This is a genomic window from Nocardioides sediminis, from assembly GCF_003047295.1.
Classification (GTDB): Bacteria; Actinomycetota; Actinomycetes; order Propionibacteriales; family Nocardioidaceae; genus Nocardioides; species Nocardioides sediminis.
Genome location: NZ_PZYZ01000003.1, coordinates 57,672 through 282,410, shown reverse-complemented (window position 1 = coordinate 282,410; position 224,739 = coordinate 57,672). Strand labels below are relative to the sequence as shown.

Sequence of the window (224,739 nt, the reverse complement as noted above, 5' to 3'; positions counted from 1 at the left end):
TCGGCGCCGCGGGCACGGTCACCGGCAGCCGGTTCCTCGTCGAGGGCGGAGGCGCCCGGGTGCTGGTCGACGCCGGCCTCTACCAGGGCCTCGCGACGCTGCGCCGGCGCAACTGGGAGGACTTCCCGGTCGACCCCGCGTCCCTCGACGAGGTCGTGCTCACCCACGCCCACCTCGACCACACCGGCTACCTCCCGCGGCTGGTCAAGGAGGGCTTCTCCGGGCCGGTGCGGTGCACCCAGGAGACCGCCGAGCTGGTCGCCATCGTGCTCCGCGACAGCGCCCACCTGCAGGAGGAGGACGCGGCGTACGCCAACAAGCAGGGCTTCTCCAAGCACCACCCCGCGCTCCCGCTGTACGACGCCGAGGACGTCGAGCGCACGCTGCCGCTGCTCGAGCCCGTGCCCCTCGACGAGGAGGTGGCGATCGCCGGCGGGACCACGCTGCGGCTGCTGCCCGCGGGACACATCCTCGGCTCGGCGACCGTGCACCTGACCGTCGACGGGCACCGCATCCTCTTCAGCGGCGACCTCGGCCGGCCGCACCACCCGCTCCTGCGTCCTCCCGCGGACCCGCCGGCCTCCGACACCGTCGTCGTGGAGTCGACGTACGGCGACCGCGAGCACCCCGAGCCGGACCCGCACCGGCTGGCGGCGGTGGTCCGCCGCACCATCGGCCGTGGTGGCAGCGTCCTGGTGCCGGCGTTCGCCGTGGACCGCACCGAGCTGGTGCTGATGGAGCTGCGCCGGCTGGTCGAGGCGGGCGAGGTGCCAAGGGTGCCGGTCTTCGTCGACAGCCCGATGGCGCTGGCGGCGCTGCGCGTCTACGAGCGGGCCATCGCCGGGGGGAGCCCCCAGGTGCGCGACGACCTGTCCCGCCGCAGCGGCATCTTCGACCCCGGTCAGCTGCACACCGCCAGCACGCCCGCCCAGTCCCGCGAGCTCAACGCCCCGGAGCACCCGTGCATCATCATCTCGGCCTCCGGCATGGCGGCCGGCGGTCGCATCGTGCACCACCTCGAGCACATGCTTCCCGACCCGCGCCACACCGTCGTGCTGACCGGCTACCAGGCCGCCGGCACCCGCGGCCGGCAGCTGCTGGAGGGGGCCCGCGACGTGAAGATCCACGGCCGCTACGTCCGGGTGCGGGCCGAGGTCGTGTCGATCGAGGACCTGTCGGTCCACTCCGACGCGGGGGAGACGCTCGCCTGGCTGTCCCGGTCGCCGGAGGTGCCGGGCACGACGTACGTCGTCCACGGCGAGCCCGAGTCGTCCGACGCGCTCGTACGCCGGATCCGCGACGAGCTGGACTGGAACGCCGTGGTCCCGCGGTACGGCGAGCGGGTGCTGATCGACTGACGGCTTCTCCGCGGCGTGGTCCGTGGTCGTGGGCGGCCGGGTCGTCCATGCTGGCGCCATGATCGTGGTGCGCGAAGGGACGAGGCCTCGGTGATCGACTGGCGCGAGGTCGACCTGGACGGGGCGCTGGCCGAGGGCCTCAGCAACGTCTGCCACTAAGGCCGCGGCGTCCACGTGTGGGGTCGGCGGGAGGATCGGCCCTTCGCGGCCGCGGTGCTCCCGACGGGGAAGGGCGGCGAGGTCCTGCCGCCGTGGCAGGGTCGCGTCTCCGGCGTCCTGCAGGACGACGCGGGGGACCTGCACGTGACGGGCGGTCGACCCCCGCGGACGCACCCCGGCGGGGACGCCGCCGAGTGGGCCGCGGCGGACGAGTCGGACCCCTACGTCACCGGCTGGGTCGTGATGGGTGACGAAGACCCGTGCAACCTCGCACTGAGTGCGTCCGGTCGCCTGCACGCCTACGAGTACGGCGGGGAGACCCCGCAGCCCGGACCGCGACTCGCGGCCGGCCAGACGGAGGAGGACCTCGTCGTCGCCGGCCGGGAGATCGGGCTCGTGGTCGCGGGACGCCTGGCGCCGGACGCGACAGCCCCCGGGACCGACGGCGTCGGCGCGAGCGCCTGGTCCTACGCCAACGGTGAGTGGGCGCAGATCAGTGTGGTCGACGCACCGGACGGCTGGACCGACTCCTACACCCGCTGGGAGCCGGTCCTGGCCGGGCACCGCGAGGGCCGGCCTCTGGTGCTCAGCCATGCCGGCACACCGCTCCCCGCGCCCCGGGTCGACCTCGACCCCGCACACCCGCACGTGTGCGTCGCGCACGTGGACGGTGAGCCCTACGGCTCCGAGGAGCCGGGGTGGGGTGGCCGGCTCGTTCTGGTCGTCCAGGCGGTCGACGGAGTACGTGTGGCTGCAGCACCCGAGAGGCTGGACGATGGTCCCGGGGCCTGAGGGGACGCTGCAGGCGGCGCGCCTCGGCTACAACGAGAAGGACACGGGGTGGGTCGTCACCGACGGACGGCTCTGGTTCGCCGACCTGTCGGCAGTGTGGTCTGCCCTCGGGTGAGAAGGTCCGGCCAGGGCATCACCGCGGGGCCAGGTCGACCACCACGATCGTGTGGTTGTCGGGTTCGCCGGCCTCGGTGACGGCGGCCGCGACCGCGTCGGCGACGTCCTGCGGAGCAGCCGTCCTCGTGAGGAGCGGGGCGAGGTCGTCCAGGTGGGCGTGCACGCCGTCGGTGGTCAGCGCCAGCCGGTCACCCGGCCGCAGGTCCAGCGCGGTCTCGTCGGCGACGACGCCCGGGGTGAGGGCGCGGTTCAGCAGGTTCCGATGCTCGTGCGACCTGGCCTCGTCGGAGGTCAGCTGGCCGGCCTCCAGCAGAGCCGCCACGACCGTGTGGTCGTGGGTGACCTGCCGGAGCTCCCTGTCCCGCACCAGCCAGACCCGCGCGTCACCGACGTGCGTGATCCGCGCCGTGGCGCCGTCGAGCACGACGGCGGTGAGGGTGGTGCCCGACGACGGCTGGTCCGGCAGGGCCGTGCTGACGTCTGCCGCGATCCCGGAGACGGCCTCGTCGAGGCCGCCCACGGCAAACGCCGCGAGGGCCGCGGCGGCCACGTCGTCGCGGTCGCCGAAGCCGTCGGCGACGGCGACGAGGGCGGGCGTGGCGACGAGCGCGTCCTGCTGCCGCTCGCGTCGTCCCCGGCAGTGGCTGGATCCGATCTCGGCGTGGAGGGACTGGGTCGTGGTGGTCATGGGGTGTTCCTCGTTCCTCAGCTGGTGGACGAGGGTGGTGACGATGTCCCGGCGGGTCGCGGTGTCCGCCTCGACCTGGGACCAGTACGCCGCGACCTCCTGCGCCGCAGCAGCGGGCGCGAGGTCGACGACCTGCCTGATGCGGGCCAGCGGCATCCCCAGCAGTCGCAGGGTCGCCACCAGCCGGGCGCGCCCGAGCTGCGAGCGGGCGTACCGCCGGTAACCCGAGTGCAGGTCGACCTGCACAGGGACCAGCAGGCCCAGGTCGTCGTACAGCCGCAACGCCTTCGGCGTCAGTCCCGAGTCGCGGGCGAAGTCACCGATCGTCATGAGCACGTGGGGCCGGGTCATCGTCTCCATCCTCCCCGGTGACGGTCACCGGTGGGACGACCGTGGTCCTTGCCGCTGGGGCAAGGTCAACACCCTTCGCGTCGGTCCTCGTGCCGGGCCCTGCGGAACAGCTCGACCAACAGGTTGGCGTAGCCCACGGTGTCGTCGATCGCGCGGTGCGTGTGCTCGACGTCGCCGAACCAGTCGCTGGGGAGGGTGTCGACGTCGACGAGCCCCGCAGACGTCCCCGTGACGGCCGCCGCGTAGCTGCGGAGGCACAGTCCGCCGCCGACGAACAGCCTGTCGGTCTCGTGGTGGCCCTGCCGGATGCCGTACGACGTGAACCGGCGCAGGTAGTGGTCCATCCAGATGCCGTCCAACGCCAGGGGGAAGGCCGCGAACATCCGGGGCCAGGGCAGGTCCCGGAGCCAGGCGACGTACCGGTCCATCACGGGCCCGACGGGCTCGGGGTCCGTGATCGCGGCCTCCCACGCCCCAGGCTGGGTGGCGAACCACGCCATCGTGCCGGCATCCGGGGACGTGCCCGGCAGCGGCTCCAGGACCGCTTCGAAGCGCCCGTGCTCGACGCCGTCCGCGGACACCGCCACCGATGCGAAGGAGCGCATGGAGTTGATGCCCGGCCATGGCCCGTCGAGCTCGACGTCGGTCACCACGTAGGTCCAGGGGTCGGGCTCAGGTGCGCTCACGTGCGACATCCTGTCGGGCCGGGCGCGGTGCACCGTCGTGTGCCACGCCGGATGGGCCGGGACGTCGTCGGGACGCGGCCCGGAGCTCGGCCCTAGGCTCGCCACCCCGACCGACCTTCCTGGGAGCCGCAGGTGCACGTCTTCATCCGTCCGACCCAGACCTTCTTGTCCTGCCATGTGTGCAGTGGCCTGGTGTTCGCGAGCCGCGAGATCAAGATGACCACGACGGGCATGACATTCATGGACCTGGACTGGCTCAACCGCTCGGCCGAGGGAGTCATCTGCGTCCGGTGCGGATTCGTGCACACCTTCATGGGGCAGGCCCACCAGTGGGTGGACCCGGCCGCGGTGAAGCCGGGCGACCTGCCCGACGACCCGCTCGCGCCCTGACGTACGCCGACCGGCTCGCGCCGGCCCGCGAGGTTCGACGTCCCCGGGACGACCCGCCTCTCCGACGAAGAGCGTCGCGCGCGACTCGCGGGACGTCGTACGGGAGGTCCTATGGCCGTGGCCGAGCGCCGAGCCGGCGGAGCAAGATGATCCGGTGGTGACTCCGACGCCACGGCGATCGAGCCGATCGGGGATCGCGGCAACGGTGCACGTGATCCCGCCGCCGCCGCGCCCCGTGCGTCACTTCGCTCGCTGGGTCGCCGCGTCGACTCCCCGCGGCGCCGCCGTCCTCAACGTCGGAGGCGGCTGCAACGCCTCAGGCGACTTTCCCCGGATCAGAGGTCGCGCCGGCCTCCTCGTGGTGGTCGACCCGAGCGCACGTGTGGCGGACAACGGCGAGGCGGACGAGCGCCACCAGGCGACGTTGGAGGCCTTCTCGCTCGAGCACGCCGATCGTTTCGACGTCGCCTTCGCCGTCTTCGTGATGGAGCACGTCGCTGATCCGGTCGAGTTCACCGAGGCGGCAGCACGGGTGCTCAAGCCGACCGGTGTCTTCCTGGCTCTCACCCTCAACCAGTGGCACTACTTCGGTCTGACGACCTGGGCGACGTCCCGGCTGGGCCTCGAGGAGTGGCTGCTCCGCCACGTGCGCGACCCCCGTGAGGTCGACGAGTACCACTTCCACACCGAGTACCGGATCAACACCATCCGCTCGGTCAGCCGCCATCTCGAGCGGGCGGGCTTCTCCGAGGTGGACTTCCGGATGTGGGACCTGCCTCGCGCCTACGAGCCCTACCTGCCCCGCCGGCTGACGGGATTCGCGACGGAGTGGAGCCGCGTCGCGTACCGCCTCAATCGTCCCAACCTCATGGGGCACCTGGCCTTCAAGGCGACGCTCGGAAGCTGAGGTCGAACTGCACGTGGCGCCGGCGCCGGTGCTGCATCGGCAGAGTTGGAGATCCATGCCCGTCCGGTGGGGTGAGGGGCGAGCGTCAGCGAGCCGCGAAGCCCCGACACCACTGTCCACAGGGGGCCGTTCTCCGGCGTCGCGATGTCGGTGGTCCCTGCTTGAGTAGGACCCATGAAGACGCCCGCTGCTCCCGCTCTGCCGGACACCCCGGCCGAGCTGTTGCGTGCGGTGCGTGAGCGCAAGCAGGCCGCCGACCGCAACGACGTGGAGATGATGCGGCTCGGCGTGCACTGGGCCGACCTCCACCTCGCGGACCCCGAGCACGCGGAGGCGTGCTTCACCTCCCCCAAGACCTTCGCCGGTGAAGGGTCGCCGTCGATCGATGAGTTCTGCGTCCCGGAGTTCGCGACCATGCTCGGTCGCACGTGTGATTCGGCGGGGCGGTTCCTGACCGAGTGCGTCGAGGTCGCCTACCGGCTCCCGCAGCTGTGGGGTGCCGTCCAGGCAGGCCTGGTGGCCGGCTGGCGGGCCCGGGTGATCGCGCAGACCACCCTCGACCTCACCCTCGAAGCCGCGACCTACGTCGACTCGCAGGTGTTCTGGTGCGCCAACCGCCTCACCCCCTCCGCCTTGGGCAGGGTGGTGGACGAGGCCCGGGTGCGCCACATGCCCGACGCCGTGGAGCAGGCGCTGGAGAAGAGCGCGGACAAGCGCAACGTCACCTTCGACACCCAGCAGGTCTCCTTCGACGGCACCATGCACCTCGAGGCCGACCTGGAGATCCCCGACGCCCTCGCCCTCCGCGAGGCCGTCGCCTCCGGCGCGGAGCACCTCGCCAAGCTAGGGTCCACCGACACCGTCGACGGACGCCGCGCCACCGCGCTGGGTGACCTGGCGCGCCGGCAGCTGACCCTCGGCTTCCACGACACCGAGAGCGACGGCGACGCAGATTCGTCGGTTGCGGTGCGAGCGAAGCGAGGCTCGAAACCAGCCGCTCCCGTGACGCAGATCGTGATCTACGCGCACCTGTCGGCCGACGCCATCACCGGCCTGCAGGACCCGAGGGGCACCTCGACCGGGAACATGGCCGGCGAGGCGTTGTGTGCGCGGGTCGAGCAGGCCGGCCAACGGCTCCTGTCGGTGGAGCAGGTCCGCGCCTGGTGCGGCCGTCCCGACGCGTCGGTGGTCGTCAAGCCGGTCATCGACCTGCGCGAACGGTTGGAGACGAAGGGCTACACGCCCACCGCCGCCATGCGGGACTACGTGATCGTCCGCGACGGCACGTGCGTCTTCCCGTGGTGCGGACGCAACGCCCGGCACGGCGACCTCGACCACATCGTCCCCTACGACCACGAGCGTCCCGACCGGGGTGGACCGACGTCGACGGACAACCTCGCCGCCCTGTGCCGCCGCCATCATCGGCTCAAGACCAAGGGCCGCTGGCGCTACGTGATGACCAAGCCCGGGGTGTTCGACTGGACCAGCCCGCTGGGCTGGACCTACCGCCGCGACCACACCGGCAGCCGATCGACCGGACGGGCCTGGCCCGAACCGGGAGGCGCGACCCGCTCAGGCGTGCCGGACCTGCGCCCGCCCGACCAGTAGTCACCACGCCCCGCACCCCGTCGACAGCACCTCCGGCGGGGCCACAGGCGTGTCTGCGGACAATCCAGGCGAGCCCGAGCCGCCCTGCACCCGGCGGCCCTGCCGGAAGCCCAACATGGAGGGGATGTGTCCGCCCAACGACACGGTCAGGCGAGGGCCAACGCCAGCGCGACGACGGCGATGGCCGGGAGGAGGCACAGCAGCAGCGCGCCGGCGAAGCGTGCGCCACCGCCCGCTGCTCCGACGACGACCTTGCCGAGGGTGTTGGTCGCCAGCCCGGCACCGATCGCCGCCACCGCCGTCGCGAGGCTGAGGTCACCGGTGTGCACCAGCGTGGTCATGGCGACGCTCGCGCCGTGGACGTCGGCCAGCGCCGCGGTCGCGCTGGCCGCGAGGGCGCCGGCCGCGCCGTACCGGTCCTGGAGCCACAGCGCCACGGGCAGCACGATCGAGATGATCGCGGCGAGCACGAGGGCGGGCACGATCGCGAAGGGGCGCCCCGCGGCGGCGGCGTCGTCCTCGCCGCGGACCGACCGGCCGAGCCACCAGGCCTCGGCGACCATCACGACGCTGCCGGCCACGATCGCCGGCAGCAGGCGGACGGTGACGCGCGAGTCGACGAGCGACGTGACGACCGCGAGCTGGACGAGGGTGGCGACGCTGGCGAGCAGGGCGCCGGCGAGCGCCCCGCGCACCGGCACCTCCCGACGGCGGGCGCGGGCGGCCATCACGCCGGTGGTGGCGGTCCCGGACACGAACCCGCCGGCCAGGCCGCCGATCATCACGCCGCGTCGCGCGCCCAGCAGCCGGGTGGCGGCGTACCCGACCCAGCTGATGGCGATGATGAGCACCACGAGCAGCCAGATGCGCTGGGGCACCCACGCGCCGTACGGTCCGACCTCGCCGGACGGCAGCACGGGAAGCACGACGAAGGCCGCCACGAAGAACACCAGCGCGTCCGACCGCTCCTGGTCGGTGACGGTCTCGCGGACGAATCGGTGCAGGTTCTCCCGGGAGACGAGCAGGACGGTGGTGGTGACCGCGACCGCCACCGCGACGGCCGGGGCGGTGTGGCTCAGCGCCCCGAGCCCCAGGGTGGCGATGACGGCGGTCTCGGTGGTGATGCCCCGGTCCTCGTCCTCGGACACGACGTACCCCGCGACGACCAGCAGGACCACGCCCGCGCAGAGGACGACGGCGACCACCGTGGGCACCTGCACGGCGACGGAGCCGATCAGGGCGACCAGGGCGAAGGTACGGACACCGGCGGTACGTCCTGGCCGGTCCCGCTCGCGTTCGGCGCCGATCAGCAGCCCGATGGCCAGGGCCACGCCCATGGACTGCCACAGCTCGAGCCCGCCCACGCCCCCCTCCTCCCCGGCCCGGCGCTCAGGTGTGGGCGCCGATGTCGCGCCGCGCCCACAGCGGCAGCGCGGCCAGGCCCACGACCGCGGTGCCCAGCACGAGCCACAGGTAGGTGGCCGGGAGGCCGGGGGAGAGCGGTCCCTCGTGAAGGGCCTGGTCGAAGGGGGTCAGGCCCTGCCAGGACGCCAGCTCCTCCACGAAGACCCCCGCGATGTAGAGGACGTAGGCCGCCAGGCCGACCGCCGACGCCACGCCGATGGCCACCCCGCGACGCCCCGTCAGGGCACCGGCGACCAGCGCCACCGCGCCGAGCTCGATGCCGAGCAGGGTGATGGCCAGCGACCCCGAGAAGGCCGCCCCGGCGGTGATGCCGAGCCCGAAGGCGGCGGTGCCGGCCAGGGTCGATGCGAGCACGGCCAGCCCCAGCAGGGCGACCCCGGTGACGAGTGCGGCCAGCTCCTCGAGGAGCAGGCGGGTGGTGGTGAGCGGGGTGACCAGGAGCAGGTCGAGGGTCCCGGCCTGCTCCTCCCCGGCGACCATCCGCGCGCCGTGCGTGATGCCGAAGACGATGAGCAGCATCGGCAGCACCAACGAGAAGAGCTCGGCGTTGAGGAAGCCCTGCCCGGTGGTCATCTCCTCGAGGGAGAACATCTCCCGCATCGCCGGCGGGAAGTCCTGGAGGTAGGCGTCGAAGTCGGGCATGTCGGCCATCCACGGCCACATCGCGGACTCGAGCAGGACGAGCGCGGAGAGCGCGCCGGCCCAGGCGGGCAGGCTACGCCGCTGGTCCCACAGCGCCTTGGCGTAGATGCTGCGCATCGGACGGCTCACCCCTCTCGTAGAAGCCGAGGAACAGGTCGGCCAGGTCGGTCTCGTGGGTGGTCGCGCTGGAGACCCCGTGCGGGGCCGCGGCGCGGAACAGGTCGGCCATCGACCCGGCCACCGACACGTGCACGGTGGTGCCGACGACGTCGACGCGTCGCACCCCGGCCGCGGCGCGCAGCGCGTCGACCGGGGGGTCGTGCTCGAAGCGCAGGTCGACGCGGCGCACGGCGTCGGCGTGGAGCTGGGCCATGGACCTCGTGGCGAGCAGGCGGCCCTGGTCGAGGATGCCGACCACGTCGGCCACCGCCTCGACCTCCGAGAGCACGTGGGAGGAGAGCAGCACGGTGCGTCCCTCGTCGCGGACCTCGCCCAGGAGCGCGAGGAACTCGCGCTGCATCAACGGGTCGAGGCCCTGGGTCGGCTCGTCGAGGACCAGCAGCTCGGGATGCCCCATGAAGGCCTGCACGATCCCGACCTTGCGACGGTTGCCGTGCGACAGCGTGCCCATCCGCTTGTCCAGGTCGAGGTCGAACCGCTCGGCCAGCACCGTCACGCTGGCCCAGTCGGTGCCGCCCCGGAGGGCGCCGAGCAGGCCGACCAGCTGGCGTCCGGTCATGTCGGGGTAGCCCGCGAAGTCACCGGGCAGGTAGCCGATGCGGCCCTGGACCCCGTCCCGGTCCGCGGCCACGTCGACGCCGAGGACCTCGGCCCGGCCGGACGTCGCACGCCACAGCCCGGCGAGCAGCTTGATGGTGGTCGTCTTGCCCGCGCCGTTCGGCCCGAGGTAGCCGAAGACGCACCCCGCGGGGACGAGGAGGTCGAGGTCGCCCAGGACGACGTGGTCGCCGAAGCGCTTGGTCAGGCCCGTCGTGCGGACGGCGTGCTCCATGCGGGCCTCCTCGGGTCGACGGCTCGGTGACGCGTCACACGGCGTCGGGGTTGAAGAGCGCCACCTTGAGCGCCCCGGTCTCGCCCGCCCGCGAGAAGACGTCGTAGGCGTCCTGCATCTCGTCGATGCCGTAGCGGTGCGTGCACAGCGCGCCGACGTCGAGCTTGCCCTCGCTCAGCAGGCGGAGCAGGAGCGGCGTCGTGCGCGTGTCGACGAGGCCGGTGGTGATCGTGACGTCCTTGATCCAGAGGGTCTCCAGGTGCAGCGTCGCCGGCTCGCCGTGCACGCCGACGTTGGCGACGTGCCCGCCGGGGCGCACGAGCTCGGTGCACAGCTCGAAGCTGCTCGGGACGCCGACGGCCTCGATGGCCACGTCCGCCCCGGCACCGCCGGTGAGCGAGGCCACCATCGCCGCCGCCCCCTCGGGGCCGACCACGTCGTCGGCGCCCGCCTCCAGCGCGCTGCGGCGACGGGACTCCGCGGGGTCCACCATGACGACGCGCGACGGGCTGAAGAGCCGCGCGGTCATCAGCGCGGCGAGTCCGATCGGGCCGGCGCCGACCACCACGACGGTGTCGCCGGGGGAGACCCGCCCGGCCAGGACCCCCACCTCGTACGACGTGGGCAGGATGTCGGCGAGCATCAGGGCGTCCTCGTTGCTCACGTTGTCGGGGAGCACGTGCAGGGAGTGGTCGGCGTACGGCACGCGCACCTTCTCGGCCTGGGTCCCGTCGATGAGGTGGCCGAGCACCCAGCCGCCGCCACCCTGGCACTGCCCGTAACGGCCCTCCTTGCAGTAGCGGCACCGGCCGCACGAGGAGATGCACGACACGAGCACCCGGTCGCCGACCTTGATGTCGCGGACGTGGTCACCCACCTCGAGCACGGTGCCCACCGCCTCGTGGCCCAGGATGCGCCCGGCCTCGACCTCGGGCACGTCGCCCTTGAGGATGTGCAGGTCGGTGCCGCAGATGGTGACCGCGTCGACGCGCACGATCGCGTCGTCCGGGTCCTTGACCGCTGGGTCGGGTACGTCGACCCAGGATCGGTGGTCGACGCCGCCGTAGACGAGTGCCTTCATGACTGTCCTGTCCTCTCGCTGGTCCGGTGCCCCCATCGTCGGACGGAGCGTCCGGCGGGCGCCGGAGTCTTGCTGCCCCGACCCCGCGGGACCTTCGTCCCCGATCGGCCCCTCGGGCCGGGTCTTCGGGCCCTGCCGACGGCAGGCGCGCGGGGTCACGCTGGACGCATGAGGACCTACCGGTTGGTGTGGCGCGTGATGGTCACCGTCGTGGCCCTGGTGGCTGTCGTGGCCACCGCCCTCACGATGCCGCCCGGCCTGTTCCTGGCCGTGGCCGTCGCCATGGGCCTGTTCGGCGGCCTCATCGCCGTGTCGTTCCAGGAGGACCTCGCCGACGTGCGGCACCCGATCGTCAAGGGCGTGGTGCTGGCCGTCGCCGTCACCCTCCTCCCGGGCCTCTCGCGGCTGCTCGGACCCGCGACCGCGACCGCGGCGGTCGTGCTGGTCCTGGCCGCGCCGTGGGTCGTGCAGAAGGTCCTGGACCGCCTGCGGCGCCGTTCGGGGCCGACCCGCATCGCGCGCGCCGGGCTCGCGGAGCCGGACGAGGCGCTGCGACGGCAGTGGACGGAGTCGACCCGGCAGCTCGCCCTGGCCACCACCGTCGCGGAGCGGATGGTGGTGGTGCGGGTGCGCGAGCAGATCCTCGACGACGTCGCGGCCCGGCACGGCGGGTGGCTGCCTCCCTACGTGTGGCCGGTCACCGACGCGAAGTCCCGGGACCTTCGGCCCTAGCCAGCCGTCGCGGCGGCCCGCACCGTGGTGGGCGACCGCGACGGAAAGACGGACGGGGGAGACCGCATGGTCACCGCGAGCGAGGTGCGCCACACCCACGAGACGATGCTCGAGGTCGCTGGACGACTGGTCGACGAGGTCCAGGACGTGCCGCCCGGCGTCGTGCTCCGCGCCTACTGGCGCGCCGTGCGCCTGGTCCGCAACGCCGGCTGCCCGCTGCCCGTGCTCCCCGACGAGGCGGAGCTGGTCGCCCGCCACCTGCTGCTGCGCCGCGGCGTCCGGGTTCCCCACCCACGGCTGGGCGAACAGGCGGGCTGATGCGGCCCGGCCGGTCGGCGTACCTGCTCGCGGCTCCCGTGCTGCTGACCGCCGTCCTCTCGGGCACGGCCGCCGGCGGGTCCGCACCCGTGCGGGCGACGACCGCGCCGGAGACGCCGACCCTGGTCGCCATCCGCGCCGCCCACCACCCCGGCTTCGACCGCGTCGTCCTCGAGTTCGAGGGCGGCCTGCCGTCCACCCGGCGCGTGCAGTACGTCGACCGGCTGGTCGCCGACGGCTCGGGGCTGCCGGTCCGTGTGCCCGGGCGGGCGATCCTGCGGGTGGTGCTCTCACCCGCGCAGGCCCACGACGCGAGCGGGCAGACCGTGCCCCGGAGACGCGCCTGGGCGCTGCCCAACGTGATGACCACGGTCCGGGCGGGCGACTTCGAGGCGGTGACGACGTACGGCATCGGGGTCGCGAAGCGGACCTCCTTCGAGGTCTCCACGCTGGAGGACCCGAGCCGGGTCGTCATCGACGTCAAGGCCGGGTTCCGCACCGAGCAGCGGCCGGTGTGGTTCCTCGACCGGGACCGCTTCGTCGACAACGTCGAGCCCTACTTCGTCTCCCGGATGCGGCCCGTGCGTCCGCGCACGCCGGCGGTCGGCCTCATGGACCGCTTGTTCGCCGGACCCCTGCCCGCCGAGCGGCGCGCCGGCCTGCGGCTGCTCCGCTCGCGCGCCAAGGGCTTCGCGGACCTCTCGGTCGCCGGCGGGATCGCCCGGGTCCGGCTCACCGGCGGCTGCAGCAGCGGCGGGTCCACGGTGACGGTGGCGGGGTCGATCATCCCGACCCTGCGGGCCCTCCCCACCGTGGCGTGGGTCAAGGTGCTCGACCCGCAGGGCCGCACGGGCGACCCGGTGGGCCGGACCGACTCGATCCCCGCCTGCCTGGAGCCGTGAGGTCGCGCTAGTCCTTCAGGGAGAGCGGTACGACGGCCACGGTGCAGGTCGCGTGCTCGAGCACGGTGGTGGCGACCGACCCGAAGAGCATCTCGCCCGCCTTGCTGCCGTGGTGGGTGCCGAGGACGACCATCTCCTTGTCGGCGGCGGCGTCCAGGACGGCCAGGTCGGCGAGGCCGGTGGCCAGCGTGCGGCGGACGACCACGTCGGGGTACTTCTCCGCCATGCCGGCGAGGATCTCGGCGAGGAGCAGCAGCTCCTCCTCGTCGGCGTGGACGCCCTCCTGGTCGTCGTGGGCGTGCACGGCGGCGTGCCGGACGTCCCAGTAGGCGTGCAGCACGGTCAGCGGCAGCTGGTGCATCGAGGCCTGCTGGTAGGCGAACTCCAGGGGCGCCAGGCACCGCTCGGAGCCGTCGACGGCGACCAGGATCCCGGTGCGCTCGGTCCCGTCCCCGGGGCGCATCACGACCAGCGGGCAGGGCGTGTGGTGGGACACGCCCACCGCGACCGAGCCGAGCAGCAGGGAGCGCACCGGACCGAGCCCGCGCGAGCCCATGACGACCAGCGACGCGCGGCCCGCCACGTCGAGCAGCACCTGTCGCGGGTCGCCGAACCCGAGCATCTGGTGGACCTCGACGTCCGGGGCGGCGGCGGTCACCTCGGCGTGCGCACGGGCCAGCAGCTCCTTGGCCTGGTTCTCCAGCGCCTCGAGCCCGATGCCGGTGCCCATGGCCGGTCCCATGCCCACCGGGGCGAGCCACACGGTGTCCATGGGGGAGAGCGCGTGGACCAGCGTCAGCGGCCTGCGGGTGGCCCTGGCCTGGGCCACCGCGAAGGTGACCGCCAGGTCGGACGAGGTGGAGCCGTCGATCGCGGCCACGATCGTGCCCAGGGGTACGTCGGCGGTGTCCATCTGCGTCTCCTCCAGTCGCCGCCAGCGGGGTCGCTGCCGGTACCTCCAATCTCCCGGCCCGCCCGGGGTGCGGGGAGGGCCCGTCGGTCCGGATGCCCGGGACGTTGGGCCCGCCGGCCGCTGGTGGTCCGGCGCGGCCGGGTGGACGATGTCCGGGACGGGAGGGGAGCCCATGAGCGGGACCGGCAGGGGAGCAACAGCCGGGTGCGGTGCGGGACCCCGGTCCCGCGCCCTGCGCGGGCTGGCTCCGGTCCGGGCGGTCCTCGCCCTGACCGCCCTGCACGCGGTGCCGGCCGACGCCGCGCCCCGGCCGGGCAACGGCACGGTGGCGGCGCGCATCGCCGCGGACCTGCGGTGCGAGTCGTTCGCCTACCGTCCCGGTCCCAACGCGGTGTCCAGCAGCGACGGGCTGCTGACCTGCCGGACCGGGCCGCAGGACTTCACGGCGTACGTCTTCGACGGCAACCGGGCGCGGGACCGCGGGGTCGCCCACGTGCGGCTCTGGAGCGGACCCGGCGAGGTCCACCACTTCGTCCGGGACCACCGGGCGGTCATCGCGCCGGAGGGCGGCGCATCCTGGCCCGCCTACGGCAGGAGGTGGGCCAGGGTCGCGGCTCGCCGCACCGGCGGGGTCGTCTTCAGCGGCTGAGTGACCGCGATGCCGGGTCGCCGGTGAGCACGCGGACCGCGAGGGCGGTGGTCGCCTCGATGCCCAGGAACCCCACGACCCGGCTGACCCGGTCGACGTCGAGGGGGAGCAGCCCCGGGGTGCCCGGCACGTCCGGGGTCAGGCCGAGGTCGAGGTCGTCGCGCCCGGACATCAGCGCGACGTTGAACTCGTAGCGCTCGCGCGCCCCGGGTGCGCTCAGGCGGCGTACGACGCCCGCGCCCAGCCGTCGTCCCCCGGACTCCGCGGCCAGCGCGTCCAGCGCCGCGACGAGCGAGCGGCCCTCGTCGTGCTCGATGTCGGCCCACACGGCCTGCATCGAGCCCGCGGCGGCGAGCAGGGCGGCGGCGGCCTTCTCGCCGATGCCGGTGACCCCGGGCAGGTTGTCGCTGGCGTCGCCGCGCAGCGCGGCGTACTCCAGGTAGTTCTCGGCGGCGACGCCGTACATCGCGTGGAGCCGGGACGGGGTGAGCAGCGGTGAGCCGTTGATGCCGCCGTCGATGAGGCGCAGCACCCGGGTGTGGTCGCTGATGTGGGCGAAGGCGTCGCGGTCGGAGGTGATGATCACGCAGCTCCAGTCGTGGGCGCGGGCCCACGCGGCGCCGGAGGCGTTGACGTCGTCGGCCTCGAGGCCCGGCGGCGTGAGGGTGGCCAGTCCCAGCGCGTCCAGCAGGGCGCCGGCGCGCTCGAGCTGGTCGACGAGCTCGGGGTGCTTCTCGGCCCGGCCGGCCTTGTAGTCGGGGTAGCGGTCGCGCCGCTCGGACGCCGTGCGGTCGTCGAGCCCGAAGATCACCGCGTCGGGGGCGAAGCCGTCGATGGACTCCAGGATCTGGCGCAGCATCCCGTGCAGCGCCCACACCGGGCGCCCGGCCCGGTCCATGACCCGGGTGTGCGCGCGGGCGTGGTGGTTGCGGTGCAGCAGCGACGGGGCGTCGACGACGAGGAGCAGCCTGCGGTCGCCGAAGTCGGACGGGGGTGGGGGCATGGCGGGCCCAGCCTGCCATGTCCCCGGGCGGGCCCGCCTGCCATGCTCCGGTCATGACGTACGACGCGCGCCAGCTGGTCATGCTGCTCGTCGGGTGCGTGGTGCTCGGCGCCGGGGTGGGGCTCTTCCTCACCGCCGACCTGGGGTCGGACGGCTACTCGACGCTCGTCAACGGGATCTCGCTCGCCACCGGGCTGTCCTTCTGGATCGCCAACACGATGGTCGGCGTGGCACTGGTCGTCCTCGCCGCGCTGCGCCGGGTCAGGCCCGGGCTCGGCACCGTCGTCCAGGTCGTGCTCGTGGGCGTCACCGTGTCGGCCGTCCTGGGCCTGCTCGACGCCCCGGACGACCTCCTCGCCCGGGTGCTCCTGCTGGCGGCGGCCTTCCCCGTCCTCGCGGTGGGGATCGCGGTCTACCTCGGCAGCCACACGGGCGCCGGGCCGGCCGAGGCCGCAGCGCTCGCGTGGGACCCGCCCGTGCCGTTCCGGTGGAGCTACAGCGCGGTCCAGGGTCTCGGGGCGCTGGTGGGGTGGCTCCTCGGCGCCACCGTCGGGGCCGGCACCGTCGCGGTGATCGTGCTGCTCGGACCGGGTGTCGACCTGGCCAGCCGGCTGCTGCGCGTCGACGTCCACCAGGGCGGGCGATCGCCCAGCGGGACTACCTCGCATTGACCATTCCCGCGCCCGCGGAGCGGGTCTAGCCTCGATGGTTGGGCCGTCCTCAGAACCCGCAGGGAGGGCAAGCGATGACCACGATGGTGGCGACGCTCCGGGGCGCCGAGACGACGATCAGTGACGAGGACCTCGAGGAGCTCCGGGCCGCGGTCCGGGGGGACGTCCTCACGCCCGGGGACCCGGGCTGGGCGGAGATGCGGCCGCCGTACAACGCGATGCATCCGGGGCGGCCGGCACTCGTGGTGCGCCCCACGGGCACGGCGGACGTGGTCGCCGCGATCACCTTCGCCCGCGAGAGGCAGCTCCTGGTGGCGGTCCGTGGGGGCGGCCACTCCATCGCGGGGCTCTCCAGCGTCGACGGCGGGATGCTCCTCGACCTGGCGCGGATGGACGGCGTCGAGGTCGACCCGCTGGCCCGCACGGTGCACGTCCAGGCGGGTGCCCTCGTCGGCGACATGGACCACGAGACCCAGGCGTTCGGCCTGGTCGCGCCCAACGGCATCGTCTCGGACACCGGCGTCGCCGGCCTCACGCTCGGCGGCGGCGAGGGATGGGTACGCCGCAAGTACGGCATGGCGGTCGACAACCTGCTGTCCGCCCAGGTCGTGGGGGCCGACGGGCACGTCCGCACGGCATCGGCCGAGTCCGAGCCCGACCTGTTCTGGGCCATCCGCGGCGGGGGCGGCAACTTCGGGGTGGTCACCTCGTTCACGTTCCGCTGCCATCCCGTGGGTCCGACGGTGGCCTTCGCCGGCGTCTTCCACCCGGTCGAGGACGCGGAGGACGTCTACCGCCGGTTCCGCGACTGGGCCGAGTCCGCGCCCGACGAGGTCTCCGCCATGATCGGGTGCACCACGCTGCCGCCGAGCGAGCACACGCCGCCGGAGGTCCACAACACCCCGTTCGTGGTGACCGCGGCGGTCCATTCGGGCGACCCCGACGCGGGGATGGAGGTCCTGGGCCCGCTGCGCGAGATCGGGACGCCGCTCGTCGACATCTCGGGTCCGCTGCCCTACGCCGGCGTGCAGAGTGCCTTCGACGAGTTCTTCCGCCGCGGGACGCTGCGCAGCTACTGGAAGTCGACGTACGTCGAGCACCTCACGGACCCGATCGTGGACATCCTCGTCGACCGCGCCCGCAACAGGCCCTCGGCGCGGACCTTCGTCATCGCCTTCCTCATGGGTGGCGCGATCAACCGGGTGCCGGTCGAGGAGACCCCCTACAGCGAGCGGTCGGCCAACTGGATGGTGTCCTTCGACGGCAACTGGGAGGACCCGGCCGATGACGAGAGGGTCATCTCGTGGGTCCGCGGCGCCTGGGGACAGGTGCACGAGCTCGGGACCGGGACCCTCTACCTCAACTTCACCGGCGTGGCCGACGAGGCGACGACCGTCGGCGTGGAGAGCGCCTTCGACAAGGCCAACCTCCAGCGCCTGGAGGAGATCAAGGCGCACTACGACCCGGACAACTTCTTCCGGCTCAACAACAACATCACCCCGGCGTCCTACGACGGGAGGGCCTCGGCCACCTGACGCTCCATGTCGGGTCGGTAGCGCCCGTGGCGGGCCGCGCCGTTGAGCCGGGCCCGGGTGAGCAGCGCGGCCTGGGCTGCGCCGGTGTTCTCGGCGCGGCCGGCCCAGGCCCGCAGCACCGGGGCCTGGAGCGCGCGGCCGAAGGAGAAGCTGAGCTCCCAGGGCTGGGGGGCCCGACGGTTGAGCGCGTCGAGGCGCGCCGTGGCCTGCTCCGGGGTCTGGCCCCCGGAGAGGAAGACGAGCCCCGGGACCGAGGCGGGCACCGTGTCGCGCAGCACGGCGATCGTCCGGTCGGCGATGACGTCGTCGCCGACCGGCTCGGCGTCGCTGCCCGGCAGCACCATGCTCGGCTTGAGCAGCGTCGCATCCAGCTCGACCCCTTGGCGGGCCAGCTGGTCGTAGACCGCACGCAGGGTGAGCGCCGTGACGCTCGCGCAGCGCTCCAGGCTGTGCGGGCCGTCCATCAGGACCTCGGGCTCGACGACCGGCACCAGGCCCGCCTCCTGGGCCAGCGCGGCGTACCGGGCCAGGGCGTGCGCGTTGGCCTCGACGCACGCCGCCGACGGCGTGCCGGGACCGATCCGGATGACGGCGCGCCACTTGGCGAAGCGGGCGCCGAGCCCGGCGTACTCGGCCAGCCGCTCACGCAGGCCGTCCAGACCCTGGGTGACCACCTCGCCCGGCGCCCCGGCGAGCGGCGTGGTGCCCCCGTCGACCTTGATCCCGGGGATGATCCCGGCCCGGGCGAGCACCTCGGGGAAGGGGGTGCCGTCGCCGGTCGACTGGCGGATGGTCTCGTCGTAGAGGATGACCCCGCTGACGTGCTCGGACAGCCCGGGGGTCGTCAGCAGGATCTCCCGGTAGGCCCGGCGCCTCTCCTCGGTGGACTCCAGGCCGACCTGCGCGAGGCGCTTGGCCATCGTGGGGTGGCTCTCGTCGGCGGCGAGGATGCCCTTGCCCGGCGCGACCAGGGCGCGGGCGACGGTGCGTGTCGGTTCCATGGAGCCAGCGTGCGCGTGCGCCCCCCGCAGGGGCACGGTCCTTCGGTCACGGGGGGCAGGACCTTGTCCCTACCGTGAGGGACGACAAGTTCGCGTTCCTTCCCCTAGCGTGAGGGTCGTGAGCCAGCGCTCTGCAGGCGGCGACGGGACCCTCGGGCGCGGTCCGTCGCGCGCCGACGAGGACCTGCTGGCGGCCCACCAGCGCCTGCGCGGCCTGCTGCGCGCCAGCCGCGCGGTCATGGGGGACCTCGACCTGGACCGGGTGCTCCAGCGGATCGTCGAGGCAGCGTGCGAGCTGGTGGACGCGCCGTACGGCGCCATCGGCGTCATCAAGCGGTACGGCTCCGGCCTCGAGCAGTTCATCTACACCGGCATCGACGAGGAGGGGGCCGACCTCATCGGCCACCTGCCCGAGGGCAGGGGCCTGCTGGGCGCCCTGATCGACGACCCGTCGCCCATCCGGTTGCGTGTCATCGGCGAGGACCCTCGTTCGGTGGGGTTCCCCGAGGGACACCCGCCCATGCGGGGCTTCCTGGGGGTCCCCATCCGGGTGCGCGGCGAGGTGTTCGGCAACCTCTACCTCGCCTCGCTCGCCGAGCGGGAGTTCAGCGACGACGACGAGGAGCTCGTCACCGCGCTCGCCGCCGCGGCCGCCGTGGCCATCGACAACGCGCGCCTCTACGAGGAGGCCACCCACCGCCAGAAGTGGCTGGCGGCCTCGACCGACATGACGCGCCGGGTGCTCACGCACCCGGGTGACGAGGCGCTCCGCACCATCGCCGAGCGGGTGGCGGAGCTCGCCGACGCCGACCTGGTGACGGTCGCCCTGCCGGCCGCCGACGCGGCCCACCTCACCGTGGTGGTGGCCGTGGGACAGGGGGAGGACGAGCTGGTCGGCTTCACCTATGCGCTGCCCGGCACTATCAGCCAGATGGTGCTGCGCAGCGGCGTGCCGCAGGTCTTCGAGGACGTCGGCGCGCTCCGGCCGCCGTCGCCGCCGCTCATGGTCGCGCGGGTCGTGACACTGGGGCCGGTGATGGTGCTGCCGCTCGCCGGTGTCGAGGGTGTCCGGGGGGTGCTGGTCGCGGGCCGGGCGCCGGGCCGGCACGGGTTCGCCGCGACGGAGGTCGACATGGCGACCGACTTCGCCTTCCACGCCTCGGTGGCCCTCGAGCTCGCGGACGGCCGGCGCGAAGCCCAGCGGATGGCCCTCTACGAGGACCGGGCCCGCATCGCGCGGGACCTGCACGACCACGTCATCCAGCAGCTGTTCGCCTCGGGCATGACCCTCCAGGCGGCTCTCGCCGGCATGGGCGCGGGTCCGGGCAGCGAGCTGGTCGACCGGGTGATCGACGGGATCGACGACTCGATCCGGCAGATCCGGGCCTCGATCTTCCACCTCCGCCCGCACGCCCCGCTGGGCTCGGGACTGCGCACGACCGTGCTCACCGTGGTCTCCGAGGCGACGCCGTCGCTCCGGCTGGAACCGCAGGTGGGCTTCGCCGGCGCCGTGGACACCGTGGGCGACGAGGAGCTCGTCGACGACGTCGCCGCCGTGGTGCGCGAGTCCCTGAGCAACGTCGCGCGCCACGCACACGCGGAGCACGTCGCGGTCGGGGTGAACCTGAAGGACTCCGTGCTCGAGGTGTGGGTCGAGGACGACGGGGTGGGGATCGGAACGAGCAGCCGCCGCAGCGGCCTCGCCAACCTGCGCAAGCGGGCCGAGCAGCGCTCCGGCAGCTTCGAGGTCGGGCCGGGTGCCGGCGACACCGGCACCCGGGTGGTGTGGACGGCGCGTATCCTCCCCGTCGCCCGTCCGCCCCTGCCCCGCTCGGGCGAGCACGGGATCGGTCCCCTCGCCCAGGGTTCGACCAACGGCGGGACCAATGGCGGGGCCGGAAGGGACCAAAGACCCTAAGGAACGCGTGCCCGTCCGGAGAGGCTCGACCCAGAAGGGTGACCGCGACCGCCGAGGAGCGCCAGCCGCGGAGCCCTCGCCGGGCGCGTCCTTTCCCGAGAGGGACGAGCCCCGGTGTGCCGTGCTGCTCCCGGGGGGGAGCCGCAGCGCGGTAGCCCGGCCGCCTGCTCACGCAGTGGGCGGCCGGTTCCGCGTTCGGAGGGGGCTCAGGCGGGGAGTGACAGCGTGCGCCGGCGGAGCGAGACCAGCGCTGCGGCGGCCAGGCCGAGGCTCACGGCGGTGAGCCCGAGCAGGGGAGCGGCCGTGACCGCCGCGGCGGGCGCCTTGGGGCTGTGCGTGAACGGGGAGGTGTCCTGCAGCCACGCCGGGAGGTCGAGCCCGGGGCCGAACATCGGCCCGACCACGAGGGTGGCCAGGAGGATGCTCCAGGAGATCGGCACCGACCAGCGCGGTACGACGCACACGACCGCCGTCACGGCGGCCCCGACGACCAGGATGCCGGGGACCTGCACGAGCCCCGCCCCCACCAGCGCGCGGACATGAGCACCCGTGTCGCCGAGGACCTGTCCCGTCGTCAGGCCCATGGCGACCGCGAACAGGACCATCAGCGCCACTGAGCTGGTGACCGCGACCGCCAGGTGCGCCCCCAGCCAGCGGGTCCTGGTCACGCCCGTCGCCAGCAGCGGCTCGAGCGTCCCGCCCACCTCGTCGACGCGCATCCGCAGGAGCAGCTGTACGAGGTGGATCGCCACGAACATCCCGGCCATCTGGATGATCGACACCTGGTAGGCCTCCACGATCACATCGGTGCCCCCGGCCTCGATCCACCAGTCCCGCGCACTGCCCTCCAGGCCGCGGATCTGCTCGGTGAGGTTGCCGAAGACCAGACCGAACATCGCCAGCGAGAGCGCCCACCCGGCCGACACGTTGCGCTGCAGCCGCCACACCAGCCCGGCGGGCGAGAGCAGCGTGCGCGCCGCCCCGGCCGGGCCGGTGCGCTCGGGCCACAGGCCGCGGCCGACGTCACGGCGCGCGGCCAGGACGACGGCGACGGCCACCAGGGCTGCGAGTGCGAGGAGCGCCAGGAGCAACGGCCACCAGCGCGCGTCCCCGAAGGGGCGGGTCTGCTGCCCCCAGCCGATCGGTGAGAGCCAGGAGGGCCAGGCGCTGGTCACCCGCAGGCCCAACCGGTCCACGGTGCCCAGCATGTTTCCGATGCCGCTGAGCCCGAACGCGATCCCCAGGGCCGCGGCCGCGATCCCGGCGGCGCCCCGGGCGGTCGAGGAGAGCTGGCAGGTCACCGCGGCGACGCCCACCCAGACGAGCCCGACGGAGGCCACGGACGCCCCGGCCAGCAAGGAGCCGGCGACGGGCAGGCCGGCGGCCACCATGCCGGCCGCCAGGACCAGGGCGAGGACGACCTCGGCGACGACCGCGATGACGACGCCGGCTGCGAGGCCGGCGTACCGTCCGACCACCGTCGACCCGACCAGCTCGGCCCGGCCGAGCTCCTCGTTCTGACGGGTGTGCCGGATCACCGCGAAGCTGCCCATCAGGGCGGCGAGCACCGCGAGGGTGACGAACTCGCGGTGCAGCATGTAGCCGCCCACGCTGGGCCCGGACGTCAGGCCGATCAGCCGCATGCCGGTGTTGGTGGCGACCAGCCGGGTCTCCTCGACGAGGTCCCCGCCGCGGGCGAAGCTGTCGGCGAACAGGGCCGTCGTGGCCGCCACGAAGAACCCGAGACCGAGCCACCACCCCGGGAGGGTCCAGCGGTCGCGTCGTGCCGCCAGCCGGACCAGTCGCCGGGTCCCGGTCAGGTCCGCCGTGGTCGGGGCGCGCACGGCTCAGGCCCCCAGCGGTGCGTGCTGCGGGACCTCGTCGCCGTAGTGCCGGAGGAACAGCTCCTCCAGGGTCGGCGGGGTGCTGACGAGCGAGCGCACGCCGTGCTCCACGAGCCGGGTCAGCACCGTGTCCAGGTCGCCGGGGTCGACGCCGAAGGACGCCCTCCCGTCCTCGAGGCTCAGGTCGTGGACCTCGGCCATCGCGGCCAGCGCGTCCGGGCGTCGTACGGTCTCGACGACGACCGTCGTGCGGGTCAGGTGCCGCAGGTCGGCGAAGGTCCCCGTCTCGACGGTCCGCCCGTTGCGGATGATCGTGACCCGGTCGCAGAGAGCCTCCACCTCGGAGAGGATGTGGCTGGAGAGCAGCACCGTGCGTCCACGGTGGCGCAGGTCCTGCACGACGTCCTGGAACACCGACTCCATGAGGGGGTCGAGCCCCGAGGTGGGCTCGTCGAGCAGGTAGAGCTCCACGTCGGAGGCGAGGGCCGCGACCAGCGCGACCTTCTGGCGGTTGCCCTTGGAGTAGGCACGGACCTGCTTGGTCGGGTCGAGCTCGAAGCGCTCGAGCAGGTCCGCCCGACGCGCCGGCACCAGGCCACCACGCAGGTCGGCCAGCAGGTCGATCACCTCGCCCCCGGTGAGGTTGGGCCACAGGTTCACCTCGCCGGGGACGTAGGCCAGCCGCCGGTGCAGCGACGCGGTCTCCCGCCACGGGTCGCCCCCGAGCAGGACGACGTGCCCGCCCGAGGCGCGCACCAGGCCGAGCAGGACGCGGATGGTGGTGGTCTTGCCGGCGCCGTTGGGGCCGAGGAAGCCGTGGACCTCGCCCGCGCGGACGGTCAGGTCCAGGCCGTCGAGAGCGCGCGTCGTACCGAAGTCCTTGCGCAGGCCCGAGGCCACGACGGCGCCGTCCATGGGCACCACGCTCGTCCCGTCGACGCGCTCATGACAGGGGCGAAGGTCCCCGTGGGACGACGTCCATCGTCCCCGGCTGCTCGACTCGTCGCCGGAGGCCGCGCAGCATGCCGAGCGCCATCACGAGGTCCGCCGGCACGATGGTCGCCACGTAGAGCGCGGCGAACCACGGCGGCGACATGCGCCCGCGGACGCGGAGGTGGAGCCGGCACGTGCCGGGACGCGGCTCGGCCAGGGTCATGGTCCAGGTCCACACGATCCGCGCGTCGTACCTCTCGCCCCACCCCGGGGGGACGTGCGTGGTGGAGCGCAGCACCAGGGTGCGGGGCGCGTCCACCTCGACGACGACGTACTCCGCCGTCCCGGGCGGGCCGTCCGGGACGGTGTCCCCGACGTGCAGATCGCGGACGAGGTGCGGGTCGAGCCGGTCCGCGCTGGGCCGGTTGGCGGGGAAGAGCAGCCGGTCGACCCAGCCCGGGGTGTAGAAGCCACCACGGTGCCAGCCGATCTGGGTCAGCCAGGGCCACACGCGCTCCGGGGGAGCGGCGATCGTGATGGCGTGGTCGGTGACCAGCTGCGGCCGGTCCACGAGGTCGTCGCCCGGCAGGCGGGCCCGGCGCTCGGCCGACGTCGAGCCGGCGGTGCGCCCGAGCACGTGCAGGACGCCCGCGGTGGCCACCGCGGCGCCTGCGAGGACCGGTGTACGTCGCACGGGACCTCCCTCCGATGTCGAGCGTCCCCCATGGTCACCCCGTGCCGGGGCCGGGCGCCTTCACCGGTTCACGGGAAATCCGCGCAGGGCAGGCCGGCCCCGTGCCCTGCCGCCCGACGCTGGCAGTCCTCCCACCTCGAGGTCCCCATGACGATCACCATCACCCATCCCGGCGCACGCCTGCTCGCCCCGGCGCTGGACACGCTCGCCGACGTCGTCGCCGGCGACTGGACCAGCGTCGCGCGGCTGTGTGCCGCGCGGCTCAGGGACCCGGCGGCCTGCGCGCTCGACCTCGACGTCGCGTCCGTCCGCGCCGGTGTGACCGTGGGCCCGCGGCCTGCGTACCGCTACCGCGTGCACCACTGGATGCTGGTCGTCGACGTGCACCCCGCCGTGCTGGCAGCGGCGCTCGACCTGCACGTCAGGCTCTGGATGGGGCAGTGGGACACCCTCGAGCAGGTCGCCCCGGCCATCGCACGCCCGGCGCCCGGCTGGCACCCCGTCGAGCTGCTCCGGACCCGGCTCCGCCACCAGCAGCCCGACTCGTGGTCGGGCCGGCCCTACGCGACGCAGAGCATCTTCCTGGCGCCGCCGACGGCGCGGCTGGCGCACCAGGTGCTGGCGGACGTCGAGGGGCGCACCTGTCGTCGCCCGTACGACGTACCGGCCGGGCCGGCTGCCGTGCACGTCGGCTGACGAGGTCTCCCGGGGACCGCCGCGCACGACATACTGGGCCGCGTGAGCCGTTCCGTGCTGGTCCTCAACGGACCCAACCTCAACCTGCTCGGCCGCCGCGACCCCGAGGTCTACGGCACCGCGACCCTCGCCGACGTCGAGGCGTCGTGCATCGCGGAGGGGGAGCGGCTCGGCCTCGAGGTCGAGTGCCGCCAGAGCAACCATGAGGGCCTGCTCATCGACTGGATCCACGAGGCGTTCGAGTCCGGGACCGCGGTCGTCGGCAACTTCGGCGCCTACACCCACACGTCAATCGCGATCATGGACGCGCTCGCCGTCCTGAGCGCCCCGGTGGTGGAGGTGCACATCTCCGACATCCACCAGCGCGAGGAGTTCCGCCACGTCTCCTACGTCGGGAAGGTGGCCGACGCCGCCGTGATCGGCAAGGGCGTCGACGGGTACGCCGAGGCGTTGCGCGAGGTCGCGCGGATGCTCGACGCCTGAGCAGCGCCGGGACGGTTGCGAGGCGACCCGAGGGCGAGGATTCTCGTCAACGTGTGTCGTCTCCTCGGCTATGTCGCCCGGCAGCCACTGTCGGTCGTCGACGTGCTCGGCGAGGAGGACTTCGAGGCGTTCACCGCCCTGACAGCCGTGCACGGCGACGGGTGGGGGATGGCGTGGCAGGACCCGCAGGACCGCTCGCTCCGGACCACGGCGTCCCCGACCTCGGCGGTGCTGGACCCGACGTACGCGCAGCTCACCCGGATGCCGCTCGGCAGGGCCGGCATGGTCCACCTGCGGTGGGCGACGCCGGGCCTGGAGGTCACCCCGGAGAACACCCACCCGTTCACCGAGGGCGCCTACGCGTTCGCCCACAACGGGCACATCTCGCCGGTCGACAGGCTGGAGCGCCTGCTCGGATCGACCGCCCGGGCCGCACTGGCGGGCACCACCGACAGCGAGCGCTACTTCCGCTTCGTGCTCCAGTGCATCGCGGAGCGCGGTGACGAGGAGGAGGGCTTGCGACAGGCCCTGGGTGTCCTGACGACCGAGTTCCCCGAGGCGAGCCTGAACGCCCTGCTGCTCACCCCGACCCAGATCTTCGGGGTGCACTTCAACAGCCGGGCCTCCGTCCCGCTGGAGGGGCTGCGCGACCTGTTCGAGTCCGACGACGAGCTACCCCACCGGCACGACGACGAGTACTTCGCGATGGACTTCCGGCTCACCCCGGACGCCGTGCACGTGATCTCGAGCGGCATCGACGCCCAGGGGTGGACGCCGGTCCCGGAGAACACGGCCGCGTCGGTCGACCTGGCGACCCTCGAGCTCCGGCGGATCACGCTCTGAGGGCTGCTACTCCTCCGGCCTGCCGAGCTCCTGGAAGAGGGTCAGCTGGAGGCCGGCCGGCGCCTCGAGGCGCGAGTTGAGGGAGTCCCACGGCGTCCGGGTCGGCGGGGCGATCTGCTCCGCCCCCGCCTCCACTGCGTCGCGGGTGCTCGCCTCGCAGTCGTCCACCTCCAGCGCGACGCGCAGGTGTGGGGCCACCCGGCGTCCCACCTCGACGCGGTCGATGAGCTCGACCTGGGCGTCGTTGGAGAGCTCGAGGGTGGCTCGGCCCACGTCGAGGATCGTCACGTGGGCACCGCCGTCGCTCGCGTACTCCTCCGCGACGGGCGCCCCCAGCACGTCCCGGAAGAAGTGCACGGCCTGCTCGTAGTCGCTCGCGTGGACGACCAGGCGCAGCTGCCGGATGCCGCTCACGACGCTCCCTCCCGCTGTGCCGTCTCCCGCTGTGCCGTCTCCCGCTGTGCCGACTGCCGGTGCAGCTCTCGCAGCTCGTCAGCCAGCCCGGCGGCCGGACCCGCGACCGGCACGCCCGGTGCCACGGCGTTGATCGGCAGGGGCGCGACCGGTCCGGGCGGCAGGCCCCAGTCCGCGCGCCACCGGGTCAGCTGCTCGGTCGACCCGGCGTACACGATCCGGCCGAGGCCCACCCAGGCGTGCCCGGCGGCGCACATCGGGCAGTGCTCACCCGAGGTGTAGACGGTGCAGCGCGGGCGCACGTCCGGCGCCACGTGGGCCGCCGCCCACCGCGCCAGCTCGAGCTCCGGGTGCCGGGTCTGGTCGCCGCCGGCCGTGCGGTTGCGGTCCTCCTGCAGCACGTGGCCGTCCGGGTCGACCAGCACCGACCCGAAGGGCTCGTCCCCGTCGGCGAGCGCCTCGCGCGCGAGGTCGACGCAGCGACGGAGGTGGGTGAGGTCCTGCGGGGTCAGTCCGTTGCGCTCGTCCATCCGACGACACTAGGACGATCTGCGGGACCTTGGCCTCATCAGGCGCGGGGATTCCTCGGTCTACGGTCGGCGCATGACGTACGAGTACAAGGTGGTCGAGGTCCGCGAGAAGCTGCTCGGCGGCAAGATGTCCGGTGACAAGCTGGAGGGGCTGCTCAACGAGCACGCCCGGCAGGGGTGGCGGCTGAGAGCGATCACGGGCGCCGAGATCAAGGGTCGCGTCGGTCCGGGCGGGGTCGAGGGCCTGCTCGTCACCTTCGAGCGGTCGGTCTGAACTCACTTCCGGAGACTGCGTCGGCACCGTGGGGCTCGCGCGCGCGTCAGGACAGGACCAGCTCGACGGGGGAGAGGTGGATGTCGACGCCGGCGGGCGCGGTGAGGATGAAGTCGGCCTCGTCGTCGGTCAGTCGGTGGGTGCCGCGGTGGTCGACGAGGTAGGTCAGGCCGTTGGGGGTCTGCCAGAGGTGCCGGCCCGGGCCGGCGACGTGGCAGCGGTAGCCGCCGTGGGTCTTCCACCGGTGGTGGCGTCTGCGGAGCGGGCCGCTGTTGTGGGGGCCGGTCTGGCCGGGGGGTCCGGTCTGGTCGTAGGCCGTGCTGTGGTCGAAGTCGACGTCGGCACGGGTGGCGGTGCGGGGGCTGTAGGGGAAGACGTCGCCGCCGGTCTGCGTCCAGACGTGGTCCTTGAGCGACTCGGGGTGCTCGTAGGCGTCGGTGCGGCGGCGATCGCGCAGGTCGAGGACGGGCTGGACGGTGACGTCGGCGTGGCCGAGGAGGTCCGCGAGCTGGGCGACGGGGACGGGGCCGACGCCCTCGACCCGGGCGATGCCGGTGCGGGACCGGAGGGCCTCGTCGGTGACGTGGACGAAGAGGTGACCGCGGCTGCGCAGGGAGGCGAGCCTGCGGGCGGGGAGGCTGCACAGTCGCTGCACGGTGTCGGCCAGGTGGTCGGGTGCCCACACGGGCTGATCGGGCTGCGCGGAGTCGGCCTCGGCGGGCCCGTCGGTGTCGGTGTGCTCGAGCAGCAGCTTGAGGAGGTCGACGGGGCGGGCGAGCCAGCCCATGGCCAGGGAGCGGAGCTCGTCGCGGTTGTGGTCGTGCCCGTGCGTCGCGGTCAGGATGTCGGCGACGCGGTCGACCATGGCGTCGATCCACGCGGCGTCGCCGGCGGTGACGCGGGCGATGACGTGGCGGTAGCCGAGCTCGTCGGCCTTGCCCAGCCGCACGTAGCGCTCGTGCCGGAGCCGCTCGCGCTCGGCGGCGTGGGTCTCGGGGTCGGCCTCGATGACCTTGGCCCGGGCGATCGAGAGGACAGTCGACGGGGCGTGGCCGGCGATGGCCCGAGCCACGGCCCGGTCGACGACGCCGATGGCCTCCGCGAGCAGGGGCCGCGACATAGAGGCGACCTTGCGGGCGACCCAGGGCTCGCACTGCCCGGCCTGGACGATCGCCCAGGTGCGGGGCAGCCGATGGATGAGGTCCAGGGTGTCGGCGATCAGCGCCCGTGCGGTCAGGGCGTGGGTCTCCTGGGCCATGGCCAGCTCGGCCAAGCAGTACTCCCGCACGTCCGGGGTGCCGTCTCCGCCCGGCTGGGTCATCGGGTCCCGGTCGTCGCGCGGGTGGCCGTGGAGCACCGCCCACTGCGCAGCCACCAGCATCTCGTCGACCTCGGCCAGGCGTCGTACGACGCGGCGAGAGCCGGCCACGTCCAGCAGCCCACGCTCGTCCAGCTCGTCGAGCACAGGCGAACCCTGGGGCTCGGAGGGGGACGCGGTCGAGGTCATGTCCCATTGTCTCTCGAACAGGTGTTCGAGTCAAGGGATTCTCGGGTTCGTGTGCGTCCGTGATGTCTCAGGACTTCCGTGACAGTTCTGCGTCAGGACATCGGTGACACTCCTGCGCCGAGGCCGCGATGCGGGCTCGGGTGCTCGCAGCCCGGAGGCCTCCGGGCTGGACCACGGGCCGATCAGCGTGCACGACAAGATGCACGCGATGGGCCTGGAGGTCGTGCCGTCGATAGCGTCGCTGGCGCTCGGATCATCCGCCGACCGCGAGTACAGCAGCCCCGGACCCGCCCGAGGGCACCACGCTGAAGAGACTGACGACCGCGGGCACCTTCCGCCTGGACTCCGTCACCTACATGGTCGGAGGCCAGGACGGACTCCGACACGTCCTGGTCGTCACCGACGCCGATGCCCTCACCATCACTAGCTTTGGACGGCGAGGTCCTCGCCGAGCACACACGCCCAGCCCCCGGGGGTCGGGTGCGTCGGCAACGGCCAACCCCGCCGGCCCACGCCCCAAGACCCCCGAGCCGTCACCGAAGTCCTGAGACATCACACGGGCTCGTGCACGTTCTGGACACAGGCCGCCCGCCGCGCCGCCACCTCCACCGCACCTCAACGCCGTCTCAACGGCCGCGCAGGACGCTCGTCGCCTGAACAACAAGGAGGAGTGATGAGCACCATCCACCAGCTCTTGGCGGAGTCCCGCACCAGCGAGGTCGTGCGGGACGCACACCATCCGGCCCGCCGGGCGGCGCACGAGCTGCGCCTCGCCCAGCGCACCGCCCGCACTGCCCGCACGACCCACACCACGGGCGCCACCCGACGACGCCTGGCGTCGGCGGCCCGCGAAGGCCTGCCCGCCGCCGCGGCCTGGGCCGCGGCCCTGGTCGCCGTCTTCGTGTGAGGTGCCGGACGCTTCGGCGCCCATGGCGTAGGCCACCAACCACCGGCACCCGCCAGCAACCACCAGCACCATCCACCAGCACCATCCACATGGAAGGAACCACCATGTCCGCAACCCAGCTCGACCCCGCCGAGGCCATGACCGCACTGCGCGCGAAGCAGCAGCAGGTGTGGAGCTCCGGCGACTACAACCGGATCGCCGCCCTCACCGTGCCCGTCAACGAGGCCATGGTCTCCGCGGCCGCGATCGTCCCCGGCGAGGAGGTCCTCGACGTCGCCACCGGCACGGGGCACGCCGCCCTCGCCGCAGCCAGGGCCGGCGCACGCGTCACCGGGATCGACTACGTCCCCGCGCTGCTCGACATCGCCCGGGCGCGGGCCGCCGCCGAGCGGCTGGACGTCGGCTTCGTCGAGGCGCCCGCCGAGCAGCTCCCCTTCGCCGACGGCAGCTTCGACGTCGCCGTCTCGGCGATCGGTGTCATGTTCGCCGCGGACCACGACCGTGCCGCCTCGGAGCTGGTGCGGGTGGTCCGGAGCGGCGGCCGGATCGTCCTGGCGTCCTGGACCCGACCCGGGTTCGTGGGCGGCATCCTCGGCATCGTGGGCCGGCACGTGTCGCCGCCGCCCGGCGCCCAGTCGCCGGTCCGGTGGGGCGAGGAGGACGTCGTCGCCGAGCTCCTGGGGGACGACGCCGTCGACGTGCACTCGTCCCTGCACACGGTCACGCAGAGGTTCACCAGCGCGGAGGCGTTCGCCGACCTCTTCCTGGACTACTACGGGCCGACCCGGGCTGCTGCGTCGCGGCTCGACGACGCGGGCCGGGCGGCGATGCGCGCCGACCTCGTCAGCCACGCGGAGGCGAACGCACGGCCGGGTGTCGAGGGCCTCGTGACGGACTGGGAGTTCCGCATCGTGAGCGCCACCCGTCACTGATCGGACGGGCCCGCGGCTCGCCCCGCCAACTAGGGTGAGCGCATGAGTGGCGTGCACACTCAGCCGCCTGGAACGGCCCCCCGCTTCGGCATCCTGGGGCCGCTCCAGGTGTGCGACGCCGACGGGCGTCCGGTGGCCCTCGGCGGGCCGCGAGCGCGCCAGCTGCTGGCGCTGCTCCTGCTCCATCCCCATCGACCGCTGAGCAGCGAGCTCCTCGTGACCTCCATGTGGGGCGAGTCCCCCTCCGAGGGGGCCGCGACCACCCTGCGCACCCACGTCGCCGCCGTACGCCGGGTCCTGGCCGCGGCCGGAGCCGACGGCGGCCTCGTCAACCGTCCGGGAGGCTATGCGCTGCTCCTCGACCGGGCCGACCTCGACGCCGAGGTCTTCGAGGACCTCGTCGACCGCGCCCGGGAGGCCCTCGGGATGGGCGACCCCGCCCGCGCCGCTGCGCTGCTGCGCGACGCCCTCTCTCTGTGGCGCGGCGAGGTGCTGAGCGACCTAGGCCCGCCCGACTTCGCCGAGACCACCGTCGCCCGGCTCGGTGAGCTCCGTGTCGTCGCGGAGGAGGCCGCGATGGCCGCAGCCCTCGAGCTCGGCCAGCACCGTGAGGTGGTCGGACGGCTGCAGGAGCTGGTCGCGGCGCACCCCTTCCACGAGCGCCTGTGCGGCCTGCTCGTGCTGGCGCTCTACCGCTCGGGACGCCAGGCCGATGCACTGGCGGCGTACGCGACGACCAGGCAGCGCCTCGGTGACGAGCTGGGCATCGACCCCGGCCCGGAGCTCCAGGCGCTCGAGACCGCCGTGCTCCGGCAGGACCCGGCGCTGCTCCTCGCCGTCGACGCCACGACGTCGTCCCGCGAGGTCGGACCGGTCGTCCCCGAGCCGCGGGCGCCCGTCGCGCGACAGCCGTCGGACGCCGTCTTCGCCGCGCTCCGGCGCTCACCCATGGTCGGCCGGGACGCCGCCCTCGCGACGGCGACCGACGCCTGGGGGGAAGTACGCGACGGGGGGAGGGGGCTGCTGGCGCTCGGCGGGCCCGCGGGCGTGGGGAAGTCGAGGCTGGCCGCCGAGCTGGCCCACCACGCCGCCCGGGACGGCGCCACCGTCCTGGTCGGGCGCTGCGACGAGACGGTGCCGTACGCCGCCCTGTCCTCGGCACTGGGTGGGAGCACCGCCGTGCAGCAGCTGGTCGCCGCTGCGCCCACCGGCGTACGCGCCCGGCTGCACCCGCTGCTCCCCCTGGAGGTCGGCTCGGAGGCCGACGCACCACCGATCGCCGACCCCGACCTGCGTGCCGGACTCGTCCGTGGAGTGGAGTGGCTCCTGGCTGCCCTGGCGCGGGACGGGCCGGTGCTGCTCGTCGTCGAGGACGCCGAACGGCTGACCGCCGAGGAGTCCGACCTCCTCGCGGCGCTCGCCACTCGGCTGCCGGAGCAGTCACTGGTGCTCGTCTGCTTCCGCGATCCCCCGGGGACACGGCACGCTCCGCTCGCCGGTCTGCTGGGCCGTGGCGGCGTCCACGAGATGACCCGCCCGGTGTCGCTCTCAGCCCTGGACCGGGACGACCTCGCCGACCTGGTGGCATCGCTGCACCGGGACGGCGTGGACGCATCGCCCGCGCTCGTGGAGGCGCTGTGGGAGCGGACCGGCGGCAACCCGTTCTTCGCCCGTGAGGTGCTCCGTGACCTGGGACCCGACGACCTGCGTTCCGGCCGTCTCGGCGAGGACCTCCCCACCGGCCTGCGGGGCGTGCTGCGGCACCGGCTCCGGCAGCTCGGCGACGAGACGCTGGCCGCCCTGTCCGCCGCGGCGGTGCTCGGACGCGAGGTGGAGCTGGCGCGATTGGGGCACGTGCTCGAGGAGCGCGAGGAGCGCGTCGTCCAAGCGCTCGAGCGGGCCGTGAGCAGCGGCTTCCTCGTCGAGGCGGGGCAGTCGTGGGCCGGGGGCTACGCGTTCCAGCACGACCTGCTGCGGGAGGCCGTCCACGGCGAGATCCCGCTCCCGCGGCGCCAGCGGCTCCACCAGCGGGCGGTCGCGGCGGTGCTCGGCGCGCACCCTGCCGACGCAGACGTGATCGCCGCCGCCGGTCACGCCATCGAGGCCGGGCCGGCCGCCGATCCCGCGGAGGCGGCGGCCCTCGTCGGGCGGGCCGTGGACGTGGCGGCGGCCGCCTTCGGCTTCGACGTCGCCGTCCGGCTGGCCGAGGCCCGCCTCGGCCTGCTGGACCGATCGGCCACGCCGACCGAGCAGGCCGCGGCCCGTGTCGACGTGGCTCGCCTGCGGCTCCGTGCCGGCCGCGGCTACGACCGGGTCGTCGAGCTCCTCGAGAGCGCCCTGGGCACCTTCCTCGCGTGCGGCGACACGGAGGCTGCCGGCATGGTCCACACCCGGCTGGGGGGAGCCCTCGTCGTCCCGCACGCCCACATGGACGTCGTCCGTGCGCTGGAGCACTTCCGGGCGGCCGAGCGGATGCTGCCCTCGCCCGAGGACCGCTTCGGCCTCCACCGTGGCCGGCTCTCCGCCGCCATGCACGCCCTCGACACCGCGACCATGGCCGCGGCCGCCGACCGGTGCCACGCGATCGCCGAGGCCACCGGCCGGGTCGAGCCGTCGCTCGTGGCCGACTGGGGTCGGGGCTGGCTCGCCCTCGACCTCGGCCACCCCACCGCCGCGCTGGCCCACCTGGAGACGGCCTGGTCCGCCGCACGCGCCCTCGGCGACCCTGCGGCGGGCTGGCCGCCCTCCAATGCCGCCGCCCTGATCTGCACGGTCTACCTGCTCGACCCGGACCAGGGGCGGTCGTGGTGCCGACGCGGCCTCGGCCAGCCCCGTGTCGACCGGCTGCTCCAGCAGCACGACGCCCTGACGGACCAGCTCGTGCTGGCCCTGGCCACGACCGGCGAGCTCGACGTGGCCCAGCGGGCGGCGGCCCGCCTGCCGGAGGAGGCCGTGGGCCGGCGGCTGGTCCGCTTCCTGACGGGGGAGTGGGAGGAGGCGGCCGACCAGTGGCAGGCGGCGCTCGACCACGACCTCGCCGCCGGTGACCGTCACGACGCGGTCGCGAACGCCCGCTGGCTCGCCGACGCGCTGCTGGCGCTGGGCGAGGACCGCCGGGCGGCCGAGGTGCTGCACCAGGGGCTCGAGATCGTCGCCGCGTCCCCCCAGGTCCCGAGCGAGGTCTGGCTCCGGGCCCGACTGGCCGGGCTCCCCACCACCCCTCCGGACCATGCTGCCGCCCACCTCGCCCGGTGCGAGGGCGTCCTGGCCGGCGGCGAGGACTGGCGCGGGCTGGTGGGGGAGGTGGCCCTGGCCCGAGGCCGCGTCGCCCTGCGCGACACCGACTGGACGGCCGCCGAGGCGGAGGCACGGCGGGCGGCCGAGGTCTTCGGCCGCCATCGCGTCCCGTGGCGGCTCGCAGCGTCACTGCGGGTCTGGGCGGCGGCTCTCGAGGGGGCGGGACGGGTCGAGGGGGCGCGCGCCCGCCGCGCCGACGCCGAGGACGTCCTGACCCGCGCGGGAGCCCCGGCTCGTTGGCGCCGTACCTCAACACCACCTCAACGCGCGAGAACCACACTCGGCCCATGACAACCGCCAGGCCCAGCGAACTGACCACCGCCACGTACGACGCCGTCGTCGTCGGCGCTCGCTGCGCGGGCTCCACGCTCGCTGCCCGGCTGGCGCGCGGTGGCTGGCGCGTGGCGGTGGTCGACAAGGCCCGGTTCCCCAGCGACACGCTGTCCACCCACGTGCTCTTCCCCGACGGCGTCGCGCGCCTGGACGAGCTCGGAGCCCTGGAGCTGCTCGGCCGGCGCCACCACCTCGTCCCCGCCCGCTACGCCTGGCGGGTGCTGGGCCACGAGGTCGCCGGCGCCTTCACCCCGGTCGGCGGGCACGACCGGGCGCTGTCCGTACGCCGGGTGAGCCTGGACGCCGTCCTCGTCGACCTGGCCGAGGAGGCCGGCGCCCACGTCCTGCCGGGCCGGAAGGTGACCGGACTCGTCGGGTCCGGCGTCGAGGACGACCCCGCCCGCGGGGTGAGGCTCGACGACGGCACCGAGCTCCGGGCGCGCTGGGTCGTGGGCGCGGACGGGCGGCACTCGAGCGTGGCCCGCCACCTCGGCCTGGAGCGACGCGACGAACGCCGCGGCGAGGTGGCGATGCTGCTCGGCTACTGGCGCGGGCTGCCGGCCACCGACTGGATCCGGCTGGACATGCACGAGCGCTCTGCGCTGATGGCTGCTCCGTGCGAGGACGGGCTGCACCTCCTCACCGTGGCCGGGCCGGCAGCGCTCACCCGCGGGACGGCGTCGGAGGTCGCCGCTCGCTACCGCGCGATGCTGATGGAGTTCCCGGCGGTGCTCAACCCGCGCCTGCTCGACGCCGCCGAGCTCGTCTCGCCCGTGGTCGGCGCCCCGGAGACGATGATGCGCGGCTACTACCGCGCCGCGGCCGGGCCGGGCTGGGCCCTGGTCGGCGACGCCGGCCACTTCAAGCACCCGACCACGGGGCAGGGCATCGGTGACGCGCTCGCCCAGGCGGAGCACGTCGCGCAGGACCTGCTCGCCGGCGGTGACCTGACCGACTACGAGCAGTGGCGAGCCGACCGGTCCGGAGAGGCGTACGAGTTCTCCTTCCGTGCCGCGCGGCTGCCCGAACCGCGGACCGCGGCACGGTACGCCGGCCTGGCCGCGGACCCGGTCGCCGGCCAGCAGTTCCTCGACACGTTCACCCGCACGACCCGGCTGGCTGACGTCTTCACCCCCGAGCGGTCCGCCCGCTGGCGCGCCGCGGCGGCGTACGAGGACGGCCTGCGCCGTCTGGTCGTGCTGGTCGACGGGCTCTCCGACGCGCAGCTGGGGACGCGCGTCCCGGCGTGCCCGCTCTGGTCGGTGCAGGACCTGGTCGCCCACCTGTGCGGCGTCGCGGAGGACTCCGTGCGTGGCGCCTTCTTCGACGGCGCGATGCAGGCCTGGGCCGACCCGGAGACCGCCGTACGACGCGAGGCCTGGACCGCGGGGCAGGTCGAGGCCCGCCGGGGCCTCGACCGACACCGGCTCGTCGCCGAGCTGGAGAGGCACGGCCAGGCGCTGGTCCGCGGGCTCCGCCGGGGCGACCGCGCCACCGTCGACGTGCCCGGCTGGATCATCGCGGCGCCGGCCGCCGACCTCGCGGTCCACCTCGGCGACCTCCGGGAGGCGCTGGGGCTGCCCCCGGACGCGCAGTCGCCCATCGCGCGCTACGGCTTCGCGAGCTACCGGTCCTGGCTGGGGGATCGGGTCTCGGCACGGGGGCTGGCGCCGTTGCGGCTGGCGGACCCGCACGGCACCGCGGAGTGGGTGGTCGGCGGACCGGCGGCGCCGGGTGCCGCCGTGGAGGCGGACGCCCACGAGCTGTTCCGGGCGATCAGCGGCAGGCGCTGCCTCGACGACGTCGCGCGCTGGCGCTGGCGCGGCGAGGCCGCCCCGTACCTCCCGCTGCTCTCGCCCTACGCGCCGTCGTCGTGACCCACGGGCGGGGACGACCCGGGACCAAAGGGGGTGGTCGCGACGTCCCGATCGTGCCACCGTGAAGGGGAGCCCCGTGGGGAGGTGAGACACATGGAGCAGCAGTCCTGCCCCGACTGCCGAGCGCTGACCGACGACCTGGCCGCGCACGAGGCGTGGCACTCCCGCCTGGTGCACGACATCGCCGTCGCGGTGGACCGGGAGAACAAGCGCCGGGAGGAGGCGCGCCGGTGAGTCAGCCCGAATCGGTGCGGCTCAGTGCTCCGCGCCGAGCTCGACGAGGAGCACCCCGGCCGCGATGAGCGCGATCCCGGCGCCCATGACCGCGGTCAGGGGCTCGTCGAAGAGCACGCGTGAGGCGACCGCGGTCAGGGCGACCCCGACGGCGGCCCAGATGCCGTAGGCGACACCGAGGGGAAGCCCCGCGGCGAGGGTGGCGGCGAGCGCGGCGAAGGCGCCGGTGTAGCCGAGGGCGACCACGACGTACCAGGCCCTGCGACCCGTCGTCGCCACGCGCAGCGCGAGGGTGCCGGTGACCTCGAGCAGGATCGCCGTCGCGAGCAGGAGCCACGGCATCAGCTCATCCCCTGCCGGTGTGCGGGGGCGTGCTGGGAGCCGACCTCGACGAGCAGGACGCCGCCCATGATGAGGGCGATCCCGGCGGCCATCAGCGCCGTGAAGGGCTCGTCGTACAGGACGGAGGAGAGCACGGAGGTCAGGGCGACCCCGAGAGCCGCCCACACGCCGTACGCCACCCCGACCGGAATCCCGCGGCGCAGGACGGCGGCGAGGAAGGCGAAGGCGGAGGCGAAGCCCAGCACCACCACTACGTAGAGCGCCGGGTGCTCCAACGCGCCCTTCAGGGACAGCGACCCGGTCACCTCGCACAGGATCGCGCCGAGGAGCAGGAGCCACCTCGTCATGCGGCACCGCCCTCGAGGAGCCGGCGCGCGGTGGCGAGCAGCGCGGGGCGGTCCGCGTCGGGGACGGGCAGGATGCAGGTGGCGTCGGCCAGCCAGCAGCCGTCGGCCATGAGGCGCACGGCGGTGAGGCGGGCGCGCTCGTCCTCGGGGAGGTCGGCGGGGACCTCCAGCCACGGACGGAAGCGCTCGGCCCACCGGGCGCCCATGACCACCCGCAGCTTGGGGTCGACGAGCGTCACGAGGTCTGCCGCGTCGTGCTCGTGGGTGATCGACCACTCCAGGTACGCCGCGATGCGCTCGCGCGGGGTCGCCGGCTCCGCTCCGGTCGGCAGCAGGGCGACGAAGGTGCGCTCGTAGTCGTCGATGAGGTGGTCGACGAGGGCGGCGACCAGGGCCTGCTTGGTGGGGAAGTGGTACATCAGCCCGGGCTTGCTCATCCCAGCGGCACGCGCGGCCGTCTCGAGGGAGAGGTGGCCGCCGTCGCGGAGCAGGTCGAGCGCGGCGTCGAGAGCGGCGACGCGCTGGGACGGACGGTGGGCGGGCTTCACGGGTACTTACTTTACCGGCCGGTCGGTCAACGAACCAACCCGACGCGACCGCGCGCTCAGGGCTCGTCGGCCAGCACCTGCTGGGCGATGCGGAAGGCGGTGTCGGCGTCCGGGACGCCGCAGTAGATCGCGGTCTGCATGATCAGCTCCTTGATCTCCTCCACCGTCACGCCGTTGGTCCGGGCCGCCCGCACGTGCATGGCGAGCTCCTCGTGGTGGCCGCGGGCGATCAGTGCGGTGAGGGTGATCAGGGAGCGGCTGCGCCGGTCGAGGCCGGGGCGGGTCCAGATGCCGCCCCATGCGTACTCGGTGATGAACTGCTGGAACTCGCGCGTCAGGTCGGTGGCTGCGGCCGTGGCGCGGTCGACGTGCGCGTCGCCCAGCACCTCGCGTCGTACGACCATGCCGGCGTCGCGGACCCGGCGGACGGTGAGGTCGTCGCGGGACTGGCCGGGCTCCTCGCCGAGCAGGTGCTGCCGCAGCAGGGCGGCGACCTCGGCCGGTGCCTCGGCGGGGGCGAGGTGGGCGACCCCGAGGAGCTCGGCGAACGACCCGTTCCGCACGCCGTCCGCGATGGCGCGCAGCAGGTCGGGCGGGGTGGCGACGTCGTCCGCGCCCGCGACGGCGAGGACCGGTACGCCGATCTCGGCGAGGCGGTCGCGCACGTCGAACGACGCGAGGGCGGCACACACCTGGGCGTAGCCGTCGTCGTCGGCCTCGGAGAGCGCGTGCAGGAGCGCGGACCCGACGTCGGGGCTGCGCTCGAGGAAGCCGGGGCCGAACCACCGCTCGGCGGAACCGGCCACCATCACCGGGGTGCCGGACATGCCGACCTGGGCGATCCGGCCGGTCCACATCGCCTCGTCGCCGATCTTGGCGCCGGTGCAGAGCAGCACGGCGGCCGAGACGCGGTCGGGACGGTCGAGGAGCAGCTGGAGCCCGACCGCGCCACCGACGGAGTCGCCGGCGTAGAGGAACGGCCCGCCCGCCTCGCCGCGCTCGGCGAGCACGTCGTCGACGACGCGGAGCACGCCCTCGGCCAGCTCGGCCATGGTGAAGGGCTCGTCCGGGACGGCGCGGTTGTGGCCGTGGCCGGGGAGGTCCCACGCGAGCAGGTCGAAGGCGTCGGTGAGGTGGGCCGCGCAGTGGCCCCAGAGCGTGTTGGCGGACGTGCCGAGCGAGGGCCCCAGCACGAGGAGGGGCAGGTCGGCGCGGTGCCGGGCTCCGGTCAGGCGGACGGCGGTGATGCTGGGGATCACTGGTTCTCCTCGGGTTGCGGGTCGGCCAGGACGACCGGCCACAAGAGGTCCGCCATGGGGACAGTGTCGCCGATTGTGCAGGAAGACCGTCTTGCCCCCGCCCTGGAGCCGGATGTCGCCCGGGTCGGACGACCGCGATGCTGCACCGGCTGGCCGACCGGGTGGGCCGGAAGGGACGAAGGGCCCTGTGCCGCCCGCTCCGTCTCCGGTGGACTGGCGCAAAGCGGCCGGACCGACGAGGGGAGGGGCCGATCGTGCTGACCGTGCAGTCGAAGGTGGCGGTGGAGGGCCTGACCGGTCGGGAGGTCACGGACTTCCTGCTCGACGCCCGCGACGACCGCTACCAGGCCTGGTGGCCGGGCATCCACCTCGAGCTGCACCCCGTGCAGAGTGGGCACCGCGACGACCACGTGGGCGACGTCCTGTTCATGGACGAGTTCATCGGCTCGCGCCGGGTGCGCTCGGTGGTCGAGGTGGTCGAGTCGGTCCCGGGGGAGAGGGTCGTGTGGCAGGCCCGCCCTCGCGGCCGGCGGGTGCCGGTCCGGTTGACGCTCGAGGTGCGCGACGGGGCCGGTCACGTCGAGCTGCGGCACACGGTCACCGCGGGGTGGTCTGGGCGCGGCGCCGTCCTGGACCCGCTGTGGCGGCTCTACTTCTCCCGCTCCTTCGAGCAGGCCATGGAACGGCACGTCCGCACCGAGTTCCGGCGGCTGCGGGACCTGCTGCGCGCGTCTGCCTGACGGGCGACCGGCGTACGCCGTGCCACGGTCCGGACCCTCGGGACTTCGGGACGGCATGGTGAGGACGAGTGGCACTGCCCAGCGGCGGTCGACAGGACGACTCTTGAGGATGGGAGATCCCTGCGAGCCTCGACCGGGAAGGACCTCGGCCGGGAAGGAGGAGGAGATGAGCGCCATGACGCCGCACGAGGAGGAGCTGCGCGCCCTCGCCGTGAAGCGGCTGAAGAAGAAGAGCGAGTTCCGGGGCCACGTGATGATCTACGTCCTCGTCAACACGTTCCTGGTGGTCGTCTGGGCCATGACTGGTTCCGGCTACTTCTGGCCGGCGTTCATCATGGGTGGCTGGGGCATCGGCCTGGTCGCCAACGCATGGGACGTCTACGGCCGCGGCGACCTGGTGACCGAGGACCAGATCCACCACGAGATGGAGAGGCTGGAGCGGCGGCACTAGGCGTCCGGCCAGGAAGGACCGGCCCACATGACCCGGGACGCGGCCCACCGGAAGGACCCCTCGTCACCCGACCCGCGGAGCGCTCCATCGGCGATGTCGGTGGTCCGCGGTGCCGGGGTGGTCGTGGTCGGCCCCGTGCTGCTCGACGCGCTGGAGGTGCTCGGGCCGCTGTCGGCGCTGGGACGCTGGCCCCAGCGTGTGTCGGACGGGCGCCTCCGGGCAGTCGGACGCTGGCTGACGCTCGCCGGCGTCGTCGCCCCGATCGTGGACCACGGGCTGATCCGCCCCTGGTTGCGCCGATGGGGGTCGACGCCGCACGAGCGCGCACGTCGGCTCCCGGGTGACGCCGATGCCCGGTCCCTGGTCACCAGCACGCGCGCGGTGACCGTGCACGCGTCTGCGGACGAGGTCTGGCGGTGGCTCGTGCAGATCGGCCAGGACCGCGGCGGGTTCTACTCCTACGACTGGCTGGAGAACCTCGCGGGCTGCCGCCTGCACAGCGCCGAGGGTGTCCGGCAGGAGTGGCAGCACCGGGAGGCCGGAGACCCGCTCTTCCTGTTCCCCGGGCTCGCCACGAGGTTGGCGACGGTCGACCCGCCGCACGCGCTGGTCATCGAGGGCTGGGGCTCCTACGTCGTCGAGCCGGTCGACACGCACACCTGTCGGCTGCTCGCCCGGGCCCACGCGGACCGCGACGCCGGCGGCGCGGTGTACCTGCTGCTGATCGAGCTGCCGCACGCGATCATGGAACGGCGGATGCTGCTCGGCATCAAGGAACGGGCCGAGAGGCCGTCCGTGGCCGCCGAGTGAGTCGTCGTCCGGCGAGTGGTCACATGCATCGGTCAGACTGCACCCATGGAAGTCACCGAGGTCCTGCTCCCGGGTGTGGGTGTCCGCTACGAGTTCACGGTCGCGTCGGGCCACGACGTCGGGGTGGTGGCCAGGCGCGACGGCGAGTTCGACCTGATCGCCTTCCGCGGCTCGGACCCCGACGCGGCGGAGACGCTCTTCACCATGGACCGGCAGCAGGCCGAGGCGCTGGCCGACATCCTGGGCGCCCCGCGCATCGTCGAGCGGTTCGCCGACCTCAGCCGGGAGGTGCCCGGACTGGCGTCGGCGACCATCGACATCGCTCCCGGCTCCCGGTTCGACGGACGGACGCTGGGGGACACGCGGCTGCGGACCCTGACGGGCGTCTCGGTCGTCGCCGTGGTGAAGGGAGATGTCGTCGTGCCCGCTCCTGCGCCTGCGGAGGGTCTGTCGGGCGGGGACTCGCTGGTGGTGATCGGCACGGAGCCGGGCATCGAGCAGGCGCGCGGTGTCCTGCATGGCTAGGTGCTGACGGGTGGGTCTGTTCCTGGTCGAGCTGGGAGTCCTCCTCCTGGCGCTGGCCCTGCTGGTCGCGCTGGCGCGCCGCGTGGATCTCTCGCCCATCCCCTTCTTCTTGCTCGCGGGGCTGATGCTCGGTGAGGGCGGGGTCTACGACGTCGCCGCCACGTCGGAGTTCGTGCGGGCGGCCGGCGAGATCGGCGTCCTGCTCCTGCTCCTCATGCTGGGACTGGAGTTCTCAGCGGCCGAGTTCACCGCGACGCTGCGGCGGCACGCCGACTCCGGACTGATCGACCTGCTGCTCAACGCGCCTGTCGGCTTCGTGGCGGGGTTCATGCTCGGCTACGAGTGGCAGGCGTGCCTGGCCCTCGCAGGAGTCACCTGGATCTCGTCCTCGGGCATCGTCGCCCGGCTGCTGGGCGACCTCAACAGGATGGGCAACCGCGAGACCCCGGTCGTGCTGTCCGTCCTCGTCCTCGAGGACATCGCGATGGCGGTGTACCTGCCGCTGCTGGTCGTGGTCCTCGCCGGCGGGGGCGTCCTGACCGCCGTGGCGGCGGTCGCGACGGCCCTGGGCCTGGTGGTCCTCGTCATGGTGTCCACGCGGGCGCTCGGGCCCCACCTGGGTCGGGTGCTCGGCCACCAGGAGGACGAGCAGGTGCTGCTGCGGGTGCTCGGCCTGATGCTCGTCGTCGCCGGGCTGACCCACCTCGTCGACGCGTCGGCCGCGGTCGGCGCCTTCCTCGTCGGACTGGCCATCCCCGGCCCGACGGCCGAGCGCGCCCGGTCGGTGCTGCGGCCGCTGCGGGACCTCTTCGCCGCGATGTTCTTCCTGTCGTTCGGCTTCGGGATCTCTCCCTCCAGCCTCACGCCGTACCTCCTCCCGGCCCTGGCCCTCGCCGTCGTCTCCTCGGCGACCAAGCTCGTGTCGGGCGGGTACGCCGCGGCCCGCGCGGGCGTCGGCCGCCGCGGTCGGCTCCGCGCCGGCGGCGCGCTCGTGGCGCGTGGGGAGTTCTCCATCGTCATCGCCGGGCTGGCGGCAGCCGCCGGTCACACCGAGGTGGGCCTGCTGGCCTCGGCGTACGTCGTGCTGCTCGGCGTCCTGGGTCCGCTCGCGGCGCGGTACGCCGACCGGGTGCCCGTCAGTGCGGTTCGGGCTCCAGCAGGGTCTTGAGCCGCGCCAGGTCCTTGGTGGTCGCGCGACGCATGGCGGCGGCCATCACCGGGGCGCTCACCTTGCCGAAGCCGGTGGGAGTCCCGGTGTTGCGCAACGTCATCCGGGCGCCGTCGCCGGCAGGCTCCCAGGTGTAGGTCGTGCGCATCGGGAACGGGCCGTCGGCGGTCTCCATCACCAGCCGCTCGCCCTCGACGAGCTCGACCACGCGGTAGGTGTAGGCGAGGCGCCGGCCCAGGAACTGCGCCACGAAGTCCATCTCCGACCCGACCCGCACCGGGGGATCGGTACGCCACCGCACCGAGCGGATGTTGGCGTACCACTCCGGTGCGTTGGTCGGGTCGCCCGCGTACGCCGCCACGTCGGCGACGGGGCGGGCGATCACGGTCTCGACCTCGACGTCCACAGCCACGTCCCGATCGTAGGCCCGATCGGAACGGCCTCCTCTCCGACGGGCCTGTCCGCACGTGCTGGCGATACCGTGACCCGGTGGGAGAGTCATCGGTGCGGGCGACGACGGACTCGGTGGACGGCTTCATCGCGGAGCACGACGACGCGGGCGGCTCTTGGCCGCGATCGACGCCGTCGTCGCAGGTGCCCTCCCCGGGGCGGACCGCCTCCTGTGGCGGGGCCGGTTCTGGGGCGGAACGGAGCAGTCGATCATCGGCTACCGCACCATCGAGCAACCGCGGCCCAGGGGCGCGAGCGTCTCGTGGTTCCTCATCGGCCTCGCGCGCCAGCAGCGACACCTGAGCCTCTACGTCAACGCCGTGGACGACGGTCGCTACCTGTCCCAGGCCTACGCCGAACGCCTGGGCCGGGTCAGGGGCGGCTCCGCGAGCCTCTCGTTCGCCTCGTCCGACGCCCTCGACCTCGATGTGCTCGCGGAGATGGTCCGGCACGCCGGCCGGATCGCGTACGGGACCGGGCCTGCGGGTTGAGGTGCACTCACAGGCCGGGAAGGTTCCGGAGGGTCCGCGGGTTGGGGGTGCCATGCGCATCTTCTTCACCGGAGGCAGTGGCAAGGCCGGCAAGCACGTCGTCGCCCACCTCGCCGACCAGGGCCACCACGTCACCAACGCCGACCTCGTGCCGCTCGAGCACCCAGGCGTGGCCGACCTCCAGGTCGACCTCACCGACGCGGGCGAGGTGTACTCGGCACTGGCGGGGCTCGCGACGTTCGACGAGCTCGACCTGGACGAGGCGCCGGCGTACGACGCGGTCGTGCACTTCGCCGCGGTCCCGCGGATCCTGCTGACCTCGGACGCGAAGACCTACGCCACCAACGTGCTGAGCACCTACAACGTCCTGGAGGCCGCCACGCGTCTCGGGGTCCGCAAGGTCGTCTTCGCATCGTCGGAGACGACGTACGGCGTCTGCTTCGCGCAGGGGGAGCGTCGGCCGGACTACGTGCCCGTCGACGAGGAGCACCCGACCGTGCCGGAGGACTCCTACGCGATGTCGAAGGTCGCGGGCGAGGTGACCGCGCGGTCGTTCCAGGCGCGCACCGGCGCCGACGTCTACGGCCTGCGGATCAACAACGTCATCGAGCCGCACGAGTACGCCGAGCTGTTCCCGGCCTTCCTCGAGGACCCGTCGCTGCGCCACCGCAACATCTTCGCCTACATCGACACCCGTGACCTGTCGCGGATGGTCGAGCGCTGCCTCGAGGTCGACGGGCTGGGCTACGAGGTGTTCAACGTCGCCAACGCCGACATGTCCGTCGCCGCGACGACCGAGGAGGTCCGGGAGCGCTTCTACGACGGGTTGGAGGTACGCCGCGAGATGGGGCGCGACGAGACGTTCTACGCGATCGACAAGGCTCGTGACCTGCTCGGCTGGGCGCCGCGGCACTCCTGGCGCGACGTCCTCGCCGATCCCGGCGCCTGAGGGCCGCTCACTTCGAGGGGTGGGCCATCGCGTCGACCGCGATGGCCACGGCCAGGACGAGGGCCGCCGGCTCGCCGGGCGCGACCTCGACGCCGTAGGTGTCCCGGGCGCGGAACCACTTCTTGGACACCTCGGCGATCTTGCGCCCGTCGGCCTCGACCTCGTACTCGTGGTCGACGATGTTGCCCTGGACCGTCCAGTCGTCGCCCTGGTCGCGGTCGACCTTCCAGCGCTCGCGCAGCGGCGAGACCAGCGCCTTGTGCACGAGCGCGAGCCGTTCACCCGCGGCGTCCTCGATCGCCATCGAGTCCCGGACGTGCAGGACGCGTGTCTGGATCCGGCAGAGCTTGGCACCCGAGGCGTCCTCGAGGTCGAGCGTGTCGCGCAACCGCAACGCCTTCCCGTCGACGCGGAACACGCGGTCGCCGGCGTCGTCCTCGACCCAGTAGTCGTCGCCGATCGACACGAGCTTCTGGCGCATCAGGTAGCGGTTGGCAGTGCCTCCGCGTCCGAAGGTGTCACGCTCTTCCTGACGCTTCTCGCGCCGGTCGCGCAGGCCCATGGTCGTCTCCCTCTCGTCGGTCACGTCCCACGCTCGCCGACGGCGGCAGTCGAGCGCCTCACTCGCTCCGGGTGAGAAGTGGGTGGGGCACCAGACCGTGAGGGCGCGCGCCCGTTGGGTGTGGCTTCGGTGTCACCCAGTGGCACCGAAGCCACACTCAGCCCACGGACGCAGGTACCCGGACCGGGGCCCCGGTCCTCTCGGTGATCTCCTCGACCGTCACCCCGGGGGCGAGCTCGACGAGCTCGAAGGCGTCCTCCGCGACGTCGAGGACGCCGAGGTCGGTGATCACGCGGGACACGACGCGACGGCCGGTGAGGGGGAGGTCGCAGGCGGCCACGAGCTTGTGGCTGCCGCTGCGGGACACGTGCTCCATCAGCACGATGACGCGACGGGCGCCGCTGACGAGGTCCATGGCGCCGCCCATGCCCTTGACCATCGACCCGGGGACCATCCAGTTGGCGAGGTCGCCGGTCATCGAGACCTGCATCCCGCCCAGGACGGCGGTGTCGATGTGGCCGCCGCGGATCATCGCGAAGCTCAGCGACGAGTCGAAGTAGGACGCCCCGGGCAGCACGGTCACGGTCTGCTTGCCCGCGTTGATGAGGTCGGGGTCGACCTCGTCGGGGTAGGGGAAGGGGCCGACGCCGAGGAGGCCGTTCTCGGCGTGCAGCGTTACCGTCGACCCCTCCGGCAGGTGGCCGGGGATCAAGGTGGGCAGGCCGATGCCGAGGTTGACGTACTCGCCCTCGTGCAGCTCGCGCGCCGCGCGGGCGGCCATCTCGTCTCGCGTCCAGCTCATGCCTGGGCGTCCTCTCGGGGTCGGGTGGTGAGCTTCTCGATGTCCTTCTCGCTCGCCTGCGCGGGCGTCAGCTCGACGACGCGCTGGACGAAGACGCCGGGCAGGTGCACGTCGTCCGGCGCGATCTCGCCGACCTCGACGACCTCCTCGGCCTCCACGATCGTGAGGCGCCCGGCCATCGCGGCGGGGATGTTGAAGTTGCGGGCCGAGGCGTGGAAGACGCAGTTGCCGGCGCGGTCGACCCGGGCGGCGCGGACGAGCGCCACGTCGGTGACGATCGACTCCTCGAGGACCATGTCGACGCCGTGGAAGGTCCGCACCTCCTTGGGCTCCGAGGCCAGCGCGACGGTGCCGTCGGGGTGGTAGCGCCAGGGCAGGCCGCCCTCGGAGACCATCGTGCCGACGCCCGTGGGGGTGAAGAAGGCCCCGATGCCGGCGCCGCCCGCACGCAGTCGCTCGGCGAGCGTGCCCTGCGGGGTGAGCTCCACGGTCAGCTCGCCGGCGAGGTACTGCCGGCCGAACTCCTTGTTCTCACCGACGTACGACGCGATCACGCGGGTGATCCGTCGTGCCTCGAGCAGCAGGCCGAGCCCGGCGCCGTCGACGCCGCAGTTGTTCGACACGACCGTGAGGTCGTCGGCGCCCTGCTCGAGCAGCGCGCCGATCAGCGTCCACGGGATGCCGACGAGGCCGAAGCCGCCGACGGCCAGGCTCGAGCCGGACGCGATGTCGGCCACGGCGTCCTCCGGGCTGGGGACGAGCTTGTCGAGACTCATGTCATTGCTCCCGTCAGGTGGGCGAGGATCGCGGGGGTGATGGTCCGGGGCTGCTCGGCGTTGGCGAGGTGGGCCGAGTCGGGTACGACGAGGAGCCGGCCGTCCTGGACGGCGTCGGCGATGGCCTCGAGGTGCGGCGGGGGAGTGGCCGGGTCGTCCGCGCCCGCGATCGCGAGCGTGGGCGCCGAGATGGCCGGGAGGTCCTCGCGCAGGTCCATGGCAGCGATCACCTCGCAGCAGGACGCGTACCCCTCGGCCGGCGTGCGGGCCACGACGGACTCGCACTCGGCCCTGACATCGGGGTTGGCCTCGAGGTGCGCCGGGGTGAACCACCGGGCGACGACCGCCTCGGCCACCGCCGAGCTGCCGTCCTCCCGCACGGTCGCGGCGCGGTCGTGCCAGGCGCTGGCGGGGTCGAGCCTGGCCCCGGTGCACAGGACGACGAGCCGGTCGACCCGCTGGGGGTCGCGGGCCGCGAGGCGCATGCCGGTCATGCCGCCGAGCGAGAGCCCGACGAAGTGGGCCTTCTCGACGCCGAGACCGTCGAGCAGGGCGACCACGTCGTCGGCGAGGTCGTCGATGTCGTAGGGACCGGACGGCACCGGGGACCGGCCGTGGCCGCGGGTGTCGTAGCGGACGACGCGGAAGTGCTCGGCCAGCGCGTCGGCCTGGGCGTCCCACATGGACGTCGTGGAGCCGAGCGAGTTGGACAGCACGACGACCGGGGCGTCCTCGGGTCCGGTGACGACGTGGTGGACCGCGACGGCGCTCATGGTCACGCCACCCGCTCGAAGACCGCGGCGAGGCCCTGGCCGCCGCCGATGCACATCGTCTCGAGACCGTAGCGCGCCTCGCGGCGCTGCATCTCGTGGGCCATCGTGGCCAGGATGCGGGCGCCGGTGGCGCCGACCGGGTGGCCGAGCGAGATGCCGGAGCCGTTGGGGTTGAGCCGCTCGTCGGTCGGGTCGACCTTCCACTCGCGCAGGCAGGCCAGCACCTGGGCCGCGAACGCCTCGTTGAGCTCGATCACGTCCATCTCGTCGAGGGTCAGGCCCGCGCGCTCGAGGGCGGCGGCGGTGGACGGGACCGGTCCGATGCCCATCACCTCGGGGCCGACGCCGGCCACGGCCCACGACCTGAGGGCGAGCAGCGGGCGCAGGCCGCGGCGCTCCGCCTCGTCCCGGGTGGTCACGACGCACATGGCGGCGCCGTCGTTCTGGCCGCTGGCGTTGCCGGCGGTGACCGTCGACTCCGCGTCGAGCTTCTGGCGCACCGGCCTGAGAGCGGCCAGGTCCTCGAGCGTGGTGTCGGGCCGCGGGTGCTCGTCGCGGTCGACGACGACGTCCGGCTTGCCGCGCCGGCCGGGGACGGTCACGGGCACGAGCTCGCCGGCGAACCTGCCGGCCTCGTGGGCGGCGCCGGCGCGCTGCTGGGAGCGGACCGAGAGCTCGTCCTGCTCCTCGCGGGAGATGTCGTACTCGCGGCGCAGGTTCTCGGCCGTCTCCAGCATCCCGCCGGGGACGGGGCGGTCACGGCCGCCGGCGGTCTCGCGCGCCCGGACCAAACGGTCCATGAGCTCGACGCCGCCGCTGCGGATGCCGGTGCGCAGGCCGAGCGCGTAGTGCTCGACGTTGGACATCGACTCGGCGCCGCCGGCGACCACGACCCGGGCGGCGCCGGTGGCGACCTGGCCGGCGGCGTACAGCACGGCCTGCAGGCCGGAGCCGCAGCGCCTGTCGACCTGGAGTCCGGGGACGCCGGTGCCGAGGCCCGCGTCGAGGGCGGCGATCCGGCCGATGGCCGGGTTCTCGCCGCTGGGGTAGCAGTTGCCCAGGACGACGTCGTCGACGTCGCCCTCCTGCAGCCCCGTACGACGGACCAGCTCGGCGAGGGTGGTCGAGGCGAGGTCGACGGCGGAGAGGGAGGCGAAGGCGCCCCCGAAGCGACCCACCGGGGTGCGCACGGGCTCACAGATCACGATGTCGGACATGGTTCGAACCTAGTCGCCATCGTCCATATTCAGAAGTATCCGTTTGGCTGACACTGAGAGGTATTACGTCCTAAACGAGCTGTCAACAAACGGGCCGGCAGCCCCGACGGGAAACGCGAACCTCCGGAGGTGCAACCTCCTGCTCCCCGGGAGCGTCTAGGAGTCGTATGACGTGCGAGCAAGGGGGAAAGATGGTGGCGACGAGGTGGGCCGCGCGAGCAGCGGCTGCGTGCGCCGTCGGGTTCATGGCGATGGGTGGGACCGCGGCCGCGGACACCACGAGGTACGACGACCCGATCGGGGACTCGACGGAGGTGGACGTCTCGCGGGTGCGTGTCGTCCACCGTGACGCGGTCACGGTGCGGGTCCGCTCGGCCGTCCCGCTGGCGGCCGGTCAGCTCTACACGTTCTGGATCCAGACCGGGCGTGGCGCCGGGCGCACCTACCACGTGGCATTCCGCGCGAACTCGGACTTCGAGGACCGGCTCGGCGTCGTCCGCCCCTTCGGTCGTCACCCCACGCGTTTCGTCGAGTGCCCGGGGGTGCGCGCCCGCGCCGACATCTTCAGCGACGCGCCGGTCGCGATCCGGGTCCCGCGAAGCTGCCTGGGGGAACCGGGACGGGTCCGGGTCGCGGTGCGGTTCGCGGACGAGACCACGGGCGCCGCGGACTGGGCGCCGGAACGCCGCACCTTCGGGCCCTGGGTGACCCGATAGATACGTCGCGGATCGTAGCTGTAGTGCACTCACACTCTGCGAATATGAGTGGATGGAACTGCGCCACCTCCGCTACTTCGTCGCCGTCGCCGAGGAACGTCACTTCGGCCGGGCGGCCGAGCGGCTGCACATGGCGCAGCCGCCGCTCTCCCAGCAGATCCGCCAGCTCGAGGCGGAGCTGGGCGTCACGCTGCTGACCCGCACCACCCGGCGCGTGGACCTGACGCCGGCGGGAGCGGCGTACCTCGACCACGCCCGTGACATCCTCGCCGCGGTCGACGCGGCGGGGGAGGTGGCACGCCGGATCGCCGCCGGGCGCACCGGGCGCCTGGTGGTCGGGTGCGTCGGGTCGGCGACCTACTCCCTGCTGCCGGCCCTGGCCAAGGCACTGCGCAGCGAGCTGCCGGACGTGGAGCTCGGCTTCCGTGGGGAGATGCTGTCGCCGGAGCAGGCCGCGGCCCTGCGCGACGGGACCCTGGACCTCGCCCTGCTGCGGCAGCTGCCGGACACGACCGGGCTCGCCGTCAGCGACGTCCGGCGCGAGCGGCTGCTGGTCGCGCTGCCCCAGGAGCACCGGTACGCCGCCCGCAAGCGGCTGCGGGTCGCCGACCTCGCCGGCGAGGGCCTGGTGGTCCACGCCGGCGGCGGGCGCTCGATGATGAGCTCGCTGGTCCACGAGCTCTTCGCCGACGTCGGCCTCGCTCCTGCGGTCCGGCACGAGGTGGCGGAGACCTCGACGCTGGTGACGTTCGTCGCCGCCGGGATGGGCGTGGCCGTCGTGCCCGAGCCGACCTCCGCCCTCAACGTCCCCGGCGTCGTCTATGTGCCGCTGGTCGGGACGCCCGGCATCGACCTCGTCGTCGCGACGCGGGAGGGCGACGCCAACCCGGTGCTCCCGCGCGCGCTCGCCCGGGTGGCCGAGCTGGGCGGCGACTGAGTCGTGACGGGCGACGCTGTCGACGACCTCGGTCTGCTGCGGCGGCCTCAGGTCGGGACCGCCGCGACCTCTCGGGCGCGCTCGCAGCGCTCACGATCCCGTGGCTGACCGGCCGCTCCGAACAACGTGGCGGCCCGGCCGATGAAACGCGCGAACTCGTCGTGGTCTCCCCGGGCCCGGGCGACGTGTGCACGCGCCTCGAGCACCGCAGCCTCCCAGGCACTTCCTTCCCAGCGGGACGCCGACACCGTGGCGACGGAGAGGTGGTGCTCCGCCGCGTCGACGTCACCGACCGACGCGCACGCGATCGCGGCGGGCACGGCGAGCATGACGTCGCAGAACGGGCAGGAGTCCGGGTCCCCGAGGGTCGCCTCGGCCCGGTCGACCATCGCCCGCGCGGCCACCGGGTCGGGTGCGGCGGCGATCATCGTCCCGTAGATGCGCTGGAGCAGGTGCATGCTGATGACCGACCAGCGCGCCAGGGGGAGGGCGTGCTGGAGCAGGGCCTGTGCCTCCTCGGGGCGGCCCTGGGCGAGCCGTACCTCCGCCAGTCGCTGCAGGCTGTGTGCTTCTCCCGCCGCGGCGTCCACGTCCCGGTGCAGGTCCACCGCCTCGAGCAGCTCTCGCTCCGCCCGCTCGAGGTCGCCCATCAGGAGCGCGGCCTCGCCGATCAGGGCGGTGGCGAAGGCCACGCCTCGCAGGGCGCCCGCTCGGACGGCCCGGGCGCGCAGCTCCTCGGCAAGGGCGACGACCTCGACGTAGGGCACCGGTCCGTACAGCAGGTACTCGGCCACGCAGAGGTGCGCGTCGAACAGGGCGGTCGCGAGACCGGGCCTGCCGCTCGTACGTCGCAGCTCGAGCCGGAACCGTTCGAACCACTCCCCGCGCTGGTGCGCGATGAGACCCTGCAACGCCACGAGGTCGACGTAGTGCCAGGGGTCCTCCGGGGTCAGCAGCACCCGCCGCGCAGCCGCCGCGGCCTCCCAGGCAGCGTCGACGTCACCGGAGAAGTAGGCGAGGTTCCCCCTGGCCAGCAGGACGGGGCCGTCTGCCGCGTCGCCCTCGAGCTCCAGCCCGGCGAGCGCCGCCTCTGCGGTGTCGAGCTCCCCGGCGAAGCACGCGGCTCGTGCCAGCCTGGCCCGGACGAGCCGGTGCTCGGTGCCGGTGGTGGCGGACGCCGCCTCGCGGTAGGCGGGGACCGCGCCGGGGTCCCCGAGCGCCATCAGCAGGTCGCCGCGGCGCGCGAGGAGGTGCGCCCGCTCCGCGCCGCGGGCGTGCTCGCCCACGGCGTCGACCAGGGCCAGGGCGTCGCGGTAGGCGCCGAGCGCGCCCGCGGTCTCCACGGCCGGCAGGACGTGGGGGACGGCCAGGTCCGCGCGTCCGGCGGCCAGGTACTGGTGCGCGACGCGCGCCGGTGCCGCGCCGAGGCGCGAGAGCTGTCGCGCCACCTCCAGGTGTGCCTCGATCCTCCTGGACGCCGGCATCCGTTCGAGCAACGTCTCGCGGACGAGGGCGTGGCGGAACCGGTGGCCGGCGTCGGTCGGCTCCACCACGAGTGCCGACGTCGCGACGTCCAGGTGGCGATAGGCCTCCTGCTCGTCCACCCCGGCCACGGCGACGAGCTCGTCGGTGGTGAACGTCGAGCCCAGCACCGCGACCCGGCCGAACGTGCGCTCCACCGCCGGCGGCAGGCCGAGGCCCATCTCCCCGGGCCTGCCGTCGACCGCCGTCCGCACCAGCTCGAGCACGGAGAAGGGAAGGCCACCGCTCGCCGAGCAGATGTGGCTCACGGTCGCCTCGTCGAGACCCGGTGCCTCGGCCGCGATCAGCCGCCGGGTGCTCCTGTCGTCCAGGGGGGCGATCGGCAGAGTGGAACCGATGCCGCGCGCCACGAGGCTCGCGGTCACCGCTCGCAGGGTCTCGGTGCCCTCGGCACGATGGGCCAGGACGAGGACGACCGGGCCGCTCACCGCACAGCGCGCGAGGTAGTGCAGCAGGCGCAGCGAGGCTTCGTCCGCCTCGTGGATGTCGTCCACCACGAGGAGCACGCCGTGCCCTGCCGCGGCGAGCCGCACCAGCTCTGCGGTGGCGACGAAGAGGCGCTGGTGCGCGCTCTCCCCGGACCAGCTGACCTCGGTCCCGGACATCGCTCGCTCGATCTCCGCACGGAACTGGTCGTCGAGGCCGTCGAGGAGCATCGGGGCGCGCCGGCACAGGTCGCCCAGCGCCTCGAGGACCGACGCGTAGGGCCACGGTCCCTCGACCGCCGAGGCCGTGCCGCGGCCCACGAGCCACCCTCGGCGACGAGCCATGGCCACTGCCAGGTCGAGCACCGCCGTCTTGCCGACACCCGGGGGACCGGTGACGAGCACCGTGCTTCCGCGGCCGGCCTCGGCCTGCTCCAGTCGCTGCCTGATCTCGTCGCCCGCCCGGCGCCGGGCGACGAGGCGGACCTGGGCAGGAGCCCGTGCACCGCCCGGCGCCACGTCCGCGGTGCCGGACGCTCCGAGCGCTCCGGTCAGCGACCGCCGCAGGTCCTCCGCTGCCGTGCTGGGCGCGGTGCCGAGCTCCCGTCGGAACGACTGCTCCATCCGCTCCAGCTGTCTGAGTGCGCCTCGTACGTCGCCACGGTCCGCGGCCTCACGGACCAGTGCCAGGTGCGCCTCCTCATCGGCGGGCTCGTGCTGCAGCACCTCCTGCCACCGGTGGAGCAGCCGGAGCACGTCGAGGTGGAGCAGGCGCAGGGCGTCGCGCTGCTCCCCGATCGACGGGTCGTACCGGTCCTCGGGCAGCAGCTCCCCGTCGTACAGGGCGAGTGCGGCGACGGCGTCGTCGCGGGAGCGGGTCGCCAAGGCCGCCTCGGCCAGCCGGCGGAACTCGACCGCGTCGACGGTGACGCGGGCATCGGGCAGCAGCGTGACGAGGTCGTGCCGGAGCACGACGGTCGAGGACTCGTCGCCGCCCAGTGCGCGGCGGGCGTAGTGGGCGGCCTTGTGCAGGCGTGGCAGTGCGGCCTCGGCGGAGGTGCCGGGCCACAGGGCCTCGATGACCTGCTCACGATGGAGACGGCGTCCGTGGGCGAGGGCGAGGAGCTTGACCAGGCCCGCCGCATGGCGGCGGGCCCACGCGTCGGCGGGGATCGCAACCCCGTCGACGTTGACCTCGAACCTCCCGAGCAGGGTGATGCGGACGTCCATGCCGCTCTCGCTCGTCCTCGACTCGCCTGCCTCGGCAGGATACGCCCGATCGCGAAGCGGTGACGGCCCGCGACATGGCCGGCCGGTCGGCGACCGCGGTGCTCACCGCCATGACCGGCGCCGACGCTGCGACCGGGCGCGCCGCGCCTCGCGCCGCATGCGGCGCTCGGGGGTGTCGACCGACGCCAGCTCCTGGGCGCGCTGGCGCGCCAGCTCCATGATCACGTAGTCGTGGTGCATCTCGGGGGTCCTCCCTGTGTCGGCCACCCGTGCGGTCACGGGCGGCGCTCGTGTCGGAGGCCCACGGTCGACGGGTGGTCTTCCCGGCCGCTTCCCCGACCGCACGGCCGCGGGGAAGGTCGCGGGAAGGTCCGCCCGGCACGGTTCCGGCCATGCACGCACCGCAGATCGGCACCGTCGCCCACCGCACCCGCTCCGTCACACGGCGGGACATCGAGCTGTTCACGCAGATGACCGGGGACCGCAACCCGGTCCACCACGACGAGGACCTCGCCCGTCGCAGCCGTTTCGGCGGCGTGGTGGTGCAGGGCGGCGTCACCTCGGGCCTGCTCAACGCCCTGGTCGCGGAGCAGCTGCCCGGGCCCGGGAGCGTCTTCCTGGAGGTCGCGTGGCGCTTCCTCGCCCCGGTGCGCCCCGGTGACGTGATCACCGCCCGGGCGACGGTGGTCGAGGCCCGTGACGACAAGCCCGTGACGCACCTGGCCACGTCGGTGACCAACCAGGACGGCGACACCGTGCTCGACGGCACGGCCGTCGTCTGGCGCGATCCCGCCGTGGCGTCAGCCGCCGGCGGACCGCCGCACCCCACCCACTGACCGCGGCGCCGGACCGTCCGGCGCCGACCCCATGAAAGGGATCACCGCAATGACCGTCACCACCAACCCCTCGGAGACCAACGGCGTGGACGTCGCGACCCTGTTCGCCACGCTCGACGCCGTCAAGGCCCAGCCCGAGATCGCCCGGTTCCAGTTCCGCGCCCGCAACTCGTGGCAGGGCGGCACCCACAGCCGGTCGGAGTTCAGCGACTTCCACGGGGCGACCCAGGAGATGGAGCACAGGTCCGTCACCGCCGTGGACTCCGACCACCCGGCCGTCCTCGTCGGCCAGGACCACGGCCCCACGCCCGTGGAGTACCTCCTCCACGGCATCGCCGCCTGCCTCACGGCCGGTGTCGCCAACGTCGCGGCAGCCCGCGGCGTACGACTGCACAAGGTCTCCTCGACCGTCCAGGGCGACATCGACCTGCTCGGCATCTTCGGGATGTCCGACGGGACCGTCCGCAACGGCTACGAGCAGGTCAAGGTCACCTTCCACATCGAGGGCGACGCGGACGAGGAGACCCTGCGCGGCCTGGTCGAGCAGTCCCGGCGGCGCTCGGCGGTCTACGACGCGCTGACCAACCCGACCCCCGTCGTCATCGACGTGGTCACCGGCTGAACCCGCGACCCCCACCCGCACCCAGGACCCGAGGAGGGCCCACGATGAACCACCTCAGTGTCGACACCGTGGTGATCGGTGCCGGACACGCCGGCCTCGCCGTCAGCCGCCTGCTGAGCGAGGCCCGGCGAGACCACGTCGTGCTCGACCGCGGGCGGGTGGGGGAGCGGTGGCGGACCGAGCGCTGGGACTCCCTCCACCTGCTCACCCCGAGCTGGATGACGCGTCTGCCGCACTGGCGCTACGACGGTCCGGAGCCGGAGGGCTTCATGTCAGCCCGGGCGTTCGCGAGCCTGCTCGTCCGGTACGCCGAGTCGTTCGCCGCGCCCGTCGTCAGCGGCACCACCGTGCTCTCGGTCCGTCGGTGCGGCCTCGACCAGTACGCCGTCGTCACCGACCGTGGGACCTACCTGGCGAAGCACGTGGTCGTGGCCACCGGGCCGCACGGGCGGCCTGTGGTGCCCCACTCGATCGGTGCCACGGATCTCCGGGTCGTGCACAGCAGCGCCTACCGGAACCCCGCGCAGCTGCCGGCGGGCGGGGTCCTGGTGGTCGGGGCCTCGTCGTCGGGCGTGCAGATCGCCGACGAGCTCCTCCGCTCCGGCCGCGACGTCGTCGTGGCCGTGGGGAGGCACACCCGGATGCCGCGCCGCTACCGCGGCATGGACATCTTCTGGTGGCTGGAGGGCACCGGCCGGACCGCTCGCACCATCGACGAGGTCCGGGACCCTGCGGCGGCACGACGTGAACCGTCGCTGCAGCTCGTCGGGCGTCCCGCGACCCAGGCCGCCGAGACCCTGGACCTCGCCGTGCTGCGGGCGCGTGGCGCCCGGCTCGCCGGCCGGCTGGAGTCGCTGCGCGGGAGCACGGCCCTGTTCGCCGACGACCTGTCCGACACGGTCGCGGCGGCCGACCGGGTGATGCACCGCGTCCTGGACGACGTCGACGCCCACGTCCTGCGGACGGGGCTCGAGAGCGAGGTGCGCCCGGCGTACCGTCCGCGACCGCTCACGGACCCGAGGGGACCGCGTCGGCTGCACCTGGGTGCCGAGGGGATCCGGACCGTCGTGCTCGCCGTCGGTTTCCGGCCCGACCACACCTGGCTCCACGTGCCCGGCCTCCGCTCGGACGGCGTGCTCCGGCAGTACCGGGGAGTCACCGAGGCGCCGGGTCTGTACGTCGTCGGTCAGCGGTTCCAGCACCGCAGGGACTCGGGGTTCATCGACGGCGCGCGTCACGACGCACACGCCGTGGTGCACCACCTCCTCACCGGCTCGCGCCCGCCGGTCGCGCCGGCACGCTCGACCAGCGACCGGCCCGACCCGGTCGATGGGAGGGAGGCGGCATGACGGACTACGACGTGGTCGTGGTGGGTGGCCGGGTGGCGGGAGCCTCCACGGCCCTGTTGCTGGCACGCGCGGGCGCTCGCGTCGCGCTCGTGGACCGCGGGCGGCGCTGCAGCGACACCGTCTCCACCCACGCGTTGATGCGGGCCGGGGTGCTGCAGCTCTCTCGCTGGGGCCTGCTGGACCGCCTGGTGGCGGCCGGCACCCCACCCGTGTGCCGGACCACCTTCCACCACGAGGGCCGCCGGCCCGTCGAGGTCTCGATCCGTCCCTCGACCGGCGTCGACGCGCTCTATGCGCCGCGACGCCACGTGCTGGACACGATCCTGGTCGACGCAGCGGCCGAGGCAGGTGCCGAGGTCCTGCACCAGACGCATGTCACCGCGCTGCTGCGGGACGGGCACGGGCGGGTCACCGGCGTGGTGGCGCGAGCGACGGACGGCCGACGAGTGCCGATCACCGCGCCGGTCACCGTGGGCGCCGACGGGATCTCGTCGATGGTGGCGCGCGCCGTGGACGCGCCGGTCGAGGTGCAGGGCCGGGCCGCCAGCGCCGTGCTCTACCGCTACGTGCCCGGGTGCGGGGCGAGCGGCTACGAGTGGGCGTACGGCGGACGGGCGGCGGCCGGGGTCATCCCCACGAACGGTGGTGAGTGCTGCGTCTTCGTGTCCAGCACGCCCGAGCGGGTCCGGCGACTGCGCAGGCAGGGTGCGGAGGCGGCGTTCGACGCCCTGCTGGGCATCGTCGGCGGGGCCGTGGCCGAGAACGTCCGGGACCGAGGCCGCCCCGGTGGCCGGATCCGGGGGTGGGCAGGGACGCCCGGTCACGTACGCCGGTCCTGGGGACCCGGGTGGGCGCTGGTCGGGGACGCTGGCTACTTCAAGGATCCGATCACCACGCACGGCATGACGGACGCGCTGCGGGACGCAGAGCTGCTGACCGACGCGCTCCTGGCCGTGCTGGATGGATCGGCGGAGGCGGTGGCCCTGGCGGACTACCAGGCGACCCGCGACCGGCTCTCCAGGGACCTGTTCGAGGTCACCGAGGAGGTGGCGGCCTACGAGTGGCACGCCGACCGGGTGCAGGTGCTCCTCCGCCGGGTCAGCTCGGCCATGCGTGCCGAGGTCGACCTCCTCGAGGCTCGGGTGCCGCGGCCGGCGCCGTGGAGCGCCGCCGGAGCAGGGGCGCCGTGCTCAGCCGAGGCCCCAGAGCTGGGTGGGCACCACAGCTAGAGGACGGCGCCTCGGGGCGCGACCTCCACGGTGGCGACACCCCGTGCGTACAGCACCACGAGCCGATCACCGTGCCTGCAGCGCAGCACGCCGGATTCCTGCGACAGCGTCGTCACGACGTGGTCGACGACCTCGCTCTCGCTTCCCGCGTTGTCGTCGTACGTGACATCCATGCTGTCACCGCTGATGAGCCGGACACGAAGCACGAGCGCTGCCATGCCTCCGGACCTTAGACGCTTGCCTCGCGGGAGCAACCGGGCGACAGTGAACTCACACTCCTCCGACGTCGCAAACAGTGAGCAGGAGCCGCCACGGTGAGCAGGGAATCCGGTGGAAACGGAAGCCAGGCGGGACCCCCGGTCGCGACCCGGCCGGAGGCGATCCGCAACGTCGTGCTCGTGGGGGCAGCGGGTGCGGGCAAGACCACCCTCGTGGAGCGGCTGCTCGTCGAGGCCGGGGTGCTGAACAGGGCCGGCAGCACCGAGGACGGCACCACGGTGTGTGACTTCGAGGAGGTCGAGCACCGTCAACGGCGCTCCGTCGCCCTCGCCCTCGCCCCGCTGATGCACGACGGCGTGAAGGTGAACCTGCTGGACACCCCCGGGTACGTCGACTTCGTGGGCGAGGTGCGAGCCGGCCTCCGGGCTGCGGACTGTGCGCTGTTCGTCATCGCCGCCAACGAGGGGGTCGACGAGCCGACGCGGGCGCTCTGGCGCGAGTGCGCCGACGTGGGCATGCCCCGGGTGGTCGTCGTCACCAAGCTCGACCACGCGCGCGCCGACGTCGACGCTGTCGTGGCCCAGGCGCAGGACGCCTTCGGCGGACGGGTCCTGCCCGTCCACGTCCACGAGGGCGGACGCGTGGTCGGCCTGATCACCGATGACCACGAGCACGAGGCGCAGCGAGCGGCGCTCGTCGAGGGGATCATCGAGGAGTCCGAGGACGAGACGCTGATGGAGCGCTACGTCGCCGGCGAACCCATCGACCCCGGGCTCCTCCTCCGGGACCTGGAGCTCGCCGTCGCGCGGGGATCGACGCACCCCGTCGTCCCGGTCGACTCGACGACCGGCGTCGGAGCCACGGAGCTGCTCGACCTCGTGGTGTCCGCCTTCCCCTCACCCCTCGAGCACCGGATGCCGACGGTCTTCACACCGTCGGGCCGCCCCGGCCCGGCGATCGAGTGCGACCCGTCCGGTCCGTTGGTCGCGGAAGTCATCAAGACGACGACAGATCCCTACCTCGGACGGGTCAGCCTGGTCCGGGTGTTCTCGGGGAGCCTCGTGCCGGACGCGACGGTGCACGTGTCCGGGCACCGCTCGGCGTGGGCGGACCGGGGCGACCCGACCTCGAGCCACCCAGACCACGACGAGGACGAGCGGATCGGGTCCCTCTCCGTCCCTCTGGGCAAGTCCCAGCGCACAGTCCCGGTCGTGACCGCGGGCGACCTGTGCGCCGTCGGACGGCTCAGCCGGGCGGAGACCAGCGACACCCTTGCCTCCGTCGACACGCCCCTGGTCCTGAAGCCCTGGCAGGTGCCCGACCCACAGCTGCCAGTGGCGATCCAGGTCCGGACGAAGAGCGACGAGGACAAGCTCGGCTCCGGGCTCCAGCGGCTTGCTGCCGAGGACCCCACCCTGCGGATCGAGCACAACGAGGAGACCCACCAGATCGTGCTGTGGACGATGGGCGAGGCCCACGCGGACGTGCTGATCGACCGGCTCGCCACCCGGTACGGCGTGGCCGTCGACGAGGTCGAGGTCCGGGTGGCGCTGCGGGAGACGTTCGTCGGTCCTGCCACCGGCCACGGCCGGCACGTCAAGCAGAGCGGAGGGCACGGGCAGTACGCCGTGTGCAACATCGAGGTCGAACCGCTTCCGCAGGGCGGTGGGTTCGAGTTCGTCGACCGCGTCGTCGGCGGTGCGGTGCCCCGCCAGTTCATCCCCGCGGTCGAGAAGGGGATCAGGTCCCAGATGCAGCACGGGGTCGGGACCGGCTGTCCGATGGTCGACCTCCGGGTGACGCTGACCGACGGCAAGGCCCACAGCGTCGACTCGTCCGACATGGCGTTCCAGACGGCCGGCGGGCTGGCACTGCGGGACGCCGCGACGCAGGGAGGGACCTGCCTCCTCGAGCCGATCGACGAGGTGGAGGTGCTCGTCGCCGATGCCCTGGTCGGCACGATCATGGGGGACCTGTCCGCGCGCAGGGGAAAGGTCCTGGGCAGCGAGCCGCGTGGCGAGCCGGGCATGGTCGTGGTCCGGGCGCAGGTGCCACAGCTGGAGCTGCGCCGCTACGCCGCCGACCTGCGCTCGCTCTCGCACGGCTCGGCATCGTTCACCCGAGCGTTCGCCTGCTACGAGCGGGTCCCTGACCAGGTCGCCTCGAGGCTGGCGTCCGCCGCGGACTAGGAGGTCCGACAGGCGGGCCCCAGGACGCCCGGACGGCTCGGCGACCACCTGCAGCGCTTCGGCCAGCGGGACGAGCTCGAGGTCGTCCGGGCCTGAGGAGGCCGGCTCAGGCGCTCTTGATCGCGGAGATGTCGAGCTCGAGCTTGATCTTCTCCGAGACGAGAACGCCACCGGTCTCGAGCGCCGCGTTCCAGGTCAGGTCCCAGTCCTTGCGGTTGATGGTGGTGGCGCCCTCGAAGCCGATGCGGGTGTTGCCGAACGGGTCCACCGCGGTGCCGTTCTCCTCGAAGCCGATGGTGACGGGGCGGCTGATGCCCTTGATGGTGAGGTCGCCGGTGATGGTCCACTCGGAGCCGTCGCGCTCGACGGCGGTCGAGGCGAAGGTGATCTCGGGGTGGGTCTCGGTGTCGAAGAAGTCGCCGGAGCGCAGGTGACCGTCGCGGTCGGCCGAGGCGGTGTCGATGCTGGCGGTGCGGATGGTCAGGTCGACGCGGGAGAGGGCGGGCGTCTCGACGTCGACGCGGGCGCTGCCCTCGAAGTCGGTGAAGTCGCCGCGGACGGTCGTGACCATCGCGTGGCGGGCAGAGAAGCCGAGACGGCTGTGGCTGGCGTCGATGGCGTAGTCGCCGGTGACGATGCCGGCGCGGTCGGCCACGGCCACGGCGGGGGTCTGCGCCGCGGTGGTCGCGGAGGCGGCGGGAGCGGTCTTGGGCTTGCGGCGGAAGAACGACATGGGGTCTCCAGACGAGGGGTAGTGGTTGAGACTTCAACTACCATAAGCGCCTAGGGCGGCGATTCCATCCCGCGGTCGATGTGATCCGGGTCGCACGGACGGGTCACGCCGCCCGTCGTGGACCACTCTCCCGGTCATGGTTCCTGCTGTTCCGCGCGATGGCGCGGAGCGCGTGCGGGCTGACCAGTGCCCGGGCCGGCTTGTCGAGGCCCGTGACGTCCAGGAAGTCCAACGCCAGCACCGCGTCCTGCTCGGCTGCGGTCAGGTAGCGGTCGAGGTAGGCGTTGGCCGCACGGACGACGACCGTGCGGCGGCCCGGCACCACGTCGGGGGGCATGGAGAGGTCGCCACCCACCGCGGCCTCCCAGGCGATCCGGACCGGCTTGGCAGCCTGGTGGAAGAACCGGTGCGCGAGGTCGTGGGTGCCCGACCGCACGAGCTCGCGCAGCAGCCCGGCCTCGAGGGCTGCGACCGTCATGCCCTGGCCGTAGACGGGGTTGAAGCTGCAGATCGAGTCGCCGGTGACCAGGAGTCCCTCCGGGAAGTCGCGGAGCCGGTCGTAGCGCCGCCACAGGTTCGCGGGGAAGCGGTGCACGCTGACGTCGGTCACCGGCTCGGCGCTGCGCAGCGCGTCCCGGAACTGTGGCGGCGTGAGCCGGACAGCCTCGTCCAGCCAGCCTTCGGGGTCCGTGGCGGGATGGTGCCCCGCGAACGCCTCGACGGTCACGATCCACGCGTCGTCCTCCTGCTGGAGGAGCGAGATCCCGGTGGGTCGCGACGGCTTTGCGCCGACGAGCACGCCCCGGTAGCCGTTGACCCGGGTGGCGTCGAGCCGCATCAACCGGGTTGCGTACATGAGGTCGATCCGCAGCTCCTGCTCCGTCGGAGCCTCGTAGCCGTGGTCGGTCAGCCAGGCGCCGACGCGCCCGTTGCGGCCCAGCGCCGACACCGTCAGGTCGGCGTCCAGCTCGACGTCCTCGTCGGGTGCTGCGCGCGGTACGACGGTGGCCCCGACGACGCGCGTGCCTTCCCAGCGGAGCTCGACGACGTCGTGGTCGTCGAGGATGCGAACGTCGGGCAGGGCTCGGACCCGGGCGAGGACGTGGGCCTCCAGGAAGGGTCGTGTCTGCAGGTGCGCGCGGTCCATCGGCGCGTCGGCCTGGCACAGGACGTGGCCGTCGATGTCCGCGTGGAGCTGGTTGAGGTTGTCGAGCGTCATCCCGCCGTCGGCGGTCAGCTCGGTGAGGATGCCCGGCAGCAGCGTCTCGATCGCCTTCGCCCCGCGGGAGAGCAGCACGTGCACGTGCCGGCCCTGCGGGACTCCCCGGCGCGGGGCGGGGTCGGGCCGCATCGGGTCGCGCTCCACGAGGACCACCTCGTCGTACGCCTCCGCGAGCGCGGCGACCGCGAGGAGGCCGGCCATCCCACCCCCGAGGACCACAGCCCGCTGACCCGCTCGTCGTGGCGACGTGTGCATCGCTGAGCCCGCCATGATGACGCTCCCTGCCCCGGGCGACCCTGACGATCAAGCGAAGCACCGCGGCGGGAGGGGCACAAGACACGTGCGGGCCAGTACGCCGCTCAGCAGCAGCGTGCGCCCGGTGCGTGCTCCCGCTCGTGGTCCCGGCGACGCTCGAACTCACGCCGGGACACCGGCCGTTCGCCCGTCGCTGCGCACGTCGCGACGTACTCGTCCCACTTGCCCTCCCCGGTGAGCTGGCGGACGTACCAGCGCAGGGCGGTCGCGGCGCGCCTGACGGCGTTCATCGACGGGCTCATCGGTGCCCCCCGTGCACGGAGCCGTGCCCGGCGGTCTCCCACTCGCGGACGGCCTCCTTCTCCGCGGGCGTGGCGAAGAAGTCGGACGGTGCGACCAGGTGGGACTGCTGCCACGGGACCTCGGTCGTGGGCAGGCCGCCGGCGCGGATCGCCCGGACCCAGATCACCACCGCGTTGGCGACGACGACGATCACGAGCAGGGCGAAGGTCGCCTGCAGGGTGCCGTTGAGGGTGGAGTTGAAGACCACCTGCTCCATCTGGTCGACGTCGGTGGCCGGGGCCAGCACCTCCCCGGCGTCCAGGGCGTCGGAGTAGCGCGACCGCTGGCTGAAGTAGCCGATGGCCGGGTTGTCGGAGAAGACCTTCTGCCAGCTGGCGGTCATGGTCACGATGAGGTCCCACGCCAACCCGATGCCCGGCACCCAAGCCCACTTCACCTTGCCGTGCTTGATCAGCAGCGTCACGCACAGGGTCAGTGCGATGGCGGCGAGCAGCTGGTTGGCGATGCCGAACAGCGGGAAGAGCTGGTTGATGCCGCCCAGCGGGTCGGTCACGCCGACGTAGAGCATGTAGCCCCACAGGCCCACCACCGCGGCGCTGGCCGACCAGGAGGCGGGCTTCCACGAGAGGTCGGCGTACCGGGGCCAGAAGTTGCCGATCGTGTCCTGCAGCATGAAGCGGCCCACGCGGGTGCCGGCGTCGACCGCGGTGAGGATGAACAGCGCCTCGAACATGATCGCGAAGTGGTACCAGAAGGCGGCGAGGCCGCCGCCGAACGCCTCGGTGAAGACCTGGGACATGCCGAACGCGAGGGTCGGGGCACCACCGGTGCGGGAGATGAGCGTCTGCTCCTCCACCGCGGCGGCGGCCGCGGTGAGCTGGTCGGGCGTGATGCTGAAGCCCAGCCCGGCGACGAACTCGGCCGCCGTCGTCGGGTCGGCGCCCGTGGCGCCGGCCGGGCTGTTGATCGCGAAGTAGAGGCCCGGGTCGATCACCGACGCCGCGATGAGCGCGCTGATGGCGACGAAGGACTCCATCAACATCCCGCCGTACCCGATCATCCGGACCTGGCTCTCCTTGGCCACCATCTTGGGGGTGGTGCCGGAGGAGATGAGCGCGTGGAAGCCCGAGAGCGCGCCGCACGCGATGGTGATGAACACGAACGGGAAGAGCTTGCCCGCGAAGACCGGTCCGGTGCCCTCCAGCGCGAACTCGGTCACCGCCTCCTGCTGCAGGGTCGGCGCGGCCAGGACGAGGCCGGCGGCCAGCAGCACGATGACGCCGATCTTCATGAAGGTCGAGAGGTAGTCGCGCGGCGTGAGGAGCATCCAGACCGGGAGGATCGAGGCGATGAAGCCGTAGAGGACCAGGCCGAGGGTGAGCTGCTCCTTGGAGAGGGTGAGGGCCTCCTCGAGGCCCATCTGCTCGACGTACCCGCCGCCGATGATCGCGAGCAGCAGCATTGCGACGCCGAGGGCGGTGACCTCCGAGACCTGTCCCGGTCGCAGGCGGCGGAGGTAGAAGCCCATGAAGAGGGCGATGGGGATGGTCAGGCCGATGGAGAAGACACCCCACGGGGACTCGGCCAGCGCGTTGACGACGACGAGGGCGAGCACGGCCAGGATGATGATCATGATGGCGAAGACCGCGATCAGTGCGGCGATGCCGCCGACCACGCCGATCTCCTCGCGCACCATCTGGCCCAGGCTCTTGCCGTCGCGGCGCATGGAGAAGAAGAGCACCACCATGTCCTGCACCGCCCCGGCGAGGATGACGCCGACGATGATCCAGATCGTGCCGGGCAGGTAGCCCATCTGGGCGGCAAGCACCGGGCCGACGAGCGGGCCGGCGCCCGCGATGGCCGCGAAGTGGTGGCCGAAGAGCACGTGGCGGTGGGTGACGTCGAAGTCCCGGCCGTTGTCGTGACGCTCGGCCGGCGTGGCGCGGGTGTCGTCCACGCCGAGCACCTTGTAGGCGATGAATCGGGCGTAGAAGCGGTAGGCGATCGCGTAGGAGGACAGGGCCGCGAAGAGGATCCAGAGTGCCGAGACCTCCTCTCCACGGGACAGCGCGAGGACCGCCCAGCAGACGGCTCCCACGACCGCGACGGCGACCCAGATCGCGATGGACCTCGGGGTCATGCGGGACGACCCACCACTCGGGGTGGGGGAGCCAGGGGTGCGGGTCGACTGCGTGGACATGGTGTCCTCCTCCGAGCTGGAGCGTGCCTGGGCCGGGCCACGCCTACGCCTGATCTCTACTCCGTGCGAGGGGTCCACGACAAGAGGTCGGGTGCGAGGCGGTTGATGAGCCGCGCCCCGGGCGGGCAGGATTCGTCCATGACCCAGAGGACGGCCGGCGGCGCGTTCAGCGCCTCGCAGGCTGCGCTCGTGGGGCGTTGGACCTATCGGCCCGACACGCACGAGTGGTGGTGGTCGGACACCATGTTCCGCATCCACGGGTTCGCCCCGGGCGAGGTCGTGCCGACCACCGAGCTGGTCATGCGGCACCTGCACCCCGAGAACGTCGCGCCGGCCTGGGAGACCCTCGAGGCGGTCGTCGAACGGCATGAGCCGTTCTCGTTCCTGCACCGGATCCGCACCGCGACCGAGAGGGAGCGTGTCGTGATCGCGGCCGGCCACCTGGACGACGGCGGCCGGGACCCCGTCGTGATCGGCCACCTCATCGACATCACCGACCTGCGGCAGGAGGTGATCGACACCGAGCTGGACTCGGCGGTGGCAGACTTCGTGGACCACCGGGCGGTGATTGAACAGGCCAAGGGCGTGCTCGTGCAGCTCTACAGCGTGGACGCCGACACGGCGTGGGCGCTCCTGCGCGCGTTCTCGGCCGACAGCAACCGGAAGGTGCGCGACATCGCGCAGACCCTGGTGGGGGCCGCCAGCTGCGACCGCACACCGATCAAGCACCGGGCGGTGTCGGCGCACGTCATGCTGGATCGCCTGTTCGGCAACCCTCCCGACACGAGCCGGCCTCCCGGCTGACGTCGTACGCCGGCCCGGCGCGTCCGTCACATCGTGACGGCGACCTTGCCCCGGACCGTCCCGTCCTCCAGCAGCCGGACGGCATCGACCGCGCGCTCCATCGGGAACGTCCGGTCCAGGCTCGGGACCAGCCGGCCGGCGGCGACGAGCTCGCCGAGTCGTTCGTAGTCGGCGCCGCGCTCGCGCGCCACGAGCAGGACGAGCCGCTGCCCGACGAACGGCGAGAGCAGGGCCCCGCGGAGCTGTCGGCTCATCCCGGTGACCACGCCTGCGCCCTCGCCGCCGACGAACACGGCCGTCCCCCGCGGGGTCAGCGCACGGCGCAGCCGCCCCAGGGACGGGTTCCCCGCGACGTCGAGGACGAGGTCGTAGCGGCGCGACCCGTCTGCCCAGTCGTCGTACCGGCGGTCGAGGACGTGGTGGGCACCGAGGGCCCTGACGTGGTCACGCTTGGCGCCGCTGCAGACCCCGGTCACCTCGGCTCCCAGGTCGACGGCCAGCTGTACGGCGTAGCTGCCGACGCCGCCGGACGCGCCCGTCACGAGCACGGACTGCCCGGGCTGGACCTTCCCCGCTCCGGTGAGGGCCTGGAGCGCGGTGCCGGCGGAGACGGGCACCACCGCGGCCTCGGCGAAGGAGGTGCCGACCGGCTTGTGGGCCAGCTTGTCCGCGTCGGCGAGCGCGTACTCCGCGAAGGACCCGGGCGCGACCCCGAAGACCTCGTCGCCCGGCGAGAAGCGGGTCACCCCCGACCCGACCTCCACGACCGTCCCGGCCGCGTCGCGGCCCGGCACCGGGTTCCTGGGACGCCGTACGCCGGACGCGAGCCGCACGGCGTACGGCCTGCCGGTCATCAGGTGCTCGGTGCCGCGGTCGAGACCCGCGGCGTGCACGCGGAGCAGCACCTGCCCGTCGCGGACGACGGGGCGGGGCACGCGGGCGAGCCGCAGGACGTCGGAGCCGCCGTAGCGGTCCTGGGTGATCGCACGCATCGTGGCGGTGCCGGTGAGGTCGTGGGACGAGGTCATGGTGGCAGTCCTTTCGTCGGAGTGGTTGCAGGCGTGGATGTCAGATCGGGGGCATCGGGTCGTACTGGAGGTGACGGCGTACCTCGCGGGCGCGCTCGACGGACGCGAGCCGGGCCACGAGGTGCAGGGCCATGTCGATCCCCGCGCTCACCCCGGCGCTGGTGACCAGGTCGCCGTCGTCGACGAAACGGGCGTCGACGTCGGTGACGACGGTCGGGTCGATCTCGGAGAGCAGGTTGAGCGACGCCCAGTGGGTGGTGGCCCGTCGGCCGGTGAGCAGGCCGGCCGCCGCGTAGACCAGGCTCCCGGTGCAGACCGAGGCCATCAGCGGGACCGAGTCGCGCTGGCTCCGGACCCAGGCCAGGTGGCCCGGGTCGTGCAGCATCGGCCGTGTGCCGGGCCCGCCGGGGTGGATCAGCACGTCGAGCGGGGGAGCGACCCGGACCGAGTGGTGCGCGCCCAGCACCAGGGACTTGGCGCCGGTGACGGGCGCTCCGTCGACCGAGAGGCAGACGGCCTCCCAGCCGTCGTCGGCGAACTCCCGGGTCCAGTGGGAGAGGACCTCCCACGGGCCGACCGCGTCCAGCTCCTCGACGCCGTCGAAGAGGAGCAGCCCGATCTGTCGCCGCCGTCCGCACGGTGCGGAGGGCGCGAGGGCGATGGGGGAGTCGTGGTGCATCGGATGCCTCCTGCGGCTGCTCGTCGCCGGGCGGCGAAGGGGCGCCGGACGTGGTCCCAGCCTGCGGGCGGACGGGGTGCCGTCGCCCCGGTCAAAGTGCCGGTCTCGGCCCCAGCCGGGGGCGGTCCGACACCGTGTACGTTCAGGACGTGCTGGTCGGCCGGGAGTCCGAACGGGCACTCCTGGGAGCGCTCGTGGAGCGAGCGCGGCACGGGACCGCCGGGAGCGTCGTCGTGCGCGGCGAGCCGGGGGTCGGGAAGTCGGCGCTGCTCGACGCGCTCGTCGCCGACGCGGGGGAGGCGACGGTCCTGCGCGCACAGGGCTTCGAGGCCGAGGCGCCGCTGGCGTTCGCAGCCCTGCACCGTCTCCTGCGTCCCCTGGGCCGCCTGCGTGACGACCTGCCGGCCCCGCAGGCCCGGGCTCTGCGGGTGGCCTTCGGGGAGGAGGACGGCCCGTCCGTCGAGCCGTTCCTGGTGGGTGTGGCGACCTTGTCCCTGCTGACGGCGGCGGCCGAGGAACGACTGGTGGTGTGCGTCGTCGACGACGCACACTGGCTCGACCCTGCCACGGCCGGCTCGCTGCTGTTCTGCGCCCGGAGGCTGGGTGCCGACCGCGTCGCGTTGGTCTTCGCCGCCCGGGAGGCCACCGGTGACATGTTCGAGGCGTCGGGCCTGCCTGAGGTCACCGTCACCGGCCTGGACGACGATGCGGCCCGCACGCTCCTGGCGGGGCGGTGGGGCGAGGACGCGACCGGTGCCGTCGCCGAACGGCTCATCGCAGAGACGGGGGGCAACCCGCTCGCGCTGCTCGAGCTGCCCGGGGAGCTCACGCCGGACCAGCTCGCCGGGTCCGCCGCCCTCCCGAGCACCCTCCACCTCAGCGTCCACGTCGAGCGCGCCTTCCTCGACCGCTGCCGCCGGCTCGCCGCCCCGGTGCAGCACCTGCTGCTGCTCGCGGCCGCCGACGACACCGGCCGGCTCGACGTGCTGCGAGGTGCGTCGTCGCTGGCGGGACTCGACGACGACGCGCTGCGGGGTGCCCTCGGGTCCGGCTTGCTGGTCGACGACACGACCACCGTCTCGCTGCGTCACCCGCTGGTGCGCTCGGCGATCTACCAGGCAGCGTCCGGGACCGACCGACGCCGTGCGCACGAGGCACTCGCGGCTGCGCTGTCCGGGGGCGGCGAGCCGGACCGCGTGACCTGGCACCGGGCGTACGCCGCGGACGGGCCCGACGAGGAGCTGGCCGGCGCCCTCGCGGAGGTCGGCGCTCGGGCGGCACGGCGCGGGGGCCACGTCGCGGCGCTCGCGGCGTACGGACGTGGTGCAGAGCTGTCGACGGACACGGAGCGTCGTGCCCAGCTCACCTTCGCCGCCGCTCGCAGCGCGTGGGCGTGCGGTCGGGCTGCGCAGGCGCGGGCCCTGCTGGACGCGGCCCGCGAGGCGACGGACGACCCGCTGCTGCTCTGCGACGTCGCCCGCGTGCGCGGCCACATCGAGGTCAACGTGGGATCGGCTCCCGAGGCGCACCGGATCTTCGTCGACGCCGCACACGCGGTGCTGCTGCGGGACCCCGTCCGTGCGCTGGACATCGGTGTCGCGGCCGCCGTGATGCGCACCTTCGGTGCCGACAGCGGTACGCCGTTGCGGTCGGACGCGCTCCTCGCCGCCACCGCCGAGGACGGGTCGCCCCGCACACGGTGCCTGCGGCAGATGCTGGTCGCCATGACCGCGGTGGCGGAGGGGAGGTGGTCGGCGGCCGTGGAGGCGCTCGACGTCGCCTCCGACATCGGCGAGGAGGTCGACGACCGTGACGTGCTGTGGAACCTCGCGAACTCCGCGCTCCAGCTGGGCGACGACCACCGCCAGCAGCAGTACTACTCCTACGCCCTCTCCCGTGCGCGGGAGGCGGGGGCGGCCACGGCGGTGGTCTACTGCCTGCAGCGGCTGGGCTTCGGCCACTACGTCGCCGGCGACCATGTCGCGCTGCGGGTGGGCGCCGAGGAGGCGATCGCCCTCGCCGCGGGCATCGGCCAGCCCGCGATGACCGCGCTGCCGGTCGCCTGGCTCACCCTCCTCGCGGCCCAGCAGGGCCGCGAGGACTACGACGACCTGCTGTCCCAGCTGGAGCGGCTCGTCGTCGCCCACCCGCTGGGGATCACCGCCGACCCGGTGCACGACCTGACGCGCTGGGCCATGGGCGTGCGTGCCGCCGGTGCGGGCGACACCGCCGGCGCCCTCCACCACCTCTCCCGCGTCCGGCTCCCGGTGATCGCGCGGCTGGCCGCGCCGGAGCGGATCGAGGCCGCGGTCCGTGCCGGGGAGACCGGGACCGCACGGGAGTGGACCGAGGAGCTCGCGGCGTTCGCCGGCGCGACACGGCGCCCGTGGGCGGTGGCGACGGTGGCGTTCGGGCGCGCCCTCACCGCAAGGGACGAGGAGTCCGAGCCGCTCTTCCGGGAGGCGACGTCGGACCCCGAGCACGTCGGGCGTCCGCTCGACGTCGCGCGGTCCGAGCTCGCGTACGGCGACTGGCTGCGTCGCAGCCAGCGTCGTGTCGACGCCCGGCAGCACCTGCGCCGGGCCCTCGAGACCTTCCGGGACGTGCGCGCGGAAGCACTGGTGTCGCGCGCCGAGCAGGAGCTGCGCGCCTCCGGGGAGACGGCCCGCAAGCGGGATCCCTCGACGCTGGTGCAGCTCACTCCCACGGAGCTCAAGATCGCCCAGCTGGTCAGCTCGGGGATGTCCAACAAGGACGTGGCCGCCCAGTGCTGGATCTCGCCGCGGACGGTCGCCTTCCACCTGCGCAACGTCTTCGCCAAGGCCGGCGTCACCTCTCGCGGCGAGCTGGCCCGGCTCGACCTGGCCTGACCCGGCCACACCTGGGCCCGCACATCCCGGCCATCTGACCGGGGTGACCGCACGCCGTACGCCGCACGCTCGACAGCAGTCCACCACCCGTCGACTGCGAGAGCGAGAGGCCCATGAGCGCCCACGTCCACCACCCCACCCGACCGGCCGGACGTCACGGCGTCGCGGGTGCAGGGGAGCCGCGCCTCACGCGGGTCGTCCTCGCCTCTCTGGCGACCGGCGCGGCGGCCGCGCTGCTCCTGACCATGGTGGTGCTCCCGGGCGCCACCGAGGCCGTCACCACCGGCTCGGCGCTGGTGGGCTTCGGGCTCGGCTGGACGGTGCTCCGGTTCCTGTGCGGGCGCGCGGCCGGTCGGACCCAGGGCTGGGCCACGGTCCCTGCGGTGGCCATGACCGCCACCGGAGCGGTCCTCCTGACCACCGCCCCCGGCGACGCCGCGCTCTCCGCGCTCAGCTGGGTCTGGCCCCCGCTGATGCTGCTCCTCGCCGCGTGGACCTTCCTCCGGATGCGACGGACCCTGACCGGTACGGCGCGTCGGCTGGTCGCCGGCGTCCTCGCGCTGCTGGTCGCGGCCTCGGTCGCCGCCACCGCGGAGAACATCGCGTCGCGGGACGTGGCGCGGTCCTACCCGGCGCCCGGCCGTACGTACGTCGTGGGCGACCACCGGCTGCACCTCGACTGCCGCGGTGGGGACGGTCCGACCCTGGTCCTGTTCAGCGGTCTCGGTGAGTTCTCGGCCTCGTGGTCCCGGATCGTCGACGGTGTCAGCGGCACCACCCGGGTCTGCGCCTACGACCGCGCCGGGCAGGGCTGGAGCGACGACGTCGCGACGCCGCAGGACGGCGTCGCAGCTGCCGAGGACCTCCACACCCTGCTGTCCGCGGCGGGGGAGCGGGGGCCGTTCGTCCTGGCAGGTCACTCCACCGGCGGCCCCTACGCCATGACGTATGCCGACCGGTACCCCGACTCGGTGGCCGGGATGGTGCTGCTGGACAGCTCCAGCCCGCACCAGTTCACCGCCGTCCCCAGCTACCCCGTCCAGTACGCCCTCATGCGGCGCGCCTACGGCCTCATGCCCACGCTGGCGCGGCTCGGCCTGGGAGCCGCGCTGGCCGGCTCCCACCTCCCCGCGGCGGATGCGGCAGTGGTCGACGCCTGGGTGTCCTCCCCTCGTGCGGCACGCAACAGTCGCGACGAGCTTTCTGTCGTCCCCGAGGTGTTCCGGCAGGCCCAGGCCCTGACCACGCTCGGTGAGCGCCCGCTCGCGGTGCTGACCGCCTCGGAGTCCCTCCATGGGACCGAGGGCTGGGGCGAGGCCCAGGACCGCATGGCGGCCCTGTCCATCGACTCGGTCCACCGAACGGTCGACGCCACCCACGCCGGCGTCGTCGAGGACCCCCACGGCGCCGCCGCGTCGGTGCGTGCGATCGCCTCCGTCGTCCACGCCGTGCGCACCGGCGCGTCCGTGGCGACCCCCTGACCGCTCCACCCCGACGTCCGACCGACCTGAGGAGAATCCCGTGTCCGACACCTCCGCACACCAGCTCACCGGCCACGCGCACGGCCCGCACGGCCACGCGCACGACCCCGACATCGAGGCAGGGCCGCGAGCGTCCTGGTCCCTGCTCGCCGTGGCCCTCGCCGCACAGGTCCTCGTCGTGCTCGACATCTCGGTGGTGAACACCGCCCTGCCCACCATCGGGCGCTCCCTCGACATCGAGGGTGGGAGCCTGCAGTGGCTCGTCACGGCGTACGTGATGATGTCCGGCGGCGGCCTGCTCCTCGGCGGTCGGATCGCCGACCTGCTGTCCAGGCGGGGCGTGTTCCTGACCGGGCTGGCGTTGTTCACGGTCGCCTCGATCGTCAGCGGGTTCGCCGAGAGCGCCACCCAGCTGGTCGCCGCCCGCGCCGTCCAGGGCCTCAGCGCAGCGCTGCTCACCCCGTCGGCGCTCTCGCTCATCACCACGACGTACGCCGGCGCACAGCGGCGGACCGCCCTCGCCCTGTGGGGAGTGGTGGGCAGCCTCGGTGTCGCTGCCGGTGTCCTGGTCGGCGGCGCCGTGACGACCTGGTGGAGCTGGGAGTTCATCTTCTGGATCAACGGACCCGTCGGCCTCGTGGCCCTCGCCGTCGGGCACCACGTCATCGCCCGCGAGCGCGTGGAGCGTCCCGGTCTCGCAGCCTTCGACGTCCCGGGCGCACTGACGGTCATCGCCGGCCTCGCCAGCCTCACCTACGCCCTGGGCGCCACCGCCACCCACGGGTGGTGGTCGGTCCGCACCGTGACGGGGCTGGTCGCCTCGCTGGTCCTCCTTGCCGCGTTCCTCAGGATCGAGCGACGCGCCGCCCAGCCGTTGTTCCCCCCGCACGTGTGGAAGCTCGACGCACTCGTGTCGGGGACGGCCGTGATGCTCGGCATCACCGGCATCCTGGTCGGCGCAGTCTTCCTCACCTCGATCTTCCTGCAGACCGTGCTCGGCTACTCCCCGCTGCGGACCGGCGTCGCGTTCCTGCCGTTCGCGCTCGCCATCACGGTGGGCACCGTCGCGGCCCGGCACCTGCTGACCCACCTGTCATCGCGCACGGTGGCGGCCGCGGGCCTGGTGGTGGTCGGCGCGGCGGCCGGCGTCCTCTCCACGGCCGACGCGGGCGCCACCTACGTCTCGGACCTCCTGCCCGGCCTGGTCGCGACGGGTATCGGCGTCGGCATGGTCTTCGTGCCGGTCTCGGTGACGTCGATGGCCGGCATCCCGGCCTCCCACGCCGGCGTGGCGTCCGGCTTCCTGATGACCGGGCACGAGGTCGGCGCGGCGCTCGGCGTCGCGGTCCTGTCCGCGGTCGCCAGCACGGCCGGATCGCTGGCCACCCCGGACGGCGCGGCCGACGCGTTCTCGCGGGGCTTCGTCGGCGCGGCGGCGATCGCTGCCGCGGTGGCTGTGGTGGCCCTTGTGCGGATGCCCGCGGGTCGCGCCGAGGGTGCCGTCGGCGGCATGCACATGCACTGACCACCCAGAACCCGGCCATTGCGCCGGTCCGAGCAACGCCGACGCGGAGGACGGTGGAAGCACGGAACAACCACACGGACAGGCGGTGAGGGCGATGGACAGCATCCCCACGATCTCGGACACGACGCAGGGACGAGGCAACCTGCGCGGGACCCCCGACGTCTGCTGGTGCGGCCAGGACGTGGAGCACGTCCGTGGCGCTCACTGCCCCCGGTGCGGGACGGCCCGCTCGACGTACGTCGGGCCGTCCCTGTCCCGGCTGGCCGCCTGACCGCACCCACCGACCAACCCGACCACGACCCACCAGGCGGAGAGACAGCCATGACGACCCACACTGCGCTGCGCACCATGAAGGTCCGCACCACCCCGGCGGAGGACCTCGACGCGGCCCACTCAGGCCCTCGCCCGATGGAGGGACGACGGAGACTCCTCGGCCTCGTGCTGCTGGTGTCCGCCCAGTTCCTCGTGATGCTGGACGCGTCGATCGTCAACGTCGCGCTGCCCTCCATCCAGTCCGAGCTCGGATTCGGCCCGGCCGGCGTCACGTGGGTCGTCAACGCCTACGTCCTGGCCTTCGCCGGCCTCCTCTTGCTGACGGGGCGTGCCGCGGACCTCTTCGGCCGCCGTCGCGTCTTCACGGCTGGCGGGTGGCTGTTCACCATCGGCACCCTCGTCGCAGCGACAGCGGTGAGCCAGCAGCTGCTCATCGCCGGGCGCGTCGTTCAGGGCGTCGGCGCCGCCGCGCTCAGCCCCGCTGCCATGGCGATGCTCCTGGCGGCGTTCCCGACCGGGCGGGCCAGGGCGATGGGGGCCTGGGGCGCCGCGTCCACGCTCGGCGGCGCGACCGGGGTGATGGCCGGCGGACTGCTCGCAGGCACCGTGGGCTGGAGGGCGATCTTCGTGGTCACCATCCCGGTGTCGCTCTCCGCCGTGGTGCTCGCCCGTCACCTCCTGGCGGAGGGTGCGCCGGGCCCGCGGCGCCGGGTCGACTGGGCCGGCGCGGTTGCCGTCACCGGGGCGGTGATCGCCCTCGTGCACGGCGCCGTCGATGCCGTCGACCACCCGTGGACGTCTCCGCGCGTGGCCGGCGTGCTCGGTCTCTCGGTCCTGCTCGTGGCGGTCTTCGTGCTCGTGGAGCGGCGAGTCGTGGACCCGCTCGTCCCTCTGGGGCTCTTCCGGTCGGGAGCGTTGAGCAGCGGCGTCGCCCTCGCGCTCCTCGGCGGATCTGTGCGGGCGTCCACCTTCGTCCTCGTGGCCCTGCACCTTCAGCAGGTGCTCACGATGTCACCGGAGCAGGCGGGAATCGCGATGGTCCCGACCTCGCTGGCCGGGTTCGTGGTCTCGCTGGTCGTGCTGCCGCGGGTCCTCGGCGCGGTGGGGCCCGCGCGCAGCCTGGTCCTCGGCCTCGTCGTCCTCGCCGTTGGACACCTCTGGCTGGCGCACGCCCCGGCGGATGCCTACGAGATCGCAGTGCTCCCCGGCCTGCTGCTCGTCGCCACGGGGGTCGCCCTCAGCTTCACCCCCACCACGATGGTCGTCACGGCCGCTGCGCCCGCGACGCACACCGGCCTCGCGTCCGGCCTGGCGGCGGCGGCGATGCAGGTGGGCGCAGCCCTGGGGACGGCCGCGTTCATCGTGGTCGGTGTCTCGGTGGGAGGGGGCGCTCTCGACGCCTCTGGGTCATCGGCGGCGTTCACCGCCGCGGCGCTCGTGGCTCTGTCGACTGCCCTGCTGGGTCAGCGCGTCGCCAGGACCACCGGGGGAGGGGCGTAGTAGAGCGACGGCTCCGCCGGCACGGGCACGTCCCACAGCCTGCTGGCCCGCTCGCACGACCCGGTCAGGTCGCACCGGATGATCGCGGCCCGGCCGGCGTCGTTCTGCGCGAGGGTCAGGAAGTGGGTGTCGTCCTCCCACACGGCCTCCCAGTCGAGCCGCCCGTGGATCGTGGCCCGGCGCTGGCCGGTGGTCCCGTCGACCACCCACCAGCGGTCGGTGCCGGCGGCGTCGAAATAGGTGTGGGTGGCGACGGCGTGGCCGCCGTCCGGGGCCCACGCGTGCGGATACATCCGGCAGCTGCGCCACAGCGTGCGCCCGGGTCGGGACAGCGGCGCAACCCGGTTGCAGAACTCCGCGACCGGGGTGCGGTCGAAGACCACGCGATCGTGGGGGACGTCGGCGCCCACGGCGGCCTGGTCGTGCACGCGGCGCAGCCGGTCCCGCTCGACGTTCCACCACACGGTCGCGGGCCGGTGCCAGCGGGCGCGGATGCCCAGCACGACCCGCCGGTCGGTGACCGCCACCAGGTTCGCCAGCCGTACGCCGCGGTGGGCGACCGCCCGACCGGTCCTCGTGCTGTAGACCGAGATGCGCGCACGCAGGCCGAAGAAGCCGGTCCGGCGCTCGACGGCCACCCGCTCACCGCTCGCCGACACCGCCACCGGCAGGAGACCGTGCGCCTGGGCGATGACGTCGCGCTCGCCGGTCGGCGAGATGTGCACCACCCGGGTCAGGCTGCGCGGACCGACGTCGTAGTCCCGGACGAGGTAGCCGTCGGCGACCTTCCACAGCGCGTCGTGGGTGCCGCGCGTCGTGGCGGGGACCCGGGTGGCCCCGTCCCGGATGGTGTCGCGCACGAGGTGGGCGACGCCCGGATCCGCTCCCCGGGCCAGCGTCGCAGGGTCGATGGACACCGGCTCGCCCGATGCAGGGGGCTGAGGGAGCAGCGCGACGCTCGCGACGGCCGCCACCCCACAGAGGAGCAGCGCTCCCGTCCTGCGCCTGGATGACACGTCCATGGTCGCTCCTCGAGGATCTGGTCATCTGAGCCTGCGACATGCGTACGCCGATGAGCAGGGGCGATGGTCCTCTCCGGCTCCGCCGGACGGACCGGTCCAACCGTGTGTCAGGGGCCCGCAGGCACCGTCACTGCCGGCCGGTCACCTCGTGCCAAGGCCTGGGGTCGGTGCGCAGCAGCGAGTACATCAGCACGTCCTGGTTGCGACCGTCGTTGAAGAACGCCCCGCGCGCGGTCCCCTCCAGGACGAAGCCGCACTTCTCGGCTATGCGTCGGGAGGCGCCGTTCTCCGGGACGATGACCAGGTGGATGCGGTGCTCCTTCTTCGTGCCGAACAGGTAGTCGACCAGCAGCTGGACCGCCTCGGTCACGAACCCACGGCCGGCGTACCGGTCTGCGTAGAGCTGGTAGGAGAGCTCGAAGGCGTCCCAGTAGGAGACCGGGCGGAAGAACTCGATGTGACCGGCGATCTCTCCCTCCGGGGAATGGATGACGAGCATGCCCTCGGTCTTCTGCCAGAAGCCGTGCTCGGCGAACTCGCGCCGGAAGGCGGTCTGCGACATGACCCCCAGAGGGAAGAACGCACCGCGGTTGCCGATGTCGGTGTGCGCGTCCCAGAGCGCATCCAGGTCCACCTCGCGGACCTGGCGCAGAGTCACGGACCGACCGGCCAGCACGAGCTCAGGCTAGCTGCCGTGGGGCACGAACGGGTTGGTCGCGGATCAGTCGCATCGCTGGACCGGGGCGCCTGCGCGCAGGGCGCGGGGCACCTCCGCCACGTCGTCCACCACGGCGTGCAGGCCGACCAGGTCCTCCTCCCGCGCCCGGGAGGCGATCGTGACGGCGTACACGATCCCGGTCGAGCGCCACGCGTCGTCGAAGGCGCCGTCGGCCTCGACGGCCACCCCGTCGACCTCGATGCCGAGCGCCTGCGCCTCGCGATAGGTGTCGTTGAGCACGCAGAGGGCGACCGACAGGTGCAGCGCCTGCGCCCCATTGGTCACGGGGGCGGCCACGACGCCCTCTTCGGTCCACGGATGGTCGAGCACGACCCCGTCCGGCTCGCGCAGTGTCCCCGCGGTGACGCGGACTCCCCAGGGCGACAGGTCCATGGGGCGATTGTGCCCACCTCGGACCTGGTCACCGGAAGTCCCGCGACGACGCCCTCGCCTGCAGCACCGCACCGGCGCCGGGGACGACGACGTCGATGCCCTCCACCCGGTCGGCGACGAGGTTGGTGACGCCCTCGTTGCGCTCGAGGCGGCCCCGGACGACCACCGCGACCCGGTTGCGGGCCGCCTGCCGGTGCGCCTTCATCACCCCGACCGAGCACACGACGTTGAGCATGCCCGTCTCGTCCTCGAGGTTGAGGAAGGTCACCCCCATCGCCGTGCCGGGTCGCTGCCGGTGCGTGACGAGCCCGCCGACGTGGACGCGCCGGCCGGACTCAGCGGTGGCGAGCTCGGCGACCGAGCGGACGCCGGCGCGGCGCAGCTCGTCGCGCAGGTGCTCGACCGGGTGTCGCTCGGGGGAGACGCCGGTGGCCCACAGGTCCGCCAGGGTGATCTCGGGCTCGCTCATCCCGGGCAGGGCCGGCGCGGCCGGGGCCGGCGTCGTGCCGGGCAGGTGCTCGGCGCCCTCGGCGAAGCCGGCCGTCCAGAGCGCCTCGCGGCGGTCCAGCCCCCACGCGTCGAACGCACCCGCCGTGGCCAGCGCCTCGAGCTGCGCGGAGGTCAGGTCGGCGCGCCGGGACAGGTCGGTGATGCCGGTGAAGGGCGCCTCGTCGCGGGCCACGACGATCCGGCGCGCGGCGTCGAGGCCGATGCCGCGCACCGAGTCGAGCCCGAGCCGTACGGCGAGCGCACCGTCGCGCCGGTGGGCGGGGACGGGGTCGGGGGTGCCCGGCACCCATTCGGCGCGCTCGAAGCGGGGCCGGCAGCAGCCGTCGAGCCCGGTGGCCCTGACGGGGCCGAGGACGACCGCCTCGAGCTCGGCCTGCGCCGCGGACCGGGTGACGTCGGGACGGCGTACGTCGACCCCGTGACGCCGGGCGTCGCCGACCAGCGACTGGGGGGAGTAGAACCCCATCGGCTGGTTGCGCAGCAGGCCCGCCAGGAACGCCGCCGGGTAGTGCAGCTTGAACCACGACGAGGCGTAGACCAGCAGCGCGAAGGACAGCGCGTGCGACTCGGCGAAGCCGAAGTTGGCGAAGGAGAGGATCTTGACGTAGATCGAGTCGGCCAGCTCGCCGGTGATCCCGCGACGCTCCATGCCGGCGTAGAGCTTCTGCTTGACCGACTCGATCCGCTCGACGCCGCGCTTGGAGCCCATGGCCCGGCGGAGCAGGTCGGCGTCGTCGCGGCTGCAGTCGCCGAGGGTGACCGCCATCGCCATCAGCTGCTCCTGGAACAGCGGCACGCCCTTGGTGCGCTCGAGCACGGGAATGAGCTCGGGGTGGTCGTACGTGACCGGCTCCTGCCCGGTGGCCCGTCGCACGTAGGGGTGGACGGCGCCGCCCTGGATGGGGCCCGGCCGGATGAGGGCGATCTCGATGGCGAGGTCGTAGAACTCGCGCGGGCGCAGCCGGGGCAGCGTGCCGATCTGGGCGCGACTCTCGACCTGGAACACCCCGATCGAGTCGGCGCGACAGAGCATGTCGTAGACCGCCGGCTCCTCCTTGGGCATGGTCGCGAGGTCCCACTGCTCGCCGAGGTGGTCGGCGACGAGCCGCATCATGTGGTCGAGCGCGCCGAGCATGCCCAGGCCGAGCAGGTCGAACTTGACCAGGCCCATCGACTCGCAGGCGTCCTTGTCCCACTGCAGCACCGTCCGGCGGTCCATCCGCGCCCGCTCGATGGGGCAGACCTCGCCGATGGGCCGCTCGGTGAGCACCATCCCGCCGGAGTGGATGCCGAGGTGGCGTGGCGCGCCCATCAGCTCCTCGGCCAGAGCGACCACCGGAGCGGGAACGTCGTGGGCGGTCGGGTCGCCCTGGTCGCCCGCGACGACGGACTTCCACCCGTCGATCTGCTTGGACCAGGCGTCCTGCTGGCCGGGGGAGAAGCCGAGGGCCTTGGCGGCGTCGCGCACCGCCATCCGCGGCCGGTAGGCGATGACGTTGGCGACCTGGGCGGCGTTGCGCCGGCCGTAGGTGTCGTAGACCCACTGGATCACCTCCTCGCGCCGGTCGGAGTCGAAGTCGACGTCGATGTCCGGCTCCTCGTCGCGGTGGGCGGAGATGAACCGCTCGAACGGCAGCCGGTAGAAGACGGCGTCGACGGCGGTGATGCCGAGGGCGTAGCAGACCGCCGAGCTCGCGGCCGAGCCTCGGCCCTGGCAGAGGATCTTGCGTTCCCGGGCGAAGGCGACGATGTCGTGGACGATCACGAAGTAGCCGGCGAAGTCCTTCTCGGCGATGACCCGCAGCTCGTGCTCGAGGCGCTCGCGGGCCTCGGCCTCGTGGGGGACCCCGGCGTACCGCTCGGCGAAGCCGCGCTCCGCCAGGACCCGCAGCCACGAGTCGGCCGTGTGGCCCTCGGGGATCTGCCGCTTGGGCAGCGCCGGCGAGGCCTTGCGCAGGTCGAAGGCCAGCTCGTCGGCCAGCGTGACGCTGCGGGCGACCGCCCTGCGTCCGAGGTCGTCGGGGTACGCCGCCAGCGCGGTGGCCGTCTCGGCGCCGCTGCGCAGGTGGGCCGAGGCCGACAGGTCGAGCCAGCCGTCGAGCTCGGCCAGGCTGCGGCGGGCGCGGACGGCCGCCATCGCCGAGGCGAGCCGGTGCCGCTGCGGGGTGGCGTGGTGGACGTTGCCGGCGGCGACGACGTCGAGTCCGTGGACGGCGGCCAGCCGGGCGAGCGACGCGTTGGTCGCGTGGGAGCCGGGACGCGGCGAGAGCTCGACGAGGACGTGCTCGATCCCGAACAGCGACGTCAGCCGGTCGAGGGCCTCGGACGCGGCGGGCTCGCCCCCGTGGGCCAGCGCCTCCGGGACGGTTCCCTTGCGGCAGCCCGTGAGCACCACCCAGTGGCCGCGCCCCTGCTCGCCGAGCTCGTCGAGGTCGTAGACCGGGCGCCCCTTCTCGTCGCCGCGCAGGTGGGCGTCGGTCATCGCCGCGGCGAGCCGGTGGTAGCCCTCGACGCCACGCGCCAGCACCAGCAGGTGGCTGCCCTCGGGGTCGGGCACGCCGTTCTGGGGGCCGGTGAGGCCGAGGGACAGCTCGGCGCCGAAGACCGTGGCCAGGTCGTACGCCGCCGCGGCCTCCGCCAGCATCGGGGCGCCGTAGAAGCCGTCGTGGTCGGTGATCGCAATCGCGTGCAGACCGAGCCGGACGGCCTCCTCCACGAGCTCGGCCGGCGAGCTGGCGCCGTCGAGGAAGCTGAAGTGGCTGTGGCAGTGCAGCTCGGCGTACGGCGTGACCGCCGCGGGACGCTCGATCTCCCGGGCCGCCGTGGTGGCGCGCTTGCGCCGTGACACCGGCGCGTCGTCGGCGCCCGGCAGGCCGCTGAGCCGGCGCTCGAGCTCCTTCCAGTGCATGGCGGGGTTGTTCCAGCCCATCAGCGAGCCTCCCGGTCCACGTCAGTCATAGCCGGCCTCCAGGGACCAGCCGTCCGGCGCGCGCAGCAGGAGCCAGGCGCGGCCATCGGCGCCGACGACCTGGAAGCGGGCGCTCGGCCCGGCACCGCCTGACCACCACGCCTCGTCCGTCGGCCAGGGGCCGGCCCACGCGGTCACCGGCTGCCAGGGGAGGACTCCGTCGCCCAGCCGGAAGCGACGGGGCTCGCCGGTGACGACGCCCCGGTCGGTGACGCCCACGTCCCGCCCTGCGTCGTCGACCACCTCCACGGCCGGGGGAGTGGCAAAGACCCTCACGGGCGCGGGTCCCGGCACCCGGCCCGGCCACGGACGGTCCACCGGGCGCAGGTCGACGGCGCGCTCGCCCCACGGCACCAGCGCCTGCCGGGCGGCCGGACTGCGACCGCCCTGCAGCACTGGGCGGCGTACGGCGTCGAAGCCGACCATGCCCTGGACGCGTGCCACGCCGCGCTCGACGAGGTCGTCGGAGGCGCTACCCCACAGCGCCTCGCCGTGCGCGGCCGCGGGCTCGACCACCTCGGGCACGAACCTGACCCGGTCGATGGGCGCCCGCACTGCGCCGGAGTGCTTGCGGGCCCGCAGCGAGCCGCCCACGTCGGCGGACTGGAGCTGCCAGTGCACCCGGTCGACGAGGTCGCGGGCGCCGAAGTGGCGGGGGTGCAGCCAGGCGCGGGACGAGCAGACGGCCCCGTCGGACTCGGCCTCGACCCGGACCCCGGTGGCGACGAGCTGGTGGTGCGCCAGCTGGGTGACGAACCGCTCGGCGGTGGTGCGCACGCTGAAGGTGATCGCCTCGACGGAGTCGAGGGGCGGCTCGAAGGACACCTCCGCGTGGAGCTCGGGCGGCGGCGTGCGCGCCGCGAAGAGGGCGCGGTCCTCGCCCCGGGCCCGACGTCGTACGGCGGCGCCGTAGGTGCCCAGCCGGTGCTCGACGGCGTCGCCCGGGAGGTCGGCGAGGTCGCCGAGCGTGCCGAGGCCGAGACGCTGCAGCAGGCTGACCAGCTCACGCCCCTGGGACCCGTCGCCCTGGAGCACGTGCACGGGCAGGGCGCGCAGGAACGGGGCGGACCCCCCGGGCTCGACGAGCACCCAGGACTGCACGTCCGCGGTGCGGGCCGCCTGCTCGGCGGTGAAGAGGTCGTCGGCGATACCGATCCGGACGTCCCAGACGCCGCCCTCGACCAGGGCCTGGCACACCGTCGCGGCGGCCGCGGTCTCGGTGCCGTACCAGCTGCCGGGCGCACGGACGGCGAGCAGGCCGGGGCGCAGCGCCGCCACCCCGGGGCGCAGGTCCTCGACGATCGCCAGGACCGGCTCGAAGGCCCGGGCGTCGCGGTCGGGGTTTGGGGGCAGGAGCACCAGCTCGGGGCACCGCGCCTGGGCGTCGCGGCGCCGCTGCCCGCGTCGCACGCCCTCCGAGCGGGCGGGACCGTTGCACACCTCGACGACGTTGGCGGAGAGGACGGCGGCGGGGGAGCGGGGCGACTGCTCCGCTTCGTCGAGCGCGGCGACGACCGACCAGTCGGGGCACCAGACCACCATCACCCTCATGGCAGAGTCACCCGGCCCTGCCGTCCACCGACCGCCGGATCTCGCGCACCTCCCGGTCGACGCGGTGCACGCCCGGCCAGGTCAGCTCGGCGCGCTGCGGCGGCCGCGCACCGCGCCGTACGACGACACGGGCGCGCCGCTCCTCCAGCTGGCCGGTGCCGGACGCCGGACCGACCCAGGTGGACTCCTCGATGCTCAGCCGTGCCGTGGCCCGGGGCCAGTCACCATGCACCACCAGCACGGAGGAGCGGGTGCGCAGCCGCGAGTCGAGGAGCCCCGCCGTCCGCTCGTCGACGGACGCCGGTGGACGCAGGACCACCACCCGGAGCACGTCGACCAGCGCCGCGGTCACCTCCAGCCAGTGCTCGCCGGGATCGGGCACCAGGACCGTGCGCGACAGCTCGATCCCCAGCTCCGCTGCGGCCTCGACCCCGAAGTCGGCGCACCCGGCGAAGCCGACCCACTCGCCGGCCTGCGAGGCGCCGGCGGCCATGGCCAGCGCCAGTGAGGACGAGTCGACGGCGTAGGTCGAGCCGGCGTGCAGGGGCACGAGGTCGGCCAGTCCGGGGAGCGTCGGGACGGGCAGTCCGGCCGGCCGGTTCTCGATGGCGGCAACCCGCTCGCGCAGCTGGTCTACGATCGACCGCCCCGGGTCCAGCGCGGCGACCGAGCGGCTGGAGGACATGGCTCCATGATCGAACACGCGTTCGAAGGAGTCAAGCGCGCGGTCTGCTGTACACGTCCTCCCACGGGTGAGCGCCGTGACCGCACTCGACCCAGCCGTCCTCGCGGATCGCCGCGCGGAGCTCCTCCAGCGCCTGCTGCATGCCTGGTGCCCACTCCTCCTGGGGAAGCATCGTCCTGCCGAGCGGCAGCCTTCCCCAGCTGTACGGCGCGGCGAAGGTCGGGCTCTCGTACACGGGCCGGTCCTCCAGCAGCCCGACGAAGTGCCACATCTGGGTCTGCGTGGTCAACAACCCCAGCGCCGACTTCCACCAGGACCGCGTGGCCACGTCCTCCAGCTCGACGCTGAGTGTCTGTGGCGCAGTTCCCCCGCTGCTCGTCTCCATCACCACCTCCTGGTTCACGAGGGCCGTCCCCTCGCCCTCGGACGCCTACGGCTTGACGACCTCGCGCAGGGTCCCGATGGCCCGCCCGACGGCGTCGCGGGCGGCATCGATCCGCGCCGCGATCGGGGGTGCCGCGCGCGTCAGGGCGTGGTCGAGGTCCAGCGCGGCCGCGAAGAGATCCTGGAGCACCTCGGAGTGGACCGCCTCGAGGAGGCGCTCGCGCTCCTCGATGCGGGCAAGACGCTCGCTGCGCCGGATGTTGCACACCGCGCTCCGCGACCCGGGCTCGGTGTAGAGGTCGGTCACCGCCACCTCCACCCACGACCACGCGCCGTGGGATCGGACCCGGAGCTCGCCTGCCCGGTCGGCCCGGGTCGGGTCGGCGGCGACCAGCTCCTCGAAGTCCTGCTGGTCCTCGGGGTGGATCCGGTCCGTCAGGGGTGCGCCCACGACTTCGTCGACCGGCCAGCCGAAGAGGTTCGCGACCGCAGGGCTGGCGTAGCTGACGACATGGTGCTCGTCGACCAGGACTGCGGCGTCGCTGGAGCGCTCCATCAGGTGCCGTACGGCGTCGCCGAGGTTCAACGAGGTGCCGACGATGCCGATCAGCTCCCCGTCGCGGTACACGCCGCTGTCGGTGACCAGCGCGTGCAGCACCTTGCCCCCGCGGCGCTGGACCGGGAACCCGCCGGACCATGGGCGGCCCTCCCGCAGGGCCGCCATGATCTCCGCCGCCGCCTGCTGGGAGATCTCGGGCACCGTCACCTCGTTGATGTCACGCCCCAGGGCCTCTGCGGCGGACCAGCCGTAGAGCTCTTCGGCGGCGCCGTTCCAGAACACGACCCTCCCCTGCGGGTCCGTCGCGATCACGGCGTGCCCCAGCGCGTGCAGCAGCTCGTCGGCGGACGGACGCACGGACAGTGCCTCGGTCTCCATGGGGCCAGCGTGCGCCCCCGGGCCTGCCGTGGTCACGGGGCGAAAGTCCCCGAGCGATCGGCCCGGCCGGCCCGGGCATCGTCGGGTCGCCGTTGTGAGTGTCCGCACATCAGGTCTTGCTGAGGCCGCTCGATTGGGAGCGGGCCGTCCCGTCTGCCTACGTTGGATCGATCCACACGGGTATCGAGGTTCGATCGCACACCAGGTGCGCCCCTCGACCCCTCGGCTCACGCAGCCGTCGTTCCCGTGGCCCCGGCCCGGACCCCATTGACCTTGACCCTCGGCTCTCCGGCCGACCCTTCGCTGCGCTCGGGGCAGTGTTGCCCACCGAAGGAGAACCGCATCACCACCGCAGACTTCGAACGACTGCTCCGTCCGTCACCGGGCACCGAGGGGCTCAGCTCCGAACACACCCGCGACGCCACCAGGTCCAGCTCGCCCTCGCTGATGATGCTGGTCCTGCTGGCCACGATCGGCGTGCTGGCCTACGCCACCTTCATCTTCCGGCCCTCGCACCACGGTGACCTCCTGCCCTTCGCCCTGGTCGTCACCGCCGAGACCTTCCTGATCGCGCAGGCGCTGCTCGCGCTCTGGACGATCCTGTCCAGCGGGTACGACGCCCGGGACTTCTCCTACCACCAGGCCAAGCGCGGCCTCTTCGACCCCGAGCAGGTCCTGGCGCTGGGGTTGGAGTCGACCCCGAGGCTGTGGCCCATGCGGCTCAACGAGGAGGCGACGTCGGTCGACGTCTTCGTGACCACCTACGGCGAGGACCTCGACGTCATCCGCCGCACCGTCTCGGCGGCGCTGGCGATCCGCGGTCGCCACCGCACCCTGGTGCTCGACGACGGCCGCTCCGACGAGGTCCGCGACCTGGCGCGCGAGCTCGGCGCCGACTACGTGCGTCGTCCCGACAACCGGGGCGCCAAGGCCGGCAACATCAACCACGCGCTCTCGATCACCGACGGCGAGTTCTTCGCCGTCTTCGACGCCGACTTCGCGCCCAGGCCGGAGTTCCTCCACGAGACGCTGCCCTACTTCGCCACCGACAAGGTCGCCTTCGTCCAGACCCCGCAGGTCTACGGGAACCTGCACACGGTCCTCTCGAGGGGCTCCGGCTACATGCAGTCGGTCTTCTACTCCCTCATCCAGTCGGGCAAGAACCGCTTCAACGCCGCCTTCTGCGTGGGGACCAACGTGGTCTTCCGGCGCAATGCCGTCGCCGACATCGGCGGTATCTACGAGAAGTCCAAGTCCGAGGACATCTGGACCTCGATCCACCTGCACGAGCGGGGCTGGCGCTCCATCTACACCGGTGCCGTGCTGGCCGTCGGTGACACCCCGGAGTCGGTCGAGGCCTACAGCAAGCAGCAGCTGCGCTGGGCCACGGGCGCCTTCGAGATCCTGCTCCGGCACAACCCGCTGAGCCGCAAGCGCCGGCTGACGACCGACCAGCGGATCCAGTACCTCACGACGGCGACGTTCTACCTCAACGGCATCGCGCCGGCGCTGCTGCTGATCGTCCCTCCGCTGCAGATCTACTTCGACCTCACGCCGGTCGCCCTCGGCGTGCCGACGGGCACGTGGCTCATGTACTACGCCGGCTTCTACTTCATGCAGGTCGTGGTGGCGCTCTACACCATGGGCTCCTTCCGGTGGGAGACCTTGATGCTGGCGTCGGCGTCGTTCCCGATCTACATGCAGGCCATGTGGAACGCGATCACCCGGCGCGAGCGGCAGTGGCACGTCACCGGTCGCGTGGGGGAGGCGCGGTCGCCGTTCAACTTCACCTTCCCGCAGGTGCTGGTGTTCCTGTTCCTGCTGCTCACCACGGTCGTGGGCGCGTGGAAGGCGCAGGTGACGGGCTCGTTCAACGTGGCGCTCGTGTGGAACGCGCTCAACACGGTGGTCCTCGGCATCTTCCTGGCGATCACCTACGGCGAGGCACGCACCGCCCGGGACACCCGGCGCACGGCCCGTCGGCAGGCCCGGCGAGCCCACCGCGCCGCGCGGCGGCGTCCGGCTGTCCCGGCACCGACCGCCCCCACGTCCGACCCGTCCCCCCACCTCGTTGGAGACCCCCGATGACCTTCCTCACCCGGCTCAAGTACCTCATCGGCGTCCTGCTCGTCGTCGGCGTCGTCGGCGCGCTCGCGCTGAGCATGAACGACCGCATCAGCACCGTGCACGACGTCAGCGCCACCGTGCGCACGGACGACTACACCGTCGGCACGCCGTACGCCGGCATGGTCGTCAAGCGTGCCGTCGACGTCGGTGACCACGTCGACGAGGGCGACCAGCTCTTCGTCGTCCAGAGCAGCGAGCTGGCCCGCGACGTCGCCAACGACGCGCTCGAGCCCGCGAAGTCCGCCTATGACATCCGCGACGGGAGCAAGGTCGTGATCCGCGCGACCTCGCCCGGCAAGGTCTCGGAGGTCCAGCCGATCAAGGGCGCCTTCGTGGCGGCCAACTCGGCGCTGGCCCGGGTCCAGGAGGAGGGGACCAGCTACGTGCAGGCCGACTTCCGCCTGACCCCGAAGCAGTACGCCCTGATGCGTGGGGCGGACGAGGTCACCGTCCGGCTCCCGGACGAGCGGACGGTGCAGGCCGCGGTCGAGCGCATCGGTGTGCACACCGACGGCGACCGTGCCGCGACCCGTCTGCGGGCGGTCTCCCCGGACCTCGACAACCGTGGCCTCTTCTCGTCCGGGACCCCGGTCGACGTCGACGTGACGCTGCGCCGCGACGGGCTCGTCGACTCGGTCCGAGCCCACCTGGCCGGCCTGCTCACCCCGGGAGGTACCGGATGATCAGCCGCACGTGGACGAGTGCGGTCGCCCTGCTGGCGGTGCTCGCCGTCGGGACGGGGGCCGTCGTCGCCGGGTGGGGCAGCGGGGACGACCCCGCACGCGGCCGCGACGCCGACTTCCACCCCTTCGGCTCTTCCGGTTCCGCCGGCTGGACGCCGGTGACCCGACAGGCGCCGTCGAGCTGGACGCCCGCGGCCGCGCGGCTGCCGCGCACCGACGGCGCGACCGGTCCGGTGCGGGTGGATCCCGACCTCGCGCCGCCCACCAACCGGTGGTACTCCGGGATGTTCCTCGGCGCCGAGTCCCAGCCGGTCTTCGCGATGCCGCTGGCCGCCCAGGCCGACGACACCGGAGTGTCCGTCGGGCTGCCCCGGGTGGCGGCCACGGAGCAGACGATCACCGCCCCGTTCGCCCCCGAGCTGCGCCTCGGCCTGCAGGTCGACGCGTTCGTCGCCACGCGTGCCGACCCCGTCTCGGTGACCTCGACCTACACCTCGTCCGGCACCGCGGTCGGGAAGCTGGACCTGGCTGAGGGCTGGCCGTACGTCGGTTACACGGCGCTCGAGGACCAGGACGTGACCGTTCCGGAAGGGCTCGAGGAGCGCGACGGCGGCCGGTGGCTCGCGACGGACGTCGGCGACACGACGTACGGGCTCGCGGTCTCTCGCGCCGACGGCAGCCGTCGCTCCCTCACGCCCTCGCGCGACGTGGTCGAGCTGGGGCGCGGGGAGACCCTGCTGGCGTTCGCGGGCCGCGAGGACCGGACGCTCGCCGAGCTCGCGCGCGGTGCCGTCCCCGTCCGCGGGACGTCCGTCGGCTTCGACCTTGCCGGCGGGCAGGCCCGGACGCGGATCGAGTACCGCACGGCCGGCGGCCGGAGCACCGTGCTGGCGGCGATGCCGCACCAGAGCCTCGACCGCGCGACGGTCCTCGGCCGGGTCGACTCGCTGTACGGCCCCCTTCGCCTGGTCCGCTCTCGCGCCCTGGTCTCCGGCGTGCCGGCCCTGACGCCTGACGCGACCCCTGACGTGCGACGGCTCGGTCGCGACGCTCGCGCCGAGGTGCGGGAGCAGGCGGTCGCCGACGTCGCGCGGGAGGTCTCCGGGAGCCCGCCGCGGCAGGACACCTACTTCGGCGGCAAGGACGTCTACCGGATGGCGCAGCTCACCCGGGTCGCCGAGGCCGCCGGGGCCGACGCCGCCGCCCGCAGGGTCCGAGAGCGTGCCGTCGCCGAGCTGGACGCCTGGCTCGGCGACACCTCCGACTGCACGGTGACCTCGACCCGGTGCTTCGCCTACGACACCGCGTGGAGGGGAGTGGTGGGCCGGACCGCCGCGTTCGGTTCCGAGGAGTTCAACGACCACCACTTCCACTACGGGTACTTCCTCGCCGCGGCCGCGCTGCTCGGGGAGGGGGAACCCCGCCTGCTTGACCGGTGGCGATCGACGCTCACCGCGCTGGCGGAGGACATCGCCTCCCCGGCCACCAACGGCACCCTGCCCGCACTGCGCAGCTTCGACCCGTACGCCGGTCACTCCTGGGCCGCGGGCACGTCCGACTTCGCCGACGGCAACAACCAGGAGTCGAGCTCCGAGGCGATCAACGCCTGGAACGGGCTGGCGCTGTGGGCCGAGGCGGACGGCAACCGGGCGCTGGCGCGGCAGGCCACCTGGCAGCTGAGCCTGGAGGCCGCCTCGGCGCGCGCCTACTGGCTGCAGCCGCGGCACCTTCCCGCCGCCTACGAGCACCCGTTCGTCTCGCTCAACTGGGGCGGCAAGCGGGAGTGGGCGACCTGGTTCAGCTCCGAGCCCTCGGCCATGCTCGGCATCCAGCTGCTGCCGATGCCGGCGGTGCTGGCCCAGGGCGGGGTGGACGAGGAGCGGGTGCGTGCCAACGTGGCCGACGCGGCCACCCGGGGGTTCGACACGATGTTCGGTGACTACCTGACGATGTATCTCGCCCTCGCAGAGCCGGGACGCGCCTTGAGGGTCGGCCGGCGACTGCCGGACTCGGCGATCGACGACGGCAACACGCGCAGCCACCTGTTGGCGTGGCTGCACACCGCGCGGGCGGGGGAGCTGCCTCGCTGAACCAGACGGCAAGGACGGGCCCTCTCCTCGGACAGTCGGTGCCCTTTGTCATGCTTGCGCACCGAGCACGACGTGGGACGAGGCGGGGGACCGGGCAGTGAGTGGGATCGCAGGCGAGCTGGCGCGCGTGAAGGGGGCGTTCGGACAACCCACGCTGACCCTTCTCCACCAGCGGCAGGCGCCCGTGGTGATCACGATCTTCCGCACGGCGTTCGGTCGCAACAACAACCCCATCCCGACGGCCCGGTTGCACACCCAGGTCGAGGAGCACCTGGCCGAGATGCGGCTCGCGGGGGAGCAGGACGTCCCGGTGGGCAGCGGCCGTGAGATCTGCCAGCGCTGGATGCGTGGCCAGTGGCTGGTGCGGTCGCTCGACGAGACGGGGCGCGAGGTCTATGCCCTGACCTCCCACGCCCAGCAGGCGCTCGAGCTGGTGAAGAACCTCGCCCGCGACCGGGCCACGCTCAGCGAGCACCGGGTCGCGACCATCCTCGGCACGGTCCGCCGCTTCAACGCCGAGGCCAACCCCGACCGGACGGCGCGGGTCACGATCCTCAACGAGGAGATCGCCCGGCTGCGGGCCGAGCGCGACCGCCTGGTGGACGGGGGCGACCTCCCGGGGGCGACCGAGGACTACATGCTCGAGGGGTTCACCGAGCTGCTGTCGCTGATCTCCGCACTGCCGAGCGACTTCGCCCGCGTCGAGGAGCGGTTCGCCACCATCCGGAGCCAGATCCTGTCCGCGTTCCGCGCGGAGGACCGCCCCGCCGGTGAGGTGATCGACGACTACCTCGCCCGCGCCGACGCGCTGATGACCGCGACCCACGAGGGACGTGCCTTCGAGGGTGCGTTCGCGCTGCTGCGCGACGACGCCCTGGTGTCGCAGCTGCGCGAGGACCTGACGGCGCTGCTCGAGCACCCGCTGTCGGACGGGATCCTCAGTGACGCCGACCGCGCCGAGCTGCGCGGCACCGTGCGGTTGGTGCGCGACGGCCTCGACCGGGTGCTCGTCCAGCGGTCGCGGGTGACGGCGACGCTGAAGGAGTACATCGTCTCCCACGACGCGGCTCGCGACCGTGAGCTCGGGCAGACGCTGCGCCAGGTCGAGGCCGAGCTGATGACCTGGATGGCCGCCACCGGGCCACGCGCCACCCACGACGTCGCTCTCCTGCCCGCACGGGCGGGCATCGAGCACCTCCGGGAGAAGTTCTACGACCCGGCCGACGACGTCCTGCCCGACCGCATCAGCACGCCGGACCCCACCCAGGCGCCGCCGGTCTCGCTGTCCGAGCTCGTGGCGCACGGCGGGCCCAAGCTGACGACGCTGCGCGAGCGCCTCGACGCGGCCCTGGCGTCGACGCTCCCGGTCGAGTCCCTCGGCGCCCTGTTCGACGAGCTGGAGCCGTCGCTGCGTCGGCCGGTCGAGATCTTCGGCCTCCTGCACCTCGCTGCCGACCGGGAATGGCAGGCCGAGGAGGCCGTGGAGGCCTTCGACGCCGTCCGCCCCGACGGGAGCAGGCGGACGTTCGCCGTGCCCCGCACCCCCCTGCCCGACCCGGACCTTCCCGAGGCCCGGCAACAGACGGAGACCCGCGCATGAGCGTCGAGACCCACCCGGAGATCGACGACGTCGACCTCGCCGACGACGACGTTCGCGAGGAGGGGTCCCTCTCGCTCTTCGAGGGCGACGAGGGCGGCCTGGAGTACTCCCAGCGTCGCGCCCTGGTGACGCTGCTGAAGCAGCGCTTCATCAGCGCCCGCACCCACCCCCGTGACTGGACGGTGCTCGTCGAGCACGAGCGCCTCATCCGGTCGCGGCTCAACGACCTCTTCCTCGACCTGCAGGTCGACCGGGGCCGCGAGGTCGCGTGGAAGCGCCAGGCGGTCCCCGAGACCGGCAGCCGCTTCCCGACGATGCTGTACGACGCGGCGTGGTCGCGCGAGGAGACGCTCGTGCTGGTCCACCTGCGCGACCGTCTGCGCGCCGGGCTGGCGAGCGGGGACGCGCGGGTCTTCGTCGACCGCGAGGACGTCGTGACCTACGTCGCCAGCTTCCGGCCGTCGCACGCGACCGACGTCGCGGGCGACGAGAAGCGGGCGCGCAACGCGGTCGCGAGCATCGTGAAGGCGGGGCTGCTCATCGGCTCCGTCACCGACGAGCGCTTCGAGATCAGCGAGGCCGTGGAGCCGCTCATCCCGCTGGAGCTCCTCCAGGAGCTGCTGGAGGCGTTGGTGGCGGCCAACCGCAGCGAGGCGCCCGAGCCCGACGCGCCGGCCGACCTCTTCGACGACGACGCGGACCCGGACGGCACGGACGCCGACGACGCCGCAGGGGAGCAGTGAGCATGACCATCGACGAGATCGAGCAGGTGGTGGGCGACGGGCTCTTCGAGCAGAAGGACGTCGTCACGCCCGCCGACGACACGATGCAGTGGCGCGCGGCGCTGCTGCAGCTGGTCAACTGGGGCGGCTTCGGCGGCCTCACCGTCGTACCGCTCCGCGGCGACGCCACGATGATCTCTGGCGCCTCCGGCGTCGGCAAGAGCACCATCCTCGACGCCTACACCGCGCTGATGATGCCGTCGGACACCAAGTTCAACGGTGCCTCCAACGACGCCGTCGCCGGCCGCGCCCGCGGCGCCGGGCAGCGCAACCTGCTGTCCTACCTGCGCGGCGCGGTCGACGTGGTCGACGACCCCCGCACCGGGCGGCCGGTCGAGAAGCTGCTCCGCGGGAAGGGGACCGACACCTGGGGCGCGGCCGCGATGACGTTCGTCAACGACCAGGGCGGCCGGTTCACGGCCCTGCGCACCTACTACGTCCCGCGTCGCGCGACCCGGTCGGCCGACGTCCAGATGCAGCTCGTGACCCACGAGGGGGCGCTGGCGCTCGACGCGCTCGAGGTCGCCGTACCCGAGCGGTTCCACGCCAACACGTTGAAGAAGCTCTTCCCGGGGATCCGGGTGCACCGGACGTACGCCGAGTTCGCCGCCGTCCTGCACGCGCGTCTCGGCATCGGCGCCAACGGCGACGGTGCCAAGGCGCTGCGGCTGCTCGCCCGCATCCAGGCGGACAACCAGGTCCGCAGCGTCGACGAGCTCTACAAGGACATGGTCCTCGAGCGGCCCTCGACCTTCGCCGCCGCGGACCGCGCGATCGAGCACTTCGACGACCTCGACACGGCCCACTCCGCCATGCGCACCGAGGAGCGGAAGCTCGAGCTGCTGGAGCCGATCGTCGACCTCCACGACCGCAGGAGCGCGGCCACCCGGCGGCTCGCCGAGCTCGACTCCTACGGCGTGACCCGGGACGGTGACACGCCGCTGCGGACGTGGCTGCTGCGCACCCACCTCCGGCTGGTGGAGGCCGCCGTGGTCGACAACCGCGCCGCCCGGGCATCGGCCGCTGACGAGCTCGGGGCGACGACGTCCGCGGAGCAGACCCACCTCGCCGACCTCGAGGCAGCCCGGGAGTCGCACCGCGCCGCGGGCGGGTCGACCCTCCAGTCGCTCGCGTTGTCGCTGGAGCAGGAGCAGGTGGTCCGGGAGGACCGGCTCGCGCGACGCTCGGTCCTCCGGGAGCGGCTGCTCCCGCTCATCGACGTCACCGACGCCCAGGCGCCCGACGTCGATGCCGCGCTGCTCTCGGGGGAGGCGTTCGCCGTGCTCCAGGTGCACGCCCAGCAGTGGCTCGCCGGGTGGCAGCGCGAGCAGGAACGGATCCGCCGCGAGCGCGACGCGGTCCTCCACACCCAGTTCCCGCTCAGCGAGCGCCGGGCCGAGCTGCGTCGGGAACGCGCGTCGCTGGAGTCCCGGGCCGGCCGGATGCCGGCCCGCATGCACGACCTGCGGGCCGAGGTCGCGCAGGCGAGCGGGCTCACCCCCGACGAGCTGCCCTTCGTCGCCGAGCTCATCGACGTCGCGCCCGACGAGGAGCGGTGGCGCACGGCGATCGAGACGGTCCTCGGTGCCAGCGCCCGGATGATGCTCGTCCCGCTGGACCGCCTGGAGAGGTTCTCCTCCGCGATCGACGGGTTGCGACTCCGCGGTCGGCTCACGTTCGAGGGCGTCGAGCTCGACCTCCCGGACCTCGGTCCGGCGGATCCCGAGAGGGTGGCCGGCAAGCTGGTCTTCGAGGACTCGCCCTTCTCCGGCTGGGTCCAGGCCCACGTCGGGGAACCGTCCCGCAACGCCCTGTGCGTCGAGTCCGCCGACGGCCTCGGCGGCCCGGGCTTCCGGGTCACCCTCGCCGGCCAGACCCGTAACGGGCGTCGTGGCACGCACGGTCGCGGAGACGTCCGCAACATCATCGGCTTCTCCAACGCCGACGCGGTCGCCGAGCTCGACGCCGAGCTCGCCGAGCTCGAGGAGAGGCTCGACGGCGTCGGCGCCGAGGTGGCCGAGCTGGACCAGTGGTCCCGGCTGCTGGAGCAGCAGCGCGCGTCGTACGACGCCGTCGCAGGCGCACGCTTCGACGACTTCGACGTCGACGGCAGCGACCGACGCATCGCCGACCTCGAGCGCCGCCGGGCTGACATCCTCGGGTCCGACGACGGGTTGCAGGCGCTCGAGGCCCAGATCGCGGACCTCACCGCGCAGCTGGAGGAGACGCGGCGCCATCGGTTCGGGCTCGAGCAGCGGCAGCGCGAGCTCAACGCGGCGCACGCCGAGCTCGTCGATGCCGAGGACCACGTCAAGGACCGCCTCCAGGCGATCGAGGAGACCGGGGAGGTCGTGCTGGGTCCCGAGCAGGAGGCCGCGCTGGCCGTGGACTTCGCGGCCGCTGCGGCGCCGGCGGACCTCGATGATCTCGAGCGGTTCGCCGAGACCTCCCACCGGCTCGCGCAACGGCTCCGCGAAGCGGTCACCGACGCCGAGGCCGAGCTGCGGCGGGTGGACGACGACCTCGCGCAGGTCTTCCGGGTCTACAAGCTCCAGTGGGACTCACCCAACCTGGGCACCACCGCCGACTCCTACCCGGACTACGCCCGCATCCTGGAGGAGATCCGCGGTGAGGGACTGGCCGCACGGCGCTCGGAGTGGCGGCGCCGGCTCACGGAGTGGAGCGGCCAGGACCTCGTGCCCCTCGTGGGTGCCATGGCCGCGTCCGTCGAGGAGATCGAGGACCGGCTCGAGCCGATCAACGCCATCCTGCGGCGCCTGGAGTTCGGGGCGTCGGGGGACCGGCTCCGGATCCGGCTCCGCCGGTTGGCACCGGCGCACGTCCAGACGTTCATGAAGGACCTGCGCGCCCTGTCGTCCGGCTCCACGACCGAGCTGGGGGAGGAGGCCCTCGAGAAGCGCTTCGCCGAGCTGAGCGCCTTCATGCAGCAGCTCCGCAAGCCCAGCCAGCTCGGCGAGGCGGCCGCGTCCCTGACCGACCGCGAGCGTCTGCTCGACGTACGCCGCCACGTCGAGATCAGCGCCGAGCGCTACGACCACGCCACCGGCGAGCTGCGCGCGACCTACCGGACCTTGGGGGAGAAGAGCGGCGGCGAGAGCCAGGAGCTGGTCGCCTTCATCGTCGGCTCCGCGCTCCGCTTCCGGCTCGGCGACGAGATGCGGTCCCGGCCGCGGTTCGCCCCGGTGTTCCTCGACGAGGGCTTCGTCAAGGCCGACTCCGAGTTCGCGGGACGCGCCGTCCAGGCATGGCGCGGGCTGGGCTTCCAGCTCATCGTCGGGGTTCCGCTCGACAAGGTCACCGGCCTCGAGCCGCACATGGATGAGCTGCTCGCCATCACCAAGAACAGCACCACCCACCAGTCCTGGATCACGCCCATCACCGATGCAGGCCGGCAGGAAGGGACGTCGACGCTCGTGGGCCGGTGACGGGCCGGCACCACCCTCGACGAAGGGGACGAGGGCATCGTCGCGCCGTCGTCGTGGCGTCGGGGACGATCGTTCCTACGCTGGTGGCTGGGGCGGCCAGTCCGAGGGAGGAACATGATGAAGCACGTGGTTGTTGGTCCGCGCCGTCTGCCGATCTCGTCGGCGTGGCTGGTTCCAGTACTGCTTGTGGCGGTTCTGCTGGTCGTGGTGTCAGCTGCCGCTGCTACCGCGATCGAGACCCGCACGGTCGACAGCTTCGGCCGTGGCTTGTGGTGGGCCACCAGCCTGATCACCACTGTGGGTTTCATCGGCGAGCCCCCCGAGACGACGGCGGGCGCACTTCTCTCCGCTTTGCTGATGATCCTCGGCTTCTTGACGTTGGCAATGGTGAGCGCGTCCCTGGCCGCACTCTTCGTTCGGGAGGAGGAGATGCCGTTGCTCGAGGAAGAGTCGTCCCGGGACCAGGAGATCCTCGATCTTCTCGGCCGGTTGGAGCAGCGGCTGGACGCCATCGAGACGAGGTTGCGGTCGGAGTAGCAGGTCCAGGGTCGCTCGTGCGTCCGCCGACTCAGCAGTCCCCGGGGTGGTGTGCCGAAGCCCACCACCGCACGGAGGTGACGGTGCCGCGACCGCTGTCCGTCCGGCCGGACAGGTTCTACAGACCCGGAGGGGGACGTCCGATGCGTCCAGGCGGCCCGGAGCCGTTGTCGCCGCGTGCGGCGCACCAATCCTTGATCCCCGTCGCGTCTGCGCCCTGTCGGAGCAGCGTGGCCATCACCCGCATCGGTTCGTCGACGTGTCGGAAGAAGTGCCGGTACCCGGCGCAGAGGTAGTGCAGGCCCGGCTCGCCATCGCCAGCGCTCCGACCGGGGAGTCGTCGCACTGACGCTCATGTCGTCCAGGCCTCCGGTGAGGCATCGGTAGGGCTCATGGGCACATCCACGACATCCGGCGCCGCTCGGGACAGAGCCATGGGTCAGGTCCTCCGAGGCACTACGCCTCTTCCCCGGCCGGGCGTCGGTTCCCTTGCGTGGTGTGCAGCAACCGGGCGCGACGCGCCCTGCACGCCCCGGATGGCGACGAGCGACCACACGTCGCCGCTCAGCGCGCAGGCGGTGCTGGCGAGCGTGAAGACGCCCACTCCGAGCAGGAAGAGGCGGCGCCGGCCGTAGCGGTCGGCCAGCCGGCCGACCGGCACCAGCAGGGCAGCGACGGCCCTACTGCGCTGCACGCGGGGTGCGAGGCGCGCGTCGAGGTCGTGCTGCAGTGCACCGAGGGGCATCGGGTGGGCGAGGACGAACTGCTCGTCACCAGCTGACCCGCACGCGCGCGGTCGTCGGCCCAGGCCTCGACCGATGCGGTGGATGCGTCACCCGCTCGGGAGCAGACTGGTACGCATGGTGACCCGCTGCTGCGTCGTGGTGCTGCTTCTCGCCTTCCTCGCCGCGTGCGGCGATCCGGGTCCGGATGCTGACGACCCGGCGTCGACGTCCGGTTCAGCGACTGACACGACCGACGAGGCAGCGCCCTCCGCGACCGGCGAGCCGACACCGTCCCCGATGCCAGGGTCCCCGGAGCAAGGCACCCGCATCGTCGCCTCGAACAGCGAGTTCGGGCAGATGCTGTTCGACTCGACCAGGCAGGCGATCTACCTCTTCGACGTCGAGACCACGTCAAGGCCCGAGTGCTACGACGCGTGCGCTGAGGCCTGGCCACCGGTGCTCACCACGGGGGACCCGGTGGCCGGACCGGGCGTGGAGGACGGCCTGCTCGCCACGACCGAGCGGAGGGACGGCACCGTCCAGGTCACCTATGGCGGCAATCCGCTCTACTACTACGCGCACGAGGGCAAGGGTGAGGTGAAGTGCCACGACGTCTTCCTCAACGGGGGGAACTGGTACGTCGTGCGCCCCGGCGGTGATCCTGCGCCGCCCGGGTGATCGCTCGACCGCGGCTAGGTCGACGCGCCGTCCCGGACATCCTCGGTGACCGCGAGCACCCACAGCATGCCGACCAGCACGCCGAGCAGTGTCCCGACGATCAGCAGCCCCGCCGAGAGGAAAGCCAGCAGCGAGCCCGGCAGCGTGTCCCGGAGCGGCGCGAGCGCAGAAAGGACGGCGACCAGGGCGCTGCCGAGGAACAGGGCTCCGACGGCCGCAGCGACCCACCACTGCAGCAGCACCCCGGCGTGCGCGTGGGGTCGCGTACCGTCGAGGAGGACGATGACGGAGATGGCGGCCATGGTGCACATCCCCACGACGAGGAAGGCCGCCATGGCGTCGGCCGTGCGGTGCCACCCCGCGAACATCGTGGCCAGCGCGACCACGGTCACGAAGGCACCGCCCAGCAGGGCCGCCGGCACGCGACCGGCTGCCGGCAGGACGATCATCAGGGCCGCCACCGCCGAGAAAGCGGCCGTCGTGTGGCCGCTGGGCAGGCTGTTCAACGTGGCGGGGGCGATCTCGTCGAGCCCCAGGTCCGGGCGGGTGAGGAGGTGCTCCTTGAGCAACCAGGTCGACGCGTTGGCGGTCACCAGGACGCCGATCGACGCCAGGCCGCGGACCCGGTCCAACCGGACGAGGGCGATGACCGCGACCATCGCGACCGCACCCAGCAGGGATCCGACGGAGACGATGTCGAGGATCGCCTCGACGGTGTCCTGGATCGAGGCGCCGCTGGAGATCGCACCGCGCAGGGCGGCGTCGCTCACCGATCGACCGCGCACCGTGCGGACGGAGACGTAGTACACCAGGACGAACGCCACGGCGTACGCGGTCGCAGTCGCTGCCGGCCACGCCAACGCGCCCAGCCTCCGCCCGCCCACCAGCTCCGTCACACGACCATCCTGCCCGGCCAAGCCACGGCCAGACGTTCGCCGGCGTCCGGGTGATCACCCGGACGCAGGAGAGCGATGCCAGACTGACGCGATCCGCTGGTCATGCTCATCGTCCTGTGCGACGCCACGGTGCCGGCACACCGAGACGTGCTGGGTCGGGCGCCTGCGTCCTTCTCCGGAGAGCTCGCACACATCGGGCGACACCAGCCGGGGCAGCCCTCGGACGTTGGCCTACGTCGACCTTGTGGTCAGGGTGGGCTGGGGCGGGGCGACGCGCGGCCTGCCGCGTGGAGCTGCGGACGAAAGCGTTGGGGCGTGTAGGGACGAGAAACGCCGTCGAACGACCTGGAGGTCGATCGACGGCGCTTCCGCAGAGCCGAGATCAGATGTCGTAGTAGAGCTCGAACTCGTGCGGGTGCGGCCGCAGCTGCACGGGCAGGATCTCGTTCTGGCGCTTGTAGTCGATCCAGGTCTCGATCAGGTCGGGCGTGAACACGTTGCCGACCGTGAGGAAGTCGTGATCCTTCTCGAGGTTGTCCATCACCGCGCCGAGCGAGGTGGGGACCTGGTCGATGTCGGCCATCTCGTCCGGCGGCAGCTCGTAGATGTCCTTGTCGATCGGGGCCGGCGGCTCGATCTTGTTCTGGATGCCGTCGATGCCGGCGAGCAGCAGCGCCGAGAAGGCGAGGTAGGGGTTGGCCGACGGGTCGGGGCAGCGGAACTCCACGCGCTTGGCCTTGGGGTTGGCGCCGGTGATCGGGATGCGCACGCAGGCCGAGCGGTTGCGCTGGCTGTAGACCAGCGAGATCGGCGCCTCGAAGCCCGGCACCAGGCGGTGGTAGGAGTTCACCGTCGGGTTGGTGAAGGCCAGCAGCGACGGGGCGTGCTTGAGGATGCCGCCGATGTAGTGGCGTGCGGTGTCGGACAGGCCGGCGTACCCGGTCTCGTCGTAGAAGAGCGGCTCGCCGTCCTTCCAGATCGACTGGTGGCAGTGCATGCCGGAGCCGTTGTCGCCGAAGATCGGCTTGGGCATGAAGGTCGCGGTCTTGCCGTTGCGCCAGGCGACGTTCTTGATGATGTACTTGAACTTCATCACGTCGTCGGCGGCCTTGAGCAGCTCGTCGAACTTGTAGTTGATCTCGGCCTGGCCGGCGGTGCCGACCTCGTGGTGGGCGCGCTCGACGAGCAGGCCCGACTTCTCGAGCTCGATGACCATCTCGTCGCGCAGCTCGCCGAAGTGGTCGTAGGGCGCGACGGGGAAGTAGCCGCCCTTGTACTTCACCTTGTAGCCGCGGTTGTTCTCCTGCGAGCCGCTGTTCCAGGCGCCGGCCTCGGAGTCGATGTGGTAGTAGCCCTCGTTCTGCTTGGTGTCGAAGCGGACGCTGTCGAACACGTAGAACTCGGCCTCGGGGGCGAAGTAGGCGGTGTCGCCGATGCCGGTGGAGGCGAGGTAGGCCATCGCCTTCTTGGCGATGTTGCGCGGGTCGCGCGAGTAGGCCTCGCCAGTGATCGGGTCGTGGATGAAGAAGTTGACGACCAGCGTCTTGGAGACCCGGAACGGGTCGATGTAGGCGGTCGTCACGTCGGGCAGCAGCGACATGTCGGACTCGTGGATGGCCTGGAACCCGCGGATCGAGGAGCCGTCGAAGGCGAGGCCGTCCTCGAAGACCGACTCGTCGAACGAGGACACCGGCACGGTGAAGTGCTGCATCACGCCGGGCAGGTCACAGAAGCGGACGTCGACCATCTCGACGCCTTCGTCCTTGATGTACTTGAGCAGCTCGTCGCTGTTGCTGAACATGCGTCCTCCTGGGTGGCGGCCGTCGGGACGCGCACCGAAGCTGTGGAACCGATGTGGAGTACGGCGCACCGTTGCACCGGATGCCCGTGAACCTACGCACGGGCGGTTTCTCGACCGTATCCCGTTTGTTTCGCCGATGTAACAGATGACCGGCCAGCGGTCGGCTCACCCCGCCCCCTCTAGGGTCGGTCACCATGCGTTCCTCCTTCCGCTCCACCCGCCGTGCCGCTCCCGCGACCGCCGTCCTGGCCACCCTCGCGCTCGCGCTGGGAGGCTGCAGCGGCACCGACGGCGGGTCGGGGGAGAGCGGCGACGGTGCGTCGTACGACGTGGAGACGCTGCTGCCCGCGGTCCGCGACGCGGTCGCCGATGAGGAGTCGGTCCACGTCACCCTCGGCACCCTGGAGTCGCCCGACGACGTCGAGGTCGACGTCAGCTGGGGCGACGAGCCGGTGCTCGCCGCGGTGACCGGCGACCGGACGGGTGCCGGCCTGGAGGTACGCCGCGTGGGTGGGCGGGTCTACGTCGGCGGCGCCGCGACGAAGGACCGGTGGCGCTACCTCGAGGAGGACGACCCGCGCCTGCGGGGCGAGCAGGGCTTCGACGCCGGAGTGGTCCCGATCCTGCTGGCCGTCGACGTGCCCACCGAGCTCGCGGCCCTCGAGGCGGGCGTGACCGAGGTCGGCGAGCCGGCCGCCGACGACGTCGCGGGGGAGGAGGTCACCCGCTACGACGTCACCCTCGACACGAAGGCGTGGCTGGCCGAGCTGCCGGAGCAGTCGATCTACCGGGTGATGGACGTGCCCGCCGAGCTGGACGCCGAGCTGTGGATCGACGAGGACTCGCGGCCGGTGCAGCTGGCCTACCAGGTCGGCGACGACGAGGCCCGGTCGGCGCAGGTCGGCTGGAGCGCGTGGGGCGAGCCGGTCGAGGTCGAGGCCCCGGAGGGCGCGAAGCCGGTCCGTTGAGGACTCCCCCTAGGCTGTTCCGGTGCCCGACAACGCCACCATCGAGACCGCCTCCTGGGGCCGTCGCATCCTGGCCCTCGCCGTCGACTGGCTCGCCTGCACGCTCGTCGTGGTCGCGCTGATCGGGCCGCGTGCCTGGAGCGAGGACCCCATGTCGAGCTGGTACGTCCTCGGCCTGTTCGTGGCCGAGTCCGCGATCTTCACGGCGGTCGCCGGCGGGTCGTTCGGCAAGCTCGCCACCCGGTTGCGCGTGGTGCGCAACGACGGGTCCTACGGGCCGGTGTCGCTGCTGCGGTGCGTGCTGCGCCAGGTGCTCGTCGCGCTCGTCGTACCGCCACTGGTCTTCCGCCCGGACGGGCGTGGGCTGCACGACCTCGCGGCCGGGTCGCGCACCGCGCGGCTCGAGGACCTGCGCGCGGCCTCGGGGTCCTGAGGGTCAGCGGCCGCGCTGCTGGCCGCGCATGCCCTTCATCGAGGTGGGGACCGGGCCCTTGGGCATCGGCAGGAGCCCGCGCTGGGCGTCGATGGCCTTGAGGCGGTTGAGCACGTCGGTGATGTCGGCCGGCTTGAGGTTCTTGCCGAGCTTGGTGACGTGGCGGACCAGCTTGTTGAGCGGCACCTCGCCCTCGCCGTTGCCGCAGATGACCTCGTGGACGGGCGTCTCGGGGAGGACGCGCTCGTGCTTGCGGCGCTCGGTGGCCATCAGCGCCTTGAGGCGCTGCGGGTTGCCCTCACCGACCAGGACGACGCCGGGCGGGCCGACGACCCGGTGCACGACGTCCTGCTGCTTGTTGAAGCCGACGACCGCGTCGGTCTTCCAGCCGCGGCGCAGCATGGTGAGCGCGGACGCGGCGGCGCCGACCTGGCCCTCCATCTGCCCGTACGCCGCCTTCTGGGCGCGGCGGCCGAAGACGATGAGCGCCAGCAGCATGCCGACGAGCAGGGCGCCGACGATCGCGAGGATCAGCGAGAGGACGCCGTCGCCCGGGAGGAACCAGATGACGCCGAACCCGACGGCGGCACCGAGGAGGAAGGAGCCGAGGATCCACAGCCCGAGGGTGCGGTCGGTCTTCCTCGCCATCCGGTAGGTCTGGACGATCTGCTTGCGCCGCGAGGTGGGCGGGGTGGCGGGGGTCGACATGCTGGCCCTTTGCTGAGACGAGCGGACGGTGCGGTTTGGGTGCGGGTGGAGAACGTCAGGCGGTGGCGCCGGCAGTGTCGCGGGCGTCCATGGCCTGACGGTACAACCGTCCGGCCCGGTAGGACGAACGCACCAGCGGCCCCGACATGACGCCGGAGAAGCCGATCTGGTCCGCCTCGTCCTTGAGCTCGACGAACTCCTCGGGCTTGACCCAGCGCTCGACGGGGTGGTGCCGCGGGGAGGGGCGGAGGTACTGGGTGATGGTGACGAGCTCGCAGCCGGCCTCGTGCAGGTCGCGCAGCGCCTGGGAGACCTCCTCGCGGGTCTCGCCCATGCCGAGGATGAGGTTGGACTTGGTCACCAGGCCGAAGTCGCGGGCCTGGGTGATGACGTCCAGCGAGCGCTCGTAGCGGAACGCGGGACGGATGCGCTTGAAGATCCGCGGCACGGTCTCGACGTTGTGGGCCAGCACCTCGGGCCGCGACTCGAAGACCTCGCGCAGCAGGTCGGGCTTGCCGTTGAAGTCCGGGATCAGGTTCTCCACGCCGGTGCCCGGGTTGAGCTCGTGGATCGCGCGCACCGTCTCGGCGTACAGCCAGGCGCCGCCGTCCTCGAGGTCGTCGCGGGCGACGCCGGTGATGGTGGCGTACTTGAGCTGCATCTTCTGCACCGACTCGGCCACTCGTCGCGGCTCGTCGCGGTCCAGCGGCTGCGGCTTGCCGGTGTCGATCTGGCAGAAGTCGCAGCGGCGGGTGCACTGGTCACCGCCGATGAGGAAGGTGGCCTCCCGGTCCTCCCAGCACTCGAAGATGTTGGGGCACCCGGCCTCCTGGCACACCGTGTGCAGACCCTCGGACTTCACCAGGTTGGTCAGCTCGGTGTACTCCGGTCCCATCTTGGCCCGGGTCTTGATCCACGACGGCTTGCGCTCGATCGGCGTCTCTGCGTTGCGGATCTCCAGGCGGAGGAGCTTGCGTCCTTCGGGTGCCGGTGCAGTCACGTCGTCACTCTACGCCGGGGCCGCAGGGCGCCCGAATTGGCCCGCCGGGCGCCCGGCGTCACGGGATGTCGCGGCGGGTGAAGGTCGCGAGCGAGCCGGCCGCGACGAGGCCGAGCAACGACAGGAGGTACGTCGCGCCGGCGCCGGCGGTGAGGACGCGCTCGCCACTGCACACCATCACCCCGGTCCCGTCGTCGACGCAGGTCTGCGCGTTGTCGGTCCAGTAGGTGGCCCCGTCCCCGATCCAGGCCGCGACGTTGAGGTGCGGCATCCACCGCTCCGGCGCCTCGAACGGGAGGACGGCGATGAGGAAGGTGCCGGCGACCACGACGGCGAACAGGATGCCGAGCGTGGCGACGGTGCTGCGGAAGAGCATCGTGGTGGCCAGTCCGGCCAGCCCGGCACCGGCCACGAGGAGAGCACCCCGGACGACCTGCCAGACGATGTCACCCGTGACTCCGTCGGCGACGGGCAGGTCGCGGGCGCCGGCCACCCCGGCCAGCCCGAGCCACCACGCCGCCCCGACGGTCAGCCCCAGCAGCAGCCCGGTGACGACGACGGCGCCGGCCTTGGCGGCGTACACCCGGAGGCGTCGTGGCTCGAAGAGGAGCTGGTTGCTCATCGACCCGCTCGCCCAGTCGGCGCCGACGAAGGTGGCACCGAGCAGCATCAGCAGCCCGGCCATCACGACCGCGATGCCGGTGCCGCTGCCGTCGAGCTCGCGCCGGAGGTCGAGGGGCTCGCGGTAGAGCCCCGTCCACCACTGGGTGATCAGCTGCTCGCACCGGTCGGCGACCTGCGCCTCGTCCACGGGGAGCTGGTCGGGCGGCAGGAACTGCTCGGGCTTGCGCTCGCAGTGGCGCACCTCCCGGGCGAAGCCGGGCTGGCCCTGGGCCTGCTCGGCGGCCCGCTGGACCTCCGCGTCGGAGTAGGGCCGCGTGCCCCAGAGGGTGCCGGCCCAGATGACGGCGGGCACCAGCACGGACGCGGCCAGCAGCACCAGGCACGCGCGGCGCCAGCGCAGGCGGGTGAGCTCGACACCGAGGAGCCTCATGCGGGCTCACCCACCGTGGCCGTGCCGAGCGTGTCCTGGGAGGTGAGCTCGAGGAAGACCGTCTCCAGGTCGGGTCGCACCGAGGTGAGCTCGGAGAGCCAGATCCCGGCCTCGCCGAGGGTGCGGGTGATCTCGGCGGCCGGCGCCTGGGTCTCCACGAGGAGGGCCGTGCCGTCGGCGCGGACGTCGTAGGGACCCTCGGCGAGTGCCCGGCGGGCAGCGTCGTGGTCGTCGACGACGATCCGGTACGACGTGCTGGCGCCCAGCAGGTCCTCCACCCGTCCGGAGGCGAGCAGCCGGCCGTTGCCGATGATCGTGGCGGACGTGCAGACCTGCTGCACCTCGGCGAGGATGTGCGAGCTGAGCAGCACCGTCACGCCCGACTCCCCGAGGCTGCGGATGGTCTCGCGGATCTCCCGGATGCCGGCGGGGTCGAGGCCGTTGGTGGGCTCGTCGAGGATGAGCAGCTGCGGGTCCTTGAGCAGGGTGGCGGCGATGGCCAGCCGCTGCTTCATGCCGAGGGAGTAGGCCCTGTAGCGGTCGCGGTCGCGCCCGGTGAGGCCGACGGTGTCGACGGCGGCGTCGATCCGATCGGGGGCGATGCCCTTGGACCTGGCCAGGATGGTGAGGTTCTGGCGGCCGGTGAAGTGGGGCAGGAACTTCGGCATCTCCACGACGGCGCCGACGCGGTCGATGACCTGCGGCAACCCGGAGGGCACGGGCGTGCCGAACAGCGCCATCTCGCCGCGCGTGGCGCGCGCCAGGCCGAGCAGCATCCGGATCGTGGTGGTCTTGCCGGACCCGTTGGGTCCGAGGAAGCCGTGCACCCCGCCACGCGGCACCGACAGGTCGAGGTCGTGCACCGCCACGCGGGTGCCGCGCCGACCCTGGAACTCCTTGCGCAGCCCCCGGGTCTCGATGACCAGGTCTGCGGTGGCCGTGCTCGACACGGCGCTCCTCTCCCGGACGTCACCGCGACGCCCTCCCCGTGGAGGGCACTGTGGCAGCCGCCGCGCGCGGGCGCACCGCGGCGCGCCGTCCGCGTCCGCGACCGTTGACGACCTGCAGCGACGACGAGGACTCTGGGACAGCAAGGAGGGGCGCGATGGGGAGCCTTCGCCACGGATTCACCAGGACCGGCAACCGGATCGGTGTGTGGCTGCACCGGGTGGCGCGGGGGCGCCTGGACAGCGGCCCCGGCACGCAGGTCCTGATGGTCACCTCGCCGGGGCGGCGCACCGGGGTCCCGCGGTCGACCATGGTCCGGTTCCTCGAGCACGACGGCGGCTACGTCGTGTGGGGGAGCGGGTCGGGCTCACCCACCGATCCGGACTGGTTCCGCAACCTGCGCCGCACCGAGCGGGCCCGGATCGAGATCGGCACCCGCGGCCTCGACGTGCGGCCTCAGGTGCTCACCGGGGCCGAGCGGGACCGGGTCTGGCGCGAGGTCGTCCTCGCCCAGGTCCCCGGGGTCGCGAAGTACGAGCGGAAGGCCGGGCGCACGATCCCGGTAGCGGTGCTGAGGCCGGTCAGCGACCGGGCGTGACGAGCTCGATGCGCGGGGCGTGGGTCGGCTCGGGACGGGCCTCGTAGTCGGGCGTCGCGTCGTACGGCGTCCAGGCGAGCAGCTCGTCGAGGTGCCGGCGCACGCTCGGGAGGACGTCCTCGACGGTCACGTCGCGGCCGAGCTCGGTGGTCAGGGAGGTGACGCCGGCGTCGGAGATGCCGCACGGCACGAACCGGTCGTACCAGCCGAGGTCGACGTCGCAGTTGAGGGCGAAGCCGTGCATCGTCACGCCCCGGCTGACCCGGATGCCGAGGGCGGCGATCTTGCGCTCGGGTCCGCGGTCGTCGGCCTGCAGCCAGACGCCGCTGCGGCCGGGGACGCGGGCGGTGGTGACGCCGAAGTCGCGGCACACCAGGATCAGCGCCTCCTCGACACGGCGTACGTAGTCGACGACCTTGACGTGGTCGGGAAGCGGCACGATCGGGTAGCCGACGAGCTGGCCCGGCCCGTGGAAGGTGATCTTGCCGCCGCGGTCGACGTCGATGACGTCGGCACCGCCCGGGTCGAGCGGGCGCTCGTGCGGGTCGGTGCGCTTGCCCGCGGTGAAGACCGGCGGGTGCTCGAGGAGGAGCACCGTGGGCTCCTGCTCGCCGGCCACCACACGGGTGTGCACGTCACGCTGCAGGTCCCACGCGGCGAGGTAGTCGACGGCCTCGGGTCCCAGCCCGGCGATGTCGAAGCGCATGGTGGTCAGGGTACGCCGGGGGCCAGCCCGTCCGGTGCGGCCTGCTCCCGGCAGCCTGTGGACGAGCGCCGACGGCCCGCGCCGATCTGCGGCACGGTGGGGGAGTGGACCCGCGACGACTGCTCCCGATCCTGGCCGGCATCACGCTGCTCACCGTGCTCGGCACTGCCGCGCTGGTGGCGCTGCGACCCGAGCCGCTGGAGACCGCGCCGCCGGTCGTCGCCCCTGCGCTCGCAGGACCGCGCGCGGTGCTCGCGGACTGGGACGAGCGACGGGCCCGCGCATGGGCGTCGGGCGACGTGGACGGTCTGCGGAGCCTGTACGTCGACGGGTCGCGCAGCGGTCGTGCCGACGCCCGGATGCTCTCGTCGTACGTCGATCGCGGACTGACGGTGCGCGGCCTGCGGACCCAGGTGCTGACGATCCAGGTGCTCGACGTCTCCGCGGCGCGGGTCGAGGTGCGGGTCACCGACCGGGTGAGCGGCGCCGAGGCCGTCGACGGGGCGACGGCGATCCCGTTGCCGGCCGACCGGCCATCGACGCGACGGGTGCTGCTGAGGCTCGTGGGCGACGAGTGGCTGGTCGACGAGGTGCGAGAAGTCTCCTGACCTGCGCGGGTTGTCGGCGGGGCCGTCTCCCTGCGCACGTGCGCAGGTGTGGCGAGGCAAGAACTGCGGCGGTCGCGCGGATGCGCAGGTATGGCGGGCCAGGACTCGCGGTGGTTGCGCACGTGGGCGACCGGCGCCGACCTCGGGCAGGATCGATGGGAGGCCAGCCCCCCCGTTCGCCCTACCTGACCGAGACGAGCGGAGCGGCGTCAGGTGAGCGCGGCGGCGAGCACGGCGGTGACGTCCTCGTCCTGGAAGTCGTAGCCGGCGCGCTCGAGCGCGGCGGGCCGGGCGTTGACCGAACCCAGGAGCTCGGGGGCCATCCGCCCGCCGGCGACCTTGATGGCCAGCGACGGGGCGACGAGGAAGGAGGGTCGGCCGACCGCCTTGGCCAGGGCGCGGGTGAACTCGGCGTTGGTGGGGGTGTGCGGGCAGCACAGGTTGAAGGCCCCCGACACGTCGTCGGAGCCGGCGAGGAACGCGACCGCGGCGACCCAGTCGCGCAGCGAGATCATCGGCATGTGCTGCTTGCCGGTGCCGAGGCGCGCGCCGAGGCCGAGCTGGAAGAGGCGACGCAGCTCGCGCAGCGGCGAGGAGCGCCGGTCCATGACCGGGGCGGTGCGCAGGATGCAGACGCGGGCGCCGGCCTGCTCGGCGGGCGAGGTCGCGGACTGCCATTCCCGGGTGACCTGCGTGAGCATCGCGTCGCCGCGGGAGTCCGACGCCTCGGTCAGCACGTCGGCACCGTGGTCGCCGTAGTAGGAGATGCCGTTGCCGGCGAGGAAGGCGGGCGGACGGGGGGACGCTGCGATCGCGTCGGCCAGGGCGCGCGTGGTGACGACCCGGCTGTTGAGCACGGCGTCGGCGCGGGCCTGCGAGTGGGGGTTGCCCGCGATGCTGACGCCCGCGAGGTTGACCACGACGTCGGCCCGGTCGATGGCGGCCTGGTCGAGCTTGCCGGCGTAGGGGTCCCACGGGGACTCCAGCGAGGACTGTGCGGGGCGGCGCACCAGGTGGACGACCTCGTGGCCCTGGGTCCGGAGGTGGTGGGTCAGGTGGGTACCCAGGAAGCCGGACGCACCGGCGATCACGGCTCGCATGCCCCCACCCAAGCACGACGCCCAAGGCGTCACGGGTCACGACGTGCCCGTCAGCCGGCCAGGTGCCCCCAGCTGCGCGACAGCTCGGCCCACGTCCCCTCGTCGCGGACCCGCCCGTCGACGAGCACGACCACCCGGTCGGCCTGGGCGAGCGCGGCCGCCTTGCTGGTCGCGCCGACCACGGTGGCGCCCCCGGCTCGCAGTGACGCCCACAGCTCCACCTCCGTCGCCGCGTCGAGGGCGGAGGAGACGTCGTCGGCCAGCAGCAGCTCGGCGTCACAGGCCAGCGCACGCGCCAGGGCCAGCCGCTGCACCTGCCCGCCCGACAGCCGGACGCCGCGGTGCCCGACGAGGGCGTCGGCCCCGCCCGCCTCGTCCACGTCGCGGCCCATCCGGGCGGTCGCGAGCGCCGGCTCGACGGCGCGGTGGACGTGGTCGAGGGCGACGTTGCCGGCGAACGATCCGGAGAGGACACGCGGCACCTGTGCGACGTGCGAGACGCGTGCGGGACGGAGCTCGACCTGCGGGTCGCCGATCGGCTCGCCGTTCCACCGGACCTCGCCGGTGCTGCTGACCAGCCCGGCCAGCCCCGAGAGCAGGCTGGACTTGCCCGAGCCGACCTGCCCGAGCAGCAGCACCAGCTCGCCGCCCCGAACCGTCAGGTCGACGTCGCGGACCCCGAGGGTGCCGTCGTCGTGGACCGCGGAGAACCCGCGCAGGGACAGCTCGCGCAGCGGGTCGCGCTGCGGCGCCGCCGGAGCGGGGGCGGTGCCCTCGACCATGTCGACGCCCTCGGGCAGGTGCATGAGGTCGCCGCCACCCGCCAGGGCGCTGGTCGCCTCCATCCACGCCCGGACGCCCGGCGCCTCGGTGACCACCGAGCCGGCGACCCGGCCGAACCAGTCGAACCCGCTCACCGCGTTGGCGACGAGCAGCGCGGTCGCGAGCCCCCACTGCCCGGTCAGCAGGCCCACCCACGCGGCGACGACGCCGCACTGCACCATGACGACGGGCACGCCGTCGAGCAGGGCCTGCACGCGGTGCTCGCGGACCGCGGCGTCGACGCGCCCCGCGTCGACCTGGCGCAGGTGCTCGTGGACCGACGGCGTGGCCGCGGCAAGCTTGACGGTGCGCACCGACTCCAGCGCCGACACCAGCGAGCGGCCGAAGCCGGCCCGCGCGGCGGAGGAGGCGGCGGCCGAGCGACCCGCGACGCGCCGGCCGAACGTCGACGCACCGGCGGACGCGACCATGACGACCAGCAGCACGAGGCCCGCCAGCCACGTGCCGGCGATGAGGGCGGTGACCGCGACGATCACCAGGCCGTTGACGAAGTCGACCCAGCGGTCGGCGTAGCGGGCGAGCCGGTCGGCGTCCATGGTGCGCGCCACGACCTCGCCGGGCGGGGTGCGCTCGAGGCGACGCTGCTCGGTCTGGCCGCGGAGCACGGCGAGCCGCACCCGCAGCCGCACCGAGATCCACCACCGGGGATAGGTCCGGAACGCCTGCGAGAGCAGCAGGGGGCTGACCAGCAGCGAGACCACCAGCGCCACGGTGAGCCCCACGGGCAGTCCACCGTCCTGCAGGTCGGTCACCGCCAGGCCCCACACCCAGCCGGTCAGCGCGCCGAAGGCACCGGTGAGGGCCGAGAGGAGGAAGAGGCCCATGCCGAGCAGTCCCCACTGGGGCTCGATCATCAGGGCGCTCCACGTGGCCCGGGTGAGGCTCGGCGGCGGCGCGACGTCGGGGCGGGGCGGGGGAGTCGTGGACCGGCGGACCGAGCCGATGGTGGCGGCGTCGTGGTGGTGCTCCTCGACGACGGCCTCGTGGGCGGCGGCGCGCAGCAGGTCCCGGAAGGGCCCGTCCTCGGTGGCGAGCCGTTCACGGGGACCGCGCTGGACGACGCGTCCGGACTCGAGCACGGCGACCTGCTCGGCGCGCCGGGTGGTCGAGAGCCGGTGGGCCACCAGGATGCCCGTGCGGCCCGAGATGAGGCGGTCGGCCGCCCGGACGACGCGCGCCTCGGTGACGGGGTCCATCCGGGCCGTCGCCTCGTCGAGCACCACGACCCGCACGTCGCGCACGAGCAGCCGGGCGAAGGCGACCAGCTGCTCCTCGCCGGCGGAGAGGCTGGTGCCACCCGGCCCGAGCGTCGTGTCGAGGCCGTCGGGCAGGCCGGCGACCCACTCGGTGAGCCCGAGCTCGGCGACGGCTGCCTCGACGACCTCGCGCGGGTGCGCGCCGAAGAGGGTGATGTTGTCGGAGAGGCTGCCGGCCAGGATCTCCGTGCGCTGCGTGACCACGCCCACCGCGGCGCGCAGCTGCTGCAGGTCGAGCTCGAGGACGTCGACGCCGCCGAGGAGCACGGTGCCGGGCTCGGGCTCGGCGGCCCGAGACAGCAGCGAGGCCAGCGTCGACTTGCCGGACCCGGTGCGGCCGACCAAGGCGCACGTGTGGCCGGCCGGGACGAAGAGGTCGACGTCGCGCAGCGCGAAGGTGCCGGCGTCGTAGGAGAAGTGGAGGTCGCTGAACTCCACGTCGAGCGGTCCGTCGGGCAGGGGGAGGCCGCCGGTCGGCTCCGCCCGGGCCGCCAGCATGCCGCGCAGCCGCAGCACCGCGCCGAAGCCCTCCTGGAGGTCCGGCAGGTGGCGGGCCAGCATGTCGACCTGGCCCACGAACTGGGTGGTCACCAGGAACAGCGTGACCAGGGCCGCGGTCGACAGGTCGCCGTGCCAGACCAGCGCGATGCCCACGACGCCGGTGCCGGCCAGCACACCCGCCAGCAGGGTGCCGCTGCGTCGCGTGATGCGCGCCTCGACGGCCAGCACCGCGTCGAGCGCCCGGTGGACCGTCGCCGCGACGCGGGCGTTGCGCCGCAGCACGTAGGCCTGGCCGAGGCTGGTGCGCAGGTCGTCCCGCGCCGCCACGCCCTCCTCGGTGGCCGCCGCGTGGTCGGTCCAGGCGGCCTCCTCGACGACCTTGAGCTCGGAGACTCGGGGGAGGAGGCGTCGTACGACGAGCACGGCCGCGACCGCGGTCAGCGGGAAGAGGAAGAACGCCGGCCACCAGGTGAGCGTCGCCACGATCCAGAGCGGCCCGGAGGCCAGCAGGGTGCGGATGGCCATCCACACGCCCCAGCGCAGCAGCTGGCCGACCTCCCACGTGTCGTCGTCGATGCGGTCGAGGACCTCGCCGACGGCCTGCTCGGTGAGGTCGGCGAGGGGCTGGGACATGGCCGCGTCGAGGAGGTCGGACCGCAGCCGTCCCTCGGCCCGGTCGACGACTCCCGCCCACATCGTCTTGGCCACCGTGTCGACCAGCGCGGCGCCCACGACGCAGACCGCCAGGGCCATCGCCAGGCGCTCGGTCGGTTGCTCGGCCAGCCGTCCGGCGACGACGGAGCCGAGCGAGGTGCCGATCGCGCCCAGCAGGGACAGCGAGAAGCAGACGACCGACAGCGGCTGGCGCAGTCGGCGCCAGTCGACGGGGACCCGGCCCGGGCCTGCGTGGGGTGACACGGTCGGCTGGGTGCGGGCGGGTGCTGAGGAGGTGTCCAGGGTGCTCACGGTAGGGCAACCGTAGATCCCGGCACCGACAGCGCGCTCATGGTTTTCGAGGGCCGCACACGCGCGAGACGCCCCGCCCGGAAGGGGCGGGGCGTCTCGTGCGGTGCGTCGGGGCCGGGGCGGTCGCTCAGACCTCGAACTGGCCGGACTCGAGCCGCGCCTTGACGTCCCGGAGGAAGCGGCCGGCGTCGGCCCCGTCCACCAGGCGGTGGTCGTAGGTCAGCGACAGGTAGACCATGTGGCGCACGGCGATCGTCTCGCCCAGGTTGGGGTCGTCGATGACGACGGGACGCTTCACCACGGCACCGGGGCCGAGGATCGCCACCTGCGGCTTGTTGATGATCGGGGTGTCGAACAGCGCCCCGAAGCTGCCGAGGTTGGTGATCGTGAAGGTGCCGCCGGAGAGCTCGTCGGGACCGATCTTGTTGGTCCGAGTGCGCTCGGCGACGTCGGCGATCTTCTTGGCCAGGCCGGCGATCGAGAGGTCACCGGCGTCCTTGACGACCGGGGTGAGCAGGCCCTTCTCGGTGTCCACGGCGAACGCGATGTTCTCGCGGTCGAAGTAGGTCACCTCGCCCTTGTCGGTGTCGATGGCCGCGTTGAGCTTGGGGTGCTGCTTGAGCGTGTCGATCGCCGCCTTGGCGAAGAACGGCAGGTAGCTCAGCTTGACGCCCTCGCGGGCCAGGAAGTCGCCCTTCACCCGCTCGCGCAGCCGGGCGATGGTGGTCACGTCGACCTCCATCACCTGGGTGAGCTGGGCGGAGGTCTGCAGGGAGTCCTGCATCCGCTCGGCGATGATCTTGCGCAGCCGCGAGACCTTCTCCGTGGTGCCGCGCAGCGGCGACGGCGTACCGCTCGGGGCGGCGGCGCCACCGGCCGGTGCGGCTGCGGCGGGCGCTGCGGCCGGCGCGGCGGCGGGCTGCTGTGCCTGCTGCTGGGCCTGCTGCTGGGCGGCCGCCGCGGCGTCGAGGACGTCCTGCTTGCGGATGCGGCCGCCGACGCCGGTGCCGCTGACGGAACCGAGGTCCACGTTGTGCTGGGCGGCCATCTTGCGGACCAGGGGAGTGACGTACGCGCTCTGGTCGTCGCCGCGGGACGGCGCGGGCGCGGCCGGCTCCTGCTTCTCCTGGGCGGCCGGGGTCTCCGCGGGCTTGTCCTCGGCGGCGGTGCGCGCGGGCTCGGCCTTCTCGGAGGGTGCCTCCTCGGACGCGGCCTTCTCGGACTCGGGGGTCTCGTCGCCCTCGGGGAGCTCGCCCTTGTCCTCGGCGATCTCCTCCTCCTGCTCGGCCTTCTTCTCGGCCTCCTGCTCGTCCTTGGGCTGCGCCTCGGGCTCGGCGGAGCCGGACGCGTCCGAGGCGGACGCACCCTGGTCGCCGACCACGGCGAGCTCGGCGCCGACCTCGACGGTCTCGTCCTCCTGGACCTTGATCTCGAGCAGGGTGCCCGCGACCGGCGAGGGGATCTCGGTGTCGACCTTGTCGGTGGAGACCTCGAGCAGCGGCTCGTCGACCGCGACCTCGTCACCGACCTGCTTGAGCCAGCGGGTGACGGTGCCCTCGGTGACCGACTCGCCCAGGGCGGGCAGGGTCACCGACGTGGCGGAGCCGCCGCCGGAGCCGCCCTCGGACCCACCGCTCGACTGCTCGGCGGCCGGCTGCTCGTCGGACTTCTCCGACTCGGGGGTCTCGTCGCCCTCGGGGAGCTCGCCCTTTTCCTCGGCGATCTCCTCCTCCTGCTCGGCCTTCTTCTCGGCCTCCTGCTCGTCCTGCGGCTGCGCCTCGGGCTCCGCGGTCTCCGAGGCGTCCCCGGCGGACTCGCCCTCGTCACCGACGACGGCCAGCACGGCGCCGACCTCGACGGTGTCGTCCTCCTCGGCCTTGATCTCGAGCAGGGTGCCCGCGACCGGCGAGGGGATCTCGGTGTCGACCTTGTCGGTGGAGACCTCGAGCAGCGGCTCGTCGACCGCGACCGTGTCGCCGACCTGCTTGAGCCAGCGGGTGACGGTGCCCTCGGTGACGGACTCGCCGAGGGCGGGGAGGGTGACTTCGGAGGCCATGGGATTCCTTCGCTCGCGTTGACGTGGAGTGTTGGTGAAGCGGGGGGATGGTCTGGGTCAGGAGTGGGCGTGCAGCGCCTTGCCGGCGAGGGCCAGGTGGGCCTCGCCGAGCGCCTCGTTCTGCGTGGGATGGGCGTGGACGAGGGGTGCCACGTCGTCCGCGTGCGCCTCCCAGCTGTAGATCAGCTGGGCCTCGCCGATGAGCTCGCCGACGCGGTCGCCGACCAGGTGGATGCCCAGGACCGGCCCGTCGGTGCGGCTGACGAGCTTGACGAAGCCGGACGTGCCGAGGATCTGGCTCTTGCCGTTGCCGCCGAGGTCGTAGGTGACGGTGGTGACGTCGTCGCCGTACTTCTCGCGGGCGGTCGCCTCGTCGAGGCCGACGGACGCGATCTCCGGGTGGGAGTAGGTGACCCGCGGGATGCCCGCCTCGTCGATGGGCCGCGGGTCGAGCCCGGCGATGTCTTCGGCCACGAAGATGCCCTGCTGGAAGCCGCGGTGGGCCAGCTGCAGGCCGGGGACGATGTCACCCACGGCGTAGACGCCCTCGAGGTTGGTGCGGCAGCGCTCGTCGGCGAGCACGAAGCCGCGCTCCATGGCGACGCCCTGCTCCTCGTAGCCGAGGCCCTGGGTCGACGGCCCGCGGCCGACGGCCACGAGCAGCAGGTCGGCCTCGATGACGTCGCCGCCCTCGACCGTGACGGCGACGCCGGTCTCGGTGTGCTTGACGCTCTGGAACGGCGTGCCGGTGCGGAGGTCGATCTTGCGCTTGCGGAAGGCTCGCTCGAGCGCCTTGGACGACGCCTCGTCCTCCGCGGCGACGAGACGGGGGAGGGCCTCGACGATGGTGACCTTGGAGCCGAAGCTCGCCCACACGCTGGCGAACTCGCAGCCGATGACGCCGCCACCGAGCACGACGACGGACTCGGGGACGCGGTCGAGGCGCAGCGCGTGCTCGGAGGTGAGGACCCGCTCGCCGTCGACCTCGAGACCGGGCAGGGACTTGCTGTAGGACCCGGAGGCCAGGACGACGTGGCGGCCGGTGTAGGCGGTGTCGCCGACGGTGACGGTGCGCGGACCGGTCAGGCGGCCCTCGCCCTCGATCACGGTGATGCCCCGCGACTTGATCAGCCCGGTCAGCCCCTTGAAGAGCCGCCCGACGACCTTGTCCTTGTAGGCGTTGACCGCCGGCATGTCGATCCCGTCCAGGGTGGCGCGGACGCCGAACTGCGAGGCCTCACGCGCCGAGTCGGCGACCTCGGCTGCGTGCAGCAGCGCCTTGGTCGGGATGCAGCCCACGTGGAGGCAGGTGCCCCCGAGATCACCCTTCTCGACGAGTCCCACCGTCAGCCCGAGCTGCGCGGCCCGGAGCGCACAGGCGTAGCCGCCCGATCCCGCCCCGAGGATGAGTACGTCGAAGTCGCCCTCCGCCACCTGATGCCTTCCGCTCTCCCGTTGGGTCGGGCCCATCTTTGCACTCTTCGTGAGCCTGTCCACACCGGGTCGCTTCGCGTGGCCGGGCAGAATGGCGCCATGGGACTCTTCGACCGATTCCGTCGCTCCGGCCGCATGCGGCGCCCCGCCGCCGACGCGACCAGGACCGGTTCGACCAAGGTCCGGGCCGCCGACGGCCTCGACGTCACGCACCTGGCCGACTTCGTCAGCACGCACCGGGGGGTCGAGGGATTCGTCGAGCCGCGCACCGCGGTCAGCGACGTGACCCTGCTGCTCGTGGCCCACGACGGGGAGTGGACGCGCCGGCGGGTGCCGAGCGTGAAGTGGGCGCACGACTTCGCCAACAAGCACCACGTGCCGTCGTACGACGCCGCGGTCGTCGGCATCCCGCAGCGGATGCGTGACTACAACCGGCGCAAGAAGGCCGGCGGGTTCTGATCAGTCGGTCGCTGCCAGCGAGCGCGCGTAGGCGACCAGCGTCGTCACGCCGAAGCCGGTGGCCCCGGAGGGCACGTGGCCGTAGGGCCCGCCGCCGTTGATCTCGTTGCCGGCGATGTCCATGTGTGCCCAGGGCAGCCCGCCGGTGAACTCCCGCAGGAACGCCGAGGCGTAGAGGCCGCCGCCCCAGCGCACCCAGTCGTGCTGGAGCAGGTCGGCGACCTTGGAGGAGGTGATGCGCTCCTTCATCTCCTCCGGGATGGGCATCGGCCAGAGCTGCTCGCCGGCCGCCTCGCCCGCGTCGAGCACGGCGCGGACCGGCTCGTCGGTGCCGAGGACGGCGGCGACGCGGTCGCCGAGGGCGATCTGGAGGTGACCGGTCAGGGTGGCCACGTCGACGACGACGTCGGGCTTCTGCTCGGAGGCCATCTGGAGGGCGTCACCGAGCAGCAGCCGGCCCTCGGCGTCGGTGTTGGCGATCTCGACGGTGGTGCCGCCGTACATCGTGATCACGTCACCCGGGCGCATCGAGGAGCCCGACACCATGTTCTCCGCCATCGGGGCGTAGGTGGTGACCTTGACGGGCAGGCCGAGCTCGGCGATCGCGAAGGTGGCGGCGATGACGGCGGCCGCGCCGGCCATGTCGCCCTTCATGCCGACCATGCTGCTCGCGGGCTTGATGGTGAGGCCGCCGGAGTCGAAGGTGATGCCCTTGCCGACGAGGGCGAGGTGACGGCGGGCGCCCTTGGGGGACCACGTCAGCCGGACCATGCGCGGCTTGGCGGTCGAGCTGTTGCCGACGGCGAGCGTGCCGCCGCAGCCGAGCTCGGCCAGCTGCGCGTCGTCGAGGACCTCGAGCGTGACCTTGGGGGCGTGGCGGCCCTTGGTGAGCGACTGGTGGGCCTCGGTGACGGCGTCGGCGAACGCGGGCGGCGTCAGGTGGCCGGGCGGCTCGTTGACCCAGTCGCGGCAGGTGAGCACCGCGCGGGCCACGACCTGCGCGTCCTCGAAGGCGGTGACCGCCTCGGCCTTGCGGGCCACGGGGCTCAGCACGACGACCTCGCCGGCCGCCGTCGACTCGGGGTCGCCCGACTTGTGGCGCGTGTAGGTGTATCCGCCGAGCAGGTGTCCCTCGGTGGCGGCGGCGACCTGCTCGGGGGAGCCGGCCGGGAGGGCCAGGGCCACGGAGGCGGCGTTGGGGACGCTGCGGGCGGCGACGCCGGCCGCGCGGCGTACGGCGGTGGGCGTGACGGACCCGTCGGCACCCGCGGGGCCGAGGCCCACGAGGACGACCAGCGGGGTGCGGACGACACCGGCAGTGGGCACCTTGACGCTCTCGCCGGCCTTGCCTGTCACGCCCAGCGACGAGAGCAGCGGGCGCAGCTTGCGGCCCCACGCCTCGCCCACCTCGGCGGCCTCCTCGCACAGGACCGGGCCCTTGTCGGAGGAGAGGACGCCGACCACCACGGCGTCTGCTCGGGTCTTGGCGGGGCTGGCGCTGCGCAGCGTGTACGTCGTCGTCACCCGGGCATGCTAGGCGAGGCGTCCGACACACCGCGCTGCGGTAGGTTGCCGACCATGTCCGAGCAGACCCTCACGCAGTCTCCGCTGCACGAGGCACACGTGGCCCTGGGCGCCAAGCTCGCCGAGTTCGGCGGCTGGTCGATGTCCCTCGAGTACCCCTCCGGCGTGGTCAAGGAGCACACCGCCGTCCGCGAGGCGGTGGGCGTCTTCGACGTGAGCCACCTCGGCAAGGCGATGGTCACCGGCACCGGTGCCGCCGACTTCGTCAACGCGACGCTGTCCAACGACCTGCGCAAGATCGCGCCGGGGAAGGCGCAGTACACGCTGTGCTGCGACGAGCGGACCGGCGGGATCGTCGACGACCTCATCGCCTACTACCAGGACGACGAGCACGTCCTGCTGGTCCCCAACGCCGCCAACACCGCCGAGGTCGTTCGCCGCCTGCGCGAGGCCGCGCCGGACGGCGTTGCCGTCTCGGACCACCACCGCGACTACGCCGTGCTCGCCGTGCAGGGCCCGAAGTCCGACGAGGTCCTCGACGCGATCGGCCTGCCCACCGGGCACGACTACATGTCCTTCGTGGAGGCGCCCTTCGAGGGACCCGACGTCGTCGTGTGCCGCACCGGCTACACCGGCGAGCGCGGCTACGAGCTGATCGTCGCCAACGAGGGTGCCCTCGGGCTCTGGCAGGCGATCCTGGCCGCCGGCGCCGAGCACGGCATCCTCCCGTGCGGACTGGGCGCCCGCGACACGCTGCGCACCGAGATGGGCTACCCGCTGCACGGCCAGGACATCAGCCTCGACGTCACGCCCGTCGAGGCCGGCCTGACCTGGGCCGTCGGCTGGAAGAAGGAGACCTTCTGGGGCAAGGACGCCCTGGTCGCCGAGAAGGAGGCCGGCCCCAAGCGACGGCTGCGCGGCCTGGTCGCGGTCGGTCGCGGCATCCCGCGCCCCGGCATGGGCGTCACCCTCACCCAGGACGTGCCGCTGGCGGACATCACCTCGGGCACCTTCTCCCCGACGCTCAAGAAGGGCATCGGCCTGGCGCTGATCCCGACCATGGTCGCCGAGGACGCCGAGGTCGGCGTCGACGTGCGCGGCCGTCGCGAGATCTTCCGCCTCGTCAAGCCGCCCTTCGTCGACACGTCGGTCAAGGAGTCCTGATGCTTCCCGGCCAGCCGCCGACCTTCCGCCAGCCCAGTGCCTCCGAGCGCCCCTGGTGGTGGCGCCTCGAGGACGCCTCCGGCAACGAGGTGGCGGCCCCCGAGCACGAGGGCCAGCGGTTCGGGTCGCAGGCCGACGCCGAGTCGTGGGTGGGGGAGATCTGGGCCGAGCTCGCCGAGGCCGGTGTCGACGCCGTGACCCTCTTCGAGCACGACCGGCAGGTCTACGGACCGATGTCGCTCCACGCCTGAGCGGCCGACGACCGATGGCCGAGAGGCTCTGGAACGACGTCGCGGGCGCCTACGACCGCTCGTTCGCGACCCTGTGCGCCGGCACCGCCGAGGCGCTGCTCGACCGGGTGCCCGCGGGCTCGCGAGTGCTCGACGTCGGGTGCGGGTCGGGCCACGTGTCCGCCGCACTGGTCGAGGCGGGCCACGTCGTCCACGCGGTCGACCCCGACCCGCAGATGGTCGCGCTGGCGACCTCCCGGTCCGCGGCCGACGTGCGGCCGGGTGGCCTGCCCGACCTGCCGTACGACGACCGGTCCTTCGACGCGGTCGTCGCCAACTTCGTGCTCAACCACGTCGACGACCCGCGAGTCGCCGCCCGGGGCCTGGTCCCGGTGGCGCGCCCGGGCGGTGCCGTGGTGGCGACGGCCTGGCCGGCCCAGCTGCAGCCGCAGGCCGCCCTGTGGAACGCGCTCCTCGACGAGGCCGGGGCGGTGCGTCCCGAGATGCCCCGGCTGGCGCCCGAGCTCGACTTCGAGCGGTCGCCCAACGGGCTGGCGGACCTGCTCGCGGAGGCCGGTGTGCGGGACGTCGAGGCGGTTCCGCTGGAGTGGGACTGGCGGGTCCGGCCCGACGACCTCTGGGCGGGGGTGACCTCGGTGGGCAACTTCGGGGTCGCCTGGCGGGCGCAGTCCGACGAGGTGCAGCAGCGCATGCAGGACGGCTTCGCGGACGCCGCGGCTCCGTGGACGGAGGACGGGCACCTCGTCTTCCGCGTCCGGGCGGCAGTGGCACACGGCGTGGCCTGACCGGCGTCGCCCGACCCATCCGGCGGCGGGGTCGCACCGAAGGACCTCGGGAGGTGCCGATGCCGCACGACGAGGGATTCCACGCGTTCGTCGCGGCACGCCGCCACGTCCTCGTCGAGGAGCACGGCGGCGGTGCCGCGGCCGAGGTGGCGGTGGACCGTGCCCTGGTGCGGTGCCGGCGTCACTGGTCCCGGCTGGGGCGCGAGGACGACGTCGAGCGGCGCGTGCGCGAGCTGGTCGCTCTCGAGCTCGACCGCCCGCGGCGGCGCCGGATCGGGCTGGGGGCACTCGGGGCGCTGGCCCTGGTCGTCGTCGCCGCGGTGCTGTGGTCGGTACGGCCGCAGCCGCCGGCCGTCGCCGAGGAGCCCAACCCGCTGCCCGTGCCCTGGTACGACGGCACCGAGCTCCGCCTCGCGGACGTGGCGGTGACGCTGCCCGACCTCGGGCCCTTCGTCGCTGACGGGGACGGCGTGATCGTGCGGTGGAACGGCGAGGTGCGACGGGTCGACGCGGACGGCGAGCTCTCGTCGTACTCGGGGGAGGTCGACTTCGAACCGGACCGGACCGTCGCCACCCCGCCGCTCGACCCCCCGGACCGGCTCCTTCAGTCGGTCGACGGGCCCGCCGACACCACGCTCCACCTGGTCGAGATGCACAGCTCGAACCCGGACGCCGGCACCTATGTCCGGCTCTCCGAGACCGGCCGGCGTGTCTTCCTCCTGTGCACGCCCTACAGCTGCCTCACCCGGCTGGTGGAGGCCGGAGCGCGGTTGCGCTGAGGACGCGGACGGTCGCTAGCGTGGCGACATGCGCCCCTTCCGCCAGGTCGACGTCTTCTCGCCCGAGCCGATGCGGGGCAACCCGGTCGCGGTCGTCCATGACGCCGACGGCCTCACGGACGACCAGATGCGTGCCTTCGCGCGCTGGACCAACCTGAGCGAGACGACCTTCGTGCTCACCCCCACCGACCCCGGTGCCGACTACCGGGTGCGGATCTTCACGCCGGACACCGAGCTCCCCTTCGCCGGCCACCCGACGCTGGGCACCGCCCACGCGTGGCTGGAGGCCGGGGGAGTGCCGGCGACCGACGGGGTCGTGGTGCAGGAGTGCGGCGCGGGCCTGGTGACCGTACGACGCGGCGAGCGGCTCGCCTTCCAGGCGCCGCCGCTGGTGCGGAGCGGTCCGGTCTCGGAGGAGGACCTGGCGCGGGTCGTGCGCGCGCTGCGGATCGGCCGTGACGACGTGGTGGACAGCGCGTGGGTCGACAACGGCCCGGGCTGGGTCGGGGTGCTGCTGGAGTCCGCGGACGCCGTGCTGGCCCTCGAGCCCGCGTGGCAGGACTTCGAGGGGCTGGACATCGGAGTGGTCGGACCGCGCGCCGACGGGGACACCGCCTGCGAGGTGCGGGCGCTCGGCGCCGGGATGGGGGTCGACGAGGACCCCGTCACCGGCTCGCTCAACGCAGGGCTGGGCCAGTGGCTGGCCGGCAACGCGCTCCCGACGTCGTACGTCGCGGCCCAGGGCACCGCGATCGGACGCGCCGGTCGGGTGCACGTGTCCCGGGAGGGCGACGACGTCTGGGTCGCCGGCGACACCGTCTCCCGCATCGTGGGCGAGGTCGACCTCGGCGACTAGCCTTGCGGTCATGCGGCCCTACCTCGACCTCCTCCAGCGACTGCTCGACGACGGGGTGGCCAAGGACGACCGCACGGGCACCGGCACGCTGAGCCTCTTCGGCCACCAGATGCGCTTCGACCTCTCGCAGGGCTTCCCGCTGGTGACCACCAAGAAGGTGCACACCCGCAGCGTCTTCGGCGAGCTGCTGTGGTTCCTGCGCGGGGACACCAACGTGAAGTGGCTCCACGACCGCGGCATCACCATCTGGGACGAGTGGGCGGACGCCGACGGCGACCTCGGGCCGATCTACGGCCACCAGTGGCGCTCCTGGCCCACCCCCGACGGGCGGCACGTCGACCAGGTCGCCCAGGTCATCGAGCAGATCAAGGCCGACCCGGACAGCCGCCGCCACGTCATCAGCGCCTGGAACGTCGCCGACGTGCCCGACATGGCGTTGCCGCCGTGCCACACGCTGATCCAGTTCTACGTGGCGAACGGGCGGCTGTCCTGCCAGCTCTACCAGCGCAGCGGGGACGTCTTCCTCGGCGTGCCGTTCAACATCGCGTCGTACGCCCTGCTCACCCACATGGTCGCGCAGGTGACCGGGCTCGAGGTCGGCGACTTCGTGCACACGCTCGGCGACGCGCACCTCTACTCCAACCACGTCGATCAGGCGCGCCTCCAGCTCACCCGCGAGCCGCGCCCGCTGCCCACGCTGACGCTCGACCCGAAGGTCACCACGATCGACGGCTTCGACCTCGAGCACATCACCCTCGAGGGCTACGACCCGCACCCGGCGATCAAGGCGCCCGTGGCCGTCTGAGGTACGTCGCCGCAGGGGCCTTGCCCGTCCGGCTCCGGCGTCGGACAGTGGTGCTCCGACGCGACGACGGAGGTTCCCATGCCGACACACGTGCCGCGGGCACCGCGGCGATCAGCCCCGGTGATGCTCCTGGCCGCGCTGCTGGTCCTGACGGGCGCTCCAGCCCTGGCCGACTCCGCCTCGGTGCGGGACGGGACGGGGGACATGTGGACGGTCCGTGAGGGGGAGACGGACGGTCAGCACGCGCCGGGGGCACGGATCGGCGACATCGCCCGGACGACGTACACGCACACCGAGACCCGGGTCGTCGTCCGCGCCCGGTTCGTGGAGCTGACGCCGGTCGGGCGGCGGTTCACCCTGTGGGTGGGCATGCGCTCGCGGGACGGGCGCGAGACGACCCTGGGCGTCCGTGCGTCCCGCCGTGACCGCGACGGCCACACGGTGCTGATGGACGAACGCGGACGCGACATCGACTGCGTGGTGCGGCACCGGATCAGCTACGGGCGCGACGTGGTGAGCGTGGCCGTGCCGCGCGCGTGCCTGCGGCGTCCTGCTGCGCTGCGGTTCAACGCGTTGAGCGAGCAGTGGGGGCGCCGTCTCTTCTACGCCAACCTCGACGATGGCCTCAGCCCGAACGTGCCCGGTCCCGTCCGGTGGACGTCGCCCGTCCGCGCCGGGTGAGCCGCCCCCAGTAGGGTCGGCGCCGTGCAGGACGAGGGCAGGCGCGTCGTGATGGTCGCGGCGTACGGCGACAACCGCGTCATCGGCGCCGACGGCGAGATCCCGTGGCGGATCCCCGAGGACTTCGCGCACTTCAAGGAGGTCACCCTCGGGCACACGCTCCTGATGGGGCGGGCCACCTGGGACTCCATCGGCCGGCCGCTGCCCGGACGGACGACAGTGGTGCTCACTCGCTCGGAATCCTGGAGCCCGGGCTTCGAGGGGGTGCACGTCGCGCACTCACTCCCCGACGCACTGGCGCTGTGCGCGTCGCTGCCCGGGGACACGATCGTGGCCGGGGGCACGCAGGTCTACTCCGCCGCGATGCCGTTCGCCACGCACCAGGTGCTCACCGAGGTGCACCTCTCGCCGGCGGGTGACGCCGTCTATCCGGAGTTCTCGCTCGTCGAGTGGAGAGAGGTACGCCGCGTCGCGCGGCCCGATCTCGGCCTCGACTGGGTCTGGTGGGAGCGCGTCTACTTCGCCGGCAGCGACCGGGCGTAGGCGAGCCCTCGGGTGACCCACGTCTTGAGTGCTGCGTCTTCCTCGAGCGACTGGACCGAGACCAGCAGCCAGCCGGTCATGGGCCGGCCGCGCATCTCCATGGGGCGGACCGACTCGCCGTCGACCCAGTCGTCGGACGTCGCCGGGTCCGCGCGGACCATCAGGTCGCCGCTGCTGCTCGCGGCGACCGCCATGTTGCCGTCGAGCATGAACCCGAGGCCGCCGAACATCTTCCTCTCCGTCACGCCGCGCTCGCCGAGGAGCTCGTCGCGCACCCGGGCGGCCAGGGCCTCGTCGTAGGGCATGCCGTGAGTATGCCGCTCCTCATGCGGCGCGTCCGGTGTCGCTCGTGGAGCTCGTCGTGGAGCTCGTCGGTAGTCCAGGTGCGAGCATCGGCGAGGCTCGCCCCCTCATGCGCTCCGGTGGTTGAGGTGGGAGCGCAGCGAGCCTCTCAACCCGTCGAAAGTCGTGTCCACAGTGTGGTCGGTAGGCCGGATTTCGACGGTCCGTTGTCGGTGGTCCCTGATGCAATAGGACCCATGAAGACGCCCGCCGCTCCTGCTCTGCCGGACACTCCGGCCGAGCTGTTGCGTGCGGTGAAGGCATCGCGGGATCGGGCTGCTGCCGAGGACGTGGAGATGATGCGCCTCGCGGTGCACTGGGCGGGTCTGCACCTGGCCGACCCGGTGCACGCGGAGGCGTGCTTCACCTCGCCGAAGACCTTCGCGGGTGAGGGATCGCCGTCGATCGATGAGTTCTGTGTGCCGGAGTTCGCGACCATGCTCGGTCGCACGTGCGACTCGGCGGGGCGGTTCCTGACCGAGTGCGTGGAGGTCGCCTACCGGCTGCCGCAGCTGTGGGGTGCAGTCCAGGCCGGACTCGTCGCGGGGTGGCGGGCGCGGGTGATCGCGCAGACCACCCTGGACCTGACGCTCGAGGCGGCGACGTATGTGGACGGGCAGGTGTTCTGGTGCGCCAACCGGCTCACGCCCTCCGCGCTGGGCAGGGTGGTGGACGAGGCCCGGGTCAGGTTCATGCCCGAGGCCGTGGAGAAGGCGCTGGAGAAGTCGGCGGACAAGCGCAACGTCACCTTCGACACCCAGCAGGTCTCCTTCGACGGGACCATGCACCTGGAGGCCGACCTGGAGATCCCCGACGCCCTGGCCCTGCGCGAGGCCGTCGCCTCCGGCGCGGAGCACCTCGCCAAGCTCGGGTCCACCGACACCGTCGACGGCCGCCGGGCCACCGCGCTGGGCGACCTGGCGCGCCGGCAGCTGACCCTCGGCTTCGACCAGACCGACGACACCGACGGTGGCGACCACGTGTCGGCGGTGGTCGGGATGCGAGCCGCGAAACCGGCCGCGCCGGTGACGCAGATCGTCATCTATGCGCACCTGTCCGCCGATGCCATCACCGGCCTGGCGGGCCCGACTGGTGACGCGACCGGTGAGGCGTTGTGCGCCCGTGTCGAGCAGGCCGGCCAACGCCTGCTGTCGGTGGAGCAGATCCGTCAATGGTGCGGACGCCCCGACGCCCAGGTCGTGGTCAAGCCGGTCATCGACCTCCGCGAGCGCCTCGAGACCAAGGGTTACACCCCGACCGCGGCGATGCGGGACTACGTGATCGTCCGCGACGGGACGTGCGTCTTCCCGTGGTGCGGACGCAACGCCCGGCACGGCGACATCGACCACATCGTCCCCTACGACCACGACCATCCCGACCGCGGCGGCCAGACGAGCACCGACAACCTCGCCGCCCTGTGCCGCCGGCACCATCGGCTCAAGACCAAGGGCCGCTGGCGCTACGTGATGACCGAACCCGGCGTCTTCGACTGGACCAGCCCGCTGGGCTGGACCTACCGACGCGACCACACCGGGAGCAGCTGCACGGGACGCGCCTGGCCCGAACCCGGCGCCGACAGCGGCGACCAGCAACGCGGCCAGCCGGACCTGCACCCGCCAGACCAGTAGCCACCGCGCCCCGCACCCCGCCACGCAGCACCAGCGGCGGGGTCACCGGCACGTCCGGAAGGGGGTGCCTGGCGTTGCGGAGACGGTCAGGACGAGGCGGTCAGGCGGATGCTCTCCGGCAACGCCGCACGCACGGTCTCCACCACAGCGCCCAGATCCACCGGCCCTCCGGTGTCGATGGTGACGACCGTGTCGCCGAGCATCAGTGGCCCGCGGTAGGACTCGCGCAGACGCGCCGCCACACGCTCGTGGTCGGCCGGCGTTCGGAGATGGTCCAGGTGTCCGGGGTGGCGCCTGCGGGCGGCGAAGCGCGCCACCGCCACTTCTACCGGGCAGTCGCAGAAGACCTCCACGACCTCGTCCGCGATCGCGAGCAACCGACCGGGCGCGGTGTCGTGGTCCCACCAGTTCACGACGATCGCAGCCTCCGTCGAGGCGGCAAGGCGGAGCAGGACCTCGTCGCTGGCCCGGCTGAGGCGGTGCCGCTGTTGCTGGTCCTCACACCCGAGGCCGTCGAACAGGGCCTCGAGGATCTGATCCTTGTCGAGCAGCGGGAGCGACAGGTGATCGGCGAGCGCCCGGCCGACGGTCGTCTTCCCGCTCGCAGGCAGGCCCGAGACGACCACCAGCAGACGCGCGCTCACGCGCGCATCGTGCCATCGCGACATCGCGAGGCGCCGACACAGCACCGCAGAGAAGCGACGCGGCTCACGGTGCCCGCGTGCTACCGAACGACCGTGAGTGGTCCCTCGTCGGGCGTCGGTGGCTCGAAGTGGTCGAAGTACTGGGCGACGAGGTCGTCCGAGAGCACGAAGTCGTCCGAGTCGCTGCCGCGCCGGGCCCTCATACGACTGAGGACCGTGTCGCGGTCGGTCGCCAGGTAGATCGTCTCGGGCACCACTCCGGTCGGGGCCAGCAGCGTCCGGTAGTCGTCCCGCATCCGTCGCGACCAGAACGAGAAGTCCAGGACGACGTCGGTGCCCGCCGCCACCAGCTCCAGCAGCCGGGCCCGCAGGCCGGCCTCGATCTCCTCGCGGACGTCCGGGGGCAGCGGCACGGTCGAGATCCCGCGACGCCACATCTCCACGTCGAAGGAGAGGCGAACCATGCCCTCGGCCTCCAGGCGCCGGGCGTAGGTCGACTTCCCGGCCCCCGACGGCCCGCACATGAAGACGACGCGGCTCACGGACGGACCTTATGTCCGGTCATCGACCGGGGTGGAGGATCAGGAGTAGCGGTGCGTCTTCGCCGCGTGCCCGGCCTCCCGGGTGCACGTCCGCCCGCTCATGTTGCGGTGCCCGCACGCCGACGCGTCGGCCGCCGTCGCAGCGGGTGAGGGGGCGGCGGGCTTCCGGGCGACGGGCGCGGCTGGCGCCACGGGCGCCTTCGTCGCAGCCGATCGCGGGGTCGAGGCCGCGCTCCGCTTCTCGTTGGCGGCGTACTTGGCCTCACGCATCGCGCGCAGGGCATCCATCTTGCTCATCGTCCGATCACGTCCGAGACACTAGGCGCCCCCACCGACACCCCGGTCACGACACCCGTGGGGGAGCGACGTCGCGTGCACCACACGGCCGCGCCGGGCGCGGCGTACGGCTCGTGTCGTTGCAGTGACCGGAGCGACCCGGGCGGCGCGGTAGCCTGACCCCATGACCTCCGCAGCACCGTTCGGCCGCCTGTTGACCGCGATGGCGACGGCGTTCACCGACGACGGCGAGGTCGATCTCCAGGGCACCGCGGCCATCGCCGCCCACTTGGTCGACCACGGCCACGACGGCGTCGTGGTCAGCGGCACCACCGGCGAGTCGCCGACCACCACGGTGGCCGAGGACGGCCTCATCCTGCAGGCAGTCAAGGACGCGGTCGGCGACCGCGCTACGGTCATCGCGGGCGTCGGCACCAACGCCACGGCCCACTCGGTCGAGCTCGCCGTGCAGGCCGCCAAGATCGGCGTCGACGGCCTGCTGCTGGTGACGCCCTACTACAACAAGCCCAGCCAGGCGGGCGTGCTGCACCACTTCCGCAGCGTCGCCGAGGCGACCGACGTGCCCGTCATGCTCTACGACGTCCCCGGCCGCACCGGCACCACGATCGCCATGGAGACGTATCTGCGCTCCCTCGAGCTCGGGACGGTCAACAGCGTCAAGGACGCCCTGGGCGACCTGCCCCGCGTGGCCCGTCTCGTGCAGATGGGGTACGCCGTCTACAGCGGCGACGACGCCAACACCCTGGGCATCCTGAGCAGTGGCGGCTGCGGCCTGGTGAGCGTCGTCGGCCACGCCGCGGGCGACCAGCTCAGGGCGATGATCGACTCCTTCCTCGCGGGGGACCTCGACGCCGCGCGCGCCACCTACACCCGGCTGCTGCCGGCCTTCGACGCCGTGATGGGCGTCCCCAACTACGGAGCCACGACCGCCAAGGCTGCGCTGCAGCTGCTCGGCGTGCTCGACAACCGGAACGTGCGCGGACCGCTCGTTCCGCTCGACGACGACGAGGTCGCGGCGCTCCGCGCCGGGCTCGCCGCGTCCGACCTGATCTGAGGAGACCCTTGAGCCACCCCCATCCCGAGCTGTCCACACCTGCGCCACTGGCCAAGGGCGCGCTGCGCGTCATCCCGCTCGGCGGCCTCGGCGAGGTCGGCCGCAACATGACCGTCTTCGAGTACGACGGGCGCCTGCTGATCGTCGACTGCGGCGTGCTGTTCCCCGAGGACCACCACCCGGGCGTCGACCTGATCCTTCCCGACTTCGAGCCGATCCGGGACCGCCTTGAGCAGGTCGAGGCGCTGGTCCTGACCCACGGCCACGAGGACCACATCGGCGCGACGCCCTACCTGCTGCGCGAGCGCGGCGACATCCCGCTGGTCGGCTCCGAGCTCACCCTGGCCCTGCTGGGCAGCAAGCTGCGCGAGCACCGCCTCAAGGAGACGACCCACCACCTGGTCAAGGAGGGGGAGACCATCACGTTCGGGCCGTTCGTGCTCGAGTTCATCGCGGTCAACCACTCCATCCCCGACGCGCTGGCCGTCGTCATCCGCACCGGTGCGGGCGTGGTCCTGCACACCGGCGACTTCAAGATGGACCAGCTGCCCCTCGACGGCCGGATCACCGACCTCAACGAGTTCGCCCGCCTCGGCGACGAGGGCGTCGACCTCTTCATGACCGACTCGACCAATGCCGAGGTCCCGGGCTTCACGACGCACGAGAAGGACATCTCGCCGGTCCTGGACCGGGTCTTCGCCAAGTCGGAGAAGCGGATCATCGTCGCCAGCTTCGCCAGCCACGTGCACCGCGTCCAGCAGGTGCTCGACGCCGCCGTCGCGCACGGTCGCAAGGCGGCGTACGTCGGCCGCTCGATGGTCCGCAACATGGCGATCGCCAAGGACCTCGGCTACCTCCACGTGCCGCCGGGCGTGCTGGTCGACGCCAAGGACCTCGCCGACCTCCCCGCGGACCGGCAGGTGCTGATCTCCACCGGATCCCAGGGCGAGCCGTTGAGTGCGCTGAGCCGGATCGCCCAGCGCAGCCACGCGTTCGTGCACCTCGAGGAGGGCGACACGGTCGTGCTGGCCAGCTCGCTCATCCCGGGCAACGAGAACGCCGTCTTCCGCGTCATCAACGGCCTGTCCCGCTGGGGCGCCCACGTCGTGCACAAGGGCAACGCGCTCGTGCACGTCAGCGGCCACGCCAGCGCCGGCGAGCTGCTCTACTGCTACAACGTGGTCCGGCCGCGCAACGTGCTGCCCATCCACGGCGAGATCCGGCACATGCGCGCCAACGCCGACCTCGCGGTCGCGACCGGCGTGCCGCGCGACCGGGTCGTCATCGCCGAGGACGGGGTCGTGGTCGACCTCGTCGACGGCGTCGCCAGCATCGCCGGCAAGGTGGACTGCGGCTACGTCTTCGTCGACGGCACCACCATCGGCGAGGTCTCCGAGTCGTCGATGAAGGACCGTCGGATCCTCGGCGAGGAGGGCTTCCTGTCCGTCATCGTGGTCGTCGACTCGGTGACCGGCAAGGTGTCCTCCGGACCGGAGATCCACGCCCGCGGCTTCGCCGAGGACGACTCCATCTTCGACGCCATCAAGCCCGGCATTGTGGACGCCATCGACCAGGCCGTCGCCGAGGGCACGACCGATCCCTACCAGCTCCAGCAGACGGTCCGTCGGGTCGTCGGCCGCTGGGTCAACAAGGCCCACCGTCGTCGTCCGATGATCATCCCGGTCGTGATCGAGGCCTGAGCGTGCCGGAGGGGGCGGTGCGTCCGGGGGAGCAGGTGGAGGCGGCACCCGCGCCTGCCCTGCAGCGCCTCTCCGAGCTGGTCCGGCGGGTCAACTCCTCCACCGACACCGCCGACGTGCTCGAGGAGATCGTGCACGGCGTCTGCGACGTCCTCGGCTACGGCGTCGCCGCGATCGCGCGCCTCGAGGGCGACACCCTGGTGATGACCGCCGTGGCCGGCCCCGACGACGTACGCCGCCAGATCCTCGGCCGTCGTACGCCCGCCGCCGAGATCATGGACGAGTACCGCCAGGCCGACCGCTGGGGGATCCTGCGGTTCGTCCCGCACGGCCGCATGTCCGAGGCGCGCATCACCGCGGCCTGGATCCCGGACTTCGAGCCCGACGCCGACGACCCGCAGGCCTGGCACCCCGAGGACACGCTGTACGCCCCGCTCTACTCGGCGACGGGGAGGCTGCTGGGCAACATGGCCGTCGACCTGCCCCCGGGCAACCGGGTGCCGTCGCTGCACGAGCGCGAGCTGCTGGAGATGTTCGTGGTGCAGGCCGGCCTGGCGCTGAGCAACGCGCAGCAGCGCGAGGAGCTCTCGGAGCAGCTGCGCCTGGGCTCCACGGTCAAGGAGGTGGCCCAGGCCGGCAGCCAGCCGGGGCTGGACGCGATCCTGGCCGACGCCTGCGAGGCGATCCACCGCGGCTTCGACGCCGTCCAGGTCTGGATCCGCTGCTACCCCGACGACGACGCCGGCAGCAGCGTGGCCGCGGGGCACCCCCGGCCGGGGCTCGCCCAGTCACCGGTGGCCGCCCTGCGCGCGGACCTCGCCGCGAGGTGGCCCACCGCCGACCCGATCGCGGTGCACATCAGCGACAGGACCAGCGTGCTCTCCGCCGAGAGCCTGGCGCGGCTCCAGCAGATGATGACCTCGGTCGGGGCGTTCCACGTCGCGGTGGTGCCGATGGGCGTGGCACTGGACCTGCTCGGCTACCTCGTCGTGGGCCTCAACGGCACCCGCGGCCACCTCGGGACCGCCGAGCTCGACGCCCTCACCGAGATCGCCCGCGAGCTCGGCCGCAGCGTCCAGACCGCGCGGCTGCTCGAGACCGAGCAACGGCTGGTGTCCGAGCTGCGGGAGCTCGACCGCTACAAGGGCGAGCTCATCGCCACCATCAGCCACGAGCTCAAGACCCCGCTGACCACGATCATCGGCCACGCCGAGCTGCTGGGCGAGCTGCACGAGCACCGTTCCGTCGAGGCCATCTCCCGCAACGCCGAGCGGCTCAACCGCCTGGTGCAGAACCTGCTCGACTACTCCCGCGTGCAGGATCGCCTCGCGTCGGTGCGGGAGCGCGTCGAGCTGGTGGAGACGTGCCGGTCGGCCGTCGACCTGGTCGCGCTCCTCGCCGAGACCGGCGAGGTCGAGGTGGTGACCGAGACCTGCTGCGAGGAGGTGGTGGTGACCGGGGACCCCGAGGAGCTCTCGCTCGTGGTCGACAACCTGGTCAGCAACGCCGTGAAGTACTCCCGTCCCGGCGGGACGGTCAGGGTCGAGATCACCTGCGACGACGCGTGGGCGCGGATCGCGGTGGCCGACGCCGGTCTGGGCATCTCCGAGGCCGACCAGGTCCACCTCTTCTCGGCCTTCCACCGCTCCAGCAACCCCGAGGCGCTCTCCATCCCGGGGACCGGGCTCGGTCTCGCGATCTCCCGGCGCATCGTGGAGTCCCACGGCGGACGGATCGACGTCGACTCGTCCCTCGGCCGGGGGAGCACCTTCACGCTGGCGTTGCCACGGCGGTTCGCACCGGCCCACTGACCGCGGGGCCCTCGAGCTCCAGGACACGGTCGACGCCGTCGAGCCCCACGCTGCCGTGGGTGATCCACACGACGGTGCGGTCGGGCCGTCCGGCCAGCAGCACGTCGGCGACCTCGCGGGCGGTTCCCGTGTCGAGGTGCGCCGTCGGCTCGTCGAGGACCAGCACGGGAGCGTCGGCCAGCAGGGCGCGCGCGACCGCGATCCGGGCGCGCTCGCCGCCGGACACGGCCACCCCGGCGCTGCCGAGGAGGGTGTGCATCCCCTGGGGCAGCGTCGCCACCCACGCACCGAGGCGCGCGCGGGTGAGGGCGTCGGCGACCTCGTCGTCGGAGGCGTCGGGCCGCGCCAGCCGCACGTTCTCGCACACGCTCGAGGCGAACACGTGCGGGTCGTCGGCGGCCAGGCCGACGTGCGCGCGTACGTCGTCCAGCGCGGCGTCGCGCACGTCGAGGTCGCCCAGCCGCACCGTCCCCGCCGTCGGGTCGAGGTGACGCACCAGCAGGGACGCCAGGGTCGACTTCCCGCTGCCCGAAGGTCCGAGGACCGCCACCCGCTCGCCCGGCCGCAGTGCCAGGTCGAGGTCGTGCAGGCAGGGCTGCGGACCCCAGCCGGCGCTGACGGCGTCCAGCCGTGCCGGGACCGGGCCCGGGGGCAGCGGGACCGGGCGGGCCGGGTCCGCCACGCAGGGGGCGAGCGAGGTCAGCCGGTCCAGGCGGTCCCGCGCGGCGCCGGTCCGGACCGACAGCGCCCCGGCGTCGGCGAGCGGGGCCAGCACCTCGCCCAGGGCGACGGGCAGCAGCACCAGGAGGGCGAGCGTCGCCGGCGGGACGGCACCGGCCGGGACGAGGGCCGCGGTGGCGACGACGGCGGCACCGGTGGCCAGCCGGACGACCGCGTGGCCGGCGGACACGGCCCGGACCGAGCGTCGTACGGCTCGCTCGAGGGCCGCGCCCTCGGAAGCCACGGCGGTGAGCGCGTCGGAGGAGGCCTGCCACTGGCGCAGCTCGTCGCGGGCGGTCACGACCTCCTCGACGAGCGACGACAGCCGTGCCCGGTGGTGCAGGTGGTCGGGCTCGGCGGACCGCGCTCCTCGGCGACCGAGCAGGCCGGCGAGGACGCCGACCGCCACGAGGAGGGCCAGCACCGCGCCGGCCTGCGGCGCCCACCACCAGGCGAGTCCCACGGCGAGCAGGCCGACGGCCAGGGCCGTGACCACGGGCTGGCGCACGCGGAGCCGGGCGTCCAGCAGCGAGTCGACGTCGTCGACCACCGAGGCCAGCAGGTCACCGCGCCGCGGGCCGGCCGTCCGCAGCGCGCCGGGCACCAGCGGCACCAGGGCGGCGTAGACCGCGGTCCGGCGCCGGGCCAGCTCGTGCAGCACCACGTCGTGGGACAGCAGCCGCTCCGCGTGCCGCAGCACCGGCCGGGCGATGCCGAACGCGCGCACCCCGACGATGGCCACCATCAGCACCAGCACGGGCGGGTGCGCGCTGGCCCGGGTGATCAGCCACGCTGCCGTGGCCGTCAGCGCGACCCCTGACGCCGTGGAGAGCACGCCGAGGACGGTGGACATCGGACCCTTCCAGGCGCCGGGCGGCGGGACGTCCTCGCCCTCCGAGGTGGTCGTGGCCGCGGCGGTCCTCGGCGGCACGGCGACGGGGACGACGGGCGTCGGCGCCGAGGTGCGGGGTTGGAGCGTCACCACGCGGTCGGCCTCGGCGAGGACCGCCTCGCGGTGGGCGACCACCACGACCAGCGCCCGCTCGGCGAGGGCGCGCACGGCGTCGAGGAGGACCCGCTCGGTGGAGTCGTCGAGGTGGGCGGTGGGCTCGTCGAGCAGCACCACCGGACGCTCGGCCACCAGCACGCGGGCCATCGCGAGCCGTGCCCGTTGGCCGGCCGACAGCCCGGCGCCGTCCTCGCCGAGGCGGCGGTCCAGCCCGTCGGGGTGGGCGGCCACGACGTCGTCGAGCTCGACCGCGGCGAGCGCCGCCCGGAGGTCGTCGTCGGTGGCCCCGGACCGACCCAGCAGCAGGTTGTCGCGGATCGTGCCGGCGGCCAGCCAGGGCCGCTGTGGCAGCCACGCGACCTGGCGACGCCACCAGTCGCCGTCGACGTCGGCCAGGTCCGTGCCGCCGACGAGGACCCTCCCGGCGTACGGCGCCAGCTCGCCCCGCAGCGTCTGCAGCAGCGTCGACTTCCCGCACCCGCTCGGTCCGGCGACCGCGACCAGTCCGCGGCGCGGGAGGTCCAGCGTCAGCGGCTCGGTGAGCGCCTGCGGGGCACCGGGGTGGCCCGGGGCGAGGTCGGCGAGGCGCAGGGCGGGGGAGTCCGGGACGACCGTGCGGGGGACGGTCCGCTCCAGGGCGGCGAGCGCCTCGGTCGCCTCGGCCAGGGCGGCCGTCCCCTCGGCGGCGGCGTGGAACTCGGCACCCACGCGGCGCAGCGGCCAGTAGGCCTCGGGGGCCAGGAGCAGCACGACCAGCGCGGTCTGGAAGGGGATGCTGGCGTCGGCGAGGCGCAGGCCGACGCAGACCGCGACCAGCGCGACCGACAGGGTCGCGACGAGCTCGAGCACGCTCGAGGACGCGAAGGCGAGCCGGAGCGTGTCCACGGTCGCCCGGCGGTAGCGCTCGGTGACCGCACCGATCCGGTCGACCTGCGCGTGCGCCCGGCGGTGGTCCACCAGCGTGGGGAGCCCGCGCACCACGTCCAGGAAGTGGCCGGACAGGACGCCGAGCTCGCGCCACTGCCGGGCCGCCCGGTCCCGGGTCGTCATCCCGACCAGCACGGCGAAGACCGGCACGAGCGGGAGGGTGAGCAGCACGATCAGGCCCGACAGCCAGTCCAGCCACCAGATGGCGGCCACCGTCAGCGGCGGCAGGACGGCGGCCAGCACGAGCGCGGGCAGGTAGCGCGTGACGTAGGGCTCGACGCTCGTCGCGCCGCGGGTGGCCAGCAGGACCAGGTCGTCGGGGTCCGGTCCGCCCGGTGCCGGCCTGGCCGTGGCGGCGTCCAGCAGGCGGTCCCGCAGCCCGGCCGACACGCGCGCGGCGGAGCGGGCGGCGGCCAGCTCCGCCACGTGCTCGACGAGGGCCCGCAGGCCCACGACGGCCAGCAGCGCCAGCGCCGCACCGTGCCACTCGCCTCCCGCGGGGTCGCTGACCAGGCGGACGACGAGGGCACCGATCGCCCAGGCCTGCGCCAGGGTGAGCACGCCGCCGACGACGCCGACGACGACCACCACGGCCAGCGGCCGCCGGGCGGGCAGCAGGTGGGGGAGGACCTGCGGGTCCAGCGGTCGCATCGTCAGCGGCCCGCCGGCGCGGCTGCCGCGGCGGTCGGGATGTGGTGGACGGCGATCCGCTTGCGGAACACCCAGTAGGTCCACGCCTGGTACATCAGCACGATCGGCGTGAACACCACCGCCACCCAGGTCATCACCTCGAGCGTGTACGCCGTCGCGGCGGCGTTGGTGGTGGTCAGCGAGAACGCCGCGTCGGTCGAGGAGGGCATCACGTCGGGGAACAGCCCCACGAACAACCCGGCCACCGCCAGCCCGATCGCCAGGAAGGTGCCGGTGAACGCCCACCCCTCGCGACCGGCGCGGGCCGCGACGAGGCCGCCGACGAGGCCGAGGGCGGCCACGACGAACAGCGCCGCCGAGACCGGCGTTCCGGTCTTGACCTGCGTCCACACGAGGAAGACGACCGCGAGCACCGCGGCCACGGCGCCGGTGCGCAGCGCCAGGGCCCGCGCACGGTGCCGGATGTCGCCGTCGGTCTTGAGGGCGACGAACAGGGCGCCATGGGTCGCGAAGAGGGTCAGCGTGACGAGGCCGCCGAGCAGCCCGAACGGGTTGAGCAGCGTGAACAGGGTGCCGGTGAACTCCTTGTCGGCGTCGATCGGCACCCCGGCCACGATGTTGGCGAAGGCGACGCCCCACAGGAAGGCGGGCACCGCCGATCCGACGATGAGGGCGAGGTCCCACCGGGCTCGCCAGGTGTCGTCGTCGCGCTTGGCGCGGTACTCGAAAGCGAGGCCGCGGACGATCAGTCCCACCAGGATGAGGAGCAGCGGCAGGTAGAAGCCGCTGAACAACGTGGCGTACCACTCGGGGAAGGCCGCGAAGGTGGCGCCGCCGGCGACGAGCACCCACACCTCGTTGCCGTCCCACACCGGGCCGACCGAGTTGTACATGACGCGACGCTCGGTGTCGTTGCGGGCGAGCACCGGCAGCAGCATGCCGACGCCGAAGTCGAACCCCTCGAGGCAGAAGTAGCCGATCCACAGCACGGCGATCAGGCCGAACCAGACGGTGGTGAGCTCCATGTCGATCCTCTCGTCCCCAGCGGGGATCAGTAGGCGAACGCCATCGGGCGGTCGTCGTCGTGCCCGCCGATGGGCACGTCCGGGGGTTCCACGAACGGGTCGGCGCCCCGCTTGACGTAGGTGATGATCAGCCCCAGCTCGACGACGGCCAGCACGGCGTACAGCAGGGTCAGCACGAGCAGCGACGTCCCTGCCTCGGCGACGCTGACGCCGGGCGACACGGCGTTCTCGGTGGTCATCAGGCCGAACACCACCCACGGCTGGCGGCCCATCTCGGTGAAGATCCAGCCGAAGGAGTTGGCCGCGACCGCGAGCACCGGCAGCCCGATGGCGAGCCAGGGGAACCAGCGCGACCCCGGCACCCGACCACGGCGGGTCACCCAGAGGACGAGCGCGGCGCCGGCCGCGGCCGCCATCCCGAGGCCGATCATGAAGCGGAACGACCAGTAGGTGATCGGCACGACGGGCACGTAGTCGCCGGCCGTGTAGTAGGCGGCGCCGGGGTCCTGGCCGTAGGTCTCGATGTACTCCTCGCGCAGGTCGTTGATCCCGCGCACCTCGCCGTCGAAGGAGCCGGTGCCCAGGAAGCTGAGCAGGCCGGGGATCTTGACGGCGAACTTCTCCTCGGTCCCGTCCGGGGTGCCGATGGTGAAGACGGAGAAGGACGCCGGCTGCTCGGTGTCGAAGAGGCCCTCGGCGGCCGCCATCTTCATCGGCTGCACCTCGGTCATGATCTTTCCCTGGATGTCACCGGAGACCGCGACGCCGAGGCCGGCCAGCAGGGTGACGGTGGCGCCGATGCGGACCGCGCGGCGGTAGAGGCCGCGGTCGTGCTCGTGGCCGCGGCGGACGTAGAGCCAGCCGGCGACGCCGACCACGAACGCGCCCGCGGTGAGGTACGCCGAGGCGATGACGTGCGGGAAGGTGACCAGCTGGACCTTGTTGAACATCACCGCCCAGAAGTCCACGAGCTCGGCCCGGCCGGTCTCGGGGTTGTAGGTGTGCCCGACCGGGTGCTGCATCCAGGAGTTGGCGGCCAGGATGAACCACGAGGAGAAGAGCGTGCCGATGTGCACGATCCACATGCACGACGCGTGCAGCGCGCGGGGCAGCTTGTCCCAGCCGAAGATCCAGAGGCCGAGGAAGGTCGACTCCAGGAAGAAGGCCAGCAGGCCCTCGATCGCGAGCGGCGCGCCGAAGACGTCGCCCACGAAGCGCGAGTAGTCGGACCAGTTCATGCCGAACTGGAACTCCTGGACGATGCCGGTCACCACGCCGATGGCGAAGTTGATGAGCAGCAGCTTGCCGAAGAACTTCGTGAGCCGCAGGTAGTCCTCGTTGCGGGTGCGGACCCACGCGGTCTCGAAGCCGGCGACGATCGCCGTGAGGCCGATCGTGAGGGGGACGAAGAGGAAGTGGTAGACGGTGATGATGCCGAACTGCCAGCGTGCGATCTCGAGGACGTCCATGTACCTGCGCTTCCCGGCGAAGACCTACTACGAATGGTAGTAGATACTACGTGGTGTCGTAACTAGTCCGGCAGGGCCCCTAGACTTGCGGTCATGGGTCCTAGGTCCTCCCGCATGGGCGAGCTCGAGCAGGCCGTCATGGACGCGCTGTGGTCGCTCGACGACGACCAGTGGGCGACCGTGCGCCAGGTCCACGAGTCGCTCGCCGACCGTGGGCTGGCCTACACGACGGTGATGACCGTCATGGGCCGCCTGGCGCGCAAGGAGTACGTCGTGCAGCAGCGGGACGGGCGGGCCTACCGCTACCGGCCGCGGGTCAGCCGGGCGGGGCTCACGGCCGAGATCATGCGCGAGACCCTGTCCGGGGTGGCCGCCGGCGACCGGGGACCGGCCCTGGTCTCCTTCGTGGAGGACGCCAGTCCCGAGGACATCGCGGCCCTGCGCCGCGCCCTCGACGACCTGGCCTGACGACCAGCCCGACGGTGAGCCCCCCGTGCTGACACCCCTCGTCCTCGGCGCGCTCGCCCTGGTGCTGGCGAGCCCGGTGCCGTGGGCGCTCGCGCGCTGGCCGGGCCTGCGGCACACCCCGGTGCCGGCCATGCTGCTGTGGCAGAGCACCGCGCTGGCGGCCGTGCTCGCGGCCCTCGGCGCCGGCCTGTCGCTGGTCACCAGCCGGCTGTGGGACGGCGAGGTGGGCCGGCTCGACGTGGTGCTGGCCGCGCTGGCCGGGGGAGTGACGGTCGTGGTGACCGGGCGGCTCCTGCTCAGCGGCCACCGCACCGGAACCACGCTGCGCCGGCTGCGGCGTCGGCACCGCGAGCAGGTGGACCTGCTGGCGCGGGTCGACCACGAGGCTGCGGGTGGCACCGCGGGGCGCGGGCTCTCCGTGCTCGACCACGAGGTGCCGGTGGCCTACTGCGTGCCCGGCATGACGGGCTCGCGGATCGTGGTCTCCCGGTCGACCCTCACCCGCCTCGCCCCCGCCGAGCTCGAGGCGGTCGTCGCCCACGAGCGCTCGCACCTGCGGGCCCGGCACGACCTGGTGCTCGAGGCCTTCACCGTCCTGCACAGGGCCTTCCCGCGCTGGGTGTCCAGCGCGGCCGCCCACCACGAGGTCCAGGTGCTCGTCGAGGTGCTCGCCGACCGTGCCGCCGTACGACGCGGGGACCGGCGGGCGCTCGCGTCCGCCCTCCTGGCGTTGGCCGGATCGCGGACCCCGGGAGGCGCGTTGGGCGCCACGGGGACGGGCCTGGCCGAGCGGGTCGCGGTGCTGCGGGACACCCGTCCCCGCCGGGTGCAGTCGGTGCTGGTCAGCCTGGCCGCGCTGGGGCTGATCGCGCTGCCGAGCGGGCTCGTCGTGCTGCCGTGGCTGGCCGGGCTGCGCTGAGCCTGGATCCGCATCGCTGCGCACGGGACTGCACGGCACAGGGCCCCGGCGGACTGGTCCGTCGGGGCCCTGCGTGGTGGTGCTGGGTGGTGCTGTGCTGGGTCAGCGCCGGACGCGGAACCTCATCTTGTCGCGGCTCTTCTCGCTCGAGTCGTCGCCCTTGTAGATGGCCACGATCTTGTGCTTGCCGACCTTGAGGTTCTTGCGGACCTTGTAGACCAGCCGCCCGTCGTCGAGCAGTCGCCGGCCGAGCCACTTGCCGTCGATCTTGATGACGACGCGACCGGTCACCTCGGACCCGTCCTCGGCCTTGACCTTCACGATGGCCTTGAAGTTGTCCTTGAAGGAGAGCTTCTTGGGCTTGATCTTGATCTTCGTGTCGGTCTCCGACTTCCCCGGGGCCGGGGTGGGCGTCGGGGTCGGCGTCGGGACCGGAGCGGCCTTGACGTCGCACGCCTCGACCTTGACGTTGTCGACGTACCAGCCGTCCACGCCGCCACAGCCGTCACGGCCGAGGTCGAACCGGATCTTCACGCTGTCGCCGGCCTTCACGCCCGCCTTGGTGAGGTCGACGTGGCTGGTGCCCCACGACCCGAAGACGGAACCGGGGTTGGTGCCGCTGAAGCCGGGCTCGCCGGCCATCGGGTTGGTGTTGCCGCCGGCCTCGGTCTCCAGGGTGGCGTTGTAGCCGTTGAAGTCGTACGCCGCGTCCTCGATCACCGCGAAGGGACCGCCGTTGACCGAGAGCTTGACGTTGCCGCCGTCGTAGCCGGCCTCCGTCCGGACGTAGTGGTCGAAGGACAGTCGCGGAGCCTTGGCCGAGGGCGGGATCGCGACCGCCGGGCTGACGATCGAGTCCCGTCCGGAGACGTCCGTGGAGGTGCCGGAGCAGTCACCAGCGGACGACGGGTCGGGGGCGAAGGCCACGCCACCGGCACGGTTGCCGGGAGCCTCGGTGGAGGCCTCCCACGGGATGCCGGTGGCGCCGTCGTAGACGACCTCCTGGTCGGCGGTCCAGGCGGCGATGCCCTTCTCGAAGTCGTCCGAGAACAGCGTCTGGGTCGACCGGCCCTCGCCGCAGGTGTAGGTGGGCTCACCCGTCGTGGCCAGGATCGGCTCCCAGCCGCACTTCTCGGTCGGGTCGAGCCTCAGCTCCACCGCAGCGATGGCCTTGGTGACCTGGTCGCAGTCGGCCGCGGTGATGCGGTCGACCAGCTCCGGGGTGCCCCCGACCTCGAGGTCGAGGCCCACGATCGGGTTGTTGACGAGCGTGTCGCAGGCCGCCTCGAGCGAGTCGGCGTGGTCGACGAAGTCGGACGTCTCGGTGAGGTACTCGTTCTGGGCCTTGAAGTAGATGTTCGCAGCCTTGTCGAGCCCGATGCCGGAGACGGTCTGCCCGTTGTAGGTGCCGCCGTCGACGAGGAGGGCGTAGGCGTGGTTCGGCACCGCGGAGTTGCCGTGCACGCCGCCGTTGTCGTCGGACGAGCAGTGGTACTCGGCGTCGGACACCTTGCCCGGGTCGCCGTAGCAGGTCGGGTTCCACATGTCGCGGATCGCCCCACCGAAGGCGGTCGACTGCTCGCCGACCAGCCAGCGGTGCGAGTCGGTCTTGGAATCGGTCTCGATGTCCTTGACCGTCATGTTGACCGCGCCGGCGGACTTGATCTCGGTGCCGTCGGCGTTGGTGACCATCAGGCCGTAGAGCTCGGACTGCGCGGCGATGGAGGTCATGGAGCCGCTGGCGGTGTTGCCCACCACGATGCCGGTCGCGCCGGCGTCCTCGGCGTTGCGGATCTTCACGAGGAAGGCGCAGGTGCCGCGGTCCACGTAGGCCCACTTGCCGGCCACGTCGGCGGCGTTGGTGAAGGGCGAGCAGCCGTCGTTGACGGTCGGGCCGGCCTCGTCGGCCGCGTCGAGGGCCACGACCACGTCGGCGGTGGTGCCGGTCTTGTCGAAGACCGGGCCGAAGGAGGCGGCGACCGCGCCGGCACACGGGCCGGCGACCTCGGCGGGCGAGTTGATCGTGGCCCCGATGGCGCCACGGGTGTACTGCGAGCACTCGCCGTCGACGCGCGGGGCGTCCGACTCGCCGTCGTCCTCACGGTTGTTCAGCTGGTCGAGGGTCTCGCCCCAGACGTCGGAGTAGGCCTCGTTGAGGGCACCGGACTGCCACTGGTAGATCAGGCCGGAGTTGTACTCGGTGTAGGCGTGCCCCCACTCGTGCGAGACGATGTCGTCGCTGTAGACGCCCTCGCAGTAGCTGGTGTAGGCGCCGTTCCAGGAGGCGTTGGGGCACGAGTTCGGACGGTTGTGCAGCGTGATCATGGTGCTGCCCGCGTCGTCGTAGGAGTCCACGCCGAAGGTGTTGAAGAACATCGCGTACGACTCACCGGTCGACTCGACGAGGTCCTGCTGGTCCTGGTCGAGGGTGCCGGGGAACGGCTGTCCCTCGCGCCAGACCAGGGTGGCCTGCTCGCCACCCTCGCCGGTCTCGGGGTCGTAGTCGGTGGTGAACAGGGCGCGGTCGAGCGCCTCGTGCACGTCGGAGTAGCGGTTGACCGTCTTGAGGGTGTCGGCGTCGAGGAAGACGTGGTCGCGGATGTTGCCGCCCTTGCCGTCCTTGGTGACGTTGGTGACCTCGACCTTGTAGACGAGCACGGCGTCGCCGGTCTCGCCCTTGACCGCGCCCTGCCGGTAGACCATCAGCTCGGTCGAGGCGGCGCGCAGGCCGGAGACCTCGGAGGTGGCACCGCTGTGAGTGGTCGGCGGGTGCGCCTTGACCGTCGCGATGGCCCGCTGGGCCGCGGCGTCGGCGCTGCGACCGGGGGTGACGTCGAGGTCGAGACCGGGTGCGGCGAAGCCGCTGACCGCGGTCAGGTCGCCCTCGAGGTCGACGTTGGCCTTGAGGGTGGCACCGAAGACCGGGACCCCCTTGTAGGCCTGCTTGTAGACGACCGTCCAGCCGAACTTGTTGCGGACGACCGCGCTCCGGTCGAGCTCACCGGCACGAGCGCCGAAGTTGGCGCCGTACTTGGCGAGGTAGGCGTCGGTCTTGCCGGCCGCCGTCGCGGCGGAGTCCCCGGCGCGACCCGGCATCAGGTCGCCGTCCCCCTTGACGCGGATGAAGCCGACCTTGCCGGTCGCGCTCTCACCGCTCATGGCGACGGCGGTGTCCGCCTGCGCCGTCATGGCCTTCAGGCCTTTGTCGTCGGCCGCAGCGGCCGGCTCTGCTTGGGCTCCGATGGTGGGGAAGGCCGCCAGGCCAGCCCCCACGACCGCCAGCGCAAGTCCTCTGTTGAGGAGCTTCACGTATTTCCTCCGATGTTGTTCCGAGCGCCACTCGGAACAAGACCGCCCGAGTGATCCCGGTCACCCTAAGTAGCGAAGGCGTGACACCGGAACCCCCCGAAGGAAGGTTTGTCGTAACACTTGTGTGTCGCGCCCGTGTCGCGGACGTCCCCGGCGTCGAGCCGGGGGTGCGACACGCTCCTGTGATCCGTGGGGCTGGTGTGACTCTCCCGTAGGGTCGCGGCATGGCGACCCGTACGTCTTCCCCGCCGGGGTCGCGGAGCACGAGCACGTCCAGGTCCACCGCCTCCCGAGGTGGTGGGTCCAGGTCCTCGAGCACCCGACCCCGGAGTACCAGCAAGAGCCCGGCACGCACGAGCAAGGGCGGCTCGCGCACGCCCGCTCGCCGTCCCGCCGGCCGTCCCGCCCCGCGGGCGGTGCGCAACGGGCCGGGACCGGTCGCCCGCACCTTCGGCGCGCTGGGTCGCGCCGTCGCGTCGGTCTGGCTGGGGGTGGCCCACGCGCTCGGGGCCGTGGCCCGATCGATCGGCCAGTCGGCCCGCGACCTCGAGCCCGAGCACCGTCGCGACGGTGCCGGGCTGTTCGTCATCGGCCTGGCCATGGTCGTCGCGGCCGCCGTCTGGTGGCAGCTGCCGGGCGGCGTCATGGACTTCATGCGCTCGGTCACCGCCGGTGCGGTCGGCAAGGTCGGGTGGCTGGTGCCGCTCTTCCTCGTCTACGCCGGGTGGCGCACGCTGCGCGACCCCGAGCGCAACGGCCCCGCCGGACGGCAGGTCATCGGCTGGTCGGCGTTCGCGCTGGGGATCCTCGGCATCGTCCACATCGCCAACGGCAACCCGCAGCCCGAGCTCGGTGACGCCTCGTCGCTGCAGCAGGCCGGGGGAGCGGTGGGCTTCGTCATGTCGAGCCTGCTGCTCGACCTGTTCCGGACGCCGTACGTCGTCGTGCCGATGCTGGCGCTGCTCGCGTTCTTCGGCGTCCTGATCATCACCGCCACGCCCGTCTACCAGATCCCCACGCGCCTGGCGGCGGCCCGCGACAAGGTGCTCGGCCGCACCGCACCCCAGGAGCCCGCCGGGGAGCTGGAGGCGCCGACGACGCCGATGCGCACCCGCCGCCGCGGCATGCTCGACGAGATCGACCCCGAGGCCGGCGACCCGGCGTACGACTCCCCGGTCCTGGAGGACCGCGAGGTCAAGCGGCGCCGTCGCAAGAAGGACACCGAGGAGGGCACCGACGCGGGCATCGACCTGTTCGCCGACGCCCCCACGGAGACCACCCCGGGGGTCCCGGGTGCCGTCGTCACCGAGGCGACCGGCGAGGTCGAGCCACCGCCGCACACGCCGCTGCCGCAGCGCGTCGAGCAGCTCGCCCTCTCCGGCGACATCACCTACTCCCTGCCGGACAACTCGGCGCTCAAGCCCGGCTCGGTCCACAAGGCACGGTCCAAGGCCAGCGACGCGGTGGTCGAGCGGCTCATGCAGGTGATGGAGGAGTTCGGGATCGACGCCGCCGTCACCGGCTACACGCGTGGCCCGACGGTCACCCGCTACGAGGTCGAGCTCGGACCCGCGGTCAAGGTCGAGAAGGTCACCGCGCTGTCGAAGAACATCGCCTACGCCGTCGCCTCGGCCGACGTGCGGATCCTGAGCCCGATCCCCGGCAAGTCCGCGATCGGCATCGAGATCCCCAACACCGACAAGGAGATCGTCTCCCTCGGCGACGTCTTGCGGTCCAACACCGCGCGGGCCGACCACCACCCGATGGTGGCCGGGCTCGGCAAGGACGTCGAGGGCGGCTTCGTGGTCGCCAACATGGCGAAGATGCCGCACCTGCTGGTGGCCGGCGCCACCGGCTCCGGAAAGTCGTCGTTCATCAACTCGCTGATCACCTCGATCCTGATGCGCTCGACGCCCGACGAGGTCCGGATGATCATGGTCGACCCCAAGCGGGTCGAGCTCAACGCCTACGAGGGCGTGCCCCACCTGATCACGCCGATCATCACCAACCCCAAGAAGGCCGCCGAGGCGCTGGCCTGGGTCGTGCGCGAGATGGACATGCGCTACGACGACCTGGCCAACTTCGGCTTCCGCCACATCGACGACTTCAACAAGGCGGTGCGGGCCGGCAAGGTCGAGGTGCCCCCGGGCAGCGAGCGCACGCTCGCGCCCTACCCCTACCTCCTGGTCATCGTCGACGAGCTCGCCGACCTGATGATGGTCTCCCCGCGCGACGTCGAGGACTCGGTCGTCCGGATCACCCAGCTCGCCCGTGCGGCGGGCATCCACCTGGTGCTGGCCACGCAGCGACCGTCGGTCGACGTCGTGACCGGCCTGATCAAGGCCAACGTGCCGTCGCGGCTCGCGTTCGCGACCAGCTCGCTCGGCGACAGCCGGGTCATCCTCGACCAGCCGGGCGCGGAGAAGCTGGTCGGCCAGGGTGACGGCCTCTTCCTGCCGATGGGTGCCTCCAAGCCGGTCCGTGTGCAGGGGTCCTGGGTCAGCGAGGCCGAGATCCAGCAGGTCGTCAAGCACTGCAAGGACCAGCTCGAGCCGACGTACGTCGAGGACGTCACGGCCCCCAAGGAGTCCAAGCGTGAGCTCGACGACGACATCGGCGACGACATGGAGCTCGTGGTCCAGGCCATCGAGCTGGTCGTCTCCACCCAGTTCGGCTCGACGTCGATGCTGCAGCGCAAGCTGCGGGTCGGCTTCGCCAAGGCCGGGCGACTGATGGACATCCTCGAGAGCCGCGGCGTGGTCGGGCCCAGCGAGGGATCGAAGGCACGTGACGTGCTGGTCAAGCCGGACGAGATCGACGGGGTCATCGCCACGATCGAGGGGAGTGCGTGATGGGTGCTGCAGAGCTGTACGACGCCGACGGTGCGTCGCAGGGGGCCGGCGAGGGGACGGGCGAGTCGCTGTCCGTCGCCCCCGACGTGGTCGAGGTCCGCCGCAACGGCGCCCTGGCCGCGGCCGTGGGCGCGGTGGCCGCCGCGGTCGCCATCGCCTACCTGGCGCGGGCCGCCCAGTCCGGCGCGGTGCTCGACTGGGTGCTGGCGGCCGTGCTGGGCCTGGTGTCCGTCGGCTGGCTGCGCGCCTTCGTCGACGCCCGCACCCCGCTCCTGGTCGCCGACGCGCAGGGCGTGCGGATCCGGCTCGGCCACACGTGGCGCGGCCTCCCGTGGAGCGCTGTGCACCACGTGGAGCACAGCCCCCGGCGCGGGCTGCTCCGCGACGGTCGCCTCGTGGTGGTGGCGCACAACGAGGAGCTGGTCCTCGACGAGCTCGACGCCCGCGGGCGCCGGCAGGCCGGTCTCTCCCAGCGCATGTACGGCGGTCCGCTCGCGGTCCCGCTGGGACTCTCCACCCGCGTGCTGGGTGCCGGGGACGACCTGACCGTGGCCCTGGACCGGGTGGCCATGCGCTCGGCCGAGGTCGTCGTGCTCGACGCGTCCACCGACGAGGTCCACGACGAGGTCGGCGAGGACGCCACCGGGGACGACCGCGTCGAGGACGGGGTCGACGCCTCGGAGCACCCGACGCTGGTCCGCGACCCGCGCCCGTTGCTCGCGGCCGGCATCGCCCGGCTGGCCGCCCTCGTGCCGAGCCGGTCCGAGCGCACCGAGGACGTCGGGGACGGCCAGGACCCCGAGGGCCTGGACGACCCGGGACTCGAGCCGGGCGCCGACGACACCGACGTCCCCGCCGACGAGCCGGAGCCGGTCGTCGCCAGCGCCACCCCGTCCCCGCTGCGCGAGGCCGCGAGCGCCCGTCGCTCCGAGGTCCGCCGCGACCTGGACCGCGTGGACGAGTCCGAGCCTGCTGGCCGCGAGCTCCGTCGTCCGGGCAGCGTCAGCCTCGTCGAGGACACCCAGGCCTGGGGCGACCGCGTGCGCCCGATCGCCCGCCAGGGCGACGTCGTCGAGCCGCTGGTCATCGACGAGTTCGCGACCGTCCCGGCCGCCGACCCCGTCGTGGGCCCCGAGCTCGCCGCGGCCCGCACCCGGCTCGGCCTCACCGTCGACCAGCTCGCCGAGCGCACCCGCATCCGTCCGCACGTGATCGAGTCGATCGAGGTCGACGACTTCGCCCCGTGCGGCGGCGACTTCTACGCCCGCGGACACCTGCGCACGCTGGCCCGGGTCCTGGGCATCGACGTCGCTCCGCTCCTGACGTCGTACGACGAGCGCTATGCGCACGCCCCGATCAACCCGCGGCGGGTCTTCGAGGCCGAGCTGGCCACCGGCGCCAACGGATCGATCCGCAGCACCCGCGGCGGACCCAACTGGTCGGTCCTCGTGGCCGTGGTCATGGCCCTGGTGCTCTGCTGGTCGATCGCCCGGCTGGTCATGGACACCCCGACCGAGCTCCGCAACGCCTCGCCGGTCCTCAACGGCTCGGGTGGGCCCGGCGGTGCGGGCGCGGCGGCGACGGCCGACCCCGTGCCGGTCGTCGTCACGGCGGCCACCGGTGGTGCCCACGTCGTCGTCCGCGACGGCGCGGGCGAGATCGTCTTCAAGGGCAACCTCGCCGTGGGGGACGTCCGCGAGCTCGACGCCGCCCCGCCGGTGCGGGTGCAGTCCACCGACGGAGCCGTCACCGTCGCGCTCGACGGCCAAGACCCGCGGCCGGTGGGCGACCCCGGCATCGCGGGCCAGGGGACGTTCGTCCCCCGCTGACCATTTCGTCCGGGGCCACCCCTCGGGGGATACTCGACGACGCGATGACGACCACTTCTGCTGACACCCGCCACGCGCCGACCGGCACCCCCCTCAACGTGGCGGTGGTGACCCTCGGGTGCGCCCGCAACGAGGTCGACTCCGAGGAGCTCGCCGGACGGCTCGAGGCCGACGGGTTCCTGCTCGTGGCCGACCCCGAGGACGCCGACACGGTGGTGGTCAACACCTGCGGCTTCGTCGAGGCCGCCAAGAAGGACTCGGTCGACACGCTCCTGGAGGCCGCCGACCTCAAGGACGGCGGGCGTCCGCAGGCCGTCGTGGCGGTGGGCTGCCTCGCCGAGCGCTACGGCAAGGACCTCGCCGAGTCCCTCCCCGAGGCCGACGCCGTGCTCGGCTTCGACGACTACCCCGACATCGCCGCGCGGCTGCGCGCGATCGTCGCGGGGGAGACCCACCAGGCGCACACGCCGTCCGACCGGCGCCGGCTGCTGCCGATCAGCCCGGTGGACCGTGACGCGTCGGCCATCTCGGTCCCGGGCCACGCGCCCGCCGGCCCCTCGGACGCCTCCGAGATCGGCGCGGGGGCGCCCGCGACCGGGCCGCGCGCCGTACGCCGCCGTCTCGACTCCGGCCCGATGGCCCCCCTCAAGCTCGCGAGCGGCTGCGACCGGCGCTGCTCGTTCTGCGCGATCCCCAGCTTCCGCGGCTCGTTCGTGAGCCGACGTCCCAGCGACGTGCTGGCCGAGGGTCGCTGGCTGGCGACGCAGGGCGCACGCGAGCTGTTCCTCGTCAGCGAGAACTCGACGTCCTACGGCAAGGACCTCGGCGACCTCCGGCTCCTGGAGACGATGCTGCCCGAGCTGGCCGCCATCGAGGGCGTCGACCGGGTGCGCGTGTCCTACCTCCAGCCGGCGGAGACCCGGCCCGGGCTGGTGGAGGCCATCGCCGGCACCCCCGGCGTCGTGCCCTACTTCGACCTGTCCTTCCAGCACGCGAGCGCCTCGGTGCTGCGCCGGATGCGGCGGTTCGGCGACCCCGAGAGCTTCCTGGGCCTGCTCGAGCAGATCCGTGGCCTCGCGCCGCTGGCGGGGGTCCGTTCCAACGTCATCGTCGGCTTCCCCGGTGAGACGGAGGACGACCTGCAGACGCTGTGCGACTTCCTCGAGGCCGCGCGCATGGACGTGACCGGCGTCTTCGGCTACTCCGACGAGGACGGCACCGAGGCCGCGACCTACGACGGCAAGCTCGACGAGGACGAGGTCCGCGCCCGCACGGAGCACGTCACGGCGCTCGTCGAGGAGCTCAACGCCCAGCGCGCGGAGGAGCGGGTCGGCGAGACCGTCTCCGTGCTCGTCGAGTCGGTCACCGACGGCGTGGTCGAGGGACGGGCCGAGCACCAGGGCCCCGAGGTCGACGGCACCACCACGATCGAGGGCGGCGCCGGCCTGGGTGTCGGGGACGTCGTGCTCGCGGAGGTCGTGGCCACCGACGGGGTGGACCTGGTCGCGCGAGCGACGAATGAGCTGGTCGCGCGAGCGACGAATGACGCGGTCGCGCGAGCGACGAACGACGCCGCACGTCCGACGGGAGCACAGGCATGAGCGACACCGGCCGCACGACCTCCAACTGGAACGTCCCCAACGCGCTGACCACGCTGCGGATCGTGCTCGTGCCGTTCTTCGGCTGGGCGCTGCTCCAGGAGGACGGGTCCTCGCCCACGTGGCGCTGGGTCGCCTTCGCGATCTTCGCGGTCGCGATGATCACCGACAAGATCGACGGCGACATCGCCCGCAAGCACGACATCGTCACCGACTTCGGCAAGATCGCCGACCCGATCGCCGACAAGGCGATCACCGGCATGGCCTTCATCGGCCTCTCGATCGTCGGCGACATCTGGTGGTGGGTCACCATCGTGGTGCTGCTGCGCGAGTGGAGCGTCACGCTGCTGCGCCTGTCGGTCCTCAAGGACGTGGTGATCGCTGCCTCGCAGAGCGGGAAGATCAAGACCATGTTGCAGGGCGTGGCGCTCGCGGGCCTGCTGATGCCGTTGCCGCACGGCGACGCCCACGGTGGCGCGTTCGACTTCTGGCCCGGCTCGCTGGGCGAGGTCCTCTTCTACACCAGCCAGGTGTTCCTGGCCGGTGCCGTGGCGATGACCCTCTGGTCGGGCTACGAGTTCTTCCGGGACGTCGCGCGGCAGCGACGTACGGCCCAGGTCGGCTGACAGCCGGTCGGTCACCAGACGTTCACGTGTCACACCCTTTTGAGGGGCTCCGGGAGGCGAGCAGCGGGTTAGGGTGACCCGGCTCACCCACATCCCGGAAAGGCTCACCCTGTGTCAGCTCCCTCCCTCTCGCGCCGCTGGGTCGCAGCGGCGACCGCCTCGGGCGTCCTCGCGGCGCCCCTGGCCGTGGTCGGACTCACGTCCGCTCCCGCCCACGCTGCGCCGAACGTCGAGATCAACCTCGTCGCCGTCAACGACTTCCACGGTCGCATCAACGCGAACACCACCAAGTGGGCGACCACGGTCGAGCAGCTCACGGCCGAGAACCCGGCCAACACGCTGATGGTCGGTGCGGGCGACCTCATCGGCGCCTCAGAGTTCGCCTCGGCGATCCAGAACGACCAGCCGACCATCGACGTGATGAACGTGCTGGGCCTGGACGCCTCCGCGGTCGGCAATCACGAGTTCGACAAGGGTTGGGCGGACCTGCGGGACCGCGTCATCGGCCCGGACGGCTCGCGCAACGCCCAGTGGGACTACCTCGCCTCCAACGTGACCATCAAGGCCACCGGCGCGACCGCGCTCGACCCGTTCGCGACGTACACCGTGAACAACGGGACCCCGGCCGACACCACGGACGACGTCACCGTCGGCGTGGTCGGCGGCGTGACCGACGAGACCCCGAGCCTCGTGAGCCCCGCCGGTGTCGCCGAGCTGCAGTTCTCCGAGGAGGTCGCGGCGGCCGCGAAGTACGCCGACATCCTCAAGGACGGCAACCCCGCCAACGGTGAGGCCGACATCGTCGTGGCCACGTTCCACTCCGGTGCCGCGGTCGGCGCCGGCTCGTCCTTCGCGGCGGAGGTCGCCAAGGGCGGCGTCTTCGCCCGGATGGCCAACATGACCGGCAGCGTGGACGCGATCATCAACGGTCACACCCACCAGACCTACGCCTGGGAGGGTCCGAAGCCGGGTGGTGGCACGCGTGCCTACATCCAGACGGGTGAGTACGCCGCCAACGTGGGCCAGATCAAGCTGGCCGTCGACGCCGGTGCTGCTGGCGGCCCCGCGGTCACCGGCTTCACCGTGAAGAACGTCGCTCGTGCCGCCGAGGCGGACCTCACCAACCCCAACGTCGACAAGGTCAAGAGCATCGTCGACGCCGCGCTGGCAGAGGCGAAGGTCGTCGGTGACAAGCCCGTCGGTGCCGTCACCGCGGACATCTCGCGCGCGTACGACGGTGTGGACTCCGCCGGCAAGCCCGTCGAGGACCGCGGCTCGGAGTCCCCGCTGGGCGACCTCGTGGCCAACGCGCTTCGCGACGGCATCCCCGCCGACATCGCCAAGCCGGACCTCGGCATCACCAACCCGGGCGGCCTGCGTGCCGACCTGCTGTTCAAGGGCGACACCACGAGCAACCCGGCGAACACCGACGGCGTGGTCACCTACGCCGAGGCCAACAACGTGCTGCCGTTCGTCAACAACATCTCGACCGTGGCCCTCACCGGTGCCCAGATCAGGAAGATTCTCGAGCAGCAGTGGCAGCCGGCCGGCTCTCAGCGGGCGTTCCTGCACCTGGGACTTTCCGACAACGTGCAGACCACGCTCGACCCGAGCAAGCCGGTCGGCCAGCGCGTGACCTCGATCCATGTCAACGGCGCCCCGATCGACCTGGCCAAGACCTATTCGGTCTCGACGTTCTCGTTCCTGGCCACCGGTGGCGACAACTTCACGGCCTTCAAGGAGGGCACGATGAAGGACACCGGGCTCGTCGACCGCGACCTGTGGATCAAGTACCTCACGGACCGCAAGCCGGTCTCGCCGAACTTCGCCCGTGAGCAGATCTACGTCTCGGGCCTCCAGGACACCTACCGGGCCGGCGACAAGGCCACGGTCGTCCTCGAGCGCCTCGACATGCTGCCGAGCTTCAAGAACACCCGCCTCGACCTCGTGCGGGTCAAGAAGGACGGCTCGACCAAGGTCTTCGGCACCGTGCCGGTGACCGACGGCAAGGCCCGCGCGGTGTTCACGGTCCGCGGTGGCACGGAGGTGCGGATCGTCGCGCAGGACTCCAAGACCACGCTGGCCCGCAGCGTCGTGCTGACCAAGCCGACCCTGTCGCACAAGGTCTTCCCCAAGAAGGCCCGCAAGATCAAGGCCAAGAAGACCAAGGTCCGCATCAAGGTCAAGGCCAAGTCGTCCGTCGACCTCGAGACCAAGGGCCGCGTGACGGTCAAGGTGGCCGGCCGCAAGTACAACGCCAAGGTCAAGGACGGCGTGGCCAAGGTCAAGCTGCGCAAGTTCGCCAAGCCCGGCAAGTACAAGGTGGTCGTGAAGTTCCGCGGCAACAACACCTTCCTGGCCACGAGCGAGCGCTTCAAGCTCCGCGTCAAGCGCTGATCAACCCAGTGGGGGTCCGGTACGCCGGGCCCCCACTGCTCTGCCCGCCTCCTCGCGGGCGACCTCCTCGGCAGCACCCACCACACCCTCACTCGGAGAACCCATGCCCGTACGTCCATCCATCCGGCGCAGCTCCCTGCTCGTCGGACTCGCGGTCGCGGCCACCGGCCTCGTCGCGACCCCCCTCACCGCGACGGCAGTCAGCACGACGCTCGTCATCAACGAGGTCTACGTCAACGGTGGCTCGACCGGCGCCACCTGGACCCACAAGTACGTCGAGATCCACAACAAGTCGGCGTCCGCCATCGACCTGGCAGGCACCTCCATCCAATACCGCTCGCCGACCGGCAGCGGCGCGTCCTCGACTGCGGTCCCGCTGACGGGCACCGTGCCCGCGGGTGGCTACTTCACGGTCCAGGGTGGCAGCAACGGCTCGAACGGATCGGCCGTGCCCGGGGTGGACCAGGTCGCCGGAGGCCTCAACCCCGGCGCGGGCGGCGGAACGATCACGCTCGCCTCCGTGCCTACAGCCGTCGATCCCTCGACGACGACCAACATCATCGACAAGGTCGGTTGGGGCACCAGCAACGCGCCCGAGGGCACGGCCGCCACGGGCAACAGCGTCACCAAGTCCCTCTCCCGCAGCGCCACGAGCGTGGACACCGACGTCAACAGCGCAGACTTCACGGCGACCGACGGCGGGACGCCCGATGCGGTCAACACGACTGTCGTCGTGCCGCCCGTGGACCCGCCGGACGCCGGCGACAAGACCATCGCGGAAATCCAGGGCACGGGCGCGGAGAGCCCGCTCAAGGGCTCCACCGCCACGACGACCGGGGTCGTCACCGCAGCCTTCCCGACGGGTGGCTTCAACGGCTTCTACATCCAGACCGGTGGCCCGGACACGACGCCGGGTGCCTCCGACGGCATCTTCGTCTACGAGCCAGGCTTCAGCGGGATCGAGGTCGGCGACTCCGTCGAGGTGTCCGGTGAGGTCAAGGAGTTCAGCGGCCTGACGGAGATCGACGCGACCACCGTCACCGAGCTCACCGAGGCGCTGCCTCCGGCGGTGCCCAACACCGAGATCCCGGGAACCGACTGCGCCCTGCCGGGCACGGACTGCCCGACCGCGGCCGAGCTCGACGCCGAGCGCGAGGAGCTCGAGGGCGAGGCCTTCCTGCCCACCGCCCCGATGACCGTGACCGACAGCTACGACTTCGGCGTGACCTCCAGCAGCTTCTTCGGCGAGATCGGCATCGCTGCGGGCTCGACGATCCCGCTCGTCACGCCGACCGAGGTCGTCGACGCCCAGGACACGGCCGGCGTCGCCGCGCGGACGGCGTACAACGACGCCCACCGCGTCGTCCTCGACGACGGTTCGTCGACCAACTACTGGAACACCGCCAACACGGCCGCCGGGCAGGACAGCCCGCTGCCGTGGCTGACCGCCGACCACACCGTGCGCGTGGGTGCCGCTGTGACCTTCGACGAGCCGGTGGTCCTGGACTACCGCTTCGGGTGGAAGCTCCAGCCGCAGCGCCAGGTCGTGGGCGTGCCGACCGGTCTGGTCACCTTCGAGCAGGACCGTCCCGCGGCCCCCGCGCCGGTGGGTGGTGACCTCAAGCTGGCCACGTTCAACGTGCTCAACTACTTCACCACCCTCGGTGGGGACGTGGACGGTTGCACGGCGTACGTGGACCGGGACGACAACCCGATCGCCACGCGGTCGTGCAGCGGCAGCAACGGCCCCCGCGGAGCCTGGGACCAGCCCAACTTCGAGCGTCAGCAGGCCAAGATCGTCAAGGCCATCAACACCATGGACGCCGACATCGTCTCCCTGGAGGAGCTCGAGAACTCCCGGACCGTCGACGGCACCTCCCGTGACGAGGCCATCGGGGCCCTGGTGGCGGCGCTCAACGCCGCCGCGGGCGGCCAGCGCTGGGCGTTCGTGCCCTCGCCCGCCGTCCTCCCGGCCAGCGAGGACGTCATCCGCAACGGATTCATCTACGACCCGTCCTCGGTCGAGCTCGTGGGCGAGAGCGAGCTCCTCGACGTTCCGGCGTTCGACAACGCTCGCGAGCCGCTCGCGCAGGTCTTCAAGGCCAAGGGCGGCGCGGACGTCCAGAAGTTCGCCGTCATCGTCAACCACTTCAAGTCCAAGGGCTCGGGTGTCGACGACGGCACCGGTCAGGGCAACGCCAACCCGGACCGTGTCGCGCAGGCCAAGGCACTCACCGCTTTCGCGAGCACCTTCTCGGCCGCTCGCGGCACCGACAAGGTCTTCCTGACCGGTGACTTCAACGCCTACTCGATGGAGGACCCGGTCCAGGAGATCGAGGCGGCCGGCTACCAGTCCCTCAAGTCCACGGACGACCCGGACGAGGAGACCTACAGCTTCGCCGGGACCTCTGGATCGCTGGACCACGTCTTCGCCAACGCCGCTGCCAAGGCCATGGTGACCGGTGTCGACGTGTGGGAGACCAACGCCAACGAGTCGGTCTACTACCAGTACAGCCGCTACAACTACGTGGGCACGGACCTGTACCGCCCCGACGTCTTCGCCGCGTCGGACCACAACCCCGAGGTCGTCGGCATCAAGCTGCCCGCCGTCGACCCCGGCACGCCCGCGCCCACCGTCGAGGCCACGGTGACCCCGCAGCGCGTGGTCGTCGACCGCACGCGCGCCATGGCGCACGTCAAGGTCACGGCCGACGGCAAGCCGGTCGCCACCGGCGGCACCGTCGAGGTGCGCGAGGGCTCCACGGTGCTCGCCTCGGCGCCCGCCGGCAACGGGGTCGTCAACCTGAAGCTGCCCGTCTTCGAGACCGTCGGCGAGCACACGCTGACGGTCCGGTACGTCGCGGGCTCGGGCGCCGTGACCGAGAAGGCCGTCGTCGTGGACGTGCTCAAGGCGGCGTCCGACGCCAGGGCCAAGGCCACGGCCAAGGCCGGCAAGGCCACGGTCGTGAAGGTCCGCGTCGGCGCCCAGGGCGAGAAGGCCACCGGCAAGGTCAAGGTCAGCGTCAAGGGCAAGCCCGCGACGGCCACGAAGGTCCGGCTCAAGGGGGGCAAGGCCACGGTCCGCCTCCCCGGACTGCGCCCCGGCCGCTACACCGTGGTGGTGCGCTACCTCGGTGACGACGAGACCAAGCGCTCGCGCGAGCTGGTCAAGCTGCGCGTGCGTCGCTGACACGCAGTCCGTCACGGAGAGCGGTTCCCACCCCGCGCTGCTGCGCGGGGTGGGGGCCGTTCGTCGTACGTGCGTCAGCGCAGCGCCAGCGCCGCCTGCACCAGGGTCAGGTGGCTGAACGCCTGCGGGAAGTTGCCGGCCATCCTCCCGGCGTCGGTGTCGTACTCCTCGGACAGCAGGCCGACGTCGTTGGTCAGTGCGCACAGGCGGTCCATCAGGGCCGTTGCGTCGTCGCGGCGTCCCGCGCGGACGTAGGCGGACACCAGCCAGAACGAGCAGGCCAGGAAGGGGTGCTCGCCGCCCTCCAGCCCGTCCACCCCGGTGCGGGTGCGGTAGCGGTGCAGGAGCCCGTCGTGCATGAGGTCCTCCTCGATCGCCGTGATGGTGCCGAGGACGCGCTCGTCGTCGCCGGGCAGGAAGCCGACCAGGGGGATGTTGAGCAGGCTGGCGTCGAGCTCGCGGGTGTCGTAGTGCTGGGTGAACGTGCCGCGCCCGGCGTCGTAGCCGCGCTCGAGGACCTCGGCGTGCACGTCGTCACGGAGCTTGCGCCACTGCTCGACCGGACCGTCGAAGCCGTGGCGCTCGACCGCCCGGACAGCCCGGTCGAAGGCGACCCAGACCATGACCCGCGAGTGGGTGAAGTGCCGCTTCGGTCCGCGGATCTCCCAGATGCCGTGGTCCGGCTCGTCCCAGTGCGTGGCCAGCTCGTCGACCAGCGCCCGCTGGAGGGCCCACGACTGCGGGGACTCCACCAGACCTGCGTCCCGGGCGTCCTGGAGGGCGATCATGACCTCGCCCAGCACGTCGGTCTGGCGCTGGCCGACCGCTCCGTTCCCGATGCGCACGGGCCGGGACCCGGCGTACCCGTCCAGGTGGTGCAGCTCGTGCTCGGGGAGCCGGCGGCCGCCATCGACGCCGTACATGATCTGCAGGTCCTGCGGGTCACCGGCGACGGCGCGCAGCAGCCAGTCCCGCCAGCCCCGCGCCTCGTCGGTGTAGCCCGCGGCGAGGAGCGACTCCAGCGTGAGCGCGGCATCGCGGAGCCAGCAGAAGCGGTAGTCCCAGTTGCGCTCGCCGCCGAAGTCCTCGGGCAGCGAGGTGGTCGGGGCGGCCACGATCCCTCCGGTCTCCGCGTGGGTCATCAGCCGCAGGGTGAGCAGGCTACGGCGCACCAGGTCGGCGTGCGGCAGGTCCTCCACGCACGTCAGCGCCCAGCGCTCGTGCTCGACGCGCGTGGCCTCGATGCGGTCGTCGTAGGGGAGCGGGGCGGGCAGCTCGTGCCAGGACTGCACCCACGTGGTGCAGAAGGTCATCGTCTCGCCGGCGGCGAGGTCGAACTCGTCGGCGTGGTGCCCGTCGACGGCGTGCGGGAGCCGCGGGCCCGACAGGATGAGCTGGTCGGGGCCGGCGGTCGCCACGATGACCTCGTGGCCCGCCACCTGCTGCCGGGTCACCCACGGCCGGACGCGCCCGTAGTCGAGGCGCACCACCCACTCGTGGCACACCCGGACCGATCCCTCGGCGCAGCGCAGGGTCCGCACCAGGTCGGCCCGGCCGTCCCGCGTCGGCATGACGTCGCGCAGCACGAGGACGCCGGTGGGGGTGGTGAAGGTCGTCTCCAGCACCGCGCTGTTGCCGACGTAGCGACGCGAGGTCTCCACGCCCTCGGTGTCGGACGGTGCGAGGCGCCACCGGCCGTTGTCGCCGTCGCCGAGCAGGGCGGCGAAGCAGGCGGGGGAGTCGAAGCGCGGCAGGCACAGCCAGTCCACGGATCCGTCCCGGCCGACCAGCGCCGCGGTGCCACGGTCGCCGACGAGTGCGTAGTCCTCGATGGGGAGTGCCATGCCAGCCAACGTAGCTAGAGTCCCCAGCATGGCCACGGACCCCGAGCGCATCGTGGCGCTCCTCACGGCCCGCGGGCAGACCGTGGCGACCGCCGAGTCGCTCACCGGCGGTCGCCTCGCGGCCGCGCTGACCTCGGTCCCCGGGGCGTCCGCGTGCATGACGGGCGGCGTCGTCGCCTATGCGACGGAGGTCAAGGTGGGGGTGCTCGGCGTCCCCGCCGAGCTGGTCGCCGAGCACGGGGTGGTGTCGGAGGAGTGCGCGGCCGCGATGGCGACCGGGGTGCGCGACCTGCTGCGTACGACGTACGCGATGGCCACCACGGGGGTCGCCGGCCCGGATGCCCAGGAGGGGCACCCGGCCGGGCACGTGTGGGTCGCCACCGCCGGCCCCACCGGCGTCGAGACCCGGCTGCTGGCGCTCGAGGGGGACCGGCCGGCCGTCCAGGACGCGAGCTGTCGTGAGGCGATGTCGGTGCTCTTGGGCATGCTCGGGCGGGAAGAACCAGCGCTCGGGTAGCGTTGGCCACCACGGAGCCCTCCACGGGCGGGCCCTCCACGACGGGAAGGACAGCGCCATGGTGCTCTTTCGACGCATCCTCGGTGAGGTGCTCCGCACCGCACGGATGCAGCGCGGCCTGACCCTGCGCGAGGTCTCCGCCGACGCCCGGGTCAGCCTGGGCTACATCTCCGAGATCGAGCGCGGCCAGAAGGAAGCGTCCTCCGAGCTGCTCGCCTCGCTGTGCTCTGCGCTCGACCTGCCGCTCTCCGACGTGCTCCGCGAGGTCTCCGACGCCGTGGCCGTCGAGGAGCTCGCCCAGGGCCTGCGCCGCGTGGAGTCGGTGGAGGCCACGCCGATCAGCTCGGCCCGCACGTCGGCCGGCGACGTGGTCGCCTCCGCCGCCTGACGGCTTGTCGCTCAGCCCTCGGGCTGGCAGCGCGGGCACCAGTAGGACGCCCGCTCCCGCTCGGCGGGTCCGCGCATGGCCACCCGGACGGGCGTCCCGCAGCGACGGCACGGCGCGTTGTCGCGGCGGTAGACCCACATCCGCTCGCGGGGACGGAGGTCGCCGGTGGTGGACTGGATCGCCCGCTCCTTGTTGAGCTCGAGCATCTGCCGGGCCCGGCGCACGAGCCGCTCGAGGTCGGGGACGTCCCCGACCGGCAGCAGCGGGTGGACGCCGCTGGTGAAGCACAGCTCGGCCATGTACATGTTGCCGATGCCGGCCAGGTTGGTCTGGTCGAGCAGGGCCTCGGCCACCGGCCGCGTGGGGTCGCTGCGCAGCCGGCGCAGTGCCTCCGCCTCGTCCCAGTCGTCCCCGAGGAGGTCGGGGCCGAGGTGACCGACGACCTCGTGCTCGTGGGAGCGCGGGACCAGCTCGATGATCCCCAGGGAGAACCCGACCGCAGCACGAGCGTTGGTGCGCAGCACGACCCGCGCCTGGGTCACCGGTCGCCGCCACTTCTCGTGCAGGGGGTAGACGTGCCAGCTGCCCTCCATCTTGAGGTGGGTGTGCAACGTCCAGGCATCGTCGTGCTCGATGTGGGTCAGCAGGTGCTTGCCGCGGGAGAAGGTGCCGGTCACCCTGGCCCCGGACAGGTCCACGGTGGCCAGCTGGGGCACCCGGAAGTCACTCGCCTCCAGGACGTGGCCGGTCAGCGCCCGGTCGAGCTTGCGGGCGGCGCGGTAGACGGTGTCGCCCTCAGGCACGCATCCTCAGTCCCTTCGGGGTGGCCACGAAGCCGGCCTCGTCCAGCGCAGCACGCAACGGGGTGCTGCCACCGCCCAGGAGGGCCGCTCCGTCGGCGCGCTCGACCACGAGCTTGCCCAGGGCCCCCCGGCGGGTGGCGTCGGCCAGGGCGGCTGCCGCCGGCACCAGCCGCTCCGGGTCGTCGCTCCAGGTGAGCAGCGTCCGGCCGCCCCGCTCGACGTACATCGTCAGGTCGCCGTCGACGAGCACGACCAGGGCACCCGCCTTGCGACCGGGGCGGTGTCCGGCCTTCTCGACGGCCTTCTCGACGGCCTTGTCGCCCGTCTGGTCGGCGCCCCGGCCGCTCGCATCGGGCCAGGGCAGCGCCGCGCCGTAGGGGTTGGCCGGGTCGGTGGCGGCGAGGGTGACGGCTCCCGGTTTGGCGTCGGCGCGCTCGCCGAAGGTGCGCAACCGGTCGATCGCCCCGGCCGTGCCGAACTGGGCGGCCCCGAGTCCCTCGATGAAGTAGCCGCGGCGGCACCGGCCGGTGTCCTCGAACGCCGAGAGCACCTTGTAGACCCCGGCGAAGCCGCCCGCGACGCGCTCGCTCATCACCGCGCCCCGGGTCACGACGCCGTGCCGCTCGAGGAGGTGCTCGGCGGTCGCGTGGGCACGCCGGGTGGGGTCGGAGTCGCGCTCGGGGAGCAGGGCCCATCGGCCCGCGGTCTCCGGCGGTCCCGTGCGCACGGGCATCCGGCCGCCGGGACGGCCGCCGGTGCGGAGCCGGGGCGGCGTCCGGCGGGTGCGGTGGCTCGCGTTGCCGGAGCGCACCAGGGCCCGGAGCGGAGTTACGGTGTCGTTGGTCAGCCGTCCCTGCCAGACCAGCGACCACAGCGCGGCCGAGAGCTCCGCGTCGCTGGTCGAGCCCACGCGGTCGGAGAGCTGGCGGAAGAACCACGCGCCGCCGGGGTCGAGCGCGTCGAGGACCGCACGCTCCACGGCACTGGGCTCGACGTCGGAGATGTCGGGCAGCGTCAGCTCGGCCTGGTCGGCGAGGTGCAGGCTGACCCAGCCGTCGCTGCCGGGCAGGGGCGAGTGGCCCGCCCAGACGACCTCGCCGGAGGCGGTGAGCTCGTCGAGGTAGGACGGCTCGTAGTCGCGGACCCGCGCCGCGAGGACGAGGGGCTCGAGCGCGCTGGCCGGCACGGGGCACCCGGCCAGCTGGTCGATGGCGGCCACCACGCCGTCGACGCCGCGCAGCTTGCCGCCGACCCGCTGCCACGCCGGCAGGAAGCGCGCCACGGTGTCCTGGGTGACCGGCTCCACCTCCTTGCGAAGACGCGCGAGGGACCGCCGCCGGAGCTTGCGCAGCACCTCCGCGTCGCACCACTCGCTGCCGCTGCCGGAGGGCCGGAACTCGCCCTCGAGCAGCCGCCCCCGGGAGACGAGGCGCTGGAGCGCGTGACGGGCGACGGCCTCGCCCAGGCCGAGCCGCGCCGCCACGTCGGCGGTGGTGAAGGGCCCGTGGGTGCGCGCGTAGCGGGCGATGAGGTCGCCGATCGGGTCCTCGTGCGGCTCGGTGAAGACGTCCGGGGTGCCGGGCGGCACGGGCACGCCCAGGCCGTCGCGCAGTCGCCCGACGTCCTCGACCGTCGTCCAGCGCTCCTCGCCGGCGATGCGGGCGGGGACCACGCGGCGTACGTCGGAGAGGGTGGTCAGCCACGCGTCGACGTCGGCACCCTCCACCGACCGGTCGGCGATCTCGGCAGTGCCGAGCGGCCCGAGGAGCCGCAGCATGTCGGCCACCGCCTCGGCGTCCCGGGCGCGGCGGTCGGGGGCCAGCCACTGGAGCTCGGCCTCGACCTCGGCCAGCACCGAGGGGTCGAGCAGCTCGCGGAGCTCGGCGCGCCCGAGGAGCTCGGCGAGCAGCCCCTGGTCGAGGGACAGTGCGGCGGCACGGCGCTCGGCGATCGGTGAGTCGCCCTCGTAGACGAACTGGGCGACGTAGCCGAACAGGAGGCTGCGTGCGTAGGGGCTCGGCGTCTGGGTGGCGACGTCGACGACGGTGACCTCCCGTCGCTGCACCCGCTGGAGGAGGGTGACCAGGGCGGGGAGGTCGTAGACGTCCTGCAGGCACTCGCGGATGGCCTCGAGGACGATGGGGAAGGACGGGTACTGCGAGGCGACCTCGAGGAGCTGGGCGCTGCGCTGGCGCTGCTGCCACAGGGGGCTGCGGCGCCCGGGGTCCCGGCGGGGGAGCAGCAGGGCGCGGGCCGCGCACTCGCGGAACCGGCTGGCGAACAGGGCCGAACCGCCGACCTCCTGGGTGACCAGCTGCTCGATCTCGTCGGGCTCGAAGACCACGACGTCGCCGCCGGGCGGCTCGTCGTCGGTGTCGGGGATGCGGATGACGATCCCGTCGTCGGAGGCCACCGCCTGGCCGTCGATGTCGTAGCGCTCGCGCAGCCGGGCGTTGATCGCCAACGCCCAGGGCGCGTGCACGGGGGTGCCGTAGGGGGAGTGCACGACCAGTCGCCAGTCGCCGAGCTCGTCGCGGAAGCGCTCGACGAGCAGCTGGGTGTCGCTGGGCAGGGCGTTGGTGGCCTCCTGCTGCTCGGTCACGTAGGTGACCAGGTTGCCGGCGGCGTAGTCGTCGAGCCCGCGCTCGAGGGCGCGCTCGCGGGCCTTGGCCGGGGTCGCGCCGGCCAGCTCGCGGGTGAAGCTGCCGATGGCCTCGCCCAGCTCGGCCGGGCGCCCGAGGGAGTCGCCCTTCCAGAACGGCAGCCGCCCCGGGATGCCCGGCGCGGGGGTGACCAGCACCCGGTCGTGGGTGATGTCCTCGATCCGCCAGCTCGTCGCGCCCAGGGCGAAGATGTCGCCCACGCGCGACTCGTAGACCATCTCCTCGTCGAGCTCGCCGACCCGGCTCGCCTTGTCGCCCACCAGGAACACGCCGAAGAGACCACGGTCGGGGATGGTGCCGCCGCTGGTGACCGCGAGGCGCTGGGCGCCGGGGCGTCCCGACAGCACCCCGGTGACCCGGTCCCACACGATGCGGGGCCGCAGCTCGGCGAACTCCTCGCTGGGGTAGCGGCCGCTCAGCAGGTCGAGGGTGGCGTCGAAGGCGCTGCGTGGGAGGGCGGAGTACGGCGCGGCGCGGCGCACGAGGGCATAGAGGTCGTCGACCTCCCAGTCCTCCATCGCCGTGCAGGCGACGACCTGCTGGGCCAGCACGTCGAGCGGGTTGGCGGGCACGGACAGCGACTCGATCGCGCCGCTGCGCATGCGCTCGACCGCGACCGCCGTCTGTGCCAGGTCGCCGCGGTGCTTGGGGAAGAGCACCCCCCGGCTGACCTCGCCCACCTGGTGGCCGGCGCGGCCGACGCGCTGGAGGGCGCTGGCGACGCTGGGAGGAGACTCGATCTGGACGACGAGGTCGACCGAGCCCATGTCGATGCCGAGCTCGAGGCTGCTCGTGGCCACCACGCAGGGGAGGCGGCCGCGCTTGAGGTCGTCCTCGATGAGGGCGCGCTGCTCCTTGGAGACCGAGCCGTGGTGGGCCTTGGCGATGATCGTGCCGGCGCCGCCGCCCTGTCCCGACTGCGCCATGACCTGCGCAGGGACGGACTGGGCGGCCCCGTCCTCCCCGGGATCGCCCCCGGCCCGCTCCGTGGCGATCTCGTTGAGCCGGGCCGTGAGGCGCTCGGCGAGGCGTCGTGAGTTGGCGAACACGATGGTCGAGCGGTGCTGCTCGACCAGGTCCACGACGTGTTCCTCGACGTGCGGCCAGATGCTGGTGGCCCGTTGCGGGTCGCCGGACTCCTCGTCGTACTCCTCGGGGGCGGTCATGTCCTCGACCGGGACGACCACCCGCAGGTCCCACTCCTTCTCGCTCGGCGGGGCGACGATCTCGACCGGCTCGCTGCCGCCGAGGAAGCGTGCGACCTCCTCGAGCGGCCGCACCGTGGCGCTGAGGCCGATGCGCTGGGCCGGCTCGTCGAGGAGGGCGTCGAGCCGCTCGAGGGAGACGGCGAGGTGGGCGCCGCGCTTGCTCCCGGCGACCGCGTGCACCTCGTCGAGGATGACCGTGTCGATGCCGCGCAGCGACTCGCGGGCCTGGCTGGTCAGCATGAGGAACAACGACTCGGGCGTGGTGATCATGATGTCCGGCGGGCTGCTCGTCAGCCTGCGTCGGTCGGCCGCCGACGTGTCGCCGGACCGCAGCCCGACGGTGAGGTCGGGCAGGCTGGTGCCCAGCCGCTCGGCGGTGTGCCGGATGCCGGTCAGCGGGGCACGCAGGTTGCGCTCGACGTCCACGGCCAGCGCCTTGAGCGGGGAGATGTAGAGGACGCGGGTGCGCCGGCTCTTGTCGTCCGGCCGCTCGGCGGTCAGCAGGGTGTCGATGGCGTGCAGGAAGGCGCTCAGCGTCTTGCCGCTGCCGGTGGGCGCGACGACCAGCGCGTGCTTGCCGGCCGCGATCGCGTCCCACGCGCCCTCCTGGGCGGCGGTCGGCCTCGCGAAGGCGGCCTCGAACCACGCGCGGGTCGGGGCGCTGAAGTGGTCGAGGGCCGGCATGGGGCCAGTCTGTCCTACGGCACCGACAACGGTGCCGTGTCGCGGATGCTCGCCCGGCCCTCCGACGCCGCCACCCCGCCCGCAGGGGTGGGCACGTCCTTCCCCGGCCTGCCTAGGGTCATCGACATGGCTACGAAGAGCTCGTCCATCCAGACCTTCACCGTCCCCGGCCTCAGCGCCCAGGAGAGCACCACCGTCGTCTCCGCGCTGCAGGACCGCCTGTTCGCCTACACCGACCTCCACCTCGTGCTCAAGCACGTGCACTGGAACGTCGTGGGCCCCAACTTCATCGGCGTCCACGAGATGCTCGACCCGCAGGTCGACGTCGTGCGCGGCTACGCCGACGCCGTCGCCGAGCGGATCGCGACCATGGGCGGTACGCCGGTCGGCACGCCGGGCGCGCTGGTCGACGCACGCTCGTGGGACGACTACGACATCGGCAAGGACACCGCCCAGGCCCACCTCGGCGCGCTCGACCTCGTCTACTCCGGCGTGATCGAGGACAACCGCTCGGCGATCGACGTGGTCGGCGAGGTGGATCCGGTGACCGAGGACCTGCTGATCGGACAGACCGGAGAGCTCGAGCAGTTCCACTGGTTCATCCGCGCCCACCTCGAGAACGCCGGCGGCCACCTGGCCACCGAGGGCGCCACCACCGAGCAGGAGGCCGCCGACGCGGCCCGCGGGTCGCGTCGTACGACCCGGAAGGCCACGAAGGCGGCACGCAAGAAGTCCTAGTCCGGGCATCGGACGAGGAGGAACCCCTGCGGGTCCTTCTCGTCCTCCGGCCCGGGCCGGACGTCGGTTCGGTCACCGTCGGTGGCGATCTATAGGGTCACGACCGTGAGTGAATCCATGATCCTGGCGCGGGGGCTGCGCAAGTCGTTCGGCGACTTCGAGGCCGTCAAGGGCATCGACGTCGACGTCCGGCGGGGCGAGGCGTTCGGCTTCCTCGGACCCAACGGCGCGGGCAAGTCGAGCACGATGCGGATGATCGCGAGCGTCAGCCCGATCAGCGGTGGTGAGCTCAGCATCCTGGGCATGGACCCGGCCACCCAGGGGCCCGCGATCCGGAGTCGCCTGGGGGTGTGCCCCCAGGAGGACACGCTCGACAACGAGCTCAACGTCCGCGACAACCTGTTCATCTACGGCCGCTACTTCGGCATCCCCAAGGGGGAGGTCAACACGCGCGTCGACGAGCTGCTGGAGTTCGTGCAGCTGACCGACAAGGCGAGGTCGCGGGTCGAGGACCTGTCCGGCGGCATGAAGCGACGCCTCACCATCGCCCGCAGCCTGGTCAACAAGCCCGACCTGCTGCTGCTCGACGAGCCGACCACGGGCCTGGACCCGCAGGCCCGCCACGTGCTGTGGGACCAGCTCTTCCGGCTCAAGCAGGCGGGCGTGACCCTGGTCATCACCACGCACTACATGGACGAGGCCGAGCAGCTGTGCGACCGCCTCGTCGTCATGGACAAGGGCCTCATCGCGGCCGAGGGATCGCCCCGGCAGCTCATCGAGGAGCACTCGACGCGCGAGGTCGCCGAGCTCCGCTTCGGCATCGTCGACGAGGGCAACGTCCACGAGCAGATCGCCGAGAAGATCGGCGACCTCGGCCGGCTCGAGGTGCTGCCCGACCGGATCCTCGTCTACAGCCCCGACGGCGAGGAGGTCATCGCCCGGGTCCACGAGCGCGGGCTCGAGCCGATCGCCGTGCTGGTCCGTCGCTCCACGCTCGAGGACGTGTTCCTCAAGCTCACCGGCCGGACGCTGGTCGACTGATGGCCGCCTCCTCGACACCGGCCGGCGGGCTCACGCTGGCCCAGGGCATCGGTCGGCAGACCGACTACTGGTGGACGGTCTTCAAGCGCACCTGGCGCGGCGGCATCATCTCCTCGTTCTTCTCGCCGCTCTTCTACGTGCTGGCCATGGGCGTGCTCCTGGGCGGCTTCATCGAGGTCGACCCGGCACGGCTCGAGGGAGCCACCTCCTACCTGGCCTTCATCGTCCCGGGCCTCGTGGTCGCCCACGCCCTCGGCCTCGCCGTGGGCGAGACGACCTACCCGGTCATGGGCGGGCTCAAGTGGCACAAGACCTACTGGGCGCAGGCCGCGACGCCGCTCGAGGCGCGGCACATCGCCGGCGCGCACCTGATGTTCGTGCTGTTCCGCCTGGTCACCGCGTGCGGGGTGTTCATGCTGGTGCTGGCGCCGTTCGGCGTCTTCGAGACCTGGTGGGGACCGATCCTCGCCTTCCCGGTCCAGCTGCTGACCGGCATGGCGTTCGCCTCGGTGGTCATGGGGATCTCGGTGCGGGTGAAGTCCGAGGAGGCCTTCGGGGTGATCTTCCGCCTCGGCGTGATGCCGCTGACGCTCTTCTCCGGTGCGTTCTTCCCGGTCAGCAACCTGGGCCCGGTCATGGAGTGGCTGGCCCGGGCCACACCCATGTGGCACGGCGTCAACCTCTCTCGGATGCTGTGCCTCGACACCGTCGACTGGTCGCTGGCGCTGGTCAACCTCGCCGTCCTGGTTTCGGTCACGGCCTTCGGCTGGTGGTGGGCCGCGCGCGGCCTCGAGCGGAGGCTGGTGCTCTGATGTCGGTCACGCCCTACGAGCCGCTGACGTCCGTCCAGGCCCTCGGCCTGCTCGTCCAGCGCAACTACATCACCTACCGCTCCGCGTGGAAGCTGTTCATCACCGGCTTCCTCGAGCCGGTCTTCTTCCTGTTCTCCATCGGCATCGGCGTCGGCCAGCTCATCGATGCCTTCGAGTTCAACGGCCAGGCCATCCCGTACGCCGAGTTCGTGGCGCCCGGCATGCTCGCGGTCAGCGCGTTCAACGGAGCGCTCATGGACTCGACCTACAACGTCTTCTTCAAGCTGAAGTACGAGAAGCTCTACGACCAGATGCTGGCCACCCCGCTGACCACGGCCGACATCGCGCGCGGCGAGATCGCCTGGGGCCAGATCCGGGGGTCCACCTACTCCGCGGTCTTCCTGCTCGTGATGGCCGCGATGGGCATGCTGCACTCGTGGTGGGCCTTGCTCGCGCTGCCCGCCGCGATGCTGATCGGCTTCGCGTTCAGTGCCGTCTGCATGGCCCTGACGACGTGGATGAAGAGCTTCCAGGACTTCGACAAGATCACGCTCATCCAGATGCCGATGTTCCTGTTCTCGGCGACCTTCTTCCCCGTCACCGCCTACGAGGGTGTGCTGCGTTGGATCGTGGAGGCGACGCCGCTCTACCGCGGTGTCGTGCTGTGCCGCGAGCTCACCACCGGCACGCCGGGCTGGGAGAGCGTCATCTCGGTCGTCTACCTGCTCGTCATGGGCCTCGTCGGCCTCGCGATCGTGCGCCGTCGGCTCGACACGCTGCTGCTCACCTGAGGTCGGCGCCGAAGACCTCCGCGTAGGCCGCGTCCAGCAGACCGGAGTCCAGCCCGGTGACCACGCGCACCGGACCATCACCGGTGCGCACGAGACGCCCCCGGTCGTCCTCCACGTCGACCTCCCACGTGCCGGTCGCGACCGTGGCCGCCTCCGGGGTGGTGAACACGCCGGCCGTGGCGAGGTCCCAGAAGGCCGGCGAGGCGAACTGCGGGTCGCCGCCCAGCCTGCTCACGACGGGTGCCGCGAGCCCGTCCGGGCGGCCGGGCGGGACCGGGTCGTCGGGGACGATCGTCAGCGGGACCTCTCCGGCCACCACATCGGCGAAGGCGTCCACGTCGGCTGCGGCGTTCCACTCGCCCACGCCGAGCGCCGCGTCGTGCGAGGTGGCCTCGACGATCCCGGCCATCGACGTCACCCCCGCGATGCGCGCGTACGACGCGGGACGGCGACGACGCACCTCCGCGATCTCGGTCAACGGTCCGAGGGCCACGACCTGCAGGCCGTCGACCCGGTCCGCGAGCCGGGCGACATGGGTCGCCGCGTCGACCTTCGTCACGGGCGGCAGGGGGCCCGCCCCCGTCCTGTCGAGTCCGCTGTGGCTCATAGCCCCCGTCGCCCACGGCACCGGGAACGGCTCCCCGTGCGGGCCGCGGTCGGTGTCCCCGCACGCCACCGGCACCGGGTCCTCGTCGATCGCCTCGAAGAAGTCGGCGAGCAGGTCGACACCGCCGCCGCAGGTCACCATGCCGGTGGTGGGCACGGTGAGCGCCAGCACCTCGACGTCCGGGTGCCGCACCAGGTAGGCGATGGCGGCGAGGTCGTCGGGAGCCAGGTCCGAGTCGACGACCACCGGTACGGCGTCCGCGGACGGGGGCGGAGCGGGGGCGAGCGAGCCGCCCACGATCTGCTCGCCGTCGTCGTCCGACGCAGCGGGGGCGCAGGCGACGAGCGCGACGAGCAACGGGGCCACGGTCGCCAGCCGCACGCGGGCCGACCACCTCACGGCAGCACCGCGTACTGCGCGACGACGCCGACGGCGGCGACGACCGAACCGGCGGCCAGCATCCACCTGCGGGTGCGCCCCTTCGGGACGGCGAACGCCCCGACCACGGCGGACAGGCCCAGCAACCAGACGGCATGCCACCAGCCCAGCGCGTTGGACACGAACACGCGGGACCACTGGCCGCTGAACTCCCCGGGTCCCTCGAGCAGCCAGTGCGCCGGGAATCCGAGCGGGTCCGCCGTGGCCGGGCCGGCATGCACCCGGACGGGCTGGACCTGGAGGACCGAGAACGGCGTGACCACCTCGTGCCCGAACAGCCAGTAGACGCTGACGAGGAACCACACGACGAACAGCAGCGGGACGACCGACACGAGGTGCGGGAGCCGCCGCCCGAGGACTGCGCCGACCGCCACCGCCAGGACCGCGAGGGCCACGGGCTGGGCCAGCTCGCCCGCGGTGAACAGCGCCTCGGTGGTGCGTCCGGGTTCGACGCCGAGCCAGAGCCCGCCGCGGTCGCGCTGGCGCCACGCCAGGAGTCCGGCGTACGCGACGGCGATGCCGACTAGGGGGAGTGCGGCCACCAGGCGGGCGATGGCCCGGGTTCCTTCTCGCACCGGCGCGTCGGGAGCCACCTCGACCCGTTCGCGGTGGAAGGAGACGGCCGTGACGAGCGAGATGACAAGGAGGAGCGGCGTCACCGAGACCGCGATCTCCTCGTACGACGCTCCGGCCCATTCGTCGGGATCCGGGACGACCGACCACATCATCCACACCGACAGGGCGGCGCCGGCCCACAGCACGGGGTTGCGCAGGATCCGCCGCAGCTCGGCGAGCGCCACGGCGCGGACCACGCCCCGGGTCAGGCCGCGGGGTCGCGAGACCGGGAGGGCGGGGGCCGCGGCGCTCATCGCCGCCTCCCCGCGACCAGGGCGCCGAGCGCCACCGCGGCGACCGGCCAGGGGTCGGTCCGCCACCAACCGGCGGCGTCGCCGAGGAGGACGTCGCTCGGCACGGTCATGTCCAGGGCGAACCAGAGCACCGGCACCGAGGCTCCCACGAGCACGGCACGTCGGGCGGGTGACCACACGCCGGCCGCCACCCCGACGGCGGTCATGGCGAGCAGCGGGCCGGGCGACGTCGCCTCCAGCGAGGGTGGCGCCACCACGACCAGCGCCACCCAGACCAGCAGGGCCGGCACCAGGACCAGGGCCAGCCGCAGGAGGCGGCGCTGCATGACCGACACCGGCACGGGCGCGAGCAGGTCGGTCGCCGGGTCGTGCAGCGAGGCGACCACGACGCTGGCCAGGGCCGCGGCCGCGATCGCCATCACCACGTCGGACGGCCGCTGGGCGGTCCGGGCGACGAGCAGGACGATGACCAGCACGGCGGCCACTCCGACGAGGGGCGACCAGCGGATCGACCGCGACGTGGGGCGCGCGGCCTGCGCGAGCGGAGTGATCGTCATCGCCAGCCCCCGGTCACGAAGAGGTAGCCGTCCTCCAGCGTCGGCCGCACCGTGGTGGCGCCGGCGGGAGGGGTGCCCACGTGGCGGTAGGTACCCTCGGCGGTCATCCAGCTCCGGGCCGCGCGCGGGTCGCGTTCCTCCGCCTCCCACACGCGTCCCTCCGCGGTGGTCCGCAGCCCCTGCGGGGTGCCGTCGAAGTGGATGCGACCGTCGCGCATCACCACGACCCGCTGGCACAGGGCCGCGACCTCACTGGTGTTGTGCGTGGACAGCACGACGGTCCCGCGCTGCGCCGTCTCCGAGAGCAGCGACCGCAGCTCGATGCGCTGCTCGGGGTCGAGCCCGGTGGCGGGCTCGTCCAGCACCAGCAGCTCGGGGCGGCCGAGCAGCGCAGCTGCCAGGGCGACACGCTGGCGCATCCCTCCGGACAGCGTGCGGATCCTGCGGCGCTGCATGTCGCCGAGGCCGACCGACTCGAGCACGCGCACCGCGTCCCGGCGCCGGGCGGCGGCGTCGGTCTGCTCCTTGAGCACCGCGACGTACTCGACCATCTCCAGCACGGTGAAGCCGCCGTACAGGCTCGGGGCCTGGGGCAGGTAGCCGAGCCGCCGGCGGATCTCCAGGCGTTCGGCCGGCACCCGCGGGTCACGACCGAGCAGCCGGACCTCCCCGGCGTCCGGGGCCAGCACGGTGGCCAGCATCCGCAGCAGGGTCGTCTTGCCGGCGCCGTTCGGGCCGAGCAGACCGACCACGCCCCCGGAGAGGTCCAGGTCGACGTCCCGCACGGCGCGGACGCCGCGGAACGACTTGCGCAGGCCGGCCGTGCGGACCAGGGTGCCGGCTCGGTCGTGGACGATGGTCATGCGGTCCTCCGGTAGGTGACGTGGTCGCGGCGGGCGCAGGCCAGGGCGAGCGCCGCGACGGCGATGATGAGGGTGAGGAGCTGGACGCCGGACGACGCGAGGACGTCCGCGACGAGGTCCGAGGTCCCGCGGGAGCGCAGTGCGGGCAGGGTGACGGCCAGGGCCCACCCCGCGCCGAGAGCACCGGCGAGCACGGAGGGGTCGCGGAGCACCGTGCCTCCGAGCAGGACCAGTGAGCAGAGGGCGAGGCCGGGCAGCAGCCAGCCGAACGCGACGTACGACGGCAGGCCGAGCGCGAGGGCCGCGAGGACCCCCACGGGTGCGGCGGCGAGGGCGACGAGCAGGGCGCGGACGGCCACGAGGCGGAAGCCGGCGAGCGGGGCGGCCAGCGCGAGCTCGCCCGCCGGGTCGCTGCCACGCCGGTAGGCCAGGGCGACCGCCCCGAGCGGGGCGAGCGGTGCGACGGCGAGGAGTGCGGTGGCGGCGTCGCGGCCCGTCAGCACCACCGGCAGCACGGGCAGGGCCAGCACGGCGACGACGGCCGAGAGCCACGCGACGAAGAGCGGGGGGGACGACACCGAGGCCCGGACGACCAGCGTCGGCCGCACCCGGCTCGTCCAGGACTGCTGCGGCCGGTCGATGCGCTCGACGAGGGCGGTCCACCGCCTCTCGGTGTCCGCGTGGCCCTCGGGCCCGCGGACCGTGGCGAGCGACCCGCGGCAGCCGGGGCAGCCGAGGAGGTGCGACTCGACCGAGGCCGTCAGCACCGTGCCGGCGGAGCCGGACAGGTAGGCGGCGAGGTCGTGGTCGGAGACATGCCAGGCGTTCACAGGAGGGCCTCCCTCAGCTCGGTGCGAGCCCGGCTCATCCGGCTCTTCACGGTGCCGCTGGGGATCCCCAGCAGCTGTCCCGCCTCGCGGGTGGTCAGTCCGTCCAGCACGGTCGCCTGCACCACGGCCCGCAGCTCGGGCGACAGCCGTTCGAGGGCCACGCCCACGTCGCTGTACTGGACGCGGGCGAGGACCTCCTCCTCGGCCGACAGCACCTGGGAGCCACGGAGGGAGGCGAGCCGCTCGACGACGTTCTTGCGGGGGCGCAGCCGGTGCAGCAGCGAGCGGATGGCGATGCCCCACAGCCAGGCGCCGACGTCCCCGTCGCCGCGCCACGAGGGTTTGCGCCACACGGCGAGGAAGGTGTCCGAGATCGCCTCGTCCACGACCGCCGGGTCCGGGCACCGGTGCGACAGGCGCGCCGAGAGCCACGGCTCGTGACGCACGAAGAGCTCGTGGAGCGCCGTCCGGTCGACGTCGCGCACGGCGGCCACGAGCGTGGCGTCGCTCGCCGACTCCCAGTCCCCGTCCATCTCGATCCCCTGCACGACCTCTTGTGCCCACGACCCGGCGCGCCGGTTCACCATCATGCGGATTTCTCGCCACCTGGCCCGACCGGTCTGGACCGGCGGGTCGCGTCCGGCCCTGTCGGGCCCGCGAGGAACCGGGTCGCCGGACGAGCGGAGCCGCTGCGAGGATGGGGCCATGCCCGAGCCCGACCCCGTCGTCCCCGACACCTTGGACTGGACCTGGGTCCTGGACCGACCCTGCGAGGAGTGCGGCTTCGACCCGGCCGCCCACACGCTCGCCTCCGTGCCGGCCGCCCTGCACGACTCGGCGATGGTGTGGTCGGGGGTGCTCGCCCGCGCCGGCGCCGCCGAGCGTCCGTCACCGGGCACCTGGTCGCCGCTGGAGTACGCCTGCCACGTCCGCGACGTGCACCGGCTCTTCGCCGAGCGCGTGGGGCTGATGCTGGCCCAGGACGGCCCGCGCTTCGACAACTGGGACCAGGACGCCACGGCCGTGGCCTCGCGCTACGCCGAGCAGGACCCGGCGACGGTGGACGTCGAGCTCGTCGAGGCCGCCGGGCACGTGGCCGGCGTGTACGCCGCCGTGCCCGCCGAGGCGGCCCACCGCCGCGGCACGCGCTCGAACGGCTCCGAGTTCACCGTGGAGACCCTGGCGCTCTACCACCTGCACGACGTGCTCCACCACGTGCACGACGTGGGTGCGGCATGAGCGACCCGGTGGCCGCGACCGTGCGCGCCTACGACCTCCACGCGGTCGCGTACGCCGAGCTCACGGCCGCGCCGTCAGCGTCCGTGCGGGCCGCTGTCGAGCGGTTCGCCGCCGGCGTCGGCGCGGGTGGGCGGGTCCTGGAGGTCGGATCGGGCGGAGGACGCGACGCCGCGCTGATGGAGGACCTCGGGCTGCGCGTGCGGCGTACGGACGTCACGCCGGGCTTCGTCGCACTGCTGCGCGAGCAGGGGCACGCGGCCGACCTGCTCGACCCTCTCGTCGACGACCTGCCTTCCCCCGAGGGGCCGTACGACGGCGTCTGGGCGAACGCCTCCCTGCTGCACGTCGCACGGGCCGACCTGCCGGCCGTCCAGACCCGCCTGGCGGCCGTGACCAGGCAGGGTGGGTTGCTGCACGTCTCGGTCAAGGAGGGCGTCGGCGAGGGCTGGTCGACCCACGGCGCGGTCCGCGCACCGCGGCACTTCACCTACTGGCAGGCCGATACCGTGCGGGGGGCCGTGACCGGCACGGGCTGGAACGACATCGAGGTCGCGCGGTCGGACGGCGACGGGAACACCCAGGCGTGGCTCGAGGTCACGGCGGTGCGCGGATGAGGCACACCGAGTTCTGGGCGCGGCTGGACCACGCCCTCGGTCCGGCGTCGTCGCGCTCGTGGGCCGAGCTCTTCGTCATCGGCGACCTCGGCGGCCGCACGGTGGTCGAGGCGCTGGACGCCGGGATGCCGCCCAAGCAGGTCTGGGCGGCGGTGTGGCAGGTGCTCGAGCTCCCGGAGTCCCAGCGGTGAGCACGCCCGCCGAGTCCGCGGCCGTCGCGCACGCCGGGGTCCAGGCGCGCACGCTGCGGGTGCTGGTCGTCTCCCAGGCCGTCGGCGCCGTGGGCGTCACGATCGGCGTCGCGACGGCCTCGCTCCTGGCCCGCGACATCTCCGGGTCCGACGCCCAGGCCGGCCTCGCACAGACCTTCCAGGTCCTCGGGACCGCCCTGGCGGCGTACCTCCTCGCGCGGTTGATGGGACGCCGGGGCCGCCGGGTCGGCCTCGTCACCGGCTACCTCGCGGGAGCGACGGGCGCGGCCCTGTGCGTGGCCGCCGGCGTGGTCGGCTCCATGGCGGTCCTGCTCACCGGTGCCGTGCTGCTGGGCTCCACCACGGCGGTCAACAACGGGTCCCGGTACGCCGCCACGGACCTCGCCCCGGAGGAGACGCGCGGTCGTGCCCTGTCACTCGTGGTGTGGGCGACGACCATCGGTGCCGTCGCGGGGCCCAACCTGACCGGTGTGGGGGCCACGCTCGCGCGGCGGCTCGGCATCCCCGAGCTCACCGGCGGCTTCGCCATCGGCGCCGTGGTCCTGGTGGTCGCGGCGGTGTGGGTCGCCGTGCTGCTGCGTCCCGACCCGCTGCTGCTGGCGCAGGCCGCGGCCGGTGCGACCGCGGAGGCCCGGTCGGGTCGCTCGTGGTCCCGCTTCACCGACGCGCTCCGCGCGCAGCCCGCGCTGGGGGCGGCCATCGTGGGCATGGCGTGCGCGCATGCCGCGATGGTGACGGTGATGATCATGACGCCGCTCCACATGGAGCACGGGGGTGCCCACCTGCACGTCATCGGCTTCGTGATCTCGGTGCACGTCCTGGGGATGTTCGCCTTCTCGCCCCTCATGGGCATGGCCGCCGACCGCTTCGGGCGCGCGCAGGTGCTGCGGGCCGGGGGAGTGGTGCTGCTCGTGGCCCTCGCGCTGTGCGGGCTCGCCCCGCAGGGGTCGTCCTGGCAGATCTTCGCCGGGCTCTTCCTGCTCGGGCTCGGCTGGTCGGCCGCGACGGTCGCGGCCTCGACGATCATCGCCGACCTCACCCCCGTGGCCGCGCGGACCGACGTGCAGGGCACCTCCGACATGGCGATGTCGCTGACGGCCGCGGGCGGAGGGGCGCTGGCCGGGGTGATCGTCGCCTGGCTGGGCTACCCGGCGCTGGCGGCGTTCGCCGGCCTGCTCGCCCTCACGGTCGTGGTCTCGGGCCAGGCCGCGCGTCACGCCGGGACGACCCGGCTCGTCGTCACCCCGCCCGGGTAGGCGACACGCGGGCCACGGTGCGGGAGTCGAACAGGCGTTCGGGCTAGATTGTGTCCACAGGTACGACGCAGGGCGAGGTGGTCCACAGCGTTCGACGGGGCTGATCAGGCACTGTCGGTGGCTCGTCCTAGCGTCGCAGACGTACCTCACACCCGACGGATCAGACAAGGACACGCACATGGCTGGTGGAGATCGCGAGAAGGCACTGGACGCCGCCCTCGCCAACATCGAGAAGTCGTTCGGCAAGGGCTCGGTCATGCGACTGGGCGACGACAGCCGCGCTCCGCTGGAGGTGATCCCGACCGGCGCCATCGCACTCGACGTGGCGCTCGGCCTCGGCGGTCTGCCCCGCGGCCGTGTGGTGGAGATCTACGGTCCGGAGTCCTCCGGAAAGACGACGGTCGCGCTGCACGCGGTGGCCAGCGCCCAGGCGGCCGGCGGCATCGTCGCCTTCATCGACGCCGAGCACGCGCTCGACCCCGACTACGCCAAGGCCCTCGGCGTGGACACCGACGCCCTGCTGGTCTCCCAGCCCGACTCCGGTGAGCAGGCGCTCGAGATCGCCGACATGCTCATCCGCTCCGGCGCCCTGTCCCTCATCGTCATCGACTCCGTGGCCGCGCTGGTGCCCCGTGCCGAGATCGAGGGCGAGATGGGCGACAGCCACGTCGGCCTCCAGGCGCGGCTGATGAGCCAGGCGCTGCGCAAGATGACCGGTGCCCTCAACAACTCCGGCACCACCGCCATCTTCATCAACCAGCTGCGCGAGAAGATCGGCGTCATGTTCGGCTCGCCCGAGACGACGACCGGTGGCCGGGCGCTGAAGTTCTACTCCTCGGTGCGCCTCGACGTGCGTCGCATCGAGACCCTCAAGGACGGCCAGGAGATGGTGGGCAACCGCACCCGCGTCAAGGTCGTGAAGAACAAGGTGGCCCCGCCGTTCAAGCAGGCCGAGTTCGACATCATGTACGGCAAGGGCATCAGCCGTGAGGGCGGCCTCATCGACGTTGGCGTCGAGGCCGGCCTGGTCCGCAAGTCCGGCGCTTGGTACACCTACGACGGCGACCAGCTCGGACAGGGCAAGGAGAACGCCCGCACGTTCCTCAAGGACAACCCCGACCTGGCCAACGAGCTGGAGAAGAAGATCCTCGAGAAGCTCGGCGTCGGGCCCCAGGTCGACTCCCCGTCCGACCTCTCCGACGACCCCATCGGTGTGGATGACTTCTGAGCAGGCTCCCGGGTCGGGTGAGTCCAGGCCGATGCCGTCGTGGGTGGGAGACGTCCACGACGGTGTCGAGGCCTGGACCCGGTCGGCCCGGCGTCCGGAGGCGCCACCACTGCCGAGCACGGTGTCCGAGTCGGTGCGCGACGATCCGGAGCCCGACCACGAGTCCGTGGCCCGCAAGATCCTCCTCGACGCCCTGACCGGCCAGGCACGGTCACGACGCGAGCTCGCCGACAAGCTGGCCAAGAAGGACGTGCCGGCCGACCTCGCCACCGCCCTGCTCGACCGGTTCGAGGAGGTGGGCCTGGTCGACGACGAGGCGTTCGCCCGGGCGTGGATCGCCTCCCGCCAGCCCGGCAAGGGGCTCGCCCGACGAGCACTCGCCCAGGAGCTGCGCCGCAAGGGCATCGACGACGACGTCGCGCGCGATGCGCTCGACGAGATCGACCCCGACGACGAGGAGGCCGCCGCGCGCGCCCTGGTCCGCAAGAAGCTGCGGAGCATGCGTGGCGTCGAGACGGACAAGGCGACCCGTCGCCTGGTCGGGATGCTGGCGCGCAAGGGCTACCCGCCCGGCATGGCGTTCGCCGTGGTCAAGGACGAGCTGGCGGTCGACGACACCGACGTCGAGTCGCTCTAGGCTGCGGCCATGGCCAAGACCAAGAAGTCAGCAGGTTCCACAGGCGAGGCCGTACGACCGCTCCTGCAGGTCCCGGCCGGGCCGGTCGACCTGGGCTCGATCGACCCGCGCTCCACGCCGGGGTTCGACGGGGACAAGGCCGCCGGCAAGGCGGCACTGCCCGTCGTCGGCGAGCCCCTCGCCGAGCTGCAGGAGAGGCTCTACGCGCACGGCAAGGCCGACGGCGACCAGCGTGTCCTGCTGGTGCTCCAGGGCATGGACACCTCCGGCAAGGGCGGCGTGCTGCGCCACTCCGTGGGCCTCATCGACCCCCAAGGCGTGCGGATCACCTCCTTCAAGGCGCCCGACGCCGAGGAGCGACGCCACGACTTCCTGTGGCGCATCCGTCGGGCGGTGCCCGGCCCCGGCCTGGTGGGCGTCTTCGACCGCTCCCACTACGAGGACGTGCTCATCGCCCGGGTGCGCGAGCTGACGACGCGCTCGGCGATCACCCGCCGCTACGACGCCATCAACCGCTTCGAGGCCGAGCTCGCGGACAGCGGCGTGACGATCCTCAAGTGCATGCTCCACATCTCCCCCGAGGAGCAGAAGGAGCGGCTGCTCGCGCGGCTCGACGACCCGTCGAAGCACTGGAAGTTCAACCCGGGCGACATCGACGAGCGGTCCCAGTGGCACGCCTACCAGGAGGCCTACGAGATCGCCCTGGAGCGCTGCAACACCGAGGTCGCCCCGTGGCACGTCGTCCCGAGCGACCGCAAGTGGTACCGCAACTGGGCGGTTGCCACGATGCTGCACGAGGTCCTCGACGAGCTCGACACCCCCTGGCCCGAGGCCGACTTCGACGTGGCCGAGCAGCGGCGCCGCATCCTCGAGGAGGACCCGGTCACGTGACGGCGACACCGGCTCAGGCCGAGGAGACCGTCCTTCCCGACGTGTTCGTGACCCGCTACGTGACGCCCCTGCGCGAGGGCGGCAGCCTGCCGGGCATCGTGGAGGGCGACGACCTCGGCACCTACGTCTGCAAGTTCCGCGGCGCCGGTCAGGGGCTCAAGGTGCTGGTGGCCGAGGTGATCGTGAGCGGGCTCGCCGAGCGGCTGGGTCTGCGCACGCCCCGTCTGGTGGCCCTCGAGCTCGACCCCGAGATCGCGCGGTACGAGGCCGACGAGGAGGTCCAGGACCTGCTCAACGCCAGCGCGGGGCTCAACCTCGGCGTCGACTTCCTCCCCGGCGCCTTCGGTGTGGACGGCGCCGTGCTCGACGCCGACGGGCCCGCCGGCGCGGAGGCGGCCCGGGTGATCTGGCTCGACGCCTTCTGCGCCAACGTCGACCGTTCGTGGCGCAACCCCAACCTGCTGCTGTGGCACGGAGACCTGTGGGTGATCGACCACGGTGCCTCGCTCTACTTCCACCACGGCTGGGCCGGCGGCGTCACCGACCCCCAGCGCTTCGCCCGTCAGCCGTGGGACTCCTCGGACCACGTCCTGGGCCGGCACCTCGACGAGGTGGCGGCGGCAGACGCCGAGGTGTCGCCCCTCCTCGACCGGGCGGCCTTCGCGAGCGTCGTGGCGCGGGTCCCCGACGAGTGGCTCGAGCCGGTGCCCGGCGCCGAGACGCCCGAGGCGCTGCGGGCGGCGTACGTCGACTTCCTCGTCGCCCGCCTCGGCACCCGCCAGTGGCTCCCGGGCGGTGGCGCATGAAGCGACTGCCCTACCAGTACGTCGTCCTGCGCTGCGTGCCCCGCCCGGACCGCGAGGAGTTCCTCAACGTCGGCGTGGTGCTGCACTGCCAGGCGGCCGACTTCCTCGACGTGGCGTGGCTCTGCGACCGCGACCGGCTGGCGGCCCTCGACCCGGACCTCGACCCCGACCAGGTGTGCGCCGCTCTCGAGTTCGTCGAGGGCGTCGCCCGCGGGGACCGGCGTGGGGGAGAGGCCGCCGGCCAGCCGCTGGGCCAGCGGTTCGGGTTCCTCAAGGCGCCGCGGAGCACCGTCCTCCAGCCCGGGCCGGTGCACGGCGGCGTCACCACCGACCCCGCCCGCCAGCTGGAGCACCTGCTCGAGCGCCTGGTGGGTTAGGCAGCCGGATGGGCGCCGACGCGGTCCTCGTCGCGAGCATCCGGGACGCCCTGGCGGGTGCGGGCGACCCCGAGCGGGCGCGCGGTCAGCAGGCCTACATGAAGTCCGCGCTGCCCTACCGCGGGCTGCGCTCCCCGGAGCTGGCGGCGCTCCTGCGTCCGCTGCTCGCCGAGCATCGCCTCGACGACCGGCAGGTCTGGGAGCACACGGCCCGCGAGCTGTGGGACGGGGCCACGCACCGTGAGGAGTGGTACGCCGCGATCGCGCTGCTGCGCCACCGGCACTACCGCGCGTGGCTCGATCCCGAGCTGCTGCCGCTGCTGCGGCACCTCCTGGTGACCGGCGCGTGGTGGGACGTGGTCGACGAGGTCTCCGCCCATTTGGTCGGCGGGGTGCTCGCCGGTCACCGCGAGGCCGTCACCCCCGTCGTACGCCGCTGGGCGACCGACGAGGAGAGCATGTGGGTACGCCGCGCGGCCATCCTCGCCCAGCTGCGGCACCGCGCGGACACCGACACCGCGCTGCTCGCCGACGCCGTCGAGGCCAACCTCGAGGGCTCGGCGTACGGCTCGGAGTTCTTCGTCCGCAAGGCGGTCGGATGGGCGCTGCGCGAGCACAGCCGCACCGACCCCGACTGGGTGCGGGCCTTCGTCGATGCGCACGCCGACCGCCTCGCGCCGCTCTCACGGCGCGAGGCGCTGCGGCTGCTGCCTCAGACGGGGACGAGCTCGACGGCGCCGACGGCGTAGCGGGCCAGCACCGCCCGGGCGACCTCGGGGTGCGCGCCGAGCGGCTCGGACACCGCGATCGCGCCGGCCTCGGTCGCGAGCTCCGCGGCCCGGTCGGGCAGGAAGCCCGGAGCCAGGAAGAACGACGCGACCGCGATGTGGCGCCGGCCCTCGGCCCGGAAGGCGCGGACGGCCTCGCCCGCGGCCGGGGGAGCGGCCGACGCGAAGGCGGCGGTCACCGGCAGCTTGTGCCGGGTGCCCCAGGTGCGGGCGAGCCGGGCGACGGCCTGGTTGGCGAGCGGGTCCGAGGAACCGGCGGCGGCCAGCACCAGGGCGTCGAGCTCGCGGACCCGGGCCTCCTTGAGGGCGTCGCGCAGGCGCAGGTCCAGCACCTCGAGGAACGTGGCCTCCATGCCGAGGATCCTGGACGCGCGGATCTTGAGCCCCTCGTGGCGGGCCGCCGCGGCGGCGATGGCCTCGGGGACGTCGACCTTCGCGTGGTAGGCCTCGGTGAGGAGCAGGGGCACGACGACGATCTCCTCGAAGCCCGCCTTGACCAGCTTGGCGACCACCGTCTCGAAGGACGGCTTGGACAGGTCGAGGAACGCGGGCTCGATCCGGAGGTCGGGGCGCATCGAGCGGACCTCGTCGACGAGCGCGGTGATCGTCGCGGCCGAGCGGGGGTCACGGCTTCCGTGAGCCAGGGCGACCAGTGCAGGAGCGGCCATCAGCGGGGCCTCCCATCTTGGGTGGTGGGGTGGAGATCGACGCCGTTGTCGTGGAGGGAGAGGCGGGGTGTGTTCATGCGTGGATCCCGCACTCGGTCTTGGTGGTGCCGGCCCAGCGGCCGCTGCGCGGGTCGTCGCCGGGAGCGACGCGCCGGGTGCAGGGCCAGCAGCCGATGGAGGGGTAGCCGTCGTAGACGAGGGGGTTGACCAGGACGCCGTTGTCGGCGATGTAGCGCTCGACCTGCTCGTCGGACCACCGCGCCATCGGGGAGACCTTGACCTTCTGCTTGCGCGCGTCCCAGCCGACGACCGGTGCGATGACCCTGTTGTGGGTCTCGGCGCGGCGCAGGCCGGTCGCCCACGCGTCGTACCCGGACAGGGTGTCCGCTAGGGGCTTGACCTTGCGCAGGGCGCAGCACAGGTCGGGGTCGGTCCTGTAGAGGTCCTTGCCGTACTGCGCGTCCTGCTCGGCCACGGTGAGGTCGGTGCTGACGGTCCGGAGGTTGACCGGCAGCGTCGCCTCCACGGCGTCGCGGGTCCCGATCGTCTCGGCGAAGTGGTAGCCGGTGTCGAGGAAGACCACGTCGATGCCGGGCGCGACCGTCGAGGCGAGGTGCGCGAGCACGGCGTCGCCCATGGACGAGGTGATGCAGAAGCGCTCCCCGAACGTCGCCACGGCCCACTCGATGATGACCTCGGCGGGTGCCAGCTCGAGCTCGGCTCCGACGTGCGAGACCAGCTCGCGCAGTTCCTCGGGGGAGCGGCCGTCGGTGTGGGTGCCCTTGAAGTCGCGGGCAGCCTGGGTGGAGAGGCTCATCGGGCACCTCCTCGGCTGGTATCGGGACGGGTGAGGCCGAGGTACTTCACGGCGAACGCCCGCAGGCACGACCGGCACTCCCAGCCGTCCTCCAGCGGCCACAGGGTGGTCTCGCCGCAGTAGGGGCAGTGCTGGGCGACCGCGCGCTCGCTCATCTCGGGGTCCCCGCGGAATCGGGAGCGCAGCGAGCGATTTCGTGGGGTGAGCTCATCAGACGGCCTCGGTGGCCCGCTCGCCGCGCAGGTGGACCTCGTCGGCGCGGGCGGCCCAGGTCGCGAACGACTCGCCGTCCTCGCGGTCGTCGAGGTAGGCGGTCACGACGTTGGTCACGTAGTCGTCCAGGTCGGCGCTGGCGACCTTGTGGGCCCGTAGCTTGCGGCCGAAGCCGGCCTGCAGCCCCAGGGCGCCACCGAGGTGGACCTGGAAGCCCTCGACCTGGTTGCCGGCCTCGTCCATGACCAGCTGTCCCTTGAGGCCGATGTCGGCGACCTGGGTGCGGGCGCAGGCGTTGGGGCAGCCGTTGACGTTGACGGTGATCGGGGTGTCGAGGTCGGGGAAGCGCTTCTCCAGCTCGGTGACGAGGCTGCGGGCGCGCTCCTTGGTGTCGACGATGGCGAGCTTGCAGAACTCGATGCCGGTGCAGGCCATCGTGCTGCGTCGCCAGTTGCTGGGGCGGGCGGTCAGCCCGATCTTCTCCAGGTCGTCGGCGAAGGCGTCGGTGTCCGCGGCGTCGACGCCGAGGACCACGAGCTTCTGGTACGCCGTGAGGCGCGCGCCCAGCGCGCCGTACTGCTCGACGAGGTCGCCCAGCGCGGTCAGCGTGCGGCCGTCGATGCGACCCACGAGCGGCGCGGCGCCGACGTAGAACTTGCCGTCCTTCTGCTCGTGGATGCCGATGTGGTCGCCCTGGACGACCGGCGTCGCGGGGGAGGGGCAGTCGACGAGGGCCCGGTGCAGGTACTCGGTCTCGAGCACCTCGCGGAACTTCTCCACGCCCCAGTCGGCGACGAGGAACTTCAGCCGCGCCTTGGAGCGCAGCCGGCGGTAGCCGTAGTCGCGGAAGATCGACGCGACGCCCTCCCAGGCGTCGGCCACCTCGTCCAGCGGGATCCACACGCCGAGCTTCTGCGCCAGCATCGGGTTGGTGGACAGTCCGCCGCCGACCCACATGTCGAAGCCGGGACCGTGCTCGGGGTGGACGGTCCCGACGAAGGACACGTCGTTGACCTCGGGGGCGACGTCGTGGCTGGGGTGGCCGGTCAGCGCGGTCTTGAACTTGCGCGGCAGGTTGGAGAACTCCGGGTTGCCGATCGCGCGGGCCTTGATCTCCGCGAGCGCTGAGGAGCCGTCGATGATCTCGTCCTTGGCGATGCCGGCGACCGGCGAGCCGAGGAACGGTCGCGGCGAGTCTCCGCAGGCCTCGATCGTGATCAGCCCGACCGACTCGAGCCGCTCCCAGATCGCCGGCACGCTCTCGACCTCGATCCAGTGGTACTGGATGTTGTTGCGGTCGGTGATGTCGGCGGTGTTCCGGGCGTACGTCGTGGAGGTCTCGCCCAGGGCCCGCAGCTGCTCCGGCCCGAGGACCTGGCCGTCGGTGCGCACCCGCATCATGAAGTAGCGGTCGTCGAGCTCCTCCTCCTCGAGCATGGCGGTCTTGCCGCCGTCGAAGCCGGGAGCGCGCTGGGTGTAGAGACCCATCCAGCGGAAGCGGCCGCGCAGGTCGGCCGGGTCGATGGAGTCGAAGCCGCGCTTGGAGTAGATGTTCTCGATCCGGGCGCGGACGTTGAGGGGGTTGTCGTCCTTCTTCGTCTGCTCGTTCTTGTTGAGCGGCTCGGTGTAGCCGAGGGCCCACTGGCCCTCGCCGCGCTTGCGGCGGACGGGCCGGGCGGCCGGCGCGGACGTGGCGGCGGGCTGGGAGGAGCTGCCGGCCGGGACGGTCGGGGTGCTGGTCACGGTGTCGTGTCCTTCTGACGCTGAGTGGCCGCGCGCGACGGTGAGCGCGGATGTGCGGGGGGAGGCGGCGAGTTTCAGCGGTGCCAACACATCATGCTGCGCGTACGACCGAGGTCCACGTGGCGACGGACCACGAGAAACTGGGAGGTGGCAGCAAGACTCATGTCAAGGAGTCTCAACTCCCGGACAGCCCGACCACAAGGCGAGATCCCATGATGCGAGACGGCCCTCCACATTCTGAGACGCGCCGCCGGAGCTCAGGCGTGGAGCGGGGGTTCCGTGCGTCCCACGTCACATTCCTCGACCTGCCGTCACCGACGACGCACGAGCACGACGACTCGGTCAGCGGCCCCTCTGCGGCTCGCACGCAGCGGGAGCCGGACGAGGTCCCGTCCGGCGCGCGTGGTCGTGGCGACCTCGACCCTCAGGCGCACGCTCTCACCGACGCGGAGGCGAGGCGTCCGCCATCCCTTCCCGGTCACTGCCCGGGTGCGTGACTCCCCGCCTGCGCGGTAGGTCACGGTCACGCCGTCGACGGTGACGGGTCCCCGCATCACGAACCGGCCCCGTGCCGTGCCGGTGTTGGTCACCCGCAGCGCCATCGTGCGCTTCGCCGCGCGCCCGGTGGGCAGGCTCGTGACGGCCGTCTGCTCGAGCGGCGACCGGTCGCCGGCACCCACCCAGGAGCCTCGCCGCCGCAGTCGGACGGCCAGGTCGGGCAGTGCCCTCGCAGCGGCGACGGGCGGCACCGGGGCCGCGGTCGTGGGCACGGGTGTGGGCGCGCTGGTCACCTCGCTCGCCGGCACCGGTCCCGCCGTGACGGTGTAGCTGCGGGTGAGCGTGGTGGTCCGGCCTGCTCCGTCACGGGCGGTCACCGACCAGGTCCGGGTCCCGGTCGTCGAGGTGTCCAGCCGGTCGCCGGACGGTCCGTCGCACGCCTGCAGCGTCGAACCGCCGCGGTCGGTGCACGAGTACGCCACCGGGACGACGGCGCCCACCGCCACGGATGCGCCGTCCGCCGGACCGTCGAGCGTGACCTGGGGGTCGAAGCCGTCACGCGCCGGGACGAGCGCCGCCCGGTAGCTGAAGTAGGCGTTGGTCCCCGCCGCCCCGTCCCCGACCCGCTCGTCGCGCAGGGTCCAGACCGTCGCGCCGGAGGAGTCGGTCTCGGACGCGATCGTCCTCTGGTCGGCGGACCAGCCGATGAGCACGTTGCCGTTGCCGGTCCGGGCGGCCGAGCCCATGAACCAGGAGAACCGGTCGGCAGGACCATACGTCCGCACGACCTCGGCCGAGGTGTCGTCGACGGTGAGCTCGACGACGCGGGAGCTCGGCCGCGGGACGGCCGGGCCGTCGGGACGCGCCTGGTCCACGCACAAGTTGCCGAAGAACGAGGTGGACCCGTTGTCGAAGAGGAGCACGTTGCCGTTCGGCAGCAGGGTCGCCGCATGCTGCGCGCAGGGACCGGTGTCGCCCGGCGGGAAGGTGAAGCTGCTGTCGCGCCCGCCCAGCTTCCAGATGACGTCACCGGGCTGGTGGCCGTCGTGAGCCCGGGTCGCGATGAGGAACACCGAGCTCAGGTGGCGGAACGACGCCAGCACGTCGCCGTTCGGCGCGACGTCGATCGAGTTGACGTGTGCGTAGTCGGCGTTGTCCGGCGTCACCGTCTCGTCGGCGTACGGTGCGCTCGACCACTGGAAGACGACCTTCCCCGAGGCGTCGACGTGCTGGATGACCGAGTCGACGAGGCCGGTCGTGGGATCTGGCTCGTAGGAGACCAGCCAGTGCGAGCCGTCGGGGAGCAGCAGCGAGTCGTGGTCGTCCGTGTTCACCAGACCGGTGGTCTCGACCCGCCGCAGCTCCTGGAACCGGTCATCGAGCACGACGAGCGCGCCGCCGCTGCGTCCGGGCGTGGTCGTGGGGCGGTGCAGGGTGTAGCGGCCGTTGGCGGCCATCTTGAGGTCCAGCACCCGCTCGCGGTGGGCGCGCGTGTACGACGGGACGCCCTGGCGATCCACGACCGCCTCGAACCGGGGCGAGACCCCGTCGTAACGGTCCAGCGTGAGCGCGATGCTGCCGGCCTGCAGGGAAGCGCCCGTGGCAGTGGCCGAGAGGGTGGGGAACCCTGGCGGCAGCACGTGCAGGGCATACGCGTGGCGACCCGAGACGTCCTGGAGGAAGATCGAGATCTCGTCACCGGGTGCAGGCGCGGCGAAGGTCGCGGTGCCGTCCTCGTCGCGGACCCCGTTGATCCAGACGGCGTCGGCGTCAGTGACGTCGACCTGCACCGAGCCGTCCGGGGCGGGATGGACGGCGTACCGGGTGATGGTCGGGTCGAAGGCGGGGTACATGCGCGTCGCGCCCGTGACGGTGATCCGTGCGTCGTCCGCAGCCTGCGCGGCGACGGGTCCTGTGGGGAGTGCTGGGAGGAGGGCGGCAACGAGCGCGGCTGCGCCCAGGAGTGCCCACGGGCGGACGCGCATGCGGTGGCCTTCCGACGGTCCGCCCACGCTAACGCGCGATGGGCGCCGTGTTCGTCGAACACGCGACGGCACTAGGCTCTGGGCCATGACGGACTCCCTCATCAGCAGCGCGTACACGCAGGCCCTCGAGGTGATCGGCTCCGTCGAGCCGCGGATCGCCGACGCGACCCGTCAGGAGCTCGCCGACCAGCGCGGCTCGCTCAAGCTCATCGCCTCGGAGAACTACGCCTCGCCGGCGGTGCTGCTGACCATGGGCACCTGGTTCTCCGACAAGTACGCCGAGGGCACCGTCGGGCACCGCTTCTACGCCGGCTGCCAGAACGTCGACACCGTCGAGTCGCTGGCCGCGGAGCACGCCCGCGAGCTGTTCGGCGCGCCGTACGCCTATGTGCAGCCGCACTCGGGCATCGACGCCAACCTCGTCGCGTTCTGGTCGATCCTGGCCAACAAGGTCGAGACCCCCGCCCTGGAGAAGCACCAGGCCAAGAACGTCAACGAGCTCTCCGAGGCCGACTGGGAGGAGCTGCGCCACGAGCTGGGCAACCAGCGCCTGCTCGGGATGTCGCTGGACGCCGGCGGCCACCTGACCCACGGCTTCCGGCCCAACATCAGCGGCAAGATGTTCCACCAGCAGCAGTACGGCACGGACCCGGAGACCGGGCTGCTCGACTACGACGCCGTCGCGGCCAAGGCCCGTGAGTTCCGTCCGCTGGTGCTCGTGGCGGGCTACTCGGCCTACCCCCGCCGGGTGAACTTCGCCAAGATGCGCGAGATCGCCGACGAGGTGGGCGCCGTGCTGATGGTGGACATGGCGCACTTCGCCGGGCTCGTGGCCGGCAAGGTCTTCACCGGCGACGAGGACCCGGTTCCGCACGCGCACCTCGTCACCACGACGACCCACAAGTCCCTGCGCGGCCCCCGCGGCGGCATGGTGCTGGCGCAGGAGGAGTTCGCGGCCGATGTCGACCGCGGCTGCCCGATGGTGCTGGGCGGCCCGCTCTCGCACGTGATGGCGGCCAAGGCCGTCGCCCTCGCCGAGGCGCGGCACAGCTCGTTCCGTGCCTACGCCCAGCAGATCGCCGACAACGCCCAGTCGCTGGCCGCCGGCTTCCTCGAGCGCGACGCGCGCCTGGTCACCGGGGGCACCGACAACCACCTCGTGCTGCTCGACGTCTCGACCTTCGGCCTCACCGGCCGCCAGGCCGAGTCGGCGCTCCTCGACGCGGGTGTGGTCACCAACCGCAACTCGATCCCGGCCGACCCCAACGGCGCCTGGTACACCTCCGGCATCCGGCTCGGCACGCCCGCGCTCACGACCCGCGGCTTCGGCCACGACGAGTTCGACAAGGTCGCCGAGCTGATCGTGGACGTGCTGAGCAACACCGAGGCGGGCACGACCAAGGCCGGCGGCCCCTCGAAGGCGTCGTACACGCTCGCCGACGGCGTCGCCGACCGCGTCAAGGCCCAGTCGGCGGAGCTGCTCGACAAGCACCCGCTGTACCCCGGCCTCGTCCTCGGCTGAGTCCGGCTCACCTGGCGCGTGTCTGCGCGCGGCCCGGCGAGGTACGACGGTCAGGTCAGCGAGCGGTAGATCCCCAGCGTCCGCTCCGCGATGGCCGGCCAGCTGAAGGACTCGATCGCCCGCTGCCGCCCGGCCCGCCCGCGCTCGGCGGCGCGCGCGGGGTCGCTGACGGCGTCCACCAGCGCGGCGGCGAGGTCGGCGACGTACTGCTCGGGGTCGAGCGGGGTCCCCGTGCCGTCGGTGGCCTGCTCGATCGGCACCAGCCACCCTGTCTTCCCGTCCAGCACGACCTCGGGGATGCCGCCGGTCGCGGTGGCGACGACGGCGGTCTCGCAGGCCATGGCCTCGAGGTTGACGATGCCCAGCGGCTCGTAGATCGACGGGCAGGCGAAGACCGTGGCGGCGGTCAGCAGGGCGACCACGTCGGGGCGCGGGAGCATCTCGGGGATCCACACGACGCCGGTGCGGGTCGCGGCCAGCTCGTCGACGAGCCCACGCACCTCGGCCTCGATCTCCGGGGTGTCGGGGGCTCCGGCACACAGCACCAGCTGCACGTCCGGCGGCAGCTGTGCGGCGGCGCGCAGGAACAGCGGCAGGCCCTTCTGGCGGGTGATGCGGCCGACGAAGATGACGCTCGGGCGGTCGGGGTCGACGCCGAGCTCGCGCACCCGGTCGGGCGCGTGGACGGGGGACCAGTCGGTGGTGTCGATGCCGTTGTGCACGACGTGGACCCGGGCGGGGTCCACGGCCGGATAGCTGCGCAGCACGTCGTCGCGCATCGCGGCGCTGACCGCGATGATGCCCGCCGCGCCCTCGTAGGCCGTCCGCTCGACCCAGCTGGACAGGGCGTAGCCGCCGCCGAGCTGCTCGGCCTTCCACGGCCGCATCGGCTCCAGCGAGTGCGCGCTGACCACGTGCGGGACGTCGTGCATGAGGCCTGCGAGGTGGCCGGCCATGTTGGCGTACCAGGTGTGCGAGTGCACCAGGTCGGCGCCCGCGCAGTCGTCGACCATCGCCAGGTCGACGCCCAGCGTGCGGATCGCGCCGTTGGCGGCAGCGAGCGACGAGGGCTCGGCGTACGCCGTCGTGCCGGGCTCGTCACGGGACGCGCCGAAGCACCGCACCATCACCTCCATGCCCTCCTGTGCGCGCAAGGCTCGGACGAGTTCCGCGACATGGACCCCCGCCCCGCCGTAGACCTCGGGCGGGTACTCCTTGCTCAGCACGTCGATTCGCATGACGGGGAACTTACTCGCGACGGGGGTCGACCGCGCCCCGTGCGCCCCACTAGTTTCGGCACATGAGCGCCGCACCCGCCCGCAAGAAGATCCTCGCCATCGTCCTTGCGGGGGGTGAGGGCAAGCGGCTGATGCCGCTGACGGCGGACCGGGCCAAGCCTGCGGTGCCCTTCGGCGGGATCTACCGGCTCATCGACTTCGCCCTCTCCAACGTCGTCAACTCCGGCTACCTCAAGGTCGTCGTGCTCACGCAGTACAAGTCGCACAGCCTCGACCGCCACGTCACCACCACGTGGCGGATGTCCAACCTGCTGGGCAACTACGTCACCCCGGTGCCGGCCCAGCAGCGGGTGGGCAAGCGGTGGTACCTCGGCAGCGCCGACGCGATCTACCAGTCGCTCAACCTGCTCACCGACGAGCAGCCCGACATCGTCGTCGTGGTGGGCGCCGACCACGTCTACCGGATGGACTTCTCCCAGATGGTCGCCGCGCACGTCGAGTCCGGCGCGGGCTGCACGGTGGCCGCGATCCGCCAGCCCATCGAGCTGGCCGACCAGTTCGGCGTCATCGACGTGGACCCGGGCAGCCCCGAGCGCATCCGTGCCTTCCTGGAGAAGCCGACCGACCCGGTCGGGCTGCCCGACGCGCCGCACGAGGTGCTGGCCAGCATGGGCAACTACGTCTTCACCGCCGACGCGCTGCGTGACGCCGTCACCCGCGACGCCGAGCGCGAGCAGTCCAAGCACGACATGGGCGGCGACATCGTGCCGTGGTTCGTGGACAAGTCCGAGTCGGCCGTCTACGACTACAAGGACAACGAGGTCCCCGGCTCGACCGACCGCGACCGCGGCTACTGGCGCGACGTCGGGACCATGCGCTCCTACTACGCGGCCCACATGGACCTCGTGTCGCCACTGCCCGTCTTCAACCTCTACAACAAGGCGTGGCCGATCTACACGAGCTACGGCCCGCACCCGCCGGCCAAGCTCGTCGAGGGGGCGAGCGGCGCCGGGGTGTCCACGTTCAACTCGATCCTGTCCCCGGGAGTGGTGGTCTCCGGCGGCACCGTCAACCAGTCGGTCCTCTCGCCCGCCGTGTGGGTCAAGGACGGCGCCGAGGTGTCGGACTCGGTGCTCATGGACGGCGTGCACGTCGGCGAGGGCGCGGTCGTGCGCAACGCGATCATCGACAAGGGCGTGGTGATCCCGCCGGGCACCCGCATCGGCGTCGACCCCGACGAGGACCTCGCCCGCGGGTTCGTGGTGGACGAGGGGCTCACGGTCCTGGCCAAGCAGCAGCCCGTCAAGGGGTAGCCCTCACCCGAGGGCGGCACGCCGCTCGCGCAGGTGCGCGAGCTCGACCTCGTTGCGGCACGCTGCGATCGCCTGGTCGTACGCCGCCCGCGCGGCGACCGGGTCCCCGCCGCGCGCCAGGAGCTCGGCCCGCACGGCCGCGACCCGGTGACCGGTCGGGATGTCGACCCCCTCGAGGGCGGCCAGGCCCGCGGCCGGGCCGTGCGCCTCGGCGACCGCCACCGCCCGGGCGAGCCGGGCGCCGGGGGAGGGTGCGAGGTCCAGCAGCGCGTCGTAGAGCGCCACCACCTGCTCCCACCGGGTGTCCTCGGGGCGCAGCGCCCGTGCGTGCTCGGCGGCGATCCGCGCCTGCAGTGCGTAGGACGCGGTCAGGAGCGTGACGGGCCTGGTCAGGACGGGATGGGCGAGCAGGGACATCGCCTCCTCGACCTCGTCGTGGTGCCAGCGGGACCGGTCCTGGTCCGGCAGCAGCACCAGCCGGCCCTCGGAGACCCGGGCGTCGCGCCGGGAGTGCTGCAGCAGGACCAGCGCGAGCAGCGCCACCAGCACCGGCTCGTCGGGACGCAGCCCCAGCACGGTGCGCACCAGCCGGACCGCCTCCCCGGCCAGCTCGGCCCGCAGCAGGTCCGGCCCCGAGCCCGGCGCGTAGCCCGCCGTGAACGCGAGGTACGCCGTCTGGGCGACCGTGTCCAGCCGGTCGGGCAGCACCGTCGCGTCGGGCACGGCGAACGGGATGCCGGCACCGATGATCCGCTTCTTGGCGCGGGTGATGCGGGCCGCCATCGTGGGCTCGGGCACCAGGAAGAGCCGGGCGATGTCGTGGGTCGGCACGCCGAGGACCAGGCGGAGGGACAGGGCGCTCGCGGCCTCCGGGGCCAGGGCCGGGTGCGTGCACATCAGCACGAGGCGCAGGACGTCGTCCTCGACCTGGCTCCCGGCGTCAGCCATGGTGCGCGTCCCCTCCTGTCGCAGGTCGGCGTCGGTGACCAGCAACGCCTGCTTGCGGCGCGACACCTCCTCGGTGCGCAGCCGGTCCAGCACGCGGCGCCGGGCGGTGGTCATCAGCCAGGCGGCGGGGTTGTCGGGGGCGCCGTCGACCGGCCACGTCCGGCTCGCCGCCTCGACCGCGTCGCCGAGGGCGTCCTCGACGAGGTCGAGACGGCGGAACCGCACGAGGAGCAGGGCGACGAGGCGGCCCCACTCCTCGCGCACGACCTGCTCGAGGGCATCGTCCGCGGCGGTCACGGGTCAGTACGGGTCCACGGCGGGGGACAGCTGCATGTCGTAGGCCGGCAGGATCCGCAGCAGCTCGAGGAGCACGTCGAGGTCCGGCGCCTCCACGAGGTAGAACCCGCCCAGCTGCTCGATGACCTCGGCGTAGGGACCCTCGGTCAGCCTGGTCTCGCCGCCGCGGGTGCGGACGGTCGTGACGTGGGTGGGGCCGGCCAGCGCCTCGCCGGCAAGGACCTCCACCCCCTCACGCTCGCGGCACGCGGCGTCGAAGGCCTCGAACCGGCGCATCACCTCCGACTGCTCGTCGGCGGTGTGCTCCGACCACGGCTTGAGCTCACCGTCACCGATGAGCAGCACCAGGTACTTCACGACGCGCGCTCCTGGTCGGTGACCGTCCGGCGTACCTCCACGGCGTCGCCCGTGGCGGCGAGCAGCTTGCAGCACTCCATCAGGTCGTCGAGGTCGTCGGACTCGACGACGTAGAAACCGCCCACCTGCTCGGCGGTCTCGGCCCACGGGCCCTCGGTGACGGTGTCGGCGCCGGGAGCGATGGATCGCGCCTCCGACGCGCGGTGCAGCTCGGCCCCGCCGGTGATCTTGTGGCCACGGCGCTCCAGCTCGGCGGAGAAGTGGCCGTGGGCGGCGTACCCCTCCTTGCGCTGCTCCTCGGTCAGGTCGGTCCACCAGCGCTCGGCGTCCCCCATCAGCAGCACGACGTACTCGGTCATCTCTCTCGGTCCTCTCACTCGGCCATGCGGCGGAACTCGATGTGCTCTCCGCGCGCGGCGAACCGCTCGCACGCGGCGCGGAGGTCGGCCTCGTCGTTGCTCTCGACGAGGTAGAAGCCGACGACCTGCTCGGCGGTCTCCGAGAACGGCCCGTCGGTCACCAGCGCACCGCCGTCGCCGTCGGGACGCATCGAGACGGCCTGCGACGACGCCTCGAGCGGCCCCACGGTGAGGATGGTGTGGCCGCCGGCGCCCAGCTCCTCGTGGAACTGCACGTGCGAGCGGTGTCCCTTCTCGTGCTCGGACTCCGGCAACGAGGCCCACTCGGCCTCGGGCGCCGGGAGCAGGATCAGGTAACGGCTCATCTGGTTCCTCCTGTGTCGGTGGGCCGCGGTCGCGACCTCACCACCATGACGGGCGAGCAGGGCCGGGATCGACAGCCTGCCCGAGATTTCCTCCGCCGGGGTGCCGGTCCTCGACGCAGCGAGCGGTGGGCACCAAGATGGCGCCATGGCCCCCGCAGACGCAGCATCCCGCGCCGGACAGCCCGCCGAGACCCGCGACCTGGTCGACGTCGCCCACCTCGTCACGGCCTACTACACGGGGGTCCCGGACCCCGAGGACGTCGACCAGCAGGTCGCCTTCGGCACGAGCGGGCACCGCGGGTCGAGCCTGCGGACGTCGTTCAACGACACCCACATCGCCGCCACGACGCAGGCGATCTGCGACTACCGCCGCGAGCAGGGCTACGACGGTCCGCTGTTCATGGGCCGCGACACCCACGCCCTCTCCGAGCCGGCCTGGGCCACGGCCCTCGAGGTGCTGGCGGCCAACGACGTGACCGTGCTCGTCGACGACCGCGACGGCTACACCCCGACGCCCGCGGTCTCGCACGCCATCATCCGCGCCAACGGCGGCCGCTCCTCGGGCTCCGGGCTGGCCGACGGGATCGTCGTCACGCCGTCGCACAACCCGCCTGCCGACGGCGGCTTCAAGTACAACCCGCCCCACGGCGGGCCCGCGGACACCGACGCCACCAGCGTCGTCGCGGCCCGTGCCAACGAGCTCATCCGCGCCGGCCTGGACGGCGTACGACGCATCCCGTTCGCCCGCGCCCGGGCGGCCGCGTCGTCGTACGACTTCCTCGGCAGCTACGTCGACGACCTCCCGCAGGTGCTCGACCTCGACGCCGTCCGCGAGGCCGGCGTGCGCATCGGCGCCGACCCGCTCGGCGGCGCGAGCGTCGCCTACTGGGGCGAGATCGCCGACCGCCACGGCCTCGACCTCACCGTCGTCAACCCGCTCGTCGACCCGACGTGGCGCTTCATGACGCTGGACTGGGACGAGAAGATCCGGATGGACTGCTCGAGCCCGTCGGCGATGGCCTCGCTCATCCGCCGCAAGGACGAGTACGACGTCGCCACCGGCAACGACGCCGACGCCGACAGGCACGGCATCGTCACCCCCGACGCCGGCCTGATGAACCCCAACCACTTCCTCGCCGTGGCCATCGGCTACCTCTTCGGCGGCGCGCGCCCGGACTGGCCCGACACCGCGCGGATCGGCAAGACGCTGGTGTCCAGCTCGATGATCGACCGGGTGGCGGCCGCGATCGGCAAGCCGCTGGTCGAGGTGCCGGTCGGGTTCAAGTGGTTCGTGCCCGGCCTCATCGACGGCTCGTTCGGCTTCGGCGGCGAGGAGTCGGCCGGGGCGTCGTTCCTGCGGCGTGACGGCTCGACGTGGACGACGGACAAGGACGGCATCCTCCTCGCCCTGCTGGCCAGCGAGATCCTCGGCCGCACCGGCCGGACCCCGAGCCGGCACTACGCCGACCTCGTCGCCGAGCACGGCGACCCGGCGTACGCCCGCGTCGACGCCCCCGCCGACCGCGAGCAGAAGGCCAAGCTCGCCGCGCTCTCGCCCGACGACGTCTCGGCGACGTCGCTGGCGGGGGAGGAGATCACCGGCAAGCTCACCGAGGCGCCCGGCAACGGCGCGAAGATCGGTGGGCTCAAGGTCACCACCGAGTCGGCGTGGTTCGCTGCCCGGCCGAGCGGCACGGAGGACGTCTACAAGATCTATGCCGAGTCGTTCCGCGGTCCCGAGCACCTCGCGCAGGTGCAGGCCGAGGCGCGCGAGGTGGTGTCGGCGGCCCTGGGGTCCTAGTGGTCCTGGCCGGCTAGCGGCGGACGGCGTCGATCTCCAGCCGGACGTAGTCGATGACCGGCTCGGCCATCGCCTCGCGCACGGTCCGGACGAAGGGCCGGTGCTCCTCGGGCGGCAGCGTGGCGAGGTGCGAGCCGAGGTTGACCGTCGCGAGGTAGGTCTCGAGCAGCTCAGGGTCCTCGAGCCGGAGCGGGTCGGGCCGCAGCCGCACGCCCTCGACGTCGAACCCCGCACGCTCGAGGGACGCGCGGGTCTCGTCGACGCCCTTGAACGACGTGCCGTGCTTGCCCTCGCCGGTGACCTCGACGAGCGCCGCGGTCAGCACCGCGAGCTGTCCCTGACCGCCGCAGTCGGAGGTGAGCCGGGCCCCGGGCCGCATCACCGCGGCGAGGTTGGCGAAGAGCAGCTCGTGGTCGGTGATCCAGTGGAAGGCCGCGACGCTCATCACCGCGTCCACCCGCTCGGCGAGCGGCAGCGGCTCGGTCAGGTCGGCGACGTGCAGCTCGGCCCGGTCGCCGAGCCGGGCGCGGGCCTGGGTGATCATCTGCTCGGAGCCGTCGATGCCGACGAGCCGCACCTCCGGCCAGCGCGCCAGCAGCGCCTCCCCGTCGCGACCGGTCCCGCAGCCGGCGTCGAGCACCCGCTCGTCGCCCGAGAGGCGCATCCGGTCCAGGACACGCTGCCCCCACGCGACGTGGGGGAGCGGGAGGGAGTCGTAGGTCGCCGCGTCCCACTCGCGGGTGGCCATCAGGCGACCACCGGCGTCGCGCGTTCGACGACCGCGGTCAGGTCGCCGCCCGCGAGCGTGCCGAACACGCCGCCGTACGACGCCCCGAGCCGGCTCGCGCAGAACGCGTCGGCCGCCTCGGGCGGGCCGAAGCGCACCAGCAGCGAGCCCTGTAGGCAGGCGGCCATCTGGCCGGCCAGCCGCCGCGCCGAGACCTCCAGCGACGTCACGTCGCCCAGCAGGGTCAGGGTGTCGTCGACGGCCCGGTCGAGGTGCGGGTCCTCGCCCCGGGCGGCGCCGACCTCGGTGATCCAGGCCTCGAGCGTCTCGGGCTCGCGCGACAGGGCGCGCAGGACGTCGAGGGCGTTGACGTTGCCGGAGCCCTCCCACACCGAGTTGAGGGGGGACTCCCGGAAGAGCAGCGGCATGCCGGACTCCTCGACGTACCCGTTGCCGCCCAGGCACTCCAGCGCCTCCGCGACCATGGCGGGCGTGCGCTTGCACACCCAGAACTTCGCGAGTGGCAGCGCGATCCGGCGCAGGGCGGCCTCGTGCGGGTCCCCCGACCGGTCGACGGCCGCGGCCAGCCGGAGTCCCAGGGCGGTCGCCGCCTCGGACTCCACGGCGAGGTCCGCCACGACGTTCTGCATGAGCGGCTTGTCGACCAGCCGGCCGCCGAAGGCGGAGCGGTGGGTCACGTGCCACGACGCCTCGGCGAGCGCCCGGCGCATCAGCGAGGCGGACCCCAGCACGCAGTCGAGCCGGGTGGCGGCGACCATCTCGATGATGGTGCGCACGCCGCGGCCCTCCTCGCCGAGCCGCTGGGCCAGCGTGCCGTCGAGCTCGAGCTCGGAGGAGGCGTTGGACCGGTTGCCCAGCTTGTCCTTGAGCCGGACGACGTCGATGCGGTTGCGGGTGCCGTCGTCGAGGACCCGGGGAACCACGAAGCAGGTGAGGCCGTCCGGCGCCTGGGCCAGCACCAGGAAGACGTCGTTCATCGGCGCCGAGGTGAACCACTTGTGCCCGTGCAGCGTGTACCAGCCCTCATCGGCCGTGGGCCGCGCCTGGGTCACGTTGGCCCGCACGTCCGACCCGCCCTGCTTCTCCGTCATGCCCATCCCGGCCAGAGCGCCGAGCTTGGACCCGCGTTCGCGTACGCCGGGGTCGTAGCGCAGCGACGCGAGCAGCGGCGTCCACTCGCCGGCGATCGCCGCGTCGGCCCGCAGCGCCGGGACGGCGGCGTACGTCATGGAGATCGGGCAGCCGTGGCCCGGCTCGGTCTGGGACCAGGCCAGGAAGCCGGCGGCGCGACGTACGTGGGCGTGCGGGTCCTCGGACGTCCAGGGCGCCGCGGCCAGCCCGTGGCCCACCGCCCGCTCCATCAGCCAGTGCCACGAGGGGTGGAAGGCGACCTCGTCGATGCGGTTGCCGTAGCGGTCGTAGGGGACCAGCTCGGGGTGGTGGCGGTTGGCGAGCATCCCGTGCTCGCGTGCGTCCGCCGTGCCGGCCTCGGCTCCCAGCAAGGTGAGCGAGTCGAGCGTGTCGGCGGAGGCGTGCCGGAGCACCGCGTCGGTGAGGGCGAGGTCGGAGGTGACGACGTTGTGACCGACCAGTGGCGGGGACTGGTTGGCGACGTCCCGGAGATGGGCCTGCATGGTGGATACCGTAGGGCCATGGTCTCGGTGGGAGAGCAGCATCCGGCGCTGCAGACCCTTCGGGCGAGGGGGCTGGCGGTGCGTGAGCACCTGTGGCGCGTCGTCGTCGCCACGGTGGGCGCGTGCATGCGCTACCGCGTGACGGGGCTGGCGGCCGAGGCGGCGTTCTTCGCCATCCTCTCGGTGCCGCCGCTGGTGTTCGCGATGGCCGGTGCCATCGGCTACGTCTCCGAGCGCTTCAGCGCCGCCCAGCTCGAGGACGTCCGCCAAGCCGTCCTGGACCTCTCGTCGCAGGCGCTGACCGAGCGGGCGGTCAACACGATCATCAAGCCGACGATCGACACCGTCCTGGAGGGCGGGCGCTACGACGTGATCTCGGTCGGCTTCGTGCTGGCCCTCTGGTCGGGGTCCCGAGCGCTCAACGTGTTCGTCGACACCATCACGATCATGCACGGGCTCGGCGGGCACCGCGGGATCGTCAAGACCCGTGCGCTCTCCTTCGTGCTCTACGTCCTGGCGATGCTCACCGGGATGGTCAGCATCCCGCTGGTGGTGGCCGGCCCGACGCTGGTCGAGCGGTGGCTGCCGGAGCGCTTCGACTTCCTCATCGGCTTCTACTGGCCGCTCGTGCTGGCCCTGTGCATCTGCTTCCTGGCCACGCTCTACCACGTGTCGGTGCCGGTGCGGACCAACTGGGCCTTCAACCTCCCGGGCGCCACGTTCTCGCTCATCGCCTGGATCGCCGGCTCGTTCGTGCTGCGCTGGGTGCTGACCGTGACGGCCGCGGAGTCGCGGACGATCTACGGCCCCCTCGCTGCGCCCATCGCCGTGCTGCTCTGGCTCTACCTGCTGGCCATCGCCGTGCTCATCGGCGCCGCGGTCAACGCCGCCTTCGACACCGTCTTCCCGCAGGGATCCACGACGCGTGCGCGGCACGAGCTCGTCCAGCGCCTGCGCAGCCGCATCACCGTGAAAGACTCCTGAGCGTGCCCGACCTGCCCCCTCGTCACGAGAGCCCGACGAGCAAGACCATGGTCGCCCTGCCGGAGGTCGACCGGTCGCCCTGGTGGGAGCTCAGCCGTCGGCTGCTCGCCGCACTGGCGATCCTCGTGGGCACCGTCCTGCTGGTCTACTTCGACCGCGAGGGCTACCGCGACGGCAACGACCCGCCCGACTTCGGGGTCAGCCTGACCGACGCGATCTACTACACGACGGTGACGCTGAGCACGACCGGCTACGGCGACATCGCGCCGGTGACCACCCAGGCCCGCATGGTCAACGCATTCATCATCACCCCGGCCCGCATCGCCTTCCTGGTGCTGCTGATCGGGACCACCCTGGAGGTCCTCGCCTCCCAGGGCCGCGAGATGTTCCGGGTCGCCCGGTGGAGGAAGAACATGGGAGAGCAGGACCACGTCGTGGTCGTCGGCTACGGCACCAAGGGCCGCAGCGCCGTCGACACCCTGGTCAACAACGGCCAGGACCGCGAGGCGATCGTGGTGGTGGACCCCAGCACGCTCGCCCTCGAGGAGGCGCACGCCGACGGGCTCGCCGTCGTGACCGGCGACGCCACCCGGCGCGAGGTGCTCCGGCGCGCCGGCGTGCAGACGGCCACCCAGGTCATCATCACCACCGACAGCGACGCCTCCAACGTCCTGTCCACCCTCACCGTCCGCCAGCTCAACCCCGACGCCTGGATCGTGGCGTCGGTGCGCGAGCAGGAGAACGTCCCCCTGATGAGGCAGTCCGGCGCCGACTCGGTCATCACCTCCTCCGACGCCGTCGGCCGCCTGCTCGGCCTCTCCTCGATGTCGCCGATGCTCGGCTCGGTGATGGAGGACCTGCTGACGTACGGCGAGGGGCTGGAGGTCGCGGAGCGGGACCTGCTGGTCAACGAGGTCGGCAAGCAGCCGCAGTCGCTGCCCGACCAGGTGATCGCGGTCGTGCGCGACGAGAAGGTCTACCGCTACTTCGACCCGGTGGTCACCCTGCTGGCCCGCGGCGACCGGCTGATCGTCGTACGACCTGCCAAGGAGCTGCCGTGGGCGCCACGGCCCGGCACGCACGGCGAGGACTCCGCGGACGAGGAGTGACCCGCTCCCTCACACCACGGGGTCGGTCCCCGAGGAAGGCCCTTGGGGGTGGTGGGCGGCGCGGACGGCGCTCGTTAGCGTGGGAGGCCCCACGACAGGAGCGACACATGGCGGTGCAGACATGGCAGTGAACACCCGTCTCGTCCACGCGACCCCCGAGCAGGTGTGGGAGGTGCTCAGCGACGGCTGGCTCTACCCCGTGTGGGTGGTGGGCGCCTCCCGGATGCGCGAGGTCGACGACGCCTGGCCGGCCGTGGGCAGCAAGCTGCACCACTCGGTGGGATTGTGGCCCGCGCTCATCAACGACAGCACCGAGGTGACGGAGGCCGTGCCGGGTCGGTCGCTGACCCTGCGGGCGCGCGGCTGGCCGATCGGTGAGGCGCGCGTCGTGATCCGGCTGCTGCCGGTCGGCGCGGAGACCGAGGTCCGCATCGAGGAGGAGCCCGTGTCGGGACCGGGGGCGCTGGTGCCCCCGCCGGTGCGTGGGCTGAGCCTGAAGTGGCGCAACACCGAGACCCTGCGGCGGCTCGCCTACATCGCCGAACGGCGTCGATGACCGCCCGCGTGGTGCTCGTGACCGGTGCCTCCAGCGGCATCGGCGAGGCGACCGCCCGGCTCGCGGCGCAGCGGGGTGAGCACCTCGTGCTGCTGGCCCGGGGCCGGGACGCGCTGGGCCGGGTGGCGGCCGACTGCGACGAGCTGGGCGCGGCCTCCACGACCGTGACGGTGGCGGACGTGGCCGACGACGACGCCGTACGCCGCGCGGTCGCCGACGCCATGGCCAGGCACGGCCGTCTCGACGTCGTGGTGGGGGCCGCCGGGGTGGTGGCCTACGGACGCATCGAGGACGTACCCGTGGACGTCTTCGACGGCGTGCTGGCGACGAACCTCACCGGGTCGGCCAACCTCGTCCGTCACGTCCTGCCGGTACTGCGCGAGCAGGAGGAGGGCAGCATCGTGCTGGTCGGCTCGGTGATCGGGCACATGGCGGTGCCCGACATGGCGGCGTACGTGCTGTCCAAGTGGGGCCTGCGCGGCCTCGTCCGCCAGCTGCGCGTCGACAACCGTGACCGCCCCCGGCTCCGCTTCGGCTACGTCGCGCCCGGCGGGGTCGACACCCCCATCTACGAGCAGGCGGCGACCTACGGCGACGCCGTGGGCCGCCCACCGTTCCCCGTGCAGGCGCCCGAGCGCGTGGCCGCCCGGGTGCTCGCCACCGTGGACCGGCCGTGGCGCGGAGGCCAGACCTCCGCGGCCAACCACGTCATCCGCCTCGGGTTCAGCGCCCTCCCGTGGGCCTACGACCGCATGGTGGGGCCGCTCTTCACGGTCGCTGCGCAGGACCTGGTCCGCGAGGTCGTCCGCGGGCCCGGCAACGTGCTGGCGTCGCGGCAGGAGCACAACGCCCTGCACGGGACCCACGGCAACGCGCTGGCCGCGGTGGCTCGCAACCTCGTCGAGGTGGGGCGCCGGCGGAGGAAGGCAGCATGAGCGCCGACACCTGGGACGCGATCGTGGTCGGGGCCGGTCCCAACGGGCTGGTGGCCGCCAACCGGCTGCTGGACGCCGGCTGGTCGGTCCTCGTGCTGGAGGCCCAGCCCGACGTCGGCGGAGCCGTGCGCAGCGACCGCGAGCTGCACCCGGACTTCGTGCACGACACCTTCAGCGCGTTCTACCCGCTGGCGGCCTCGTCGCCGACCATCGCCTCCTTCGACCTCGAGGAGCACGGCCTGCGGTGGCGGCACGCCCCGTCGGTGCTCGGCCACCCGTTCCCCGACGGCAGCTGGGCCGTCCTGCACCGGGACCGGGAGGCCACCGCCGCGGGGCTCGAGGAGCACTGTCCCGGCGACGGGGAAGCATGGCTGGACCTGTGCGCGCAGTGGGACCGGGTGGGCCCCCACCTCATCGGTGCCCTGCTCACCCCGTTCCCGCCGGTGCGCCACGGGATCGGCACCCTCGCGGCGCTGCGGCACGTCGGCGGCCTGGGCTTCGTCAAGACCCTGCTGACCCCGGCGACCGAACTGACACGCCAGCGCTTCGGGGGAGAGGCGGCGCGCGTGCTGCTCGCCGGCAACGCCGCACACGCGGACATCCCGCTCGACGCGCCCGGCTCGTCGCTGCTCGGGCTGCTGCTGGCGATGATGGGGCAGACCGTCGGCTTCCCGGTGCCCGAGGGCGGTGCCGGTGAGCTGACGCAGGCGCTGGCCCGTCGGGTGCGGGCGCAGGGCGGCGAGGTCCGCACGTCGGCCGAGGTCACCCGGATCGAGGTGGAGGGACGACGCGTCGTGGGCGTCCGCACCGCCGACGGCGAGCGTCACGCCGTACGCCGCGCGGTCGTCGCCGACGTGCTGGCGCCGACGCTCTACAGCCGTCTGCTCGACCCGGAGGACGTGCCGCACCGGGTCACCGAGGCGCTGCGCACCTTCGAGCTGGACCCCGGCACCGTCAAGGTCGACTGGGCGCTGGACGGCAGGATCCCGTGGACCGGGGCGCCCGAGCAGGCGGCGGGGACGGTTCACGTGGCCGACTCGGTGCACGACATGGCGCTGGCGATGACACAGGTGCAGAACGGCGTCGTGCCGGCCGCGCCCTTCATGCTCACCGGACAGATGACCTCCTCCGACCCCTCGCGGTCGCCGGCGGGCACCGAGTCGTTCTGGGCCTACGCGCACGTGCCCCAGCGCACGGTGGGGGACGCCGGCGGTGAGGGAATCCGCGGCGAGTGGGACCACGACGACTGCGAGCGGTTCGCCGACCGGATGCAGGCGCGCCTGGAGAGGCTTGCTCCCGGGTTCGGCGACCGGGTGCTCGCCCGACGGGTGCTGGGACCCCGCGAGATGGAGGCGCGCAACGCCAACCTGGTGGGCGGCGCCCTCAACGGCGGCACCGCCCAGCTGCACCAGCAGCTCGTCCTCCGTCCGGTGCCCGGCCTCGGACGCGCCGAGACACCCGTCCGGGGGCTCTACCTCGGGTCGGCCTCCGCGCACCCCGGCGGGGGAGTGCACGGCGCGTGCGGCGACAACGCGGCGCGGGCGGCGCTCCTCCACGACCGGGTGGCCCGGGTGCTTCCGGGCCGCTGAGGCGCAACCAGCGGCTCAGCGCTCCAGGGCCGGTCCGGGCGCGATGCGGATCGGTCCGCGCGCTTGCGTGGGGTCGACCCTCTCGCCACCCTGCTGCACCTCGACGACGCCCTCGTCGTGCAGCTCCCGGGCGACGTCGCGGGCCACCGGCATGACGTCGCGCCACTGCTCGCCGCCCACGACGCGCGCCGCGTCGCTGGGGCAGATGGTCGTGGTCTCCCGGCCACGCAGCAGGGCCCGGATGGTGGCGGCGAGCCGGTCGCGGCGGCCCGCCTCCGACGGCTCCTCCCACCACGGCTCGCCCCGCTCGCCGAGCGCCACCTTGGCGTCGTGCACGAAGGGGCGCACCTCGTCCCCGCGGCTCCTGACGAGCCGACGGGCCCGCATCAGCTCCGTGACCAGCTCGGCGCGCAGTGCCTCGGGGATCGAGGTGTCGGTGGCGCGCCACCGACGGCCGTCGACGACGATGTGGTGGTCGTCCGGGGTGCGCTGGACGTCGTCACCGGTCATGGTGCCCACCCTAGGCGTCGGCCCCTGGACCATGCCGGCGGGGAATCTCGGGGGAGGGACTCCCCACCGACACGGCAGCCATGACGCTACTCCGCGCCGGGGCCCGTGTCTTCACCCAGCGCGCGCCTTCGCCAGAAGAGGTGAGAGGGGGCCCACGCAGGCGACCCGCCTCGCGATCACGACGGTCGACCGGGGCGTCCCCGGGGCGGCGAGACGCTGTTCAGGTGCCGGGTGGTGGGGCTGCTCGGCGCCGTGCCGTCGGTCTCCGCCGTCCTCGCGAGCACACTCCGACGGAGCTCCGGGATCACCTGGTCGATCCGGTCGATCGCACGCATGATCCTGACTCGTACGGTCGCGTCCGACGCGGCGGCGCAGGCGGCGAGCTCGAGGGTGGCCACGAACAGCTCGTCGAGCATCCAGTCGATCGCGGAGGAGGACGAGGTGGGGCCCACAGGCGTGGCGGCATGATCGGCGCCGGGCTCCTGGTCTCTGCTGGTCATCGCGGCAAGCTCCCGGAGTTCTGGAGTGCTGACGCCGGGGTCTGGGGCGATGAACGGGCCGATCCGAGAAGACGGCCGACGAGTCGCGTGACTCGTTGTGACGATAGGCAGGTCGGCGACGACGGGACAAGGGGTGCACCAGCTGCGCGCGGTCGAAGCCGTCGACGGTCACCGTCCGTCCGCCAAGGACTCCTACGTCCCGATCTCCGGTGGTAGATTCGTCGTCGAAGGGGAGTACCTCCTACGCCGCGTGGCCGTCATTCCGGCTCCCAGGCCCGGTGCGCGGAGCAGCCGCTGGGGGAGACCTTCGTCGCCGACGACGATGGAGGTGCCCCATGTGCGTGATCACCCAGGCAACCGGCTGCCAGGCCTCGGCCTCGCCGCTGCTGGCGAGCGACGGACTGAGTGCGGGCGAGGTGCTCGGCATGATCGGTGTGGTGATCTGGACCGTCGCCCTCCTCTGGTTCGTGGTGAGTGGGGTGCTCCGTGCCCGGCACCACCACCAGCACGGACACGGGCACGACTGGTCGCACCCCCACCCACGCTGACTGCCCTCGTCATGTTCTCCGAGCTCGACTCGGTGGCGACGCCGACCCTGTGGGTGGTGACCCTGGGCGGGATCGCCGGGCTCCTCGCTGGTGACTTCGTGCTCACCCGGAAGCCGCACCTGGTCTCGATGCGGGAAGCGGTGCGGTGGTCGGCCTTCTACATCGCGCTGCCCCTGGCGTTCACGGGGTACATCTGGACGAGCTTCGGTGCCGGCCGCGGCCTGGACTACCTGACGGGCTACCTGGTCGAGAAGTCGCTGAGCGTGGACAACCTGTTCGTGTTCATGCTCCTGCTCGGAGTCTTCGCCGTGCCGGAGCAGCTGCAGCAGCGCGTGCTGCTGTACGGCATCGTCGGAGCGCTGCTCCTGCGTGCGGTGTTCATCGGGCTCGGCGCCGCCGCGCTGAGCCGGTTCGACTGGACGTTCCTCGTGTTCGGCCTGATCCTGCTGCTGTCGGCGGTCCGGATCCTGAGGGACTCGGCCCGGGGGCGGGGTCATGAGGTGGAGGTGGACCGGCTCCGGAGCGTCAGGCTGGTACGTCGGGTGGTCCCGGTCACCGCCGGGTACCACGGGCCTGCCATGTGGGTCAGGGCGGAGGGTGGGCACGCCGCGACACCCTTCGCGCTGGTCGTGGTCGCGGTCCTGTGCGCCGACGTCGTGTTCGCGGTGGACTCCGTGCCCGCGGTCTACGGCATCACCGGCGACCCGTACCTGGTCTTCGTCACCAACGCCTTCGCGCTGCTGGGACTGCGAGCGCTGTACTTCGTGCTCCACGGTGCGCTGCAGAGGCTGGTCTACCTCGACTACGGCCTGGCACTGGTACTGGCGTTCATCGGGGTCAAGCTCGCCCTGCACTGGGGGCACCTGACGTGGCCGTCGGTCCCGGCGATCCCCACGCTCGTGTCCTTGGCGGTGATCCTGGGAGTCCTTGCCGTCACCACGGTGGCCAGCCTCGGGTCGCAGACCAGGTCCCTCGAGCACCGGGAAATGCAGGACGACCCCTGACCGGGAGGTCAGGGGTCGTGCTCGGCTGGTGGGCGATACTGGGTTTGAACCAGTGACCTCTTCCGTGTCAAGGAAGCGCGCTACCGCTGCGCCAATCGCCCGGGTCTTGAATTGTGATGGAGGTGGGTACGGGATTTGAACCCGTGTACACGGATTTGCAGTCCGTTGCCTCGCCTCTCGGCCAACCCACCGCGGTGGGACCCTCCCTGGAAGGACCCGGTGGAGAGACCTCTCCGAGCGGACGACGAGGCTCGAACTCGCGACCTCAACCTTGGCAAGGTTGCGCTCTACCAACTGAGCTACGTCCGCTTGCGCTGTCCCTCCGGTGACCCGGCGGGAAGTGCGAGCAGAACAGTAGCCGACGGTTCCGCGGGTGCCAAAACGGGGTCCCCCACAGCGTGTTCGCGGCCCGCCCCGAGGCGCTCCCACGGCCCGACGCACGGCGGCAGGACGGCCCGTCGTACGGCCTAGGGTGTGGCCATGCGCGCGTGGATGAACGGTGACCTGCTGGCCGACCCGACCGGTGCGGCGCTGGGGGTGACCGATCACGGCTTCACGGTCGGCGACGGGGTCTTCGAGTCGGTCAAGACCCTCGGAGGCCGCCCGTTCGCCCTGACCCGCCACCTCGACCGGCTGGAGCGCTCCGCGACCGGGCTCGGGCTCGACGCGCCGGACCCGGACGTCGTACGACGCGGGGTCGAGGCGGTCCTCGAGGGCGTGACCGACCCGCTCGGCCGGCTGCGGATCACCTGCACGGCCGGACCCGGCCCGATGGGGTCCGGCCGGGGTGGCGGCACGCCGACGCTGGTCGTCGCGTGGTCCGCCATCGACCCGACGGGGGAGTCGACCGCCGTCGTGACCGTCCCCTGGACGCGCAACGAGCGCGGCGCGACCGCCGGCCTCAAGACCACCTCGTACGCCGAGAACGTCATCGCGCTGGCCCACGCCCAGGAGCGGGGCGGGAGCGAGGCGGTCTTCGCCAACACCGTGGGGGACCTCTGCGAGGGCACCGGGTCCAACGTCTTCTACGTCGTCGACGGCGAGCTCCGCACGCCCACGCTGGCCAGCGGCTGCCTGGCCGGCGTCACCCGTGCCCTGGTCCTGGAGTGGTGCGGCGGGCGCGAGGTGGACGAGCCCCTCGAGGTCGCCCGGCAGGCCGACGAGGCGTTCCTCGTCTCCACCACCCGCGACGTCCAGGCGATCTCGCGCTGGGACGACCGCGAGCTGCCCGCACCCGGGCCCGTCACCGCCGAGTGCGCCGCCACGTGGCGCCGCCGCGAGGCCGAGCAGATCGACCCCTGATACTGGAGCGGTGACCGACCTGGACCCCGCCATCGCCGCCCGTCTCAAGCGCTCGGCCGACGGCCTGGTGCCCGCGGTCGTCCAGCAGCACGACACCGGCGAGGTGCTCATGCTCGGCTGGATGGACGACGAGGCCCTGGCCCGCACGCTCCAGACCCGCCGGGCGACCTACTGGAGCCGCTCGCGGCAGGAGTACTGGGTCAAGGGCGAGACCTCGGGCCACGCGCAGCACGTGCACGAGGTGCGCCTCGACTGCGACGGCGACACCTTGCTGGTCAAGGTCGAGCAGGTCGGTGCGGCCTGCCACACCGGTGACCGCACGTGCTTCGACGCGGACCGGCTCGATGGCTGAGCCGGAGCAGGACGCCCCGGTCGAGCGGCGGACGGGCTTCGGCCCGGTGGTGCTCGCGGGGCTGGCGAGTGGCGCGCTCGCCGCGGTCGCGGGCACCCGTGCCTGGGTCGAGGGGAGCTCGGGCCGGCTCAGCACCGAGACCGCCGGGGACGCCGCCGTCGTCGGGTCCGCCGTGGCGGCCGGGATCGGGGAGATGCCGCTGGCCGGCGCCCTGAGCCTGGTCGTGCTGGCCGGGTGGGGCGTGGTGCTCGTCACCCGCGGCCGGCTCCGGCGGGCCGTGATGGGTGTCGCGGCCCTCGCGGCGGTCGGTCTGCTCGTCACCACGGTGTGGGCGTTCTTCACCCTCCAGGACTCGGTGGCCCAGCAGCTGCAGGCCGCCTCGGGCGAGGACACCTCCGCCGTGCACCTCACCGGCTGGTACGCCGCCGCCTGCGTCGCCGCCGTCGGCTGCGTGGTGACGACGCTGCTCGCCGTACGCCTCGTGCCGGCGTGGCCCGAGATGGGCCGCCGGTACGACGCCCCGGCCGGTGACGCCGCCCCCGCCGAGCCGCAGGGCAACCTAGAGATCTGGAAGGCCCTCGACGAGGGCCATGACCCGACTGATCGGCGGCGGCCCCTAGACTGACGACGTCCGGTCGGCACCGCCGATCGGACCCCTCGCCAGCACCGCACGCCCGCACACGCCTTGCACCAAGGAGCACCCATGGCCAACAACCACGGCAACACCCCCGCTGCGTGGACCGCGGTGAGCGTGGCGATGCTCGGCTTCCTCGTCGGCTCGGTCGCCCTGATGCTCAGCCCGGTCAACATGATGCTGCTGTGGGTCGGACTGGCGCTGGGCGCCGTGGCGCTGCCGCTGTTCCTCGTGATGGCGCGCCTCGGTTTCCACGACGACGCCCACGACGCCCACTGACCTCGTGGGCGGCCGGGCGCAGCGGCTCGCCGCTCCCGTCGGCGCCGCCGCCCTCGCGCTCGTCGCGACGCTGGCCCTCGCGGTCCGCGACCCGCACCGTCCCGGGAGCTGGGGCTGGTGCCCGACCCAGGTCCTGACCCACCTGGACTGCCCGGCCTGCGGCAGCCTGCGTGCGGTGCACGACCTCACCCGTCTCGACCTGGCCTCGGCGGCCTCGAGCAACCTGCTCCTGATGGTCGCCCTGCCGGTGGTGCTGGCGCTGTGGGTACGCCGCGTCGTCGCGGTGTGGCGCGGCGGAGAGGCGATGCGGCCGCTCGTCGTGCCCGCGCCCGTGTGGGTGGTCGGCCTCGGTGTCGTCGCCGCCTTCACCGTCGTACGCAACCTGCCGGGGTCCTGGCTCGCAGCCTGAGCCACGTCCGCCGGGCCACCGGGGGAGTGAGAGGGTTGGTCCCATGTCCGTGCTCGACCAGATCATCGTCGGCGTCCGCGAGGACCTCGCCGGTCGCGAGGCCAGCCGGCCGCTCGTCGACGTGCGCGCCGCGCTCGCCGACGTCGACCCCGCCCGCGACCCGATGCCGCACTTCCGCAGCCCCGGGTCGAGCGTCATCGCCGAGGTCAAGCGCCGCAGCCCGAGCAAGGGCGACCTCGCCGACATCACCGACCCCGCAGCCCTCGCGGGGGCCTACGCCGCCGGCGGTGCCGCGGCGATCTCCGTGCTCACCGAGCAGCGCCGCTTCGGGGGATCGCTGGAGGACCTGGTCGCGGTCCGTGCCGCGGTCGACGTCCCGGTGCTGCGCAAGGACTTCATCGTCGAGGGCTACCAGCTCGTCGAGGCCCGCGCCGCCGGCGCCGACCTCGCCCTGCTCATCGTCGCCGCGCTCGACGACGACACCCTGCGCCGCCTCCACGACCAGGCCAGGGAGCTCGGCCTGACCGTGCTCGTCGAGGTCCACGACGAGGCCGAGACCGAGCGCGCGGTCGCCCTGGGCGCCGAGCTGGTCGGCATCAACGCCCGCAACCTCAAGACCCTGGCCGTCGACGACGACACGTTCGGCCGCCTCGCCCCGCTCGTCCCCGACGACCGGGTGCTGGTGGCCGAGTCGGGGATCGGGGGTCCCCACGACGTGAGGCGGTTCGTGGGCGAGGGCGCTCGCGCCGTGCTCGTCGGCGAGGCCCTGGTCCGCGACGGCGACCCGACCGGCGCCGTGCGCGCCATGACAGGAGTGCAGCGATGACCCAGCAGGTCAGTTCCTTCGACGCCGACGCGCAGGGCTACTACGGCGGCACCTGGGGCGGGCGGTTCATGCCCGAGGCCCTGGTCGCGGCCCTCGACGAGCTCACCGCGGCCTGGCAGGACGCGATGGCCGACCCGGAGTTCGTCGCCGACTTCGAGGCGATCTGCCGCGACTACGCCGGGACGCCGAGCCGGCTCTACCACGCCGAGCGCCTCTCCCGGCAGGTCGGCGCCCGGATCCTGCTCAAGCGCGAGGACCTCAACCACACCGGGGCCCACAAGATCCGCAACGTCCTCGGCCAGGCGCTGCTCACCCGCCGGATGGGCAAGCAGCGCGTCATCGCCGAGACCGGGGCCGGGCAGCACGGCGTCGCCAGCGCCACCGCGGCGGCCTACTTCGGGCTCGACTGCACCGTCTACATGGGCTCGGTCGACACCCGCCGCCAGGCGCTCAACGTGGCCCGGATGAACCTGCTGGGCGCCAAGGTCGTGGCGGTCGACTCCGGCAGCGCCACCCTCAAGGACGCCATCAACGAGGCCCTGCGGGACTGGGTCGCCAGCGTCGACCACACGGCGTACCTCTTCGGCACGGCCGCCGGCCCGCACCCGTTCCCCAGCATGGTCCGTGACTTCACCCGCGGCATCGGCGACGAGGCCCGCGCGCAGTGCCTCGAGCAGTACGGCGCCCTCCCGGACGCGATCGCCGCCTGCGTGGGCGGTGGGTCCAACGCCATCGGCCTGTTCACCGCCTTCCTCGACGACGAGGACGTGGCGATCTTCGGCTTCGAGCCCGGCGGCGACGGCGTGGACACCGGACGGCACGCGGCCACCATCCACGCGGGCGCCTCGGGCGTCCTCCACGGCGCGCGCACCTACGTCCTGCAGGACGAGGACGGCCAGACGGTCGAGTCCCACTCGATCTCGGCCGGTCTCGACTACCCGGGCGTGGGGCCGCAGCACGCCCACCTCGCCCAGACGGGCCGCGCGACCTACCGCCCCGTCACCGACACCGAGGCCATGGACGCGCTGGCACTGCTGGCGCGGACCGAGGGCATCATCCCGGCGATCGAGTCGGCGCACGCCGTCGCCGGGGCCATCGAGGTGGCTCGCGAGCTCGCCGCCGAGAAGGGGCCGGACGCGACCGTGCTCATCAACCTCAGCGGCCGGGGCGACAAGGACATGGGCACCGCCACCGAGTGGTTCCGCCTCGGCGAGCCCGACGACGAGACCGGCGAGCCGGGCGACGAGACCGGAGGCCCCGCGTGAGCCCGACCACGGCCACCGCCTTCGAGACCGCCCGCGCCGAGGGCCGGGCCGCGCTGGTCGGCTACCTGCCGGCCGGCTACCCGAGCGTCGAGGGGTCGATCGAGGCCATCACGGCGATGGTCGACGCCGGCTGCGACGTCATCGAGGTCGGCCTGCCCTACAGCGACCCGGTGATGGACGGGCCCACCATCCAGGCGGCCGCGCAGGCGGCGCTCGAGGCGGGCACCCGCACCAAGGACGTGCTCCGGGTCGTCGAGGCGGTCGCCGCGACCGGCACCCCGACCGTGGTGATGACGTACTGGAACCCGGTGGAACGCTACGGGGTCGAGCGGTTCGCCGCCGACCTCGCGGGCGCCGGGGGAGCGGGTCTCATCACCCCCGACCTCACCCCCGACTCCGGGGCCGAGTGGATCGCCGCGGCCGACACCCACGGCCTCGACAAGGTCTTCCTCGTCGCACCGAGCAGCACCGACGAGCGGATCGCGATGACGACCGCCGCGTGCCGCGGCTTCGTCTACGCGACGGCCGTCATGGGCGTGACCGGCGCGCGCACCACCACCAGCGACCTCGCGGGCCCGCTCGTGGCGCGCGCCAAGGCCACCACGGACCTTCCGGTGTGCGTGGGCCTCGGCGTCAGCACCGGCGACCAGGCCGCCGAGGTGGCGTCGTACGCCGACGGCGTCATCGTCGGCTCCGCCTTCGTGCGGACCCTGCTCGACCACGCCGACGATCCCGCAGCGGGCATCGCGGCGCTGCGCGCCCTCACCGAGGACCTCGCCGGCGGGGTGCGCCGTGCGTAGGACCCTCCCCACCCTCGCGGGAGCCGTGCTGTCGGCGGTCCTGCTCGCCGGCTGCGGCGGCTCCTCGGCCGGTGAGGACGCGGAGTTCGCCGGCACGGTCCTGGACCCGCCGTTCGAGGTGGACGGCCAGCCGCTGACCGACACGTCGGGGGCGTCGTACAGCCTCGCCGACGACACCGACAAGCCGCTGACGCTGGTCTTCTTCGGCTACACCCACTGCCCCGACATCTGCGGCCTGGTGATGTCCAACCTCACCACCGGCATCACCCAGCTCGACGCCGAGGACCGCGAGCAGGTCGAGGTCGTCTTCGTCACGACCGACCCCGCCCGCGACGAACCCGCCGTGCTGCGCGACTACCTCGACCAGTACGCCGAGGGGTACGTCGGCCTGACCGGGCCGCTGGACACGATCACCGCCGTCGGGAAGCCCCTGGGCATCGCCGTCGAGAAGGGCGACAAGCTGCCCAGCGGTGGCTACGACGTCACCCACGGCACCCAGGTCATCGGCATCGACGGCGCCGACGAGGCCCCGGTCTACTGGGGCCAGGAGACGTCGGCGGCCCAGTTCCGCGCCGACATCGAGACCCTGCTGAGCGAGGCGTGATGCTGCCCGAGATCCTCGTCCACTCCATCCCGAGCCCGAGCGAGGGCACGTGGTACCTCGGGCCGTTGCCGATCCGCGGCTACGCCCTGAGCATCATCGCCGGCATCGTCGCCGCCATCTGGATCGGCGAGCGCCGCTGGCAGGCCCGCGGCGGCCGGGCCGGCGACGTCAGCGACCTCGCCATCTGGGCCGTGCCCTTCGGCCTGGTCGGCGGCCGGCTCTACCACGTGCTGACCGACTGGGAGCTCTACTTCGGCGAGGGGCGCAACCCCGTCACCGCCCTCTACATCTGGCGCGGCGGCCTGGGCATCTGGGGAGCGATCGCGCTGGGGGCGCTGGGGGTCGTCATCGGCGCCCGGCTCCGCCACATCAAGCTGCTGCCGATGCTCGACGCGATCGCGCCCGGGGTGCTGGTCGCGCAGGCCCTGGGCCGCTGGGGCAACTGGTTCAACCAGGAGCTCTTCGGCCGCCCCACGGACCTGCCGTGGGCGCTGGAGATCGACCCGGCCCACCGGCCGGACGCCTACCCCGACGTCGCGACGTACCACCCGACGTTCCTCTACGAGTTCCTGTGGTGCCTGGCCGCGTTCGCCGTGATCGTCTGGCTCGACCGGCGCTACCGGCTGGGGTACGGCCGCGTCGCAGCTCTCTACGTGATGCTCTACACGCTCGGCCGCGTGTGGATCGAGAACCTACGGGTGGACGAGGTGCAGCTGGTCGACGTGGGCGGGCTGAGGTTCAACGTGTGGACCTCGATCGTGCTGTTCGTGGCCGCCGCGGCGTTCTTCGCGTGGTCGCAGGCCCGGCACCCCGGCCGCGAGGAGACCGTCTACACCCGTGAGCCCGACGCCGACGACGAGCCCGCCCCGCGCTCCTCGACCCCGGAGACGTCTGAGGGCTGAGATCGCCGTCTCACCGGGTGGCGCACCCGGTGATAGATTCCGTGACGCGCGGGCCAACGCCGTCCCCTGCCGATCGCCATGTCCCCTGCTGGACCTCACCGAACCTCTGCTGAGCGGTGTCCAGTGCACGACGACGGGAGAAAGCCCAGATGCACGCCTTCCCGCCGCCCCAAGGGCTCTACGACCCCCGCCACGAGCACGATGCGTGTGGCGTGGCGTTCGTGGCCACCCTGACCGGCGTTGCCAGCCACGACATCGTTGCCAAGGCGCTCACCGCGCTGCGCAACCTCGACCACCGTGGAGCCGCCGGCGCGGAGACCAACTCCGGCGACGGCGCGGGCATCCTCATGCAGGTGCCCGACGCCTTCCTGCGTGAGGTGGTCGACTTCGACCTCCCCGCGCCGCGCAGCTACGCCGTCGGCACCGCCTTCCTCCCCGGTGACGAGGCGGCCGTGGCCGCCACCCGCGAGCGCATCGAGCAGATCGCCGCCGAGGAGGGCTTCACCGTCCTCGGGTGGCGCGAGGTCCCGGTGGACCCGTCGAGCCTGGGGGCGACCGCCCGCAGCGTGATGCCGTCGTTCGTCCAGCTCTTCGTCTCCGGTGCCGGCTCCCGGGTCAGCGGCATGGCGCTCGAGCGCCTCGCCTTCTGCCTGCGCAAGCGCGCGGAGCGTGAGACCGACGTCTACTTCCCGTCGCTGTCCTCCCGGACGCTGGCCTACAAGGGCATGCTCACCACCGACCAGCTCGACCACGTCTTCCCGGACCTGGTCGACGAGCGGATCGCGTCCGCGGTGGCGGTCGTCCACTCGCGCTTCTCCACCAACACCTTCCCGAGCTGGCCGCTGGCCCACCCGTTCCGCTTCATCGCGCACAACGGCGAGATCAACACGGTGATGGGCAACCGCAACTGGATGCGGGCCCGCGAGGCGCTGCTGTCCAGCGACCTCATCCCCGGCGACCTCGAGCGGCTCTTCCCGATCTGCACGCCCGGTGCCTCCGACTCCGCGTCCTTCGACGAGGCCCTGGAGCTGCTGCACATGGGTGGCCGCTCGCTCCCGCACTCGGTGCTGATGATGATCCCCGAGGCGTGGGAGAACCACGCCGAGATGGACGCCAAGCGCCGCGCGTTCTACGAGTTCCACTCCTCGATGATGGAGCCGTGGGACGGCCCGGCCTGCGTCGTCTTCACCGACGGCTCGCAGATCGGCGCGGTCCTGGACCGCAACGGGCTGCGCCCCTCCCGCTACTGGGTGACCGACGAGGGCCTCGTGGTCCTCGCCTCCGAGGTCGGCGTGCTCGACATCGACCCGGCCACCGTGGTCCGCAAGGGCCGCCTCCAGCCGGGCCGGATGTTCCTCGTCGACACCGACGAGCACCGGATCATCGAGGACGAGGAGATCAAGGCCGAGCTGGCCGCCGAGCACCCGTACGACGAGTGGCTGCACGCCGGTCTCATCCACCTCGACGACATCACCGAGCGCGAGCACATCGTGCACACCCACGCCTCGGTCACCCGTCGCCAGCAGATCTTCGGCTACACCGAGGAGGAGCTCCGCATCCTCCTCACCCCGATGGCCAACAGCGGGGCGGAGCCGCTCGGCTCGATGGGCACCGACACCCCCATCGCGGCGCTCAGCGACAAGCCGCGGCTGCTGTTCGACTACTTCGCCCAGCTGTTCGCGCAGGTGACCAACCCGCCGCTGGACGCGATCCGCGAGGAGCTCGTCACCTCGCTCAGCGGCACCATCGGCCCGGAGGCCAACCTGCTGCAGCCGACCCCGGCCTCGTGCCGCCAGGTCGTGCTGCCGTTCCCGGTGATCTCCAACGACGACCTGGCCAAGATCCGCCACATCAACCGTGACGGCGACATGCCGGGCTTCATCACCCACGTCTCCCGCGGCCTGTACGACGTCGCCGGCGGCGGCCGGGCGCTGGCGGAGCGCCTCGACGAGATCTGTGCCGAGGTGTCCGAGGCGATCGCCGGGGGAGCGCGGATCATCGTGCTCTCCGACCGCCACTCGACCGCCGACCTGGCGCCGATCCCGTCGCTGCTGCTCACCGGGGCCGTCCACCACCACCTGGTCCGGGAGAAGACCCGCACCCAGGTCGGCCTGCTCGTGGAGGCCGGCGACGTGCGCGAGGTGCACCACGTCGCGCTGCTGGTCGGCTACGGCGCCGCCGCGGTCAACCCCTACCTGGCGATGGAGTCCGTCGAGGACCTCGCGCGCGAGGGCTACTACGTCAAGGCCGAGCCCGAGCAGGCCGTCGCCAACCTCATCAAGGGCCTCGGCAAGGGCGTCCTGAAGGTGATGTCGAAGATGGGCGTCTCCACGGTCGCCTCCTACACCGGCGCCCAGATCTTCGAGGCCGTCGGCCTGTCCCAGGCGGTCGTGGACCGCTACTTCACCGGCACCACCTCCAAGCTCGGCGGCGTCGAGCTCGACACCATCGCCGAGGAGGTCGCGCGCCGGCACGCCACGGCGTACCCCCGGGGCGGCATCGCGCCCGCCCACCGCGAGCTCGAGATCGGCGGCGAGTACCAGTGGCGCCGCGAGGGCGAGCCCCACCTCTTCGACCCCGAGACCGTCTTCCGCCTCCAGCACGCGACCCGCGCGGGCCGCTACGACGTGTTCAAGCAGTACACGCGGCGCGTCGACGAGCAGTCCGAGCGGCTGATGACGCTGCGCGGGCTGTTCCGCTTCAAGGACGGCGAGACGACCGGTCGGGCGCCGATCAGCGTCGACGAGGTCGAGCCGGTGTCGGAGATCGTCAAGCGGTTCTCGACCGGGGCGATGTCCTACGGCTCGATCAGCCAGGAGGCGCACGAGACCCTGGCCATCGCCATGAACCGGCTCGGCGGCAAGTCCAACACCGGCGAGGGCGGCGAGGACGCCGACCGGCTCTACGACCCGGAGCGCCGCAGCGCGATCAAGCAGGTCGCCTCGGGCCGCTTCGGCGTCACCTCGGAGTACCTCACCAACTCCGACGACATCCAGATCAAGATGGCGCAGGGTGCCAAGCCCGGCGAGGGCGGGCAGCTGCCCGGCCACAAGGTCTACCCGTGGGTGGCCAAGACCCGGCACTCCACGCCGGGCGTCGGCCTGATCAGCCCCCCGCCGCACCACGACATCTACTCGATCGAGGACCTGGCGCAGCTGATCCACGACCTCAAGAACGCCAACCCGAGCGCGCGCGTGCACGTCAAGCTCGTCTCCGAGGTCGGCGTCGGCACGGTCGCGGCCGGCGTGTCCAAGGCGCACGCCGACGTGGTGCTCATCTCGGGCCACGACGGCGGCACCGGCGCCTCGCCGCTCACGTCGCTCAAGCACGCGGGCGGACCCTGGGAGCTCGGCCTGGCCGAGACCCAGCAGACGCTGCTGCTCAACGGACTGCGCGACCGGATCGTGGTGCAGGCCGACGGCCAGCTCAAGACCGGCCGCGACGTCGTGATCGCCGCGCTGCTCGGCGCGGAGGAGTACGGCTTCGCGACCGCGCCGCTGGTGGTGAGCGGCTGCATCATGATGCGGGTCTGCCACCTCGACACCTGCCCGGTGGGCGTGGCGACGCAGAACCCCGTGCTGCGCGAGCGCTACAGCGGCAAGGCGGAGTACGTCGTCAACTTCTTCACCTACATCGCCGAGGAGGTCCGCGAGCTCCTCGCCGAGCTCGGCTTCCGGACCCTCGACGAGGCCATCGGCCAGGTCGGCTCGCTCGACGTGGCGCAGGCCGTGGACCACTGGAAGGCCGCCGGCCTCGACCTGGCGCCGATCCTGCACCAAGCCTCGCGCTCGGGTGAGTTCGGCCAGTTCGAGGGCCAGGACCTGCGCTGCACCAAGGGCCAGGACCACGGGCTCGACCGGGCCCTGGACAACGAGCTGGTCAAGCTGGCCGCCCCGGCGCTCCAGGACGGCGAGCCCGTCCGCGCGCAGGTCGAGGTGCGCAACGTCAACCGGACAGTGGGCACGATCCTGGGCCACGAGGTCACCAAGCGCTACCGCGGCGAGGGGCTGCCGGACGGCACCATCGACATCACCTTCACCGGCTCGGCGGGCCAGTCGTTCGGTGCGTTCGTGCCGCGTGGCATCACCCTGCGGCTGGAGGGCGACGCCAACGACTACGTCGGCAAGGGGCTCTCGGGCGGGCGCATCGTCGTACGCCCCGACCGGTCGGCGACCTTCGAGGCCAGCGAGCAGATCATCGCGGGCAACACGATCGCGTACGGCGCCACGTCGGGCGAGATCTTCCTTCGCGGCCAGGCCGGCGAGCGCTTCTGCGTGCGCAACTCCGGGGCGACCGCGGTCGTCGAGGGAGTCGGCGACCACGGGTGCGAGTACATGACCGGCGGTGTCGTCGTCGTGCTCGGCCAGACCGGACGCAACTTCGCCGCCGGCATGTCCGGCGGGTACGCCTTCGTGCTCGACCTCGACGAGGGGCGGGTCAACCCCGAGCTCGTCGACCTCGGCCCCGTCAAGGGCGACGCGGTCGAGGAGCTCAAGAGCCTGGTCACCCGGCACGCGGAGGAGACCGGCTCGACGGTCGCCGCCGCGCTGCTCGAGGACTGGGACACCGCGCTGGGCCGCTTCACCGAGGTGATGCCCCGCGACTACAAGCGAGTGCTGGACGCCCGCGCCGAGGCCCTCGAGGAGGGTCTCGACGAGGACCAGGCGAACGCACGGATCATGGAGGTGCTTCATGGGTGAGCGCGGCCTGACCACGACGACGGGTGCGCAGAGGCGCTCGCCCAGGGAGCATGGGCAGAGCATGGGTGAGCGCACCGTGACCACCACCCACGGCGAGCCCATGCGCTCGCTCATGAAGGAGGGCACCGAGAATGGCTGACCCCAAGGGCTTCCTGAAGAACGGACGCGAGGTCGCCACGCGACGCGTCGTCGAGGAGCGTGTCAAGGACTGGAACGAGGTCTACCCCGACGGGATCGGCCGCGCCCTCCTGCCCATCATCAACACCCAGGCGGGACGCTGCATGGACTGCGGCATCCCGTTCTGCCACCAGGGCTGCCCGCTGGGCAACATCATCCCGGAGTGGAACGACCTGGTCTGGCGCGACGACTGGGACGGCGCCATCGAGCGGCTGCACGCGACCAACAACTTCCCGGAGTTCACCGGTCGCCTGTGCCCCGCGCCGTGCGAGACCGCCTGCGTCCTGGGCATCAACCAGGACCCGGTGACCATCAAGAACGTCGAGGTCTCGATCATCGACCGCGCCTGGGAGTCCGGCGCGGTCCGGCCCCAGCCGCCGGAGTGGCTCTCGGGCCGCACCGTCGCGGTGATCGGCTCCGGCCCCGCGGGCCTCGCCGCCGCCCAGCAGCTCACCCGCGCCGGCCACACGGTCGCGGTCTACGAGCGTGCGGACAAGATCGGCGGGCTGCTGCGCTACGGCATCCCCGAGTTCAAGATGGAGAAGAAGCACCTCGACCGGCGCCTGGACCAGATGCGCCGCGAGGGCACGGTCTTCCGCGCCGGCGTCGACGTGGGCACGGCGCTGACGGGGGAGCAGCTGACCGAGCGGTACGACGCCGTGGTGCTCGCCATGGGCGCGACCGCGGCCCGCGACCTGCCCGTCCCCGGGCGCGAGCTCGGCGGCATCCACCAGGCCATGGAGTTCCTGCCCCAGGCCAACCGCGTGGCGCTCGGCGAGACCGTCGAGGGCCAGATCACCGCCACGGGCAAGGACGTCGTCATCATCGGCGGCGGCGACACCGGTGCCGACTGCCTCGGCACCTCGATCCGCCAGGGTGCACGCTCCATCACCCAGCTCGAGATCATGGCCCGGCCGCCGGAGGACCGTCCCGACGGCCAGCCGTGGCCGACCTACCCGATGACCTTCCGGGTCTCCTCCGCGCACGAGGAGGGCGGCGACCGCGTCTACGCGGTGTCCACCCAGGAGTTCCTCGGCGACGAGGACGGACACGTGTCCGGGCTCCGCCTGGTCGAGGTGGACGCGAAGTTCCAGCCTGTCGAAGGCACCGAGCGGGAGATCCCGGCGCAGCTTGTGCTCTTCGCGATGGGCTTCACCGGCCCCGAGAAGCCCGGGCTCATCGAGCAGCTCGGCGTGGACCTCGACGAGCGGGGCAACGTGAAGCGCGACTCGTCCTACGCCTCGAGCGTGGACGGGGTCTTCGTGGCCGGCGACGCGGGGCGCGGGCAGTCGCTCATCGTGTGGGCGATCGCCGAGGGCCGAGCGGCCGCGTCGGCCGTCGACACCTGGCTGACCGGCTCGACGACGCTCCCGTCGCCGATCGGGCCGCACGAGCGACCGCTGGTCGTCTGACACCGGTCACCCGGCGTTCGGCGGACGGGGCCTTTGGATCGATCAAAGATCCGCTAGGGTCGAGGTGTGCGTAGAGCAAAGATCGTCTGCACCCTCGGCCCTGCGGTGTCCACCCCCGACGGCGTCCGGCAGCTCGTCGACGCGGGCATGGACGTCGCGCGGCTCAACATGAGCCACGGCGAGTACGCCGACCACGAGGCGGTCTACCGGCTCGTGCGCCGCGCGAGCGACGAGACGGGCCACGGGGTCGGCGTCTTCGCCGACCTCCAGGGTCCCAAGATCCGGCTGGCGACCTTCGCCGACGGCCCGGTCAAGCTCAAGAAGGGTGCCCGGTTCACCATCACCACGCGCGACGTTCCCGGTGACGTCGACGTCTGCGGGACGACGTACGACGGCCTGCCCGGCGACGTGAGCATCGGCGACCCGGTCCTCATCGACGACGGCAAGATCCGTCTGCGGGTCGTCGACGTGACCGACACCGACGTCGTCACCGAGGTGGTCGTCGGCGGCAAGGCCAGCAACAACAAGGGCATCAACCTGCCGGGCGTGGCGGTCTCCGTGCCCGCGCTGTCGGACAAGGACACCGAGGACCTGCGGTGGGCGCTGCACCTCGGTGTCGACTTCATCGCGCTCAGCTTCGTGCGCAGCGCCCCCGACGCCGAGGACGTCCGCACGGTCATGCGCGAGGAGGGGATCGAGATCCCCGTCATCGCCAAGATCGAGAAGCCGCAGGCCATCGACAACATCGACGAGATCGTGCACGCCTTCGACGGGCTCATGGTGGCCCGTGGCGACCTCGGCGTGGAGTGCCCGCTCGAGGACGTGCCGCTCCACCAGAAGCGGATCATCGAGAAGGCCCGGCGCAACGCCAAGCCCGTCATCGTGGCGACCCAGATGCTGGAGTCGATGATCGGCTCCCCGGCGCCCACGCGCGCCGAGGCCAGCGACGTCGCCAACGCGGTGCTCGACGGTGCGGACGCCGTGATGCTCTCCGGCGAGACGAGCGTGGGGGAGCACCCCATCACCGCCGTCGAGACGATGGCCCGCATCATCGAGTCCACCGAGGACCACGGCCTGCACCACATGCGCGAGATCGACTGGCAGCCGCACACCCGGGGCGGCATCATCGCCAAGGCCGCGGCCGAGGTCGCCGAGGCGGTGGGCGCCAAGTTCCTCGTCGCCTTCACCGTCAGCGGCGACTCCGCCAAGCGGCTCTCGCGCTACCGGGGGCCGATCCCGGTCCTGGCGTTCACCCCCGAGGCGCGCACCCGCTCGCAACTGGCGCTGACGTGGGGCGTCGAGACGTTCCAGGGCGCCGAGGTGGAGCACACCGACGAGATGGTGCGCCAGGTCGACGAGTCGCTGCTGTCGATCGGCCGCGTGAAGGAGGGCGACCTCGTCGTCATCATCGCCGGCTCGCCCCCCGGCATCCCGGGCTCCACCAACGCGCTGCGCATCCACAAGATGGGCGACGCCATCAACGGCGTGGCGCCGGCGTACCGCCGTCCTGCCCGCTGATCACGTCTTCGGTCCGATGAGGGCGTCGAGCCGGCCCACGGCCTCGCGCCGGGACACCGAGACGACCCACCGGCCCGACCGTCGCCATGGGACGTCGACGAGGTCGAGCGCCCAGCAGCAGAGGTCGCGGATGTCGTCGGACCGGTTGGTGAACTGCCAGCGCGGGTAGTCGTAGCGACGCCTCTCGCCGGCGACCACCCGGGTGGCCCAGTTGCGCGCCCGGCACCCGTCGGAGTGGAACAGGCCCCGCAGGAAGTCGGCCGGGTGGGCCTCGACCACCTCCCGCTGCCACGTCTCCAGCGCTATGGTCCGCTCGTGCTTGCGGCCGGGCCCGTGCTGTGGGAAGAGGCATGGCCAGTGCTTCCAATTGGCCGACACCACGATGACCCCGGGAGCGCGCACGTGGAAGGCGCCGCCGGACGGACGGACCGCCGCGACGAGGGAAGAAACGTCCGCGATGATGCCGGGGAGAGTGGCGTCGCAGGAGATCCGCAGGGTGGTGTGACGACGGAATCTTGAGACGCACCCGTCGCCGAGGTAGAACCCCAGGAGCGCCGTGTACGCCCTTGCCGCCGCGGGGTGCAGTCCCAGGCACCGGAAGCACTCACGCGGCACCGGCTCGGGCGCCGACATCCAGGCGCGGATGGTCGACCGCTGGACACCCGTGCGACGCGCAGTCTCGTTCAGGCTGACCCCGCGTGCCACCAGGGCGAGGGCCTCGTTGCGGGTGGGTGCGTCATGCATGGACGGATGCTGGCACCCCGGACCGACAACGCCATCGGCCTGCAGAGTGCCCCGGGTGAGATTCGAACTCACACTGGATGGTGTTTGAGACCACTCTCTCTGCCGTTGGAGTACCGGGGCTCTGCGGCCAGCAAACCGTATCCGACTAGCCTTGCCGCCGTGACGCAGCCCAGCAGCAGTGCCCCCTCTCCCGTACGTCGCGTGGTCATCGCCGAGGACGAGGCGCTCATCCGCATGGACCTCGCCGAGATGCTGGCCGAGGAGGGCTACGAGGTCGTGGGCCAGGCCGCCGACGGCCGGCAGGCCATCGAGCTGGCCGAGGAGCTGCGCCCCGACCTCGTGATCACCGACGTCAAGATGCCCGTCCTGGACGGGATCGCCGCGGCCGAGCACATCGCCCGCGAGCGGATCGCGCCGGTGGTGATCCTGACCGCCTTCTCCCAGCGCGACCTGGTCGAGCGGGCGCGCGACGCCGGCGCCATGGCCTACCTCGTCAAGCCCTTCTCTCGCACCGACCTGGTGCCGGCCATCGAGATGGCGGTGAGCAGGTTCGCGGAGGTCGCGGTGCTGGAGAGGGAGGTGGCCGACCTGTCCGAGGCGCTCGCGACCCGCAAGGCGGTCGACCGCGCTAAGGCCGTGCTCCAGGAGAAGCTCGGCCTCAGCGAGCCGGAAGCCTTCCGGTGGATCCAGAAGACGGCCATGGACCTGCGGCTCTCCATGCGACAGGTCGCCGAGGGCGTCGTCGAGCACGGTCCGGGACAGGTCTGACCTCTCGCGCCCGTCGTACCGGCCCGGGGTCGCAGCCCTTGCGCGCCGCGCTCGCCCGCAAACAGTTCAGTCACAAAACCGTCACGGCAGAGGAACTCGCGTCGAAAGGGTGATCCGGCACACATCGGTGGTGCTAGGTTTCCGTCCACCCACCGTGCGGGGACCCCGCGCGGCCGAAGCAGACGGAGGACCAATGTTGCGTTCCACGAGGCCCAAGCGCGCGGTCGTCGCGCTCATCGCCGTGGCTGGGCTCGCCCTCAGTGCCTGTGGCACCACCGACTCGGGTGACGGTGGCGACGGCGAGGCAAATGGTGGCGGCGGCGGAGCCGCTTGCGACCTGACGCTGGCGTTCTTCGGCCCCCAGACCGGCCCCGCGGCCGGCCTCGGCGAGCCGATCATCAACGGCGCCCAGCTCGCGATCGACCAGTACAACGCCGACGCCGAGTGCGAGGTCGCCTACGAGCAGATCGACTCCCAGGGCAGCCCCGACCAGGCGCCGTCGCTGGCGACCGAGGCCGCGGGCAACGAGGCCATCATCGGCATCGTCGGGCCCGCGTTCTCCGGTGAGTCGGCCGCCGCCGGCCCGATCTTCGCCGAGGCCGGCCTGCCGACCGTCAGCCCGTCGGCCACCAACCCCGCGCTCGCGGACAACGGCTGGGACACCTTCCACCGCGCGCTCGGCAACGACGCGACGCAGGGTCCTGCCGCGGCGAAGTACATCCAGGACGTCGTCGGCGCCAAGGCCGTCTTCGTGATGGACGACGCCTCGGAGTACGGCGCGGGTCTCGCCGGCATCGTGCAGGAGGAGCTCGGCGACCTCGTCGTCGACACCGACACGATCCAGGTCGGCCAGACCGACTTCAGTGCCTCGGTCACCAAGGTGCGCTCGTCCGACGCCGACACGGTGTTCTTCGGCGGCTACTACGCGGAGGCAGCGCTGATCGTGCGCCAGCTCCGCTCCAGTGGCTTCGAGGGCAACTTCGTCGTCGCGGACGGCGTCAAGGACCCCGGTTACCTCGACGGCGCCGGCAAGGCGGCCGAGGGCACGTACATCACCTGCCCCTGCATCCCCGCCGACGACCCGGCGGTCGCCGACTTCGCGGCCGCCTACGAAGAGGAGTTCGGGGGTGCCCCGGGCACCTACGCCGCCGAGGCGTACGACGCCGCGAACGTCTTCCTCGACGGCATCGCCGAGGGCATCGACAACCGCGAGGACATGCTCGCCTTCGTCAACGACTACGACGAGGCCGGCGTGACCAAGCAGCTGTCCTTCGACGAGACCGGTGAGCCGTCCGAGGTGTCCGTCTACGCCTACAAGGTCGAGAACGGCGAGATCGTCGGCGACCAGGAGATCGAGTGACGCTCGCTCGTCTGACACGGGTGTGAATCGATTGCGGCCGGGGGGCTTTCCTCCCGGCCGCAACCGTGCCGACTAGGGGCCGAGGAGGCCTGGTGAACTTCGACTTCCTGTTCAACAACTTCGCGGAGCTGACCGTCACAGGTCTCGCGTTCGGCGCCATCTATGCCTTGATCGCCCTGGGCTACACGATGGTCTACGGCGTGCTCCAGCTCATCAACTTCGCGCACTCCGAGGTCTTCATGTACGGCACGTTCGCCGCGCTGTGGACCACGATGCTGCTCGTCGGGGACACCGACGTGAGCACCCTGCGGGGCATCGGGGTGCTGCTCTGCTCGCTGGTCGCCGCGATGGCGATGTCCGCGACGATCGCGCTCCTCCTCGAGCGCTTCGCCTACCGCCCCCTGCTCAAGCGCAACGCCCCCCGGCTCATCGCCCTCATCTCGGCCATCGGCGCGTCCTTCGTGCTCGCCGAGCTGATGGGCCTGCGGGACCGCGTCGCCGCGTGGTTCGGGCTCGACGACAACCTGTCGGAGTACGTCAGCGGCGCGCGGATCAACCGCAGCATGCCGAGCGTGCTGGAGAACAAGCAGCTGTTCCCCATCGGTGACTACCAGGTGACCTCGGTCGACGTGCTGGTGATCGTGTCGGCCATCGCCATGATGGTGGCGCTGGACCAATTCGTGCGGCGTTCCAAGATGGGACGCGGGATCCGGGCCACGGCCCAGGACCCCGAGACCGCAGCCCTCATGGGCGTCAACGCCACCCGCGCCGTGCAGATGACCTTCCTGCTCGGTGGCCTCATGGCGGGTGCCGCAGCGTTCCTCTACATGTTGAAGATCGAGACGACGAAGTTCGATGTCGGCTTCCTGCTGGGGGTCAAGGCCTTCACCGCGGCCGTCCTCGGCGGCATCGGCAACCTGCGCGGGGCCCTGGTGGGTGGCCTCATCCTCGGGGTCGCGGAGAACTGGGGCTCGGCCCTCTTCGGCAGCGAGTGGCGTGACGTGGTGGCCTTCGTGCTCCTGGTCGTCATCCTGCTGTTCCGGCCCACCGGCATCCTGGGTGAGTCGCTCGGAAAGGCACGCGCATGAGCAAGACACCATCCGTGAAGGGGATCACCTCCTCCTTCGGCAGCCGGGTCGCAGGCCTGCCGAAGCCGGCCAAGATCGGCATGTGGATCGCGCTGGCGGTGTTCGCCTACGCCCTCCCGCTGCTGGAGCCGCCGTTCATCTCGCCGCCCGGCACGGACTTCGGCGGCGTCCTGTTCACCGTGACGATCTACATGCTCGTCGCGCTGGGCCTCAACATCGTGGTCGGGTACGCCGGCCTGCTCGACCTGGGCTACGTCGGCTTCTACGCCGTCGGCGCCTACACGGCCGCGATCCTGACGACCTTCCACGCCAACTGGCCGCTCCTCCTGGCCCTTCCCTTCGCGGTGCTGGCGTCCACGGTCTCGGGCATCCTGCTCGGCGCCCCGACGTTGCGGGTCCGGGGTGACTACCTCGCGATCGTGACGCTCGGCTTCGGCGAGATCATCCGTCTGGTCGCCCTCAACACGGAGTGGCTGGGTGCGTCCAAGGGCATCAACGACATCGCCCGGCCGCCGGGCGTCGAGCTGTTCGAGATCCCGCACCTCAACTGGGACAGCGGCACGCCGCTGCTCGACTTCAACGACACCACGACGTTCATCGAGTTCGGGGTGCTGGACCAGATCCCCTACTACTGGATGGGTCTGACGGTCGTCATCATCGTGCTCTTCGCCGACAAGCTCATCAAGGACAGCCGTGTCGGTCGCGCGTGGGAGGCGACCCGCGAGGACGAGGACGTCGCCGAGCTGATGGGCGTCCCCACCTTCCGGTTCAAGCTGCTGGCCTTCGCCACCGGCGCCTTCATCGGCGGCCTCGCCGGCGCGCTCTACGCCAGCCGGCAGTCGTTCATCAACCCGCTCTCGTTCCTGCTGCTCTTCTCGATCATGTTCCTGGCGGCGGTTGTCATCGGTGGTCAGGGCAACCGGTGGGGCGTCCTGGTGGGTGCCTTCCTGGTGGCCTACCTGCCCGAGCGCTTCCGGGAGTTCACCGACTTCCGCGTGCTGGTGTTCGGTGCTGCACTGATGCTGCTGGCCATCTTCCGCCCGGAGGGGCTGCTGCCGCCCAGGCGCACGGTCCGGGCCAAGCAGGCCGCGGCAGAGATCGAGGCCCTCGAAGAGGGCGCCGACGGAGAGGAGACCTCCCGTGTCTGAGGACCAGAGCACCACGACGTCGTCCCGGCGACGCGTCCTGGAGATCGACGCGCTGACCCTGCAGTTCGGGGGCCTGACGGCCCTCGACGACGTCACCTTCCACATCGAGGAGGGTGAGATCCTCGGGCTGATCGGACCCAACGGTGCCGGCAAGACCACGTGCTTCAACGCCATCACCGGCATCTACCGTCCCACCCGGGGCGACATCCGGTTCGAGGGGACGTCCATCGCCGGTCACAAGCGGTTCCAGATCACGCAGCTCGGCGTCGCCCGGACCTTCCAGAACATCCGGCTGTTCCGCTCGATGACCGCGCTGGAGAACGTGCTGGTCGGCGCCGACGCCAAGCACTCCACCGGCATGGCCAGCGCGCTCTTCCGCCTGCCCAAGCACCGTCGCGAGGAGCGCGAGGGGCACGACCGGGCCATGGAGCTGTTGGCCTTCATGGGCCTGCAGAAGCGGGCCGACGAGCTGGCGGCCAACCTCTCCTACGGTGACCAGCGCCGCCTGGAGATCGCGCGTGCGATGGCCACCGAGCCCAAGCTCATCTGTCTCGACGAGCCCGCGGCCGGCTTCAACCCGGCGGAGAAGGCCCAGCTCATGGAGCTGATCCGCAGGGTGCGCGACCAGGGCTACACCGTGCTGCTCATCGAGCACGACATGAAGCTGGTCATGGGCGTGACCGACCGGATCGTGGTCCTCGAGTTCGGCCGCAAGATCGCCGAGGGCACGCCGGCCGAGATCCGCGACAACCCGGCGGTCATCGCCGCCTACCTGGGAGTGGACGAAGAAGATGCTTCTTGAGGTAGAGGGCCTGTGCGTCAACTACGGGCACATCGAGGCCATCCGCGACATCACCTTCGGCGTCGAGGAGGGGTCCATCACGACCCTCATCGGCGCCAACGGTGCGGGCAAGACCACGACGCTCAAGACGATCTCGGGCCTGCGCAAGGTGCGCGAGGGCCGGATCCTGTTCGAGGGCAAGGACATCACCCACCTCCCGCCGTACGAGCGCGTCCTGCTCGGGCTCTCCCAGTCGCCCGAGGGCCGCGGGTGCTTCCCGGGCATGACGGTGCGCGAGAACCTCGACATGGGCGCCTACGTGCGCAAGGACGCGCGCAGCAAGGCCTACGCCCAGGACCTCGAGCGGGTCTTCCACCTGTTCCCCCGCCTGGAGGAGCGGGTCAGCCAGACGGCCGGCACGATGTCGGGTGGTGAGCAGCAGATGCTCGCCATCGGGCGTGCACTGATGGCCAAGCCCCGCCTGATCCTGCTCGACGAGCCGTCGATGGGCCTGGCACCGAAGTTCATCCAGCAGATCTTCTCCATCATCGGCGAGATCAACGAGCAGGGCACCACCGTGCTGCTGGTCGAGCAGAACGCCGCCCAGGCGCTCAAGCGTGCCGACACCGCGCACATCCTGGAGACCGGCGAGATCGTCCGGTCGGGCACGGGCGCGGAGCTCGCCGGCGACGACTCGGTGCGGGCGGCGTACCTCGGCGGCGACGTCTGAGCGACGAGGACGGCCGGATGTGACGCTGCCGACCCCCGAGGGAAAATGTTCCACCCTCGGGGGACAGCGGCCGCACGACGGGCGTAGGGTCCTCCCGGTACGCCGGAACGGGTCCGGCGGACGGGGGACTCACCAGCAAACGGGGCTGACCTTGGGGAGTTGGAGCATGAGCCGGACACCGGTGACCGTGCGCGCTGCCGTCATCGACGACCTGCCCGTCCTGCGGGAGCTGTGGGGCGACATCCTGCGCCGCGGCTCCGTCGACGACCAGCTCGCCGACCTCCAGCACGTCTTCGACGAGGTCGAGGCGCACGCGGACCAGGCGATGATGGTGGCGGAGTACGACGGTCAGGTGGCCGGCGCGATCCACCTCAGCGCCACCACGCTCACCCCGCTCAACCTCGAGCCCGCTGTGCTGGCGGTGTCGCCCCACGTGCTGCCCGAGTTCCGTCGGCACGGGGTGGGCTCGGCCCTGATCGAGGCTGCAGTCAGGTTCGCCGACGCCCACGGCATCGGCACGCTGTCGACCGCAGCGGTCTCCAGCTCCCGCGACGCCAACCGCTTCATGGCCCGGCTCTCGTTCACGCCGCAGGCCACGCTCCGCGCGGCCACCACCGTGGCCGTCCGCGCCAAGCTCTCGGCCCGCCGCTCGGCCACCCGCCAGGGCGGCTCGCGCCACATCGACCGGGTGCTCGCCGCGCGTCGTCTCCACCGGGAGAACGTCGCCGGCTGACACGCCACGGCCGAGGCCGCCGGGCAGGTCCGAGCGCGTCCGACGCCGGGCGGGGCCCTCAGCGTGCGGGGACCAGCGCGCAGGTGATCCGGGACGTGCACAGCCGCTTGCCGCGCTCGTCGGAGATCACGATCTCCCACGTGGCCATGCTCCGGCCCACGTGCGCCGGCGTCGCCACCCCGGTGACCGTCCCGGAGGTGGCCGAGCGGTGGTGGGTGGCGCTGATGTCGACGCCCACGGGGATGCGGTCCGGAGGCGCTACGAGGGCGGAGCCGATCGAGCCGAGGGTCTCGGCCAGCACGACCGAGGCGCCACCGTGGAGGAGCCCGTAGGGCTGGGTGTTGCCCTCCACCGGCATCGTCGCGACGACGCGGTCGGCACCCAGCTCGATGATCTTCACGCCCATCTTCTCGCTGAGCGCGCCCATCCCCTCGGGCATCGACGCGACGAAGTCGTCGATGGACAGGGTGGCCAGGTCGGTGGTGGGCTGGTCGCTCATGGTCGCCATTGTGGCCGATGCGACCCACGGGCCCGCACGAGGCGTCGTACGCGGTGACGGGCTGCCTGCGGTGTCCGTGGCGACGGCTAGAGTCGCGACGTGTCGCAGACGAGTAACCTCCGCCCCCGGCTCCTGCTCCTCGACGGCCACTCGCTGGCCTACCGCGC

General features: G+C 72.8%; 210 protein-coding genes and 4 tRNA genes (2 of these 214 running past the window's edge). 122 read left to right on the top strand and 92 right to left on the bottom strand.

Annotated features, from left to right (window positions below):
- The 3 genes from DAI17_RS10230 to DAI17_RS21655 form a co-directional block, all read left to right on the top strand.
- Positions 1-1,358, top strand: the 3' portion of a protein-coding gene (locus DAI17_RS10230) for an MBL fold metallo-hydrolase (RefSeq protein WP_107772817.1). Its footprint begins 25 nt before the window's first position; the window shows 1,358 of its 1,383 coding nt (coding positions 26-1,383); its start codon lies beyond the left edge, outside the window; it ends in the stop codon at positions 1,356-1,358.
- 213 nt (positions 1,359-1,571) lie between these two features.
- Positions 1,572-2,309 carry a hypothetical protein gene (locus DAI17_RS10225; protein WP_159081471.1) on the top strand — a complete coding sequence of 246 codons (738 nt, stop codon included), beginning with the start codon at positions 1,572-1,574 and terminating at the stop codon, positions 2,307-2,309.
- Entirely contained in the window at positions 2,293-2,424 is a 132-nt protein-coding gene (locus tag DAI17_RS21655) for a hypothetical protein (RefSeq protein WP_267894722.1), read from the top strand. The genes DAI17_RS10225 and DAI17_RS21655 overlap by 17 nt, the downstream gene beginning before the upstream one ends.
- Positions 2,425-2,442: 18 nt before the next feature.
- Here DAI17_RS21655 and DAI17_RS10220 read toward each other — a convergent pair whose 3' ends face one another.
- Positions 2,443-3,465, bottom strand: a complete 1,023-nt coding sequence (locus tag DAI17_RS10220) for a MerR family transcriptional regulator (protein WP_107772926.1) — start codon at positions 3,463-3,465, stop codon at positions 2,443-2,445.
- 65 nt (positions 3,466-3,530) lie between these two features.
- A complete protein-coding gene (locus DAI17_RS10215; RefSeq protein WP_199905051.1) occupies positions 3,531-4,151 on the bottom strand; it encodes a hypothetical protein in 621 nt (206 codons plus the stop codon).
- 192 nt (positions 4,152-4,343) lie between these two features.
- Here DAI17_RS10215 and DAI17_RS10210 point away from each other — a divergent pair, with 192 nt between their 5' ends.
- From DAI17_RS10210 to DAI17_RS21520, 3 genes are all read left to right on the top strand, one after another.
- Positions 4,344-4,541 (top strand): hypothetical protein, encoded by a 198-nt coding sequence (locus DAI17_RS10210; protein ID WP_159081470.1) that lies wholly within the window; start codon positions 4,344-4,346, stop codon positions 4,539-4,541.
- 235 nt (positions 4,542-4,776) lie between these two features.
- Positions 4,777-5,448, top strand: coding sequence for a class I SAM-dependent methyltransferase (locus DAI17_RS10205; RefSeq protein WP_159081469.1), 672 nt, complete (start codon positions 4,777-4,779; stop codon positions 5,446-5,448).
- A gap of 174 nt (positions 5,449-5,622) precedes the next feature.
- Positions 5,623-7,056 carry an HNH endonuclease gene (locus DAI17_RS21520; protein ID WP_107772812.1) on the top strand — a complete coding sequence of 478 codons (1,434 nt, stop codon included), beginning with the start codon at positions 5,623-5,625 and terminating at the stop codon, positions 7,054-7,056.
- Between the two features lie 146 nt (positions 7,057-7,202).
- Here DAI17_RS21520 and DAI17_RS10195 read toward each other — a convergent pair whose 3' ends face one another.
- Genes DAI17_RS10195 through DAI17_RS10180 form a run of 4 tightly spaced genes read right to left on the bottom strand, consistent with a single transcriptional unit; the run spans position 7,203 to position 11,216 of the window.
- On the bottom strand, positions 7,203-8,420 hold the full coding sequence (locus DAI17_RS10195; RefSeq protein ID WP_107772811.1) for an MgtC/SapB family protein: 1,218 nt from the start codon (positions 8,418-8,420) through the stop codon (positions 7,203-7,205).
- Between the two features lie 25 nt (positions 8,421-8,445).
- On the bottom strand, positions 8,446-9,240 hold the full coding sequence (locus DAI17_RS10190; RefSeq protein WP_107772810.1) for an ABC transporter permease subunit: 795 nt from the start codon (positions 9,238-9,240) through the stop codon (positions 8,446-8,448).
- The gene (locus DAI17_RS10185; protein WP_107772809.1) at positions 9,197-10,135 is read right to left on the bottom strand and encodes an ABC transporter ATP-binding protein; all 939 of its coding nucleotides are present in this window, start codon (positions 10,133-10,135) and stop codon (positions 9,197-9,199) included. Before DAI17_RS10185 ends, DAI17_RS10190 begins: the two co-directional genes overlap by 44 nt.
- A gap of 34 nt (positions 10,136-10,169) precedes the next feature.
- Positions 10,170-11,216: an alcohol dehydrogenase catalytic domain-containing protein gene (locus DAI17_RS10180; protein ID WP_107772808.1), complete on the bottom strand. Its 1,047-nt coding sequence runs from the start codon at positions 11,214-11,216 to the stop codon at positions 10,170-10,172.
- A 168-nt stretch (positions 11,217-11,384) separates the two neighbouring features.
- Between DAI17_RS10180 and DAI17_RS10175 the strand changes: the two genes are divergently transcribed.
- From DAI17_RS10175 to DAI17_RS10165, 3 genes are all read left to right on the top strand, one after another.
- On the top strand, positions 11,385-11,948 hold the full coding sequence (locus DAI17_RS10175; RefSeq protein WP_159081468.1) for a hypothetical protein: 564 nt from the start codon (positions 11,385-11,387) through the stop codon (positions 11,946-11,948).
- 66 nt (positions 11,949-12,014) lie between these two features.
- Positions 12,015-12,266: a hypothetical protein gene (locus tag DAI17_RS10170; protein ID WP_107772806.1), complete on the top strand. Its 252-nt coding sequence runs from the start codon at positions 12,015-12,017 to the stop codon at positions 12,264-12,266.
- Positions 12,266-13,168, top strand: coding sequence for an AMIN-like domain-containing (lipo)protein (locus DAI17_RS10165; RefSeq protein ID WP_107772805.1), 903 nt, complete (start codon positions 12,266-12,268; stop codon positions 13,166-13,168). Before DAI17_RS10170 ends, DAI17_RS10165 begins: the two co-directional genes overlap by 1 nt.
- A 7-nt stretch (positions 13,169-13,175) precedes the next feature.
- Here DAI17_RS10165 and DAI17_RS10160 read toward each other — a convergent pair whose 3' ends face one another.
- The gene (locus DAI17_RS10160) at positions 13,176-14,081 is read right to left on the bottom strand and encodes a universal stress protein (RefSeq protein WP_159081467.1); all 906 of its coding nucleotides are present in this window, start codon (positions 14,079-14,081) and stop codon (positions 13,176-13,178) included.
- A gap of 172 nt (positions 14,082-14,253) precedes the next feature.
- On the opposite strand from DAI17_RS10160, the gene DAI17_RS10155 reads away from it, so the two are divergent.
- The gene (locus DAI17_RS10155) at positions 14,254-14,730 is read left to right on the top strand and encodes a hypothetical protein (RefSeq protein ID WP_159081466.1); all 477 of its coding nucleotides are present in this window, start codon (positions 14,254-14,256) and stop codon (positions 14,728-14,730) included.
- On the opposite strand, the gene DAI17_RS10150 is transcribed toward DAI17_RS10155, so the two are convergent.
- Entirely contained in the window at positions 14,720-15,733 is a 1,014-nt protein-coding gene (locus tag DAI17_RS10150; RefSeq protein ID WP_107772802.1) for a 5'-3' exonuclease, read from the bottom strand. The two genes, DAI17_RS10155 and DAI17_RS10150, sit on opposite strands and share 11 nt — an antisense overlap.
- Before the next feature lie 53 nt (positions 15,734-15,786).
- Between DAI17_RS10150 and DAI17_RS10145 the strand changes: the two genes are divergently transcribed.
- Both DAI17_RS10145 and DAI17_RS10140 read left to right on the top strand, forming a co-directional pair.
- A complete protein-coding gene (locus DAI17_RS10145; protein WP_107772801.1) occupies positions 15,787-16,404 on the top strand; it encodes a hypothetical protein in 618 nt (205 codons plus the stop codon).
- Positions 16,405-16,478: 74 nt separating this feature from the next.
- Positions 16,479-17,939 carry an FAD-binding oxidoreductase gene (locus tag DAI17_RS10140; RefSeq protein ID WP_107772800.1) on the top strand — a complete coding sequence of 487 codons (1,461 nt, stop codon included), beginning with the start codon at positions 16,479-16,481 and terminating at the stop codon, positions 17,937-17,939.
- On the opposite strand, the gene DAI17_RS10135 is transcribed toward DAI17_RS10140, so the two are convergent.
- The gene (locus tag DAI17_RS10135) at positions 17,912-18,940 is read right to left on the bottom strand and encodes a class I fructose-bisphosphate aldolase (protein WP_107772925.1); all 1,029 of its coding nucleotides are present in this window, start codon (positions 18,938-18,940) and stop codon (positions 17,912-17,914) included. The genes DAI17_RS10140 and DAI17_RS10135 overlap by 28 nt on opposite strands.
- Positions 18,941-19,058: 118 nt before the next feature.
- Between DAI17_RS10135 and DAI17_RS10130 the strand changes: the two genes are divergently transcribed.
- A complete protein-coding gene (locus DAI17_RS10130) occupies positions 19,059-20,858 on the top strand; it encodes a sensor histidine kinase (RefSeq protein ID WP_159081465.1) in 1,800 nt (599 codons plus the stop codon).
- Between the two features lie 206 nt (positions 20,859-21,064).
- On the opposite strand, the gene DAI17_RS10125 is transcribed toward DAI17_RS10130, so the two are convergent.
- From DAI17_RS10125 to DAI17_RS10115, 3 genes are read right to left on the bottom strand one after another with little or no spacing between them, the layout of a single operon-like run.
- Entirely contained in the window at positions 21,065-22,702 is a 1,638-nt protein-coding gene (locus DAI17_RS10125) for an ABC transporter permease (protein ID WP_107772798.1), read from the bottom strand.
- Positions 22,703-22,705: 3 nt separating this feature from the next.
- Positions 22,706-23,617 carry an ABC transporter ATP-binding protein gene (locus DAI17_RS10120; RefSeq protein ID WP_107772797.1) on the bottom strand — a complete coding sequence of 304 codons (912 nt, stop codon included), beginning with the start codon at positions 23,615-23,617 and terminating at the stop codon, positions 22,706-22,708.
- 28 nt (positions 23,618-23,645) lie between these two features.
- On the bottom strand, positions 23,646-24,329 hold the full coding sequence (locus DAI17_RS10115) for an SRPBCC family protein (protein WP_107772796.1): 684 nt from the start codon (positions 24,327-24,329) through the stop codon (positions 23,646-23,648).
- Between the two features lie 147 nt (positions 24,330-24,476).
- On the opposite strand from DAI17_RS10115, the gene DAI17_RS10110 reads away from it, so the two are divergent.
- Genes DAI17_RS10110 through DAI17_RS10100 form a run of 3 tightly spaced genes read left to right on the top strand, consistent with a single transcriptional unit; the run spans position 24,477 to position 26,351 of the window.
- Positions 24,477-25,025: a hypothetical protein gene (locus DAI17_RS10110; RefSeq protein ID WP_107772795.1), complete on the top strand. Its 549-nt coding sequence runs from the start codon at positions 24,477-24,479 to the stop codon at positions 25,023-25,025.
- A gap of 42 nt (positions 25,026-25,067) precedes the next feature.
- Positions 25,068-25,508 carry a type II 3-dehydroquinate dehydratase gene (gene aroQ / locus DAI17_RS10105; protein WP_107772794.1) on the top strand — a complete coding sequence of 147 codons (441 nt, stop codon included), beginning with the start codon at positions 25,068-25,070 and terminating at the stop codon, positions 25,506-25,508.
- A gap of 51 nt (positions 25,509-25,559) precedes the next feature.
- Positions 25,560-26,351 carry a class II glutamine amidotransferase gene (locus tag DAI17_RS10100; protein ID WP_159081464.1) on the top strand — a complete coding sequence of 264 codons (792 nt, stop codon included), beginning with the start codon at positions 25,560-25,562 and terminating at the stop codon, positions 26,349-26,351.
- Positions 26,352-26,357: 6 nt separating this feature from the next.
- Here the strand turns inward: DAI17_RS10100 and DAI17_RS10095 are convergent, their stop codons facing one another.
- Together DAI17_RS10095 and DAI17_RS10090 are read right to left on the bottom strand one after the other, a co-directional pair.
- Positions 26,358-26,765 carry a VOC family protein gene (locus DAI17_RS10095; RefSeq protein WP_199905050.1) on the bottom strand — a complete coding sequence of 136 codons (408 nt, stop codon included), beginning with the start codon at positions 26,763-26,765 and terminating at the stop codon, positions 26,358-26,360.
- The gene (locus DAI17_RS10090) at positions 26,762-27,295 is read right to left on the bottom strand and encodes a nucleoside deaminase (protein ID WP_107772792.1); all 534 of its coding nucleotides are present in this window, start codon (positions 27,293-27,295) and stop codon (positions 26,762-26,764) included. Before DAI17_RS10090 ends, DAI17_RS10095 begins: the two co-directional genes overlap by 4 nt.
- Positions 27,296-27,368: 73 nt before the next feature.
- Between DAI17_RS10090 and DAI17_RS10085 the strand changes: the two genes are divergently transcribed.
- On the top strand, positions 27,369-27,569 hold the full coding sequence (locus tag DAI17_RS10085; protein ID WP_107772791.1) for a DUF4177 domain-containing protein: 201 nt from the start codon (positions 27,369-27,371) through the stop codon (positions 27,567-27,569).
- A 46-nt stretch (positions 27,570-27,615) separates the two neighbouring features.
- Here the strand turns inward: DAI17_RS10085 and DAI17_RS10080 are convergent, their stop codons facing one another.
- Positions 27,616-29,076, bottom strand: coding sequence for a hypothetical protein (locus DAI17_RS10080; protein WP_159081463.1), 1,461 nt, complete (start codon positions 29,074-29,076; stop codon positions 27,616-27,618).
- A gap of 673 nt (positions 29,077-29,749) precedes the next feature.
- On the opposite strand from DAI17_RS10080, the gene DAI17_RS10070 reads away from it, so the two are divergent.
- The 5 genes from DAI17_RS10070 to DAI17_RS21250 all read left to right on the top strand — a co-directional run bounded on the left by DAI17_RS10070 (position 29,750) and on the right by DAI17_RS21250 (position 36,656).
- On the top strand, positions 29,750-29,983 hold the full coding sequence (locus tag DAI17_RS10070) for a hypothetical protein (protein ID WP_107772789.1): 234 nt from the start codon (positions 29,750-29,752) through the stop codon (positions 29,981-29,983).
- A 104-nt stretch (positions 29,984-30,087) separates the two neighbouring features.
- Positions 30,088-30,915 (top strand): class I SAM-dependent methyltransferase, encoded by an 828-nt coding sequence (locus DAI17_RS10065; protein WP_199905049.1) that lies wholly within the window; start codon positions 30,088-30,090, stop codon positions 30,913-30,915.
- 42 nt (positions 30,916-30,957) lie between these two features.
- Positions 30,958-34,503 (top strand): BTAD domain-containing putative transcriptional regulator, encoded by a 3,546-nt coding sequence (locus DAI17_RS10060; protein WP_107772788.1) that lies wholly within the window; start codon positions 30,958-30,960, stop codon positions 34,501-34,503.
- Positions 34,500-36,422, top strand: a complete 1,923-nt coding sequence (locus tag DAI17_RS10055) for an FAD-dependent monooxygenase (RefSeq protein WP_107772787.1) — start codon at positions 34,500-34,502, stop codon at positions 36,420-36,422. Before DAI17_RS10060 ends, DAI17_RS10055 begins: the two co-directional genes overlap by 4 nt.
- A gap of 93 nt (positions 36,423-36,515) precedes the next feature.
- Positions 36,516-36,656, top strand: a complete 141-nt coding sequence (locus DAI17_RS21250; RefSeq protein WP_199905048.1) for a hypothetical protein — start codon at positions 36,516-36,518, stop codon at positions 36,654-36,656.
- A gap of 21 nt (positions 36,657-36,677) precedes the next feature.
- On the opposite strand, the gene DAI17_RS10050 is transcribed toward DAI17_RS21250, so the two are convergent.
- The 4 genes from DAI17_RS10050 to pcaDC are packed head-to-tail and all read right to left on the bottom strand — an operon-like array spanning position 36,678 to position 39,152.
- Positions 36,678-36,998 carry a DMT family transporter gene (locus DAI17_RS10050; protein WP_107772786.1) on the bottom strand — a complete coding sequence of 107 codons (321 nt, stop codon included), beginning with the start codon at positions 36,996-36,998 and terminating at the stop codon, positions 36,678-36,680.
- Entirely contained in the window at positions 36,998-37,345 is a 348-nt protein-coding gene (locus DAI17_RS10045) for a DMT family transporter (protein ID WP_107772785.1), read from the bottom strand. The genes DAI17_RS10050 and DAI17_RS10045 overlap by 1 nt, the downstream gene beginning before the upstream one ends.
- The gene (locus DAI17_RS10040; protein WP_107772784.1) at positions 37,342-37,893 is read right to left on the bottom strand and encodes a TetR/AcrR family transcriptional regulator; all 552 of its coding nucleotides are present in this window, start codon (positions 37,891-37,893) and stop codon (positions 37,342-37,344) included. The genes DAI17_RS10045 and DAI17_RS10040 overlap by 4 nt, the downstream gene beginning before the upstream one ends.
- Positions 37,894-37,949: 56 nt before the next feature.
- The gene (gene pcaDC / locus DAI17_RS21825) at positions 37,950-39,152 is read right to left on the bottom strand and encodes a bifunctional 3-oxoadipate enol-lactonase/4-carboxymuconolactone decarboxylase PcaDC (protein WP_107772783.1); all 1,203 of its coding nucleotides are present in this window, start codon (positions 39,150-39,152) and stop codon (positions 37,950-37,952) included.
- 254 nt (positions 39,153-39,406) lie between these two features.
- On the opposite strand from pcaDC, the gene DAI17_RS10030 reads away from it, so the two are divergent.
- The 5 genes from DAI17_RS10030 (at position 39,407) to DAI17_RS10010 (ending at position 42,846) form a co-directional block, all read left to right on the top strand.
- Positions 39,407-39,892, top strand: a complete 486-nt coding sequence (locus tag DAI17_RS10030) for a hypothetical protein (protein WP_107772782.1) — start codon at positions 39,407-39,409, stop codon at positions 39,890-39,892.
- A gap of 166 nt (positions 39,893-40,058) precedes the next feature.
- Positions 40,059-40,343: a 2TM domain-containing protein gene (locus DAI17_RS10025; RefSeq protein WP_199905047.1), complete on the top strand. Its 285-nt coding sequence runs from the start codon at positions 40,059-40,061 to the stop codon at positions 40,341-40,343.
- Positions 40,344-40,370: 27 nt separating this feature from the next.
- On the top strand, positions 40,371-41,153 hold the full coding sequence (locus DAI17_RS10020; protein WP_107772780.1) for a hypothetical protein: 783 nt from the start codon (positions 40,371-40,373) through the stop codon (positions 41,151-41,153).
- A gap of 45 nt (positions 41,154-41,198) precedes the next feature.
- Positions 41,199-41,678, top strand: a complete 480-nt coding sequence (locus tag DAI17_RS10015) for a cation:proton antiporter regulatory subunit (protein ID WP_107772779.1) — start codon at positions 41,199-41,201, stop codon at positions 41,676-41,678.
- A gap of 10 nt (positions 41,679-41,688) precedes the next feature.
- On the top strand, positions 41,689-42,846 hold the full coding sequence (locus DAI17_RS10010) for a cation:proton antiporter (protein WP_107772778.1): 1,158 nt from the start codon (positions 41,689-41,691) through the stop codon (positions 42,844-42,846).
- Here DAI17_RS10010 and DAI17_RS10005 read toward each other — a convergent pair.
- Positions 42,815-43,258 carry an SRPBCC family protein gene (locus tag DAI17_RS10005; RefSeq protein ID WP_107772777.1) on the bottom strand — a complete coding sequence of 148 codons (444 nt, stop codon included), beginning with the start codon at positions 43,256-43,258 and terminating at the stop codon, positions 42,815-42,817. The genes DAI17_RS10010 and DAI17_RS10005 overlap by 32 nt on opposite strands.
- Before the next feature lie 154 nt (positions 43,259-43,412).
- Here DAI17_RS10005 and DAI17_RS10000 point away from each other — a divergent pair, with 154 nt between their 5' ends.
- Positions 43,413-43,787, top strand: coding sequence for a DUF1801 domain-containing protein (locus tag DAI17_RS10000; protein WP_107772776.1), 375 nt, complete (start codon positions 43,413-43,415; stop codon positions 43,785-43,787).
- A 52-nt stretch (positions 43,788-43,839) separates the two neighbouring features.
- Entirely contained in the window at positions 43,840-44,736 is an 897-nt protein-coding gene (locus DAI17_RS09995) for an NAD-dependent epimerase/dehydratase family protein (RefSeq protein WP_107772775.1), read from the top strand.
- A gap of 7 nt (positions 44,737-44,743) precedes the next feature.
- Here DAI17_RS09995 and DAI17_RS09990 read toward each other — a convergent pair whose 3' ends face one another.
- The 5 genes from DAI17_RS09990 to DAI17_RS09970 all read right to left on the bottom strand — a co-directional run bounded on the left by DAI17_RS09990 (position 44,744) and on the right by DAI17_RS09970 (position 48,866).
- On the bottom strand, positions 44,744-45,322 hold the full coding sequence (locus tag DAI17_RS09990) for an LURP-one-related/scramblase family protein (RefSeq protein ID WP_234412429.1): 579 nt from the start codon (positions 45,320-45,322) through the stop codon (positions 44,744-44,746).
- A 133-nt stretch (positions 45,323-45,455) separates the two neighbouring features.
- Positions 45,456-46,100, bottom strand: coding sequence for a CoA transferase subunit B (locus tag DAI17_RS09985; RefSeq protein WP_107772774.1), 645 nt, complete (start codon positions 46,098-46,100; stop codon positions 45,456-45,458).
- On the bottom strand, positions 46,097-46,876 hold the full coding sequence (locus tag DAI17_RS09980; RefSeq protein WP_107772773.1) for a CoA transferase subunit A: 780 nt from the start codon (positions 46,874-46,876) through the stop codon (positions 46,097-46,099). The genes DAI17_RS09985 and DAI17_RS09980 overlap by 4 nt, the downstream gene beginning before the upstream one ends.
- Entirely contained in the window at positions 46,873-47,649 is a 777-nt protein-coding gene (gene pcaD / locus DAI17_RS09975) for a 3-oxoadipate enol-lactonase (RefSeq protein WP_107772772.1), read from the bottom strand. The genes DAI17_RS09980 and pcaD overlap by 4 nt, the downstream gene beginning before the upstream one ends.
- A 2-nt stretch (positions 47,650-47,651) precedes the next feature.
- Entirely contained in the window at positions 47,652-48,866 is a 1,215-nt protein-coding gene (locus tag DAI17_RS09970; RefSeq protein ID WP_107772771.1) for an acetyl-CoA C-acetyltransferase, read from the bottom strand.
- A gap of 191 nt (positions 48,867-49,057) precedes the next feature.
- On the opposite strand from DAI17_RS09970, the gene DAI17_RS09965 reads away from it, so the two are divergent.
- Both DAI17_RS09965 and DAI17_RS09960 read left to right on the top strand, forming a co-directional pair.
- Entirely contained in the window at positions 49,058-49,582 is a 525-nt protein-coding gene (locus DAI17_RS09965; protein WP_159081462.1) for a hypothetical protein, read from the top strand.
- Between the two features lie 52 nt (positions 49,583-49,634).
- Positions 49,635-50,519, top strand: a complete 885-nt coding sequence (locus tag DAI17_RS09960; RefSeq protein WP_107772769.1) for a LysR substrate-binding domain-containing protein — start codon at positions 49,635-49,637, stop codon at positions 50,517-50,519.
- A gap of 47 nt (positions 50,520-50,566) precedes the next feature.
- Here the strand turns inward: DAI17_RS09960 and DAI17_RS09955 are convergent, their stop codons facing one another.
- Positions 50,567-53,716, bottom strand: a complete 3,150-nt coding sequence (locus DAI17_RS09955; protein ID WP_107772768.1) for an ATP-binding protein — start codon at positions 53,714-53,716, stop codon at positions 50,567-50,569.
- 102 nt (positions 53,717-53,818) lie between these two features.
- Positions 53,819-53,956 carry a hypothetical protein gene (locus tag DAI17_RS20955; RefSeq protein WP_159081461.1) on the bottom strand — a complete coding sequence of 46 codons (138 nt, stop codon included), beginning with the start codon at positions 53,954-53,956 and terminating at the stop codon, positions 53,819-53,821.
- Between the two features lie 152 nt (positions 53,957-54,108).
- Between DAI17_RS20955 and DAI17_RS09950 the strand changes: the two genes are divergently transcribed.
- From DAI17_RS09950 to DAI17_RS09935, 4 genes are read left to right on the top strand one after another with little or no spacing between them, the layout of a single operon-like run.
- Positions 54,109-54,552, top strand: coding sequence for a MaoC family dehydratase (locus tag DAI17_RS09950; protein ID WP_107772767.1), 444 nt, complete (start codon positions 54,109-54,111; stop codon positions 54,550-54,552).
- A 49-nt stretch (positions 54,553-54,601) separates the two neighbouring features.
- Positions 54,602-55,174, top strand: coding sequence for an OsmC family protein (locus DAI17_RS09945; RefSeq protein ID WP_107772766.1), 573 nt, complete (start codon positions 54,602-54,604; stop codon positions 55,172-55,174).
- A 44-nt stretch (positions 55,175-55,218) separates the two neighbouring features.
- On the top strand, positions 55,219-56,523 hold the full coding sequence (locus DAI17_RS09940) for a flavin-containing monooxygenase (protein ID WP_107772765.1): 1,305 nt from the start codon (positions 55,219-55,221) through the stop codon (positions 56,521-56,523).
- Entirely contained in the window at positions 56,520-57,752 is a 1,233-nt protein-coding gene (locus DAI17_RS09935) for an NAD(P)/FAD-dependent oxidoreductase (RefSeq protein WP_107772764.1), read from the top strand. Before DAI17_RS09940 ends, DAI17_RS09935 begins: the two co-directional genes overlap by 4 nt.
- Here DAI17_RS09935 and DAI17_RS09930 read toward each other — a convergent pair.
- Complete coding sequence (locus tag DAI17_RS09930) at positions 57,749-57,970, bottom strand: hypothetical protein (protein ID WP_107772763.1); 222 nt, start codon at positions 57,968-57,970, stop codon at positions 57,749-57,751. The two genes, DAI17_RS09935 and DAI17_RS09930, sit on opposite strands and share 4 nt — an antisense overlap.
- A 96-nt stretch (positions 57,971-58,066) precedes the next feature.
- Between DAI17_RS09930 and DAI17_RS09925 the strand changes: the two genes are divergently transcribed.
- Positions 58,067-60,160, top strand: a complete 2,094-nt coding sequence (locus tag DAI17_RS09925; RefSeq protein ID WP_107772762.1) for an elongation factor G — start codon at positions 58,067-58,069, stop codon at positions 60,158-60,160.
- A gap of 106 nt (positions 60,161-60,266) precedes the next feature.
- Here the strand turns inward: DAI17_RS09925 and DAI17_RS09920 are convergent, their stop codons facing one another.
- The 4 genes from DAI17_RS09920 to DAI17_RS09905 form a co-directional block, all read right to left on the bottom strand.
- On the bottom strand, positions 60,267-60,893 hold the full coding sequence (locus tag DAI17_RS09920; protein WP_107772761.1) for a YceI family protein: 627 nt from the start codon (positions 60,891-60,893) through the stop codon (positions 60,267-60,269).
- Positions 60,894-60,996: 103 nt separating this feature from the next.
- A complete protein-coding gene (locus DAI17_RS09915) occupies positions 60,997-62,370 on the bottom strand; it encodes an FAD-dependent monooxygenase (RefSeq protein WP_267894723.1) in 1,374 nt (457 codons plus the stop codon).
- A 104-nt stretch (positions 62,371-62,474) separates the two neighbouring features.
- Positions 62,475-62,660, bottom strand: a complete 186-nt coding sequence (locus DAI17_RS09910) for a CstA-like transporter-associated (seleno)protein (RefSeq protein ID WP_107772759.1) — start codon at positions 62,658-62,660, stop codon at positions 62,475-62,477.
- 8 nt (positions 62,661-62,668) lie between these two features.
- Complete coding sequence (locus DAI17_RS09905; RefSeq protein ID WP_107772758.1) at positions 62,669-64,813, bottom strand: carbon starvation CstA family protein; 2,145 nt, start codon at positions 64,811-64,813, stop codon at positions 62,669-62,671.
- 198 nt (positions 64,814-65,011) lie between these two features.
- Between DAI17_RS09905 and DAI17_RS09900 the strand changes: the two genes are divergently transcribed.
- The gene (locus DAI17_RS09900) at positions 65,012-65,677 is read left to right on the top strand and encodes a PAS and ANTAR domain-containing protein (protein ID WP_159081459.1); all 666 of its coding nucleotides are present in this window, start codon (positions 65,012-65,014) and stop codon (positions 65,675-65,677) included.
- Between the two features lie 26 nt (positions 65,678-65,703).
- On the opposite strand, the gene DAI17_RS09895 is transcribed toward DAI17_RS09900, so the two are convergent.
- Positions 65,704-66,705, bottom strand: coding sequence for an NAD(P)-dependent alcohol dehydrogenase (locus DAI17_RS09895; RefSeq protein ID WP_234412428.1), 1,002 nt, complete (start codon positions 66,703-66,705; stop codon positions 65,704-65,706).
- Between the two features lie 40 nt (positions 66,706-66,745).
- Entirely contained in the window at positions 66,746-67,384 is a 639-nt protein-coding gene (locus DAI17_RS09890) for a DJ-1/PfpI family protein (protein ID WP_107772756.1), read from the bottom strand.
- A gap of 149 nt (positions 67,385-67,533) precedes the next feature.
- On the opposite strand from DAI17_RS09890, the gene DAI17_RS09885 reads away from it, so the two are divergent.
- The 5 genes from DAI17_RS09885 (at position 67,534) to DAI17_RS09865 (ending at position 75,033) form a co-directional block, all read left to right on the top strand.
- Positions 67,534-70,254 (top strand): helix-turn-helix transcriptional regulator, encoded by a 2,721-nt coding sequence (locus DAI17_RS09885; RefSeq protein ID WP_107772755.1) that lies wholly within the window; start codon positions 67,534-67,536, stop codon positions 70,252-70,254.
- 113 nt (positions 70,255-70,367) lie between these two features.
- Entirely contained in the window at positions 70,368-71,735 is a 1,368-nt protein-coding gene (locus DAI17_RS09880; protein ID WP_107772754.1) for an alpha/beta hydrolase, read from the top strand.
- Positions 71,736-71,775: 40 nt separating this feature from the next.
- Positions 71,776-73,260, top strand: coding sequence for an MFS transporter (locus DAI17_RS09875; RefSeq protein WP_199905044.1), 1,485 nt, complete (start codon positions 71,776-71,778; stop codon positions 73,258-73,260).
- Positions 73,261-73,354: 94 nt separating this feature from the next.
- Positions 73,355-73,531: a hypothetical protein gene (locus tag DAI17_RS09870; protein ID WP_159081458.1), complete on the top strand. Its 177-nt coding sequence runs from the start codon at positions 73,355-73,357 to the stop codon at positions 73,529-73,531.
- 50 nt (positions 73,532-73,581) lie between these two features.
- Positions 73,582-75,033 (top strand): MFS transporter, encoded by a 1,452-nt coding sequence (locus DAI17_RS09865; protein WP_107772751.1) that lies wholly within the window; start codon positions 73,582-73,584, stop codon positions 75,031-75,033.
- Here DAI17_RS09865 and DAI17_RS09860 read toward each other — a convergent pair.
- The 8 genes from DAI17_RS09860 to DAI17_RS09820 all read right to left on the bottom strand — a co-directional run bounded on the left by DAI17_RS09860 (position 74,997) and on the right by DAI17_RS09820 (position 84,201).
- Positions 74,997-76,055: a hypothetical protein gene (locus DAI17_RS09860; protein ID WP_159081457.1), complete on the bottom strand. Its 1,059-nt coding sequence runs from the start codon at positions 76,053-76,055 to the stop codon at positions 74,997-74,999. The genes DAI17_RS09865 and DAI17_RS09860 overlap by 37 nt on opposite strands.
- 127 nt (positions 76,056-76,182) lie before the next feature.
- Complete coding sequence (locus DAI17_RS09850) at positions 76,183-76,731, bottom strand: GNAT family N-acetyltransferase (RefSeq protein WP_107772748.1); 549 nt, start codon at positions 76,729-76,731, stop codon at positions 76,183-76,185.
- Between the two features lie 45 nt (positions 76,732-76,776).
- A complete protein-coding gene (locus DAI17_RS09845) occupies positions 76,777-77,166 on the bottom strand; it encodes an OsmC family protein (protein WP_107772747.1) in 390 nt (129 codons plus the stop codon).
- A gap of 28 nt (positions 77,167-77,194) precedes the next feature.
- The gene (locus DAI17_RS09840) at positions 77,195-80,605 is read right to left on the bottom strand and encodes an error-prone DNA polymerase (RefSeq protein WP_107772746.1); all 3,411 of its coding nucleotides are present in this window, start codon (positions 80,603-80,605) and stop codon (positions 77,195-77,197) included.
- A 21-nt stretch (positions 80,606-80,626) separates the two neighbouring features.
- On the bottom strand, positions 80,627-82,195 hold the full coding sequence (locus DAI17_RS09835; protein ID WP_107772745.1) for a Y-family DNA polymerase: 1,569 nt from the start codon (positions 82,193-82,195) through the stop codon (positions 80,627-80,629).
- 7 nt (positions 82,196-82,202) lie between these two features.
- Positions 82,203-82,880, bottom strand: a complete 678-nt coding sequence (locus DAI17_RS09830) for a hypothetical protein (protein ID WP_107772744.1) — start codon at positions 82,878-82,880, stop codon at positions 82,203-82,205.
- Positions 82,881-82,911: 31 nt separating this feature from the next.
- Positions 82,912-83,265 carry a hypothetical protein gene (locus DAI17_RS09825; protein WP_107772920.1) on the bottom strand — a complete coding sequence of 118 codons (354 nt, stop codon included), beginning with the start codon at positions 83,263-83,265 and terminating at the stop codon, positions 82,912-82,914.
- A gap of 45 nt (positions 83,266-83,310) precedes the next feature.
- Positions 83,311-84,201, bottom strand: a complete 891-nt coding sequence (locus tag DAI17_RS09820) for a PAS domain-containing protein (protein ID WP_107772743.1) — start codon at positions 84,199-84,201, stop codon at positions 83,311-83,313.
- Positions 84,202-84,648: 447 nt separating this feature from the next.
- Here DAI17_RS09820 and DAI17_RS09815 point away from each other — a divergent pair, with 447 nt between their 5' ends.
- The 7 genes from DAI17_RS09815 (at position 84,649) to DAI17_RS09785 (ending at position 95,466) form a co-directional block, all read left to right on the top strand.
- Positions 84,649-86,289, top strand: coding sequence for a glycosyltransferase family 2 protein (locus tag DAI17_RS09815; RefSeq protein WP_107772742.1), 1,641 nt, complete (start codon positions 84,649-84,651; stop codon positions 86,287-86,289).
- Entirely contained in the window at positions 86,286-87,011 is a 726-nt protein-coding gene (locus tag DAI17_RS09810) for an HlyD family efflux transporter periplasmic adaptor subunit (protein WP_107772741.1), read from the top strand. The genes DAI17_RS09815 and DAI17_RS09810 overlap by 4 nt, the downstream gene beginning before the upstream one ends.
- Positions 87,008-89,101, top strand: coding sequence for a glycosyl hydrolase (locus DAI17_RS09805; RefSeq protein ID WP_107772740.1), 2,094 nt, complete (start codon positions 87,008-87,010; stop codon positions 89,099-89,101). The genes DAI17_RS09810 and DAI17_RS09805 overlap by 4 nt, the downstream gene beginning before the upstream one ends.
- 97 nt (positions 89,102-89,198) lie before the next feature.
- Positions 89,199-90,701, top strand: coding sequence for a DUF3375 domain-containing protein (locus DAI17_RS09800; protein WP_107772739.1), 1,503 nt, complete (start codon positions 89,199-89,201; stop codon positions 90,699-90,701).
- Positions 90,698-91,444, top strand: coding sequence for a DUF4194 domain-containing protein (locus DAI17_RS09795; protein WP_107772738.1), 747 nt, complete (start codon positions 90,698-90,700; stop codon positions 91,442-91,444). The genes DAI17_RS09800 and DAI17_RS09795 overlap by 4 nt, the downstream gene beginning before the upstream one ends.
- Positions 91,445-91,446: 2 nt before the next feature.
- A complete protein-coding gene (locus DAI17_RS09790; RefSeq protein ID WP_107772737.1) occupies positions 91,447-94,929 on the top strand; it encodes an ATP-binding protein in 3,483 nt (1,160 codons plus the stop codon).
- Positions 94,930-95,043: 114 nt separating this feature from the next.
- The gene (locus tag DAI17_RS09785; protein ID WP_107772736.1) at positions 95,044-95,466 is read left to right on the top strand and encodes an ion channel; all 423 of its coding nucleotides are present in this window, start codon (positions 95,044-95,046) and stop codon (positions 95,464-95,466) included.
- 439 nt (positions 95,467-95,905) lie between these two features.
- Here the strand turns inward: DAI17_RS09785 and DAI17_RS09775 are convergent, their stop codons facing one another.
- On the bottom strand, positions 95,906-96,211 hold the full coding sequence (locus DAI17_RS09775) for an MFS transporter (protein ID WP_107772734.1): 306 nt from the start codon (positions 96,209-96,211) through the stop codon (positions 95,906-95,908).
- A gap of 115 nt (positions 96,212-96,326) precedes the next feature.
- Between DAI17_RS09775 and DAI17_RS09770 the strand changes: the two genes are divergently transcribed.
- Positions 96,327-96,869, top strand: a complete 543-nt coding sequence (locus DAI17_RS09770) for a COG4315 family predicted lipoprotein (protein WP_107772733.1) — start codon at positions 96,327-96,329, stop codon at positions 96,867-96,869.
- 14 nt (positions 96,870-96,883) lie between these two features.
- Here the strand turns inward: DAI17_RS09770 and DAI17_RS09765 are convergent, their stop codons facing one another.
- Entirely contained in the window at positions 96,884-97,765 is an 882-nt protein-coding gene (locus DAI17_RS09765; protein WP_107772732.1) for a phosphatase PAP2 family protein, read from the bottom strand.
- Positions 97,766-98,147: 382 nt separating this feature from the next.
- Positions 98,148-99,566: a type I glutamate--ammonia ligase gene (gene glnA, locus DAI17_RS09760; protein ID WP_107772731.1), complete on the bottom strand. Its 1,419-nt coding sequence runs from the start codon at positions 99,564-99,566 to the stop codon at positions 98,148-98,150.
- 194 nt (positions 99,567-99,760) lie between these two features.
- On the opposite strand from glnA, the gene DAI17_RS09755 reads away from it, so the two are divergent.
- Positions 99,761-100,534 (top strand): LolA-like protein, encoded by a 774-nt coding sequence (locus DAI17_RS09755; RefSeq protein WP_107772730.1) that lies wholly within the window; start codon positions 99,761-99,763, stop codon positions 100,532-100,534.
- Between the two features lie 22 nt (positions 100,535-100,556).
- Positions 100,557-100,967, top strand: a complete 411-nt coding sequence (locus DAI17_RS09750; protein WP_107772729.1) for an RDD family protein — start codon at positions 100,557-100,559, stop codon at positions 100,965-100,967.
- A 3-nt stretch (positions 100,968-100,970) separates the two neighbouring features.
- Here the strand turns inward: DAI17_RS09750 and DAI17_RS09745 are convergent, their stop codons facing one another.
- The 4 genes from DAI17_RS09745 to DAI17_RS09730 are packed head-to-tail and all read right to left on the bottom strand — an operon-like array spanning position 100,971 to position 104,679.
- A complete protein-coding gene (locus tag DAI17_RS09745) occupies positions 100,971-101,675 on the bottom strand; it encodes a DUF4191 domain-containing protein (RefSeq protein ID WP_107772728.1) in 705 nt (234 codons plus the stop codon).
- Between the two features lie 55 nt (positions 101,676-101,730).
- On the bottom strand, positions 101,731-102,675 hold the full coding sequence (gene lipA, locus DAI17_RS09740; RefSeq protein ID WP_107772727.1) for a lipoyl synthase: 945 nt from the start codon (positions 102,673-102,675) through the stop codon (positions 101,731-101,733).
- 58 nt (positions 102,676-102,733) lie between these two features.
- Positions 102,734-103,729: a hypothetical protein gene (locus DAI17_RS09735; RefSeq protein ID WP_107772726.1), complete on the bottom strand. Its 996-nt coding sequence runs from the start codon at positions 103,727-103,729 to the stop codon at positions 102,734-102,736.
- Entirely contained in the window at positions 103,726-104,679 is a 954-nt protein-coding gene (locus DAI17_RS09730) for an ABC transporter ATP-binding protein (RefSeq protein ID WP_199905043.1), read from the bottom strand. Before DAI17_RS09730 ends, DAI17_RS09735 begins: the two co-directional genes overlap by 4 nt.
- A 155-nt stretch (positions 104,680-104,834) precedes the next feature.
- On the opposite strand from DAI17_RS09730, the gene DAI17_RS09725 reads away from it, so the two are divergent.
- On the top strand, positions 104,835-105,275 hold the full coding sequence (locus DAI17_RS09725; RefSeq protein ID WP_107772725.1) for a nitroreductase family deazaflavin-dependent oxidoreductase: 441 nt from the start codon (positions 104,835-104,837) through the stop codon (positions 105,273-105,275).
- Here DAI17_RS09725 and lipB read toward each other — a convergent pair.
- Positions 105,259-105,981 (bottom strand): lipoyl(octanoyl) transferase LipB, encoded by a 723-nt coding sequence (gene lipB / locus DAI17_RS09720; RefSeq protein ID WP_107772724.1) that lies wholly within the window; start codon positions 105,979-105,981, stop codon positions 105,259-105,261. The two genes, DAI17_RS09725 and lipB, sit on opposite strands and share 17 nt — an antisense overlap.
- A 104-nt stretch (positions 105,982-106,085) precedes the next feature.
- Here lipB and DAI17_RS09715 point away from each other — a divergent pair, with 104 nt between their 5' ends.
- Entirely contained in the window at positions 106,086-106,589 is a 504-nt protein-coding gene (locus DAI17_RS09715) for a hypothetical protein (RefSeq protein ID WP_107772723.1), read from the top strand.
- Between the two features lie 209 nt (positions 106,590-106,798).
- On the opposite strand, the gene DAI17_RS09710 is transcribed toward DAI17_RS09715, so the two are convergent.
- The 4 genes from DAI17_RS09710 to lpdA form a co-directional block, all read right to left on the bottom strand.
- Positions 106,799-107,689, bottom strand: a complete 891-nt coding sequence (locus DAI17_RS09710; protein WP_107772722.1) for a TIGR01777 family oxidoreductase — start codon at positions 107,687-107,689, stop codon at positions 106,799-106,801.
- Positions 107,690-107,739: 50 nt separating this feature from the next.
- Positions 107,740-111,255 carry an ATP-binding cassette domain-containing protein gene (locus tag DAI17_RS09705; protein ID WP_234412427.1) on the bottom strand — a complete coding sequence of 1,172 codons (3,516 nt, stop codon included), beginning with the start codon at positions 111,253-111,255 and terminating at the stop codon, positions 107,740-107,742.
- Positions 111,256-111,382: 127 nt separating this feature from the next.
- A complete protein-coding gene (gene sucB, locus DAI17_RS09700; protein WP_107772721.1) occupies positions 111,383-113,311 on the bottom strand; it encodes a 2-oxoglutarate dehydrogenase, E2 component, dihydrolipoamide succinyltransferase in 1,929 nt (642 codons plus the stop codon).
- 57 nt (positions 113,312-113,368) lie between these two features.
- Entirely contained in the window at positions 113,369-114,781 is a 1,413-nt protein-coding gene (gene lpdA / locus DAI17_RS09695) for a dihydrolipoyl dehydrogenase (RefSeq protein WP_107772720.1), read from the bottom strand.
- 63 nt (positions 114,782-114,844) lie between these two features.
- Here lpdA and DAI17_RS09690 point away from each other — a divergent pair, with 63 nt between their 5' ends.
- Complete coding sequence (locus DAI17_RS09690) at positions 114,845-115,204, top strand: hypothetical protein (protein WP_107772719.1); 360 nt, start codon at positions 114,845-114,847, stop codon at positions 115,202-115,204.
- Here the strand turns inward: DAI17_RS09690 and DAI17_RS09685 are convergent, their stop codons facing one another.
- Positions 115,205-116,728, bottom strand: coding sequence for a leucyl aminopeptidase (locus DAI17_RS09685; protein ID WP_234412426.1), 1,524 nt, complete (start codon positions 116,726-116,728; stop codon positions 115,205-115,207).
- Positions 116,729-116,782: 54 nt separating this feature from the next.
- Between DAI17_RS09685 and gcvT the strand changes: the two genes are divergently transcribed.
- The 8 genes from gcvT to DAI17_RS09645 all read left to right on the top strand — a co-directional run bounded on the left by gcvT (position 116,783) and on the right by DAI17_RS09645 (position 122,592).
- Positions 116,783-117,892, top strand: a complete 1,110-nt coding sequence (gcvT, locus tag DAI17_RS09680; protein ID WP_107772718.1) for a glycine cleavage system aminomethyltransferase GcvT — start codon at positions 116,783-116,785, stop codon at positions 117,890-117,892.
- Positions 117,892-118,143 carry a hypothetical protein gene (locus DAI17_RS09675; protein WP_107772717.1) on the top strand — a complete coding sequence of 84 codons (252 nt, stop codon included), beginning with the start codon at positions 117,892-117,894 and terminating at the stop codon, positions 118,141-118,143. The genes gcvT and DAI17_RS09675 overlap by 1 nt, the downstream gene beginning before the upstream one ends.
- 14 nt (positions 118,144-118,157) lie before the next feature.
- Complete coding sequence (locus DAI17_RS09670; protein WP_107772716.1) at positions 118,158-118,928, top strand: class I SAM-dependent methyltransferase; 771 nt, start codon at positions 118,158-118,160, stop codon at positions 118,926-118,928.
- Between the two features lie 59 nt (positions 118,929-118,987).
- Positions 118,988-119,707 carry a hypothetical protein gene (locus DAI17_RS09665; RefSeq protein ID WP_107772715.1) on the top strand — a complete coding sequence of 240 codons (720 nt, stop codon included), beginning with the start codon at positions 118,988-118,990 and terminating at the stop codon, positions 119,705-119,707.
- A 28-nt stretch (positions 119,708-119,735) separates the two neighbouring features.
- Entirely contained in the window at positions 119,736-120,563 is an 828-nt protein-coding gene (locus DAI17_RS09660; RefSeq protein ID WP_107772714.1) for a PhzF family phenazine biosynthesis protein, read from the top strand.
- A gap of 10 nt (positions 120,564-120,573) precedes the next feature.
- Complete coding sequence (locus DAI17_RS09655; RefSeq protein ID WP_107772713.1) at positions 120,574-121,368, top strand: thymidylate synthase; 795 nt, start codon at positions 120,574-120,576, stop codon at positions 121,366-121,368.
- Between the two features lie 78 nt (positions 121,369-121,446).
- Positions 121,447-122,049: a hypothetical protein gene (locus tag DAI17_RS09650; protein WP_159081456.1), complete on the top strand. Its 603-nt coding sequence runs from the start codon at positions 121,447-121,449 to the stop codon at positions 122,047-122,049.
- Between the two features lie 24 nt (positions 122,050-122,073).
- Complete coding sequence (locus DAI17_RS09645; RefSeq protein ID WP_199905042.1) at positions 122,074-122,592, top strand: dihydrofolate reductase; 519 nt, start codon at positions 122,074-122,076, stop codon at positions 122,590-122,592.
- Here the strand turns inward: DAI17_RS09645 and DAI17_RS09640 are convergent.
- Positions 122,565-122,897, bottom strand: coding sequence for a TfoX/Sxy family protein (locus DAI17_RS09640; protein ID WP_107772711.1), 333 nt, complete (start codon positions 122,895-122,897; stop codon positions 122,565-122,567). The genes DAI17_RS09645 and DAI17_RS09640 overlap by 28 nt on opposite strands.
- Before the next feature lie 234 nt (positions 122,898-123,131).
- Here DAI17_RS09640 and DAI17_RS09635 point away from each other — a divergent pair, with 234 nt between their 5' ends.
- Positions 123,132-124,562: an HNH endonuclease gene (locus tag DAI17_RS09635; protein ID WP_159081455.1), complete on the top strand. Its 1,431-nt coding sequence runs from the start codon at positions 123,132-123,134 to the stop codon at positions 124,560-124,562.
- Positions 124,563-124,648: 86 nt separating this feature from the next.
- Here DAI17_RS09635 and DAI17_RS09630 read toward each other — a convergent pair whose 3' ends face one another.
- From DAI17_RS09630 to DAI17_RS09620, 3 genes are read right to left on the bottom strand one after another with little or no spacing between them, the layout of a single operon-like run.
- Positions 124,649-125,230: an AAA family ATPase gene (locus DAI17_RS09630; protein WP_159081454.1), complete on the bottom strand. Its 582-nt coding sequence runs from the start codon at positions 125,228-125,230 to the stop codon at positions 124,649-124,651.
- Positions 125,231-125,286: 56 nt separating this feature from the next.
- The gene (locus tag DAI17_RS09625) at positions 125,287-125,748 is read right to left on the bottom strand and encodes an AAA family ATPase (protein WP_199905041.1); all 462 of its coding nucleotides are present in this window, start codon (positions 125,746-125,748) and stop codon (positions 125,287-125,289) included.
- Between the two features lie 39 nt (positions 125,749-125,787).
- The gene (locus DAI17_RS09620; RefSeq protein WP_107772708.1) at positions 125,788-126,045 is read right to left on the bottom strand and encodes a hypothetical protein; all 258 of its coding nucleotides are present in this window, start codon (positions 126,043-126,045) and stop codon (positions 125,788-125,790) included.
- A gap of 163 nt (positions 126,046-126,208) precedes the next feature.
- On the opposite strand from DAI17_RS09620, the gene dapA reads away from it, so the two are divergent.
- The 3 genes from dapA to DAI17_RS09605 are packed head-to-tail and all read left to right on the top strand — an operon-like array spanning position 126,209 to position 130,610.
- The gene (dapA, locus tag DAI17_RS09615) at positions 126,209-127,099 is read left to right on the top strand and encodes a 4-hydroxy-tetrahydrodipicolinate synthase (protein WP_107772707.1); all 891 of its coding nucleotides are present in this window, start codon (positions 126,209-126,211) and stop codon (positions 127,097-127,099) included.
- Between the two features lie 8 nt (positions 127,100-127,107).
- On the top strand, positions 127,108-128,799 hold the full coding sequence (locus DAI17_RS09610; RefSeq protein WP_107772706.1) for a ribonuclease J: 1,692 nt from the start codon (positions 127,108-127,110) through the stop codon (positions 128,797-128,799).
- A 2-nt stretch (positions 128,800-128,801) separates the two neighbouring features.
- Positions 128,802-130,610, top strand: coding sequence for a sensor histidine kinase (locus tag DAI17_RS09605; protein WP_107772705.1), 1,809 nt, complete (start codon positions 128,802-128,804; stop codon positions 130,608-130,610).
- Here the strand turns inward: DAI17_RS09605 and cydD are convergent.
- Genes cydD through DAI17_RS09590 form a run of 3 tightly spaced genes read right to left on the bottom strand, consistent with a single transcriptional unit; the run spans position 130,570 to position 136,411 of the window.
- Complete coding sequence (gene cydD, locus DAI17_RS09600) at positions 130,570-133,917, bottom strand: thiol reductant ABC exporter subunit CydD (RefSeq protein ID WP_107772704.1); 3,348 nt, start codon at positions 133,915-133,917, stop codon at positions 130,570-130,572. The genes DAI17_RS09605 and cydD overlap by 41 nt on opposite strands.
- Before the next feature lie 2 nt (positions 133,918-133,919).
- Positions 133,920-134,942: a cytochrome d ubiquinol oxidase subunit II gene (gene cydB / locus DAI17_RS09595; protein ID WP_107772703.1), complete on the bottom strand. Its 1,023-nt coding sequence runs from the start codon at positions 134,940-134,942 to the stop codon at positions 133,920-133,922.
- A 26-nt stretch (positions 134,943-134,968) separates the two neighbouring features.
- Positions 134,969-136,411, bottom strand: coding sequence for a cytochrome ubiquinol oxidase subunit I (locus DAI17_RS09590; protein WP_107772702.1), 1,443 nt, complete (start codon positions 136,409-136,411; stop codon positions 134,969-134,971).
- 114 nt (positions 136,412-136,525) lie between these two features.
- Between DAI17_RS09590 and DAI17_RS09585 the strand changes: the two genes are divergently transcribed.
- Complete coding sequence (locus DAI17_RS09585) at positions 136,526-136,879, top strand: BlaI/MecI/CopY family transcriptional regulator (protein WP_234412425.1); 354 nt, start codon at positions 136,526-136,528, stop codon at positions 136,877-136,879.
- A gap of 25 nt (positions 136,880-136,904) precedes the next feature.
- Positions 136,905-137,798, top strand: a complete 894-nt coding sequence (locus tag DAI17_RS09580; protein WP_107772700.1) for a M56 family metallopeptidase — start codon at positions 136,905-136,907, stop codon at positions 137,796-137,798.
- Positions 137,799-137,900: 102 nt separating this feature from the next.
- On the opposite strand, the gene DAI17_RS09575 is transcribed toward DAI17_RS09580, so the two are convergent.
- A complete protein-coding gene (locus DAI17_RS09575) occupies positions 137,901-140,987 on the bottom strand; it encodes a M4 family metallopeptidase (protein ID WP_107772699.1) in 3,087 nt (1,028 codons plus the stop codon).
- A 344-nt stretch (positions 140,988-141,331) separates the two neighbouring features.
- Between DAI17_RS09575 and DAI17_RS09570 the strand changes: the two genes are divergently transcribed.
- The 6 genes from DAI17_RS09570 (at position 141,332) to DAI17_RS09545 (ending at position 153,599) form a co-directional block, all read left to right on the top strand.
- A complete protein-coding gene (locus DAI17_RS09570) occupies positions 141,332-143,959 on the top strand; it encodes an FtsK/SpoIIIE family DNA translocase (protein ID WP_107772698.1) in 2,628 nt (875 codons plus the stop codon).
- Complete coding sequence (locus DAI17_RS09565; protein ID WP_107772697.1) at positions 143,959-145,788, top strand: helix-turn-helix domain-containing protein; 1,830 nt, start codon at positions 143,959-143,961, stop codon at positions 145,786-145,788. Before DAI17_RS09570 ends, DAI17_RS09565 begins: the two co-directional genes overlap by 1 nt.
- A 44-nt stretch (positions 145,789-145,832) precedes the next feature.
- Positions 145,833-147,389: a 30S ribosomal protein S12 methylthiotransferase RimO gene (gene rimO, locus DAI17_RS09560; RefSeq protein ID WP_107772696.1), complete on the top strand. Its 1,557-nt coding sequence runs from the start codon at positions 145,833-145,835 to the stop codon at positions 147,387-147,389.
- Complete coding sequence (pgsA, locus tag DAI17_RS09555) at positions 147,386-148,012, top strand: CDP-diacylglycerol--glycerol-3-phosphate 3-phosphatidyltransferase (protein ID WP_107772695.1); 627 nt, start codon at positions 147,386-147,388, stop codon at positions 148,010-148,012. The genes rimO and pgsA overlap by 4 nt, the downstream gene beginning before the upstream one ends.
- A gap of 111 nt (positions 148,013-148,123) precedes the next feature.
- Positions 148,124-150,409 carry a bifunctional metallophosphatase/5'-nucleotidase gene (locus tag DAI17_RS09550; protein WP_107772694.1) on the top strand — a complete coding sequence of 762 codons (2,286 nt, stop codon included), beginning with the start codon at positions 148,124-148,126 and terminating at the stop codon, positions 150,407-150,409.
- Positions 150,410-150,512: 103 nt separating this feature from the next.
- Positions 150,513-153,599, top strand: coding sequence for an ExeM/NucH family extracellular endonuclease (locus tag DAI17_RS09545; protein ID WP_107772693.1), 3,087 nt, complete (start codon positions 150,513-150,515; stop codon positions 153,597-153,599).
- Between the two features lie 74 nt (positions 153,600-153,673).
- Here the strand turns inward: DAI17_RS09545 and DAI17_RS09540 are convergent, their stop codons facing one another.
- Positions 153,674-155,443, bottom strand: coding sequence for a glycoside hydrolase family 15 protein (locus DAI17_RS09540; RefSeq protein ID WP_107772692.1), 1,770 nt, complete (start codon positions 155,441-155,443; stop codon positions 153,674-153,676).
- A gap of 28 nt (positions 155,444-155,471) precedes the next feature.
- Between DAI17_RS09540 and DAI17_RS09535 the strand changes: the two genes are divergently transcribed.
- Together DAI17_RS09535 and DAI17_RS09530 are read left to right on the top strand one after the other, a co-directional pair.
- Positions 155,472-155,960, top strand: a complete 489-nt coding sequence (locus DAI17_RS09535) for a CinA family protein (RefSeq protein WP_107772691.1) — start codon at positions 155,472-155,474, stop codon at positions 155,958-155,960.
- A gap of 58 nt (positions 155,961-156,018) precedes the next feature.
- Complete coding sequence (locus DAI17_RS09530) at positions 156,019-156,348, top strand: helix-turn-helix domain-containing protein (protein WP_107772690.1); 330 nt, start codon at positions 156,019-156,021, stop codon at positions 156,346-156,348.
- Positions 156,349-156,359: 11 nt separating this feature from the next.
- Here DAI17_RS09530 and DAI17_RS09525 read toward each other — a convergent pair whose 3' ends face one another.
- Both DAI17_RS09525 and DAI17_RS09520 read right to left on the bottom strand, forming a co-directional pair.
- Positions 156,360-157,151 (bottom strand): DNA-formamidopyrimidine glycosylase family protein, encoded by a 792-nt coding sequence (locus DAI17_RS09525; RefSeq protein ID WP_107772689.1) that lies wholly within the window; start codon positions 157,149-157,151, stop codon positions 156,360-156,362.
- Complete coding sequence (locus DAI17_RS09520; protein WP_107772688.1) at positions 157,144-161,706, bottom strand: ATP-dependent helicase; 4,563 nt, start codon at positions 161,704-161,706, stop codon at positions 157,144-157,146. The genes DAI17_RS09525 and DAI17_RS09520 overlap by 8 nt, the downstream gene beginning before the upstream one ends.
- 126 nt (positions 161,707-161,832) lie before the next feature.
- Between DAI17_RS09520 and DAI17_RS09515 the strand changes: the two genes are divergently transcribed.
- The 4 genes from DAI17_RS09515 (at position 161,833) to DAI17_RS09500 (ending at position 165,088) form a co-directional block, all read left to right on the top strand.
- On the top strand, positions 161,833-162,444 hold the full coding sequence (locus DAI17_RS09515) for a Dps family protein (protein WP_199905040.1): 612 nt from the start codon (positions 161,833-161,835) through the stop codon (positions 162,442-162,444).
- A gap of 105 nt (positions 162,445-162,549) precedes the next feature.
- Positions 162,550-163,485 (top strand): ABC transporter ATP-binding protein, encoded by a 936-nt coding sequence (locus DAI17_RS09510; protein WP_234412424.1) that lies wholly within the window; start codon positions 162,550-162,552, stop codon positions 163,483-163,485.
- Positions 163,485-164,297 (top strand): ABC transporter permease, encoded by an 813-nt coding sequence (locus DAI17_RS09505; RefSeq protein WP_107772686.1) that lies wholly within the window; start codon positions 163,485-163,487, stop codon positions 164,295-164,297. The genes DAI17_RS09510 and DAI17_RS09505 overlap by 1 nt, the downstream gene beginning before the upstream one ends.
- Positions 164,297-165,088, top strand: a complete 792-nt coding sequence (locus DAI17_RS09500; RefSeq protein ID WP_107772685.1) for an ABC transporter permease — start codon at positions 164,297-164,299, stop codon at positions 165,086-165,088. The genes DAI17_RS09505 and DAI17_RS09500 overlap by 1 nt, the downstream gene beginning before the upstream one ends.
- Here the strand turns inward: DAI17_RS09500 and DAI17_RS20950 are convergent.
- From DAI17_RS20950 to DAI17_RS09475, 6 genes are read right to left on the bottom strand one after another with little or no spacing between them, the layout of a single operon-like run.
- Entirely contained in the window at positions 165,081-166,076 is a 996-nt protein-coding gene (locus DAI17_RS20950) for a nucleoside hydrolase (protein WP_159081453.1), read from the bottom strand. The genes DAI17_RS09500 and DAI17_RS20950 overlap by 8 nt on opposite strands.
- 14 nt (positions 166,077-166,090) lie before the next feature.
- Positions 166,091-167,002 carry a hypothetical protein gene (locus DAI17_RS20945; protein ID WP_159081452.1) on the bottom strand — a complete coding sequence of 304 codons (912 nt, stop codon included), beginning with the start codon at positions 167,000-167,002 and terminating at the stop codon, positions 166,091-166,093.
- Positions 166,999-167,559, bottom strand: a complete 561-nt coding sequence (locus DAI17_RS20940; RefSeq protein WP_159081451.1) for a hypothetical protein — start codon at positions 167,557-167,559, stop codon at positions 166,999-167,001. Before DAI17_RS20940 ends, DAI17_RS20945 begins: the two co-directional genes overlap by 4 nt.
- Positions 167,556-168,422, bottom strand: a complete 867-nt coding sequence (locus DAI17_RS09485; RefSeq protein WP_107772683.1) for an ABC transporter ATP-binding protein — start codon at positions 168,420-168,422, stop codon at positions 167,556-167,558. Before DAI17_RS09485 ends, DAI17_RS20940 begins: the two co-directional genes overlap by 4 nt.
- Positions 168,419-169,252, bottom strand: a complete 834-nt coding sequence (locus tag DAI17_RS09480) for a hypothetical protein (protein ID WP_107772682.1) — start codon at positions 169,250-169,252, stop codon at positions 168,419-168,421. Before DAI17_RS09480 ends, DAI17_RS09485 begins: the two co-directional genes overlap by 4 nt.
- Positions 169,249-169,842, bottom strand: a complete 594-nt coding sequence (locus DAI17_RS09475) for an RNA polymerase sigma factor (RefSeq protein WP_199905039.1) — start codon at positions 169,840-169,842, stop codon at positions 169,249-169,251. Before DAI17_RS09475 ends, DAI17_RS09480 begins: the two co-directional genes overlap by 4 nt.
- A 115-nt stretch (positions 169,843-169,957) precedes the next feature.
- Between DAI17_RS09475 and DAI17_RS09470 the strand changes: the two genes are divergently transcribed.
- The 10 genes from DAI17_RS09470 to DAI17_RS09425 all read left to right on the top strand — a co-directional run bounded on the left by DAI17_RS09470 (position 169,958) and on the right by DAI17_RS09425 (position 177,261).
- Positions 169,958-170,491: a DinB family protein gene (locus DAI17_RS09470; protein ID WP_107772681.1), complete on the top strand. Its 534-nt coding sequence runs from the start codon at positions 169,958-169,960 to the stop codon at positions 170,489-170,491.
- Positions 170,488-171,105: a class I SAM-dependent methyltransferase gene (locus tag DAI17_RS09465; protein ID WP_107772680.1), complete on the top strand. Its 618-nt coding sequence runs from the start codon at positions 170,488-170,490 to the stop codon at positions 171,103-171,105. Before DAI17_RS09470 ends, DAI17_RS09465 begins: the two co-directional genes overlap by 4 nt.
- A complete protein-coding gene (locus DAI17_RS09460; RefSeq protein WP_107772679.1) occupies positions 171,102-171,296 on the top strand; it encodes a DUF3046 domain-containing protein in 195 nt (64 codons plus the stop codon). Before DAI17_RS09465 ends, DAI17_RS09460 begins: the two co-directional genes overlap by 4 nt.
- Complete coding sequence (locus tag DAI17_RS09455) at positions 171,293-172,573, top strand: MFS transporter (protein ID WP_107772678.1); 1,281 nt, start codon at positions 171,293-171,295, stop codon at positions 172,571-172,573. Before DAI17_RS09460 ends, DAI17_RS09455 begins: the two co-directional genes overlap by 4 nt.
- A gap of 178 nt (positions 172,574-172,751) precedes the next feature.
- The gene (recA, locus tag DAI17_RS09450) at positions 172,752-173,801 is read left to right on the top strand and encodes a recombinase RecA (RefSeq protein ID WP_107772677.1); all 1,050 of its coding nucleotides are present in this window, start codon (positions 172,752-172,754) and stop codon (positions 173,799-173,801) included.
- The gene (locus tag DAI17_RS09445; RefSeq protein ID WP_107772676.1) at positions 173,791-174,438 is read left to right on the top strand and encodes a regulatory protein RecX; all 648 of its coding nucleotides are present in this window, start codon (positions 173,791-173,793) and stop codon (positions 174,436-174,438) included. The genes recA and DAI17_RS09445 overlap by 11 nt, the downstream gene beginning before the upstream one ends.
- Positions 174,439-174,447: 9 nt before the next feature.
- On the top strand, positions 174,448-175,329 hold the full coding sequence (locus DAI17_RS09440; RefSeq protein WP_107772675.1) for a PPK2 family polyphosphate kinase: 882 nt from the start codon (positions 174,448-174,450) through the stop codon (positions 175,327-175,329).
- Positions 175,326-176,135, top strand: a complete 810-nt coding sequence (locus tag DAI17_RS09435) for a HipA family kinase (protein ID WP_107772674.1) — start codon at positions 175,326-175,328, stop codon at positions 176,133-176,135. The genes DAI17_RS09440 and DAI17_RS09435 overlap by 4 nt, the downstream gene beginning before the upstream one ends.
- Positions 176,132-176,512 (top strand): DUF3037 domain-containing protein, encoded by a 381-nt coding sequence (locus DAI17_RS09430; protein ID WP_107772911.1) that lies wholly within the window; start codon positions 176,132-176,134, stop codon positions 176,510-176,512. The genes DAI17_RS09435 and DAI17_RS09430 overlap by 4 nt, the downstream gene beginning before the upstream one ends.
- Positions 176,513-176,520: 8 nt before the next feature.
- Positions 176,521-177,261, top strand: coding sequence for a DNA alkylation repair protein (locus DAI17_RS09425; protein WP_107772673.1), 741 nt, complete (start codon positions 176,521-176,523; stop codon positions 177,259-177,261).
- Here DAI17_RS09425 and DAI17_RS09420 read toward each other — a convergent pair.
- The 5 genes from DAI17_RS09420 to DAI17_RS09400 form a co-directional block, all read right to left on the bottom strand.
- Positions 177,225-177,968 (bottom strand): sirohydrochlorin chelatase, encoded by a 744-nt coding sequence (locus tag DAI17_RS09420; RefSeq protein ID WP_107772672.1) that lies wholly within the window; start codon positions 177,966-177,968, stop codon positions 177,225-177,227. The two genes, DAI17_RS09425 and DAI17_RS09420, sit on opposite strands and share 37 nt — an antisense overlap.
- Before the next feature lie 73 nt (positions 177,969-178,041).
- Positions 178,042-178,785: a phosphoadenylyl-sulfate reductase gene (locus DAI17_RS09415; protein WP_107772671.1), complete on the bottom strand. Its 744-nt coding sequence runs from the start codon at positions 178,783-178,785 to the stop codon at positions 178,042-178,044.
- Entirely contained in the window at positions 178,782-178,940 is a 159-nt protein-coding gene (locus tag DAI17_RS09410) for an Insertion element protein (protein ID WP_107772670.1), read from the bottom strand. Before DAI17_RS09410 ends, DAI17_RS09415 begins: the two co-directional genes overlap by 4 nt.
- Positions 178,941-178,995: 55 nt before the next feature.
- Positions 178,996-180,741, bottom strand: a complete 1,746-nt coding sequence (locus DAI17_RS09405) for a nitrite/sulfite reductase (RefSeq protein ID WP_107772669.1) — start codon at positions 180,739-180,741, stop codon at positions 178,996-178,998.
- A 311-nt stretch (positions 180,742-181,052) separates the two neighbouring features.
- On the bottom strand, positions 181,053-183,224 hold the full coding sequence (locus DAI17_RS09400) for an arylsulfotransferase family protein (protein ID WP_159081450.1): 2,172 nt from the start codon (positions 183,222-183,224) through the stop codon (positions 181,053-181,055).
- Between the two features lie 85 nt (positions 183,225-183,309).
- On the opposite strand from DAI17_RS09400, the gene DAI17_RS09395 reads away from it, so the two are divergent.
- A complete protein-coding gene (locus DAI17_RS09395) occupies positions 183,310-184,746 on the top strand; it encodes a glycine hydroxymethyltransferase (RefSeq protein ID WP_107772667.1) in 1,437 nt (478 codons plus the stop codon).
- Positions 184,747-184,796: 50 nt separating this feature from the next.
- Here DAI17_RS09395 and glgA read toward each other — a convergent pair whose 3' ends face one another.
- Positions 184,797-185,984 (bottom strand): glycogen synthase, encoded by a 1,188-nt coding sequence (gene glgA, locus DAI17_RS09390; protein ID WP_107772666.1) that lies wholly within the window; start codon positions 185,982-185,984, stop codon positions 184,797-184,799.
- Between the two features lie 62 nt (positions 185,985-186,046).
- Here glgA and glgC point away from each other — a divergent pair, with 62 nt between their 5' ends.
- Positions 186,047-187,297 (top strand): glucose-1-phosphate adenylyltransferase, encoded by a 1,251-nt coding sequence (gene glgC / locus DAI17_RS09385; RefSeq protein WP_107772665.1) that lies wholly within the window; start codon positions 186,047-186,049, stop codon positions 187,295-187,297.
- Positions 187,298-187,300: 3 nt separating this feature from the next.
- Here glgC and DAI17_RS09380 read toward each other — a convergent pair whose 3' ends face one another.
- From DAI17_RS09380 to DAI17_RS09365, 4 genes are read right to left on the bottom strand one after another with little or no spacing between them, the layout of a single operon-like run.
- Positions 187,301-188,542, bottom strand: a complete 1,242-nt coding sequence (locus DAI17_RS09380) for an RNA polymerase sigma factor (protein ID WP_107772664.1) — start codon at positions 188,540-188,542, stop codon at positions 187,301-187,303.
- A gap of 3 nt (positions 188,543-188,545) precedes the next feature.
- Positions 188,546-188,899 carry a YciI family protein gene (locus tag DAI17_RS09375; RefSeq protein ID WP_107772663.1) on the bottom strand — a complete coding sequence of 118 codons (354 nt, stop codon included), beginning with the start codon at positions 188,897-188,899 and terminating at the stop codon, positions 188,546-188,548.
- Positions 188,896-189,258, bottom strand: a complete 363-nt coding sequence (locus DAI17_RS09370; RefSeq protein ID WP_107772662.1) for a YciI family protein — start codon at positions 189,256-189,258, stop codon at positions 188,896-188,898. The genes DAI17_RS09375 and DAI17_RS09370 overlap by 4 nt, the downstream gene beginning before the upstream one ends.
- 14 nt (positions 189,259-189,272) lie before the next feature.
- Positions 189,273-189,623, bottom strand: coding sequence for a YciI family protein (locus DAI17_RS09365; RefSeq protein WP_159081449.1), 351 nt, complete (start codon positions 189,621-189,623; stop codon positions 189,273-189,275).
- Positions 189,624-189,768: 145 nt separating this feature from the next.
- Between DAI17_RS09365 and pgm the strand changes: the two genes are divergently transcribed.
- Complete coding sequence (gene pgm, locus DAI17_RS09360; RefSeq protein ID WP_107772660.1) at positions 189,769-191,424, top strand: phosphoglucomutase (alpha-D-glucose-1,6-bisphosphate-dependent); 1,656 nt, start codon at positions 189,769-189,771, stop codon at positions 191,422-191,424.
- A gap of 13 nt (positions 191,425-191,437) precedes the next feature.
- On the opposite strand, the gene DAI17_RS09355 is transcribed toward pgm, so the two are convergent.
- On the bottom strand, positions 191,438-192,172 hold the full coding sequence (locus DAI17_RS09355; protein WP_107772659.1) for a class I SAM-dependent methyltransferase: 735 nt from the start codon (positions 192,170-192,172) through the stop codon (positions 191,438-191,440).
- Entirely contained in the window at positions 192,172-193,806 is a 1,635-nt protein-coding gene (locus tag DAI17_RS09350; RefSeq protein WP_107772658.1) for an acyl-CoA dehydrogenase family protein, read from the bottom strand. The genes DAI17_RS09355 and DAI17_RS09350 overlap by 1 nt, the downstream gene beginning before the upstream one ends.
- A gap of 18 nt (positions 193,807-193,824) precedes the next feature.
- On the opposite strand from DAI17_RS09350, the gene DAI17_RS09345 reads away from it, so the two are divergent.
- From DAI17_RS09345 to DAI17_RS09325, 5 genes are all read left to right on the top strand, one after another.
- Positions 193,825-194,790 carry a YihY/virulence factor BrkB family protein gene (locus DAI17_RS09345; RefSeq protein WP_234412423.1) on the top strand — a complete coding sequence of 322 codons (966 nt, stop codon included), beginning with the start codon at positions 193,825-193,827 and terminating at the stop codon, positions 194,788-194,790.
- A 47-nt stretch (positions 194,791-194,837) separates the two neighbouring features.
- The gene (locus DAI17_RS09340) at positions 194,838-195,899 is read left to right on the top strand and encodes a potassium channel family protein (RefSeq protein WP_107772657.1); all 1,062 of its coding nucleotides are present in this window, start codon (positions 194,838-194,840) and stop codon (positions 195,897-195,899) included.
- 121 nt (positions 195,900-196,020) lie between these two features.
- On the top strand, positions 196,021-196,455 hold the full coding sequence (locus DAI17_RS09335) for an SRPBCC family protein (protein ID WP_107772656.1): 435 nt from the start codon (positions 196,021-196,023) through the stop codon (positions 196,453-196,455).
- Complete coding sequence (locus tag DAI17_RS09330) at positions 196,452-197,390, top strand: SDR family NAD(P)-dependent oxidoreductase (RefSeq protein ID WP_107772655.1); 939 nt, start codon at positions 196,452-196,454, stop codon at positions 197,388-197,390. The genes DAI17_RS09335 and DAI17_RS09330 overlap by 4 nt, the downstream gene beginning before the upstream one ends.
- Positions 197,387-198,979, top strand: a complete 1,593-nt coding sequence (locus DAI17_RS09325; protein WP_107772654.1) for a phytoene desaturase family protein — start codon at positions 197,387-197,389, stop codon at positions 198,977-198,979. The genes DAI17_RS09330 and DAI17_RS09325 overlap by 4 nt, the downstream gene beginning before the upstream one ends.
- A gap of 15 nt (positions 198,980-198,994) precedes the next feature.
- Here DAI17_RS09325 and DAI17_RS09320 read toward each other — a convergent pair whose 3' ends face one another.
- Both DAI17_RS09320 and DAI17_RS09315 read right to left on the bottom strand, forming a co-directional pair.
- A complete protein-coding gene (locus DAI17_RS09320; RefSeq protein WP_107772909.1) occupies positions 198,995-199,489 on the bottom strand; it encodes a DUF3253 domain-containing protein in 495 nt (164 codons plus the stop codon).
- A gap of 176 nt (positions 199,490-199,665) precedes the next feature.
- Positions 199,666-199,989 carry a hypothetical protein gene (locus DAI17_RS09315; protein WP_159081448.1) on the bottom strand — a complete coding sequence of 108 codons (324 nt, stop codon included), beginning with the start codon at positions 199,987-199,989 and terminating at the stop codon, positions 199,666-199,668.
- Positions 199,990-200,330: 341 nt separating this feature from the next.
- On the opposite strand from DAI17_RS09315, the gene DAI17_RS09310 reads away from it, so the two are divergent.
- Together DAI17_RS09310 and DAI17_RS09305 are read left to right on the top strand one after the other, a co-directional pair.
- A complete protein-coding gene (locus DAI17_RS09310) occupies positions 200,331-200,537 on the top strand; it encodes a hypothetical protein (RefSeq protein WP_159081447.1) in 207 nt (68 codons plus the stop codon).
- An 11-nt stretch (positions 200,538-200,548) separates the two neighbouring features.
- Complete coding sequence (locus tag DAI17_RS09305) at positions 200,549-201,541, top strand: TerC/Alx family metal homeostasis membrane protein (RefSeq protein ID WP_107772651.1); 993 nt, start codon at positions 200,549-200,551, stop codon at positions 201,539-201,541.
- Positions 201,542-201,567: 26 nt separating this feature from the next.
- Here the strand turns inward: DAI17_RS09305 and DAI17_RS09300 are convergent.
- From DAI17_RS09300 to DAI17_RS09290, 3 genes are all read right to left on the bottom strand, one after another.
- Positions 201,568-201,642, bottom strand: a tRNA-Val gene (locus tag DAI17_RS09300).
- Positions 201,643-201,658: 16 nt separating this feature from the next.
- A tRNA-Cys gene (locus tag DAI17_RS09295) sits at positions 201,659-201,732 on the bottom strand.
- A gap of 45 nt (positions 201,733-201,777) precedes the next feature.
- A tRNA-Gly gene (locus tag DAI17_RS09290) sits at positions 201,778-201,850 on the bottom strand.
- Between the two features lie 171 nt (positions 201,851-202,021).
- Between DAI17_RS09290 and DAI17_RS09285 the strand changes: the two genes are divergently transcribed.
- The 13 genes from DAI17_RS09285 to pyk all read left to right on the top strand — a co-directional run bounded on the left by DAI17_RS09285 (position 202,022) and on the right by pyk (position 216,721).
- Entirely contained in the window at positions 202,022-202,843 is an 822-nt protein-coding gene (locus DAI17_RS09285; protein ID WP_107772650.1) for an aminotransferase class IV, read from the top strand.
- A 10-nt stretch (positions 202,844-202,853) separates the two neighbouring features.
- Positions 202,854-203,195 (top strand): phosphoribosyl-AMP cyclohydrolase, encoded by a 342-nt coding sequence (gene hisI / locus DAI17_RS09280; protein WP_107772649.1) that lies wholly within the window; start codon positions 202,854-202,856, stop codon positions 203,193-203,195.
- Positions 203,188-203,820 (top strand): Trp biosynthesis-associated membrane protein, encoded by a 633-nt coding sequence (locus tag DAI17_RS09275; protein ID WP_107772648.1) that lies wholly within the window; start codon positions 203,188-203,190, stop codon positions 203,818-203,820. The genes hisI and DAI17_RS09275 overlap by 8 nt, the downstream gene beginning before the upstream one ends.
- A 78-nt stretch (positions 203,821-203,898) precedes the next feature.
- Entirely contained in the window at positions 203,899-204,108 is a 210-nt protein-coding gene (locus tag DAI17_RS09270; RefSeq protein WP_107772647.1) for an HGxxPAAW family protein, read from the top strand.
- A gap of 4 nt (positions 204,109-204,112) precedes the next feature.
- The gene (locus DAI17_RS09265) at positions 204,113-204,517 is read left to right on the top strand and encodes a DUF2752 domain-containing protein (protein WP_107772646.1); all 405 of its coding nucleotides are present in this window, start codon (positions 204,113-204,115) and stop codon (positions 204,515-204,517) included.
- A 43-nt stretch (positions 204,518-204,560) separates the two neighbouring features.
- Entirely contained in the window at positions 204,561-205,343 is a 783-nt protein-coding gene (gene trpC, locus DAI17_RS09260) for an indole-3-glycerol phosphate synthase TrpC (protein WP_107772645.1), read from the top strand.
- Positions 205,340-206,608, top strand: a complete 1,269-nt coding sequence (gene trpB, locus DAI17_RS09255) for a tryptophan synthase subunit beta (protein ID WP_107772644.1) — start codon at positions 205,340-205,342, stop codon at positions 206,606-206,608. Before trpC ends, trpB begins: the two co-directional genes overlap by 4 nt.
- Positions 206,605-207,408: a tryptophan synthase subunit alpha gene (gene trpA / locus DAI17_RS09250; protein ID WP_107772643.1), complete on the top strand. Its 804-nt coding sequence runs from the start codon at positions 206,605-206,607 to the stop codon at positions 207,406-207,408. Before trpB ends, trpA begins: the two co-directional genes overlap by 4 nt.
- Entirely contained in the window at positions 207,401-208,012 is a 612-nt protein-coding gene (locus DAI17_RS09245) for an SCO family protein (RefSeq protein WP_107772642.1), read from the top strand. Before trpA ends, DAI17_RS09245 begins: the two co-directional genes overlap by 8 nt.
- Positions 208,012-208,914, top strand: coding sequence for a prolipoprotein diacylglyceryl transferase (gene lgt / locus DAI17_RS09240; RefSeq protein ID WP_107772908.1), 903 nt, complete (start codon positions 208,012-208,014; stop codon positions 208,912-208,914). Before DAI17_RS09245 ends, lgt begins: the two co-directional genes overlap by 1 nt.
- Positions 208,915-209,063: 149 nt before the next feature.
- Positions 209,064-213,614, top strand: coding sequence for a glutamate synthase large subunit (gene gltB / locus DAI17_RS09235; protein ID WP_107772641.1), 4,551 nt, complete (start codon positions 209,064-209,066; stop codon positions 213,612-213,614).
- A gap of 131 nt (positions 213,615-213,745) precedes the next feature.
- Complete coding sequence (locus DAI17_RS09230) at positions 213,746-215,203, top strand: glutamate synthase subunit beta (RefSeq protein WP_107772640.1); 1,458 nt, start codon at positions 213,746-213,748, stop codon at positions 215,201-215,203.
- A gap of 66 nt (positions 215,204-215,269) precedes the next feature.
- On the top strand, positions 215,270-216,721 hold the full coding sequence (pyk, locus tag DAI17_RS09225) for a pyruvate kinase (protein ID WP_107772639.1): 1,452 nt from the start codon (positions 215,270-215,272) through the stop codon (positions 216,719-216,721).
- Here the strand turns inward: pyk and DAI17_RS09220 are convergent, their stop codons facing one another.
- Positions 216,722-217,465, bottom strand: coding sequence for a transcriptional regulator (locus DAI17_RS09220; protein ID WP_107772638.1), 744 nt, complete (start codon positions 217,463-217,465; stop codon positions 216,722-216,724).
- Between the two features lie 47 nt (positions 217,466-217,512).
- Positions 217,513-217,585, bottom strand: a tRNA-Leu gene (locus DAI17_RS09215).
- A 39-nt stretch (positions 217,586-217,624) separates the two neighbouring features.
- On the opposite strand from DAI17_RS09215, the gene DAI17_RS09210 reads away from it, so the two are divergent.
- The 7 genes from DAI17_RS09210 (at position 217,625) to DAI17_RS09180 (ending at position 224,073) form a co-directional block, all read left to right on the top strand.
- Positions 217,625-218,233 (top strand): ANTAR domain-containing response regulator, encoded by a 609-nt coding sequence (locus tag DAI17_RS09210; protein ID WP_199905038.1) that lies wholly within the window; start codon positions 217,625-217,627, stop codon positions 218,231-218,233.
- 196 nt (positions 218,234-218,429) lie between these two features.
- On the top strand, positions 218,430-219,593 hold the full coding sequence (locus DAI17_RS09205) for a branched-chain amino acid ABC transporter substrate-binding protein (protein WP_199905037.1): 1,164 nt from the start codon (positions 218,430-218,432) through the stop codon (positions 219,591-219,593).
- A 92-nt stretch (positions 219,594-219,685) separates the two neighbouring features.
- Complete coding sequence (locus tag DAI17_RS09200; RefSeq protein WP_107772635.1) at positions 219,686-220,681, top strand: branched-chain amino acid ABC transporter permease; 996 nt, start codon at positions 219,686-219,688, stop codon at positions 220,679-220,681.
- The gene (locus DAI17_RS09195) at positions 220,678-221,829 is read left to right on the top strand and encodes a branched-chain amino acid ABC transporter permease (protein WP_107772634.1); all 1,152 of its coding nucleotides are present in this window, start codon (positions 220,678-220,680) and stop codon (positions 221,827-221,829) included. Before DAI17_RS09200 ends, DAI17_RS09195 begins: the two co-directional genes overlap by 4 nt.
- A complete protein-coding gene (locus DAI17_RS09190; protein ID WP_107772633.1) occupies positions 221,822-222,631 on the top strand; it encodes an ABC transporter ATP-binding protein in 810 nt (269 codons plus the stop codon). The genes DAI17_RS09195 and DAI17_RS09190 overlap by 8 nt, the downstream gene beginning before the upstream one ends.
- Complete coding sequence (locus tag DAI17_RS09185) at positions 222,621-223,340, top strand: ABC transporter ATP-binding protein (RefSeq protein WP_107772632.1); 720 nt, start codon at positions 222,621-222,623, stop codon at positions 223,338-223,340. The genes DAI17_RS09190 and DAI17_RS09185 overlap by 11 nt, the downstream gene beginning before the upstream one ends.
- Before the next feature lie 166 nt (positions 223,341-223,506).
- Positions 223,507-224,073, top strand: a complete 567-nt coding sequence (locus DAI17_RS09180) for a GNAT family N-acetyltransferase (RefSeq protein ID WP_107772631.1) — start codon at positions 223,507-223,509, stop codon at positions 224,071-224,073.
- Positions 224,074-224,131: 58 nt separating this feature from the next.
- On the opposite strand, the gene DAI17_RS09175 is transcribed toward DAI17_RS09180, so the two are convergent.
- Positions 224,132-224,572: a hotdog fold thioesterase gene (locus DAI17_RS09175; protein ID WP_107772907.1), complete on the bottom strand. Its 441-nt coding sequence runs from the start codon at positions 224,570-224,572 to the stop codon at positions 224,132-224,134.
- Between the two features lie 99 nt (positions 224,573-224,671).
- On the opposite strand from DAI17_RS09175, the gene polA reads away from it, so the two are divergent.
- A protein-coding gene (gene polA / locus DAI17_RS09170) for a DNA polymerase I (protein WP_107772630.1) crosses the window boundary here: on the top strand, positions 224,672-224,739 show its start. Its footprint extends 2,629 nt past the window's final position; only the first 68 of its 2,697 coding nucleotides appear in the window; its start codon is at positions 224,672-224,674; its stop codon lies beyond the right edge, outside the window.

Excerpts from the sequence above, each read along its gene's own strand:
- DAI17_RS21655 (WP_267894722.1), top strand. The coding sequence starts at position 2,293 with ATGGTCCCGGGGCCTGAGGGGACGCTGCAGGCGGCGCGCCTCGGCTAC.
- DAI17_RS10220 (WP_107772926.1), bottom strand. The coding sequence starts at position 3,465 with ATGACCCGGCCCCACGTGCTCATGACGATCGGTGACTTCGCCCGCGAC.
- DAI17_RS21520 (WP_107772812.1), top strand. The coding sequence starts at position 5,623 with ATGAAGACGCCCGCTGCTCCCGCTCTGCCGGACACCCCGGCCGAGCTG.
- DAI17_RS10190 (WP_107772810.1), bottom strand. The coding sequence starts at position 9,240 with ATGCGCAGCATCTACGCCAAGGCGCTGTGGGACCAGCGGCGTAGCCTG.
- DAI17_RS10185 (WP_107772809.1), bottom strand. The coding sequence starts at position 10,135 with ATGGAGCACGCCGTCCGCACGACGGGCCTGACCAAGCGCTTCGGCGAC.
- DAI17_RS10180 (WP_107772808.1), bottom strand. The coding sequence starts at position 11,216 with ATGAAGGCACTCGTCTACGGCGGCGTCGACCACCGATCCTGGGTCGAC.
- DAI17_RS10175 (WP_159081468.1), top strand. The coding sequence starts at position 11,385 with ATGAGGACCTACCGGTTGGTGTGGCGCGTGATGGTCACCGTCGTGGCC.
- DAI17_RS10170 (WP_107772806.1), top strand. The coding sequence starts at position 12,015 with ATGGTCACCGCGAGCGAGGTGCGCCACACCCACGAGACGATGCTCGAG.
- DAI17_RS10165 (WP_107772805.1), top strand. The coding sequence starts at position 12,266 with ATGCGGCCCGGCCGGTCGGCGTACCTGCTCGCGGCTCCCGTGCTGCTG.
- DAI17_RS10160 (WP_159081467.1), bottom strand. The coding sequence starts at position 14,081 with ATGGACACCGCCGACGTACCCCTGGGCACGATCGTGGCCGCGATCGAC.
- DAI17_RS10155 (WP_159081466.1), top strand. The coding sequence starts at position 14,254 with ATGAGCGGGACCGGCAGGGGAGCAACAGCCGGGTGCGGTGCGGGACCC.
- DAI17_RS10150 (WP_107772802.1), bottom strand. The coding sequence starts at position 15,733 with ATGCCCCCACCCCCGTCCGACTTCGGCGACCGCAGGCTGCTCCTCGTC.
- DAI17_RS10145 (WP_107772801.1), top strand. The coding sequence starts at position 15,787 with ATGACGTACGACGCGCGCCAGCTGGTCATGCTGCTCGTCGGGTGCGTG.
- DAI17_RS10140 (WP_107772800.1), top strand. The coding sequence starts at position 16,479 with ATGACCACGATGGTGGCGACGCTCCGGGGCGCCGAGACGACGATCAGT.
- DAI17_RS10135 (WP_107772925.1), bottom strand. The coding sequence starts at position 18,940 with ATGGAACCGACACGCACCGTCGCCCGCGCCCTGGTCGCGCCGGGCAAG.
- DAI17_RS10120 (WP_107772797.1), bottom strand. The coding sequence starts at position 23,617 with ATGGACGGCGCCGTCGTGGCCTCGGGCCTGCGCAAGGACTTCGGTACG.
- DAI17_RS10110 (WP_107772795.1), top strand. The coding sequence starts at position 24,477 with ATGACGATCACCATCACCCATCCCGGCGCACGCCTGCTCGCCCCGGCG.
- DAI17_RS10090 (WP_107772792.1), bottom strand. The coding sequence starts at position 27,295 with ATGGACGAGCGCAACGGACTGACCCCGCAGGACCTCACCCACCTCCGT.
- DAI17_RS10085 (WP_107772791.1), top strand. The coding sequence starts at position 27,369 with ATGACGTACGAGTACAAGGTGGTCGAGGTCCGCGAGAAGCTGCTCGGC.
- DAI17_RS10080 (WP_159081463.1), bottom strand. The coding sequence starts at position 29,076 with ATGACCTCGACCGCGTCCCCCTCCGAGCCCCAGGGTTCGCCTGTGCTC.
- DAI17_RS10070 (WP_107772789.1), top strand. The coding sequence starts at position 29,750 with ATGAGCACCATCCACCAGCTCTTGGCGGAGTCCCGCACCAGCGAGGTC.
- DAI17_RS10065 (WP_199905049.1), top strand. The coding sequence starts at position 30,088 with ATGTCCGCAACCCAGCTCGACCCCGCCGAGGCCATGACCGCACTGCGC.
- DAI17_RS10060 (WP_107772788.1), top strand. The coding sequence starts at position 30,958 with ATGAGTGGCGTGCACACTCAGCCGCCTGGAACGGCCCCCCGCTTCGGC.
- DAI17_RS10055 (WP_107772787.1), top strand. The coding sequence starts at position 34,500 with ATGACAACCGCCAGGCCCAGCGAACTGACCACCGCCACGTACGACGCC.
- DAI17_RS21250 (WP_199905048.1), top strand. The coding sequence starts at position 36,516 with ATGGAGCAGCAGTCCTGCCCCGACTGCCGAGCGCTGACCGACGACCTG.
- DAI17_RS10050 (WP_107772786.1), bottom strand. The coding sequence starts at position 36,998 with ATGCCGTGGCTCCTGCTCGCGACGGCGATCCTGCTCGAGGTCACCGGC.
- DAI17_RS10045 (WP_107772785.1), bottom strand. The coding sequence starts at position 37,345 with ATGACGAGGTGGCTCCTGCTCCTCGGCGCGATCCTGTGCGAGGTGACC.
- DAI17_RS10025 (WP_199905047.1), top strand. The coding sequence starts at position 40,059 with ATGAGCGCCATGACGCCGCACGAGGAGGAGCTGCGCGCCCTCGCCGTG.
- DAI17_RS10020 (WP_107772780.1), top strand. The coding sequence starts at position 40,371 with ATGACCCGGGACGCGGCCCACCGGAAGGACCCCTCGTCACCCGACCCG.
- DAI17_RS10015 (WP_107772779.1), top strand. The coding sequence starts at position 41,199 with ATGGAAGTCACCGAGGTCCTGCTCCCGGGTGTGGGTGTCCGCTACGAG.
- DAI17_RS09995 (WP_107772775.1), top strand. The coding sequence starts at position 43,840 with ATGCGCATCTTCTTCACCGGAGGCAGTGGCAAGGCCGGCAAGCACGTC.
- DAI17_RS09985 (WP_107772774.1), bottom strand. The coding sequence starts at position 46,100 with ATGAGCTGGACGCGAGACGAGATGGCCGCCCGCGCGGCGCGCGAGCTG.
- DAI17_RS09980 (WP_107772773.1), bottom strand. The coding sequence starts at position 46,876 with ATGAGTCTCGACAAGCTCGTCCCCAGCCCGGAGGACGCCGTGGCCGAC.
- pcaD (WP_107772772.1), bottom strand. The coding sequence starts at position 47,649 with ATGAGCGCCGTCGCGGTCCACCACGTCGTCACCGGACCCGAGGACGCC.
- DAI17_RS09970 (WP_107772771.1), bottom strand. The coding sequence starts at position 48,866 with ATGTCCGACATCGTGATCTGTGAGCCCGTGCGCACCCCGGTGGGTCGC.
- DAI17_RS09965 (WP_159081462.1), top strand. The coding sequence starts at position 49,058 with ATGGTGGCGACGAGGTGGGCCGCGCGAGCAGCGGCTGCGTGCGCCGTC.
- DAI17_RS09960 (WP_107772769.1), top strand. The coding sequence starts at position 49,635 with ATGGAACTGCGCCACCTCCGCTACTTCGTCGCCGTCGCCGAGGAACGT.
- DAI17_RS09955 (WP_107772768.1), bottom strand. The coding sequence starts at position 53,716 with ATGGACGTCCGCATCACCCTGCTCGGGAGGTTCGAGGTCAACGTCGAC.
- DAI17_RS20955 (WP_159081461.1), bottom strand. The coding sequence starts at position 53,956 with ATGCACCACGACTACGTGATCATGGAGCTGGCGCGCCAGCGCGCCCAG.
- DAI17_RS09950 (WP_107772767.1), top strand. The coding sequence starts at position 54,109 with ATGCACGCACCGCAGATCGGCACCGTCGCCCACCGCACCCGCTCCGTC.
- DAI17_RS09945 (WP_107772766.1), top strand. The coding sequence starts at position 54,602 with ATGACCGTCACCACCAACCCCTCGGAGACCAACGGCGTGGACGTCGCG.
- DAI17_RS09940 (WP_107772765.1), top strand. The coding sequence starts at position 55,219 with ATGAACCACCTCAGTGTCGACACCGTGGTGATCGGTGCCGGACACGCC.
- DAI17_RS09935 (WP_107772764.1), top strand. The coding sequence starts at position 56,520 with ATGACGGACTACGACGTGGTCGTGGTGGGTGGCCGGGTGGCGGGAGCC.
- DAI17_RS09930 (WP_107772763.1), bottom strand. The coding sequence starts at position 57,970 with ATGGCAGCGCTCGTGCTTCGTGTCCGGCTCATCAGCGGTGACAGCATG.
- DAI17_RS09920 (WP_107772761.1), bottom strand. The coding sequence starts at position 60,893 with ATGTCGTTCTTCCGCCGCAAGCCCAAGACCGCTCCCGCCGCCTCCGCG.
- DAI17_RS09915 (WP_267894723.1), bottom strand. The coding sequence starts at position 62,370 with ATGCACACGTCGCCACGACGAGCGGGTCAGCGGGCTGTGGTCCTCGGG.
- DAI17_RS09910 (WP_107772759.1), bottom strand. The coding sequence starts at position 62,660 with ATGAACGCCGTCAGGCGCGCCGCGACCGCCCTGCGCTGGTACGTCCGC.
- DAI17_RS09905 (WP_107772758.1), bottom strand. The coding sequence starts at position 64,813 with ATGACCCCGAGGTCCATCGCGATCTGGGTCGCCGTCGCGGTCGTGGGA.
- DAI17_RS09900 (WP_159081459.1), top strand. The coding sequence starts at position 65,012 with ATGACCCAGAGGACGGCCGGCGGCGCGTTCAGCGCCTCGCAGGCTGCG.
- DAI17_RS09895 (WP_234412428.1), bottom strand. The coding sequence starts at position 66,705 with ATGACCTCGTCCCACGACCTCACCGGCACCGCCACGATGCGTGCGATC.
- DAI17_RS09890 (WP_107772756.1), bottom strand. The coding sequence starts at position 67,384 with ATGCACCACGACTCCCCCATCGCCCTCGCGCCCTCCGCACCGTGCGGA.
- DAI17_RS09880 (WP_107772754.1), top strand. The coding sequence starts at position 70,368 with ATGAGCGCCCACGTCCACCACCCCACCCGACCGGCCGGACGTCACGGC.
- DAI17_RS09870 (WP_159081458.1), top strand. The coding sequence starts at position 73,355 with ATGGACAGCATCCCCACGATCTCGGACACGACGCAGGGACGAGGCAAC.
- DAI17_RS09865 (WP_107772751.1), top strand. The coding sequence starts at position 73,582 with ATGACGACCCACACTGCGCTGCGCACCATGAAGGTCCGCACCACCCCG.
- DAI17_RS09860 (WP_159081457.1), bottom strand. The coding sequence starts at position 76,055 with ATGGACGTGTCATCCAGGCGCAGGACGGGAGCGCTGCTCCTCTGTGGG.
- DAI17_RS09845 (WP_107772747.1), bottom strand. The coding sequence starts at position 77,166 with ATGGACCTGTCGCCCTGGGGAGTCCGCGTCACCGCGGGGACACTGCGC.
- DAI17_RS09840 (WP_107772746.1), bottom strand. The coding sequence starts at position 80,605 with ATGGGCTGGAACAACCCCGCCATGCACTGGAAGGAGCTCGAGCGCCGG.
- DAI17_RS09835 (WP_107772745.1), bottom strand. The coding sequence starts at position 82,195 with ATGAGGGTGATGGTGGTCTGGTGCCCCGACTGGTCGGTCGTCGCCGCG.
- DAI17_RS09830 (WP_107772744.1), bottom strand. The coding sequence starts at position 82,880 with ATGTCCTCCAGCCGCTCGGTCGCCGCGCTGGACCCGGGGCGGTCGATC.
- DAI17_RS09825 (WP_107772920.1), bottom strand. The coding sequence starts at position 83,265 with ATGGAGACGAGCAGCGGGGGAACTGCGCCACAGACACTCAGCGTCGAG.
- DAI17_RS09820 (WP_107772743.1), bottom strand. The coding sequence starts at position 84,201 with ATGGAGACCGAGGCACTGTCCGTGCGTCCGTCCGCCGACGAGCTGCTG.
- DAI17_RS09815 (WP_107772742.1), top strand. The coding sequence starts at position 84,649 with ATGATGCTGGTCCTGCTGGCCACGATCGGCGTGCTGGCCTACGCCACC.
- DAI17_RS09810 (WP_107772741.1), top strand. The coding sequence starts at position 86,286 with ATGACCTTCCTCACCCGGCTCAAGTACCTCATCGGCGTCCTGCTCGTC.
- DAI17_RS09805 (WP_107772740.1), top strand. The coding sequence starts at position 87,008 with ATGATCAGCCGCACGTGGACGAGTGCGGTCGCCCTGCTGGCGGTGCTC.
- DAI17_RS09795 (WP_107772738.1), top strand. The coding sequence starts at position 90,698 with ATGAGCGTCGAGACCCACCCGGAGATCGACGACGTCGACCTCGCCGAC.
- DAI17_RS09790 (WP_107772737.1), top strand. The coding sequence starts at position 91,447 with ATGACCATCGACGAGATCGAGCAGGTGGTGGGCGACGGGCTCTTCGAG.
- DAI17_RS09785 (WP_107772736.1), top strand. The coding sequence starts at position 95,044 with ATGATGAAGCACGTGGTTGTTGGTCCGCGCCGTCTGCCGATCTCGTCG.
- DAI17_RS09775 (WP_107772734.1), bottom strand. The coding sequence starts at position 96,211 with ATGCCCCTCGGTGCACTGCAGCACGACCTCGACGCGCGCCTCGCACCC.
- DAI17_RS09770 (WP_107772733.1), top strand. The coding sequence starts at position 96,327 with ATGGTGACCCGCTGCTGCGTCGTGGTGCTGCTTCTCGCCTTCCTCGCC.
- glnA (WP_107772731.1), bottom strand. The coding sequence starts at position 99,566 with ATGTTCAGCAACAGCGACGAGCTGCTCAAGTACATCAAGGACGAAGGC.
- DAI17_RS09755 (WP_107772730.1), top strand. The coding sequence starts at position 99,761 with ATGCGTTCCTCCTTCCGCTCCACCCGCCGTGCCGCTCCCGCGACCGCC.
- DAI17_RS09745 (WP_107772728.1), bottom strand. The coding sequence starts at position 101,675 with ATGTCGACCCCCGCCACCCCGCCCACCTCGCGGCGCAAGCAGATCGTC.
- DAI17_RS09735 (WP_107772726.1), bottom strand. The coding sequence starts at position 103,729 with ATGAGGCTCCTCGGTGTCGAGCTCACCCGCCTGCGCTGGCGCCGCGCG.
- DAI17_RS09725 (WP_107772725.1), top strand. The coding sequence starts at position 104,835 with ATGGGGAGCCTTCGCCACGGATTCACCAGGACCGGCAACCGGATCGGT.
- lipB (WP_107772724.1), bottom strand. The coding sequence starts at position 105,981 with ATGCGCTTCGACATCGCCGGGCTGGGACCCGAGGCCGTCGACTACCTC.
- DAI17_RS09710 (WP_107772722.1), bottom strand. The coding sequence starts at position 107,689 with ATGCGAGCCGTGATCGCCGGTGCGTCCGGCTTCCTGGGTACCCACCTG.
- sucB (WP_107772721.1), bottom strand. The coding sequence starts at position 113,311 with ATGGCCTCCGAAGTCACCCTCCCCGCCCTCGGCGAGTCCGTCACCGAG.
- lpdA (WP_107772720.1), bottom strand. The coding sequence starts at position 114,781 with ATGGGCCCGACCCAACGGGAGAGCGGAAGGCATCAGGTGGCGGAGGGC.
- DAI17_RS09690 (WP_107772719.1), top strand. The coding sequence starts at position 114,845 with ATGGGACTCTTCGACCGATTCCGTCGCTCCGGCCGCATGCGGCGCCCC.
- gcvT (WP_107772718.1), top strand. The coding sequence starts at position 116,783 with ATGTCCGAGCAGACCCTCACGCAGTCTCCGCTGCACGAGGCACACGTG.
- DAI17_RS09675 (WP_107772717.1), top strand. The coding sequence starts at position 117,892 with ATGCTTCCCGGCCAGCCGCCGACCTTCCGCCAGCCCAGTGCCTCCGAG.
- DAI17_RS09670 (WP_107772716.1), top strand. The coding sequence starts at position 118,158 with ATGGCCGAGAGGCTCTGGAACGACGTCGCGGGCGCCTACGACCGCTCG.
- DAI17_RS09665 (WP_107772715.1), top strand. The coding sequence starts at position 118,988 with ATGCCGCACGACGAGGGATTCCACGCGTTCGTCGCGGCACGCCGCCAC.
- DAI17_RS09660 (WP_107772714.1), top strand. The coding sequence starts at position 119,736 with ATGCGCCCCTTCCGCCAGGTCGACGTCTTCTCGCCCGAGCCGATGCGG.
- DAI17_RS09655 (WP_107772713.1), top strand. The coding sequence starts at position 120,574 with ATGCGGCCCTACCTCGACCTCCTCCAGCGACTGCTCGACGACGGGGTG.
- DAI17_RS09650 (WP_159081456.1), top strand. The coding sequence starts at position 121,447 with ATGCCGACACACGTGCCGCGGGCACCGCGGCGATCAGCCCCGGTGATG.
- DAI17_RS09640 (WP_107772711.1), bottom strand. The coding sequence starts at position 122,897 with ATGCCCTACGACGAGGCCCTGGCCGCCCGGGTGCGCGACGAGCTCCTC.
- DAI17_RS09635 (WP_159081455.1), top strand. The coding sequence starts at position 123,132 with ATGAAGACGCCCGCCGCTCCTGCTCTGCCGGACACTCCGGCCGAGCTG.
- DAI17_RS09630 (WP_159081454.1), bottom strand. The coding sequence starts at position 125,230 with ATGTCGCGATGGCACGATGCGCGCGTGAGCGCGCGTCTGCTGGTGGTC.
- DAI17_RS09620 (WP_107772708.1), bottom strand. The coding sequence starts at position 126,045 with ATGAGCAAGATGGATGCCCTGCGCGCGATGCGTGAGGCCAAGTACGCC.
- dapA (WP_107772707.1), top strand. The coding sequence starts at position 126,209 with ATGACCTCCGCAGCACCGTTCGGCCGCCTGTTGACCGCGATGGCGACG.
- cydD (WP_107772704.1), bottom strand. The coding sequence starts at position 133,917 with ATGCGACCGCTGGACCCGCAGGTCCTCCCCCACCTGCTGCCCGCCCGG.
- cydB (WP_107772703.1), bottom strand. The coding sequence starts at position 134,942 with ATGGAGCTCACCACCGTCTGGTTCGGCCTGATCGCCGTGCTGTGGATC.
- DAI17_RS09590 (WP_107772702.1), bottom strand. The coding sequence starts at position 136,411 with ATGGACGTCCTCGAGATCGCACGCTGGCAGTTCGGCATCATCACCGTC.
- DAI17_RS09585 (WP_234412425.1), top strand. The coding sequence starts at position 136,526 with ATGGGCGAGCTCGAGCAGGCCGTCATGGACGCGCTGTGGTCGCTCGAC.
- DAI17_RS09575 (WP_107772699.1), bottom strand. The coding sequence starts at position 140,987 with ATGACGGCGCAGGCGGACACCGCCGTCGCCATGAGCGGTGAGAGCGCG.
- DAI17_RS09570 (WP_107772698.1), top strand. The coding sequence starts at position 141,332 with ATGGCGACCCGTACGTCTTCCCCGCCGGGGTCGCGGAGCACGAGCACG.
- DAI17_RS09565 (WP_107772697.1), top strand. The coding sequence starts at position 143,959 with ATGGGTGCTGCAGAGCTGTACGACGCCGACGGTGCGTCGCAGGGGGCC.
- rimO (WP_107772696.1), top strand. The coding sequence starts at position 145,833 with ATGACGACCACTTCTGCTGACACCCGCCACGCGCCGACCGGCACCCCC.
- pgsA (WP_107772695.1), top strand. The coding sequence starts at position 147,386 with ATGAGCGACACCGGCCGCACGACCTCCAACTGGAACGTCCCCAACGCG.
- DAI17_RS09545 (WP_107772693.1), top strand. The coding sequence starts at position 150,513 with ATGCCCGTACGTCCATCCATCCGGCGCAGCTCCCTGCTCGTCGGACTC.
- DAI17_RS09540 (WP_107772692.1), bottom strand. The coding sequence starts at position 155,443 with ATGGCACTCCCCATCGAGGACTACGCACTCGTCGGCGACCGTGGCACC.
- DAI17_RS09535 (WP_107772691.1), top strand. The coding sequence starts at position 155,472 with ATGGCCACGGACCCCGAGCGCATCGTGGCGCTCCTCACGGCCCGCGGG.
- DAI17_RS09530 (WP_107772690.1), top strand. The coding sequence starts at position 156,019 with ATGGTGCTCTTTCGACGCATCCTCGGTGAGGTGCTCCGCACCGCACGG.
- DAI17_RS09520 (WP_107772688.1), bottom strand. The coding sequence starts at position 161,706 with ATGCCGGCCCTCGACCACTTCAGCGCCCCGACCCGCGCGTGGTTCGAG.
- DAI17_RS09515 (WP_199905040.1), top strand. The coding sequence starts at position 161,833 with ATGGCTACGAAGAGCTCGTCCATCCAGACCTTCACCGTCCCCGGCCTC.
- DAI17_RS09505 (WP_107772686.1), top strand. The coding sequence starts at position 163,485 with ATGGCCGCCTCCTCGACACCGGCCGGCGGGCTCACGCTGGCCCAGGGC.
- DAI17_RS09500 (WP_107772685.1), top strand. The coding sequence starts at position 164,297 with ATGTCGGTCACGCCCTACGAGCCGCTGACGTCCGTCCAGGCCCTCGGC.
- DAI17_RS20945 (WP_159081452.1), bottom strand. The coding sequence starts at position 167,002 with ATGAGCGCCGCGGCCCCCGCCCTCCCGGTCTCGCGACCCCGCGGCCTG.
- DAI17_RS20940 (WP_159081451.1), bottom strand. The coding sequence starts at position 167,559 with ATGACGATCACTCCGCTCGCGCAGGCCGCGCGCCCCACGTCGCGGTCG.
- DAI17_RS09485 (WP_107772683.1), bottom strand. The coding sequence starts at position 168,422 with ATGACCATCGTCCACGACCGAGCCGGCACCCTGGTCCGCACGGCCGGC.
- DAI17_RS09475 (WP_199905039.1), bottom strand. The coding sequence starts at position 169,842 with ATGATGGTGAACCGGCGCGCCGGGTCGTGGGCACAAGAGGTCGTGCAG.
- DAI17_RS09470 (WP_107772681.1), top strand. The coding sequence starts at position 169,958 with ATGCCCGAGCCCGACCCCGTCGTCCCCGACACCTTGGACTGGACCTGG.
- DAI17_RS09465 (WP_107772680.1), top strand. The coding sequence starts at position 170,488 with ATGAGCGACCCGGTGGCCGCGACCGTGCGCGCCTACGACCTCCACGCG.
- DAI17_RS09460 (WP_107772679.1), top strand. The coding sequence starts at position 171,102 with ATGAGGCACACCGAGTTCTGGGCGCGGCTGGACCACGCCCTCGGTCCG.
- recA (WP_107772677.1), top strand. The coding sequence starts at position 172,752 with ATGGCTGGTGGAGATCGCGAGAAGGCACTGGACGCCGCCCTCGCCAAC.
- DAI17_RS09445 (WP_107772676.1), top strand. The coding sequence starts at position 173,791 with ATGACTTCTGAGCAGGCTCCCGGGTCGGGTGAGTCCAGGCCGATGCCG.
- DAI17_RS09440 (WP_107772675.1), top strand. The coding sequence starts at position 174,448 with ATGGCCAAGACCAAGAAGTCAGCAGGTTCCACAGGCGAGGCCGTACGA.
- DAI17_RS09430 (WP_107772911.1), top strand. The coding sequence starts at position 176,132 with ATGAAGCGACTGCCCTACCAGTACGTCGTCCTGCGCTGCGTGCCCCGC.
- DAI17_RS09425 (WP_107772673.1), top strand. The coding sequence starts at position 176,521 with ATGGGCGCCGACGCGGTCCTCGTCGCGAGCATCCGGGACGCCCTGGCG.
- DAI17_RS09420 (WP_107772672.1), bottom strand. The coding sequence starts at position 177,968 with ATGGCCGCTCCTGCACTGGTCGCCCTGGCTCACGGAAGCCGTGACCCC.
- DAI17_RS09415 (WP_107772671.1), bottom strand. The coding sequence starts at position 178,785 with ATGAGCCTCTCCACCCAGGCTGCCCGCGACTTCAAGGGCACCCACACC.
- DAI17_RS09410 (WP_107772670.1), bottom strand. The coding sequence starts at position 178,940 with ATGAGCGAGCGCGCGGTCGCCCAGCACTGCCCCTACTGCGGCGAGACC.
- DAI17_RS09400 (WP_159081450.1), bottom strand. The coding sequence starts at position 183,224 with ATGCGCGTCCGCCCGTGGGCACTCCTGGGCGCAGCCGCGCTCGTTGCC.
- DAI17_RS09395 (WP_107772667.1), top strand. The coding sequence starts at position 183,310 with ATGACGGACTCCCTCATCAGCAGCGCGTACACGCAGGCCCTCGAGGTG.
- glgA (WP_107772666.1), bottom strand. The coding sequence starts at position 185,984 with ATGCGAATCGACGTGCTGAGCAAGGAGTACCCGCCCGAGGTCTACGGC.
- glgC (WP_107772665.1), top strand. The coding sequence starts at position 186,047 with ATGAGCGCCGCACCCGCCCGCAAGAAGATCCTCGCCATCGTCCTTGCG.
- DAI17_RS09370 (WP_107772662.1), bottom strand. The coding sequence starts at position 189,258 with ATGACCGAGTACGTCGTGCTGCTGATGGGGGACGCCGAGCGCTGGTGG.
- DAI17_RS09365 (WP_159081449.1), bottom strand. The coding sequence starts at position 189,623 with ATGAGCCGTTACCTGATCCTGCTCCCGGCGCCCGAGGCCGAGTGGGCC.
- pgm (WP_107772660.1), top strand. The coding sequence starts at position 189,769 with ATGGCCCCCGCAGACGCAGCATCCCGCGCCGGACAGCCCGCCGAGACC.
- DAI17_RS09355 (WP_107772659.1), bottom strand. The coding sequence starts at position 192,172 with ATGGCCACCCGCGAGTGGGACGCGGCGACCTACGACTCCCTCCCGCTC.
- DAI17_RS09350 (WP_107772658.1), bottom strand. The coding sequence starts at position 193,806 with ATGCAGGCCCATCTCCGGGACGTCGCCAACCAGTCCCCGCCACTGGTC.
- DAI17_RS09345 (WP_234412423.1), top strand. The coding sequence starts at position 193,825 with ATGGTCTCGGTGGGAGAGCAGCATCCGGCGCTGCAGACCCTTCGGGCG.
- DAI17_RS09340 (WP_107772657.1), top strand. The coding sequence starts at position 194,838 with ATGGTCGCCCTGCCGGAGGTCGACCGGTCGCCCTGGTGGGAGCTCAGC.
- DAI17_RS09335 (WP_107772656.1), top strand. The coding sequence starts at position 196,021 with ATGGCAGTGAACACCCGTCTCGTCCACGCGACCCCCGAGCAGGTGTGG.
- DAI17_RS09330 (WP_107772655.1), top strand. The coding sequence starts at position 196,452 with ATGACCGCCCGCGTGGTGCTCGTGACCGGTGCCTCCAGCGGCATCGGC.
- DAI17_RS09325 (WP_107772654.1), top strand. The coding sequence starts at position 197,387 with ATGAGCGCCGACACCTGGGACGCGATCGTGGTCGGGGCCGGTCCCAAC.
- DAI17_RS09320 (WP_107772909.1), bottom strand. The coding sequence starts at position 199,489 with ATGACCGGTGACGACGTCCAGCGCACCCCGGACGACCACCACATCGTC.
- DAI17_RS09315 (WP_159081448.1), bottom strand. The coding sequence starts at position 199,989 with ATGACCAGCAGAGACCAGGAGCCCGGCGCCGATCATGCCGCCACGCCT.
- DAI17_RS09305 (WP_107772651.1), top strand. The coding sequence starts at position 200,549 with ATGTTCTCCGAGCTCGACTCGGTGGCGACGCCGACCCTGTGGGTGGTG.
- DAI17_RS09285 (WP_107772650.1), top strand. The coding sequence starts at position 202,022 with ATGCGCGCGTGGATGAACGGTGACCTGCTGGCCGACCCGACCGGTGCG.
- DAI17_RS09275 (WP_107772648.1), top strand. The coding sequence starts at position 203,188 with ATGGCTGAGCCGGAGCAGGACGCCCCGGTCGAGCGGCGGACGGGCTTC.
- DAI17_RS09270 (WP_107772647.1), top strand. The coding sequence starts at position 203,899 with ATGGCCAACAACCACGGCAACACCCCCGCTGCGTGGACCGCGGTGAGC.
- trpC (WP_107772645.1), top strand. The coding sequence starts at position 204,561 with ATGTCCGTGCTCGACCAGATCATCGTCGGCGTCCGCGAGGACCTCGCC.
- trpB (WP_107772644.1), top strand. The coding sequence starts at position 205,340 with ATGACCCAGCAGGTCAGTTCCTTCGACGCCGACGCGCAGGGCTACTAC.
- lgt (WP_107772908.1), top strand. The coding sequence starts at position 208,012 with ATGCTGCCCGAGATCCTCGTCCACTCCATCCCGAGCCCGAGCGAGGGC.
- gltB (WP_107772641.1), top strand. The coding sequence starts at position 209,064 with ATGCACGCCTTCCCGCCGCCCCAAGGGCTCTACGACCCCCGCCACGAG.
- DAI17_RS09230 (WP_107772640.1), top strand. The coding sequence starts at position 213,746 with ATGGCTGACCCCAAGGGCTTCCTGAAGAACGGACGCGAGGTCGCCACG.
- DAI17_RS09220 (WP_107772638.1), bottom strand. The coding sequence starts at position 217,465 with ATGCATGACGCACCCACCCGCAACGAGGCCCTCGCCCTGGTGGCACGC.
- DAI17_RS09195 (WP_107772634.1), top strand. The coding sequence starts at position 220,678 with ATGAGCAAGACACCATCCGTGAAGGGGATCACCTCCTCCTTCGGCAGC.
- DAI17_RS09185 (WP_107772632.1), top strand. The coding sequence starts at position 222,621 with ATGCTTCTTGAGGTAGAGGGCCTGTGCGTCAACTACGGGCACATCGAG.
- DAI17_RS09180 (WP_107772631.1), top strand. The coding sequence starts at position 223,507 with ATGAGCCGGACACCGGTGACCGTGCGCGCTGCCGTCATCGACGACCTG.
- DAI17_RS09175 (WP_107772907.1), bottom strand. The coding sequence starts at position 224,572 with ATGAGCGACCAGCCCACCACCGACCTGGCCACCCTGTCCATCGACGAC.